151 protein-coding genes, 1 tRNA gene and 6 pseudogenes (1 of these 158 cut by a window edge) are annotated in these 230,686 nt (G+C 72.1%); 62 read left to right on the forward strand and 96 right to left on the reverse strand.

The annotated features are described in order from the left end of the window. From JQX11_RS11870 to JQX11_RS11885, 4 genes and pseudogenes are all read right to left on the reverse strand, one after another. The coding region (locus tag JQX11_RS11870) for a type I polyketide synthase (RefSeq protein ID WP_204925034.1) at window positions 1-3,870 on the reverse strand (3,870 nt) is incomplete at its 3' end. Beyond that, on the reverse strand, window positions 3,870-4,400 hold the full coding sequence (locus JQX11_RS11875) for a nuclear transport factor 2 family protein (protein ID WP_204925035.1): 531 nt from the start codon (window positions 4,398-4,400) through the stop codon (window positions 3,870-3,872). The genes JQX11_RS11875 and JQX11_RS11870, both read right to left, overlap by 1 nt. Further along, window positions 4,397-9,724 carry an SDR family NAD(P)-dependent oxidoreductase gene (locus JQX11_RS11880; RefSeq protein WP_443673940.1) on the reverse strand — a complete coding sequence of 1,776 codons (5,328 nt, stop codon included), beginning with the start codon at window positions 9,722-9,724 and terminating at the stop codon, window positions 4,397-4,399. The genes JQX11_RS11875 and JQX11_RS11880 overlap by 4 nt, the downstream gene beginning before the upstream one ends. Further along, window positions 9,721-14,604, reverse strand: a pseudogene (locus tag JQX11_RS11885) (type I polyketide synthase); the annotation flags it as partial. The gene JQX11_RS11880 and the pseudogene JQX11_RS11885, both read right to left, overlap by 4 nt. Before the next feature lie 431 nt (window positions 14,605-15,035). Here JQX11_RS11885 and JQX11_RS11890 point away from each other — a divergent pair. The 5 genes from JQX11_RS11890 to JQX11_RS11910 all read left to right on the forward strand — a co-directional run bounded on the left by JQX11_RS11890 (window position 15,036) and on the right by JQX11_RS11910 (window position 19,225). Continuing rightward, a complete protein-coding gene (locus JQX11_RS11890) occupies window positions 15,036-15,902 on the forward strand; it encodes a 3-hydroxyacyl-CoA dehydrogenase family protein (RefSeq protein ID WP_204925038.1) in 867 nt (288 codons plus the stop codon). Then, window positions 15,899-16,168 (forward strand): acyl carrier protein, encoded by a 270-nt coding sequence (locus JQX11_RS11895; protein ID WP_204925039.1) that lies wholly within the window; start codon window positions 15,899-15,901, stop codon window positions 16,166-16,168. Before JQX11_RS11890 ends, JQX11_RS11895 begins: the two co-directional genes overlap by 4 nt. Then, the gene (locus tag JQX11_RS11900; protein ID WP_204925292.1) at window positions 16,158-17,282 is read left to right on the forward strand and encodes an acyl-CoA dehydrogenase family protein; all 1,125 of its coding nucleotides are present in this window, start codon (window positions 16,158-16,160) and stop codon (window positions 17,280-17,282) included. The genes JQX11_RS11895 and JQX11_RS11900 overlap by 11 nt, the downstream gene beginning before the upstream one ends. Further along, a complete protein-coding gene (locus tag JQX11_RS11905) occupies window positions 17,275-18,348 on the forward strand; it encodes an HAD-IIIC family phosphatase (protein WP_204925040.1) in 1,074 nt (357 codons plus the stop codon). The genes JQX11_RS11900 and JQX11_RS11905 overlap by 8 nt, the downstream gene beginning before the upstream one ends. A 73-nt stretch (window positions 18,349-18,421) precedes the next feature. Continuing rightward, entirely contained in the window at window positions 18,422-19,225 is an 804-nt protein-coding gene (locus tag JQX11_RS11910; protein ID WP_204925041.1) for an SAM-dependent methyltransferase, read from the forward strand. Between the two features lie 1,029 nt (window positions 19,226-20,254). Here the strand turns inward: JQX11_RS11910 and JQX11_RS11915 are convergent. From JQX11_RS11915 to JQX11_RS33370, 3 genes are all read right to left on the reverse strand, one after another. After that, the gene (locus tag JQX11_RS11915; RefSeq protein ID WP_204925042.1) at window positions 20,255-21,592 is read right to left on the reverse strand and encodes a CE1 family esterase; all 1,338 of its coding nucleotides are present in this window, start codon (window positions 21,590-21,592) and stop codon (window positions 20,255-20,257) included. Between the two features lie 98 nt (window positions 21,593-21,690). Beyond that, entirely contained in the window at window positions 21,691-23,055 is a 1,365-nt protein-coding gene (locus JQX11_RS11920; protein WP_204925043.1) for a glycoside hydrolase family 43 protein, read from the reverse strand. A gap of 14 nt (window positions 23,056-23,069) precedes the next feature. Beyond that, window positions 23,070-24,458 carry a glycoside hydrolase family 43 protein gene (locus JQX11_RS33370; protein ID WP_204925044.1) on the reverse strand — a complete coding sequence of 463 codons (1,389 nt, stop codon included), beginning with the start codon at window positions 24,456-24,458 and terminating at the stop codon, window positions 23,070-23,072. A 1,356-nt stretch (window positions 24,459-25,814) separates the two neighbouring features. Here JQX11_RS33370 and JQX11_RS11930 point away from each other — a divergent pair. After that, the gene (locus JQX11_RS11930; RefSeq protein WP_204925045.1) at window positions 25,815-27,254 is read left to right on the forward strand and encodes an arabinofuranosidase catalytic domain-containing protein; all 1,440 of its coding nucleotides are present in this window, start codon (window positions 25,815-25,817) and stop codon (window positions 27,252-27,254) included. Between the two features lie 50 nt (window positions 27,255-27,304). Next, window positions 27,305-29,218 (forward strand): alpha-L-fucosidase, encoded by a 1,914-nt coding sequence (locus tag JQX11_RS11935; RefSeq protein ID WP_232377755.1) that lies wholly within the window; start codon window positions 27,305-27,307, stop codon window positions 29,216-29,218. Here JQX11_RS11935 and JQX11_RS11940 read toward each other — a convergent pair. Continuing rightward, window positions 29,215-30,273: a LacI family DNA-binding transcriptional regulator gene (locus tag JQX11_RS11940; RefSeq protein ID WP_204925046.1), complete on the reverse strand. Its 1,059-nt coding sequence runs from the start codon at window positions 30,271-30,273 to the stop codon at window positions 29,215-29,217. The two genes, JQX11_RS11935 and JQX11_RS11940, sit on opposite strands and share 4 nt — an antisense overlap. A 337-nt stretch (window positions 30,274-30,610) precedes the next feature. Between JQX11_RS11940 and JQX11_RS11945 the strand changes: the two genes are divergently transcribed. The 9 genes from JQX11_RS11945 to JQX11_RS11980 all read left to right on the forward strand — a co-directional run bounded on the left by JQX11_RS11945 (window position 30,611) and on the right by JQX11_RS11980 (window position 39,434). Next, window positions 30,611-31,807 carry an extracellular solute-binding protein gene (locus JQX11_RS11945; RefSeq protein ID WP_204925047.1) on the forward strand — a complete coding sequence of 399 codons (1,197 nt, stop codon included), beginning with the start codon at window positions 30,611-30,613 and terminating at the stop codon, window positions 31,805-31,807. Further along, the gene (locus JQX11_RS11950) at window positions 31,804-32,925 is read left to right on the forward strand and encodes an ABC transporter ATP-binding protein (RefSeq protein WP_307826152.1); all 1,122 of its coding nucleotides are present in this window, start codon (window positions 31,804-31,806) and stop codon (window positions 32,923-32,925) included. The genes JQX11_RS11945 and JQX11_RS11950 overlap by 4 nt, the downstream gene beginning before the upstream one ends. Before the next feature lie 74 nt (window positions 32,926-32,999). Continuing rightward, the gene (locus JQX11_RS32315; RefSeq protein WP_232377756.1) at window positions 33,000-33,293 is read left to right on the forward strand and encodes an ABC transporter permease family protein; all 294 of its coding nucleotides are present in this window, start codon (window positions 33,000-33,002) and stop codon (window positions 33,291-33,293) included. Continuing rightward, the gene (locus JQX11_RS11955) at window positions 33,290-33,835 is read left to right on the forward strand and encodes an ABC transporter permease (RefSeq protein ID WP_232377757.1); all 546 of its coding nucleotides are present in this window, start codon (window positions 33,290-33,292) and stop codon (window positions 33,833-33,835) included. The genes JQX11_RS32315 and JQX11_RS11955 overlap by 4 nt, the downstream gene beginning before the upstream one ends. Window positions 33,836-33,840: 5 nt before the next feature. After that, complete coding sequence (locus JQX11_RS11960) at window positions 33,841-34,722, forward strand: ABC transporter permease (protein WP_204925048.1); 882 nt, start codon at window positions 33,841-33,843, stop codon at window positions 34,720-34,722. 28 nt (window positions 34,723-34,750) lie between these two features. After that, window positions 34,751-35,866, forward strand: coding sequence for a Gfo/Idh/MocA family protein (locus JQX11_RS11965; RefSeq protein WP_204925049.1), 1,116 nt, complete (start codon window positions 34,751-34,753; stop codon window positions 35,864-35,866). Further along, a complete protein-coding gene (locus JQX11_RS11970) occupies window positions 35,863-36,789 on the forward strand; it encodes a DUF6807 domain-containing protein (RefSeq protein WP_204925050.1) in 927 nt (308 codons plus the stop codon). The genes JQX11_RS11965 and JQX11_RS11970 overlap by 4 nt, the downstream gene beginning before the upstream one ends. Further along, on the forward strand, window positions 36,783-37,496 hold the full coding sequence (locus JQX11_RS11975; RefSeq protein ID WP_204925051.1) for a cupin domain-containing protein: 714 nt from the start codon (window positions 36,783-36,785) through the stop codon (window positions 37,494-37,496). Before JQX11_RS11970 ends, JQX11_RS11975 begins: the two co-directional genes overlap by 7 nt. Before the next feature lie 192 nt (window positions 37,497-37,688). Then, window positions 37,689-39,434, forward strand: a complete 1,746-nt coding sequence (locus JQX11_RS11980) for a hypothetical protein (RefSeq protein WP_204925052.1) — start codon at window positions 37,689-37,691, stop codon at window positions 39,432-39,434. A gap of 399 nt (window positions 39,435-39,833) precedes the next feature. Here JQX11_RS11980 and JQX11_RS11985 read toward each other — a convergent pair whose 3' ends face one another. The 3 genes from JQX11_RS11985 to JQX11_RS11995 all read right to left on the reverse strand — a co-directional run bounded on the left by JQX11_RS11985 (window position 39,834) and on the right by JQX11_RS11995 (window position 42,584). Then, a complete protein-coding gene (locus tag JQX11_RS11985; protein ID WP_204925053.1) occupies window positions 39,834-41,993 on the reverse strand; it encodes a TerD family protein in 2,160 nt (719 codons plus the stop codon). A 52-nt stretch (window positions 41,994-42,045) separates the two neighbouring features. Continuing rightward, a tRNA-OTHER gene (locus JQX11_RS11990) sits at window positions 42,046-42,174 on the reverse strand. A 92-nt stretch (window positions 42,175-42,266) separates the two neighbouring features. Next, entirely contained in the window at window positions 42,267-42,584 is a 318-nt protein-coding gene (locus tag JQX11_RS11995) for a hypothetical protein (RefSeq protein ID WP_204925054.1), read from the reverse strand. Window positions 42,585-42,898: 314 nt separating this feature from the next. Here JQX11_RS11995 and JQX11_RS12000 point away from each other — a divergent pair, with 314 nt between their 5' ends. Genes JQX11_RS12000 through JQX11_RS12010 form a run of 3 tightly spaced genes read left to right on the forward strand, consistent with a single transcriptional unit; the run spans window position 42,899 to window position 45,192 of the window. Continuing rightward, window positions 42,899-44,122, forward strand: coding sequence for an extracellular solute-binding protein (locus JQX11_RS12000; RefSeq protein WP_204925055.1), 1,224 nt, complete (start codon window positions 42,899-42,901; stop codon window positions 44,120-44,122). Between the two features lie 19 nt (window positions 44,123-44,141). Beyond that, on the forward strand, window positions 44,142-44,510 hold the full coding sequence (locus tag JQX11_RS12005) for a hypothetical protein (RefSeq protein ID WP_204925056.1): 369 nt from the start codon (window positions 44,142-44,144) through the stop codon (window positions 44,508-44,510). A gap of 22 nt (window positions 44,511-44,532) precedes the next feature. Next, window positions 44,533-45,192 carry a Type 1 glutamine amidotransferase-like domain-containing protein gene (locus JQX11_RS12010; protein WP_204925057.1) on the forward strand — a complete coding sequence of 220 codons (660 nt, stop codon included), beginning with the start codon at window positions 44,533-44,535 and terminating at the stop codon, window positions 45,190-45,192. A gap of 24 nt (window positions 45,193-45,216) precedes the next feature. On the opposite strand, the gene JQX11_RS12015 is transcribed toward JQX11_RS12010, so the two are convergent. Next, entirely contained in the window at window positions 45,217-46,656 is a 1,440-nt protein-coding gene (locus tag JQX11_RS12015; protein WP_204925058.1) for an alpha/beta fold hydrolase, read from the reverse strand. A 185-nt stretch (window positions 46,657-46,841) separates the two neighbouring features. Further along, a complete protein-coding gene (locus JQX11_RS12020; protein ID WP_204925059.1) occupies window positions 46,842-47,519 on the reverse strand; it encodes an HNH endonuclease family protein in 678 nt (225 codons plus the stop codon). 273 nt (window positions 47,520-47,792) lie between these two features. On the opposite strand from JQX11_RS12020, the gene JQX11_RS12025 reads away from it, so the two are divergent. Further along, window positions 47,793-48,293 carry an RNA polymerase sigma factor gene (locus tag JQX11_RS12025; protein ID WP_307826153.1) on the forward strand — a complete coding sequence of 167 codons (501 nt, stop codon included), beginning with the start codon at window positions 47,793-47,795 and terminating at the stop codon, window positions 48,291-48,293. Beyond that, window positions 48,290-48,760: a hypothetical protein gene (locus JQX11_RS12030; RefSeq protein WP_204925060.1), complete on the forward strand. Its 471-nt coding sequence runs from the start codon at window positions 48,290-48,292 to the stop codon at window positions 48,758-48,760. Before JQX11_RS12025 ends, JQX11_RS12030 begins: the two co-directional genes overlap by 4 nt. A 64-nt stretch (window positions 48,761-48,824) precedes the next feature. Here JQX11_RS12030 and JQX11_RS12035 read toward each other — a convergent pair whose 3' ends face one another. The 13 genes and pseudogenes from JQX11_RS12035 to JQX11_RS12095 all read right to left on the reverse strand — a co-directional run bounded on the left by JQX11_RS12035 (window position 48,825) and on the right by JQX11_RS12095 (window position 67,096). Further along, window positions 48,825-49,934, reverse strand: coding sequence for an HAD-IIIC family phosphatase (locus JQX11_RS12035; RefSeq protein WP_204925061.1), 1,110 nt, complete (start codon window positions 49,932-49,934; stop codon window positions 48,825-48,827). A gap of 85 nt (window positions 49,935-50,019) precedes the next feature. Then, complete coding sequence (locus JQX11_RS12040) at window positions 50,020-50,322, reverse strand: acyl carrier protein (protein WP_204925062.1); 303 nt, start codon at window positions 50,320-50,322, stop codon at window positions 50,020-50,022. Next, window positions 50,322-50,414, reverse strand: a pseudogene (locus JQX11_RS12045) (3-hydroxyacyl-CoA dehydrogenase family protein); the annotation flags it as partial. The pseudogene JQX11_RS12045 and the gene JQX11_RS12040, both read right to left, overlap by 1 nt. A 39-nt stretch (window positions 50,415-50,453) precedes the next feature. Beyond that, window positions 50,454-51,617 carry a Rieske 2Fe-2S domain-containing protein gene (locus tag JQX11_RS12050; RefSeq protein ID WP_204925063.1) on the reverse strand — a complete coding sequence of 388 codons (1,164 nt, stop codon included), beginning with the start codon at window positions 51,615-51,617 and terminating at the stop codon, window positions 50,454-50,456. A 10-nt stretch (window positions 51,618-51,627) separates the two neighbouring features. Next, window positions 51,628-53,076, reverse strand: coding sequence for a cytochrome P450 (locus JQX11_RS12055; RefSeq protein WP_204925064.1), 1,449 nt, complete (start codon window positions 53,074-53,076; stop codon window positions 51,628-51,630). Between the two features lie 3 nt (window positions 53,077-53,079). Continuing rightward, window positions 53,080-54,099, reverse strand: a complete 1,020-nt coding sequence (locus tag JQX11_RS12060; protein WP_204925065.1) for a 3-oxoacyl-[acyl-carrier-protein] synthase III C-terminal domain-containing protein — start codon at window positions 54,097-54,099, stop codon at window positions 53,080-53,082. 17 nt (window positions 54,100-54,116) lie between these two features. Continuing rightward, window positions 54,117-60,047: an SDR family oxidoreductase gene (locus JQX11_RS12065; protein WP_204925066.1), complete on the reverse strand. Its 5,931-nt coding sequence runs from the start codon at window positions 60,045-60,047 to the stop codon at window positions 54,117-54,119. Further along, window positions 60,044-61,480 (reverse strand): acyltransferase domain-containing protein, encoded by a 1,437-nt coding sequence (locus tag JQX11_RS12070; protein ID WP_204925067.1) that lies wholly within the window; start codon window positions 61,478-61,480, stop codon window positions 60,044-60,046. The genes JQX11_RS12065 and JQX11_RS12070 overlap by 4 nt, the downstream gene beginning before the upstream one ends. 138 nt (window positions 61,481-61,618) lie before the next feature. Then, a complete protein-coding gene (locus JQX11_RS12075) occupies window positions 61,619-61,855 on the reverse strand; it encodes a DUF5988 family protein (RefSeq protein WP_204925068.1) in 237 nt (78 codons plus the stop codon). Between the two features lie 81 nt (window positions 61,856-61,936). Beyond that, complete coding sequence (locus JQX11_RS12080) at window positions 61,937-64,879, reverse strand: helix-turn-helix transcriptional regulator (RefSeq protein ID WP_307826172.1); 2,943 nt, start codon at window positions 64,877-64,879, stop codon at window positions 61,937-61,939. A 610-nt stretch (window positions 64,880-65,489) separates the two neighbouring features. Continuing rightward, complete coding sequence (locus JQX11_RS12085; RefSeq protein WP_204925070.1) at window positions 65,490-65,972, reverse strand: hypothetical protein; 483 nt, start codon at window positions 65,970-65,972, stop codon at window positions 65,490-65,492. After that, on the reverse strand, window positions 65,972-66,490 hold the full coding sequence (locus JQX11_RS12090; RefSeq protein WP_204925071.1) for a SigE family RNA polymerase sigma factor: 519 nt from the start codon (window positions 66,488-66,490) through the stop codon (window positions 65,972-65,974). Before JQX11_RS12090 ends, JQX11_RS12085 begins: the two co-directional genes overlap by 1 nt. Window positions 66,491-66,616: 126 nt before the next feature. Then, on the reverse strand, window positions 66,617-67,096 hold the full coding sequence (locus tag JQX11_RS12095) for a hypothetical protein (protein WP_204925072.1): 480 nt from the start codon (window positions 67,094-67,096) through the stop codon (window positions 66,617-66,619). Window positions 67,097-67,288: 192 nt separating this feature from the next. Here JQX11_RS12095 and JQX11_RS12100 point away from each other — a divergent pair, with 192 nt between their 5' ends. The 6 genes from JQX11_RS12100 (at window position 67,289) to JQX11_RS12120 (ending at window position 71,921) form a co-directional block, all read left to right on the forward strand. Continuing rightward, window positions 67,289-67,594, forward strand: coding sequence for a S1 domain-containing protein (locus JQX11_RS12100; RefSeq protein ID WP_204925073.1), 306 nt, complete (start codon window positions 67,289-67,291; stop codon window positions 67,592-67,594). Between the two features lie 466 nt (window positions 67,595-68,060). Continuing rightward, window positions 68,061-68,741 carry a hypothetical protein gene (locus JQX11_RS12105; protein ID WP_307826154.1) on the forward strand — a complete coding sequence of 227 codons (681 nt, stop codon included), beginning with the start codon at window positions 68,061-68,063 and terminating at the stop codon, window positions 68,739-68,741. Window positions 68,742-68,973: 232 nt separating this feature from the next. Further along, window positions 68,974-69,096: a hypothetical protein gene (locus JQX11_RS33025; protein ID WP_269756844.1), complete on the forward strand. Its 123-nt coding sequence runs from the start codon at window positions 68,974-68,976 to the stop codon at window positions 69,094-69,096. Window positions 69,097-69,174: 78 nt separating this feature from the next. Continuing rightward, window positions 69,175-69,405, forward strand: a complete 231-nt coding sequence (locus JQX11_RS12110) for a hypothetical protein (protein WP_204925075.1) — start codon at window positions 69,175-69,177, stop codon at window positions 69,403-69,405. A 168-nt stretch (window positions 69,406-69,573) separates the two neighbouring features. Beyond that, window positions 69,574-71,076: a hypothetical protein gene (locus tag JQX11_RS12115; protein ID WP_204925076.1), complete on the forward strand. Its 1,503-nt coding sequence runs from the start codon at window positions 69,574-69,576 to the stop codon at window positions 71,074-71,076. Window positions 71,077-71,159: 83 nt separating this feature from the next. Next, on the forward strand, window positions 71,160-71,921 hold the full coding sequence (locus JQX11_RS12120) for a DUF429 domain-containing protein (protein WP_204925077.1): 762 nt from the start codon (window positions 71,160-71,162) through the stop codon (window positions 71,919-71,921). A gap of 235 nt (window positions 71,922-72,156) precedes the next feature. Here JQX11_RS12120 and JQX11_RS12125 read toward each other — a convergent pair whose 3' ends face one another. Further along, entirely contained in the window at window positions 72,157-72,777 is a 621-nt protein-coding gene (locus tag JQX11_RS12125) for a TetR/AcrR family transcriptional regulator (protein WP_204925078.1), read from the reverse strand. A gap of 118 nt (window positions 72,778-72,895) precedes the next feature. Here JQX11_RS12125 and JQX11_RS12130 point away from each other — a divergent pair, with 118 nt between their 5' ends. Beyond that, window positions 72,896-73,681, forward strand: a complete 786-nt coding sequence (locus JQX11_RS12130; protein WP_204925079.1) for an SDR family NAD(P)-dependent oxidoreductase — start codon at window positions 72,896-72,898, stop codon at window positions 73,679-73,681. 196 nt (window positions 73,682-73,877) lie between these two features. Then, window positions 73,878-74,405, forward strand: coding sequence for a DUF6244 family protein (locus JQX11_RS12135; RefSeq protein ID WP_204925080.1), 528 nt, complete (start codon window positions 73,878-73,880; stop codon window positions 74,403-74,405). Window positions 74,406-74,437: 32 nt separating this feature from the next. On the opposite strand, the gene JQX11_RS12140 is transcribed toward JQX11_RS12135, so the two are convergent. Beyond that, the gene (locus JQX11_RS12140) at window positions 74,438-75,088 is read right to left on the reverse strand and encodes a TetR/AcrR family transcriptional regulator (RefSeq protein WP_204925081.1); all 651 of its coding nucleotides are present in this window, start codon (window positions 75,086-75,088) and stop codon (window positions 74,438-74,440) included. 48 nt (window positions 75,089-75,136) lie between these two features. On the opposite strand from JQX11_RS12140, the gene JQX11_RS12145 reads away from it, so the two are divergent. Beyond that, window positions 75,137-75,793 carry a CatB-related O-acetyltransferase gene (locus tag JQX11_RS12145; RefSeq protein WP_204925082.1) on the forward strand — a complete coding sequence of 219 codons (657 nt, stop codon included), beginning with the start codon at window positions 75,137-75,139 and terminating at the stop codon, window positions 75,791-75,793. Then, complete coding sequence (locus tag JQX11_RS12150; protein WP_204925083.1) at window positions 75,790-76,695, forward strand: Vgb family protein; 906 nt, start codon at window positions 75,790-75,792, stop codon at window positions 76,693-76,695. Before JQX11_RS12145 ends, JQX11_RS12150 begins: the two co-directional genes overlap by 4 nt. 19 nt (window positions 76,696-76,714) lie before the next feature. Here the strand turns inward: JQX11_RS12150 and JQX11_RS12155 are convergent, their stop codons facing one another. Then, window positions 76,715-77,509, reverse strand: coding sequence for an NAD(P)H-dependent oxidoreductase (locus JQX11_RS12155; RefSeq protein ID WP_204925084.1), 795 nt, complete (start codon window positions 77,507-77,509; stop codon window positions 76,715-76,717). Window positions 77,510-77,653: 144 nt separating this feature from the next. Between JQX11_RS12155 and JQX11_RS12160 the strand changes: the two genes are divergently transcribed. Both JQX11_RS12160 and JQX11_RS12165 read left to right on the forward strand, forming a co-directional pair. Further along, a complete protein-coding gene (locus tag JQX11_RS12160; RefSeq protein WP_204925085.1) occupies window positions 77,654-78,502 on the forward strand; it encodes a helix-turn-helix transcriptional regulator in 849 nt (282 codons plus the stop codon). Window positions 78,503-78,643: 141 nt separating this feature from the next. Then, entirely contained in the window at window positions 78,644-79,156 is a 513-nt protein-coding gene (locus tag JQX11_RS12165) for a macro domain-containing protein (protein ID WP_204925086.1), read from the forward strand. Window positions 79,157-79,265: 109 nt separating this feature from the next. Here JQX11_RS12165 and JQX11_RS12170 read toward each other — a convergent pair whose 3' ends face one another. Further along, the gene (locus JQX11_RS12170; protein WP_307826155.1) at window positions 79,266-79,520 is read right to left on the reverse strand and encodes a hypothetical protein; all 255 of its coding nucleotides are present in this window, start codon (window positions 79,518-79,520) and stop codon (window positions 79,266-79,268) included. A 218-nt stretch (window positions 79,521-79,738) separates the two neighbouring features. Next, on the reverse strand, window positions 79,739-80,680 hold the full coding sequence (locus JQX11_RS12175; RefSeq protein WP_204925088.1) for an AEC family transporter: 942 nt from the start codon (window positions 80,678-80,680) through the stop codon (window positions 79,739-79,741). Between the two features lie 162 nt (window positions 80,681-80,842). Between JQX11_RS12175 and JQX11_RS12180 the strand changes: the two genes are divergently transcribed. Together JQX11_RS12180 and JQX11_RS12185 are read left to right on the forward strand one after the other, a co-directional pair. Beyond that, window positions 80,843-81,289: an ATP-binding protein gene (locus JQX11_RS12180; RefSeq protein ID WP_307826156.1), complete on the forward strand. Its 447-nt coding sequence runs from the start codon at window positions 80,843-80,845 to the stop codon at window positions 81,287-81,289. 57 nt (window positions 81,290-81,346) lie between these two features. Continuing rightward, window positions 81,347-81,904, forward strand: coding sequence for a dihydrofolate reductase family protein (locus JQX11_RS12185; protein ID WP_204925089.1), 558 nt, complete (start codon window positions 81,347-81,349; stop codon window positions 81,902-81,904). A 49-nt stretch (window positions 81,905-81,953) separates the two neighbouring features. On the opposite strand, the gene JQX11_RS12190 is transcribed toward JQX11_RS12185, so the two are convergent. The 13 genes and pseudogenes from JQX11_RS12190 to JQX11_RS12250 all read right to left on the reverse strand — a co-directional run bounded on the left by JQX11_RS12190 (window position 81,954) and on the right by JQX11_RS12250 (window position 97,102). Next, on the reverse strand, window positions 81,954-82,652 hold the full coding sequence (locus JQX11_RS12190) for an alpha/beta fold hydrolase (RefSeq protein WP_232377759.1): 699 nt from the start codon (window positions 82,650-82,652) through the stop codon (window positions 81,954-81,956). A gap of 65 nt (window positions 82,653-82,717) precedes the next feature. Further along, window positions 82,718-83,155 (reverse strand): hypothetical protein, encoded by a 438-nt coding sequence (locus JQX11_RS12195; RefSeq protein ID WP_204925091.1) that lies wholly within the window; start codon window positions 83,153-83,155, stop codon window positions 82,718-82,720. Window positions 83,156-83,164: 9 nt separating this feature from the next. After that, window positions 83,165-84,359 (reverse strand): annotated as a pseudogene (locus JQX11_RS12200) (Cmx/CmrA family chloramphenicol efflux MFS transporter). A gap of 885 nt (window positions 84,360-85,244) precedes the next feature. After that, entirely contained in the window at window positions 85,245-86,129 is an 885-nt protein-coding gene (locus JQX11_RS12205) for a ribosome-inactivating family protein (protein ID WP_204925092.1), read from the reverse strand. A 237-nt stretch (window positions 86,130-86,366) separates the two neighbouring features. Next, window positions 86,367-87,116, reverse strand: coding sequence for an SDR family NAD(P)-dependent oxidoreductase (locus JQX11_RS12210; protein WP_204925093.1), 750 nt, complete (start codon window positions 87,114-87,116; stop codon window positions 86,367-86,369). Window positions 87,117-87,202: 86 nt separating this feature from the next. Next, a complete protein-coding gene (wrbA, locus tag JQX11_RS12215) occupies window positions 87,203-87,826 on the reverse strand; it encodes an NAD(P)H:quinone oxidoreductase (RefSeq protein WP_204925094.1) in 624 nt (207 codons plus the stop codon). A 250-nt stretch (window positions 87,827-88,076) separates the two neighbouring features. Then, on the reverse strand, window positions 88,077-88,547 hold the full coding sequence (locus JQX11_RS32325; protein ID WP_204925095.1) for a MarR family winged helix-turn-helix transcriptional regulator: 471 nt from the start codon (window positions 88,545-88,547) through the stop codon (window positions 88,077-88,079). Further along, window positions 88,544-89,296: a trimeric intracellular cation channel family protein gene (locus JQX11_RS12225; protein ID WP_204925096.1), complete on the reverse strand. Its 753-nt coding sequence runs from the start codon at window positions 89,294-89,296 to the stop codon at window positions 88,544-88,546. Before JQX11_RS12225 ends, JQX11_RS32325 begins: the two co-directional genes overlap by 4 nt. 71 nt (window positions 89,297-89,367) lie before the next feature. Continuing rightward, window positions 89,368-90,141, reverse strand: coding sequence for an alpha/beta fold hydrolase (locus JQX11_RS12230; RefSeq protein WP_307826157.1), 774 nt, complete (start codon window positions 90,139-90,141; stop codon window positions 89,368-89,370). Window positions 90,142-90,175: 34 nt separating this feature from the next. Next, complete coding sequence (locus tag JQX11_RS12235) at window positions 90,176-92,212, reverse strand: AfsR/SARP family transcriptional regulator (RefSeq protein WP_204925097.1); 2,037 nt, start codon at window positions 92,210-92,212, stop codon at window positions 90,176-90,178. A gap of 109 nt (window positions 92,213-92,321) precedes the next feature. Further along, a complete protein-coding gene (locus tag JQX11_RS12240; RefSeq protein ID WP_204925098.1) occupies window positions 92,322-93,158 on the reverse strand; it encodes an alpha/beta fold hydrolase in 837 nt (278 codons plus the stop codon). Window positions 93,159-93,254: 96 nt separating this feature from the next. Beyond that, window positions 93,255-93,956, reverse strand: a complete 702-nt coding sequence (locus JQX11_RS12245) for an alpha/beta fold hydrolase (RefSeq protein ID WP_204925099.1) — start codon at window positions 93,954-93,956, stop codon at window positions 93,255-93,257. A gap of 269 nt (window positions 93,957-94,225) precedes the next feature. After that, window positions 94,226-97,102, reverse strand: a complete 2,877-nt coding sequence (locus JQX11_RS12250; RefSeq protein WP_204925100.1) for an AfsR/SARP family transcriptional regulator — start codon at window positions 97,100-97,102, stop codon at window positions 94,226-94,228. Here JQX11_RS12250 and JQX11_RS12255 point away from each other — a divergent pair. Beyond that, window positions 97,081-99,942, forward strand: a complete 2,862-nt coding sequence (locus JQX11_RS12255) for an ATP-binding protein (RefSeq protein ID WP_204925101.1) — start codon at window positions 97,081-97,083, stop codon at window positions 99,940-99,942. The genes JQX11_RS12250 and JQX11_RS12255 overlap by 22 nt on opposite strands. 86 nt (window positions 99,943-100,028) lie before the next feature. After that, on the forward strand, window positions 100,029-100,544 hold the full coding sequence (locus JQX11_RS12260; protein WP_204925102.1) for a sigma-70 family RNA polymerase sigma factor: 516 nt from the start codon (window positions 100,029-100,031) through the stop codon (window positions 100,542-100,544). Between the two features lie 33 nt (window positions 100,545-100,577). Here JQX11_RS12260 and JQX11_RS12265 read toward each other — a convergent pair whose 3' ends face one another. Beyond that, complete coding sequence (locus tag JQX11_RS12265) at window positions 100,578-101,519, reverse strand: alpha/beta fold hydrolase (RefSeq protein ID WP_204925103.1); 942 nt, start codon at window positions 101,517-101,519, stop codon at window positions 100,578-100,580. A 63-nt stretch (window positions 101,520-101,582) separates the two neighbouring features. Here JQX11_RS12265 and JQX11_RS12270 point away from each other — a divergent pair, with 63 nt between their 5' ends. Beyond that, a complete protein-coding gene (locus tag JQX11_RS12270; protein ID WP_204925104.1) occupies window positions 101,583-102,563 on the forward strand; it encodes a helix-turn-helix transcriptional regulator in 981 nt (326 codons plus the stop codon). Window positions 102,564-102,686: 123 nt separating this feature from the next. After that, the gene (xylB, locus tag JQX11_RS12275) at window positions 102,687-104,084 is read left to right on the forward strand and encodes a xylulokinase (RefSeq protein ID WP_204925105.1); all 1,398 of its coding nucleotides are present in this window, start codon (window positions 102,687-102,689) and stop codon (window positions 104,082-104,084) included. A 141-nt stretch (window positions 104,085-104,225) separates the two neighbouring features. Here xylB and JQX11_RS12280 read toward each other — a convergent pair whose 3' ends face one another. Continuing rightward, window positions 104,226-105,437: a pectate lyase gene (locus JQX11_RS12280; protein ID WP_204925106.1), complete on the reverse strand. Its 1,212-nt coding sequence runs from the start codon at window positions 105,435-105,437 to the stop codon at window positions 104,226-104,228. Window positions 105,438-105,658: 221 nt separating this feature from the next. Further along, complete coding sequence (locus JQX11_RS12285; protein WP_204925107.1) at window positions 105,659-106,618, reverse strand: hypothetical protein; 960 nt, start codon at window positions 106,616-106,618, stop codon at window positions 105,659-105,661. A 142-nt stretch (window positions 106,619-106,760) separates the two neighbouring features. Here JQX11_RS12285 and JQX11_RS12290 point away from each other — a divergent pair, with 142 nt between their 5' ends. Continuing rightward, entirely contained in the window at window positions 106,761-109,904 is a 3,144-nt protein-coding gene (locus JQX11_RS12290; RefSeq protein ID WP_204925108.1) for an AfsR/SARP family transcriptional regulator, read from the forward strand. 276 nt (window positions 109,905-110,180) lie between these two features. On the opposite strand, the gene JQX11_RS12295 is transcribed toward JQX11_RS12290, so the two are convergent. Then, complete coding sequence (locus JQX11_RS12295; protein ID WP_204925109.1) at window positions 110,181-111,077, reverse strand: hypothetical protein; 897 nt, start codon at window positions 111,075-111,077, stop codon at window positions 110,181-110,183. A gap of 752 nt (window positions 111,078-111,829) precedes the next feature. Then, a complete protein-coding gene (locus JQX11_RS12300) occupies window positions 111,830-112,768 on the reverse strand; it encodes an NAD(P)H-binding protein (protein ID WP_204925110.1) in 939 nt (312 codons plus the stop codon). 62 nt (window positions 112,769-112,830) lie between these two features. Here JQX11_RS12300 and JQX11_RS12305 point away from each other — a divergent pair, with 62 nt between their 5' ends. Further along, the gene (locus JQX11_RS12305) at window positions 112,831-113,445 is read left to right on the forward strand and encodes a TetR/AcrR family transcriptional regulator (RefSeq protein ID WP_204925111.1); all 615 of its coding nucleotides are present in this window, start codon (window positions 112,831-112,833) and stop codon (window positions 113,443-113,445) included. A gap of 15 nt (window positions 113,446-113,460) precedes the next feature. Here JQX11_RS12305 and JQX11_RS12310 read toward each other — a convergent pair whose 3' ends face one another. From JQX11_RS12310 to JQX11_RS12345, 8 genes and pseudogenes are all read right to left on the reverse strand, one after another. Continuing rightward, window positions 113,461-114,948, reverse strand: a complete 1,488-nt coding sequence (locus JQX11_RS12310) for a serine hydrolase domain-containing protein (protein ID WP_204925112.1) — start codon at window positions 114,946-114,948, stop codon at window positions 113,461-113,463. Window positions 114,949-115,026: 78 nt separating this feature from the next. Then, window positions 115,027-115,689, reverse strand: a complete 663-nt coding sequence (locus tag JQX11_RS12315) for a response regulator (protein ID WP_204925113.1) — start codon at window positions 115,687-115,689, stop codon at window positions 115,027-115,029. After that, the gene (locus tag JQX11_RS33375) at window positions 115,686-116,882 is read right to left on the reverse strand and encodes a sensor histidine kinase (RefSeq protein ID WP_204925114.1); all 1,197 of its coding nucleotides are present in this window, start codon (window positions 116,880-116,882) and stop codon (window positions 115,686-115,688) included. The genes JQX11_RS12315 and JQX11_RS33375 overlap by 4 nt, the downstream gene beginning before the upstream one ends. A gap of 126 nt (window positions 116,883-117,008) precedes the next feature. Beyond that, complete coding sequence (locus tag JQX11_RS12325) at window positions 117,009-117,701, reverse strand: MerR family transcriptional regulator (protein WP_204925115.1); 693 nt, start codon at window positions 117,699-117,701, stop codon at window positions 117,009-117,011. Between the two features lie 12 nt (window positions 117,702-117,713). Further along, window positions 117,714-118,629 (reverse strand): annotated as a pseudogene (locus JQX11_RS12330) (IS5 family transposase). Between the two features lie 108 nt (window positions 118,630-118,737). Beyond that, window positions 118,738-118,866 carry a helix-turn-helix domain-containing protein gene (locus JQX11_RS12335; protein WP_372444580.1) on the reverse strand — a complete coding sequence of 43 codons (129 nt, stop codon included), beginning with the start codon at window positions 118,864-118,866 and terminating at the stop codon, window positions 118,738-118,740. Window positions 118,867-119,111: 245 nt separating this feature from the next. Next, window positions 119,112-120,899 carry an ABC transporter ATP-binding protein gene (locus tag JQX11_RS12340; RefSeq protein WP_204925116.1) on the reverse strand — a complete coding sequence of 596 codons (1,788 nt, stop codon included), beginning with the start codon at window positions 120,897-120,899 and terminating at the stop codon, window positions 119,112-119,114. After that, complete coding sequence (locus tag JQX11_RS12345) at window positions 120,896-123,022, reverse strand: ABC transporter ATP-binding protein (RefSeq protein WP_204925117.1); 2,127 nt, start codon at window positions 123,020-123,022, stop codon at window positions 120,896-120,898. The genes JQX11_RS12340 and JQX11_RS12345 overlap by 4 nt, the downstream gene beginning before the upstream one ends. Window positions 123,023-123,448: 426 nt before the next feature. On the opposite strand from JQX11_RS12345, the gene JQX11_RS12350 reads away from it, so the two are divergent. The 9 genes and pseudogenes from JQX11_RS12350 to JQX11_RS32335 all read left to right on the forward strand — a co-directional run. Then, window positions 123,449-124,858: a condensation domain-containing protein gene (locus JQX11_RS12350; protein ID WP_204925118.1), complete on the forward strand. Its 1,410-nt coding sequence runs from the start codon at window positions 123,449-123,451 to the stop codon at window positions 124,856-124,858. Further along, window positions 124,855-125,739, forward strand: a complete 885-nt coding sequence (locus tag JQX11_RS12355; protein ID WP_204925119.1) for a diiron oxygenase — start codon at window positions 124,855-124,857, stop codon at window positions 125,737-125,739. The genes JQX11_RS12350 and JQX11_RS12355 overlap by 4 nt, the downstream gene beginning before the upstream one ends. Window positions 125,740-125,789: 50 nt before the next feature. Next, a complete protein-coding gene (locus tag JQX11_RS12360) occupies window positions 125,790-126,647 on the forward strand; it encodes an aminoacyl--tRNA ligase-related protein (protein WP_204925120.1) in 858 nt (285 codons plus the stop codon). Between the two features lie 28 nt (window positions 126,648-126,675). Continuing rightward, a complete protein-coding gene (locus JQX11_RS12365) occupies window positions 126,676-127,698 on the forward strand; it encodes an NAD(P)H-dependent flavin oxidoreductase (RefSeq protein WP_269756845.1) in 1,023 nt (340 codons plus the stop codon). 366 nt (window positions 127,699-128,064) lie between these two features. After that, window positions 128,065-128,307, forward strand: a complete 243-nt coding sequence (locus JQX11_RS12370) for a hypothetical protein (RefSeq protein ID WP_204925121.1) — start codon at window positions 128,065-128,067, stop codon at window positions 128,305-128,307. A gap of 125 nt (window positions 128,308-128,432) precedes the next feature. After that, window positions 128,433-129,491 carry a hypothetical protein gene (locus JQX11_RS12375; RefSeq protein WP_204925122.1) on the forward strand — a complete coding sequence of 353 codons (1,059 nt, stop codon included), beginning with the start codon at window positions 128,433-128,435 and terminating at the stop codon, window positions 129,489-129,491. 51 nt (window positions 129,492-129,542) lie between these two features. Then, complete coding sequence (locus tag JQX11_RS12380) at window positions 129,543-130,283, forward strand: class I SAM-dependent methyltransferase (RefSeq protein ID WP_204925123.1); 741 nt, start codon at window positions 129,543-129,545, stop codon at window positions 130,281-130,283. Window positions 130,284-130,456: 173 nt separating this feature from the next. Beyond that, window positions 130,457-130,633 (forward strand): hypothetical protein, encoded by a 177-nt coding sequence (locus tag JQX11_RS12385; protein WP_204925124.1) that lies wholly within the window; start codon window positions 130,457-130,459, stop codon window positions 130,631-130,633. Continuing rightward, window positions 130,594-130,797, forward strand: a pseudogene (locus JQX11_RS32335) (aldehyde dehydrogenase family protein); the annotation flags it as partial. The gene JQX11_RS12385 and the pseudogene JQX11_RS32335, both read left to right, overlap by 40 nt. Window positions 130,798-130,970: 173 nt before the next feature. On the opposite strand, the gene JQX11_RS12390 reads toward JQX11_RS32335, so the two are convergent. Continuing rightward, entirely contained in the window at window positions 130,971-131,162 is a 192-nt protein-coding gene (locus JQX11_RS12390; protein WP_204925125.1) for a hypothetical protein, read from the reverse strand. Window positions 131,163-131,255: 93 nt separating this feature from the next. Next, window positions 131,256-132,104, reverse strand: coding sequence for a helix-turn-helix transcriptional regulator (locus JQX11_RS12395; protein ID WP_204925126.1), 849 nt, complete (start codon window positions 132,102-132,104; stop codon window positions 131,256-131,258). A gap of 128 nt (window positions 132,105-132,232) precedes the next feature. On the opposite strand from JQX11_RS12395, the gene JQX11_RS12400 reads away from it, so the two are divergent. From JQX11_RS12400 to JQX11_RS12410, 3 genes are all read left to right on the forward strand, one after another. Continuing rightward, entirely contained in the window at window positions 132,233-133,219 is a 987-nt protein-coding gene (locus JQX11_RS12400; protein ID WP_204925127.1) for an aldo/keto reductase, read from the forward strand. A 197-nt stretch (window positions 133,220-133,416) separates the two neighbouring features. Beyond that, complete coding sequence (locus JQX11_RS12405) at window positions 133,417-134,031, forward strand: TetR/AcrR family transcriptional regulator (RefSeq protein WP_204925128.1); 615 nt, start codon at window positions 133,417-133,419, stop codon at window positions 134,029-134,031. Next, window positions 134,028-134,942 (forward strand): alpha/beta fold hydrolase, encoded by a 915-nt coding sequence (locus JQX11_RS12410; RefSeq protein ID WP_307826158.1) that lies wholly within the window; start codon window positions 134,028-134,030, stop codon window positions 134,940-134,942. The genes JQX11_RS12405 and JQX11_RS12410 overlap by 4 nt, the downstream gene beginning before the upstream one ends. 160 nt (window positions 134,943-135,102) lie before the next feature. Here JQX11_RS12410 and JQX11_RS12415 read toward each other — a convergent pair whose 3' ends face one another. After that, window positions 135,103-135,537 (reverse strand): zinc-binding dehydrogenase, encoded by a 435-nt coding sequence (locus tag JQX11_RS12415; protein ID WP_204925129.1) that lies wholly within the window; start codon window positions 135,535-135,537, stop codon window positions 135,103-135,105. A gap of 1 nt (window position 135,538) precedes the next feature. Between JQX11_RS12415 and JQX11_RS12420 the strand changes: the two genes are divergently transcribed. Continuing rightward, window positions 135,539-135,802 (forward strand): TetR/AcrR family transcriptional regulator, encoded by a 264-nt coding sequence (locus tag JQX11_RS12420; protein ID WP_307826159.1) that lies wholly within the window; start codon window positions 135,539-135,541, stop codon window positions 135,800-135,802. A 23-nt stretch (window positions 135,803-135,825) separates the two neighbouring features. On the opposite strand, the gene JQX11_RS12425 is transcribed toward JQX11_RS12420, so the two are convergent. Next, window positions 135,826-136,470 carry an O-methyltransferase gene (locus JQX11_RS12425; RefSeq protein WP_204925130.1) on the reverse strand — a complete coding sequence of 215 codons (645 nt, stop codon included), beginning with the start codon at window positions 136,468-136,470 and terminating at the stop codon, window positions 135,826-135,828. Window positions 136,471-136,576: 106 nt separating this feature from the next. On the opposite strand from JQX11_RS12425, the gene JQX11_RS12430 reads away from it, so the two are divergent. From JQX11_RS12430 to JQX11_RS12440, 3 genes are all read left to right on the forward strand, one after another. Continuing rightward, window positions 136,577-137,194 (forward strand): TetR/AcrR family transcriptional regulator, encoded by a 618-nt coding sequence (locus JQX11_RS12430; RefSeq protein WP_204925131.1) that lies wholly within the window; start codon window positions 136,577-136,579, stop codon window positions 137,192-137,194. Between the two features lie 99 nt (window positions 137,195-137,293). Continuing rightward, a complete protein-coding gene (locus JQX11_RS33575; protein WP_372444583.1) occupies window positions 137,294-137,593 on the forward strand; it encodes a hypothetical protein in 300 nt (99 codons plus the stop codon). 45 nt (window positions 137,594-137,638) lie between these two features. Beyond that, window positions 137,639-138,907, forward strand: coding sequence for a prolyl oligopeptidase family serine peptidase (locus tag JQX11_RS12440; protein WP_204925133.1), 1,269 nt, complete (start codon window positions 137,639-137,641; stop codon window positions 138,905-138,907). 58 nt (window positions 138,908-138,965) lie between these two features. On the opposite strand, the gene JQX11_RS12445 is transcribed toward JQX11_RS12440, so the two are convergent. Continuing rightward, window positions 138,966-139,904, reverse strand: coding sequence for a LysR family transcriptional regulator (locus JQX11_RS12445; protein ID WP_204925134.1), 939 nt, complete (start codon window positions 139,902-139,904; stop codon window positions 138,966-138,968). 109 nt (window positions 139,905-140,013) lie between these two features. On the opposite strand from JQX11_RS12445, the gene JQX11_RS12450 reads away from it, so the two are divergent. Both JQX11_RS12450 and JQX11_RS12455 read left to right on the forward strand, forming a co-directional pair. After that, a complete protein-coding gene (locus JQX11_RS12450; RefSeq protein ID WP_204925135.1) occupies window positions 140,014-140,931 on the forward strand; it encodes an NAD(P)H-binding protein in 918 nt (305 codons plus the stop codon). Then, on the forward strand, window positions 140,921-141,286 hold the full coding sequence (locus JQX11_RS12455) for a darcynin family protein (protein WP_204925136.1): 366 nt from the start codon (window positions 140,921-140,923) through the stop codon (window positions 141,284-141,286). The genes JQX11_RS12450 and JQX11_RS12455 overlap by 11 nt, the downstream gene beginning before the upstream one ends. An 87-nt stretch (window positions 141,287-141,373) precedes the next feature. On the opposite strand, the gene JQX11_RS12460 is transcribed toward JQX11_RS12455, so the two are convergent. The 11 genes from JQX11_RS12460 to JQX11_RS12515 form a co-directional block, all read right to left on the reverse strand. Beyond that, complete coding sequence (locus JQX11_RS12460) at window positions 141,374-142,318, reverse strand: aldo/keto reductase (protein WP_204925137.1); 945 nt, start codon at window positions 142,316-142,318, stop codon at window positions 141,374-141,376. Between the two features lie 80 nt (window positions 142,319-142,398). Further along, a complete protein-coding gene (locus tag JQX11_RS12465) occupies window positions 142,399-142,959 on the reverse strand; it encodes a GNAT family N-acetyltransferase (protein WP_204925138.1) in 561 nt (186 codons plus the stop codon). An 11-nt stretch (window positions 142,960-142,970) separates the two neighbouring features. After that, entirely contained in the window at window positions 142,971-145,346 is a 2,376-nt protein-coding gene (locus tag JQX11_RS12470) for an ABC transporter ATP-binding protein/permease (RefSeq protein ID WP_232377763.1), read from the reverse strand. Beyond that, window positions 145,343-146,287: an ABC transporter permease gene (locus JQX11_RS12480; protein ID WP_204925139.1), complete on the reverse strand. Its 945-nt coding sequence runs from the start codon at window positions 146,285-146,287 to the stop codon at window positions 145,343-145,345. Before JQX11_RS12480 ends, JQX11_RS12470 begins: the two co-directional genes overlap by 4 nt. Continuing rightward, window positions 146,284-147,849: an ABC transporter substrate-binding protein gene (locus JQX11_RS12485; protein WP_204925140.1), complete on the reverse strand. Its 1,566-nt coding sequence runs from the start codon at window positions 147,847-147,849 to the stop codon at window positions 146,284-146,286. Before JQX11_RS12485 ends, JQX11_RS12480 begins: the two co-directional genes overlap by 4 nt. Window positions 147,850-147,907: 58 nt before the next feature. Next, the gene (locus JQX11_RS12490) at window positions 147,908-148,711 is read right to left on the reverse strand and encodes a class I SAM-dependent methyltransferase (RefSeq protein WP_204925141.1); all 804 of its coding nucleotides are present in this window, start codon (window positions 148,709-148,711) and stop codon (window positions 147,908-147,910) included. After that, on the reverse strand, window positions 148,708-149,949 hold the full coding sequence (locus tag JQX11_RS12495) for an MFS transporter (protein WP_204925142.1): 1,242 nt from the start codon (window positions 149,947-149,949) through the stop codon (window positions 148,708-148,710). The genes JQX11_RS12490 and JQX11_RS12495 overlap by 4 nt, the downstream gene beginning before the upstream one ends. Beyond that, complete coding sequence (locus JQX11_RS12500) at window positions 149,946-150,968, reverse strand: enolase C-terminal domain-like protein (protein ID WP_204925143.1); 1,023 nt, start codon at window positions 150,966-150,968, stop codon at window positions 149,946-149,948. The genes JQX11_RS12495 and JQX11_RS12500 overlap by 4 nt, the downstream gene beginning before the upstream one ends. Beyond that, entirely contained in the window at window positions 150,965-152,041 is a 1,077-nt protein-coding gene (locus tag JQX11_RS12505; RefSeq protein ID WP_204925144.1) for a PLP-dependent cysteine synthase family protein, read from the reverse strand. Before JQX11_RS12505 ends, JQX11_RS12500 begins: the two co-directional genes overlap by 4 nt. Beyond that, window positions 152,035-152,874: a Rossmann-like domain-containing protein gene (locus JQX11_RS33035; RefSeq protein ID WP_307826160.1), complete on the reverse strand. Its 840-nt coding sequence runs from the start codon at window positions 152,872-152,874 to the stop codon at window positions 152,035-152,037. The genes JQX11_RS12505 and JQX11_RS33035 overlap by 7 nt, the downstream gene beginning before the upstream one ends. Continuing rightward, complete coding sequence (locus JQX11_RS12515; RefSeq protein ID WP_204925145.1) at window positions 152,871-154,145, reverse strand: ATP-grasp domain-containing protein; 1,275 nt, start codon at window positions 154,143-154,145, stop codon at window positions 152,871-152,873. Before JQX11_RS12515 ends, JQX11_RS33035 begins: the two co-directional genes overlap by 4 nt. Window positions 154,146-154,417: 272 nt before the next feature. On the opposite strand from JQX11_RS12515, the gene JQX11_RS12520 reads away from it, so the two are divergent. Beyond that, on the forward strand, window positions 154,418-157,057 hold the full coding sequence (locus tag JQX11_RS12520) for an IPT/TIG domain-containing protein (protein WP_204925146.1): 2,640 nt from the start codon (window positions 154,418-154,420) through the stop codon (window positions 157,055-157,057). A 94-nt stretch (window positions 157,058-157,151) separates the two neighbouring features. Here the strand turns inward: JQX11_RS12520 and JQX11_RS12525 are convergent, their stop codons facing one another. From JQX11_RS12525 to JQX11_RS33380, 10 genes are all read right to left on the reverse strand, one after another. Continuing rightward, complete coding sequence (locus JQX11_RS12525) at window positions 157,152-157,877, reverse strand: glycosyltransferase family 2 protein (protein ID WP_204925147.1); 726 nt, start codon at window positions 157,875-157,877, stop codon at window positions 157,152-157,154. A gap of 5 nt (window positions 157,878-157,882) precedes the next feature. Beyond that, complete coding sequence (locus JQX11_RS12530; protein ID WP_204925148.1) at window positions 157,883-158,509, reverse strand: class I SAM-dependent DNA methyltransferase; 627 nt, start codon at window positions 158,507-158,509, stop codon at window positions 157,883-157,885. Further along, window positions 158,506-159,243: a PIG-L deacetylase family protein gene (locus tag JQX11_RS12535; RefSeq protein WP_204925149.1), complete on the reverse strand. Its 738-nt coding sequence runs from the start codon at window positions 159,241-159,243 to the stop codon at window positions 158,506-158,508. Before JQX11_RS12535 ends, JQX11_RS12530 begins: the two co-directional genes overlap by 4 nt. Beyond that, the gene (locus tag JQX11_RS12540) at window positions 159,237-160,199 is read right to left on the reverse strand and encodes an acyl-CoA dehydrogenase family protein (protein WP_204925150.1); all 963 of its coding nucleotides are present in this window, start codon (window positions 160,197-160,199) and stop codon (window positions 159,237-159,239) included. The genes JQX11_RS12535 and JQX11_RS12540 overlap by 7 nt, the downstream gene beginning before the upstream one ends. Window positions 160,200-160,462: 263 nt before the next feature. Continuing rightward, entirely contained in the window at window positions 160,463-161,326 is an 864-nt protein-coding gene (locus JQX11_RS12545) for a phytanoyl-CoA dioxygenase family protein (RefSeq protein WP_204925151.1), read from the reverse strand. A 161-nt stretch (window positions 161,327-161,487) separates the two neighbouring features. Beyond that, window positions 161,488-162,678, reverse strand: coding sequence for a methionine adenosyltransferase (gene metK, locus JQX11_RS12550; protein ID WP_204925152.1), 1,191 nt, complete (start codon window positions 162,676-162,678; stop codon window positions 161,488-161,490). 114 nt (window positions 162,679-162,792) lie between these two features. Continuing rightward, window positions 162,793-164,154, reverse strand: a complete 1,362-nt coding sequence (gene ccrA / locus JQX11_RS12555; RefSeq protein WP_204925153.1) for a crotonyl-CoA carboxylase/reductase — start codon at window positions 164,152-164,154, stop codon at window positions 162,793-162,795. A 61-nt stretch (window positions 164,155-164,215) separates the two neighbouring features. Beyond that, window positions 164,216-164,608: a DUF3037 domain-containing protein gene (locus JQX11_RS12560; RefSeq protein WP_204925154.1), complete on the reverse strand. Its 393-nt coding sequence runs from the start codon at window positions 164,606-164,608 to the stop codon at window positions 164,216-164,218. Then, window positions 164,605-165,387 carry a HipA family kinase gene (locus JQX11_RS12565; protein ID WP_204925155.1) on the reverse strand — a complete coding sequence of 261 codons (783 nt, stop codon included), beginning with the start codon at window positions 165,385-165,387 and terminating at the stop codon, window positions 164,605-164,607. The genes JQX11_RS12560 and JQX11_RS12565 overlap by 4 nt, the downstream gene beginning before the upstream one ends. A gap of 41 nt (window positions 165,388-165,428) precedes the next feature. After that, the gene (locus JQX11_RS33380) at window positions 165,429-166,670 is read right to left on the reverse strand and encodes a cytochrome P450 family protein (RefSeq protein ID WP_204925156.1); all 1,242 of its coding nucleotides are present in this window, start codon (window positions 166,668-166,670) and stop codon (window positions 165,429-165,431) included. A gap of 124 nt (window positions 166,671-166,794) precedes the next feature. Between JQX11_RS33380 and JQX11_RS12575 the strand changes: the two genes are divergently transcribed. Both JQX11_RS12575 and JQX11_RS12580 read left to right on the forward strand, forming a co-directional pair. Beyond that, the gene (locus JQX11_RS12575) at window positions 166,795-167,466 is read left to right on the forward strand and encodes a TetR/AcrR family transcriptional regulator (RefSeq protein WP_204925157.1); all 672 of its coding nucleotides are present in this window, start codon (window positions 166,795-166,797) and stop codon (window positions 167,464-167,466) included. 147 nt (window positions 167,467-167,613) lie between these two features. Then, on the forward strand, window positions 167,614-169,185 hold the full coding sequence (locus JQX11_RS12580; RefSeq protein ID WP_269756847.1) for an MFS transporter: 1,572 nt from the start codon (window positions 167,614-167,616) through the stop codon (window positions 169,183-169,185). A 101-nt stretch (window positions 169,186-169,286) separates the two neighbouring features. Here the strand turns inward: JQX11_RS12580 and JQX11_RS12585 are convergent, their stop codons facing one another. The 13 genes and pseudogenes from JQX11_RS12585 to JQX11_RS12675 form a co-directional block, all read right to left on the reverse strand. Then, a complete protein-coding gene (locus JQX11_RS12585) occupies window positions 169,287-170,624 on the reverse strand; it encodes an acyltransferase domain-containing protein (protein WP_204925159.1) in 1,338 nt (445 codons plus the stop codon). A 10-nt stretch (window positions 170,625-170,634) separates the two neighbouring features. Then, window positions 170,635-171,591, reverse strand: a complete 957-nt coding sequence (locus JQX11_RS12590; protein WP_204925160.1) for a class I SAM-dependent methyltransferase — start codon at window positions 171,589-171,591, stop codon at window positions 170,635-170,637. 31 nt (window positions 171,592-171,622) lie between these two features. Next, a complete protein-coding gene (panD, locus tag JQX11_RS12595) occupies window positions 171,623-172,042 on the reverse strand; it encodes an aspartate 1-decarboxylase (protein WP_204925161.1) in 420 nt (139 codons plus the stop codon). Between the two features lie 14 nt (window positions 172,043-172,056). Then, on the reverse strand, window positions 172,057-173,220 hold the full coding sequence (locus tag JQX11_RS12600; protein WP_204925162.1) for a cytochrome P450: 1,164 nt from the start codon (window positions 173,218-173,220) through the stop codon (window positions 172,057-172,059). A gap of 53 nt (window positions 173,221-173,273) precedes the next feature. Beyond that, window positions 173,274-176,510, reverse strand: coding sequence for an ACP S-malonyltransferase (gene fabD / locus JQX11_RS12605; protein WP_204925163.1), 3,237 nt, complete (start codon window positions 176,508-176,510; stop codon window positions 173,274-173,276). A 2-nt stretch (window positions 176,511-176,512) separates the two neighbouring features. Next, window positions 176,513-177,514, reverse strand: a complete 1,002-nt coding sequence (locus JQX11_RS12610) for a methyltransferase (RefSeq protein ID WP_204925164.1) — start codon at window positions 177,512-177,514, stop codon at window positions 176,513-176,515. A gap of 20 nt (window positions 177,515-177,534) precedes the next feature. Continuing rightward, on the reverse strand, window positions 177,535-180,618 hold the full coding sequence (locus JQX11_RS12615; protein WP_204925165.1) for a non-ribosomal peptide synthetase: 3,084 nt from the start codon (window positions 180,616-180,618) through the stop codon (window positions 177,535-177,537). Continuing rightward, window positions 180,615-181,463, reverse strand: coding sequence for a hypothetical protein (locus tag JQX11_RS12620; protein WP_204925166.1), 849 nt, complete (start codon window positions 181,461-181,463; stop codon window positions 180,615-180,617). Before JQX11_RS12620 ends, JQX11_RS12615 begins: the two co-directional genes overlap by 4 nt. Before the next feature lie 208 nt (window positions 181,464-181,671). Next, window positions 181,672-190,317 (reverse strand): annotated as a pseudogene (locus JQX11_RS32350) (SDR family NAD(P)-dependent oxidoreductase); the annotation flags it as partial. A gap of 8 nt (window positions 190,318-190,325) precedes the next feature. Further along, the gene (locus JQX11_RS12660; RefSeq protein WP_204925167.1) at window positions 190,326-197,195 is read right to left on the reverse strand and encodes an SDR family NAD(P)-dependent oxidoreductase; all 6,870 of its coding nucleotides are present in this window, start codon (window positions 197,193-197,195) and stop codon (window positions 190,326-190,328) included. 20 nt (window positions 197,196-197,215) lie between these two features. After that, window positions 197,216-216,217, reverse strand: a complete 19,002-nt coding sequence (locus JQX11_RS12665) for an L-histidine N(alpha)-methyltransferase (RefSeq protein ID WP_204925168.1) — start codon at window positions 216,215-216,217, stop codon at window positions 197,216-197,218. After that, window positions 216,217-220,800 (reverse strand): non-ribosomal peptide synthetase, encoded by a 4,584-nt coding sequence (locus tag JQX11_RS12670; RefSeq protein ID WP_204925169.1) that lies wholly within the window; start codon window positions 220,798-220,800, stop codon window positions 216,217-216,219. The genes JQX11_RS12665 and JQX11_RS12670 overlap by 1 nt, the downstream gene beginning before the upstream one ends. Beyond that, window positions 220,797-230,686, reverse strand: partial view of an SDR family NAD(P)-dependent oxidoreductase gene (locus JQX11_RS12675; protein ID WP_204925170.1) — the 3' portion only. It continues 9,007 nt past the right edge of the window; the window shows 9,890 of its 18,897 coding nt (coding positions 9,008-18,897); the start codon falls outside the window, past its right edge; it ends in the stop codon at window positions 220,797-220,799. The genes JQX11_RS12670 and JQX11_RS12675 overlap by 4 nt, the downstream gene beginning before the upstream one ends.

A 230,686-nucleotide genomic window follows, 5' to 3' on the forward strand; every position in this document is an offset into this window, starting at 1 on the left:
CCCCAAACTCAACACCCCCGCCACACACGCCGCCGCAATCTCACCCTGCGAATGCCCCACCACCACATCCGGCACCACCCCAAACACCCGCCACACCTCAGCCAACGACACCATCACCGCAAACAACACCGGCTGCACCACATCAACCCGATCCAAACCCACCCCACCCGACACCACCTCCAACAAATCCCACTCCACAAAAGGAGCCAACGCCACCGCACACTCACCCATACGCGCCGCAAAAACCGGCGACGACACCAACAACTCCGCCGCCATACCCACCCACTGCGAACCCTGACCCGGAAACACAAAAACCACACCCCGCCCACCACCACCCACAACACCAGACACCACATTGGCGCGGTTCACGTCCACCCCGTTGCCGGCCACCTCGACCAGACCCGAGCGCAGCTCGTCGCCCGTACCCACCACGACCGCCCGGACATCGAACACCGACCGCAACCCCAGCGAGAAGGCGACGTCCACGTCGGTCGAACCGCCGACCGAGTCCGCCAGCCCGCCCGCCACCGCGCGCAGCCCCGCCTCCGACCGGGCGGACAACACCCACGGAACCACCGCAGCGGTGGACACCACCGCGACGTCGGACGGCGTCGGCTCTGCCGGTTCCTCCGCCGGTGCCTCCAGGATCACGTGCGCGTTGGTCCCGCTGATCCCGAACGAGGAGACGGCGAACCGCCGTGGGCGGCCGGTGTCCGGCCAGGGGGTCGGTTCGCGCAGCAGCGCGACGCCGCCCGTCGTCCAGTCGATCCGGGGTGAGGGCACGTCGGCGTGCAGGGTCCGGGGCAGTGTGCCCCGGCCCATCGCGCCGATCATCTTGATGACGCCGCCGATGCCGGCGGCGGCCTGGGTGTGGCCGATGTTGGACTTCAGCGAGCCGAGCCACAGCGGCCGGTCGGGCGGCCGGTGCCGACCGTAGGTGGCCAGGAGGGCCTCGGCCTCGATCGGGTCGCCGAGCCGGGTGCCGGTGCCGTGGGCCTCCACGGCGTCGACGTCCTGCGCCGTGAGGCCGGCGACGTCGAGCGTCCGCCGGATGAGGGCTTCCTGGGCGGCACCGTTGGGGGCGGTCAACCCGTTGCTGGCCCCGTCGGAGTTGATCGCCGAACCGCGGAGCACGGCGAGCGGCCGGTGTCCGTTGCGACGGGCGTCGGAGAGTCGCTCCAGCACCAGCACGCCGGCCCCCTCGGCCCAGGCGGTGCCGTCGGCGTCGGCGCCGAACGCCTTGCACCGGCCGTCGGGGGCGAGGCCGCGCTGCCGGCTGAACTCGACGAACATGCCCGGGCCGGCCATCACGGTCACGCCGCCGGCCAGCGCGAGGGTGCATTCCCCCTGCCGCAGGGACTGGGCGGCGAGGTGCATGGCGACCAACGACGACGAGCAGGCCGTGTCGACGGTGACGGCGGGTCCGGCGAGACCCAGGGCGTAGGCGATCCGGCCGGAGACGACACTCACCGTGCCACCGGTCAGCCGGTAGCCGTCCGAGCCCTCGCCGGTGGCGTCGAGGCGGGGTCCGTACTCCTGGTCGGTGGCGCCGACGAAGACACCCACGCGGCTGTCGGTGAGGCTGAGGGGGTCGATGCCTGCGCGTTCGATGCCTTCCCAGGACACCTCCAGCAGGAGGCGCTGCTGGGGGTCCATCGCCGCGGCTTCGCGGGGGCTGATGCCGAAGAACTCGGCGTCGAAGGCCGCCGCGTCGTGCAGGAAGCCGCCGTGGCGGGCGTAGGAGGTGCCGGGCCGGTCCGGGTCGGGGTCGAAGAGGCGTTCCAGGTCCCATCCCCGGTCGGTCGGCAGCGGGGTGATGGCGTCGGTGCCCTCGTCGACCAGCCGCCACAGGTCCTCCGGGGACCGGACGCCGCCGGGGTAACGGCAGGCCATGCCGACCACCACGACCGGGTCGTCCGTGGTCGGTGCCGTGACCGGTGGCGGTGGTGGCGCAGCGGAATCGCCGGTGGGTTCCGCGCGCAGGAACTCCGCGAGGTCGGCGGGGGTGGGGTACCGGAACGTCAGGCCGGTGGCGAGTTGCCGGCCGGTGGCGGTGCTCAGCCGGGCGGTGAGGCTGGTGACGCCCATCGAGTCGAGCCCGAGATCCTCGAAGGTGCGGTGCGGGTCGACCGCGTCACCTGTCGCGTGTCCGAGTTCCGCCGCCACGGTGGCACGGACCAGGTCGAGGGTATCCGGGGCCGGGCCGCCCGGCGCGGTCGGCGCGGGGACCTCCCCCACCCAGTACCGCTCGCGGGTGAACGCGTAGGTGGGCAGGTCGACGTATCCGGCCGGGTCGGGTTGCAGGTCGGACAGCCAGGCGGTGCCGGTGTCGGTGTCGGCGCGACCGGCGGCGATCGCGGCCAGCGCGTCCCGGCGTCCGGCGGCCTCCGGTGCGTCGATGACGGCGTGGTGGGCGAACCGTGTCCTGGTCAGGGCAAGGGAGCGGCCGACCGCGTCGGGGTCCGCGTCGGGGTGTTCCTGGAGCCAGGTGATCAGGGCTGCGGCCTGGGCCCGCAGGGCCTGCGGCGTCGGGGCCGAGATCAGCCAGGGCACGGGCGGGCCGGGCCGCGCCGACGGCCGGCGGGAGGCCGACGGGGGCGGGTCGGTGAGGACGAGGTGGCAGTTCACCCCGCCCATGCCGAAGGAACTCACACCGCCGAGCAGCCGCCCGTCGGCCGGCCACGGTTGCAGGGTGGTCTGTACCCGCAGCCGCAGGTCGTCGAGCGGGATCTCAGGGTTCGGCCGGGTGAAGTTGAGGCTCGGCGGCAGTTGGCGGTGCCGCAGGCTCAGCACGAGCTTGAGCAGCCCGACCACGCCGGCCGCACCCTCGAGGTGTCCGACGTTGGTCTTGGCCGAACCCACCAGCAGCGGCCGGTCGGCCGGGTGGTGGCGGCCGACGGCCGCGCCGAGCGCCCGGGCCTCGACCGGGTCACCGACCCTGGTGCCGGTGCCGTGCAGTTCGACGTACTGCACGTCGGCGGGGTCGACGCCGGCCTGTCGGTGGGCCTGTTCGATGACCTCCCGTTGGGCGTCCGGGCTGGGCACGGTGAACTGGTGGTCGCCGCCGTCGTGGTTGACCGCGCCGCCGAGGATGACGGCGTGGATCCGGTCGCCGTCCGCGGCCGCCCGGGACAGCAGTTTGAGCACCACGACGACGCCGCCTTCGCCGCGGACGTAGCCGTTGGCCCGTTCGTCGAAGGTGTGGCAGCGCCCGTCGGGCGACAGGCCGCCGAAGCGGGCCGCGCCGAGGGTGGTCTCGGCTCGGATGGCGATGTTGACGCCGCCGGCGATGGCCGCAGTGGACTCACCCCGGCGCAGGCCCTCGCACGCCTGGTACACGGCGACGAGGGAGGACGACTGGGCGCTGTCGACCGTCGTGCTGGGTCCGCGCAGGCCGAGGAAGTGTGACACGCGGTTGGCGATGATGCCGCGGCCGGTGCCGGCGAGGGCGTGCTGGTCGACGGCCTCCGGGTCGGCCTGCAGCACCAGCGTCGCGTAGTCGTCCCACATCGCTCCGACGTGGACGCTGGTGGCGGTGTCGCGGAGCCGGGCGGGCGGGATCCTGGCGTCCTCCAGGGCCTCCCAGCTCAGTTCGAGCAGCAGCCGCTGCTGCGGGTCCATGGCCGCGGCGGCGCGGGGCGGGATGCCGAAGAAGTCGGCGTCGAAGGTGTCGATCGTGTCGAGGAACGCTCCGAAGCGGTGCGGCAGCGGGGGGCCGGGCCAGCGTCCGGGTGGTGCCTCGCCGACCGCGTCGAGCCCGTCGGTGAGCAGACGCCAGAAGTGGCGGGGGGTCGGGGCCTTCGGCAGGCGGCAGGCCACCCCGATGACGGCGACGGGTTCATCCGCCGTGCTGCCCGTACCGGCGGTCATCACGGTGCCTGTCGGGTCGGGTCGGCGGTCGCCGGTTGCGCCGGGCGCAGCGGTGGGGGCGCCGACATGTGCACCGTCCGGTGGGCGATGCGCCAGCGTGTCCCCTCGCGGCGGAGCCGGTCCACGTAGTTGCCCAGCCGGCGCAGTCCGAACTGCCCGTCGGTGTAGAGGCCGGTCACCGTGACGATCGAGTACACCTCGGCGGTGGTCGGTCCGAGTGCGGTGATCAGGAGGTTGGACGTCACGTGCCGGAACATCACGCCGACCTCGTCGCGGGCGTGGTTCCACTGGTAGCTGAAGCCCATCATGATCTGCTCCGGGGTGGTGAGCACGCTGGGGTAGCCCTCCGGGGGTGGGTCCATCTGGAAGATGGCGTCGGCGGTGTAGAGGGTCCGGAGCGTGTCGAAGTCGCCGGCGTCCAGCAGCAGTCCGGCGGCGACCACCACGTCCTGGATGGCGGCCCGGTCCCGCAGCGCCCGGGCGTCGAGGAGTTCGGTCTCGCCCGGGTCCAGCCAGTCTGATCTGCTCATGACGTCCCTCCCGTGGCGCTGACGCGCCGGATTCCGTCCAGCCATGTCCACATGGCGGCAGCGGTGCTGTCGGCGTACTCGCCGACCATCGTGCAGTGGTCTCCCGGCACCTCACCGGCCTCGTGGTCGCCCGGCCACCGGGAGCGCCAGTCGCCGGTGACGGGAGGCTCGTCCGGCGATCCGGGTACCGGCTGGAGGGGGCGCAGGAGCAGGGTGCGGGTCCGCACCGGTTCGGGTCGCCAGCCGCGGAACATGCGGCGGTAGCTGCCGAACGTGGTGAGGGACGTGAAGTCCGGGGTGGCGAAGGTCGCCCGGCGGACGACCAGTTCGTAGTTCATGGCGCGCCGCAGGGCCGGGGACATGCCGTCGGGCGGATAGGTGTCCAGCAGGACCAGGGCCAGCGGTGGTGTCCCCGCCTGCTCCAGGGCGTGCGTCACCGCGTGGGCGAGCCATCCTCCCGAGGAGTAGCCGAGCAGGACGGGCGCCTGGTCACCGGGACGTCCGAGGACGTAGCGGGTGAGCACTCCGACCAGTGCCTCGACGGTCGTGGCCAGGGGGTCGCCGGTGCGGAACCCGGGTACCGGCAGCACCGAGAGGTTCGTGCGGCCCTGGAGGTAGTCGGCCAGCCGGGCGAACTGGATGGCCGCTTCGACGGGCGCGAACGGCGGCACGGCGAACACCGTCGGTCCCTGCCCGCCACGGGCCAGGTCGACGAGGGCCGCGTCGGGGCCGAAGTCAGCGGCGGAGTCGAACGTCTCGCGCAGCGCGGCCGCGCCCACGCACAGCGATTCGATCGCGTTCATGTCGCCCCGCAGGGCGAGCCGCCGGTAGATGTCGTGCAGACCGCCGTCGGCGGGTGCGGTGGCGTTCGCGGCGTCACCGCGCAGCAGTGCCAGCAGGTGGTCGGCCAGGGCCAGCGGGGTTTCGTGGTCGTAGATCAGGCCGGCGGGCAGCGGCAGGTCGGTCACCTTGGTCAGTCGGTCGCGTAGCGCGACGGCGCGTAGCGAGTCGAAGCCGAGTTCCCGCAGCGGGCGGTGCGGTTCGACGGAGTCCGGTGAGGGGTGGCCCAGTTCGGTGGCGATCTCCGCGCGGACGGTCCGCAGCAGCAGGTCGGTCTGCTGCTGGCCGGACCGGGCGGCCAGGCGGGTGCGCAGATCCGTCCGAGCGGGCCGGTCGGTGGTTTCCGACGGTGGCGGTGCCAGTTCGGTGATCAGGGGGCGGGGGCGGGCGGCGGTGTAGGTGGCGGCGAAGCGGGGCCAGTCGATGTCGGCGATGACCGGGACCGGGTTCGTGGTCGCGACCGCGCGGGACATCGCGTGGAGGGCGGTGTCGGGCCGCATCGACCGTACGCCCCGCACGGCGTAGTGGTCGCCGGCCCGTTCGGCCATGCCCGGGCCGGCCCATGCTCCCCAGGCGATCGAGGTGGCGGCCTGCCCCCGTGCCCGTCGACGCTGGGCGATGGCGTCGAGGGCGGCGTTGGCGGCGCTGTACCCGGCCTGGGAGCCGCTGCCCCAGATCCCCGCCGCGGAGGAGAACAGCACGAACGCGTCGAGGTCGTCGTCGCCGGTCAGCGCGTCCAGTACGGCGGCGCCGGCCACTTTGGCGTCGAGTGCCCCGGCGAGGTCGGTCACTGCGGTCTCGGTGACCGTCGCGGGCGGCTGGGGGGTCGCGGCGGTGTGGATGACGGCCCGCAGCGGTCGTCCGGTGGCCCGTAGTCGCGCCAGCAGGGCGGCCATCGCGGCCCGGTCCCGCACGTCGGCCGCCACCACGGTGGTCTCGACGCCGGTCGCGGCGAGGTCGTCGAGCAGGGCCGCGACGCCGGGTGCCCGGGGTCCCCGCCGGGACAGGAGGACCAGGTGTTCGGCGCCGGCGGTGGCGAGCCAGCGGGCGACCTGGCCGCCGAGGCCGCCGGTGCCGCCGGTGACCAGCACGGTTCCGTTCGGCCGCCACGGTGTCGCGGCGGCCGGGGCACTCGCCCGGACGAGCCGGCGGACGTGGCGTCCGCCGGGGCGCAGGGCGATCTGGTCCTCACCCGGGTCGAGCGCCAGCAGGCCGGGCAGCGCGGCGAGGTCGGCGTCCGACGGTGCGGCGGGCAGGTCGATCAGGCCACCCCAGCGATCCGGCTGTTCGAGGCCGATCACCCGGCCCAGGGCGGCGACCGCCGCGCCGGCGACGGTGGTGACGGGTTCACCGGCGACGGACGTCGCACCTGCCGTCACGTACCACACGGGTGCGGGGATGCCGGCGTCGGTGAGGGCCTGGGCGAGGGTCACCGACCTGGTCAGTGCCGCCAGTTCGGTGTCCGCGCCGTCCGGGAGCCACAGGATGCCCGCCGGCTCGGTGGGCAGGGCTGAAAGCCGGGCCGCCAGGGCCTGTCGTGTCGCGCCGTCGTCGGTCAGCCAGGTGACGGTCATCCCGGCCGTGCCGCAGGCGGTCGACACTCGGTCGGCCAGTTCCGCGTCGGCGGCGACGAGCAGCCAGGTGCCGTCGGGGCCATGGGTCGGCTGCGGGGTGGTCAGGGGTTCCCAGCGGATCTCGTAGTGCCAGTCGTGCCCGGCGGCGGTGGGGCGCGGGGTGGACGCCGGCGTCGGTTCGGGCCAGTAGCGGCGTCGTTGGAAGGCGTAGGTGGGCAGTTCGGCCGGGGTGCCGGCCAGGTGCGGTGGGACGACGGCCACCACCGGCCCGCCGTGGACGAACAGGTCCGCCATGGCCTGGTCGACGGTGGCGGCCTGGTCGGTGTCGCGGCGTTGGAGGGGCACGACCGCGCGGCGCGGGGACGGCGGCAGGCACTCCCGGACCAGCGTGGACAGCACCGCGTCGGGGCCGGCCTCGACGTAGGTGGTGACGCCGGCGGCGTCCAGTGAGCGCAGGGCGTCGGCGAAGCGGACGGTGCGGCGTACGTTGTCCAGCCAGTACCGGGGGGTGGCGAGTTCCGTGCCGGAGGTGATCCGGCCGGTGGTGGCGGAGACGAAGGCGATGGCGGGCTGGCCGAACGTGACGCCGGACAGCACGTCGGCGTACCGGTCGAGCATGGGGTCGATCGCGGCCGAGTGGAACGCGTGGGTGACCGTCAGCCGGGTGGTCCGCCAGCCGCGGGCGGTGAACACCTGCTCGGCGGCGCTCACGTCGGCGTCGGTGCCGGACACCACCACCGACGACGGGGCGTTGACGGCGGCGACGTCGACGGGCCGGTCGAGGGTGCCCAGTGCGGTGAGCACGTCGACCTCCCCGGCGCGGACCGCGCTCATGACGCCGCCGGGTGGTAGTTGCTGCATGAGGGAGCCGCGGGCGGCCACCAGGGTGGCCGCGTCCGGGAGGGAGAGCACTCCGGCGACGTGGGCGGCGGTGATCTCGCCGAGGGAGTGGCCGAGCACGTAGTCGGCGGTGTGGCCGAACGACTCGTACAGCCGGAACAGCGCGACCTCGACGGCGAACAGCGCGGGCTGGGCGTAGCTGCTGGTGTCCAGCTCAGCGGCGTGGGGGGTGGCCGGGGCCGCGAACACGACGTCGCGCAGGGGGATCGCCAGCGTACTGTCGAAGTGCCGGCACACCGCGTCGAACGCCTGGGCGAAGGCGGGGAACCGCTCGTACAGGTCGCGGCCCATGCCGGGTCGTTGCGCGCCCTGCCCGGTGAACAGCACGGCGGCGCGGACGGTGCCGCGACGTCCGACGTGGACGGCGGGGGTGGGTTCCCCTGCGGCCAGGGACCGTAGCGCGGCGAGCCGGTGCTCGCGGTCCTGGCCGGTGACGACGGCCCGGTGGTCGAACAGTGTCCGGTGGGCCGCCAGCGTGTGGGCCACGGCGGGGTCTCTCAGGTGCGGGTGGGTGGTGAGGTGGGCGTGCAGCGTCGCGGCCTGGGCGCGCAGTGCGGCGGTGCCCTTGGCGGACAGGATCCACGGGTGGTGGCCTGCCGGTTCGTCGGTGTCGGCGGGCGGGTCGGTCGCCTGTTCGAGGACGACGTGGGCGTTGGTGCCGCCGATGCCGAAGGAGGACACGGCGGCGCGGCGGGGCCGGCCGGTGTCGGGCCAGTCCCGGTGGTCGTGCAGGAGTTCGACCGCGCCCTGCGTCCAGTCGACGTGTGACGACGGTGGTGTCGCGTGCAGGGTCGCCGGGAGCTGGCCGTACCGCATGGCCTGGACCATCTTGATGACGCCGGCCACACCGGCCGCGGCCTGGGTGTGGCCGATGTTCGACTTCACCGAGCCCAGGTAGAGCGGCCGGTCGGGGGGTCGGTGCCGGCCGTAGGTGGACAGCAGCGCCCGGGCCTCGATCGGGTCGCCGAGGCCGGTTCCGGTGCCGTGTGCCTCGACGACGTCCACGTCGGCCGGGGAGATTCCGGCGTTGGCCAGTGCCTGGACGATGACCGCCCGTTGGGCGGCGCCGTTGGGTGCGGTGATGCCGTTCGACGCGCCGTCCTGGTTGGTCGCGCTGCCGCGTACCAGGGCCAGCACCGGGTGACCGAGCCGGTGCGCGTCGGACAGGCGTTCCACCAGCAGCAGGCCGGCGCCTTCCCCCCAGCCGATGCCGTCGGCGTCGTCGGCGAACGCCTTGCAGCGTCCGTCGGCGGCGAGGCCGCCCTGGCGGGCGAACTCCCGCAGCGGGGCGGTGGTGCCCATCACGGTGACGCCGCCGACGAGGGCCAGGTCGCACTCGTGGGCGCGCAGCGCGCGGACGCCGAGGTGCAGTGCCACCAGGGAGGAGGAGCAGGCCGTGTCCACGGTGACCGCCGCTCCGGTCAGGCCGAGGGTGTAGGCGATCCGACCGGACAGCACGGACAACGAACTGCCGGTGACCGCGTCTCCTTCGCGGACGCCGTCGGCGCCGGTGGCGCTGGGGGCGTAGCCGGTGAACGCGGCTCCGACGATGACGTCGGTGCGGCTGCCGCGCAGCGTGGTCGGGTCGATGCCGGCCCGTTCGACGGCCTCCCACGCCGATTCGAGCAGCAGGCGCTGCTGCGGGTCCATGGCCAGCGCCTCGTTCGGTGAGATGCCGAAGAACTCGGCGTCGAATCCGCTCGCGTCGTGCAGGAATCCACCCAGGTTGGGTCCGACGTCCAGCGGGGCCCATCCCCGGTCGGTGGGCAGGGTGGTGACGGCGTCCGTGCCGGCGGCGACCAGGTTCCACAGCGCGTCCGGGGAGTCGACGCCGCCGGGGTAGCGGCAGGCCATGCCGACGATCGCCACCGGCTCCAGGGACCGGGCCTCGACCTCGGCGAGCCGCTGGCGGGTGTGCTGGAGCTGGGTGGCGGTCTCGCGGAGGAAGTGGCGGAGTCGCTCGGAGTTGGTCACGGACCCTCCTCGGCTGGTGACGGTCGGCCGGCTCACGAGATCCCGAAGTTCTCCTGGAGGTAGGAGAACATCTCGTCGTCGCTGGCGGTGTCGGACAGCGATCCGTTCGCCGCCGCGCCGGCCGTCCAGTTCGCTGTCAGTTCGGACAGCCGGGCGGTCACCCGGGCCCGGGCCTCGGCGGTGAAGGCGGTGGTGTGCAGGTTGGCCTCCAGCCGGTCGAGGTCGGCGAAGATCGCGTGCGACGGCGGGGGTTCGTTCTCGGGCAGCAGCGCGTGGCGTATCTGTCGTGCCAGCAGCTGCGGGGTCGGGTGGTCGAACACCACGGTGGTCGCCAGCCGCAGGCCGGTGGCGGCGTTGAGCCGGTTGCGCAGTTCGACGGCCAGCAGGGAGTCGAAGCCCAGTTCCCGGAACGGCCGGTCGATGTCGATCGCCTGCGGCTGGGCGTGGCGCAGCACCCCGGCGGCGCGTTCCCGCACCAGCTCGGCCAGGAGGTGTTCCTGGTGCGCCGGTTCGTGGGCCGCGAGCCGTTCCCGTAGTCGGGCCGCGCGGTCCGCGCCGTCGCGGTCGTCGTCGGCTTCGACGAAGTTCTCCACGAACGTGCTCGGGCGCAGTGAGGTGTAGGCGGAGATGAACAGCGACCAGTCCAGGTCGGCCACGACCACGGTGGTGTCGCCGCCGGCGACGGCCCGGCCCATCGCGGTGATCGCCGGCTGCGGGGCCATGGCGCGGACCCCGACGAGGTCGAACAGGTCGCGTAGTTCGTCGGGGGTCGCGGTCAGTCCGGTCTCGGTCCAGCCACCCCAGGCGATGGCCGTCGCGGTCCGGCCGCCGGCACGACGGCGGCAGGCCAGGGCGTCGAGGTGGGCGTTGGCGGCGCTGTAGGCGGCGTGTCCGGCGCCGCCGAGCACGCCGGACAGCGACGTCATCAGCACGAACGCGTCCAGGTCCGCGTCGGCGAGCAGGGAGTCGAGGTGTTCGGCGCCGCGTACCTTACCGGCGACCACCTCGGCGAACTGGGCGGTGGTGAGGTCGGTGGTGAGGGTGTGGCCGCCGCTGACGCCGGCCGCGTGGACGACGGCGCGCAGCGGGAGGTCGTCCGGGACGCGGCTGAGGGCAGCGGCGAGGGCCGTCCGGTCGGCGGTGTCGCACGCCTCGAAGGCCACGGTGACGCCGCAGGCGCGCAGCTCCTCGGCGAGGCTGTCGGCTCCCGGCGCGGTGGCACCCCGGCGGCTGAGCAGGACGAGGTGCCGGGCACCGTTGCGGGCGGCCCACCGGGCGATCCGGGAGCCCAGGGCGCCCGTGCCGCCGGTCACCACGACGGTGTCCCTCGGCTGCCACCGGAGACCGTCGGGGCCGGGTGCCGGTGCCCGTACCAGGCGGCGGGCCAGCACCCGGGAGTCGTCCACCGCGACCTGGTCCTCGCCGGTGCGACCGGACAGCACGGTGGGAAGGTGGGCCAGGGCGGCTGCCTGCGGCAGTGGGGGCAGGTCGGCCAGGCCGGCCAGCAGTCGCGGGTGTTCCTGGGCCACGGCGAGGCCGAGACCCCACAGTTGGGCCTGTGCGGGGTCCGGTGTGCCGGTGGTCGCCGTGGTCGCGCCCCAGGTGAGGCACCACAGTTTCGCCGCCAGCGTCACCTGGGTGAGCGCCTGGACCAGGGCCAGGGTCAGGGCGACGCCGCCGGGGACGTCGGGCTGGTCCGGGTCGGTGTGCCGGGTCAGGGCCAGCAGCGACACCACGCCGACCACGGCCGGGGCGTCACGCACCCCGTCGCGCAGCCGTTCGGCCACCCGCCCGCCGCTCGCGTCCTGTGGTGACAGGGTGACCGTGCGCAGGTACGCGCCGCTGTCCTGGAGCCGGGCGAGGACCCCCTGCAGGCGGTCGTCCCGGTCGTGGTCCGCCGGCTGGACCACCACCCAGGTCCCGAGCAGGCCGGCCGTCGGCTGTGGTGGCAGCGGTGTCCACGAGACGTGGTAGCGCCAGGAGTCGGCGAGCGTGGTCTCGGTCGACTGCTGACGCCAGCGGGCGATCGCCGGCAGCGCCGCCCGCAGGGTGGTGTCGTCCGGTATACCGATGAGGTGGGAGAGCCCGGCCGGGTCGGTGCGTTCCACGGCGTCCCAGAACCGTTGGTCCGCGACGCCGGTGCGGGTGGCCGGGGTGCCGGGTCGGCGGCCGTCTGCGCCGTCGGCCTCGGGGAGCCAGTAGCGGTCGCGTTGGAAGGCGTAGGTTGGCAGGTCGACGACGGTCGCGTCGGTGAACGCCGCCCGCCAGTCGACGTCGACGCCACGGGTGTACGCGTCGGCGACGGTGGCCAGGAACTGGCGTCGGTCGCCGCGGCCACGCCGCAGGGTGCCGATGATCGTGGCGTCGGTGCCGGACTCGTCGATCAGGTCCTGGACGCCCATGGTGAGCACGGGTTGGGGGCTGACCTCCACGAAGAGGCTGTGCCCGGCGTCGAGCAGGGCCCGTACCGTGGCGTCGAGGGCCACCGGCTCGCGCAGGTTGCGGTACCAGTAGGTGGCGTCGAGGCCGCGGGTGTCGAGGTGGGTGCCGGTGACGGTGGAGTAGAAGGGGACGTCCGACGGTCGCGGGGTGAGGCCCGTCAGTTCCGACTCGATCTCGTCGCGGATCTGCTCCACCTGGCCGGAGTGTGCCGCGAAGTCGACGCCTTCGATGCGCCAGCGCAGCATGCCACGGGCCGACAGTTCGCGTTCCAGGGCGGTGAGGGCGGCGTCGTCACCGGAGACGGTGACGGCGGCCGGTCCGTTGACGGCGGCGATCCACAGCCGGTCCTGCCAGGGTGCCAGGAGTTCCCGGACGTCGGCGACCGGGGCGAGGGTCGAGAGCATCGCGCCGGCGCCGCGTAACCGTCGCAGGGCCCTGCTGCGCAGGGCGACGACCTTCGCGGCATCGGGGAGGGAGAGGGCACCGGCGACGTACGCGGCGGCGATCTCGCCCTGGGAGTGTCCGGCCACCGCGGCGGGGCGGACGCCGTAGGACGCCCACAGTTCGGCCAGCGCCACCATCGTGGCGAACAGGACCGGCTGGACGACGTCGACCCGGTCCAGGGTCGGCGCGCCGGGTGTTCCCCGGACGACGTCGAGCACCGGCCAGTCGAGCCAGGTGGCGAGGGCCTGCGCGCACTCGGTCATGGTGCGGGCGAAGACGGGTTCGGTGTCCAGCAGGTCGCGTGCCATGCCGTCCCAGTGGGTGCCCTGGCCGGAGAAGAGCAGCACCGGTTGCCGGGCGGTGTCGGTGCGGCGTCCGGTGACGGTGGCCGGGTCGGGCCGGTCCGCGGCGAGTGCTTCGAGGCTGTCGAGGAGGGTGGAGCGGTCGGTTCCGGTCACGACGGCGGTGTGTTCCAGGGTGCTGCGGGTGGTGGCCAGCGAGTAGCCGACGTCGGCGGCGTCCAGGTCGTGTTCGTCGACATGGGCGCGCAGGCGTCGGGCCTGGGCGCGCAGCGCCTCGGGAGTGCGGGCGGACAGCACCCACGGCAGGAGCACGGCCGGTGCGGGCCGGGGGTCGGTGGTGGCGGCGGGTACCTGTTCGAGGACGACGTGGGCGTTGGTGCCGCTCATGCCGAAGGACGACACGGCGGCGCGGCGGGGGCGGTCGACGGTGGGCCAGGGCCGCTGTCGGGTGGTCAGGCGTACGGTGCCGGTGGACCAGTCGACCCGGGTGCTGGGCTGTTGGGCGTGCAGGGTGGCGGGGAGGACGCCGTGCCGCAGCGCCAGTACCATTTTGATCACTCCGGCGATGCCGGCTGCGGCCTGGGTGTGTCCCAGGTTGGACTTGACGGAGCCGAGCCACAGCGGTTGTCCGGCCGGTCGGTTCCGGCCGTAGGTGGCCAGCAGCGCCTGCGCCTCGATCGTGTCACCGAGCCGGGTGCCGGAGCCGTGTCCCTCGACCGCGTCCACGTCGCCGCCGGTCAGCCCGGCGGCGGTCAGCGCGGCCTCGATCACCTGCTGCTGTGCGGTGCCGTTGGGCGCGGTCAGGCCGTTGGAGGCACCGTCGGAGTTGACGGATGATCCGCGCAGCACGGCCAGGACGGGGTGGCCGTGTCGGTGCGCGTCGGACAGTCGTTCCACCAGCAGCACACCGATCCCCTCGCCCCAGCCGGTGCCGTCGGCGGCGTCGGCGTACGACTTGCACCGGCCGTCCGGGGCGAGGCCGCCGTGTTGGGCGAAGGCGACGAAGCTGGCCGGGGTGGCCATGACGGCCGCGCCCGCGACCAGGGCGAGGTCGCACTCGCCGCTACGCAGGCAGTGGGCGGCCAGGTGCAGGGCGACCAGTGAGGACGAGCAGGCGGTGTCGACCGTCAGGGAGGGCCCGCGCAGGCCGTAGGTGTAGGAGAGCCGGCCGGAGCCGACGCTGCCGGACACTCCGGTGAGCAGGTGCCCTTCGAGCCCGGCCGGGGGTGGGACGGCGGTGAAGGCGTAGTCGGTGTTGCCCATGCCGACGACGACGCCGGTGCGGCTGCCGCGCAGGGACCGGGGGTCGACGCCGGCCCGTTCGAAGGCTTCCCAACTGGTTTCCAGCAGCAGCCGGTGCTGCGGGTCCATCGCCAGGGCTTCGCGTGGGGCGATGCCGAAGAAGCCGGCGTCGAAGTCGGCGGCGTCGGTGAGGAAGCCGCCGTTGCGTACGGGCGGGGGGCCGGCGGCTTCGGTGCCGTCGTGGGCGACGGTGGACGGTGGTGGCCAGTCACGGTCGTCGGGGAAGCCGGTGATGGCGTCCGTGCCGGCGGTCAGCAGCGCCCAGAGGTCCTCGGGTGAGGTCACGCCTCCGGGGAAGCGGCAACTCATCCCGATGATGGCGATCGGCTCCCGCTGGCGTTCCTCCTCCACGCGGAGCCGATGGGTGGTTCTGTCCAGCTCAGCGGTGACTCGTTTGAGGTAATCCAGCAGTTCGTCGTCGCTCACCAAGATCGAGGCTCCTCAATTGTCAGAACACCTGATCTATGTACCCGAGTCGGACCACGTGAATCTTCCGTAATCTGACTCGCGTGACGCAGACCACAGGACACGACGCCGGCGCCTGTTCGAGCACGCCCTGCTCAACCGGCCTTCGCGTGGGGTGCGGGTCGCACCGGAGGTCGAACGGAATCCATTTCCGGGTTTTCCCGGCAATGGCGGGACACGCGATTTCGCGCACCCGCTAAATGGACGGAGGAGTCATCTGACCTATGTCCGGAAATTTGTCGGGTGCTAGCCTCGCTCGCGGTGGAGCCGGACGGCGGGAACCGGTCGGCCGGGTCCCGGAGTCCGCCATGTCAGCAGCGGACCCGCATCGGGGCTGCGCGCCGCCGGAAGTCCGCTCGGGGCGAGGATCGTCGAGGGTCGGGGGCACACGTATGGGAGTCGGGTCCGACAGCCGGCCGGTCGCCGTGGTGGGCGCCGGGGTGATGGGAACGGGCATCGCCACGACCGTGCTCGGCAGTGGACGCCCGGTGGTGCTGGTCGACAACGACCCGGCGGCGCTCGACCGGGCCACCCACACGATTCCCCTCCAACTGCGCCATGCCCGGCTGATGAACGCGGCACCGGCCGACGGGCAACCCGGCCGGCTGGTGACGGCCACCGCCGTACGGGAACTGGGTGGGGTCTCGGCCGTGATCGAGGCGGTCAGCGAACACCTCACCGTCAAGACCGCGATCCTCGTCGAGGTGGCCGGGGCCGTCGGCGCGGACGTCCCGCTCGTCACCAACACCTCGGGCATCCCGATCGACGAGTTGGCCGGGGCCCTGCCCCGACCGCACCAGCTGGTCGGCACGCACTTCATGAACCCCGCGTACCTGATCGACCTGGTCGAGGTGATCCGCGGGCCGCGTACCGGCGAGGCGACCGTGGCCGCGCTCATGGCCCTGCTGGCGGGCCTGCGCCGACGCGCCGTGCAGGTGCGTGACTCGCCGGGTTTCGTCACCAGCCGGCTGCTGCACCCGATGCTCAACGACGCGGCCCGCCTCGTGGGGGACGGCATCGCCACGGCCGACGAGGTCGACGCCCTCATGCAGGGCTGCCTCGGACACCGGACCGGCCCGCTGCGCACCGCCGACCTCATCGGTCTGGACAACCTGGTGGACTCGCTGGCGGCGCTGTACGAACGCACGGGCGAGCAGCGGTACCGGCCCTGCGAACAGTTGACGGCGAAGGTGCGCGACGGCCATCTCGGCCGCAAGTCGGGCCGCGGTTTCTACGACTACACGGAGGTACTGTCGTGACGGTGGAGCAGAGCGCGGAGATCCTCGACCCCGAGGAGACGTTGCGGTCGTACCTCGCCGACCGGCTCAGGACCACCGTCGAGGTCGGCCAGGACCTGTTCGACAGCGGGCTGGTCAACTCGCTGTTCGCGATGGAGCTGGTGGTCCACCTCGAACAGACCTTCCAGATCGCCGTGCTGGGTGCGGACCTGCGGTTGGACAACTTCCGCTCGGTGCGGTCGATGGCGGCCCTGGTGCGGCGGCTGCGTGACGACCATGGCCGGTGAACGCCGCACCACCGCCCGCGACCTGACCAGCACGCTCATCGGCGACCGGGCCGGCGGCTGGGACCTCGCCGGTGAACTGCCCGTCGCGGTGTTACGGGAGCTGGGCCGGCAGGGGGCGCTGTGCGCCCAGGTTCCGGTGGAGTTCGGCGGGCTCGGTCTGAGCAGCGCGGACAACGGTGAGCTGACCGCACACACCGGCGGCCTGTGCAGCTCGGTGCGTAGCGTGCAGACCTCCCAGGGCATGGCGGCCTGGAGCATCGGCCGGTTCGGCGACCCGGGCCAGCGGCGGCACTACCTGCCCCGGCTCACCGGCGGGCAACTCGCTGCGGTGGCGTTCAGCGAAGCCGACGCCGGCAGTGATCTGGGCGCGATGACCACCCGCATCGAGATCGTCGACGGCGAGGCCGTGGTCACCGGGGAGAAGGTGTGGACCACGGCGGCCACCTACGCCGACCTCATCCTCGTCGTCGGCCGGTTCGGGTCGGGGGCGGCCGTCGCGGTCGTCCCCCGCGACCGTCCGGGGGTCCGGCTGACGCGGGTCCCGCATCCGTCGGGGTGCCGCGCGGCGGGCCACGCCGACGTCCGTCTCGACGCCGTCCGCCTCCCCGCCTCCGCGATCCTCGGCGGCGGTGGGCACGACCTGTCGATGCTGGTGACCGCGATGCTGCTCTACGGGCGGATGTCCGTCGCCTGGGGGTGCGTGGGCATCCTGCGCGAGTGTCTGCGGGTGTCGGCCACCCACGTGCGTGCCCGCTCCCAGTTCGGCACCGAGCTGGCCCGCCACCAGCTCGTGTCCCGGCACCTCGCCGAACTCCTCGTCGCCGAGCAGGTGGCCAGCCGTGCCTGCGAGCACGCCAGCAGGTGCTGGGACGACGGTGATCCGGGGCTGGTCGCCGCCGTGGTGCTGGCCAAGCAGGTCAGTTCGCGCAACGCGGCGCGGGGCGCGGCGACGGCCGTGCAGTTGCTGGCCTCCCGGGCCGCCCACGACGGGAGCCCGGTGGCCCGGGCCTACCGGGACGCCAAGCTGATGGAGATCATCGAGGGCACCACCGAGATCTGTCAGCTCATCCTCGCCGACCACGCGCTGGCCACGGTGGGGAGGGCCGATGCCTGACCAGCCGGTGAAGTGTCTCGTCTGGGACCTGGACAACACGCTCTGGCGGGGCACCCTGCTGGAGGGCGACGACCTCCGGCTGCCCGACGAGGTACGTGAGGTGATCACCACCCTGGACGCGCGGGGCATCCTGCAGTCGGTCGCCAGCAAGAACGACCACGCCCTCGCGTGGCGGCAACTGGAACGGTGGGACGTCGCGGAGTACTTCCTCCTGCCGGAGATCGGGTGGGGCCCCAAGTCCGAGTCGGTGCGCCGGATCGCCGACGGTCTGCGGTTCGCGTACTCCGCTGTGGCCTTCGTCGACGACCAGCCCACCGAACGCGCCGAGGTCGCGTTCCACCTGCCCGACGTGCGCTGCTACAGCCACGAGGAGGTGCCCGGACTGCCGCGCCGGCCGGAGTTCACCCCGGCGGTGGTCACCGAGGACGCCCGGCAACGACGCCGCATGTACCAGGCGAACGTCCGACGTACCGCCGTGCAACGCGACTTCGCGGGGCCGGACCAGGAGTTCCTCCGCTCGCTGGACCTCCAGATGCGGATCGACCGGGCGACCGACCGGGACCTCGCCCGGGTCGAGGAGCTGACCCGGCGGACCAGCCAGATGAACGCGACGGGCGTGCACTACTCCGATGCGGCGCTGCGGCGGCTGCTCGACGATGCGGGCCACGAGGTCCTGGTGACCACCATGGCCGACCGGTTCGGTCCGCACGGGGCCGTGGGCGTCGTGCTGCTGGCGCGTCAGGAGGGTGTCTGGCAGGTGAAGCTCCTGGCCACGTCGTGCCGGGTGGTGCAGTTCGGGGCGGGGGCGGTGATCCTGAACTGGCTCGTGGACCGGGCCTTCGCGGCCGGCGTCCACCTGGTGGCCGACTTCCGCCCGACGGAGCGCAACCGGATGATGGAGATCGCCTACCGGTTCGCCGGTTTCACCACCGATCCCTGTGCCTGCACGACCGGGTGCGACCGCCCGGAGGAGCCGGACACCCAGCATCTGCATCTCGTGCCGACCCCCCGGGACGCGCCCGGCACGATCCGGGTCACCGCCACCGACCTGTTCCCAGCGCGCTGAACCCACCGGGATGTGGACCGCCCCCGGGGCCGGGCCGACAGATTCGATCGACAGTGACCACTGGAGGCCGTAGGTGACATCGACAGCAGACGACAACGCCACCCGGGTCGCGGAGATGTACGACGGTTTCGTCGGGGCGCAGATGCCGGCGAACCTGCACTTCGGCTACTGGTCGGACGACGGCGACCAGGTCGACCTGATCGCCGCGTCCGAACGGCTCACCGCCCGGCTGATCGAGCGGCTGACGCCCGCCTCGGGTCAGCGCATCCTCGATCTGGGGTGCGGGGTGGGTGGTCCGGCGCTCGAACTGGCCCGCTCGTACGACGTGGAGGTCGTCGGCATCACGGTCAGCGACGGTCAGGTGGCGGAGGCCACGGCACGGGCGCAGCGGGGCGGGTTGGCCGACCGGGTGCGTTTCGAGCTCGCCGATGCGATGGAGCTGCCCTTTGACGACGCGTCGTTCGACGGTGCGTGGTTCTTCGAGTCGCTGCTGCACATGCCGGACAAGCAGCGGGCGTTGTCCGAGGCGGCCCGGGTGCTCAGGCCGGGCTCGCGGCTGGCCCTGGCCGACTGCTTCCGCCGGCCCGGTTACGACGAGCCGACGGAGGTCGTCAACCTCATCGACATCGACGACTACGCACCGCTGCTGCGGGAGGCGGGGTTCACGGTGCTCGACATCCGGGACGTCACGGAGCACGCGGTCTTCCCTCCCCCGGCGCAGGAGCAGCTTCGGGAGTACATCCGGCTGCACCCTGACATCGCACGGCTGTACGGCACGAGCATCACCAACTGGCTGTTCCGGGACGAGGAGGGTGCGCACGAGCGTGGTCCGGGCGGTTTTCCGGGGTACGTCCTGATCACGGCACAGCGTCGTTGACGGCAGCGGGTCCTGGCGACCGCCGGCCGGGTCGGGCGGCGCGCGGCGTGGTGGCGACCACCGTCCGTTGAGCCACGCCGTCCGCGATCCGGGACCGCGGTCGCGGGTCCGGCTGCGGTTCCGCAGGTGGCGGTGACCGTAGATAGCGAAACGATGACCCTTCGTAACAGGAGGATCGCCGGGTGGACGGTCGGGGTGGTCTGCTCGCTAGGCCTGGTCGGCCTCGGCGCGGCGTTCGCCCGCGTGGGCGTGACGGAGGCCGACAAGTGGGCCAGCACGCTCGGGATCTTCGCCACCATGCCGGGGCTGGCGCTGACCGCCTACACCGCGGCAGCGCCCCGCAGGTCCGCGTCGCACGCCGGGCCGTTCGACCCCGATGCGCACCGGGCCGAAATGCTCCTGACGGACCTGGCCCGCGCCCACCTCGTCGAGGCCGGCCCCGGTTGGGAGCGATGGCGGATGCACGACCTGGTCCGGCTCTACGCGCAGGAGCAGGCGGCCGACGCCGATGCTCCGGACCCCGCCCGCGCCAGGCTGTTCACCTACTACGTCGGGGCCACCGCCGCCGCCAGTGCTCATCTGCAGCCTCCGCCGGTCGCCGCCGCGCTCACCGCCAACTCCGTCCCGCAGGAGGCGCTGGCCTGGCTGGAGACCGAACGGGCCAATCTGGTCGCCGTCTGTACGACCGCGGGCGTCCACGGGCACCGCACGGCCAGCATCGGGCTGGCTTCCCTTCTGCACATATTCCTGTCGTTCCGTCGGTACCTGTCCGAGCTGATCACGTCACCGACAGCTTCCGGGCCATGGTGTGGCGACACCTTGCGACTCGTCTGCACAGGATCGGCGTCGCCGGGTCGGTCCAGGCACGTCGGCGGCTGCCCCCACGCGGCGTGGGGGCAGCCGCCGACTCAGCGCCGGAGGGCCGCGTTACCGAGGTTGGCGGATTCGGTCTCACCACCGGCTGTGCTCGGGATGCCCGGGAGCGTCGCGGGCGGGCCACCCCGGGCCCGCCCGCGACCGGTACGGCGGCTACCTGGTGCAGGTGACGCCGTTGAGGGTGAATGCCGCCGGTGCGGCGGCGTCGCCGGTGTGGTTGGCCTGGAAGCCGATGCTGACCGAGGCGCCGGGGGCGATGGTGGGGTTGTAGCTGACGTTGCGGGCGGTGACCTGGCCGGAGGCGGGCGTGTAGGTGGCGTTCCATCCGGAGGTGATGCTCTGCCCGCCGGGCAGGGTGAAGGCGAGCGACCAGCCGTTGACCGGGGTGCTGCCGGTGTTGGTGACGGTGAGGTCCTCGGTCAGGCCGGTGCTCCACGCGTTGACCGTCGCGGTGACCGCGCAGCCCCCGCCGGCCGGCGGCGGGGTGGTCGGCGCGGGTGTGGTCGGGCCGGGCGTGGTCGGTGCGGGGGTCGTCGGACCGGGGGTGGTGGGCGCGGGCGTGGTCGACGCGAACTGGGTGAAGAACCGCCACGTCTCGGCCGGCAGCCAGGTGCGGGTGCCGCTGTCACCGGGTGCGCCGTCCTGCGGAGCGGCGATGTGCCCCTCGTCGAAGGCCGCCCACACCACCGGGTACCCGGCCCGGCAGCCCGAGTAGGTGGTGCTGCGGTGGGTCAGGCTGCCCTGGCTCGGCTCGGGTGGGTTCTGCGCGGTGCAGCCGTTGTTGCGGACGAACCGGTCGCGTAGCGTTCGTCCGCCGGCGATGTTCAGGACGCCGTCGCGGATGCCGTGCGCGCCGAAGTAGGCGATCGGTTGGGTGCCGCCGCTGCATCCGCTGAGCTGCCCGCCGGAGTAGACCGCCACGGCCCGGAAGACGGTGGGCCGTGCGCAGGCGACGGCGTAGCTCATCGCGCCGCCGTAGCTGAAGCCGAGGGCGAACCGCTGGGTGGTGTCCACGCACAGCCCGGCCTCGACCCGGCTGAGGATGTTGTCGACGAAGGTGATGTCCTCCCCGCCGGCGTTGCCCCAGCCGTTGTTCAGGCCCTGGGGCGCGATGAAGATGGTGCTGTTGTTCGCCAGTCGTTGCAGGCCGTAGTAGGACCACACGTCGCGCTGCACGGTCTGGCCGGTGGCGACGTCGGTGGCGGTGCCGCCGACCCAGTGGAAGCCGAGCACCAGCCGGTACTGCCGGTTGGCGTCGTAGCCGTCGGGCACCCGCAGGATGAAGCTGCGGTTCTTGCCGTTGCTGGTGATGGTGTGGGTGCCGCTGGCCAGCGTCGGGGCCTTCCCACAGCCGGCCGTCGCGGCCGTCGTCGCGACGTCCGCAGCGCGGGCGGAAGCGCCCAGTCCGCCGCTGACCATCGTGGTACCCAGGCCCAGGGCCAGCAGCATCGTCGCGGCTACCGACCCGAGTCTCGATCTGCGTCCTGTCATCAGGTGTCTCCTCGTGCGTGAGGGGTGGAGGTGGTCGACGCCAGCCACGGTGGGACGGGCGGCCGGGGTGGGACGGGCGGCCGGGGCGGCGCAGGGCGTCAGCGGAACTGCCACCAGTTGACGTTGAAGAGGTTGCCGCTGCCCCCGGCGAACCTGAGGTACACGTCCTGGGTGCCGGTGAGGCCGCTGACCGGGCAGGTGACGGTGGTCCAGGTCTGCCAGCCGCCGGTCACCGGGACGGTGCAGGTGCCCACGGTGGTGCCGGTGACGCCGCCGAGCCGTACCTCGATGCGGCCACCGGTGGTCGCCGACGCGACCCGGGCGGTGAACGAGGTGGCACCGGCCCCGAAGGCGGCCCCCTTGACCTTGATGTAGTCGCCGTTGTTGAGCCAGCCGACGTTCATCCCGCCCTCGCTGGACGGCTCGGTCTCCACCCCGACAGACCAGGCGATCGTCTCTGCCTCTTGGCGGACGTACGGGTTGAGCGTGCCGACCTGCGGTGCCCCGGAGGTGGTCATGGTGATCGTCGGGATGGTGCCGTCGGCGCGGTAGGCGAACCTCTCCACCGCGACCGAGCGGGTGAAACCACCGCCGCCGGGCAACGCGCCGTTGTGGTAGAAGAAGTACGAGCCGCCGTTGAAGTCGACGACGGCGGCGTGGTTGGTGAAGCTGGCCCCCTGCCGGGGCATGATCGTCCCCCGGTAGGTCCACGGCCCGGTCGGGCCGGGCGCGGTGGAGTACGCGATGAACTCCGAGCAGCACTCGGCCGCGAACACGTTGTAGTAGAGGCCGTTACGCTTGTAGACCCAGGGTGCCTCCTCGTACAGCGTGGGGCGGCTCGGGTTGCCGCTGCGGGCGCCGAAGCCGGCGGTGGTCAGCGGGATCTGGGTCGGGCCGCCGGAGAACGAGACCATGTCGGTGTTGAGCCGCACGTACCACAGGTTGGGGTTGCCCCAGTACAGGTACGCCTGTCCGGTGTCGTCGACGAAGGCGTGCGGGTCGATCTCACCGTTCTCCACCAGTGGCCGGCCGATGGCGTCGCGGAACGGGCCGGTGGGGCTGTCGGCGACCGCGACGCCGATCGCCATCCGTCCGGTCGCCCGGTTCTTGACCGGGACGTACCAGTAGAAGCGGCCGTTGCGGTAGACGGTCTGGCCGGCCCACGCGTCGGTGCTGGCCCAACTGAAGGTGGCCAGGCTCATCGGGGAGCCGTGGTCGGTCCAGTTGACCATGTCCGCCGACGAGTAGACGCGCCAGTCCTTCATCGTGAAGTACGTAGAGCCGTCCTCGTCGTGGCCGGTGTAGAGGTAGACCCGACCGTTGTGTACCAGCGCCGCCGGGTCGGCCGTGTAGATGGTCTGCACGACGGGGTTGTCCGCGTGGCCGGCGACCGGGCTCAGCACGACCACGCAGAGCAGACTCGCGAGCAGTGCCGCACCGCGGCGCAGCAGGGTCCTCGTCATGGTGTCCTCCTCGGTCAGGGCGTGATGCGGAAGGTGGCGTCCTGCCTGTCGTTCAGGGCCGAACCGGCGCTGAGCGGGTCGATCCGCAGCAGGTTCCCGGCGTGCCGCAGGTACCGGTCGGGGAAGTTGGCGGAGCGGAACGACGTCCACGCCGCGTCGGCCAGGCCGGTGGTGCGGTGGAAGGTGGCGTCGGCGCGGAACGTCGCCGACCCGTCGTTCGGGTCGAGCCGGATGGCGTAGTTGCTGTGCCGCAGGAAGTTGCCCGGCCGGTTCACCGACTCGAACGAGACACCCGCGGCGTCGGACAGTCCGGCCACCATCCGCCACAACTGGTCCTGGTACGGGTCGAACGGGAACGGGTCGATCCGGCCGACGCCGTTGCTGTGCCGTACGACGTAGTCCGGCAGGTTCGACGACTTGAGGCGGACCCAGTTCGGGGTGCCCCACCGGGACACCATCGCGTTGTACTCGGCGTCGCTGATCCCGACGACCGAGCCGTGCTTGGCGTTCAACGGCGGGGTGTAGTCCCGCTGGTTGAGTGCCGTCCACGAGTTGCCGGCGATGTTGGAGGTGGACCAGATGTAGTAGTCGGCGTTGACCGGGCTGAACGAGTCACCCCACAGCCGCCAGCCGCCGCCGTCGTTGTTCTTGACCAGCAGCGGAGCCTCGATGGCGTTGCCCATCCGTAGCCCGCTGGTGTAGGTGGTGAAGCTGTTCGGTGCCCCAGTCGAGGAGCGCGCGCCGTGCAGCAGGCCGGTCGAGAGGTTCTTGTAATACAGGTAGGTGGTGCCGCCGTCCACGACGACGTCGCCGTCGAGCACGCCGAACCCGGGGCTGAAGAACACCTGCTGGGGGCCGATGTTGACGAAGTCGCTGGTGTAGTTGACCATCAGCACGTCGCCGCCGCTGTTGCAGGAGTACACGATGGCGTACTGGCCGCGGGCGGCGTCCCAGAACGCGGTCGGCGCCCAGGTGTGCGAGTTGGGCAGGGTGTGCATCCTGATCCGGCGGTAGCCGGTGAAGTTCGTCAGGTTGGTCGAGTCCCACACGTGCAGGTACTGGCTGTTCAGGCCGAAGTTAGTGCCCTTGAGGTCAGTGGCCAGCACCACGAAGGTGCCGTCCTGCTTGCGGAACACGAACGGGTCCCGTAGGCCTAGTTGCCCCTGGGTGGGGGTGACGACAGGGTTGTTCTGGTTGAGCGGCATCCAGTTGAGACCGTCGCGGCTCACCGCCAGGTGCAGGCCGTAGTCCGCGCCCTGGAAGCTCGGCGTCTCGGTGAAGTAGGTCATGGCGTACGCGGTGTTCGCCGCCCACGCGACGCCGGGTAGCCCGGCCACCGATGCTGCGGTGAGCGCGCCGGATGCTGCCACGGCCTTGATGAGTGCTCGTCGGCTGATCGCCACGGTGCGAACCCCTTCTGTCGGCGTGCTTGTCGGTTGACTTGGTCGGGAAGTGCAGTAGGTCAGGGGCAGGCGTGCGTCGGCGAGTTGCCTGCGGTCTCTCAGGTCGCGGTGCAGGTGAGGGCGGGCGTCGTCACCGAGCCGTTGCCCAGGGTGGGGGCCTGCCGCATCCTGCAGTCGCGGCCGGCGGGCTGACCTCGGCGGCCGACGCGGTGCCGGGGCTACCGCTCAGTGCAGCGCCGGCCAGCGCGGCGACGGGCCCGGCCGCGGTGGCCAGCGCACCGGCGATGGACGAACGTCGGGTCATGAGGTGGCTCCTGTGTCGGTCTGCTCGGGCGTCGTCGTGCGGGAAACCGTGTGGTTGGGCAGGGCGGGTGACGCCGTCCGCGGCGTGGACGCGTCGCTTGCGGGGTGGGTGGAACGAAGCAGGACGAGGTCGACCGCGAGCCCGGCTCGGTCGGCGGGGGGAAGCTGGACGTGGGTCGACGTCGCCCATCGTCAGCAGCCCGGGTGGACATCGGCGTCGACCGTTCACCCTGAGAGCGTTAACAGGTGCTGCCCGAATATCTTCACCTGCATCTTTGCTGACTCGTCAGCCGCCGATCGCACGCGGCGCCGCCCACATGGACTCTCGTGGATGGAAGCGGTCCCCGTCAAGATGTGACAAGAAATTTCTCGAAACTTCTGAACCCTCGATTTTTGACCGGTTCCGGCGCACATCCCACCCCTTTAGAAGCGCTATAACACGGGTTCACCTGGCATTAAGCGGCCGAAGCCGCTCAGGCTTCGGCCGATGGGCTGACCTATGTTTGCGTTAACAGTTTCGGACAAAGACGGGGTACCAGCGCGTTCTGGAGCCGCCCGACGGCGGTAAACGGGCCAGCCGGGGGTGCTCCTGGCCCACCCGGAAGCACACCGGGCGCTCCGGCGGGGCTGGATCCGTCCGCCCGATCCGCCGCCGGAACCCCACGCCACCGCTCGCGCCTCCTGCCGATTTCGCCTGATCAACTCCCGGCAAGAATGCCACGGCCCTGCCATTTTACCTGGTGAGAGCGCTTTTGATGGCCACCCCGGTCGGCTCGGGCAGGGGTGCACCACAGTCGACACAACCATTGACACGCTCTTATGTGAACGTTAACTTGCTCCTCAGTGCAGTAGCTGGGTCACACCCTCTGCCGCCGACTCGGCTGGTTAGTGCCCCCGGCGTCCGGGGCCGCCAGCCCCGACGGGCACCGACCGGCGGACTCACCGGGCTGCACGGTCACCTCACGTCTGCCGGAGTTCGGGCCCGACAGGCGGCGAACCGGATGGACCCATCCCGGTGGGCCCGTGAACTCTCGTCCACATCTGGAGGATTCGATGAAACGTGGCACTGTCCGGCGTGGGGCGTCGGGGTCGGTCGCGGCCCTGGCCACGCTGGTGCTCATCGGCAGCGGCATAGTCGGTACGCCCCAGGCGTCCGCGGTGGCCGCCGGCTGCCAGGTCACCTACACGGTCAGTTCACAGTGGCCCGGCGGCTTCGGCGCGGGCGTCACCATCACCAACCTGGGCGACCCGGTCAGCAGTTGGCGGCTCACCTGGAGCTTCGACGCCGGCCAGACCGTCACCCAGCTCTGGAACGGCTCCTACACCCAGTCGGGTGCCCAGGTCACCGTCACCAACGTGTCCTACAACGGCAGCATCCCCACCGCAGGCAGCACCTCGTTCGGTTTCAACGGCGCGGCGACCGGCAGCAACCCGGCACCCACCACGTTCACGCTGAACGGCACGACCTGCACCGGCGGCGTCACCCCCACTACACCGCCGCCGACCACGCCACCGCCCACCACGCCACCGCCGGGCACCCGCCTGCCCTGCGACCTCTACGCCGCCGGCAACACCCCCTGCGTGGCGGCGCACAGCACCACCCGGGCCCTGTACGCCGCGTACACCGGCAACCTCTACCAGGTCCGTCGCGCCTCGGACAACACCACCCGTAACATCACCCCCCTGGCCGCCGGCGGAGTCGCCAACGCCGCCGCCCAGGACACCTTCTGCGCCAACACCACCTGCCTGATCACCGTCATCTACGACCAGAGCGGTCGCGGAAACCACCTCACCCAGGCGCCCCCAGGCGGCTTCCCCGGCCCTGCCCCCGGCGGATACGACAACCTCGCCAACGCCACCGCCGCCCCCACCACGCTCAACGGCCAGAAGGCGTACGGGGTGTTCGTCGCCCCCGGCACCGGCTACCGGAACAACACCACCAACGGCATCGCCGAGGGCGACCAACCCGAGGGGATGTACGCCATCCTCGACGGCACCCACTACAACGGCGGCTGCTGCTTCGACTACGGCAACGCCGAGACCAACAGCCGGGACAACGGCAACGGCACCATGGAGGCCATCTACTTCGGCAACAACAAGGTCTGGGGCTACGGCGCCGGCAACGGCCCGTGGATCATGGCCGACCTCGAGAACGGTCTGTTCTCCGGGGTCAACCAGAAATACAACGCCAACGACCCCAGCATCAGCCACCGCTACCTCACCGCCATCATCAAGGGCGAGCCCAACCACTGGGCCATCCGCGGCGGCAACGCCCAGTCCGGCAGTCTGTCGACCTTCTACAACGGCGTACGGCCCAACGTGCCTGGCTACAACCCGATGAAGAAGGAAGGCGCGATCATCCTCGGCATCGGCGGCGACAACAGCCACGGCGCGGCCGGCACCTTCTACGAGGGCGTGATGACCGCTGGCTACCCCACCGACGCCACCGAGAACGCCGTCCAGGCGAACATCGTCGCCGCCGGCTACCGGTGACACCTTCCGCGGCAGGTCATCCCACCACCGTTCGACCAGGAGAGCGTCCAATGTCCTCGTCCCCCCTCCGACTGACCCGCCGCGGACTGCTCGTCGCGGGCGGTGCCACCGGTATCGCCGCCGCCACCGGCCTGCTCGGCGTCCGCAACGCCCTGGCCACCGCGGGGCCGCAGAGCTACACGCCCACCTGGGCGTCGGTCGATCAGCACCCGCCGGCCGCCGAGTGGTTCCAGGACGGCAAGTTCGGCATCTACTACCACTGGGGTGCGTTCACCGTCCCCGCGTTCGGCAACGAGTGGTATCCGCGCAACATGTACAACAACGGCTCGTACGAGAACAACCATCACAAGAGCGTGTACGGCGATCCGGCGGCCTGGCCGTACCACAACTTCATCAACGGAGCCCGCGACAAGGCCGGCAACTGGGTGCAGTTCGCGCCGAAGCTCAGATCCGCCGGCGGCAACTGGGACCCCAACGAGTGGGCCCAATTGTTCGTCGACGCCGGGGCGAGGTTCGCCGGGCCGGTGGCCGAGCACCACGACGGCTACTCGATGTGGAACAGCAGGGTCAACGAGTGGAACTCCGTGGCGACCGGCCCGAAGCTGGACCTGCTGCGGCTGCACGCCGACGCCATCCGCGCCAAGGGTCTCAAGCTGTTCGTCTCGCTGCACCACCAGTGGAACTTCGGCGGCTACTACCAGTACGTGCCGCAGCAGTCCAGCACTACCCTGCGCAAGCTCTACGGTCAGCTCGACAACGCCACCGAGCAGCAGTTGTGGACCGACAAGCTGCGGGAGGTCATCGACGGCTACCAGCCCGACCTCATCTGGCAGGACCTCTACCTCGGCCGCATCGACGAGGCACGGCGGCTCGACTTCCTGGCGTACTACTACAACAAGGCCGTCGCGTGGAACCGGGACGTGGTGGCCACCTACAAGGACGGGTTCAACAACCGCGGTGAGGTCTACGACTACGAACGCGGCGGCCCGGCGGGCATCCAGACGCCGTACTGGCTCACCGACGACAGCGTCTCCAGCAGCAGCTGGTGCTACACCCAGGGCATCGGCTACTACTCGACCACCGCCCTGCTGCACGCATTGATCGATCGGGTCAGCAAGAACGGCACCATGGTCCTCAACGTCGCGCCGACGGCCGACGGTGTCATACCGTCCGGGCAGCAGACGATCCTGCGCGGTATCGGCGACCATCTCAAGCGGTTCGGCGAGTCGATCTACGGCACCCGGGCCTGGTCCGTCTACGGCGAAGGACCCACCCAGATGGGCGGCGGGTCCTTCGTCACCCCACGCGCGGGCACCAACCGGGACATCCGGTTCACCCGCAACAAGAACAACACCGTCCTGTACGCGACGGTGCTGGGCTGGCCGGGCAGCACCCTGACCATCTCGACGATGACGTCGAGCCGGGTGAACCTGGGCAACCTGACCGGCGTGCAGCTGCTCGGCTCCACCGCCGGCACGTACGTCAACCTGCCCCGGCCCACCCAGGACGGGTCCGGCCTGCACGTCACCATGCCCTCGGCGAGCGCTCCGTACAGCGCGCTCGCGTACGTGGTCAAGCTGACCTTTGTCGGCGCGACCCCCACCGCGACACCGTCCCCCACCCCCACCGCGACGCCGACCGGCACGACCGCGCCACCGGCCGGCCAGGCGACGGCGAGGTACACCATCACCAACTCCTGGGCCGGGGGCTTCCAGGCCGACGTCACGGTCACCGCCGGCGCGACGCCGATCAACGGGTGGAAGGTCTCCTGGAGTTTCCCCGACGGCCAGGTGATCACCCAGATCTGGAACGGCAGCCACACCCAGAGCGGGGCGAGCGTTACGGTCGCCAACGTCGCCTACAACGGTGCGCTCGCCGCAGGCGCCTCCACCACGTTCGGTTTCACCGCGACGTGGAACGGCACCAACAACCCGCCGGCCAGCATCACCTGCACCACCAGCTAGGCCTGACGGGCGGCGACCTCCGGCGCGGGGCCGGTGGATTGGCGGGGCAGGAGGCGGTGGAGGTCGGACGGGTTCGGCAGGCTCGGTGGCTCCTCGCCACGCAGGAGGGCGAGGAGCCGCCGCATCGCCTCCCGGCCCTGCCGTTCCCGGTCGACGCTGACTGTCGACAGGGTGGGACGTGTGTAGTGGCCGATCTCGTCGTCGTCCCAGCCGAAGACGCTGATCTGGCCGGGGACGTCGATGCCCAGGCTCTGGAGTCCCTGGAGGATCCCGAAGGCGACCCGATCGTTGGCGGCCAGCACGGCGGTGGCTCCGCAGCGGGGCAGCACCGTGGTGGCCGCCTCCCAGCCGGATCGCACGGTCCAGTCGCCGTCGACGACCGCGCAGGACGTGAGGCCGCGTTGCGCCACTGTCGTCTCGTAGACCCGGCGGCGGTTGCGCGCGGATGCCCACAGGTCGGAGCCGGCGACGTGGGCGAAGCGTCGGTGTCCGTCGGCGGCGAGCCGGCCGACGATCTCGACTACCGGCGAGGCGTCCGCGAGTACGCCCTGGGCCCGCATGTTGTCGTCGTACTCGCCGTCGACCAGGACAGGCACGGGGAAGGACGTCAGGTCGAGGTCTGCTGTCCGGGTGGCGAGCGGGGTGAAGGACAACACGGCGTCCACGTTCTCGGGGGACAGCAGGGTGCGCATCCGCTCGGCTCGGGCCGCGGCGTCGCCTTCGAGCCCTACGACGTCGAGTAGGTATCCGGCTTCGTGGGCTGCGTCGGTGGCACCGCTGAGCAGCCGGGTCGGCACGAAGTCGGTGGTCTCGGGCAGTACGACGGTGATCCGGCCTGATCGCCGGGTGCGCATCGATCTGGCGGCGAGGTTCGGCCGGTAGTTGAGCCGTTCGATGGCCTGGGTGACTTTCTCCAGGGTCTGGGGTTTGAGTCCGCCCTGGCCCCTGAGGTACCGGGAGACCGTCTGGTGGGAGACGCCGGCGGCGCGGGCGACCTCATGGATCGTGGCGGCCTTGCCGGCGCGGCCGGCTGGTTCTGGTTGCCCGGTTGCCATTTTTCTCATTCCCCCTGGTGGGCAGTGGTGGTCGAAGGGCGTTGACAGAAAAGTGATCGATCACTATCGTAACCGTGACGCATCGATGTCAATCTAATTAACTGCCAGTTTCCCGGGTACCCGCACCGGTCGGCCGGCGATGCCGTCCACCGGCAGACCACCCATGCGATGTCGAGGCGTACCCCCGGGTCCGCACAGTGCCCGTCGCCACCGATGACCACCGGAGCCGGCCCGAGTGGGATGCGGTGTCCCTCCACCGCTTCGTCGTGCCCGGCCGCGCAACAGGTGACCGCCGCCCGCGCCGGCCTCCGCAACGCTACGACCAGGAGAATCGTCGATGAGGAGATCCCGTCCCGCCGTTGTGGTGACAGTCGTCGCCCTCGCGGTCGCGATCACCGGCTGCGCCGCCCCGGGGCGCGCTCCGGTCGCGGCACCGCCGACCACCGTGCCGGACCTGCCGACCAGGCCGGTCGTGCTGCGCATCCTGGACGTCTCCGGCGTCCTCGCCCTGACCAAGCCGATCATCGAACGCTTCGCCCAGGAACATCCGCAGTTCGTGTCGTCAGTACGGTACGAGAGCGGCACACCCACCGATGTCGTCGGCAAACTCTACGCCCAGCAGCAGTCGGGCAATGTCACCGACGACCTGGTGCTCACCGGCACCGAAGGGCTCTCCTTACTGGCCAAGCAGCAGACCGTGGTGCCGCTGCTACCGGGCTACGCAGCCGCCCTGCCCGACCCGGCCGACGTGATGACTCCGGCGGCGCGGCAGTTGCAGGATGCCCTCGACGGCAACGGAATGATCATCTCGGGCCAGCCGGACGGCCCGGTTCTCGCGTACAACACGCGGACTGTCGCCCATCCACCGCGTACCCCACAAGAGCTGCTGGACTGGGCGAAGGAGCATCCGGGGCGGTTCGGGTTCGCGGCCGTGCCCACAGGTAGCGGGCCGGCCAACCAGTTCATCGACGCGCTGCCCCACATGCTTGGTGACCCGACTCCGGCCGACCCTGCCAGCTGGACGAAGACCTGGGCTTATCTGGCGGAGCTGAACAGATACACGGCGTCGTACGCCACCAAGACCGTCGACACCTTCGACGCGCTCGCCAAGGGGTCGCTCGACATCGTGCTGAGCGAGACCGGCTTCGACGTGCAGATGAAGGCCAAGGGCGTGCTCGGCGACCAGTTCGCGCTCCAGGCGTTCGATGACCCGGTCACCATCGAGGTCGCCCAGTGGGCCGCCGTGCCGAGGGGGGTGGCCCCGGACCGGCTCGCCGTCAACCTGGCCCTGGTCACGTACCTGCTGGAGCCCCGGCAACAGGCGATGACGATCCCGTTCCGCGCCGCCTTCCCCGTCCACGGTGTCGACCTGTCCATGGCCCCCGCCGACGCCCAGGCGCGCTACCAGCGGTACGGAAGCCCGGACTTCAACCGCCGACTGCTGGCAACCGCGCAGGTGAGGAACCCGGTGGTGGGCGATCACGTGCAGGTGAAGTACGACATCTGGAACAGGTCGATCGGATCGAAGAAGTGACCGGCCAGGGCTGCGGAGGCGCGCTGCGTATCGATGCCCTGCGTCGGCAGTTCGGCTCCTTCACCGCGCTGGAGGGCCTCGACCTCGACGTGCCCGCAGGTGATTTCGTGGCGTTGCTGGGTCCGTCCGGCTGCGGCAAGTCGACGGCGTTGAACCTGTTGGCCGGGCTGCTCGATCCGACGGCCGGCACGATCTGCCTGGATGGGCGGCGCATCGACCGGCTGCCGCCGGAGCAGCGTGGTATCGGGATGGTCTTCCAGAACTACGCGCTCTTCCCACACCTGACCGTCGCCGACAACATCGCCTTCGGCCTACGGATGCGGGGGTGCCCGAAGCCCGAGCGGGCCGAGCGGGTGCGGCGGGCCCTCGATCTCGTCCGGTTGCGGGCGCAGGCCGACCGGTATCCCCGCCAGCTCTCCGGTGGCCAGCAGCAACGGGTGGCGATCGCCCGCGCCGTCGTGGTCGAGCCCCGCCTGGTTCTGATGGACGAGCCCCTGTCCAACCTCGATGCGAGCCTACGGTTGGACCTGCGTACCGAGATCCGGGCGCTGCACCAGCAGCTCGGCCTTACCACCATCTATGTGACGCACGATCAGACCGAGGCGTTGTCCCTCGCCGACCGGATAATGGTGCTCCGCGACGGCGCGGTCCAGCAGGTCGGCACGCCCGCCGAGGTGTACGAGCGGCCCGCCAACGCGTTCGTGGCCGGGTTCGTCGGCTACCGCAACAGTCTGCCGGGGACGCTTGCAGGCGGGGTGTTCGACGCCGGCGCCCTGGTGCTGCGGGTCGGTGGGCACGGCGCCGACAGGCCCGCCCCGGGCCCAGCCGTCGCGATGATCAGGCCCGAGGATCTGCTGCTCGTCCGGCAACCGACCGCCAACTCCGGCAACGAGGTGCCGCTCGACGTACGGGTGTGCGAGTACCAGGGTCGGGGTTTCGCCATCGAGGGCAGCGGACCCGGTGGCCATCTCCTGCACTGCCGGTCGGAGCAGTCGTTCCGGCCCGGCGAACAGGCGGTCGCCGTCGTCGCGCCGAACCGGGTACGGCTGTTCGCTCGGCCACAGGCGGAGATGCCGACACCGGACCGTGCCCTGCTGGTTGGCGGGCAGTCGTCGTGAGCGCGGGCAGGACCGTCGGGGATCACCTACTGCGGTGGCGGGACCGGACCGGTCGGCGGGGCGTCCCGTCGACGGTGTGGCTGGTCGTGCCCGGTGTGCTGTTCATGGTCGTGTTCTTCGTCTATCCGGTGTGCTACGGCATCGGGCTGTCCTTCCAGGGCGCTCAGGGCTGGTCTTCGGCCTATCGTGACTTCTTCGCCGACCGGCTGGTCAACAACCATGGCAGCCGCAGGTCGATCCTGATCACGCTTGCGCTGGCGCTCACCGCCTCGGTGATCAACGTGGTGCTGGCGGTGCCGATCGCCTACGGATGCGGGGCCGGGTTCGGGCCAAACGCGCCCTCATCGCTGTCGTTCTGGTCCCCATGACCCTGGGCACCGTGTTCGTCGCCTCGGCGATGAAGGAGTTCCTCGGCCCGTCCGGCTGGCTCAACCGGGCGTTGCTCGGCGTCGGGGCCATCGACCGGCCGCTGCCCCTGGTCGGAAACGTCACCGGGGTGCTGCTGTCGCTGGTGTTCACCGGACTTCCCTTCGCATTCCTGCTGATGGTCGGCTACACCTCAGGCATCGACCCCGGCCTGGAGAAGGCCGCTGCGGTCTGCGGTGCGCGGCCCGCCCAGCGGTTCTGGCTGGTGATCTTCCCGCTGCTGCTGCCCGGGATGACGATCACGTTCTGTCTCTCCTTCGTGCTGGCGTTCGGGGTGTTCCCTTCCGCCACCCTGGTGGGCAACGACGCCGGTCCCACCCGTGTGTTGTCGAAGATCGCCTACACCGAGTACAGCTACGGGCACTACCCCACCGCGTCCGCGGCCGCCGTGGTGATGGCGGTCGTCCAGTTGGCGGTCCTCGGCCTCGTGCTGTGGGCACGCGGGTTGCTGCACCGCGGGCCCACCACCGGAGGCAAGGGATGACCGACATGGCCGCCACGTCCACCGGGGAGACCGCCCTGCCCCCCGCCGGGGCCGGACGCCGCCCGGTCGGGTACACCCTCACCGGCGCGGTCACCTGGGGCGGGCTGTGGGTATTCGTCGGGGGCCTGCTGCTGGCCGTGGCCAGCGTCCTGCTCGCCTCGCTCACCACGCAGCTTGCCGACGGCTGGTTACCGCGCGGCTACACCGGCCGCTGGTACGCGCAGTCGTGGACCACCTTCGGTCTCGGACGGCTGCTGGTGACCACCGTCGAGGTCGGGGTGACCGTCGTGGCGGTGACGCTGGCGATGGCGCTGCCGACCGCCTACGTGCTGGCCCGGTTGACCTTCCCGGGTCGCCGGTTGCTCCTGGTCCTGTTCCTCGTGCCGCAGGTGCTGCCCGTCATGACCTACGCCGTGCCGCTGGCGACCCTGGTCTACCGGCTGCGACTCAACGACACGCTGGCCGGGATCGTGCTGGTGAACCTCGTCCCGGCCATCCCCTTCGCGGTTCTGGTGCTCATCCCGTTCGTGGAGCAGATCGATCCCCGCGTCGAGCAGGCGGCCCGGGTCTGCGGCGCCACCAGTCGTCGGGTCTTCGTTCACATCCTCAGTCCGCTCCTGGTCCCCGGCCTGCTCGCAGCCGGTGTCCTGACCCTGGTACGGGTCGTCGGTCAGTTCGAACTGACCTTCCTCGTCTCGGGTCCGGACAGTCAGACCCTCGTCGTCGCGTTGTACGGCGCGGCGGTCCAGGCCGGGGAACTCGCCTCTCAAGAGATCAACGCCATGGCGACCGTCTACATGTCGACCACCCTCGCATTGCTGCTCGTCGCCCTGCGGCTGGTCGATCCGACAGCGGTGGCCGCGCGGGACGGACGGTCTGACCGATGAACCGCACCAGCGTGAAGGAGCGCACCGCATGACAGGTCGGGACGAGCGCATCCGGGTGGCCGTCGTAGGGACCGGCGGCATCGCCACCGGCAGTCACCTGCCCACGATCCAGGCTCACCGGGACCGGGTCGAACTGGTCGCCGCGGTTGACGTGGACCCCGGCCGGGTCGCGCAGTTCTGCGCCCGCGCCGACATCACGGCCGGGTACACCGACGTCGACGAGATGCTCGCCGCGCAACGACCGGACCTGGTGCACGTGTGCACACCGCCGGCCGAGCACATCGGGCAGCTCGAATCGGTCCTGGCGGCCGGCAGTTGGGCCTGGGTGGAGAAGCCGCCGTGTCGCACACTTGCCGAGTTCGACCGGATCACCGCCGCCGAGCAGGCCAGTGGGGCCTATGCCGCGGTGGTGTTCCAGCACCGGTTCGGCTCCGCCGGAATGCACGCCGCCGACCTGATAGCCGCCGGTGAGCTGGGCCGTCCACTGTTGGCACAGTGTACGACCACCTGGTACCGCCCGCCCGCCTACTTCACCGTCCCCTGGCGCGGTAGCTGGGCGTCCGAGGGCGGCGGCCCGACCATGGGACACGGCATCCACCAAATGGACCTGCTGTTGACCCTGCTCGGCCCCTGGGAGGAGGTGACCGCGCTGGCCGGGCGGCTGGACCGCGACGTCGAGACCGAGGACGTGTCGTTGGCACTCGTGCGGTTCACCAACGGCGCGCTGGCGAGCGTCACCAACAGCATCCTGTCGCCTCGTGAGGAGAGCTATCTACGGATCGACCTGTCCGACGCGACAGTCGAACTGACCCACCTGTACGGCTACCGCGACAGCGACTGGACGTACACCGCCGCCCCGCACGTGCCCGAACAGCGCCGCCAGCGGTGGCGCACGCCGACGCCCGACGTACCCAGCTCGCACGCCGCCCAGTTTCCGCTGCTGCTGGCGGCGTTGCGGGCGGGTACGCGTCCACCGGCCAGCGGAGCGGGTGTCCGGAGCACTCTCGAACTCGTCACCGCGCTATACCAGTCAGCCCTTACCGGTCGGTCGGTGCGGCGCACCGAACTCGTCCCACAGAACCCCTTCTACCACGCCCTGCATGGCGACACGGTCGGCTGGGCGCCGGCAAGGAGCAACGCATGAACCGCAGATTCCCGGCCGGTGAGGCCCTGCGCGTCCGGCACGACGTCGGCACGGCCGTCACCGTCAGCCTCCGCGACCAGGATCTGGTGTCCTACGTGTACGGTGCCGAGACCGACCCGTGGGAGTGCCCGGCGCCCTTCTTCCACCCGGTGCTCACCACCGCCGGCAATCTCGTCTCGGCGCACCGTCCCCACGACCACCGCTGGCACAAGGGTGTCGCGATGACGATCTCCCATCTGTCGGGGCAGAACTTCTGGGGCGGCTACAGCTACGTCCGAGATGAGAGCTACCAGCGGCTCGACAACGTCGGGTCACTGCGCCACCAGGCGTTCTCCCGGTTCGACGTCGGCGTCGACCGACTCGACCTCACCGAGCGGGTGCACTGGCACAGCGCCAGGGGCCGGCCCTGGATCGAGGAACACCGGGACATCTCCGTACACGACGTCGACGAGGTGGCCGGCACGTGGGAACTCACCATCGCCAGCGCGCTGACCAATGTGAGCGGGAAGGGGCTGGAAATTGGCAGTCCCACCGTCTTCGGCCGCGAGGCGGCCGGCTACAGCGGCCTGTTCTGGCGTGGGCCAAGGGATCTGACCGGCGGGACCATCCTCGCCGCCGGTGGCCTGGAGGGACCCGGTGTGATGGGGCAACGGGCGGCGTGGCTCGCGTACACCAGTCCGCACGATGTCGTGGACGCGGCCTCGACCCTGGTCGTTGTCCCCGACCCGTCCGCCGAGGACAGCCCGCCCGTCTGGTTCGTGCGCAACGAGCCCTTCGCGGCGGTCAATCCGTCGTTGGCGTTCGCGGAGGAGGTGGTCCTCCCGGCCGGGACGACCCTGCGGCGACGGTACCGCGTCGTCGTCGCCGACGGTGTCTGGAATGCCGGTCGCGTCGAGCGGTACCTGGAGGACAACCCGTGGTGAACCTCCCCAACGGCATCGGTGTCTCCGGGCTCGAGGTCTATCCCTGGGCGGCATCCGACGGCTGCCACGGCGGCTCACCGCACCTGCACACGGCGTGTACCGAGGCGTACGTGGTGGTCGGCGGCCGCGGCGAACTGCACACCCTGACCCTCGCCGGTCCCGCCACCACCCCGCTGCTGCCGGGCACCGTCGTCTGTTTCACCCCGGGCACCGTGCACCGGGCGGTCAATTTCGGCGACCTCAGGGTGGTGGTCATCATGGAGAACTGCGGGCTGCCGGAGGCAGGGGACGCCGTACTCACATTTCCGCCGGAGGTCCTCGCCGACCCGGCCGCCTACGCCGAGGCTGCCGATCTCGGACCGGAGCCGACCCACTCCCCCGCGGCGGGGCATCGCGCCCGCCGTCGCCGCGATCTCGCGGTGCAGGGCTACCTCGGGATCCAGCGAGACCTGGCTCGCGGTGACACCTCGTCGCTGCGGGCACTGTACGACGCCGCGGTGTCCCTGACCGGTGCCCGGACCGCCCAGTGGCATCGCATTCTCGACGCCGGCCCGGCCGCCTCCCTCGCGGAGGTACGGCGCCGCCTGCGCTCGCTGGCCGAGGGCTCGGGCTTCCATCTGGCCGAGGCCAGGGTCCATTCGCAGGCAGCGCCCGCGCCCGACCGGCGTCCGTTCGGCATGTGTGGCCGGCTCAGCCCCTACCGGTGACGTGAACGCCGGGGCCGGGCACCGGTCAGCCGCTCCACCACCGGTGCGGCTTTCCGGCCGAACCACACACCGCGCACCGCGCACCGCCGCACGGTGCGAGTTCCGACCGCCCGCCGGGCCTCCGGCGGGCACCTCCCGTCCCCGGATCTCGTCAGGAGAAGACCGATGATCTTTCCCCGTACAGGACGATCGGTGGCCGCTGTGGCCGTCGGTGTTCTGGTGGCCGCCGGCGTGGTAACGGCCACCACTGACGCCGTGTCGGCGGCGGCCACCACCACGATCACCGTCGACTACGGTTCCGACCGAGGAGCGGCCACCCAGATCGCCAGTGGCTTCCTGCACGGCATCTCGGCGTCCTCGCCCGCGCAGTATCTCGTCGACGGTGTCAAGGTCAGGTCGCAGCGCGGTGCCGACTACCACCCGAACCTGCCGAGCCTCTACGACCCCGCCACATACCGGCGGGTCTCGGCGACCGGCGCGAACCTGCGGGTCGGCCTCTACTACTACTCGGCGAACCCGAACAGCCCGTACCGCAACTACCGTCCGGGTGACAACGGCAACTTCAGCACGTGGACGACCATCGTCAACGGTGTCATGTCCGAGGCGGAGCAGAAGGGCTACCGGGTCAACGCCTGGATCCCCTGGAACGAGCCGGAAGCGCAGTGGGGAAACCTCTACACCACCACCTACTTCCAGGCACACAAGGTGGCCTACGACGCGGTGAAGGCCCGCAACTCGTCGTACCGGGTCGAGGCACCGGAGCTCAGCGCCTACAACTTCACCAAGCTCCAGCAGTTCCTCACCTACTGTCGCGACAACCGCTGCCTGCCCGACGTCCTGTCCTGGCACGAGCTGAACCCGACCCCGACGGATGTGCCCGGTCACACCGCACAGATCAGAAGCTGGATGCAGGCCAACGGCATCACCCCGATGCCGATCGCGATCACCGAGTACCAGGGCAGCAGCTACGGTAACGCGGATGCCTGGGCGGCGGGGCCGAACGTCCGGTGGCTGGCACAGTTCGAGCGCAGCGTCCCCAACGGTCTGGAAGACGCTTTGGCCTCGGACTGGGACTACATCGGCAGCGACGGCAACTTCATCGCGACCTTGGGCAACTCCGCCGACAAGGCGACCGGCACGCTACCCAAGGGTGTCTGGTGGAACTACAACACCTACAAGACGATGACCGGCCGGATGGTCGACGTCACCTCATCGTCTGCGACCACTGTCGACGCGCTGGGGTCGTTGGACACCGGCCAGCGTCGCGGTGTCCTGCTCATCGGCAATCAGACCAGCGGTGACCAGGGGGTCTCGCTACGGCTGAACAACGCGTCGGCGCTGGCGTCGTCCGACGTGGTGCACGTGCGGGCGGAGCGGGTGGCCAACACGCCGACGCTGTCCACGCCGACGGTTGTGCTCGACGCGGACGTGGCGCTGTCCTTGGGAGGCGTCACCCTCGCGCTCGGCACGCTGCCCGGCAGCGCCGTGTACAAGGTGCTCGTCACCCCGGCAACGGCGAGCGCGCCGGTCACCAGGTACGAGGCGGAGTCGCTGTCGACCGCCGCCTCTCCCGGCCAGACCGGCCGGGTCTTCACCGAGGCCGGCGCCAGCGGCGGCGCGGCCACCGCCTTGGACGGGACCGCGGCGGGTCAGTATCTCCAGTTCACGCTGCCGGTGAGTACATCCGGGGTGTACCACCTGCGTGCGCTCCTCAAGAGCAACATCAACCGGGCGTTCCAGGCCCTCTACGTCGACGGTGTCATGGTCGGTCCGCCGCAGGACGAGTACGGGAATGCCGCCTACTATGCGGCCGACTACGGCACCCTGTCGTTGTCCGCGGGCAACCACACTCTGCGGGCCGTGGCGGTGGGCAGGAACCCGGGTTCCAGCGGTTACAGCATGGTGTACGACCGGTTCGACCTGGTGCGGGTCGGCTGAGACCGCGACGGCCGGCGGGAGGCCACGCCGTCAGTCGTGGCAGGTCCGGGCCTGGTGCCGGCGGTTCCTGTGCCGTCGGGACCAGGCCCGTGCGTGGCGGCCGTGGTACATCGTGCCGTGGGGTGGTGGGGCGGACCGGGTCCAGGTGGAGACTGCGGGGTCGAGCTGGTGCCGGCCGGCGGGTAGGTCGTCCGGTTGGTCTCCAGCAGGCGGCGGCCCTCTGCCTGGCGGGTCACGTCACGCGGAGAGGGTTCGTACGGTTGGAGCTCTCCGGGTCTCCGCAGAGGGACCGGACATCGAGGAGAGCGCGGGGGCTGAATACCAGATCCTCCGCTTGCGCGGAGGTCCCGAATCGAACGGAACAGCAGGAAGCACCCGCATGGCCTCGACTGTCACAGCTTACCCGGGGATCAACTCGTTGAGTCGGCCCAGGGTGAACGCCTCCGATCCGTCCGGCAGGTTCTCCGGCGCCTCGATGCCGACGAAGGTGACCGGCTCGTCCGGCAGCCGGCCGTCCCACGTCGTCACCTCGGCCCGCGTGCGCCACCGGTCGACGAGGTAGGACACGGTGAGGTACCGCCGCTCCATCAGTGCCCGTACCCGGTCGGCCGTGGTGAAGGTGTTCTCCTCCACCCGGTTGAACGACGGCCGTCCCGGCAGGTACAGGTGCAGCCACACCGCCTGCCAGCCGCCCTCGTTCCTGGCGAACACCATCGGCAGCGCCACCCGACCCTGGCCGCGTAGCTGCGACCGCGCCCGCACCGTCCGGGCGTCGAACGGCGCACCGCGCTGGTCCCGCGCCCGGGTCTGGTACCCGAACATCGACTCGGCGACCTCGTCGAACGACTCGCCCGCATAGATGTTGACCTGCGGAACGACGTACCGTCCGCCGACGGTCAGCGGGACGTCGATGAACTCGGTCGCGCCGTCGCGCGCGTCGGTGACGTCGCCGGAGTGCACCACGCCGTCGTGCCGGTAGTTCGTCCAGGACACCTGACCGGCACCGTGGAAGTCGTCGTCGAGCAGCAGCAGCGACAGGTCGTAGTCGGTGCGGCGGCTGGTCTGCCGCCAGTAGGTGAAGAAGCGCAGCAGCTCACCGGAGACCGACGCCCGCGAGCCCCTGGGCATGACGGCGAAGCCCCCCTCGGCGGCCTTGCCGGACAGCGGCAGGGCGACGTCGAGCACCTGCGGATCCACCAGCAGCGGTCGGTGCCACTGCGGCAGTCGGGCGGTGATCTCGGCGTCGAGCAGCGACGACAGCTCGGCCACCAGCCCGGCCGGCAGCGGCGGCCGCTCGTCGGGGCCGACCCACGCGGTGCGGGAGCGGCTCGCATACATCCGGGCCGAGGCGGGGGTCAGTCGGTTGTCGACGTGCTCCCGCAGCGAGAGCAGCACCCGGCCCGATGCCGAGCCGAGCGCGCCGGTGACCGCGTCGACGACCGTGGTCCGCTCCGACGCCGACGCCAACCGCAGCAGCCGGTCGGCGGAGCGCAGGAGCAGGCCCGGCGCAGCCGACAGCACCGATGCGGCCGGACCGATGGCACCGGCGCGGATCGCCGTCTCGGCCCGGCCGGCGAGGTTGTGCACCCTCCGCTCGCCACGCGCGACCGTGAACACCGCCTGCGCGTGCGGCCACTGGTCGTACTCGTGCGGGTGCAGCCGCTCCCCGAGCCGCTTCCAGCGCTCCGCGTAGCGCGCGACGTCACCGAGCTTGTCCGGGTGCGCGGCGACGACCTCGTTCAGCGCGGCCAGCAGCATCCGCCGCTCCGGGCGGCGGAAGGCACGAAACCGGGTGGGTGCCGCCAGCGAGACGTCCCCGCCGGAGACCTGGCAGGCGAGGCGCAGCACGTCGGTCGTGGTGTCCACGCCGACCAGCGGCCGGCCGAGGACGAGGCGGATCCCGTTGAGGACGGCCCGGTTCTCCCGTACCGGGATCTCGGCGGGCTGCGCGCCGTCCGCGCAGGCCACCGCCAGCTCGCCGAGGATCGCGAGGTCGGCCTCGCCGTGCGGCGTCGGGCTGCCGGCCATGGCCAGGTAGAGCCGTTCCGCCTCCACCTCGACGGTGTCACCGAGATGCAGCAGGGTCACCCGGTCACCGGCCGCGGTGACCAGCGTGTCGTGTGCGGCCAGCAGCTCCGCGTAGGTGTGCTGGTAGGTGCCGTAGGCCGGCAGGTCGAGCAGGTTCACCCCGCCCGCGAGGGCGGCGTCGCGCAGCTGCGCGTCGGTCGCCGTGCCCCCACCGGCGAGCACGGCCGCCCGCAGCCGGTCGACCCAGAACTCGACGGTGTCCGGCACGTCGTGCGGGAAACCGATGAAGTATGCGTTGTGCTGGACGTGGTCGCCGACCAGCTCGCGTACCGCCGAGACGACCGTGGCGGCGAGATCCAGCGCCGGCCCGGGGGCCAGGCCGCCGACGTGCTCCAGCAGGGCCCGCGAGGCCGAGAACCCGACGCCGAGCAGCGCCGCGTCCAGCTGTCGGGCCACCGGCGTGCCGTCACCGGGCCCGGCCGTGCTCGCCGGCACGCGCAGGGTCTTCTGGATGATCAGCTTCTCGATCACGTGCTCCTCCGTTCCGGTCGGCTCTGGCGGGTGGTGGCGCCCGGTGGCGCAGTGGGTCGCCGGGGACTCGAACCCCGAACCTTCCGATCCAACAGGGAGAAGGAAGCGCACCCATCGCCGCACGAGCGGAGGGCGGACGCGCTACTCAGTCGGATGCTCTAGCCAGTTGAGCTAACGACCCAGATGTCGATCATCCATCAGCCGGGTCGACATGGCCACCGGGATTCGCGGTCGCCGCCCGGGGCCGGCCGGGGCGCGCCGCGTCCACCCCGGCTACAGACCGGCGCGACGCAGGGTGGGGCGGGACAGGAACGCGGCGGTGGCGGTGGTCGCGACCGCCGCGTGCACCAGCAGGGCCGTGGCGAGGCCGAGATGCGCGAACAGGACACCGATCAGCAGATTGCCCAGCGGAATCGCGGCGAACGCCACCAGTGCCAGCACCGCCAGCACCCTGCCCCGGTACTCCGGTTCACACCAGGTCTGCAGCAGCGACGTCCCCAGGCTCGCGGTCACGCCGAGCAGGGTGCCGAGCGCGACGAAGATGGTCACCACCAGGCCGAGGGAGGCCGCCGTCGCCAGTGCCGCGAGCACCAACTCCCCGTCGCCGTGCTGTGCGAGCCACCTCCGTGTGTCGTCCTCATCCCCTGGTTCCGGGACACCGAACCATGTTCTCGCCCGGCTTTGTCGGGTCCCCATGCGACAGCACCCGCCCAAGATTGCATATCCCACAGGAGACAATTGCGTCGGCGTAATGGCTTCCCGACAGGGCTGATGGAATCCGGTTTCCGACAGCACGGCCTCCACCGGGTGGACCGGCCAGGCTCGTCATTCATCAACGCCAAAGCGTAATGTGATGAATGACTCGTTGCGCGCATGTGACCGTCCTGGATCGAAGGAGTCCGCACATGTCCGAGCAGTACTCGCGGCGCTCCTTCCTCAGCGGGGTGCTGACCTGCGGTGCGCTGAGCGCCTCGGCGGTCTACCTGCTGCCCGGCGGGCACCGCCCGCCGCCGGTCGAGCTTCGGCTCGCCACCGGCGCCGACCCCACCGGTGCCCGCAAGCTCCTGCTGGCCATGTGGAACCAGGCCAACCCCGACACTCCGGCCCGGCTGACCGACGAGATCGAGGGCGGATCCGGTGACGAACGCACGAGGCTGTTGACCGCAGCCCGCAATGGCAGTGCCGACATCCTCAACCTGGACGTCGTCGACATTCCCGAGTTCGCCGCACAGAAGCTGATCACCCCGATCCGGCTGGCCGACCGGAACTTCCTGACCTCGGTGAAGGACCTGCACCAGGTCGCGGACGCCCCGGACAGCTACTGGGCCGCACCGCTGAACACCGACGTCGGCATGCTGTTCTGGCGCAACCCCGGGACCGCCCAGCCCGGCCCGGTGACGTTGTCGAGCGTGCTCGACAACGCCGACACAGCCTCGTTCGTCGGCCAACTGAGCCCCAACTCATCGAACTACAACGAGGGTTTCCTGGTCAACATCCTGGAACACGCCCTGTCCGTGGACCCTGACCTGCTCAGCCCGACCGGTGAGATCCTGTTCGAGCTGAAACCCTGGCAGAAAGCGCTGCAACCATTACAGGAGGCTATTGAGGCCGGAAAGATCACCCGCTCCAGCGACGAGAACGCCAGCCTGGACACGTTCGTGGAGAAGAAGCCGACGTTCATGCGCAACTGGCCGGTGAAGTACCGCGAACTCCAGCAGCGCAAGGACGCTGACCTGCTGGCCGGGAAGATCCAGGTGCGCCCGCTGGCCTACGGGGTGCTCGGCGGCCAGAGCCTCGCGCTGGTGCGCACCTGTCCCCACCCCGAGCAGGCCATCCGGTTCATCAACTTCATGACCGGCACGGCAGCCCAGAAGGTCCTCGCCGGGCACGGCTTCGCCCCGACCCTCGCCGAGGCGTACAACGACCCGAACCTCCGGGCGGTCATCCCGCATCTGGAAGCAGTACGGGGTGCGGTGGAGAATGCCCGACCCCGACCGATGCACCCGGGGTACCGCACGTTCGCCGAGGTTTTCGTCGACCACACCGCCCGCCTGGTGCGCAGTGATCCCGTATCCACCTCGGAACTGACCTCGGAGTTCATCGCCGCCATGAAGGCGGCGCTCGCATGACCGAAGTGGAGGAGGTTCCGTGAAGGTCGAGCCGTGGCAGGTGCCGATCCTGGTAATGGCCGGCATCATCCTGGCGGAGCTGGCGACCAGGGTGATCCCGCGCCGCTGGACGGCGCACCTGGCCCGACAACAGGTCCGTACCGTCGCGCTCGGCGGGCTGGCGGTCCTGGTCATCGTCGTCGGGGTGTTGGCGCTCGGACCGGACCTCGCCGACCAGATCGCCAGCGTGGCGGCGTCCATCGCCGGGCTGGTCGCACTCTGGCTTACCTACCGGTCGTACCAGTTGCAGACCACCGCGACCCCGGACGCCGCGACCCCGGTCGGGGCGGCGCGGGACGCCACCGAGCCGGAGGCCGCGGACAGCACCGGTCAGCCGCCCGGTCGCTGAGCGCCACGTACGGGAGGCAGGCGTGCGGCTTCTTCTCACCTCCGCGGGTGTCACGAACCCGAGCATCCACGGTGCGCTGGTCGACCTGCTGGGCAAGCCGGTCGCCGATTCCAACGCTCTGTGCGTCCCCACGGCGCTGTACGGCAATCCCATGTCCGGGCCCGCCTCGGCCTGGCGGTTCGTAACCGGTCAGACGCCACTGCCCATGTGCGGCCTGGGTTGGAAGTCGCTGGGTGTGCTCGAGCTGACGGCGCTGCCCAGCATCGGCGAGCAGCGTTGGATCCCCTGGGTCCGGGAGACCGACGTCATCCTCGTGGCCGGCGGCGATGCGGCGTACCTGTGCCACTGGATGCGGCAGTCCGGGCTGGCGGATCTCCTGCCGTCGCTGCGGGACACCGTGTGGGTGGGGCTGAGCGCGGGGAGTATGGTGCTGGCCCCCCGGATCGGTGCCACCTTCGTCGAGTGGCAGTCCGCACCCGACGATCACACGCTGGGGGTCGTCGACTTCTCGATCTTCCCGCACCTGGGTCTCGAACCGGACAACACCATGGCGGATGCCGAGAGTTGGGCGGCCGAGATCGCGGGTCCCGCGTACGCGATCGACGACCAGACGGCCATCACGGTGACCGACGGCACCGTCGAGGTCATCTCCGAAGGGCGGTGGAGGCACTTCCCCGCGTAGCCGCGGCCAGCGTGACGGGCACGTTCAGCAGGCCGTGTCGTGCTCCGGCAGGTGCCCGTGCACCAGGTACGCGGTGACCGCGCCCGTCAGGCAGGTGTCGGCCGGGCCGTTGAGGACCGGCGCATGGGTCCGCCTGTCCACGGTGACCAGCCGGGATCCGGTGATGGCCCGGGCGGTTGCGATCGAGTTGGCCGGTGGCACCGAGGCGTCGCGGAGTGCGGCGACGACGAGCGCCGCCGGTGCCCGGTTGCCGGCGAGCGGCGGCGTGTTGTCTCGGCTGACCGGCCAGAAGGCGCAGGGGTTGAGGTTGGCGATCGACGGGCCGAAGACGGGATAGCGGGTGCCGAGTCGGGCCAGGTCGCGGCGGTAGGTCGCCGGGTCGCGCGGCCACGCGTCGTCGCCGCAGCGGAATGCCGTGTTGACCGCGGTGTGGTTGTCCGCCGGCACACCCGGGGTGCCGGGCAGCGGGGCCGGTCGCGGGTCGAGCGGGATCGGTGGCGGGCGGTGGGCGAGGATGGCGGCGAGGTCGGTCGCGACCACCGGCCACAGATGCTCGAAGTACGTCGCGATGACCGTCAGGGAGCCCAGTTCGCCGGCGGTCCAGGCGTGGTCTCCGGCCACGATCGGCTCGGTCGCCGCCCCGGCGAAGGCCCGGCTGAGGGTTGCCGCGACCTCGGTCGGCGTCGCGCCGAGTCCGAACGTTGCGCTGTTGTCGGCGAGGTATCCGGTGAAGGCGGCGTAGTTCTCCTCGAAGGCCGGGATCCGGGCCAGCTCGTAGGGACGCCAGGCGAGGTCGTAGTTGACCGGGCTGTCCAGCACGAACCGGTCCGCCCGGTGCGGGAACAGGGTGCCGTACGCGACGCCGAGCATCGCCGCGTACGAACCTCCGAGGAAGGACAGTTTCCGCTCGCCGAGCGCTGTCCGGATGGTGTCCATGTCGCGGGCGGCCTGTGCGGTCGTGGCGAACGGCAGCGCCCAACCGGCGTGCCGGGCGCAGGCGCGGGCGTACGCGCGGGCCTGCGCGGCGGTGTCCGCCAGGGACTGGTACGTCGCGGTGCGGACCCAGTAGCCGCCCGGTTCCTCCTCCGGCTGGCCGCAGGTGATCGGGGTGCTGCGCTCGACGAAGCGCATGTCGAACCCGACGATGTCGTAGCGGGCGAGCACTGCGGGGTCGACGACGGCGGCGAGGTTCAGCGGCTCGGGGACGCCGGCGCCGCCCGGCCCGCCACCGGTGGTGACCAGTACGCCGCGGCGCAGCGCCGGGTCGGTCGCGGGGAGCCGGGAGATCGTGATGTCGATCGTCGGGCCGGCCGGCCGCGCGTGGTCGAGCGGCACCTGGACGGTGGCGCAGCGCAGGCGTCTGTCGTCGACACCGGGGCAGGAACGCCAGGCGAGGGTCGCCCCGCTGGCCGGCGCGGCCGGGGCGACGGCCACGGTGAGGCAGGCGACCACGACAGCGGCCATCGCACGCATACACGTCCCCCGACAGTCGATCCGCACAGGTCTATGTCGGACACGGTAGGGCGGATGGTCCCCGCGTCGCAACGTGGCTTTTCGGCACCGCTGCCTGTCCTGCGCCTTCACCGGAGTCCTCGGCGCGGCCGCCGCCCTCCCCCGCACCGTGTCGACCGGCCCTGCGGGAGCGGCGGTCAGGAGGAGCAGGTGTTGAGCATGCTCTGCAGGGCGGACTTCTCCGACGATTGCAGCCGTAGGCCCCAGGTGTACTTCACGGTGATCCACATCTTGCTGTAGGTGCACCGGTACGACGACAGCGGTGGCTGCCACGTCGACGGGTCCTGGTCGCTCTTGGCCTGGTTGACGTTGTCGGTCACCGCGATCAGTTGAGGGCCGGACAGGTCGTTGGCGAAGCTCTGCCGGCGGCTGGTCGTCCATGAACTCGCGCCCGAGCGCCATGCCTCGGCGAGGGGGACCATGTGGTCGATGTCGACGTCGGATGCGGCGGTCCAGGTGGCTCCGTCGTAGGGGCTGTACCAGCGCCCCGACGTGGCCTGGCAGGAGGAGTTCACCACCACCGAGGTGCCGTCACGCTTGAGGACCTGCTCACGGGTGTCGCAGCTGCCGCTGACGGTGATCCAGTGCGGGAACAGGTCCCGGGAGTAGCCGCTGGTGGAACCCTCGGCGGCGACGGTGAGGGCGTTGAGCTGCGACTGCGCGGTCGCCTTCGACGGGATCCCCGGCGGCGTCGCCGCCGCCGTCCCCGCGATGCCGGCCGAGAGGGCCGCGCCGACGAACGTGGCGAGCGCCAGCGTCACGGCGCGCACCCGGGGCCGCGCGAGTCCGGGCGTCTTCGTGGTCGGTCGTGCCATGCCGTGCCTCCTGGTCGCCATCGAGAGCAGATGCAGTCACCATCTTCGATGAAAGTGACGGCTGGATGGCATCATCGTGAAGAGCCGCAGAGATCGGGAGCAACGCCTACTCACCGCTGGGCCGATCCGACCACGGGGCCGGCCGCCCCAAGACCGGTACCGCCGACGGCGGACGCCGTGAACCTCGGCGGCCTGCCGGGCGACTGTAGGGGTGTGGCAGGCGATACGGGCGGAGACGATGTGGATCGGGTCAGACGCGACGCACTACTCGTCGTGCGGGCGCAGCTGGGAGACCGACGGTCGCTGGCCGAGCTGGTCGGGTACTGGCACGAGCCGGTGTGGCGCTATGTGCGGCGCATGCTCGACCGGGCCGGCCTGGCCGACGATGTGAGCCAGGAGGTGTGGGCTGGCGTGCTGAAGGCGCTGCCGGCGCTCAAGGAGCCGGACCGGTTCGCGCCCTGGCTTTTCACGATCGCCCGGCGTTCGGTGATGGATCACCTGCGGGACACGTACCGCCGGGCCGATCCGCCCGACAGTGAGCAGGCGGGGGACGACGACGTCGCCGCGGTGTTGGACCAGGCGCAGGTCATCGAAGGCCTGGCGGGGTTGCCCGTCTGCGAGCGCGAGGTGCTGATCTTGTTCTATCTGTACGACCTGGCACTGGAGGAGTGTGCGCAGGTGCTGGCAGTCCCGGTGGGGACGGTGAAGTCCCGGTTGTTCCGCGCGCGCCGGATGCTGCGTGACCACATGCTTGAGAAGGGGTATTCAGGATGACCGAGCGTCCCTCGTACGGCCCTGACGACGTCATGCGGGGGCTGTCGCTGCCGCGACGGGTCGGCCTCCTCGTGGTGGGGCTCGGCGGCCTGACGGCAGCCGTGACCATCGGCCTGCTGCTGGCCACCGAACCCGGCGCGCTGCCGCTACGAACCAGGATCGCGTTCGTCGCGATGATCGGTGTCGGGATGGCATGGGCCGGGTTCGCGGGCTGGGCGTTGGCCCGTCGCCCGCTGTTCGCTGTCGACCGGGTGATCGCCGCCCGGCTCGCGGTCACCTTCAGCGTCCTGATGACGGTCGGCATGGTGACGGTCGCCGTCATGCGTGCCGGGCCCGTGGGCGTCCTCACTGTCGGCGGTCTCGGCGTGGCCCTGACCGTCGTGGCGGGCGTACTGCTCGCCCGGGCCCGGGCCTACCGCAGGACACTGCTCGCCCGCTGGCACGAGCTCGAACGCCAGAACGGTTGAGCGGTCCGCCCGATCCATCGGCCGTGACGGCGCGTACGGGCCGGTGGAGGACGGGTCCGGGCGGTCAGCCCGCGCCGACGGACGCCGGGCCGGCCAGGTCGGGGGCGGTCAGGTGGAACGTCGAGGGAGCGGGTTGCCGGCGGGCCATCAGGTGTAGTCGCTGGACGGCGCGGTCGGCGTCGACGGCGATGCGGTCCCGGCAGGCGCAGCGCTCCTCGTCGAAGCCGGCGAACCGGTAGGCGACCTCCATCATCCGGTTGCGGTCGTTGGGCCGGAAGTCGGCGATCAGGTGTACCCCGGCGCGGGCGGCCTGGTCCACCAGCCAGGTCAGCAGGACCGTGCCGGTGCCGAAGGACACCACCCGGCATGAGGTGGCGAGCAGCCGCAGATGCCACACCTCGGGGTGCTTCTCCAGGACCAGCACGCCGACCGCGCCATGCGGCCCGAAGCGGTCGGTCAGCGTCGTGACCAGGACCTCGTAGCGGGGGTCGGCCATCAGGGTCCGCAGCGTCCGGTCCGGGTAGTGCACGCCTGTCGCGTTCATCTGGCTGGTTCGCAGGGTCAGCTCCTCGACCCGGGACAGGGTCGCGGCGTCGGCCCGCCGGATGTGCATCGCCAGGTCCAGTGAGCGGAGGAAGTCCTCTGCGGGGCCGGTGAACCGGGCCTGCTCGTCCGCCCGCCGCTGACCGGCCTGGTACATCTGCCGGCGACGGCGGGCGTCCACGGTCACCGACGTCGGGGTGAACTCGGGGCGGTCGAGCAGGGTGGTGGCCAGGCCGGCGTCGTAGCAGCGCACCTGCGGAAGGTGGTAGGCGACCTCGGCCCGTTCGGCGGGCTGGTCGTCGATGAAGGCGATGGTGCCGAGCGCGAAGCCGAGCTGGTCGGCGATGCGTCGGACGGCGTCGGACTTGCGCCCCCAGCCGATCTGCGGTGCCACGAAGTACTCGGCGACGCCCAGCGCGCGCAGCCGGTCCCAGGCCGGCTCGTGGTCGTTGCGGCTGCACACCGACTGGAGGATGCCCCGGGCGTCGAGGCCGGTGATCACCGCCCGGATCGGGTCGGGGAGCACGACCTGCTCGTCTTCGAGCAGGACGCCCTGCCAGAGGGTGTCGTCGAGGTCCCAGACCAGGCACTTCACGGTCACGGGTGGCGCGAGCCGGGCCTCACCGGTCACGGCGGCTCCTTCGCGGGTTGTCGCTCGCGGGCCGTCCGGGCGGGTGACGGGCGTGGCGGCCCGGGCGGGCGCGTCGGTGGTGGGGTCAGGCACCGTGGTCTCCGGATTCGCCGGTGCGGAGCCGGTCGACCAGGGCGACCATTCGGCGTACGGTCCGGAAGTTGTCCAGCCGCAGGTCGGTGCCGCGCACGGTGACCCCGTACGTCTGCTCCAGGTGCACCACCAGTTCCATCGCGAACAGGGACGACAGCCCGCCGGCGGCGAACAGGTCCGTGTCCGGTGGCCAGGACCGCCCGGTACGCGCCGTCAGGAAGCGCGCCAGCTCCGGTGCGAGGGTGTCGGCACGGTTGCCGGTGTGCGACACGTCCTGGTCGGATGGCACAGTCATCACAGGTCTCCCTCGTAGTGGTAGAACCCCTGCCCGCTCTTACGGCCGAGGTGTCCGGCCCGGACCTTGGTCAGCAACAGCTCGCAGGGGCGGCACTCCTCGTGTTGATCAGCGGGCCACGCCGGGCACGGTCACACCTCGGAGTGGTCCGCCTTCCGCCCCTCGACGGACGATCCGTTGACGGACCGGGATCCGTTGACGGCCGGTGAGCCGTTGGCGGTGGACGCGTCGGTGGCGGTGCCGTCGGTGGGGACGCCGGGGTCGGTGTAGAACTGCCGTGCCCACTGCCGGTACCGACCGATGGGGCCGTCTCCCCGGGCGAGCTTCGGCTGTTCGACGTGCTCCTGGTGGTGCCACATCAGCAGGTCCGCGCCGGTGTCGACCGAGGCCACCCGTTGGGCGATGACGCTGAGCAGCCGGGCGACGGGCATCGCCGTGGCCCGGGCGGCCCGCTCGGGCAGGAACGGCAGGCCGGCCAGTTCCAGTTTGGTGCCCATCCGCAGGTGGATCCGACCCGGGGTGGTGGGGGTGGCGTGCAGCATGACGTGCAGGTCGCCCGCGCCGTTGGGCAGCCGGGTGCGGGCCGCGATGGTGGCCAGTCCGATCACAGTGAGGGTGTAGGACTGGCGGATCCGGCGCATGACGGTGCCCCGGGCGGTCGCGGTGACGGTGCTGACCGGCTCCCCCATCACCGGTGTCCCCTCGATGACCAGGTCCCGCAGTCCGTGCAGCGCCGGGAGGTGACCCCAGTCGAAGGCGTTCTCGATGACGTCCTGCGGGTGCCCGGCGATGTCGAAGGTGTTGTGGCTGAACGGTTGCCGATCGTCCATGCCGAAGGTCGGCACCTGCCACTGCGGTGCGAGGCCGAGGGCGTGCCACCACACGTAGACCGATCCGTTGGCCTCGCAGACCGGGAACTGGCTCAGGGTCGCCTTGGGTGGCGGCAGGTCGTAGCCGGTGCGGACGCAGGCCCCGGCGGGGTCGAAGGCGAACCGGTGGAACGGGCAGACGATCTCCTCTCCGTCGAGGGTGCTGCCGACGCCCAGGTGTGCCCCGAGGTGGGGGCAGCGGGGGCGGACCGCACGCAGCAGTCCGCGGGGGGTCCGGTAGAGGACCACCTCGCCGCCCATGATCGGGCGGGTGGTGATGGTTCCGGGGCGGACCTCGTCGGAGAAGGCCACGCAGAACCACCCGTTCGGGTCGGGGCGGGTGGGCCGGTGGAGCCGGTCGGCTGGCGCGGCGGTGTGCCGGCGGATCTCGTGGTCGCGGAGCAGTTGTTTGACCAGTGGTTTCATGGTTGTTCTCCTAGTGGGCGACCGGGCAGGTGCCGGGGCCCGATCCGACGGTCGGCGGCACGGGCTGCGACGTGGTGACCGGTGGCGCGTGGGTTGCGGTGGTCTCCGTCCGGCGCTGCCGCAGCCGCAGGCGCAGCCCGCGCGAGCTGAGGCTGGTTTCCACCTTGGGCCGGAAGGGTTCGTCGCTGACCGGGGTCAGTTCCCAGCGGGCCGTCACGGCGGTGAGGGCGAGGATCGCCTCGGTGAGGGCGAACTGGTCTCCGATGCACTTGCGTGCGCCGGCGCCGAACGGGACGTAGCCGGCCCGGTCGGGTGAGGTGTCGAGCCAGCGGTCCGGGTCGAAGCGGGTCGGTTCGGCGTACAGGTCGGGTCGGCGGTGGATCAGGTAGGGGCTGAGCACGAGGGTGTCGCCGCGGCGTAGCCGTACCCCGTCGAGTTCGGCTTCACCGGTGACGGTCCGGGTCATCATCCAGGCGGGCGGGTAGAGCCGGAGGGTTTCGGTGACCACCCGGGCCGCCAGGTCGAGTCGGGGCAGATGCTCGGGGCCGGGGAGCGCGCCGTCCAGGACGGTGTCGGTCTCGGCGTGGAGTCGGCGTTGGATGTCCGGGTGGGTGGCTATCAGATACAGGGCCCAGGCCAGGGTGATGGCGGTGGTTTCCATGCCGCCGAGGAAGAAGGTGAGGGCCTGGTCGGCCAGTTCGGAGTCGCTGAGTTGCCGCTCGTGGTCGCGGCTTTCCACGTCGACCGCGGCGACGAGTGCGGAGAGCAGGTCGGCGTGGTCGGTGGGGTCGGCGCGGCGGGCGGCGACGATGTCGGTGATGGTGGCGAACAGCCGGGCGCGGGCCTGGTCGTAGCGTCGTTTGGCGGGGGTCGGTATCCGGCGGAGCAGGGCCGGGGTCATCATGCGGCGGAAGAACGCGCTCACCACGGTGTTGGTGTCGGCCAGGGCCCGGCGGAGGGTTTCTGCGGGGAGGGACCCGCTGAACATCGTCTCCATGGTGGCCTGGGTGGTGAGGGTCATCATTTCCCGGGTGACGTCGAGTACCTGGCCGTCGTGCCAGGAACCGGCGGTGGCGTCGGAGGCCCGGCCGAACACTGCCGCGTAGCCGTGCAGGCGTCGGGGGTGGAACGACGGTTGGCACAGCCGCCGTTGTCGCCGGTGCAGCGGGTACGGGCAGGTGGACAAGCCGTCGCCGATGACCTCCCGGATCCGGTCGTAGATCGGGCCGCCCTTGTCGAAGGTGCGGTCGTTGACGAAGACGTGCCGGGTCAGGGTCGGGTCGCAGATGAGCAGTGCGGTGGTCGGGCCCAACCGGACCCGCACCATCGTCGGATATCCGGCCAGGGAACGGATGAAGGCCAGCGGGTCCCGCAGCAGGGGCAACGCGTGCCCGAGCAGGGGTAGTGCGCCGGGTGCCAGGGGTACCGACACGGTGGTCGTCGTGTGCGTCGCGGTCATGGGTCACCTCGTTTTCCGATCCGCCGTCGTCGCGCCGGGCGGCGGGCGGGTGATCTCGAGCAGGGCGGTGGTCCAGCGGAAGCCGAGGCCGAAGCTGACGACGAGGATGCGTTCGCCGACCCGTAGTGCGCCGGTGCGGAACATCCGGTCGAGGGCGAGCAGGACGTCGCACGGGCCGGCGTGGCCCAGGTGGCGGCCGAAGGTCCAGTTGGTGTCGGTGGCGCGGCGGTGCAGCGGGGGGCCGGAGAGCACCAGGTCGAGCACGGCCGAGCCGATGGCGATGGCCACCACGTGGGAGATGTCGGCGGCGGTCAGGCCGGTCTCGTCGAGGACGGTGTCGACGCAGTGGCGGGTGCGGCGTTGCAGGGTGTCGATGTGGGGTAGGAGCCCGGTCTGTTCGGCGAGGAAGCGTCGTCCGGGGCCGGCGGCGTCGTCGGGTGCACCGGCGCGGGTCAGCACCTCCAGTTGCGGTTCGGTGGCCTGGGCGGTGGCCAGTAGTCGGGCGAAGCCGGTGCCGCGGGTGAGCACGGCGGCTGCTCCGGCGTCGCCGGCGACGTAGCCGATGTCGCGGACGTGGGCCCACCGCTGGTGGGGGAAGCGGGCGGCGGCGGTGACCAGGGCCGCCGGGGCGGTGGGTTGGGCGGTCAGGTGTTCGGCGGCGGTCACCAGGGCGGCCGCGCCGCCGTCGCTGGCCGCGCCGACCTCGATGCCGGTGCTGCAGGTGGCTCCGAGGACCCGCAGCAGGTAGGGCGCGGGTGTGTAGTGGTCCTCGTCCTGGAAGGTGGCGTGGGCCAGCAGGCTCACGTCGGTGCTGGGGACGTTCGCGTGGCGTAGCGCCAGCAGGGCGGCCCGGGCGGCCATCTGGGTCGCGGTCTGCGCGGTCGAGACCGCTGCGGAGGTGAATCCGTTGGCGGCGGCCATGGACGGCCGACCGGGCGGGGTGCCGTCCCACGGGTCGTGTTCGGGTCGGATCGGGGGTATCCAGGAGCCGGTTCCGGCGATCGTGATGTCGTGCCACAGCACCGTTGTCTCCTCGGCGGTCAGGGAAGGGCCGGTTGGGGGGTGTCGGCGTGCGGCCGGATCAGCCTTCCGCTGTGGTCGGTGGCGTGCGCGCTGACCCCGGTGACGCGGGCCAGGACGTGGCCGTCGGGGGTGGATGCGGTCAGCGTGCCGTCGGCGAAGCGGCAGTGCAGGCGGATCGTCGGGTGGGCGGCGCTGAGCTGGCAGTCGTTGCCGGGTCCGCCGAGGTCCACGGTTTCGATGCCGGCCATCGGGCCGACGAGGGGTGGCCGGTCGCCGTGGGGTGGCAGGAGCAGCAGGTGCACCATGGCGTCCAGCAGGATCGCCGGTACGGTCATCCCGGCCAGGGCCGGGCCCCATGCCTGGTGGTCGAGGCGGAAGGTGGCGCTCGTGCCGTGGGGGCCGCGGGCGTACTCGCCGGTTCCGGCGAACGGGCCGCTGAGGGTGATCGGCAGGTCGGCGGAGTAGACCGGCATCGTGAAGTCCGGTTCGGGGCGGTGTGCCTTCTGGTCGGTCGGCGCGGGCAGTGCGGAGTGCCGGTCGGCGAGCACGACGGTCGTCTCGCAGAGCAGGTCGTTGAAGCGCAGGACCTTGCCGTTGCGGCCGATCCGGTTGGTGGTGATCCGGACCGCCACCACGGCCCGGTCCGGGGACCGGTCGGTGAGCCGGGCCTCCACCGTGATGGTGCGGGGTGGGCCGGCGGACCTGACGGTCACCGACGTGTGGCAGGCCAGGTCACGGAATCCGGTGACGGTGAGGTCGGAGCAGAGGTGTGCGGCGGCGCCGGCGGCGGCTTCGAGGGCGAAGGTGCCGGGCAGGACGTACTCTCCGTTGACGCGGTGGTGGCGCATCCACCGGCCGTCCTGCTCGGCGAGGGTGTGTGGTTCCCAGGTCTTGGTGAACACCGCCCAGCGGTGGCCACGCAGCAGGACACCGTCGAGCAGCGGCGTGGCCAGGGTCGGGTCGGGTGGGGTGGGTGGCGGCGCGTCCGGTACGGGCAGCGGCAGCGGGCCGCCGGTGGTGTCGGTGTCGATCCCCCGCTGTCCCAGCAGGACGCGTTCCTCGTCGCGGATGAAGAAGACCGCCGCCCCGTTGCCGGGTCGGGTCACCGCGTCGAGGAACTGGGCGGCGCCCTGTCTGCTGCTGATGTAGGCGTCCATCCGGTTGCGGCGCAGGGTCTCCTGCATGGCGGTGCTGCTGGCGACGCCGACCTCCCGCCAGCCGCTCCAGAGGATGGCGAGTTCGCGGTGTCCGTCGGGTGCGGTGCGGTCGGCCCAGGCGCTCGCGTAGGCCAGGTACTCGTTGACGGCGCAGTAGTCGACGTCTCCGGGGGCGGGGGCGAGGGTGGCCAGGGTGCTGAAGTTGCACCAGATGCGGGGGGGCCGGCCGGTCAGGGCCCGTTTGAGGTTGCGGTAGCCGGTGGCCTTGGTGGCCCGTACCGCCCGGAAGTCGGTCAGGGTCTTCGCGTGCAGGGCCCGGGAGCGTAGGTCGAGGACGGTGTTGATGAGCAGGTCGATGCGTCCGTGCCGGTCCATGATCTCGTCGAGGACGGCGGTGGTCCGGTCCGCGTCGAGGACGTCGCCGACGCGGTGGTGGACCCGGTCGGGTCCGCACAGTTCGGTAAGCCGGTGCACGGTCCGGCGTACCTCCAGGCGGGCCTGGGCACGTTCGTAGGCGTTCCTGAGGTCCCGCAGCGACGCGTCGGGGTGTTCGCGGCGTCCGGCGGCGATGTACGCGGCCTGGGACGGCAGTTCGTCGTCGGTGTCCGGTAGCGGGGTGCGGCCGATGACGTACAGGTGGGGCCGGTCGGTGGTGCGGGCCACGGCGTCGAGGAGTTCGGGGGTGATGCCCCGGGCCCCGCCGAAGGCGACCACGACCGCGCCGGGGGGCAGGGCGGGTTGCGGTGTCCGGTGCGGGGGCTCGTCGTCGGCGACGGCGAGTTCGTACCAGGTCTGTCCGCGGCAGGCGAGGGTGTGCGTCGGTACGCGGGCGGTCGCGGCCCGGGCCAGTTGTGCCAGTGCGGTCGGGGCGTGTGACGTGTCGGTGATCAGGGAGTTTCCGCCGCACTGCGGGACTTCGGCCCGTACGGAGCGGACGAGTCCGGTGAACAGCCCGGCGAGGGGGTGGGTCGTTGCCTGCGGTAGTGCGGTGAGCAGCACGGCGGCGAGTGATCCACCGGCCCGCAGGGCGGGCAGCGCGGCCTGGATGGTGGTGAACGCCAGGTCCTGGAGGTCCTCCAGGCGGGCGGCTTCGGTGTCGTCGGTGTCGTCGGCGGGGGTTTCGAGTCGGGTGAGGATCCGGATGTGGCGTGGCACGAACGGTAGGCCGGCCAGGGCGTCGGCGGTAGCGTCGGGCGGTACGTGGGTGGCGGCGTCGACTCCCGGCCCCGGTGACCAGATGGCGATATCGGGGCCGGTGACGGCGGCGGCGAGGTCCGGGGCGTCGGTGACCACGATGCTTCCGGCCGGGATCGCGGGTCCGTCGGGGTCCGGTGGGGTCAGCCGCCGCAGGTGGAGGGTCTGCCGGCGGCCGATGGGCTGCTCGGCGGGTTCCGGGACGGCCCCCTCGGGGTCGGGGCCGGTCGGTCCGGTGAACCGGATCGTGGGTGATCCGGGGGCGGCCGGTGACACGACGGTGCCGGTGCCGGTGACGACGCCCCGCAGCACCGCCAGCAGGGCGTCGAGGGCCAGGTAGGTGCGGTCGGTGCCGGCGGCGGCGGGCAGGGCGTGGGGCGGGTCGTCGGCGGTGCGTTCGGGTGTCGTGGTGAGGGTGCCCAGGATGGGTAGGCCGTGGTCCCGGGCGGTGCGGCGGCGGGCGACGGCGACGACGGCGGCGCCTTCGGCGACGGTGCGGCCCGCCGGTACGAGGGTGTCCAGGTGCGCGTCCCATCCGCTGATCGGTCGCAGGCTCACCGCGCCGACGAGGGCCAGGTCGCAGGCGCGGTGGCGGAGCTGGCGCAGGGCCAGGTCGAGGGCGCAGTGGGTGGAGTCGCGGTGGGCGTAGACGCTGGTGCCGAAGCCCCGGAAGTCGTAGTAGTTGGCGGCCCGGCCGGACAGGATGCAGGAGACGGCGCCGGTGAAGTCGTCCTCGTTGAGTTCGTCGGGAACGACGTCGCCGGCGTCGGCGAGGGCCTTGGCGAGGTACTCCCGCAGTGTCTGGGCCTGCCCGGGGTCGGGGAGCAGGTCGAATGTGGCGGCGCACTCCTGCGCGTGGACCCGCAGCGCGGCGCGGGCGTTGTGCGTCGTCGGCAGGCTCGCCCCGACCAGGATCGCGGTGCTGGGCCGCAGCGTGGTTCCCGGTTCGCCGAGGTCGGTCAGGAGCGGTCCGAGGGCTTGGAGCATCATCAGGTGGGCGGGGTCCATGTGCCGCATCGTGCGGGGTGGGATCCGCACGTCGAGGGGGGACGGCAGCGGGTAGGGGCTGCCGAAGCCGGGCTGCGGGGTGGGGCCGTCGCCGACGAGCCAGGCGGGCACCCGGTCGCGGTCAAGGCCGGGCAGGTGGGTGTTCCAGCCGACGACGACGAGGTCATCGGCGTCGGCGGTGCGGTCGATCACCGGCGGTCGGTGGGCGGGTCGGGCCGTCGGTATCCGGTCGGCGAGCACCACATGGGCGTCGGCTCCGCCGAGACCGAACGAGGACACCCCGACCATCCGCGGGCGGGCCTCGTCGACCGGCCAGGGTGCGTCGGTGACCGGGACCGTGAGTCGGGTGCCGTCGCCCAGCAGCGGGTGGGGGTCGGTGACGACGGTGTGGCCGGGGATCGTGCGGTGGGCGAGGGCGACCAGCGCGTGCGCCACCGACACGAGTCCGGCCAGGACACCGGTGTGGCCGAAGACCTGCTTGTTCGACGTCAGCAGGCACGGCCGGTCCCGCTCGCCGAGTCGTGCCAGCAGGGAGCGCAGTTCGACCTCGTCGCCGACGGGGGTGCCGGTGCCGTGGGCCACCACCCAGTCGACGTCTGCGGCGTCGACGCCGGCGTCGGCCCAGGCCCGGCTGATCGCCAGTTCCTGTCCCCGGGTGGCGGGCGCGTGGATGCCCTTGCCCCGGCCGTCGGCGGCGAGTCCGGTGCCGAGGACGACGCCGTGGATGTGGTCTCCGTCGGCAACCGCGCGGGCGTACGGTTTCAGGGCGAGCATGACGGCGCCCTCACCGATCAGTGTCCCGTCGGCCGCCTGGTCGAAGGGGCGGATCCGGCCACTGGCGGTGATGCCCTGGGCCCGGCAGAAGAGGGTGAAGCCGATCGGTTCGATCACCGAGGTGCCGCCGACGAGCGCCACGTCGCAGCTTCCCTCCCGGAGGGCTTTGACGGCGGCGTCGAGGCAGAACAGTCCGGTGGCGCAGGCCGCGTCGAGGGTCAGGTGCTGGGCGTCGGGCGGGATCAGGCCGCGCAGCGCGTTACGGGACACCGAGGCGGGCAGGTAGGCCAGGGGGTTGCCGCCGTCGCCGCCGTAGTGGGCGCTGATGGCGTGGTCGGCGAGTTCGGCCAGCCAGTCGTCGTCGCCGCTGCGCTGGATGGCGTCACGGATGAGGCGTCGGTACTCGTCGCCGAGGACGATGCCCTGCGTGCCGAGTCCGGTCTGGTCGTGGATGCCGGTGGTCGCGGCGAGCCACCGGTCGCCGGGCCGGCGGTGTACTCCGGTCAGGGCCTGGACGGTGCAGTGGCGCAGCCACCGGGTGGTGCGTGGCCAGCCGGGGTGTCCCAGGAACCCGTCGGGTTCGGCGACGGAGGCGGGGTCGGGAACGAACCCCTGCACGTAGCCGGCTTCCCGGATGTAGAAGCTGTCGGTGTCCGTCGCGCTGGCCGACCAGAAGTGCCGCAGGTCGAAGGCGGACGGTTCGCTGGCCAGCAGGGCGCCTTCGCGGAGCCGGTCGTAGAGGTCGGCGGGGTTGTTGGTGCCGGGTAGGACCACCCCGAGGCCGACCACCGCGATGGCGTCCGGGTCGTGTTCGGGGCCGGCCTGTGGGCTGTGCGGCTGCGGGTGACGGACCGGGCGTGGGGTCGCGGGGGCCGGTTGCGGTTCGGCGACGGCTCCGGTGGTCGACGGGGGTGGTTCGGTGCTGTTCCCGGTGGTCGACGGGGGCGGTTCGGGTACGACGGCGGCTGCGGTGGGGGGAGGCGACGGGGTTCGGGTGGGTACGCCGACCTGCGCGGCGAGTTTGCTGTGCAGTCGTAGGCCCTGCATGCCGCCGATGCTGATGCCGCCGTCGGCCACGAGAGTCTGCCCGGTGATGAATCCGGTGTCCGGGTGCAGGAGGTGGACGAGCAGCCGGGCCGCTTCGGGGGTGGAGATGGTACGACGTGTCAGGTCGCTGGCGCGTGGCGAGTCTCCGAGCGCGGCGGCCGGGTCGTCGAGGTTGACGACGATCTCGCTGGCCACGGAGCCCAGCAGGACGGTGTTGACCCGGATGTCGTGGTCGGCCAGTTCCAGCGCCAGGTACCGGACGAGGGACTCCAGGGCGGCTTTGGTGACGCCGCCGGGACCGTAGCCGGGGACCGGCTGGTGGGCGCCGACGCTGGACAGGCAGAGAATGGCTGCTCCCGGGCGGCCGACCATCAGCTCGGCGGCCCGGCGGGAGCAGTGGTAGGCGCCCATGACGTTGGTGGACCAGGCCCGCTGCCAGTAGGTGTCGTCGACGTCGAACAGGGGCAGGAACGCGCCGCCGGCCGCGTTGTTGACGAGGAAGTCGAGGCCGCCGTGCCGCTGCCGGATCAGGTCGAACATCCGGTCGATCTCGCCGCGTTTGGCCACCGAGGCCCGGATGAACTCCGCGCTGAGGCCGGCCTCGGCCAGTTCTGTGCGCAGCAGCTCGGCCTGGTCGACGGAGTGGAAGTAGTTGACGACGACGTGTGCGCCGCAGGCGGCCAGCCGACGGACGATGTCCGCGCCGAGGCTCTTGGCCGCGCCGGTCACCAACGCGACCCGGCCGTGCAGGTCTGATGTGTCGGTCATCGGGCGGTCGCCTCCGCCTGCGCCTGGACGACGGCCTGCGCGATCCGCCGCAGGGTGCCGACGGTCAGCAGGGAGGTGTTGGCGCGCAGGTCCGGCAGGCCGTACCGGTCGGCGACCCGGCCGAGCAGGGCGACCTGCTTGAGCGACTCCACGCCCAGGTCGGATTCCAGGGCGTCGTCGTCGCCGAGCAGCTCCGGCGGGTAGCCCAGGTAGTCGCCGTACAGGGCGCGGATCTCGGCCAGGACCGTCGCGTACCGCCGGTCGGCGTCCGGCGCGGGCCGGGGTGGGTCGACCGTTACCGGGGAGGCCGGGGTCACCGGCGTCGGCGGCGTCAGGACGGACGGCGCAGCCGGGACGACCGGGGTGGTGGTCGCTACGGGTGGCGGTGCCACCACGGCGAGGGCCGGGACAGGTGACGCAGGCGCCACGGGTGGCGGGGACGCCGGGACACGCAGGGGTGCCGGCGTCCGCACCGGGGGTGGGGCGGTGTCGGTGCGGCTGGCGACCAGCGCCCGGACGGCCGCGACCGGGTCGTGTTCGCTCAGCGGTACGACCGCCTGGACGCCCGGGACCGACGCCTCGACGAACCGGGTGACGACCGGCCACTCCCCGCATTCGATGAACGTGTCCGCGCCGGCGGCGTGCAGGGCGCGGACCGTGTGCAGCATCCGGACCTGGGCGGTGAGTGCGCCGGCCACCAGCTCGACCGGGTCCTCGTCGCCGATGTCCCGGCCGAGCCATGGTGAGGACACCCGCCACCGTCCGCCGCCGTAGGAGACGCGGGGCGCGGAGGCCCGCAGGTCCCGGGCGGCCTGCGCGACCGCCGGGGTGTGGGTGGGGTGCGGGACGTCGAGGCGGACGCTGGGCCAGCCGAGCGCCTCGGCCACCCGTTCGGCCTCGTCGATCTGTTGTCTCGGTCCGCTGAGGACACTCTGTCGGGGGGTGTTTTCGCAGGCCAACACCAGGTGTGGGTGGCCGATCAGCCCGGCGAGTGACTCCGCCCGGCGGCCGTCGACCCCGACGGCGAGCATCGTGCCCGGCCATGCCTGCCGGGTCAGTGCCCGGGACCGGGCCACCGCCAGGCGTGCGGCGTCGCCCACCGAGACGTGTCCGGCGACGGCCAGGGCCCACAGTTCGCCGATGCTCTGTCCCACGATCGCCACCGGTTCGACGCCCTCGGCGACGAGCAGGTGGTACGTGGCGAGGCTGACCGCGAAGATCTCCAGGTAGTGCACCTCGGGGCTGTAGGGGCGTTCGCCGGCGGCGTCCTCGATCAGGCGGGTGCTGATGTCGGGCAGCCCCAACTCGCGGGCCGCCTTGTCGATCAGGGTCAGCGCCTCACGGACCGCTTCGTAGCGGTTGTGCAGGTCGCGCAGGGTGCCCGTACGGGGGGCAGCCACCGTGCCGGGCATGACGAAGACAGAATCCACCATGTGCGTCACCCTCGTTTCCATCCCGGTGGTCGGGCTGTGGTGCGCCGTGCCGGCGCAGGACAATCGACGACGTGCGAGGCGGTCCGGGTGCGGTCTCCCCCGGCCCGCGCCGCCCGGCCGGGGCAGGTTCCCCGCCGGTTACTCGGCGATGCGGGACCGGTACGCCCAGCGGAAGACGAGCGGCTCGGTGTCGCTGTCGTCGGGGCGTTCGAAGTGCTCGTAGCCACCGTTGTGCGGGATCTTCACCTTCGGCGCGTCCGGTGAGATCCACTGGCTGCGTAGCTCGGGTGGCAGGCTCGCCGGGCCGCCTTCGAGTGCGATCTGGATGGTGGCGTGGGGGGCTGTGGTGTCGTCCGGCTGGGCGGGGACGGTCATGCGGATAGCTTCCCCGGGCCGGACGAATGAGACATGCGTCAGCTGACGCAGAAAACCGCCTGAAGGTCGGCGAGTCATCCGTCATCGGGCGCCGGCGTTGCGCAGCACCTCCCGGGCGATCTGGTTGCGGCTTTGCAGCCCGAGCTTGTGCAGGGCGCGGGAGATGTGCGTCTGGACCGTGCGGCGGGTCAGGAGCATCGTGGCGGCGATCTCCGGCGTGGAGCGGCCCTCGGCGACGAGCACGGCGACGCGCCGTTCGGTGGCGGTGAGTGCCGCCCAGCCCGACACCGGCCGGGGCGCGCGGGGGCCGCTGACTCCCCGGCGTACTCCCCTGCCCCGTAGCCGCGCCTCGGTGCGACGGACGTCCCAGGTCGCGCCCATGCGGCTGTACAGGCCGATCGCCTCGGTGGCGGCCGCCCGGCACTCGTCGGTCGCGCCGTGGCCGGCCAGCACCACCGCGAGGTCTTCGAGGGTCGCCGCCAACTCGGTCCTGGGGCCGGCTGACCGGTAGTGCTGCACGGCTGTGCGCAGCGGCCCAGGGTCCTCGGTGGCCAGGCCCATGCAGCGTTGCCGCATGGTTGCGGCCCGCCCCGGTGTCTTCTCGGCCTCGGTCCACAGGCGCGTCAGGTCGAGGGTGGCCGTCACGGTCGAGGTGTCCGTGCAGGCCGACGCCATCCGGATGAGGTCCGCGAACCACGGGTGGTGGGGGCCTGTTCCGGTGTCGGGGCGGTGCTGCAGCATGGTGGCGAGCAGTGCGGCACCCCGTTCCGGTTCGCCCTGCTGTTCGGCGCGTACGGCCCGGGCCGCGAGGAGGAACCCCTCGCCGTCCTCGTCGGTGCTGCGGTCGGCCGGCACGTCCGGGTGGGAGTGCAGATGGGTTTCGGCGAGCGCGCGGTCGTCGCGCCGGACGGCGATCAACGCGGTGACGCCCCGTCGTAGCAGTGCGGGTCCCCCCCGGTGCAGGCCCGGATAGAACGGGCCGCAGGGGTCGTCCGCGACCGGGGTCAGCGCCGTCAGTGCCTCGTCCCAGCGGCCGACCCAGTAGTGCAGCATCGCCTGGGTGACGCCGATGGACCCGGCGGCGATGTCGTGGGCCCGGCGGCGGATTTCCCGGGACAGTCGCAGCACCCTTTCGGCTTCGCGCCACCGGGCCATGTTCTGCAGGCTCACGACGCGGCAGTGCAGGGCGAACATCTCCAGCTCCGGGTGGCCGGGGTGACCGACGAGGGCGGTGAGCGCCTGTTCGGCGTGCCGGAGTGCGGCCGGGTGGTCACGCCGGTCGGAGCGGGTGAGGGAGAGCACGACGCTGGCGCCGGCGATCGCGCAGTCGTCGCCGCAGCGGCGGCCGGCGTCGAGGGCCTCGCCGGCGAGGGTCTCGGCTTCGTCCGGCCCGCCGGTGCCGGCCCGGCTGATCAGGGCCAGGGTGCCCAGGAGGCGTCCGCGCCACGGTTCGGGTATCGCCGCCGGTCGGGTGAGCGCCTGTCGCAGGATCAGTTCGGCCTCGTCGGTCTTCCCGCTGTTGTTGAGCGCGCGGATCAGCAGCCAGTGCAGTTCGCCGTGCGCGTCCAGTCCGGTGGACGACGCGAGGGCCTCGCGGGCGCGGTCGGCGGCCTCCTCCCACCGGCCGAGCAGTTGCAGCGCGCGGGCCAGTGCGACGCTCAGCGCGGCCCGGTGCGGGTCGTCTGCGGGAAGCTGTCCGAGCTGGGTGCGCAGCAGCCGGACCGTGAGTGCCGGGTCGGCGTGCGTCAACGCGGGGGCGGATCTCTGGAGCCAGTCGGGCACCCACCGGTTCTCGACGCCGCCCGCCGCTTCCAGTTGGTGTGCCACGGTGAGCGGTTCGGCGGCTGCGGCGGCCAGCTCCCGGGCCAGGTCGAGGTGCAGCGCCCGGCGTAGCGGCAGCGCGACAGCGTCGTGCAGGGCTTGGCGGATCAACGGGTGGCAGAAGGTCATCCGCTGTCCGGAGCCGGCGAGGATGCGGGCTGCGACGGCTCTTTGCACCACGTCGGCGAGGGCCCGCACCGGGCGGCCCAGCACGACGCTGAGGTCGGTGACGGTGAACTCGGTGCCGAGCAGTGCGGCGGTCCGCAACACGTCCCCGGCGTCCGGTACCAGACCGAACCGGCTGGTCAACGCGGCGGTGAGGGCCGGGGGTATCCGCTCGTCGTCGTCACGCAGGTCCGCGTGTCCGGCCACGACCTGGACCAGGTCCTCCCGGGCCAGGACGGCGGCCAGCTCGTGCAGGTAGAGCGGGTTGCCGACCGCTGCGCCCGACCACCGGCTGAGGGTCGGGCCGGGTGGCGCTCCGAGTAGCCCGGTCAGCAGCTGCGCGACCTGCGTTTCGTCAAGCGGTGTGAGGCTCAGCAGGTGCTCGTGGCCCCGGCCGGCGCTGACCGGGGTGCGGGTGGGACGGGAGGGGTCCTGACGGTGTGCGGCGACCAGAAGCAGGGGCAGATGTTCGGCGCTGGCGGCCAGCCGCCGCCAGACCACGGTCGACGGCTCGTCCATCCAGTGTGCGTCGTCGACGATCAGGACGGTCGGGCCCGCCGCGCAGAGGTCGTCGACGAGGGAGACCAGCATGTCGGCCACGGCGGCCAGGGCCGATCCGGTGGCGGGGAAGACCGGCGGTCGGCCGAGCAGGGTCTGGGTGATGTCCGCCCGGGACGGATCGTCCGGCCGTTGGCGGACGCCGAGACAGGCGAGCAGGACGCTCAGTGGTGACTGATGGGAGAGTTGGTCGGCGACGGCGTGGAACACCTGGTGGCCGCGATCGGCCGCGGCTTGGGCGATGATGGTGAGCAGCGAGGTCTTGCCGATGCCCGGCTCACCGACCAGCCGGACCACCCCGCCGGTCCCCCGCGCCAGCCGGGTCAACGCTGTCTGCGTGAGGCTCAGCTCACGCTCTCGCCCGACCCATACCTCGGACCCGGATTCCGGGCCTATTCTCAGCATTCCCATCGGAGGTGAATTGCCGCCGAAGGTCTCTGCGGCGACGGACATCCTTTTTCCGGCCGAGCCGAAATCCATCACGTCGTATCGGCCGGCAATGCTCTATGGTGGCCGCTGGACCACGCCACAATGCACCGGCAGGCGAGCTGGACCGCCCTCCGCCAGATCAAATAAATGCCTGATATTGCGACTGAAAAACCGTATGATGAGCCATCCTCATGGGAAATGGTCGAAAAATCAAGGGAGGTTCGCCGGGTTCACCGCAGGCCACTGCACAGCGTCATCACCAGGGGGAGCACCGGATCGCACAATACGTTTCGGGCAGGTTAATTTATGTTGTTCGGTAGGCGCCTCGACGGCGGACAGACACAGCCACGCCACCGGGCAGGCCGTCATAGCGCCCGAAGGACGCGAGGTTCACGGGGTGAATTCACATCGTCATCGCCGAGGGGATTGCCGAATTCCTGCCCGCCTTCGCATCGAGTCCGGCGAGGTCGCCGAATCAGCACGCCGATCACCCTCGAAAGAGACTTGATCTCCCAAGGTCGAGTTCGATGCTACAGCGCCGCCCATCACATCCGATAGCCCTGAGTGAATCTTCACGCACCTTCGGTAACGAGTCCGGTGACGGCCCGGGTGCCGCACCGCCCGGGCGTCGAGGAACGCGGCCGGTGCGGACGGCAGGCGGTCAGGAGGTGCAGAACGGTGCCGGCCGGGTCAGGCCGAGTTCCCTACACTCCCATTCGGTGCCCTGTTCCTGGTACCGCCACCCCGCCTCGGCCGTGTAGTGGAACAGGTAACGGATGTCGCCGCCCGCCGGCCGCTTCACCTCGGCTGCCGCCCACGTCTGCACGCACTGCACACCGGTGGACGCGAAGGACCAGCCAGTCGGCAGTTCGACCAGGTCCCCGAGGGTGTCGATCGATGGACAGTCGGGTTGCCCGGGGTCGGCTACGGGAGGTGCCGACGGTCCGGGCCGGTGGTTGACGGCGAAGGCGACCGTACCGCCGACGGCGAACACCAACGCTGCGGCTGCGGCGCCGGTGGTGATGGTCGCCCGCCGTCGCAACTGCCGGGACCTGCGCAGGGTCCCCTCGTACAGGTCGGCGCTGCCGCCGTGCTCGCTCAGCTCGGACAGGGCCTGACGCAGCGGCCCGAGGTCGTCGGTCATCAGGCCTCCTCCATCACGGCCGAGAGCAGCTCGGGCGCGATCTCCCGCATCCGGGCCAACGCCTTGCTGGTCTGACTCTTGATCGTGCCGACCGAGCACTGCAACAGCTGCGCGGCCTCGGCCTCGCTGCGGTCCTCGAAGAAGCGGATCACCAGCACCGCCCGCTGGCGTGGGGTGAGCCGCGCGAGCGCCTGGTGCAGGGCGAGCTTGAGATCGGTACGGCCGGCGTGGTCACTGCCGGGCTGGGCCACGTCGGCCAGTTCCCCGGGAAGGGACTCGGCCACCCTGCGCCGCCGCCACCAGCTCACCTGCTGGTGGTACATCGCGGTACGGGTGTACGCCTCGAAGTGCCCCGGGTCGTGCAGCCGCCGCCGGCCCCGGTGGGTCCGGGCCAGTGCGTCCTGCACGAGATCCTCGGCGAGGTGCCGGTCGCCGGTCAGCAGGAACGCCGTCCGGAGCAGAGCCGGCGAGCGGGTCCGGACGAACTCCCGGAACTGGTCGTCGATCGAGTCCGCCATGCCCCGCTCGCATCCCCCGACGTGCCGGCACAGGTTGTCAGGGCACGACGGCGTCGGTGCGGCCGGCTGACTGTGGCGCACACCGTAGCCAGCGTGCGCCACAGCACGCAAACCCGGCCCCTGCGGTCAGCCGGAGATGCAGAACGGCGCCGGCTCGGTGAGGCCGAGGTCCCTGCAGTCGTATCCGCTGCCCTCGCCGTAGTACTTCCAGCCCGTACCGGCCGTGTGGTGGAACAGGTAGACGCCGTCACCGGTCTTCGGGCCCTGCGGGACGGCTCCCGCCCAGCCCTTCACACACTCGACGCGGCCGAAGGTCATCCCCTTCGGCAGCTCGATCAGCTTCTGCAGGTCGGTCCCTGAGGGACAGTCGGCGCTCGCGACACCCCCGGCCGCCTTGGCGGTGACGGTGGGCCTGGTGGCGGGGGCGCCGTCCGTCGGGGCAGCCGTGGCCGGCGCGGACACGGTCGAGCTGGCGCTGGGTGCCGCCGTGGCAGTCGCAGCGGGCGCGGATGCGGTCGCGTCGGCCCGGGGCGCCTCCGTGGCGGAACAGGCGGGTACGAACAGGACGGCGGCAGCGGGAAGCAGCAGGAAGCGACGTGCAGACATCTCCGGACCCCTATGGATCGTGGTGATCGTTGCGTACATCCGGGTACATGCGATCCACCGCCGGCAGGTTGCCGTCGATCGGAACTTTTTGTCGGGAGACGTCGGTGACGGTGCGTCGACCGTTGATCTTGCTCTCGCTGTCGTAGCCGCAGGAGCCACGGTGCAGGGTGTCCGTGTCCGCAGCCCCGCCGGGTGATGATCCGGCAGCGGCTCGCGCGGCAGTCACGCGCCCGGCCTCCGCCCAGCGATACGCTGGCGATCGTGTGCGATCAGGGTCTGCAGGACAGCGGCGTGGTGGAGACCTGGCACCCGGACGAAGGTTGGGGAACCATCGCCCTCGATCACACTGAGCTGATCGTCTGGGTGCACTTCAGCCACATCGTCGCGGGGCCCACGGAATACCGAAGCCTGACGCCGGGTCAGCGAGTGCGTTGCCGCTACGAAGTCCCAGGCCAGGACGGCTACCCCGCCCGGGCTGTCGACGTCGCCACCCGCTGAGCCGGCGCGACGTGCCAGCAGGGCTACCGGAACGACCTGTCGGTAACGCCGGCAGCCCCAGGATGGCGTCCACCGCCACTCGTCAGTCGGCCCAAGCCGGCCGGACGGCCGGTCACGGCAGCGGGTCCGACCTGATCCTGCGCGTCCACCGACGCGCCGCCGGTGCGCCACCCTGAGCACGGTCCGCGACAGATCCAGTTTTCGATGCGCGGTACCCCATTGTGCAAGGACGTTCGGGATGTCGCTGTCGGCCCGGCCCCTGCCGGTGGTCCGGCAACCCTCCGATGAATCCTGACAGCGACGGTCGAGCCGCCAGAACTTACACCGGTCGATAATCGATCTCAACTGATCCGGTCTTTGGACGGGATAAACTGTGTCGTCACAGGCGACCGTCAAAGCACCCGGTGCCGCGGAGGACACGATGACACCTCGACCGTGTACGGACGGCACGTTCCAACATCTGTCGGTGGATCTCGCTCTCGAACGCGCCGGGGAATACGGGTCTCGGGGGTTCACGCTTTGTTCGACTCCGGGGCGTCCGGTCTGGGGACATGACCAGTGCGCGATCGACCTCGCCTACGAGATGTACCGCAGCGACACGCACGTGAACATCACCGCGTTGCCGTCGTGTGTGGAGTGCCTGCGGGTGGCGGAGTTGTTGAAGGATCCCGATTCGGCACCGCCGCTGCATCGGAGGCCTCCCCCACCGGACTTTGCTTCGGGGTTCACCGGCGACGAGATCCGGATCGCCCTGCGCACCGACATCGCCACCGGTGCCTCGCCCGGCCAGGGGGCCGCCGTACATCTGCTGACCTTCACCGCGCTCCCCGACCAGCCGGGCTTCGGCGACCTCGTGCGGATCCTGGATCTGTTGTGGGACGACGAGGTCGTGCGGATGGGACGGGTCACCGATTGGGCGGCAGTGGTCGGATTCGCGGCGACCGCCGCCGTGCCGGACCGTGACCGGCAGATGGCCGCCGTTGCCGCGAGCCTCGCCGGCGGGCCACCGGCCGACCTCGGAGCCGCCACCAGCTCCGTCGACGACCCGACGGCGGCCCGTCGGATGGTCGAGGCGATCGCGATCGCCACGGGCCACGGCGACCGGTGGAGGCTCACAGAGGTACCCGCCCCGAGCGCCTACGCTTAACCACTGTCGGATGCCCTGCGGGCCGTCACGGAAGGCGTCGGGTGGCTGCCGCACAGGCAGGGTTCCCTCATCCGATCGCCCACCGCCAGGCGAAGGGGCCCCGTGGAGGCCTCCGCCGTGCTTCGACCCGGCCATGCACGCCGACCGCAACGTCGTCGGGCGCCACTTCAGTGAGCGCAGCTGAGTACGCCGACTCATGCCTGGTCGGGTCGGGCCGTCCACGCTGGACCGCATGACGTCTGACGGGGTCGGCTCGGGTCGGCGGGGTGGCCCGATCGTAGGCCTGGTGGTCCTGCTCTGGGTCGGCGGGCTGATCGCGGCAGTCGCCTGGTGGGTGAGCATCGGTCTGGAGTAGTGGAACGTCAGCAACGGCGACCAGCCCGGCACGCTCGCTGACCTCAGATACCGGGCGAGTCTGGCCCTGTTCGTCGCCATGGTGCTGGCGGTCGCCGGGCCGGCGGTCATCGCGCCCGTCGCGTACCGGCTACGGCTGGTCCGCACCGCTGTCGTCTTCCTGGTGCTGGCTGTCGTGATCGCCGTGCCCGTCCTGCCGTTCGCCGTGCGCGTCGGCCATGACCTCACTCCGGTGCCGAGAACGACGCCCGTCGCGCCGGAGCACTGTGTGGAATACAGCGGGGGCGACAACCGCTGTCCGGGCGGCTGACGGGAGCGGTTGCGTCGGACCGTCATGCCATGATGCCGTTCACCTCGACGGCATGGAACACGGCGGGATGGTCACGGTGACGGTTCGGGATGACACAACGATGGGCGGGGCTGCCGGTCGGTGGCCGTTGGCCTGCCCGCCCGGGCTCACCGTGCGGCGGTTCACCCCATGACCGGTTGGGCGCGACTGCACGTCAGCTACTGCCAGTACGAGGTGGTCACCCTGCCCGGCGGGGACGGCATGCCCATCTACACCGTCGGCGACGACCTCCTGCACGTGGGCGGGCCGCATCACGTCACCGGTTTCTGCGGTATCCACACGGGTGAGATCGAGGCACGCCTGCGGGTGCTGTCCGGCCCGCCGACGGAGGTCGACGCGGGTTGGGACGCGATCAGTGAGGCGACCCTCTGGAGTCCCAGCGGCCGGTTGTCGGTGGTCGGCCTGATGAGCGGCTCCGCGGAGAACCTCGACGACGTCGCCGTGCCGCGCGGGCTGATCCGCGTACGGGTGCACGCCCGCCGCCGCCTGCACGAGGGGGTACGCACCGACGACGATCTACCCGAGCAGCACGAGCTGCACGTGTGGGCGGTGGGCGAGCAGACGCCGTACCGCACGGTGCTGGCCGACCCGACGGCACGCCGTTGGGAGCAGAAGCCGGCGGAGGCGGCCGAGTGGGCGATGCTGTCCCTGGTGCCGCGTCCGTCCACCCGGCCGGCGGGGATGCCGCCACGTCCACCCGACCCGTACGAGGACGACACCGGACTCGCCCGGGTGACGGTGGTCCGCCACCGGCCCGCACCGGTGACCCTGCCGGTGGGCGTGCTGCCCGTCGGTGACCTGGAGGTGCGCCTGGACCGGGTCGACGCGGAAACCCTCAGGTGGTCGTGGGCGACCGCCGAGTCACCGATCTTCCCCGACCCGCTGACCACCGTGCCGGACAACGAGCCCAGCACGGTACGGCTGACCACCGGGCCCGACGGCGTCACGCTGCGGCATGAGGGGGTACGGGGCCGGCACGCCGTCGCCCTCGGCCTGATCTGGGACCACCTGCTCGACGGCACCGGGACACTCCCCTGGACGGAGACCCTGCGGGGACAGGCCGCCGAGGCGACCGCACAGGCCGAGAAGCTCCGCCGGCTCCGGGCCGAACGGGAGGCCGAACGTTGGGGAGGTGCTCCCCCGTCGGATCGTGTCCGCAGGCTCCTCGGACACGCGCAGTCACTGGCACGGATCGACCGCCGGTTGCTCGACCGCATCGAGGCGCTGCCCGCCGATCGCCAGCGGGAGATGGCCTGCTGGGCGGCCCGCCGCGCGATGCGGGTGGCCGGGCTGGAGCAGATCGGCTGGATCGCCGATGCTCTCGCCGCCGCCGAGGCCGGTCGTCCACTGCCCCGCGCCTTCACCGAGCAGCACGGTGCCGCCGCGTCCCGCCGTCTGTTGTCGGACCCTGAGGTGCCCCGTACCATCATTCCCTTCGCACCGAGCCCGGCGGCGTACGGCCGTCTCGGCATCACCGGGATGCTCAGACAGGCTGTCGCGTTCCCCGCCCTGGTCGCGTTGGCCCAGCACGACCCGCTGGCCGCCGCGATCGACGCCGTCCGCGACGCGGCGATCGCCCACGGCGAAGACCTCGACCGCTTCCTCACCGAGGCCCACGCCGCTCTACCCTGAAGCGACCCACAGACATGTGGTCGACCGGCGCGGAACGACGTGATGAGCGATCGGGAATCCACCGTACCCAGTAGGTTCGGCAGATGCTGACGGCGGGAATCGATCTTGCAGCGGAGGACACCAACACCGCCGTGGCCTGGATTCGCTGGACCGGGACCACAGCGGTGCTGGAGGAACTGGTTATCGGGGCCGACGATGACGAGCTTCTCCGGGCGGCGTCGACGGCCGACAAGGTGGGGATCGACTGTCCGTTGGGGTGGCCTGCGCCGTTCGTGGAGTTCATCGTCGCCCACCACCGTGGCGAGATGGTCACCCCCACCGATCTGATCGGGCGCGACTGGCGCCGCAGCCTGGCCTGGCGTCACACCGACCTGGTGACCCGGGAGGTGACGGGTCGCAACCCACTCAGCGTCGCAGCGGACCGGATCGCACACACGGCGATGCGATGTGCCGGTCTCCTGGCGCGGCTCGCCGCAGCTGGGCAACCCGTGGACCGCAGCGGCTGCGGAACGGTCATCGAGGTCTACCCGGCAGCGTCGCTGAGGCACTGGGAGCTGCCGAACCAGCGGTACAAGGGACGACGCAACAACGGTGCGCTGAACGATCTGATGGACCAACTGGTGGCCGCTACGCCGTGGCTGCAGCTCGGCGAGTTCGAATCGGCGTGCCGGCACAGCGACCACGCAGTGGACGCTGTCGTCGCTGCCCTCACCGCGCGTGCGGCTGCCATCGGGCACGCCACCCGCCCCGGTCCCGCCGAACTGGCGAGCGCCGTCACCGAGGGTTGGATCGCGCTACCGACCGCACCGCTGACCGACCTCGTCACCGCAAGCGCGACGGATTGACGGCAGCGCGGCCAAGGTCCAGTCCAGCCCCGGCCCTGTTCCGTCACTGGTGAGCGAGCACCTGCGGCGTTGGTACCACTACCCAGCACCCGGTGTTGGTGCACGTCGACGACGCCGCTGCGCCACTTCCTCTAAATCGTCCTAGGACATTGCTTTGCGGCGGGGTGTTCCCGTTGCGGCTGTCGAGGGTGAGGATCTGCGTCATCGGCGATCAGGTGGGTGAGGCCCGGCCCGGTCAGGTCTGGTAGCGGGCGCACATGGTGTTGACCGCTTCCCGCACAGCGTGTTCGATCGCGGTCCGCTGCGGTGCCCAGTCGGTGAGCAGGAGCGTGGGCCAGAAGACGAAATTGGAGATCATCCCGAGGAACTGGGTCGCGGCGAGATCAGGGTCGTCGACCTTTGCCGAGCCGGCCCTGTCGGCGGCGACGAGGTAGCGGCTGACCGACTCGAAGTAGGGCATCTTTCCTCGGCTGAACTGCGCCTCGCCGAGTTCGGGGAAACGCGGCAACTCTGCGATGACGATGCGGAACAGCGCGGTCATCCCCGGGCGGGTGAGCAGTTCGACGTACCGGTGACCGATCGTGGCCAGGCCGGCCTCCAGGTCCTCGGCCGACGGCTCCGGTGCGTCGGCGTCCTCGACCTGCCAGGACTCCGTCACGATCGCGTCGAAAAGCGCCGCTTTCGTCGGGAACTGCTTGAAGAGCGTGGCCTTGGAGACCCCGGCCGCCTCCGCGATTCTGGCGAGGGAGGTTCCGTCATAGCCGGAGGCCAGAAACAGGCCGGTGGCGGCCGTGAGGATGGCCGCGCGCTTCTCCTCGGCGACGCGCCTGTGGTACGCCGACGGCTCGGTGCTCATGGATCCCAGTATGCCCGAAGGCGAGGTGAGTCACTTGACTCATCTTACCGTCGGCCGTAGCGTCGGGTGGTGAGGTGAGCCGGTCAGCTCACCAAATTCACTCCTCGAAGGACATGCCATGTCACGGTTCACCAACCAGACCGCACTGATCACCGGCGGCACCGGAGGACTCGGCGAAAGCCACGTCCGGACCTACCACGCCGAGGGCGCGAACGTCGTCATCGGCAGTACGGCGGGAAGCCTGGGCAGGGCCACCGACCTCGCCGCGGAGCTGGGCGAACGGGCCGTCGCGGTCCGCCTGGACGTCGCCCGTGAAGACGACTGGACAACCGCCGTCGCCGCGGCCGAGCACACCTTCGGCACGCTGACGATCCTGGTGAACAACGCGGGTACCCAGAACCCCGCCACCACGATCGAGTCCACCGACCGCGCCCTCTGGGACCGCACCTTCGCGATCAACGTGACCGGGCAGTACCTCGGCATCAAAGCCGTCACCCCGGCGATGCGACGAGCCGGCGGCGGCGTGATCGTGAACATCGGTTCGACGATGGCGTACGGCGGCACCGCCCGCTACGCCTCCTACGTCGCGAGCAAATGGGCGATCCGGGGCCTGACCCTGAGCGCCGCACTCGAACTGGGTCGGGACAACATCCGGGTGAACGTCATCCACCCCGGAGTCGTCTCGACCAACCTCATCCACGAACCAGCCGCGCCCGGCGAACGGCCGATCTCCGACTTCTACGACCCGGGGCCCTACGCGATCCCCCGCCTCGGCGACCCCGCAGACGTCAGCGCGGCGCTGCTCTACCTCACCTCACCGGACGCGTCGTTCGCGACCGGAACCGAACTGGTACTCGACGGCGGCCTGCTGCTGGGTCCCGCCCTCCCGATCGGCGTGGCCTGACTGGAGCGCGCCCACGAACGTGGTGGGTTCCTGAGCCGCCGGTCGCGACGAACGTCCCGCGATCGCGCCCACGGTCTCGACGCTTCGGGCACGGCAGCATGTGTCGGACTCCTGCTGCTGTCTCTGGTGGCCGTGGAGTGCCTTCGGTAGCGTCGGGTGCACCCGTTCGCCGTTCTCGATTGGGGATGCCGCTTCGATGTCAGCCGTTGAGAGAATCACTGGTGAGCTGCGCGCCCTGATGGCCGGCGTCGAGCGGGCCCAGGGGTTGACCGCCGCCGCCGACCGGCAGGCGCAGGAGGTGGCGCTGCGTGCCGCGGGCGCCGGCTTCCTCGCCGTCGCCGCAGGGGTGGCCCGGGTGCGAAGCGCCCTCACCGATGCCCAGGGCGGTCTGGGGCGGCTCGAAGGTTCGATCGGTGAGGCGACGAAGGCCGTCGCCGCCGTACCCGAGCAGGCCACCCCGCAGGAGACGATCGCCGCGCTGACGCCCGTGCAGAGCGCCGTCGGCACCGCCCGCGACGCGGCCGGCGGTGCCATCACCCGGATCGGTGAGACGCAGCAGCTCGTCACCACGGTCCTGCAGGGTGGCCAACCCGGACCGCTGCTACAGGCCCTGGACGGCATCAAGCAGGTCCTGATGCAGGTCGTCGCCCGCACCAACGGCGCACGGCAGGCCGTCGAGGAGGCGATCGCCGAGGCGCAACGGGTGGGATCAGCGGGTAACTGATCACCCCGGCAAGGGCCGGCATGGTCGAACCACTACGGCGTGGTCGACCTCGCCGGGCTGCTGAAGGCGCCGGCTCGGGCGGCGGTGGCCGCGCCGCGGGCGACACGGTCGGGAAGGTCCGCCTCCGTCGTCGCCCGCAGAAGCAGGAGCTCGTGGTACAGCGGGGCGGTGGTGGCGATGAGCAGCTGGCGCGCATCGGTGTCCGGCGGAACCTCACCCCGTTCGACGGCGCGGCGGGTGATATCGGCGCAGCGGTCGTACCGGCCGGCCCAGAAGGCGCTCAGGGCCCGGGCGGCCCGCTCGGACCGGAACGACGCGGCGATCAGCGCGACGGTCACCGGGTCGGTGGTCAGTGCGGTGTAGACCTCGTGGTTGACCGCGACCAGGTCACCTTCGAGCGATCCCGTGTCGGGCGGACACCAGGCGTCGGCCCCCGCCTCGTCGAGGACGTCGGCCAGCAGGCCACCGACGTCCCGCCAGCGCCGGTAGACCGTCGTGCGGTGGACACCCGAGCGTTCGGCGACCACCTCGATGCTCAGGGAGTCGTAGCCGTGCTGCACCAACTGGGCGAGCGCGGCGTCGAGGACGCGGCGGCGGACCGCCGCGCTGCGCCCGCCGGGTCGACGCGTGGGGGCGGTCACCGTCTCGTCAGGATGATCGCTTGTCGGTGGGGGCGACGCCATGCCACGATGTTATCGCTACATCCGTAGTCTTAACGAGCGAGGTTCCCCATGACGCCCGACCCGACGGCCCTTCACCCCGTGGCGGCGCATCCCCGTGTGGTGTTCCTCAAGCCGCTGGTCACCTCCCCCAAAATCGTCGTCGGGGACTACACGTACTACGACGATCCCGACGATCCGACCGGCTTCGAGCAGCGCAACGTGCTCTACCACTACGGACCGGAACAGCTCATCATCGGCCGGTTCTGCGCGATAGCGGCAGGAACCCGGTTCCTGATGGCCGGCGGCGACCACCCGGTCGTCGGCCCGTCCACCTTCCCGTTCACCCTCTTCGGCGGCGAGTGGGCCGAGCGGACCCTCGACGTCGTGCTCACCCTGCCCAGCCGGGGCGACACCGTCGTCGGCAACGACGTGTGGTTCGGTCACCGCGCCACGGTCATGCCGGGCGTACACATCGGCGACGGGGCGATCATCGCGGCCGGCGCGGTGGTCACCACCGACGTCGCGCCCTACACGATCGTCGGCGGGAATCCGGCGCGACCGATCCGGCAACGCTTCAGCGACGACGACGTCCACCGGCTCCGACGGGCCGCGTGGTGGGGCTGGCCCGCCGACCTGATCACCCGGCACTCCCGCACCCTGATGACCGGCACGCCCGCCGAGATCGAACGCACCGCCATCGAGTACGGACTGGAGCGAACCCGGTGACCTCCGTCCTCATCGAGGAACACCCCGTGACCGACGCCGGCAGCGGCCTGTACGGCGTCACCACCGGACCCGACGACGCGCTGTGGTTCACCCTCGCCCACAACGGCCGGGTCGGACGGATGGTCCCGGGCGCGCCACCGACCACCTACCTCGTCGATCCCGCCGGGCAGCCCACGATCATCGTCGCCGGGCCCGACGGCGCGCTGTGGTTCACCGAGTCGCGGGCCCACCGGATCAGCCGGATCACCACCGACGGCGACACCACCAGGTTCCCCGTACCCAGCCGTGGCGGCGGCCCGTACGGGATCGCCCCCGGGCCCGACGGCGCCCTGTGGTTCACCGAGATGAACGCCGACCGCATCGGCCGGATCACCACCGACGGCGCGGCCAGCGAATTCCCGCTCCCGGTCACCGGCGCCTATCCGTCGGCCATCACGGCCGGCCCCGACGGCGCCATGTGGTTCACGATGAACCAGGCGAACGCGATCGGCCGGATCGACATGGCCGGCACCGTCACCGTGCATCCGCTGCCCACCGACGCCGCCGCCCCCGTGGGGATCACCGCCGGCCCGGACGGAGCCGTCTGGTTCGTCGAGATCGCTGCCGGCCAGATCGGCCGGATCACCCCCGACGGCACGATCGACGAGTTTGCGCTACCGGACCGCGCCGCCCGCCCCCACGCCGTCACCACCGGTGGCGGCGGCGACCTGTGGTTCACCGAGTGGGCGGGCAACCGGGTCGGCTCCATCACCACCGACGGGACGATCGAGGTCCATGACCTGCCCACCCCGCGCTCCGAGCCGCACGGCATCGCCCTCGGACCCGACGGCGCCCTGTGGACGGCCCTGGAGAACGGCACCCTGGCCCGGATCAGCCCCGCAGGTCGTTCCCGCGCGGTGTGAGGTCATCGACGGTGACTGTTCATCGCCCTGGCGGCTGGTCCCGCACATGCAGGCTGAAACCGCTGCGGCCGGCCGTCTCCAGGCCCTCCTTCAACCGCAGTGACGGCACCTCGTAGTCACCGAAGTTCTGCCGCCGGAACGCGATGGGCGCGGTGGTCTCCAGCGTCAACAGTCGTTGCTTCCACCTTGTCGCGGCGTCCGCGAACGTGTCTTCGGAGATCCTGTCGGCGCCGTACAGCACGAACGGCGGCAGCACCTCCAGGCCCGGGTAGAAGAGGATCCCGTGGTGGATCGGGAACAACAGGTCCTCGATCGGGCCGTTGATCCCGCGATCGGTGTAGTGCGACTGCGGGCCGCCAACGGTCACCGAGAGGATCGCCCGCCGGCCGAGCAGCGTCCCCTCACCGTAACGCTCGCCGTGGCGGGTCTCGTCGTGCACGCCCACTCCGTAGGCGAAGTGGAAGGAGAACACCCGGTCCACCCAGCCCTTGAGGATGGCCGGCATCGTGTACCACCACAGCGGGAACTGGAAGATCACCGTGTCGGCCCAGAGCAGTTTCTCCTGCTCTGCCGTCACGTCGGGGGTGAGCGCGCCGGCGTCGTACGCCCCACCCGAACTCCGTACCACCCGCAGCGGGCTGGTGGCGTACCCGCCGAAGTCGGCCGCGTCCACGGCGGCCTTCCAGTTCATCGCGTACAGGTCACGAACCTGTACCTCGTGACCGGCGGCCTCGAGGGTGGACACCGCGACATCCTTCAGCGAACCGTTCAGCGAACGCGGCTCCGGATGGGCGTACACGATGAGGGTATTCACGGCTGGTCCTTTCGACGGCGTGTGTCGCCACCCATGCTCGACGGCCGGGAGCGCGCCGTTCAGGGACGCGCGTTCCGTCGGACCGGACTTCCTGGTACTGGCAGGACCACCCGCCCGCCTGTCGTCGCAGCGATACTGGAGGTCATGGACGATCTCGCGGGCTTCCTGCGTAGCCGGCGCTCCCGGGTCGACCCGTCGGTCGCCGGCATCCCGACCGACGGCCGACGCCGCGTCGAGGGGTTGCGTCGCGAGGAGGTCGCCCACCTGTCCGGGGTGAGCGTCGACTACTACGTACGCCTGGAGCAGGGCCGCGCCACCCAACCGTCGGAACAGGTCCTCGACGCGCTCGCCCGGGTCCTCGGACTCGACGAGACCGAACGCGGCCACCTGCACCGGCTGGCCCGGCAGCGCCGCCGTCGCGACAGGTCACCCGGCGGTCGCCCCCGGGCGGAGCTGCTGCGCGTACTCGACCTGATCATCGACGCGCCGGCCCTGATCATGGACCACCGGATGGACGTGGTGGCCGGGAACCGCCTCGCCGGACTTCTCTACGGCCGCACCCCGACGGGCCTGAACACCGCCCGGCACATCTTCCTCGAGGAAGCCGAGCGTGGTCTCTACGCGGAATGGGAGAAGTGCACCCTCGACGTGGTCGGGCACCTTCGGCTGGCCGCCGGCAAGCACCCCGGCGATCCGCGCCTGGCCTCGCTCATCGGCGAACTGTCCATGGGCAGCGAACGCTTCCGCCGGCTCTGGGCCCGCGCGGACGTGCGCGCCCGCACCCATGGCCGCAAGGCCTTCCGGCACCCGCTGGTCGGACTGCTGGAACTGCACCAGGAGAACTTCGCCCTGCCCGACGGATCGGGCACGGAACTGATAGTCATGTCGGCGCCGCCGGAGAGCTCCGCCGAGGACGGGCTACGCCTGCTGGCAGCACTCGACGACGGCGGACACCCCCGGGGGAACGGACTGCGGGTCACCAGTTCGACATGAACCGCGCGCCCATCCCGTCCCACAACGCCCAGGTGGGTCGTACCGGCCCGAGCTGCCCTGTCGTCGGTGCGGTGGTCGGTGGTCGCCGTTACCGGAGCGGTCATGACGTCGCGGTCGCCTGAGGTGTGCCAGGATTCTGCTGTGGTGACGATCGAGGTGGTGCTGGGCGACATCACGCGGGAGAACGTGGACGTCATCGTCACGGCCGCGAACGAGTCGCTGCTGGGTGGCGGTGGTGTCGACGGGGTGATCCACCGCGCCGCCGGTCCTCGGCTGGCCCGGGCCGGGGGCGCGATCGGCCCCTGCGAGCCGGGTGATGCGATGCCGACGCCGGCGTTCGACCTCGACCCGCCGGTGCGGCACATCATCCACACGGTCGGACCGGTCTGGGAGGGCGGCGGCCACGGCGAGGACGAAGTCCTGGCCTCCTGCTACCGCAGGAGCCTGCAGGTCGCCGACGAGCTCAACGCCCGGACCGTGGCCTTCCCGGCGATCGCCACCGGAGTGTACGGCTTCCCTCCCGAACGGGCCGCGCAGATCGCCGTGGCGACGATCAGGTCAACACCCACGAACGTGCGACGGGTACGCCTCGTCGCCTTCGACGACGACACCAGTGACCACCTGCACGCGGCGATGGCTGGCACCGCCGGCTGACCCGTGGGGCAGGAAGCGTTCCGGCGGTCGCCGCCCTCTCCGCTGCGCTCGACGGCCGACGTCGTCTGCGCCTGAAGATCAGGACCACGGTGCATCCCCGACAGGGGCGTCAGTCGTCGGCGATGTGTCCGGTGCCGGGGTCGACCATGCCCAGGAAGCCACGGATGTTCCTGACGTGCTCGTCGGGCGACAGGTCAGCCGTCGGGCTCACACCGAAGCCGTAGCCGGGATCCGGCCCGCTGAGCCAGGTGTAGTCGGTGCCGCCGAACCCGTTGGCACGGAGGGCGAAGGTCTCCCCGTCGACCTCGACCGTGCGGGACGTGTCGCCGGCGGAGCCTTCGGTTCCGGGGTGCAGACCGGGCACGGCCGCAGGGTCCGCCGCTCGACCGCCGTCGCCGTCAGGGTAGATCGCCTTCACACCGTCATCATGGCGGGTCCGCTGCCGCGACGTACGCGTTCACGCCGCAGAACCGCGCCCCGACCGGCTGCGGGACCGCCCGCCCGGGGATGGTCGGCAGGTCCGGCCGCCGGCACCCGGTCGGGGTGACTCACCATGGTTTGCGGGTGTCTCCGCAGGTGGACCTATCCGAGCACGGCAGCCGCCGCTGCCAGGGTGACCAGCGACAGCGTCGTGGTCAGGACCACCGCCCGGCTGGTCACCGCCTCGCCGAGGCCGTACTCCTGGCCGAAGATGAACGTGTTCTGCGCTGTGGGCAGGCCCGCGCACACCACCACGGCGAGCAGCTGCGGCGCGGGCAGGTGCAGGGCCAGACCCGCGACGTACGCGACGACCGGCTGCCCGACGAGCTTCAGCGCCGTGACCACGGCCAGCTCGCCCCGTCCGGCCCATTGCGCCGGCACGGCCCGATGGTCCCGCGACGGCGTACCGCGGTGCAACGACGCGCCGAGCGCGACCAGAGCGGCCGGAGCCGCGGCGCCCGACAGCAGGGTGAGCGTCGCGTCGGCCGTCGCCGGCAGCCGCAGGCCGGCAGCCGAGCAGGCGACACCGAGCAGGGACGCCAGGATCACCGGGTTACGTACCGGCAGGGAGGCGATCCGGCGCATCCGTACCCGCCCGGCGGGGTCGCCGTGCCGGTCCAGGGCGACCAGGATCACGGGTGCCACCACGAGCACCTGCAGCAGCACCACCTGCGCCAGGAACGCCACGTCACCGAGGACCTGGGTAGCGATCGGGATGCCGAGGTTCGCCGAGTTGACGTACCCGGCGGCCATGCCCCAGAGGGGTCGTTCCCCAGGCTCGCGACCGAACAGCCGGCTCGCACCGAACCACCCGAACCCGACCACGGCAGCCGTGCTCATCGCGAAGGCGAGCAGCGGGCGGCTCGCGAACCCGGACAGCGGCATCCGGGACAGTGCCAGGAACAGGGCGGCCGGCATCGCCAGCTGGAACACGAACCGGCCGAGTACCGCCGCCCCGGCCTCGCCCAGCAGACCCCACCGAGATGCCGCGTAGCCGACCACGGTGAGAATCCAGATCGGTACGAACGCCGACACCAGGCTCATCCGGGGGTCACCGACGGCCGGACGAGGGATCGCTGCGCCCGAGGGCCGGTGTCCCCATGCGCCAGGTCATCAGTATCGCCTCGATCCGCGTCACCCCTGGACGACCGCCCGGAGACCCTGCCACCGGCCGGCCCGTGTCTCGTCTCCCGCTACCGTACGGACGTGGCGCGGGTACTGGTGACCGGCATGTCGGGCGCGGGAAAGACGACGGTCCTCGACGAGCTTCGCCGGCGGGGTTTCCGCACCGTCGATACGGACTACGGCGGCTGGGAACTGCCCGACGGGACCTGGGACGAGCCGGGGATGAACCGGTTGCTCGACCGGCACCGTGATCTGGTCGTGTCCGGGACGGTGGAGAACCAGGTCCGCTTCTACCACCGCTTTCACCACGTCGTTCTGCTCAGCGCACCGTTGGAGGTTCTTCTCCACCGGGTCACCCGCCGAACGAACCCCTACGGAAGGACTCCCGCACAACGGGCGGAGATCGCCCGTTACGTCCTGACCGTCGAACCACTGCTCAGGCGTGGAGCCACCGTCGAACTCGACGGACGTCGGGGGGTTTCCGAACTGGCGGACACCATCGAAGCGCTGGTCGGGAAGGAGCGCTGATCGTCAACTGCATGTCGCGCTCGGGCCGTGGCCGCCCCGGCACTAGACTCGCCGGCCATGGGCCTGCTCACCTTTAGCCTCAACATCACCCTGGACGGTTGCGTAGACCACCAGGAGGGGATCGTCGACGACGACACGCACGCCTTCTTCACCCGGCTCATGGACGAGAGCGGGGCGATGCTGTGGGGTCGTGTCACCTACGAGATGATGGAGAGCGCCTGGCCGGCCGTCGCCCGCGGCGACCAGGAGGCGTCGCCTGCCATGCAGAAGTGGGCGGCCACGCTGGAGACCAAACCCAAGTACGTGGTGTCGACGACGCGCACGGACTTCCCGTGGAGCAACAGCCACCACATCGCCGGTGACCTGCGTGAGGGCGTGCAGAAGCTCAAGGAGGCGACCCCGGCCGGGGTCCTGCTCGGCAGCGGCAACCTCGCGACCGAGCTGGACCGACTGGACCTGATCGACGAGTACCGGATGGTCGTCCATCCTCGGATCGCCGGTCACGGCCCGACCCTCTACCAGGGCGGGCTGCCCAGCACACGCCGACTTGAGCTGATCTCGGCGAAGCCGTTCCGCAACGGTGCGCTGGCGCTGCACTACCGCCGCGCCGACTGATCACCGGAGTCCGACGTGAAGATCCCGGAGTCCGGCCGCCTCGCGCGGATCACGGACCGGTGCAGGCGTCGGTGATGGTCGAGGTCCACACCTCGGGGTGGGTGAACCAGAAGTCGTGCGGTACATCCGCAACGGTGGCGAACCGTCCGTGTGGCACGAGTGCGGCGAGCTGCGCCAGGGGCCAGGAAGGACGGATGTCGTCGCCAGCGGCGATGAAGTACATCGGCACCCCGCAGGTGGCGAGCCCGCGCCACAGGTCGGCCCGGTGGGTCCATTCGGTGAACGAGTCGCCGAGTGCCGCGTGGACCTCGGGTACGTGGTCGATATCCACCACCGGCTGTGTCGCCCTGCCGGCCTTGTACGCCTCGGACCAGGTCTGGTCGCGTTGCGGTCCCCTACCGGCGATGCTGACCACCGCGGCCACCGCCTCCGGATGGTCGACGGCGTAGCGCACCGCGAGATCACCACCCCAGGAGTGACCGGCGACGATCCAGGTGACGACACCGACTGCGGCACGGATGGCTTCGAGGTCGGCGACGGCTTGTTCCATGGTGTGCGGGCCACCGGTCGAGCGGCCGACGCCGCGCGGCTCGGGGTACCAGGCACGGTGACCCCGTGGCGCAAGTTCATCGTGTTCCAGGTACTGCACGCATCCCGGGCCGCCGCTCAGGACGACGACGTCAGGCCCCTGCCCGGTGACGCCCACGTGCAGTGTGGCGGTTCCCACCTGAACCGTCCGGGATTCCATGTCCGGGGACGCTATCAGCCCTGTTCGTGGCGAGCAGAGGGGTGCCGCGGGCCGGGGTCGTCAGTTCACAGCTCGACCAGGGCCAGCGTCCACTGGCCGTGAGCGTCCTCCCAGAGGGTGACGATCTCGCCGACCGGGACCGAGTTGTACTCGTGCCGCTCGTCTTCCTCGTAGTAGTCGCCATCCTCCTCGGCCGCCGCGACGATGCGCAGGGCGTCCTCGCGGGTGCCGTCGGTGGCTGCGCGGATGCGGGAGACCCGCCACGGGACACCGCTGAGGTCGCGGCCGACGAGCGCACTGCCGGGCACGAGGTTCTTGTCGTCGTCATCGATCTCGAAGAGAGTGCCGGGACCGTCGACCAGCAGCGTGTCGGTGTCGCCGATCATCAGGCTGTCGTCGACGACCTGTCGTTCGCCGCGGAGCACCGCCGGGTCGAGCCAGGCCGGCCGCCGGTCGAGTCCGACCTCCCTGATGAAGTTTCCCCAGGCGTAGAGCGCATACATGCGCGCATGCTATCGAGCAGCAGGATCCTCGTTTGTTCGGGAGGAGCGGTCCTGCCGGCGCGTAGCACGACAGGTGAACCAGACGCCGACGGCGAGCATCACCAGCACGGCGCTGACGATGATCGGGCCTTGCACGCCGAGGGCCTCGATGGCGAGACCGCCGGCGACGGGTCCCGTGACGGCACCGATGTTCAACGCGACGGTCGCGAAGGAGCCACCCATCGTGGGTGCGTCGCGCACGGTGGCGATGATCCGGGCGATGAGCGTGCTGCCCAACGCGAAGGACAACGCGCCCTGGGTCAGGGCGAGGAACCACAGCGCCACAGGGCTGGCAACGGTGAACGCCAGCAGCACCCAGCCCGCCGTGAGCAGCGGCCCGGTGACGGTGATCAGCGGTCGCCAGTGCCGGTCACCGACCCGCCCGGCCATGGTGACACCGAGGAACGCGCCAATTCCGAAGACGGCGAGCAGCAACGGTACGGTGCGCTCGGTGAGCCCGGCCGATCCGGTGGCGATCGCCGCCAGGTAGGTGAAGGTGCCGAACGTCGCGGCGTTGACCAGCACGGCCAGCACGATGTTGCACTGTGCCGGACGTAGTCGCAGACTTGCCAACTCGCGGCCGATGCTGCTCGTGGCGCTCGTTTCCGCGGTCTCCCCCGGGTGGGTCGGCGTGGCCGCCAGAACCGCGGCCAGCGCAGGCAGGCACAGCAGCGCGATCGCCCACAGGGTGGCGCGCCAGCCCAGCACGTCGCCGACGAGGGCACCGGCGGGCACCCCGGCGATCAGCGCGAGGGTGGTGCCGCCGAGGATGACTGCCAGCGCGCGGGTGTGCCGCTCGGCCGGCACGATGCGCGTCACGGTCGAGAGTGCGACGGCGAGGAACCCGGCATTGGCCAACGCGGCCCCGATCCGTGAGGCCACCAGGATGGCGAAACCGTCGGTGACCGCGCCGATGACGTGCGCGGCGATGAACAGGGTCAGGAAGCCGGCCAGGGTCCAGCGGGGGTGGGAGCCGGCGGGCAGCGGCGGCCATCGTCGGCGCGCCGATGACCATTCCCAGGGCGAAACCGGCGGTGAGAAGCCCGGCCCGGCCGAGCGGAACCGCCAGGTCGGTGGCGATGCCGGGAAGGATGCCGGCGAGGACGAACTCCGAGGTTCCCTGGGCGAAGACCGCGACGGCGAGCAGATAGAGGAGGACGGGCATGAGCGGACCTTCCGAAGCAAGGACGTGATGGGTGGCAGGTGGGTGGCACTGCCGGTGCTTCGGATGCGCAGGAACTCGTGCGACGTCGCCGCCGACCGGGTCGGCGCGGCTCGTCAGCGCAGGGACTGGGGCATCTGGGGCTACCGGGAGGCCGGCAGCCCTGACCAGTCCGCTTGGGGAGAACTCACCTCGCGAGGCTACCAAACGGGCCCGTCGTCGCTGGTGAGCGCGCATCGACAACACGCGCAGGTCATCTGGGCCGTCCGTCCCGCCGTCCCGCCGGTCAGGGTGCCCCACCGATAGGCCTCCACCACCACCCGGCGGTCGCGCCGCCTGCCACCCGCACCGCGACGGGTTGATCGACAACCATCTCCGGCGACCCCTGGACACCCCTTCAACACGCAGTTCAACAGGCTCGTCACCGCATGCCACCCTTGGGAACAGCGTCGCAAAACGACCCTGTTCCGCTGCCAAACCTTGAACGTCGACCGTTGCGAGGTGCTCCTCGCCCGCCGTGCACCGTCCGGTCTGCGAGGATCATCCCTGAGCTTCAGCGCAGGACCACTCCGATCACTGTCGACCCGGCCAGGTCAGGGGCGGCCACGGCGGGTACCACCCGATCGGGTGCGCCGCTGCCAGGTGCCGACTTTCGAGGGGCGTGTGGTCGAGCGGCGAAGCCGGCACCCCGGATCGCTGATCTCCAAGGTGCCGGCTTCGCCGCCGACCGTCGGTCTCGCCGTAACCGCACCGGGCAGGCTCGGAGGTCCGCCGGGACAGACCGGACGCATCACCTCGAACGCGTCCCTGCTTCCTCAGCGAGGTCCGGGGCCGCCCGATGGATCCGGTTCTCCGCTCGCTGTTTGCCGGGTCGTGCGAGGCGGCAGGTCAGTACTGGGCCACCCGTACGTACTGCCGCGCCTGGGCGATCGTGGAGATGACGTGGGTGGAGTTGCCGCCGAGCCGCACGGTGTAGGTGTTGGTCGCGCCGTAACTCCATCCCAGAATGGCGCTGGAAATCGCACTCCACTGATTCTCCAGCTCAGCATGCCGAAGGGTGATGGGAGCATTGTTGTAGCTCCGCATCCCCTGCCGGAAGATGCCCTCGATGTCGTTGAAGCGGGCACCCTCCGAGACGAACCCGATCAGGGTTTGCAACGACCTGGCCGCCTCCTGCTGCCGGCCACCGGGGTTGGCGGTGGGGTTCTCCATGCGGGCCAGCGATCCGATCGAGCCGGCGACGTCCTGGAAATTGGCGAGCATCGCCGTCCGGCTGCGGTTGGCAGCTCCCTCGATGCTGCCGTAGTTGCTGGTGAAGTAGAGCGTCTGCACGTTGGTGTCGACTCCGTACCAGCTACTGTTGGTCGTCCGGCTGAACCTGTCCCGCAGGGTGCCCGCCTGATCGGAGAACGCGTAGGTGGTGCCCCGCTGGGTGGAGAAGCCCAGGACGTAGAGGTTCTGCGGGTCGATCCACAGATCGACGTCCTGCGCCGCGTACTCGAGCGTGACCCGCAGCAGGGCCCGGTTCGTCTGGGTCACCAGTCCGCCCCGACTGTCGGCCCAGTCCGACACGGCATTCCGTACCGCCGCGAGAAAACTGGAGTACCTGATCATCTGATTGTCGCCGGGGCCGTATTCCATGATGAAGTAGACCTGCCTCAGCTGGTCCGTCGGAATGCTGGCCGACGCCGGACCGCTGCTGACCGCGGCTCCGCCGGCGGCCATGACCAGCGCTACGGCAGAGCCGACGACCGCGCGCACGAGACGGTGCATTGTCCTCATTGTTTCGCTCTTTCCTCTTCGACGATTCGCCGCCCGGTGGTATTCCGGGCGTGGAATCCCGCCGGTCGTCGGCGGCTCCCCCGAAAAGCTACATAGGACGTGTTTATTCCTACTGATCTGCTTGTGGAACGGCATCGACGATGCTGGCCCGTTCCGCGCGGGTAGCACCTGTCGGTCCCCGTGCGCCCGGTGACTGTCCGATGGCCGCCGTCGTGGGTGGCGGGTCCGCTATCGCGGCAGACCCTGGTAGTCGGCCGGTCCGGCGATCTGCCCACCGTCGCCGGCCACTTCGCTGCCCGTGACGAACGTCGAGTCGTCGCTGGCGAAGAACAGGACGATTCGCGCGATGTCGTCCGGCTCACCGACCCGGCCGAGCGCGACGTTGGCCGTGTCGAAGACGACGCCGTCGGTCATCGGCGTCCGGATCTGGCCGGGGTGGACGGCGTTCACGCGGATCCCGTGGACGCCCAACTCCAGCGCGGCGGTCCGGGTCAGGCCGCGCACGCCCCACTTGGACACCACGTAACCGGACATTCTCGGCACACCCTGTAGGGCGCCGACGGAGCCGATGTTGACGATCGATCCGCCACCGGCGCGCTTCATCGCCGGGACCGCAGCCTGGATGCCGTTGAAGACGCCGATCAGGTTCACGTCCAGCGTGCGCTGCAACCGCGCGGCGTCCCACTGCTCCAGCGGAGCTGGATCGGCGATGCCCGCGTTGTTGACCAGGATGTCCAGTGAGCCGAAGCGCGCCTCCGTCCGTACGACCAGGGCGGCCCACTGGTCCGCCGACCGGACGTCGAGTTCCTCGGCGACGGCCCGCTGCCCGAGTTCGACGGCGAGAGCCTGCGCCGCCGCGAGGTTCACATCGGCGACGACCACGTTCGCGCCCTCGGTCACGAACCGCCGAACGGTGGCGGCACCCATGCCCATCGCGCCGCCCGTGACCACCGCCGTCTTTCCCGCCAACCGTGCCATGGTGGCTCCTCTCTGCCGTACCGTGACGGCCCTTTCTGTAGTTCCCGGCCGCTCGACGCGGTCGGGTGCCGGTGGCGGCCGAACGGTCAGGCGGCACGCCCGGACTTCAGGGCCCGCGCGATCCGGACGACCCGTTCGGCCTGGTGGCGGGCGGAGTTGCGGGTGGCGTCGTCGATCGAGCCGAGGTCGGGGCCGAACGCGGCGTGGTGCGACGTGCCGTAGGGGTTGCCGTCGACGAACTTGACCGCGTCGGTGTATCCGGGCGGCACGATGATCCCGCCGAAGTGGTGGATGCTGTTGTACATGGCGAGCAGGGTCGACTCGTGCCCGCCGTGCCGGGTGCCGGTCGAGGTGAAGCCGCTGTAGACCTTGTCGGCCAGCCCACCGGCCTGCCACACCGGCGACAGGGTGTCGAAGAACTGCTTCAACTGGGCCGCGATGTTGCCGAAGCGGGTGGGTGAGCCGAAGATGACCGCGTCGGCCCAGGTGAGGTCGTCGGGGGTCGGGGTGGGCACGTCGGCAGTGGCCGCGTGGTGGGCGGCCCAGACAGGATTCGCCTCGATCGCGGCCTGCGGCGCGAGCTCGGCGACCTTGCGGACCCGCACCTGCGCCCCGGCGGCCTGCGCCGCGTCCGCCATCGTGTTGGCGATCTCGGTGCCGGTGCCGGTCGACGAGTAGTAGATCAGGGCGAGTGTGACGACGTCGGACATGGCTGTGGTCTTCTCCTCGGTTGCGGGACCTTGGCGGCCCCGGCGGGATACGGGCGACTTGCCTCGACCGACCGTAGCCACTTTTAGATGACACGTCATCGCCTTGTGTCTGGTGACACATCACCTTTAAGGGCCCAGGAGCCGACCAATTATCGGATCAAAAGGGGCATAACACCACTATTACTGCAGCATTCCCGCCGGCGCCACCGCCAAGTCCGGGTGACTTATCACCTACCTGGCCTGCGGTTGATCAGTCCTCGAAGGCGTCGCTCTCGAGGTTGTCCAGCACGGTTTCGGAGACCACGGCGAGGGTGTCGAGCTGTCGAGGGCTGAGCAGGTCGAGAAATATCTGACGCACGTACCGCAGATGCAGGGGCGTCGCCTTGTCGATCACCGCACGCCCCTCATCGGTCAGGGCGATGCGTGTGCCACGTCGATCCTCGACGCAGGTCTGACGTTCCAGCAGCCCCCGTCGAATCATGCGCGACGTCTGGTGGATCACCCGGGTCTTCTCCCACCGGAGAGCCTCCCGCAGCTCGAAGACCCGCATCGGACCGTCCGGGGACATGCGCAGGACGCTCAGCACGGCGAAGTCCGCCACCGAGATATCCGCGTCCCGGAGCAACTGGCGATTCAGGTGACGCCGGACGTCCTCCTGCATCGTCAGGAACCCGAACCACGCACGGCGTTCACGGTCGCTCAACCGCCCAGACTCACTCACCCATCCACGCTACCGCCGAAGGACGCGCCCGACCGGTTGGCCGACCGTCGTGCGCGGTGACTGCGGTGCCGCTGTCTGCTGCGACCGACGCCGTCGGGACCGGTGTTCGGGCGTCGGTGGCCTACCGCACGCTGTTCGGGGAAGGTCCAGCCGAAGCGAACGGCGGACAGCCGCACGGACGTCGTCACGACGACGCAGGCGAGCCCCGCGATCAGGGTCGGCGTGCCGGATGCGGTCAGCAGGACGAGCGTCCCGGTGCCGGCCCCGGCGGCGACGGCGTAGAGGGTGCCGACCTGCAGAATGGAGATCGGCAGTCCCAGGATCACGTCGCGCAGGATGCCGCCGCCGATGGCTCCGATGACCCCCACGACCAGCGCCCCGGCTCCGCCGACGCCGACCGACAACGCCTTCGAGGCCGCGATCGCGCCGAACACTCCCATCACCACCGCGTCCAACCCGGTGATCAGCCAGGCCACCCGGACGATCACCGGTTGCAGCAGCATGCCCAGGACCGCCGAGGCGCCGGCCACCGGCAGGTACCAGTTCCGCCAGACCACGACGGGCGGTTGATTGAGCAGCATGTCGCGAAGCAGGCTCCCCCCGAGCGACACGGCGAGTCCGATGACGACGACGCCGAACACGTCGATGCGGCGCCGTCGCTCTCCCGCCGCGAACAGCGCGCCCTGAAGACCGCCCAGCCCTGCGGCGAGCAGTTCGATCCAGAGAGCCACCTGGAACAGGGTGGACATGTGGTCATCCTCCGCAGGGCTCGGGCCGGCCCACCGGGGTGAGCCGGCCCCGGATCAGTGGTGCTCGGGGGTCAGCGAACGCCGGTGGCGGCGCTGCGTGTGGCGGTGACGATCACGTCGGAGACGACACCGGGCTGGGTCGCGAACAGTGCGTGACTGGCCGACACGTTGGTGACCTCCGCGTTGATCCGCTTGGCCATGTGCTGCAGCATCGCCTGGTCGAACGCCTTGTCCTCGGTGGCGATGACGGCCCAGCTCGGCTTGTCACGCCAGGCGGCGTTGGTCACCACCGCCGAGAACACCGCCATGTTGACGGGCACCTGCGAGTCGCGCAGGAACGCGGCGTCGGCGTCGCTGGCATCTGCGGCGAACCCGGCCCTGAACGTGTCGGGGTTGAGGTAGCCGTATCCCTGCACGACGTCGATGACGAATTCCGGAGTCGGGGCGAAACCCTCGTACTGCTGGGCGGAGGTCTCGCCGGCGTCGGGCACCAGTGCCGACACGTAGACCAGCCCGGCGACGTTCGGGTGCACTCCCGCCTCGGTGATGACCGTGCCGCCCCAGGAGTGACCGACGAGAATCGTCGGACCGTCCTGTCGGTCGAGCACCCGCACGGTCGCCGCGACATCGTCCTCGAGCGAGGTGAGCGGGTTCTGGACGATGGTGACCCGGTATCCCCGGGATGTCAGGTTGTCGTACACGCCGCGCCAGCCCGAACCATCGGCGAACGCGCCGTGCACGAGTACGACGTTGCGGATCTCTCGATCGGTGGTGCTCATGGCATTCTTCCTTTCGTTGCCGCGCCGGTCGTTCCCGGGCGGAGTCCTCGGTACCCCGACGGCCACCGTCGGTGACGTGCAGCGCGTGCAGGCTCGGTGATCAGCTCTGTTCGGCCGGATACGGCCGCCCATGCCGGCGCGGACCCGGGGGTGCCGACCGCCCGCAGGCACGCCCGCGCCCCCGTCGCGCGGTCGAGCCGCCAGCCGTCGCGCTGACCCGGCGCAGCGCCGCTTTCCTGGCCTCGGCGTCCTCGTTGAGGTGGACCAACTCCCGGGCGTAGGCCCGCACCAGGGCGTGCATGGTGAAGCGGCCCGGCGCGTGTTCGGCGATCAGCCCGGTCCCGACCAGTTCGTCGCAGAGCAGCCGCGCCTCGGCCACGGCCACACCGGCGAGGCCGGCCATCGCGAGGACCGTGAGGTCCGACCCGGGATGACGTGACGCCAGCCGGAACAGGCGGGCCGCGCGATCACCGAGCATCCGGTACGACCACGCGAAGGTCGCCCGGAGGTCGCGGCCCGCATCGGCGAAGCCGTCCAGCGTGCCCCGGGCGTCGCGCAGTTCACCGGCGACAGCGGTCAGCGAGTGCCCCGCAGCGGACAGGGCCCGACCCGCGACCACGGCCAGTGCCAGGGGAAGCCCACCGCAACGCTCGGTGACCTCGTCGAGGGCCGCCGGATCCGCAGCGGTCCGCGCCGCGCCGATCCGGGCGGTCAGGAAGCGTCGCGCGTCCTGGTGCGGCAGCACGCCGAGCGTCATCAGGTGGGCGCCGTGTGCCGTCGCCAGCCCGGACAGACGCCGACGACTGGTGACCAGCACCAGGCAGCCGGGTGCACCCGGCAGCAGGTGCCGGACCTGCTCGACGCTGTGGGCGTTGTCCAGTACGACCAGGACGCGGCGACCGGCCAGCAGACTGCGGTACAGGCCGGACCGGGCATGCCCACCGGCCGGCAGCTCGGCGTCAGCGACGCCGAGGGCGTTGAGGAAGCCCTGTAGGACGTCGGTGGGGTGCAGCGGGGACTGGTCGGGGTCGAAGCCCTGGAGATCGACGTAGAGCTGCCCGTCGGGGTACGCGCCGGCCACCCGGTGGGCCAGCTGGATGACGAGGGACGTCTTGCCGATGCCAGGCATCCCGTCGATGGCGAGCACCGGCATCGACACCCGCGTCGTCAGGTGCTCGTCGACCAGGCGGCAGGCACGTCGCAGCGCCTCGTCCCGCCCGGTGAAGTACGCAGGGCTGGCCGGCAACTGGGCGGGCAGCACCTCGGTGCGGTACGGCAACCCGGCGAGGTGCAGCCGGCCCGGGTGCGGATCCGGCGACGGGGACTCGGCGCTTCCGGTCGCCACGGATCCTGCCGGGTCCCGCCGCAGCACCTGCTGGTAGGCCTCGCGGAGCTCCCTGCCCGGGTCCACCCCCAGTTCGTCGGCGAGCCGGTGACGGACGCTGTGGAACAACGCGATGGCCTCGGCCTGCTGGCCATCGGCGGACAACGCGAGCAGCAGCTGGGACTGTAGTGCCTCGTCCCACGGGCGGTGCTCCGCCACGCGCCGCAGCACGGGCAGGACGGATCGGGCCCGCTCCAGGCGCAACGCCAGTGCGGTGGCCTCGCGGGCCAGGTCGGCGCACTCGTGGTCCACGGCGCCGAACGCCAGGTGGTCGTTCGCGCCGAGCTGCGCGGCCCCGCCGCACGGGCCCCGCCACAGGCCGAGGGCGTCCTCGTAGGCCGACGCGGCCTCCGCGAACCGGCCGGCGCCCTCGGCCGACCGGGCCCGTGCGGCCAGCGCGCGTAGTCTCAACAGGTCCAGGTCGTCGGGGTGGACCTGCATCCGGTATCCGCCGGCGTCGCCCCGCAGCCACCGTCCGGCGGATCTCGCCGCAAGGCCGGGCTCGAACAGACGTCGTAGCGCACCCACGTACCGGTGCACGACGTTCACGGCGCTCTGCGGTGGCTGCCGGCCCCACACCACCTCGAGGATCTCGCCGACCCCGACGGGCTGTCCGGCGTTGACCAGCAGCAGACCGAGGATCAGCCGTTGCTGGCGGGGCCCGAGATCCACCGGTACGCCCCGACGCCAGATCCGTACGGGCCCGAGCACACCGAACCACAGCGGCGTCTCGTCGTCATGGTTGACGGACACGATCCCCACCCTCCTGCGTCCACCGGGAACTGTCGTGAGTCTGTTGATGCCGCCCCGGCCTGAACGGCGGCCGAGGAAGCCGGCATGCCGGGGCGGCTGACGGGGCCGGTCAACGGGTGGTGGCGCGGGCGGCCTCGTCGATGAGATCCGCCACCGCCTCCGGCTCGGAGACCGTCACGGCGTGCGAGGCGTCGATCTCGACGGTGCGGGACTTGGCCCGCCTGGCCATGAACCGCATCGACTCGGCCGGGATCGCCAGGTCCTGCCGGGTCACCAGGAACCACGAGCGGATCGACCTCCACGCGGTCCTCGTGGCCGGCTCGTCGAGCGCCGCGCTCGTGATCGGCCGCTGGGTGGCCGCCATCAGGTCGGTCACCTGCCGCGGCACGTCAGCGGCGAACACCCGGCGGAACTGGTCCTGCTCGATGTAGAGGTCCGTGCCCGCCCCGGCGCCCGCAATGGTCACCGGCACGCTCACCAACGCCGGACCCAGCTGCCCGCCCGGATACTTCGCGGCCAGCCCCGAGGTGCTCTCCCCCCGGTCCGGGGCGAAGCTGGCGATGTAGACGAGCGCCCTGACGTCCCGGTCCCCGTCGGCGGCCTCGCTGATCACCGAACCGCCGTAGGAGTGACCGGCCAGCACGACCGGCCCCTGGACGCTGTCCAGCACGCTGCGCACGTACTCGGCATCCGAGTGCAGCCCCCGCAACGGGTTCGCCGCGGCGACCACCGGATAGCCGTCCCGTTTGAGGTCCCTGACCACGGCGTTCCAGCTCGACGAGTCGGCGAACGCGCCGTGCACCAGCACCACCGTGGGCTTGGCCCACGGGCGTTGTCCCGGCACCGCGTGCGCGGATCCGGCGACGAGTGCGGCGGTCAGGACACCCGCGACGACGGCTGCCCCGCCGACCAGCGGCCTCGACATCCGGGGGAAGGGGAGGTTCATGGGATCGTCCTTTCGATTCCGGGACGGCCCGACCGACTCGGGTCATCCGTCAGGAGTTGGTGGAGGCCGGTCGACGACGGGCCTGCCGGCGCAGCGTCAGACCGCGGCCGCGGCGCGGAGGATGACGTCGGCAACCGCCTGCGGCTGCGACGCCGGCAGGGCGTGGGACGCGCCGGCCACCTCGACCGACTCGCGCGCGTTGGCACGCCCGGCCATGAAGCGGAACGTTCCCCGCGGGATGGTCAGGTCCTGCTCCGGAAAGACGAACCAGGACGGGACCGTCTTCCAGGCCGGCTCGCCGGACGCCTCGGCGAGGGCGTTGCTGTTCAACGGCCGCTGGGTCGCCACGGCAAGATCGGCCTGGTCGAAGGGCAGGTCGGCGGCGAAGAACTCGTGGTAGCAGTCCGGCCGGACGTAGAGGTCGGCGGTGCCGTCGGCCAGCGGCACCTCGTAGAGGTGGGGGCTGAGGGTGGCACCGGGGAACCCGCCGGTCAGGTCCGGCACGGTCTCACCCCGGTCCGGAGCCAGGGCGGCGACGTAGACGAGGGCCTTGACGTTGTCGTTGCCGACGGCGGCACCGGAGACGACGAAACCGCCGTACGAGTGACCGACCAGCACGATCGGACCCGCTGTCGTGCCGAGCAGGCTGGACACGGCGGCGGCGTCCGCGGTCGGACCGCGCAGCGGATTTCCGGCCGCGACGGTGCGGTGACCGGCGGCCTGAAGCCGGCGGATGACGCCGTTCCAGCTGGCGGACTCCGCGAAGGCCCCATGGACCAGGACAATTGTGGGTTTCATGTGAGCGCTGCTTTCCGATGTTCGGTGCGATCTGACGGCGGGCCGCCGGTGAACCCAGAGTCGCCTCCCGCACGGCGCACCGAATCAGTCATTCGCCTGCGGTCAGGCACGGTCGGCCACCCCGCTCGGGACAGAATTTTGCCCTAGATGTCCGGATCGCCCTGGTTGCCGGGGTCGGTACCGGCCACCGCCACGGAGCACGGACGATCGGTGCCGGCGGACGTCCCGGTTAGGTCATTCGACAGATGGGCCGGCAGCCGCCCGCCCTGCTACGCCCGTGCGTCGTCGGCGCGGTGGCCCAGCTTCGCCAGGCGACGCCGGATCCCCGCCTCCTGGTCCGGGTCCGCGTCGTTGCCCACGGCGAGAGCCGCCAGCCAGGCCGTCCGTGCGGCGGACCGGTCGCCCATCGCATAGGCGGTGTCCCCCAGGCCCAGCTTCGCCCGGACCATGCGCACGCGATGGTTGATGGCGGTGGCCAGCTCGTCGGCTGCGGTCCAGTCCGCCAGCGACTCGGCGTACCGTCGCTCGCGGAGATACAGGTTGGCCCGCCGGAGATGGCATTCGCTGCGCCGGCCATCGTGGTCGAGCTGCTCGCTCATGGCGAGAGCCCGCCCGATGGTCTCGAAACTCGACGTACGCTCGCCCAGTTCGTACTGGGTGTCGGCGAGTCGGCAGAGCACATCCAGTTGCGTCATCTGCTCCCCGAGCGACTCCGCGATGCGCAGCGCCCGGTGATGGCAGGCGACAGAGCGGTCGTAATCGCCGACCGCGAAGCTCACCTCGCCGATGTTGCGCAGCGTCAGCGCTTCCCGGGACGCGTTGCCCAGCTCGGTGAAGATCACGAGGGCACGTTCGAGCAGAGCCAGTGCGGACGTGCTGTCGCCGAGGTAGAAACGGGCACCGGCCAGACTGCGCAGCATCTCCGCCGCTCCGGCCGAGTCGCCGGCGTCGACGGCGGCGTCCAGGCACTCACCTACGACGGTCGCCCACTCCTGCCACCAGCCGGCCCGCTGGTAGTACCCCTGTACCGTGAGCTCCAGCTGCCAGGCGTCGTACACCCGGCCGCTGTCGTTCGCCTGACGCATGACGGCCTTGAGCACCTCGCGTTCGGCGGCGAACCAGTCGGCGGCCGCCCTGTCGGTGTCCGGGCTCTCGACGACGACCCCGTCGTGGATCGCGGGCGGATCCGCGTCGATCTCGGGGTTGATGTGACGATTGGCCGCGTAGGCGGCCTGCCGGTAGTACCCGAGCAACCGGTCCACGGCCGCGTCCCGCTCCGCGGCGGTGTCGGTGTCGAGCAACAGCTCCCGCGCGTACGCGGCGATCAGGTCGTGGGAACCGTAGCGACCGGGCTGGCGTTCCGTGACCAGTCTGCTGCGCACCAGCTCGCCGAACACGCTGCGGGCGGTGCGCGCGGGCAGGCCGCCCAGGCTCGCCGCGGCCGGGAGCGTGACGTCCGGTCCCGGATGCAGTGCCAGCAGCCGGAAGAGGCGGGCCGCCGAAGCAGTGAGCCCACGGTAGGACCAGGAGAAGATGGCGCGCAGGTCGGTGTCCGGATCGTCGACGCCGAACCCGTCGAGGCTGCCCCGGGTGTCGTGCAGCTCACGGGCCACGGCCGGCAGCCCACCGCCGGGGCGGGCCAGGGTCCGGGCCGCCACCACGGCGAGGGCCAGCGGAAGGCCTCCACACAGGCTGACGATGTCGTCCAACGCCTGCCGGTCCGCCGGGGCACGTACCGGCCCGAGGCGTGAGACCAGCAGGTCACGTGCCTCGTCGTTCGGCAGAACGTCGAGTGTGAACACGTCAGCCCCGTGCGTCGCGGCGAGACCGGCCAGGCGGTACCGGCTCGTGACCAGCACGAGGCTTCCCGGGGCACCTGGGAGCAGCGGCCGGACCTGTTCGGCGTCGCGGGCGTTGTCCAGAACGATGAGCACCCGGCGCTCCGCCAGGACACTGCGGTAGAGCCCGGACCGGGCCAGGTCGTTCACCGGGATGTCCGGGCCACGAACGCCCAGCGCGTGCAGAAACGCCTGCAGCACCTCTCCCGGCGCCAACGCGGCGTCCGGGTCCAGGCCCCTGAGGTCGGCATAGAGCTGGCCGTCGGGGAACTCGTCGGCCACCCGGTAGGCGAGGTGGGTCGCCAGGGTGGTCTTTCCGACACCGGGGATGCCCTCGATGACCACGATCCGCAGCGCGCCGGCCGTGGCGCGGCCGTGGATGAGCGCACCTGCCCGACGCAGGCTCTCCTCCCGGCCGGCGAAGTGCGGCAGGTCGGGCGGGAGCTGGGCCGCAACGACGAGGGGGCCGCCCGCCGTCGGGGCTTCGTCGCGTAGCGGATCCGCCGGCGGCCCGGCGCTGCCCGGAGCGCCGCGTCGCAGCACCTGCCCGTAGGCCTCCTGGAGCTCCCGGCCCGGATCGATCCCGAGGTCACCGGAGAGCCGGCCGCGGAGTTCCTGGTACCGGGCTACCGCCTCGGCCTGTTGCCCGGTCGCGGACAATGCCAGCAGCAGTCTCGCCTGCACGGCCTCGTCCAGCGGACGCTGCGTGGCGACGCGCCGCAGCATGGGCAGCACCACACGTGCCGCTGCGGCGCGCAGTGCCAGATCGGTGGCCTCGCCCACCAGGTCGGCGTACTCGTTGTCCACCGCCTCGAAATCGGGGACCGGACGGCTGATCAGATCCGGTGCGCCGGCGCACGGCCCGCGCGACAGTTCCAGCGCCCGGACGTAGACCCCCAACGCCTCGGCGGGGTCGTCGAGCGTACGCGCCCGTCGTACCAGGTCGCGGAACCGCAGCAGGTCCAGCCCGTCCGCGTCGACCATCATGCGGTATCCGGCCGGGTCGCCCACCAGCCACCGGCCGGACGCGCGGGGCCGCAGGCCGGGTTCGAACAGTCGCCGGAGGCTGCCCAGGTGCAGGTGCACGATGTTCACGGCGCTGCGGGGCGGCCGCTCGTCCCACAACAGCGTGACGAAATCCGCGATGCCGACCGGCCGGCCCGCCCGCGCCAGCAGCAGCGCCAGGATCAGCCGCTGCTGGCGCGGGCCCGGATCGAGTTCCTCGCCGTCACGCCACACCCGCACCGGGCCCAGCACGGCGAAGCGTACCGGCGGGCCCTCGCCCGGTGTGCCGGGCGCCGTCAGCATGGCGAGCGGTCGACGATCACGGCTCCCAGCTTAGAGTCCGTCCGGCGGGGGCCACTGAACCCACGCGGTCCGAACGCGTAGTGCCAGGTGTGACGGCATCCCGCGAACTGCTGGTCGGACGCGACGTGGAACTGGCGCGTATCGGTCGTTTCCTGGAGTCAGTGCGGCATGACGGGAACGTGCGGATGGTCCGTGGCGAACCCGGTGTCGGCAAGTCGGCGCTGCTCGCCGCCGCGGCGGACATGGCCGAGGCCGCCGATTTCCGGGTGTTGCGCGGGTCCGGTTCCGAGTTCGAGGCGGACGTCAGTTACTCGTTGCTCAACCAACTGTTACTGCCGCTGTACGGCGAGACACAGCGGCTGCCTCCGGCGCTGCGCGACGCGCTCACCGTGGCGCTCGGCTTCGGCCCCGGCCCGGCACCCGCGGCACTGCTGGTCTGCAACGCCGCCCTGTCCCTGCTCACCACCGTGGCCAGGAAGGCGCCCGTGCTGCTGATCGTGGATGACGTGCAGTGGGCCGACCGGGCCAGCGCGGTGGTGCTCGGCTTCATCGCCCGACGGGTTCCGAGATCACCCGTCGGGGTCATCGCCGCCCGGAGAACCGGCACCGAGAGCTTCCTCGACCATCGCGGCCTCACCGGGGTCACCGTCGAGCCCCTGAGCACCGAGGCGTCGGCCCGACTGGTCGATGTCCGCTTCCCCACCATGACTGCGCGCGCCCGGCAACGCCTGCTCGACCTCGCCCAGGGCAACCCCCTGGCCCTGGTCGAACTGCCGGCCACCCTGGCCGGTCCCCCGTGTCCCGCGAACGTCTCGGACGTGGTGCCCCTCAGCGACCGGTTGCAGGCCAGCTTCGCCCACCGCATCGCCGGCCTGCCCGACCCCACCCGCCTGCTGCTGCTGCTCGCCACGTTCGAAGGCAGCGGCGACGTGCGCACCCTGCGCGGCATGACCGACCTCACCGCGCTGGCACCGGCCGAACGAGCCCAACTGGTACGGGTCGACGACACGACCGGTCGCCTCACCTTCCGGCACCCCCTCATCCAGTCGACGATCGTCGCGATGTCCACGCACGAGGAGCGCCGCCGGGCGCACCTGGGCATCGCCGAGGCCCTGCCGGGCGATCTGGAACGTCGGAGCTGGCATCTCGCCGCGGCCACCGCCGGGCCGGACGAGGCGGTCGCGGCGGAACTTGAGCGTGCCTCCCACCGAGTCCTGCAACGGGGTGACGCCCTGGCCGCCATCGCTGCCCTGATGCGCGCGGCGAACCTCAGCGGCACCCGGGAGGATGCCGCACGACGGCTCGCGGAGGCGGCGTACATCGGCGCGGAGGCCGGCGGCTCGGGGGACGCCACCACCCTGCTCGCCCGGTCCCGGGAGATGAGCGTCGACGCGGCCGGCACCCTGCACGCGGCCGGCGCCGCGGCCCTCTTGATGATCAATGGTGACGGTGACGTGCACACCGCCCACCGCCTTCTCGCCGGTGCGATCGAGACGGGCGCGCACGGCTGGCGCGCGGACGACCCCGCACTCGACGAGGCCATGCACACGCTGCTGTTGCTGTCCTGGTACGCCGGCAGTCCCGGTCATTGGGTCACCTTCCACCGGCTCCTGGGCATGCTCCGGCCGGGCCCCGGCGACCTCCTGTCGGTGATGAGCAGGACCTTCCCCGATCCGGTACGCACCGGTGCCCCGGCGCTGCCCGACCTGAAGGCGCTGATCACCACGTTGCCCGAGGAGGCGGACCTGACCCGGGTCATGCGGATCGGCACCGCCTCGATCTATCTCGACCGGCTGGGCGAGAACCGCGAGTACTCGTGGCGACTCGTGCGGCAGGGGCGGGAGGGAGGGGCGCCGCGGCGGCAGTTGTCCGCGATGATGCATCTCTGCCTGGACGGCTTCCTCACCGGCCGGTGGGACGAGTCCGAAGCCCTGGCCGTCGAAGCGCAGCAGGTCTGCGGCGACAGCGGCCTCACCTTCCTGAGGTGGTACTTCCTCTACACCCGCGCGATCGTCGCGGCCGGCCGCGGCCGGTCCGATGAAGCGTACGAGCTGGCCGACGAGATCACCCACTGGGCGCTGCCGCGCGGAGTCGCCGGAGCGGCGGCCATCGCCCACCACCCGCGTGCGCTGGCCGCCGCCGCGACGGGCGATTTCGAGTCGGCCTTCCGGCACGCTGCCGCGTCCAGTCCCGCCGGCGTCCTCGCCGCGAACGTGCCGAACTGCACGTGGTTGATGTTCGACCTGGTCGAAGCCGCGTTGCGCACCGGACGTACGGCCGAGGCCCGGGCGCACGCCGACGCCATGCGGGAGGCGGACGTGGCCGCCCTGTCCTCCCGCATGAGACTGCTTCAGCACGGCGTCGACGCGCTCGTGCTCGACAGCGACGCCGCCGGCACACGGCTCGAACAGACCCTGGAGGACCCGGCCTCCGAGCGCTGGCTGTTCGAGGCGTCGCGGATCCGGCTCGCCTTCGCCGAGAAGCTGCGCCGCCGACGGAACCTCTCGGCCGCCCGCACCCACCTGCTCGCCGCACGCAGCGGCTTCGCCGCGATGGGCGCCGACCCGTGGCTGGTCCGCGCCACCGCGGAGCTGCGGGCCACCGGCTATCAGCCCGCCGTCGCCGAGCAACCGGCCGCGGGCCTCACCGGCCAGGAGCTCGAAATCGCCGGCCTGGCCGCCAGCGGCCTGACCAACAAACAGATCGCCGAGCGCCTCTACATTTCGCACCGCACGGTCGGCGCCCACCTTTACCGAATTTTCCCGAAGCTCGGCGTCTCGGCACGGGCTGGGCTACGTGACGCCCTTTCGGCCCATTCGGCAGAGCTTCCGAACGACTGAGTACGCGCTAATTAACTGGCAATAGAGTAGGAATTTACCGGCGGCCCCCTACGCTCTCGGCACCGCGCTGGACAACGAGGGGAAACATGATGCCGACAGCCACCGCCGTCGACGCCCGCATGCGGGAACTCCACCGCGACAACGGCGGCGCGCTGTTGCACTACCTCCGGCGGCTGACGCCACCGGCCTCCCCCTGCACCGCCGAGGATCTGCTACAGGAGACGATGCTGAGGGCCTGGCGCAGCCGGGATCGGCTCCCCGCAGGCGGGGAGCCGCAACGGCGCTGGCTGTTCACAGTCGCCCGACACCTCGCAGTCGACGCGTACCGCAAACGACAGCGGCGGCCTGTCGAGGTCGACCTCGCCGAGTCGGACCTGCCCCCGTCGGCCCACGCCACGGCAGATTCGGCGATCGCCGCGCTCACCCTGCGACGCGCCATCGGCGAACTCGGCGATGCACATCGGTCGGTCCTGCTGCAGCTGTACGTCAAAGGGCTCTCCGTCGACGAGGTGGCCACCCTGCTCGACATTCCTGCCGGCACCGTCAAATCGCGCGCCTACTACGCCGTACGACATCTACGCAACGCGCTGACGGGCAGCTGAACAACGCGAGGTGGCGCCCGGCAGCGGCACCGCCTAAGGCGTGCTGCTGCGCTGGTCCAGCCACCTCAGAATCACCTCGGTCGTTTCCTGCGGCTTCTCCTGCTGGATCCAGTGACCGCAGTCCAGACTGACCACCTCCACGTTCGGCACGAACTCCGTCAGCCTTTCCGCCTTCGCGACCGGGTCGCGGTCGCCGTAGATCATGAGGGCGGGCTGTCGGATGATCGGGTCCACGTCGGCCAGCAGACGCCAGTTGCGGTCCAGGTTCCGGTACCAGTTGATCCCGCCCGTGAACCCTGCCGACTCGAAGGCGGAGACGAATACGGCCAGGTCGCTGTCACTCATGACGGGCTCCCCTGGCGGGGTTTGCGCCCTGGCGAGGTTGATCAGCGCATTGCCCGGCTGAGGCGCTGCGAGGGGCACGTTCCTGCGGTACAGGTTCCGCAGAAACCGGAACGTGTCCTGCTCGAACACGGCGTCCGCGACGCCCGGCCGCCGGTTGAAGTGCACGAAGTAGAAGTCGTCGCCGAGCGCGGCCGCCATGGCCTCGATCCAGGGCGTTTCGCCGCGCTCCTGGTAGGGCACGCTCAGCGCCACCACGCCGTTGACCCGGTCCGGGTGCAGCAGGGTCAGGCCCCAGACGACGAATGCGCCCCAGTCGTGGCCGACGAAGGTGGCATCGGCGTAGCCGTAGTGGTCGAGGAGGGCGACGAGGTCGCCCGACAGGTGTGCGATGTCGTACTCCGTCACGTCGGTGGGCCGGGACGAGGTGCCGTAACCCCGCTGGTTCGGGACGATGACGTGGTAGCCCGCCGCAGCGAGCGCCGGCACCTGGTAGCGCCAGGAGTACGCGTGCTCCGGCCAGCCGTGGCAGAGCACGACGGGATTGCCCACGTTCTGCCGGCCGGCTTCGAAGACTTCGAGGTGCACGCCGTTGACCGGAATACGGGTGGGCTCGGGAAAGTCGATTGTCATGCGGACATCCTGCGGACCGATACCGGTCACCTCCTGACCGGTTTCCGTGGCAGTGTCGTCCGGGTGCGAGCCGACCGGTTGATGGCCCTGCTCCTGCTGCTGCAACAGCGCGGCCGGGTGACCGCGGCGGAGGTCGCCCGGGAGTTGGAGGTCTCCGAACGCACCGCCCGCCGCGACCTCGACGCCCTGGGCATGGCCGGCGTGCCGGTGTACTCCGTGCAGGGCCGGGGCGGCGGCTGGCGTCTCGTGGGCGGCGCCCGTACCGACCTGTCCGGGTTGACCGCGGGTGAGGCCCGCGCCCTGTTCCTGGTCGCCGGCCCGGCCTCGTCCGTCACGCCCGCCGCGAAAGCGGCGCTGCGCAAGCTCGTCCGTGCCCTGCCGGAGCCGTTCCGGGAGCAGGCCGAAGCGGCGGCGGCGGCGCTCGTCACGGACCCGCGAGGCTGGGGGGCGAGCCAGGTCGAGCCCCGACCGCCGCGGTTCCTCGACGAACTCCAGGACCCGGTGATCCGCGGCGTCCAGGTCCGGCTCGGCTACGTCGACCGTGACGGTGCCGCTACCGGGCGAACGGTCCACCCGCTGGGCATCGTCGCCAAGGGCCCGGCGTGGTATCTCGTCGCCGGCACCGAGGCCGGCCGGCGGACCTTCCGGATCGACCGGGTGTCGTCCGTCGACCCGACCGTCGATCCCGTGCACCGGCCGGAGGACTTCGACCTGGCCTGGAGCTGGCGCGAGATCGCCGACGAGGTCGAACGCAGGCGAATGCCCGTCGAGGCGCACGCGACGTGCGCGCCCCACGGGATAGGCGTGCTCCGGATGGGGTTCGGCACCCGCCTCGAGGTGGGAGGTGCCACGATCGACGGCCGCGTCGAGGTCGTGATCCGCGGTAACGACGAGCACAAACTTGCCGGTGAGCTTGCCGGATTGGTCGACTACCTGGAGGTGACCGGCCCTACGGGGGTGCTGGGCCACCTGGCCGCGATCGGCACCGTGCTCGTCGAACGATACGGCCCACAGCGGCAGGGAACCCGTACGGCAGAACGGTGATCGAGGTCGGCGCTGGCGCTGCACGGTCGGGGCCGCTACCGCGACGGCAATTCCGTCAATCCATTGAACTAATCCGGGTGCAGGACGTAGGGTCGGGTCCCGCCGAGCTACGGAGGCACCGCCATGGGTGGCGCGAGGACTCTCGTCGCCGGGGTCGACTCGTCGACCCAGTCGACCAAGGTCGTGGTCTGCGACGCCAAGACCGGCGAGGTGCTCCGCGCGGGCCGCGCCCCGCACCCCGACGGCACCGAGGTCGATCCGCGGGCGTGGTGGGCCGCGTACGAGCAGGCCAGCGCCGGTCTGCTGGACGGTGTGGCCGCGATCGGCGTCGCCGGACAGCAGCAGGGCATGATCTGCCTCGACGAGGCCGGCGAGGTGCTGCGGCCCGCCATCCTCTGGAACGACACCCGCTCGGCGCGCGCCGCCGCCGACCTGACCGCCGAGTTCGGCGGCCCGACGGCGTGGGCCGACGCCGTCGGGCTGGTGCCGGTGGCCAGCTTCACCGTCACCAAGCTGCGCTGGTTCTCCCGTGCCGAGCCCGAACTCGCGGACCGCACGAGCACGGTGCTGCTGCCGCACGACTGGCTCACCCACCGGCTGCGCGCGGACGGCGGTGAGCCGACGACCGACCGGGGCGAGGCGTCCGGCACCGGCTACTGGTCACCGGCCGCCGGCGTGTACCGGCAGGATCTGGTGCGGCTCGCCTTCGGTCGGGACGTGGCACTCCCCCGGGTCGCCGGGCCGGCCGAGGTGGTCGGGGAGACCGCCTCCGGCGCGCTGCTGTCGGCCGGCACCGGTGACACGATGGGCGGGGCGCTCGGCGTCGGCCTGCGACCGGGCGACGTGGTGGTCTCGCTGGGCACCTCGGGGTGCGTGTACGGCCTCAGTGACGTGCCGACCGCCGACGCGAGCGGCCTGGTGGCCGGGTACGCCGACGCGACCGGCCGGTTCCTGCCGCTGGTGTGCACGCTCAATGCGGCCCGGGTGCTCGTCGCGGTCGCCGACCTGCTCGGCCGGTCACTGGCCGAGCTGGACGAGCTGGCACTCTCGGCGCAGCCCGGCGCGGGCGGGTTGACGCTGCTGCCGTACCTGGACGGGGAACGCACCCCCGATCTGCCCGACGCACGCGGTCTGCTCGCCGGCCTGACCCGGGCGAACGCGTCGGCGGCGAACCTGGCGCGGGCCGCGGTGGAGGGCATGCTCGGCGGCATCGCCGACGCCCTGCACGCGCTGCGCGCCCAGGACGTCCCGGTCGACCGGGTGCTGCTGATCGGCGGCGCGGCCCGGTCGGGGGCGGTGCGGGCGGTCGCGCCGGCGTTGTTCGGCGCGCCGGTGAGCGTGCCGCGCCCCGCCGAGTACGTGGCGCTCGGCGCGGCGCGGCAGGCGGCCTGGGCGCTGTCCGGAGACCCCGAACCGCCGCCGTGGCCGGTGGAGGTCGAGGAGGTCACCGCCGCCGACACCCCCGAGGTGTACGAGCGCTACGTCGACGTCCGCCAGCGGGCGCTACCGCTGCTGACGTGACACCGGCGGCGTCCGGGTCCCCTCGTGCGTTCCTGCCGGGTGGTCGCGGACGCCGCAGGGGTCGCATCCCGCCCGGTGCGGCGCAGCGGGGCACCCGCCCGATGGCGGGTGCCCCGCTGGGACGCGACGCGTCCGGAGTGACTACCGGAAGATGACGTCACTCCTGTTGACCTTGCAGTTGGCGTCGTTCCAGCCCTCACCGAGGTAGCTGGGTTCGCTGCCCTTGGGCACACCCTTGTACTTGCCGCAGATGGTGGCCGAGCCGATCACGACCACGCGGGTGATCGTCGCGGTGTCGTTCCAGTTGCTGTTGATGCCGGCGAGCATGTCGATGTCGTCGACCAGGACGTTGTCGATACGCACGTGCCGGGTGTACGAGGTGGTGCAGTTGCCGCAGCCGCGGTACAGCTTGCCGGACCCCCGCAGGTAGAAGCCGGAGATGTTGACCGTGCCGTTGCCGTTGTGCTGGAAGGTCTTGTCGCTGCCGCTGCGCGCGCCGCCACCGATGACGTACGAGGTGCCGCCGTTGGTCTGCTTGAAGGTGGCGGCGTCCTCACCGATGTCGTTCCACCACACGTTGCGCAGGGTGCAGGTGCCTTCGCAGTGCACGCCGTCACCGGCGGGCGAACCGAGGATGACGTTCTGCAGCGTGCCCCCGTTGGCGATCTTGAACATCGGGTCCTGCGACTCGCTCTGCCCGCCGTCGCCGATGCAGCAGTAGGTCTTCATGCCGCCGTCGAAGGTGCCGGAGACGTTGACCGTGCCGGAGATGCTGACCGAGCCGGCCGACGACGGCCACGCGCCGGTCGGCGTGCCCGGGTTGCTGGTCGGGCCGGACGTCGGACCGCTGGTGGGGCCGGAGGTCGGACCGGTGGTCGGGTTCGACCCGCCACTGGAGTACGTCTCGAACTCGGCGATCCGCGGGGTGCCGGACGCGCTGGTGATGACGAAGGAGATCTTCTTCAGCGACGTCGAGGAGAAGGTGATGGTGCTCGGGGCGCTGCTGCCGCTGGCCAGGACCGCGCTCGTGTCGTTGTTCCTGAGCTGCCAGCCGCTGATCGACCCGCCACCGGAGGCCTGCACGATGACGGCCGAGGACACCGTGGTGGTGCTGCCCCACTTGACGGAGATCGTGCCGGTCGAGCCGCTCGGCGACCAGTAGGTGCCGGTGTTGCCGTCGACGACGTTGCCGTAGCTGGTGCCGCTGGCCTTGCTGGAGCCGTCGGCACCGGCGCCGAGACTCAGGTTGGTGGCGGCCGAGGCGCTGGGGATCTGTAGTGCCAGTGCGACGACGGCACCTGCGACCACGGTGACACCGCCGGCCAGCCACCGCGAGGCGACTTTGCGTCTCATCTGATTTCACCCTTCGAGCATGAGCACTGGGGACGGGAAAGCGCTTTCCATCCAACGATAGGGATCGATTGATAATGAGGCAAGGGTCACACCACCTTCGTCTGCATTGTCCGTCAATGACGGGTAGGTCCTACCGGCGGAAGGAAAGGTGGCGAAAAGGGGGCGCGGCCACCGCGCGACGACGGTGGTCGTCGCGCGATGACCGCGGGGCGGGTGCGGGATCAGGCCGCGATGGTTTGCAGGTAGGCGAGCCCTCCACACGAAACCGTGCTGAGGTTCTTGAACCACATCGCGATCTGGCGCTGGGAGGAGCCGTCACTGTTGATGCGCTGGACGTAGACCACGCGCGTGACCTCGAACTGGCAGTAGGTGGGGGCGCTGCCCTGGGGCGACGGGCCGATCACGTAGGCCGAGGTGACAGGATTCGCGTTGTTCCAGGTCGTGGACCAGGTGCCGCCGCCGCCCACGGTTCCGATGGTGAACTGCGACCCGATGGTGGTGGAGCCGAGCCGGATGTCGGTCTGACAGGTGACGGTCCCCACGTTCTTGACCTCCACCCAGATCTGCCGGAGCGAACTGCCCGGCTGCACGGTCCAGATGCGCGTCACCTGGAACTGGCAGGCCGCTGAGCTCGTGGCGCCGCTCGGGTTGAGACCGGCCACCCAGATGGTGTTCCAGGGGACGTTCCACAGGTGCGTCTGGGTGCCACCGGGGTTGACGCCGCCGGTCGACACCAGGGACGTGCTGGTCACCGCCGCGAGTTGCACCGTCGCACCACAGGCGATCGAGCCGACGTTCTTGAGGGTGAACTGGAACTGCCGCTCCCCACTGAACAGTTGGACGTACCGGCTGCCGATCGTCTCGAACTGGCAGGTGGCCGAGGTGGTGGCACCGGCCGGGTTGTAGCCGACCACGTAGGCGGCGTCGGCCGGGGCGTTGGTCCAGGTCCAGCCCTGGGTGCCGCCGGCCGCGACGGTGCCGGTGAACCACGCTGCGGCGGTGCCGATCCCGCCCTTAGCGGCGGGGCCCAGTCCGTTCGACGCCGCTGCGGCGGCCCGTGCGTCGCGCAGTGACGGCTGCGACGGTTGCGGCGACGCGCCGGCCTGCGCGACCCCGGACGATGCGACGACCATGCTGAGCGCCGTCACCGCGAGGAGAACCGCGCGGATTCTTCGTCCCATTGAAGCTCCTTTATCTCGGAATCCGGGCCGTCCGCCCGGCTCCATCAGGCTGTGCGGCCCCGCTTGCCATCGGCTAGCCGTCCGATAGCCGACCTGGTGGCAACGCCTAGAATCACGATCGATACATCGATGTGGGGGCTGGATGACGTGGCGCTTGCTCGGCCCGGTCGAGGCCGTGGTGCGGGGCGAGCGAGTGCCGCTGGGGCGACCCCAACAACGCGCTGTGCTGGCGTATCTGTTGCTCAATCCCAACGTGGTGGTGTCGGCGGAACAGTTGGCCGAGGCGCTGTGGGGCGGAGCTCTCCCCACCCGCGCACGGGCGCAGGTCCAGGTCTGCGTCTCCCGCTTGCGACAACTGACCCGGGCGGCCGGTATACCCGAGACGATCCATTCGGATTCCGGCGGGTACCGCCTTGAGTTGGCTGGCGACGACCTGGATGTGGTGGTCTTCTCCGGGCTGACGGAAACCGCACGCCGGTACGCCGACTCCGGCCGACACGAGCGGGCCGCGACCCTGTTGCGACAGGCGCTGGCGTTATGGCGGGGGCCGGCACTCGCCGGCGCGTCCGCCGCGTTCGTACCGGCGGCCGCCGCCGGCCTGCACGACAAGCGGCTCGCCGCGTCCGAGGACCTGTCCGACGCCGAGTTCGCGCTCGGCAGGCACGCCGCCGCGGTGGCGCCGTTACGCGAGCTGGTCACCGCGAACCCGTGGCACGAGGGACTCGCCGCGCGGCTGATGACGGCGCTGGCCGCTTCGGGTCACCAGGCCGAGGCGCTGCGGGTGTTCGAGCGGGTCCGTCGCCTCCTCGCCGACGAGCTGGGCATCGAGCCGGGCCCGCGGCTCGCGGAGGCCCACGTGCGGGTGCTGCGGCAACAGTTCCCGCCGGGCAGGCCCGCGCCGCCGGTCCCACAGACCGGATCCGGTCCGCGTCCCGCACAGCTGCCCCCCGGGCTGACCACCTTCACCGGGCGTGGAAACGCACTCACCGCCATGGACACGATGCTGAGCCGGGCGCGGGAGAACGGCGCCCTGGCGGTCGTCGCGATCGTCGGGACGGCCGGGGTGGGCAAGACGGCGCTGGCGATCCGCTGGGCCCACCGGGTACGGCCACTCTTCGACGACGGGCAGCTGTTCCTGGACCTGCGCGGTTACTCCCCCGGAACGGCGACAGCGCCACTGGACGCGTTGTCGCGCTGCCTTCGCGCGCTCGGTGTGCCGCCCACCCGGGTGCCGGACGACGTCGACGAGGCGACGGATCTCTACCGCAGCGTGCTCGCCGACCGGCGGGTGCTGATCCTGCTCGACAACGCCCGCGACACCGCGCACGTACGGCCCCTGTTGCCCGGCGGCGCCGGCTGCCTGGTGATCGTGACCAGCCGGAACGGCCTCGGTGGGCTGGCCGCCCGGCACGACGCGCAGCGACTGTCGTTGGACGTGCTCGCGTCACAGGAGGCCACCGAGCTGTTGACCCGCGTCATCGGCGCGGAACGGGTCGCCGGGCAGCGGGAGGTTCTCGCGGATCTGGCCCGTGACTGCGCGCACCTGCCGCTGGCCCTGCGGATCGCCGCGGCGGACCTGCACGGCCGGCCACGCGAGACGATCAGTGGGTATCTGGCGCGACTTCGGGCGGGCGACCCGCTGACCATGCTGACCGTCCGTGACGATGAACAGGTCGCGGTGCGTTCGGCGTTCGCCGCTTCGTACCAGACTCTGCCACCGCGACTCCAGCGGCTCTTCCGGCTGTTCGGCCTGGTGCCCGGCTGCGACGTGACGGCGGAGTCGGCCGCCGCGATGCTCCGCTGCACAGCCGGCGAGGCGGCGGACATGCTCTCCCGGATCGCCGACGCGCACCTGGCACAGGAGCGGACGCCTGGTCACTTCGGCACGCACGACCTGCTCGGCCGGTACGTCACCGAGCTGGCGGCGGTGGAGGACAACCGGGAGACACTCGTCGACCTGCTGTCGTGGTACCTGTTCAGCGTGTACGCCGCAGCCGACCGGCTGTATCCACAGGTGCTACGCGTGCCCACGCAGCCACCCGCGCCCGCTGGGCCACCGATGCGGTTCGCCGCCCACGTCGACGCCCTCGCCTGGCTCGACGCGCACCGGCACAACCTCGTCGCCGTGACCCGCCACGCGGCACACCAGGGGCTGCACGCCTTCGCCTGGTCGCTGGCGGACGCGTTGCGCGGATACCTGTGGCTGGGAATGCACACCACGCAATGGTCCGAGGTGGCAGGGATCGGTCTTGCCGCGGCCCGGGCCGACCGGCACGAGCAGGCCGAGGCGGCGGCCCGGCTGAGTCTCGCCGCCCTGCACTGGCGGCTGGAACGCTTCCCCGAGGCGATCGACGACTATCAGCTGGCGCTACGCTGCGCGAGCCGCTCGGCATGGCACGACGGCGAGGCCGCCGCGCTGGGCAACCTGGGTCCGGTGTTCCGGATGACCGGTCAGCCGGGTGAGGCCCTGCGGGTCATGGAGCAGGCGCTGGAGTTCAACAGGCGCAACGGCCGGACCGCAGGCGTCGCCGTCAACCACAACAATCTCGGACTGGTCTGCGCCGACCTCGGGCGGCTCCGTGACGCCGCGGACCATCACCACGCGGCGCTCACCCTGGCGCACCAGGGCGGGGCGACCTCCAGCCGGGCGCTCATCCTGAGCAACCTGGGCGTCGTCCACCACCTTCTCGGCCGGTCCGACGATGCGCTACGGACGCTGACCGAGGCTCTGGAACTCCATGAGCAGACGGGCAGCCGGGGCCGTGCCACGACCCTGTGTGCGCTGGCTCGGGTCCACTGCGACCGTGGTGACCATGAGCAGGCGGCCCGCCTCGCCCGGCAGGCGCTCGACATGGCGCGCGCGCCGGTCGAGCCCCGGGTCGAAGCACTCGCTCTCCACGTCATGGGTATCGTCGAGGGCGGAACAGGCACCCTGTTGGATGCCCTGCGGACCGCGCGCTCGACCGCGGACCGCTACATCGAGGCCGATGTCACCGTCAGCCTCGCCGAGATCGACGAGCCCGCGGCACCGTCCTGGTGTCATGCGGCGCTGTCCATCACCCGGCAGTGCGGCTACCTGCTGCTTGAAGGCCGGGCGCTCGCCGCCCGTGCCGCGGCCGAGTACCGCTCTGGTGACGTGGCCGCCGCCCGGCGCAGCGCTCGACTGGCGGCCCGGTCGCACGCCCTGACCGGCCACCAGCCGGGCACGGAACGCATCGAGAAGCTGCTCGCCCTCCTCGCGGCGGAGTCCTCACCGGACACCGCATGCGGGCTCGGTCAGCCGTGAGATGTGGGCGAACGTCCGCCAGAATTCCATCAGGACCTGGTCGCCGGTGGCGGCGTTGATGCGCGAGATGCCGTTCATGAACAGCAGGCCGGGCCGGTCACGCGGCGTCGGAGTCAGATTCGCGTGACGTGCCGGGTGGTCACCGGGGAAGTTCGAAGCCGGTCGTACTGGATCAGCTCCAGCAGCCGGTGGTGGTCCGACGCGTCGCGTCGGACCACCACCATGCGGGCGGCTGTGGTGGCGCGGCGGTCGAGAGTCCGCCCGGCGGGTGCGCGGCTATGCGGTGGGGATGTCCGGTGCCTGCCCGTGCCGGTATGGTTCGGCGGCGTTCCAGACGGTGGTGAACTGCTCGTAGAAGTAGTCGAACCATTCGCCGTCTCGTTGGCGGATCAGCCGGAAGGTGGGTCGTAGTTCGTGCCGGCCGCCGACGGAGCCGAGGCGAAGCTCCATCGATCCGTCGTCCAGGCCGGGGTCGTAGGCGTAGAGCGTGTACGGGGGCAGGTAGTCGACCAGGCGTACCTCCAGGCCGTCGCCTTGAGTGAGTCGCCGGTCGAGCAGCCCGAGGTTGATGGCCAGTCGTTCCTCCAGGGTCTGCCGGCCCCATGCGGGCCCGGCCCGGAAGGCGAGCATGGACATCGCCGCGCCGCCGGGGTTGATCAGCAGGACCTTGACCCGGACGTCGCGGGCCAGTGCCTGACCGAGGTAGATGTCGAGGTAGGGGATGTGCATCGACAGGGTCGTCCCCCACAGCCACACCTCGTCCTGGGCCTGCTGGATGAGGTGGGAGATCTCGATCAGGTCGTCCTGCTCGGCGAAGAACCGGTTGGCGGACACGGGTTGGGTCAGGTCACCGAGGCGTCGCTGGCGGGTCTGGATCGACTTCGACTTGTGGATCCGGTCGAGGGCGTCGAGCCAGGCGGAGACCTCCCGGTCGTCGTGCACCTCGCAGGCGGCGAGGAGGTTGAGCAGGAGTTGGCGGCTGGGTGGCCGAGCTCCGGAGCGTGCCTCACCGAGCGACGTGCGCGGCATCGGCCGGTTGTAGGCGATCCCCCACGACTCCAGCTCTCGCAGGGACAGGTTCCCGTGGCGGGACAACAGGCTCCGGATGCACCCCGCCAGCCCTTCCGCCGTCTGCACCGACGACAGATCAGATGCCAAGCTGTGGTCAGACATTGTTCCTCCCCGGCAGTCTTCGATGCGGCGAGTATTGATGACCGCTGGTGCGTCCGGCACCGGACGGCGCGTCCGACCGGACACTCTCGACGGTCTGATGTCCGACCGGGCCCAGGCGGATCATCGGACAGCACCGGCGTCCCAGAACGATGGTTGATCTTGCTGGACGGGTGGCTGTGAGCGCCTGCTGGTGACATGCCCTCCGACATGCCTCCCCCGCCGAGCACCTGCCGACACGACGCACACCCCGAGACCGACAGCGACCACACCCGTAGCCTGCGGGCCAGGATCATCCCGATGGTGACCGCCGGTATCGCCTCCGGCATCGCCCGAGCAGTCACCGCATGGTTCCTCGACCACCTCGGCCTCTAGCCGGCCGCTGGTGAGCGTGTGTGGGCGGCAGGTGTTCGCCACGGCCCACACGACCCGGTTCGGGGGTGCGTGCGGGACCCCTCCGAGCGGCACCGCTGCTGGATGGTTCCACTCGACGTCGCTCGTCTGCTGCCGAATTCGTAGCGGGCGGATCTGAGACGACCGTTAATGCGCCGCTCAGGTCGGGTGGCCGAACCGGATACCGGACGCACGCACCGGCGCGGTGGTGTCCAGGTCCCCTCAGGTGGGCAGGACCCGCTCGACGCAGTCGTCGGACCGGGTCAGCAACGTGTCGACGTCGACGAGATCCCGCGGGCCGGGGTGTGCACCCTGAGCCGCTCCGGGGCGGCACCTCGGTTGCTACGACCCGGCGGGAGGGATCAGTTCGTCGGGTGGGGGTCGGCGGTGAACGCTGCGGCGTGGTCGGCAACCCACTGTCGGAACGTTCGTGGTGGCGTTCCGAGGATGTCGGCCACACTGGGGGTGAGGTACGCCGGCTGTCCCAGCGCGGCGTTCCATGCGTTCAGGAGCATGTCCACCGCCGGGCGCACGGCTTCCGGGGTCCCCCGCCGGAACTCGTCGGGTGACAGTTCCTCGAACGCGATCGGGCGGCCCAGGACGTCACCGATGATGCCCACCTGCTCGGCCTGGCTGAGGGACTCGGGGCCGGTCAGCACGTGGTCGCCACCGACGTGTCCCTCCTCGGTCAGCGTCCGCGCGACGACCGCCGCCACGTCGCGGTCGTCGACGGGTGCCGTCTCGGCCGCCCCGTACGGCCACCGGACCGGGCTGTCGGCACGGATCGCGGCGGCCCACCAGAGCAGGGCGTTCGACGCGAACATTCCCGGCCGGACGACCGTCAGGCCGAGTCCGGTGCCGGTGATGAGCCGCTCGACCTCGGCGTGCAGCGCCGCCATCGGGTTCGGTTGCTGGAAGAACGGGTGCGGGGTCCGGTGCGGCGCGGACAGGTAGACGACGCGCTGTGCGCGGGCGGCCAGCCGGTCGACGACGGCCGCCGCGGTCTGCGGTGGGGCGGTCCAGACCAGGAAGACCGTGCTGACGGCGTGCAGCGCGGCGTCGAGGGATGCGGGCACGGTGAGGTCGCCGGTGACGACCTCGACGGTGGCGGGCAGCGTCGCCGCCGACTCGGAGCGGCGCACGAGGGCACGGACCGGCACGCCCGCGTCGGTCAGCAGGTCGATCACGCATCGTCCGACCCGGCCGGTCGCCCCGGTGACGAGCACGGGCGGCCGGTCGACCGGTGCCGTGGCAACCGGGCCGTCGGCGGCGGGGGTGCGGGGGGTGTCTACCTGCCTCATGACCCCATGAAAGCGTTACCGGGTTAAAAATGCAACCCGGTAACGAATGTTACCCTGACAGAATGATCGAACGGGTCGGGCTGCGGGCGCGCAAGAAGGCGCGGACCCGGGACGCGATCGCCGACGTGGCGATCTCGCTGTTCCTGACGCACGGCTTCGACCGGGTGTCGGTGTCCGACGTCGCCGCGACGGCCGAGGTGTCGAAGCCGACCCTGTTCCGCTACTTCGCGACGAAGGAAGACCTGATCCTGCACCGGTTCGCCGACCACCAGGGCGAGGCCGCACGGGTGGTACGCGACCGTCGGCCCGACGTGACGCCGATGGCGGCGTTGCACCGGCACTTCCGGGCCGGCCTCGACCGCTTCGAGCCGGTCACCGGCCTCAACGATCAACCCGAGGTGGTGACGTTCCACCGGCTGGTGTTCACCACACCGAGCCTGGCGGGACGACTCGTGCAGTACACGCTCGACGACGAGGACGCGCTGGCCGACGCCCTCGACCGGGGCATCGAGGGCCGACTCCAGGCCGCCCAGGTGATCGCGGTCCACCGCGTACTGGCCCGGACCAACTGGCGCAAGATCGCCGACGGGCGGACCGCACGCGACGTCCAACCCGAGGCGGTGGCCGACGCCGACCGGGCCTTCAGCCAACTGCGCCACGGAACGGACGACTCCTAGCCCCGCTCGCGGTCGTCACGCCGTCGTCGGCCCGACCGCCGCAGGACTGGCGGGGACCACCTGACCGGCATGGCGCAGGCACCAGAGGCGACGGGCGAGCGCGACCGCCCCCAGCACACAGCTGACGAGGGACAGCAGCGGCAGCAGTGGCAGCAGCCAGGCGAAGACGATCCAGTACCCGACGTCGAAGGTCGCGCCGAAGAGCAGGATCGGCAGCACCGCGGGCAGTGTCGCGCCCAGCACCGTCGCCAGGGTCAGGGGCACGAGCCGCAGGATCAGCAGCGGTCGTCGCGTCGTACGGCGTCGGACGGCCCAGCGGCGCGCCCGGACGGCCGCGGTGACCAGCAGCGCCGCCAGCACCACCGTGAGCCCGAGCAGGACCGCGTTCACGGTGTCGAGCGGATTGCTCATCGGCCGTGTCGGCGTCCCGATCCGTTCGGCGAGAAGGTTGGCCGACAGCTCGCCGGGCGCACCGACACTGTTGGTCAGGACGACGGCGGCCCTGCCCGTGGTGGGCGAGAAGACCATGTCCCCGGTCCACGTCGCCAGGGTCCCGCCGTGGCCGATCATCGGCGGGGTGCCGGCGGCGGCCGGACGGGCCTGCCAACCCAGGGCGTAGTCGCCGGCCCCGGGCTGGACGGTGTGCAGCTCGGTCAGGGCGGCGGTGCTGAGCAGGCCGGCGCCGGGGCCGCCCTGGTTGAACCGCAGCCACCGCACCATGTCGTCCAGGGTCGAGATCACCCCGCCGTTGCCGGCGCACGTCCCCGGCATCTCCGGCACCGCGACGGCGAACCCGAGCACGACCTCGTACCCGGACGGCAGCACCTCGGCGCGATCGGAACACCCCGGCGTCGAGCGGGTGTGGGTCATCCCCAGCGGGGTGAACGGCTCGGCACGCAGGAACTCGTCGAAGGGCTCACCCGACACCACCTCGACGATCCTCGCCGCGATCGTGAAGTTGGTGTTGTGGTAGACCGACTTGCTGCCCGGACCGGCGGCCAGGGTCTCGTCGGCCAGCCGGGCCACGGCCTGCCGCGCGTCGTGCGGAGGCGGAAACACGTACTCGTTGTTCGTGCTGGCCGACAGGCCCGAGGTGTGGCTGAGGAGGTGCCGCACGGTGATCGCGGTGAAGCGCGGATCGGCCATCCGGAAGTCGGGAAGGACCGTGACGACCGGGTCGTCCAGCACGACGCGGCCCCGGTCGACCAGCAGCATGACCGCTGTCGCCGTCATCGACTTGCTCATCGACGCGATCCGGAACGGCGTCCCCGTCGTCACCGCGTTGCCGTCCCCGTCCCGGCCGCGGACGGTCGTCTCGACCGACGAGCCGTCGATCACGGCCGCCGCGACCCCCGGCGTCGCGTAGGCGGAACGGTAGTCGTCGACCAGCCCCCTGCCGGTGGCGTGGGCCGGCGTCGCCGAGGCGAGCAGTACGGCGACGAGCACAGCGGCGACGGCGGACAGGCAGGTCACCCGGGGAGAACACAGACGGTGGAGAGGCACGACGTCGAACCTAGGCAGACCGTCACCGACGGTCATCACACCACGGGGTGAGCCGGCACCCCCCGGCAGAGTGAAATGTCAGTCGGGCAGGTCGTGCCGACCGACCAGCCCGTTCTCGTACGCGTGGATCACCACGTGCACGCGGTCGCGCAGGTCCAGCTTCTGCAGCACGGCCCGGACGTGCGACTTCACCGTGTTCTCGCTCAGCACCAGTTCCGCGCAGATCTCGCCGTTGGACCTGCCCCGGGCGAGCAGGCCGAAGATCTCGACCTCGCGCGGGGTGAGGCCGTCCAGCGCCCCCGTCCGGCGCGTCGGCACCTGCCGGACGAGATCGAGCACCGTCGCCGCCACCCCCGGGGCCAGCGCCGACGTCCCGGCAGCCACGTCACACACGGCCTGCGCCAGGACCGCGGGCCGGACATCCTTGGTCAGGTAGCCGCTCGCGCCGGCCCGGATGGCGGCCACGACCAGGTCGTCGTCATCGAACGTCGTCAGCATGAGCACCCGGGTCGCCGGTGCGATCCGGACGATCTCCGCCGTGGCGGCCACCCCGTCCATGCGCGGCATGCGGATGTCCATCAGCACCACGTCAAGACGGTGCCGCCGGACGACCTCGACCGCGTCCCCGCCGTTGGGGACGTCGTGGGTGACCTCGATGCGTTCGTCGGCCGACAGGACCGTACGCAACGAGGTCCGCAACAGTTCCTGATCGTCCACCAGCATCACCCGGATCCTGGTCATGCCCCCTCCTTCGTGGGCAGCAGCGCTCGCAGCACCCATCCGTCGTCCCCCTGCGTCACCGACAGGGTGCCCCCGGCGGCGCGCACGCGTTCCCCGACACCCAGCAGGCCGGTGCCGCGGCTTCCGGGGGCGCGGAGCGTCGAGCCGCCGGGGACGCGGAGCGCCGAGCCGCCGTCGTCGCGTACCTCCACCTCCAGCCCGGCCGGACCCCACCGGAGCTGAACGGTCACCTCGACCGGCGGTTCGAGGTGCCGCAGCGCGTTGGTGACGCCCTCCTGCACGGTACGGAACGCCGCCACCTCGGCGCTCAGGCTCAACGGCCGCCGCGGGCCCACCTCCGCGAACGTCACCGCGTGCAGCGGGCTGGCCGCCGAGGCCACCAGGTCGGCGATGGCGTCCAGCGAGATCGGCACCCGGTCGCGCCCGGCACCGGCGCGCGGTGCCGTGGTGGGCGGCCCCAGGGTGGCCAGCATCGCCCGCAGACCCTGGTGGGCGTCCCGGCCCGCCTCGGCGATGTCGCCGAGTTCACGGCGGGTCGCCGGATCCGTCGTCGTCACCGCCGCGGCCTCGATCCGCGCGACCATCACGGTGACCGTGTGGGCGATCACGTCGTGCAGGTCACGGCGGATGCTGGCCCGCTCGTCCGCGACGGCCGCGGCCAGCCGTCCGCTCTCGGCCCGCCGGTCCGCCTCGCGCCGCCGACGCAGCAGCAGGGCCGCACTCCACACCCCACCGACCACGAGCATCAGCAGCCCGCCCTCGACAACGAGGGTCCATCCGGGGATCTCGGTGGGCAGCCGGTCCCAGGCCACCAGCTCGGTGAGGACGATCCCGAGCACGGCAACCGCCAGCGCGGCCACCGAGAACCTGACCGGGACGAGGCCGGTCAGCCGCCACAACGTGACGGGGAACCACAGGGCCGACGGCAGCAGGATCGCCGACCAGCTCGGAAAGGAGATCGTCGCCAGGACGAGCATGCCCAGCGCGGCGGTCGCGTACCCCGGCCACGGCCGGCGGCGGGACACCACGGCCGCCCCGTGGAGCAGGACGGCGGCACCCGCCGCGGCGAGGACCTGCCACCCGGCCGCGCCGTGGTACCGGTTGCCCGCGAGCGCGAGCACCGTCAGCACAGCCAGGACCCCGTGCGCGGTCACCGTCACCGGCCGGGCGTCCTGGCGTGGGGTGGCTGTCACGGTGGTCGCCTTCTGGTGGGTTCCTGGTGCGAGCCGCGCAGGTCACGACGTGCCACAGAATAGCCAGGCAGGTGGCACCCCGCGTCGGTTCCCACGCACCCGTGGCACCCGTACGTCCCCACCTGGTCAGGGCAGCGCGGCGACGGCCGCGTACAGCCAGGTGGACGCCGGGGCGTGCACGACGGGCTGCGGTGTGCCGTTGATGGTGGCGGTCAGCGCGTGGTACCTGCCGAGCAGCGCGACGTGCCGGGCCACCTGCGGCCCGGGGTCGGCGGCGACGATCTGCCGGCGTACCTCGGTCAGATCCCGCTCACCGCAGCGGCTGGCGGTCAGCGCCACCCACCGCGTCGCCACCTGCCGGGCCTCGCGGGAGTCGACAGGTACGCCGGCCTCGGCCGCGGCCCTGGCCCGCGCGAGGAGCTCGACCTGTTCCGCGATCTGCGCCTGCGTCGACGGGTCGTCCCGCCCGTGGTCCGCCGCGTCGGCGAAGGTCTCACCGAAGTAGTCGCGGACCGCCCGCCGGAACCCGGCGTCACGCACCATGTCGGCCAGCTCGATCCACGCGTCGAGCTGCTCGCCGGTGGGGTCCTCCGGCAGCAGGGGCCGCCACGGGCGCAGGTGGTCGACGAACTCCTCCTGCCGCACCACCGCCCGCAACCCGGCACGCCGGGTACGCAACCGCCCCAGCTGCCGCTCGACGAGCGCCAGATGGGCGGCCGCGAGATCCCGCACCGTGATCTCCTCGGCCAGCAACCGACGGATCTCGTCCAGCCCCGCGCCCAGGTCCCGCAGCGTACGCACCAGTTCGAGAGCAGCCACGCCCCGCGCGTCCTAGGCCGTGTTTCGTAGGGCGCGGAGCCATTTGGTTGATGGCGGCGATGGTGAGGGCGGCTTCGTAGCGCACGGCGAGTTTGTCGTAGCGGGTGGCCATGGCGCGGTGTTGTTTGAGCTGGTTGATGCCGCACTCCACGGCGTTACGCAGGCGGTAGGCCTCGGGGTCGAAGGCGGGCGGGCGTCCGCCTTTGGACCCCTTGGCCTTGCGGTGTGCGTCCTGGTCGGTCTTGCTCGGGATGCATGCTCGGATGCCGCGGGATCGGAGGTGGGAGCGGTTGGCTTTGGACGTGTACGCCTTGTCGGCCAGCACCATGTCGGGGCGGGTCCGGGGCCGGCCGCCACTGGCACGCATGACGCGGATCTTGGCCAGCACGGGGATGAACTGTGGGCTGTCACCGCGTTGTCCGGCGGTCACCACCATGGCCATCAGTTTGCGGCCTTGCTCGCAGGCCAGATGGGTCTTCGTGGTCCAGCCGCCCCGCGATCGGCCGAGCCCATGATCGGCCGGTTCGGCCTGCACACCACCGGGCGGCTCCTTCTGCGCCTGCCCATCCCGGCGGGCCCCAGCGGCGTGCTGGTGGGCGCGGCTGATGGTCGAGTCCACGCTCACCGTCCAGCCGATCAACCCCGCCGCGTCCGCCAGGGCCTGCAACGAAGTGAGAATCTGAGACCAGACGCCGTCACGCTGCCAGCGCCGAAACCACCGGTACAAGGTCTGCCACGGCGGGTAGTACGCGGGGACGTCCCGCCATGGTGATCCGGTCCGGACCCGCCACCGGATCCCGTCGATGATCACTCTCATGGTCCATCTGCGCGGCCGAGCATGACCCGTTCCCGCAGGCAGCAACGGCTCGAGTACCGCCCACTGCACGTCGGTCAGATCATGTCGCCTCGCTGCCGCTACGCTCGGCACGAGGTCTCCGGTGTGAAGTTCTAGCTTGGTCGCTGAACCAACTACCGGAGACCTCTCCCATTAGCGACCACCGCCACGCCCCAACAAAGCCGCCCTACGAAACACGGCCTAGCACCGGTACCCGGCCCCGGTGTACCCGGCCGGCGCGACGATGCCCTCGTCGACGTAGAACCGGATGGCGCTGACACTCAGGCCCGTACGCCGGGCCACCTCACCGATCGACAACCACTCGTCCATGGCCACCACCCTGACGTCTCAAGCCGCTGGAGAGTCAACAGCGGATCCAACCAACCAGCGGCCCCGACGACGCCTGCCGCGTCGGCCATGGCGTCTCACGGCCCCTGTCGGCCAGCCGCCGCAGGTCGTCGACGTTCTCGCGGTCCCATGATCGCTCGTACGTCGGCGTGCATTGTGCCGGACCGACCGCGATAAGGACCGTCACCTCCGGTCCCCGCGCGATCGACCACCCGGAAGGACCGAGGTCACGCGTAGGCACGAGCCTGAAGGTGGTACAGCTCCGCGTAGAGGCCACCACTCGTGATGAGGTCCGCATGGGTGCCGACCTCTGAAACGCTGCCCTGTTCCAGGACCACGATCAGGTCGGCCATCCGCACGGTGGAGAAGCGGTGCGAAACCAGTACGGTGATCGCGCCGGTGTCCGCGCGGGTTTCCGTGACGAGGTCGGCGAAGCGCTCGAAGAGCGCTTGCTCGGCGGTCGCGTCCAGGGCGGAGGCGGGTTCGTCCAGGGCGACGAGAAGCGGGCCTCGGCGCAGCAGCGTGCGGGCCAGCCCGAGCTTCTGCCACTGGCCGCCTGAGAGTTCGGTGCCGTCGCCGTACCCCCGGCCGAGCAGACCGTCCAGACCATCGGGGACCAGCGCCCGGACGGGGCCCGCCTCGGCCCTGTCGATCGCCTGCTGCAGGGCCTGGTCGTCGTCGATCCGGTCGAGGTCGCCGATGCCGGTGTTGTCCCGCAGCCGCAGCTCCAGCCGGGCGAAGTCCTGGAAGAGGGTCGACACCCGGCGCTGCCACCCGGTGGGGGCGGTGGACGCGAGGTCGACGTCATCCACCAGAATTCTTCCCGAGGTCGGCCGGTACAGCCCGCACAGCAGTTTGACCAGGGTGCTCTTACCCGCCCCGTTCTCGCCCACCACGGCAAGCGCCGTGCCTGCCGGGATGTGGAGGGTGACGTCGTCGAGGACCTTCCGGTCGCTGTTCGGGTAGTGGAAGCTGACGTGGTCGAGACGGATGCCGCGGGTGAGGACTGCGGGCAGTTTCCCCGATCCGGGTACGGCAGATTCGGGCGACGCGGCGGCGACAGTGCGTAGTGTCCGGATCCGCTCCATCGTGCAACCCGCCGCCTGGACAGTCGTCAGCAGGCCGAGTCCATTGGACACCTGGAAGGAAATCTGGGCGGCCAGAGCGATCACCAGAATCACGTCGCCCAGCCCCGAGCCGCCCTGCAACGCCTGCCGAACCACCAGATAGATCGCACCGCCGTAGGCGGCGGCGAAGGTGAGCTGCCCCGCTGCACGCAGCAGGGCAGCTCGAGTCTGGGCCCTGCGTAGCGCGGTAGAGGTGGTAGCCCAGTCGCGCTGGTGGCGTTCGATCAGCATGGCCTCGGCACCCGACAGGCGGATCTCCTTGACCGACGCGAGCATGGTGGTGGTCTCCAGCAGGTGCCGGCCGAGACGCGTCAGCGCAGCGGTGTCCTCCTTCGCACGATCCACCAGACGCTGAGCCCGATTGCCTGCCAGGACGGGGATTGCTCCGGCGACGGGAAGAAGAAGCAGCCACGCGTTGAGTGAGCCGAGCAGGACCGCCGTCAGGCCCATCTGCAGGACCAAGCCCCCGAGCTGTAGAACGGCCTCCAGGGAGGCGCGGGTGCGTGGAAGTTCCTCACGGACCAACGCCAGGGTGTCGGCGTAGGCCGGAGTGTCCAGTTGTTCGAGATTGCCGACGCCGTGGGCGAGCGTGATTAGCTCGTTCTGGAATTCTACCTCGCTGAGGTCGCCCAGTTCGAAGTAGGAAAGGTGGGCAAAGTGGTTCATCATGAGCTCGAAGACCAGCAGTGCTGCCGTTATCAGCGCCAGCCGAGCGGCGGTGCCCGAGTCATGGTTGACCGCCGCGGTGGTGAGCGACTTGAGGCATAGCGCGATCAATGGGGTGGACAGGAATCCGGCGGCCAGCATCGCTGAGGCACGCGCGAGACGTCCTGGATCAGAGCGGAAGGCGAGCCACAGCAGGTGTCGGACCGCAAGGATCGTGGTCATCGGGCCGCTCCGTCGATCCTCGGCAGGAAGCGTTCAGTCGTCGACGGGTCGGCGGCTTCGTCCGCGGTGAAGCGTTCCGCCTGAATCCTGAAGAGCTCGGCATAACTTCCGTTGAGCTCCATCAACTGGTCGTGCGTGCCGGATTCGGCCACCCTGCCGTCGGCGAGCACGACGATGCGGTCGGCTTGGCGCACGCTGGAGAAGCGATGCGAGACGATAACACTGGTCACGCCCTTGGTCATGTCCAGAAAGCGCTCGAAGAACGCGGCTTCCGCACGGACGTCGAGTTGGGCGGTGGGCTCATCGAGCACCAGGAGGGACGCCCCGCACTCCAGTGCCAGCAGGGCTCTGGCCAGAGCGATCCGCTGCCACTGGCCGCCTGAAAGGTCGGTGCCACCTTCGTACTCGGCGCTGAGGACCGTGTCCACGCCGTGCGGGAGGCCGTCGATGATCTCCTGTGCGCCCGCGCGCCGGGCCGCAGTGAGGAGCGCGTTGCGGTCACCGAGGAGGTCCGGTCGGCCTAGCCAGATGTTCTCGGCCGCGGTGAGGTGTAAGCGGGTGAAGTCCTGGAAGATCACGGCGATGCGCCGGTGCCAGGCCGACGGCAAGATACCGGCGATGTCGGTCCCGCCAGCGGTGATCCGGCCACTGGTGGGTTCGTGCAATTTGGTCAGGAGCTTCACCAGCGTCGTCTTCCCTGCGCCGTTGAGGCCGACGATCGCCGTTGACGTCCCCGGTGCGAGTTCGAGGTCGAGCCGGTCGAGCACGGCGGGAGCACCGTCGTGGTAGCGGAAACCGACGCCCTCGAAGCGAACGGCCCCGGCCAGATCGAGGACGTGACCGGGGTCGTACTGCCGATCGTGGCCGCCCCCGTCCGCCGCGACCTGCTCCAGGCGGGTCAGTGCGTCGTGTGCGGCTAACCCGTAGAGCGTCTGCATGTCACTCTCGGGGAAGAAGACGCCGAAGCGCATGGGAATCAGCACGGCCTGAAGGGCAACAGACAGTTGGAGCAGCGTCAGCGAACCGTTCGTGCCGTCCTCGGCCAGGGCCGACAGCGCCGCGCCGCCACCGAGCAGGCCGAGCCCTGCCAGCGCGACGAAAGGCCAGAACAGCAGCCTGCGGCGGGTCGCCCACAGCGGCTCCAGGTAGCCGCGTGCCTCTGTGCCATGGCGTTGCCGGAGCCAGGGGACCAGGCCGAGCACCCGTGCCTCCTTGGCCAGCCCGGTTCCGGTCGCCGTGCGCCGCAGGTAGGACAGTCTCCGCCGCGGACCAGCCAGGGTCGCCCGTACCGCGCCGAAGCGGCTCAGCGAGCCGCGTTGGCCGAACCTGATCACGATCGCCGTTGCGGCCACAAGCACACCGGTGCCAGGTCCCAGTACCACGGACACCATCACCGCAGCCCCGACAAGTTGGGTGTAGCGGGCGATCAGAGCCAGGGTTCCGGCAGCGGCATCGCCCGGGGTGGGGACCACCCGCTCGAAGCCGTTACGGGCGTCCGAGAGCACATCGAGCACCTCCTGCCGTTCCAGGTCCGCGACCGGGAGATCATGTAACGCACACGCCATCAGTCGGGCGATGCACGCGCCGTCGACCTGACGGATCACCAGTTCAGCCAGCACCGACTGGAACGGGACAAGAATCTGTTGCAGCACGAAAGCGGCGACGGCCAGTATCAGCGCGAGACCGATCCGACCTATGCCACCATGGCCACCAAAACCTGACATGACATCAGGGATTCTCGATATAAGGGCACTCGTCGCGAGGATGAAGGCGATCGGGAGCAGGCCGACCGCAAGGTGGAGCGCACCCGCGCCGGCGATCAGTCCCGGGTGTGCGTAGCGCAGCAGCCGCACAGTGGCGAGCCATCGAACGGCGCGTCGTCGAAGCGGTCCGGCGCCCGGGTCGGGCGTCGTGGAAGGCATCAGGAACTCCCCCGCGTACGTCAGGGCATGCAGGACGAGCAAACGGCACAGGTGAAGGGCATCTAGCCGGGATCCGATTGCGATCGGAGAAGGAAACAGCGGACTCCCGAGAGCCCGGGAACGCCACTGTCGCCGGGGAAGCTCGCGGTCCAGAGTCTGGCTCAGACCTCGTGTGACGTCAAGAATTTCATTGATGGTCATCTAGTGTTTCTGTACAAGGGATCGGATCTCTGATCCGTCACACGGATCGGTCTAGACAGACCTGCGTCGATGTGGTTACCGTTGCACTCCGTGTTCGTCCGGCTCCGTATGTCCAGTCCGGGCCGCTTCGCACCCTTCGCGTTATCGGAGGTGATGCGCCGCGATACCGGGCTTGTTCGCTGACGTTTCTGCCCTACCCGGAGACAGTTCGTGCGCGAGCCCAGGGCCGCTCCGAGCCGGGCCTCAGTGTCGAGGCACCCCTCCCCCTTACCAACGCTTTTCTCGTCAGCGCCTGACCGGTATGCCAGATTCTCCGCGTTCCATGCGGCGCCGACCACTCGGCCGTCGTCGCGGCATCGCTCTTCCATCGTCTCGGCACCTCCACCCGCGTCGCCCTGGGCGATGCTTGACCTGAGGAATCTGACAATGCAGGACCCCGGCGCCCATTCGTTGACGTTCCAAGGAAAACGATCCGAAACCGCTCCTATGACGTGGGGTCAACGCGCCATCTGGAAGGCCATTCGCTGGCTCGGTGACGATGCTCACTACTTCAACATCCGCCGTGTCGCGAAGATCCCGGCCGGTATCTCCACCGAACAGGTCGAGACTGTGCTCAGCGCATTCGTCTCACGCCACGAAGTGCTGCGTACCCGCTTCCACGAAGAGGGCGACGGGCCCGTCCAGGAGGTCTGGGCGGAGGGCGCGCTGTCCCTGAAGGTGACGGACGCAGCATCCGCCTCGGCCGATGACGTTGCGGTCGAGCTGGCACGGGAGTTGGTGGGCCTGACCTTCCGCCACGCCGAGGAGTGGCCCTTCCGATGCGCGCTCGTCCTACAGGACGGACGTCCAGCCGTCGCCGTCTTGGTGTTCTCGCACCTGGCTGTCGATTTCTGGGGCGTACGCGAACTGGAGCGCGATCTGCAGCAGCTGCTCGACGGCAGCGGGCCGCCGGAACCGCAGTGGCAGCCGCTCGACCAGGCACGCTTTGAGGCGAAGGGTCCTGGCGCCGCCCGCGGTGCGGCCGCAGCGGAGTACTGGCGTCGAACGCTGCACACCGTGCCGCCGACGCTGTTTCGTACGGTCACCGGCGAGAGTAGACCCGAGCGCTTCGTCCGGCTGGCGATGGACTCCCCCGCCGTCGCGGTCGCCACGACCGTGCTTGCCGAACGATGCCAGGTCAGCACCGGCACCGTGCTGCTGGCCGCCACGGCGGCCGTACTCGGTGCCTACACCGGGCACGACACCGTGGCGCTGCAGCTCATCGCGGTCAACCGGCATGACGAGCGCAGCCGTCGGCTCGTGGCACCCATGGTGGAGAACGCGCTGTTCGCATTGAACGTCGACGACGACACCTTTGAACAGACGGTGCGCCGGACCTTCCTGACCGGAATGAACGCCTACCGTCATGCCCAGTACGACCCGTCGGTCGTCGACGAGATTCTCGACGAGGCGCGCGAACGCAGCCACGGCGCACTCAACCTTGGCTGCTTTTTCAACGACAAACGTATGCACGACCGTTGGGAAAACCTACCGCACACCGACGAGGGCCCGGACGGACTGCGTGCGCTCCTCTGCCGCACCACGGTCACCTTCGTGGGTTCGTGGGAGCGCCAGGACGCCACCTTCTTCCTGCACACCGGATACGCGCCCGACACCTGCCTGCTCTACCTGATGGCCGACACCGAACTGATCCCGCGCCACGACATCGACCTCCTGCTGCGCGCCTTCGAGATTCTCCTGGTCGACAGCGCCACAGGCACTCTCGAACTGGCGGGCTTCCGCTCGACGCGTGCGACGACCAGTACCGAGAAGAAGCTTGGAGAGATCGCCCGATGACCACGAACGCCACCATCTGGGACGACGAGGTAGCCCTCGCCGTCACTCGGCTCACCGCAGCGGCCGAGGACGAGTACTACAACCCCTACCAGACGTTCGAATGGCCCGAGAGCATCCCTGAGAGCGCGCTGTGGATGAGCGAGGATCTGGTGACGGTGTACGGCACCGCAGCCGCCGCAGAGTTGGACCGCGAGCAGTATCTCGCCCTGTCGAAGTGGGAGAGCATCAACTTCTACAGCCTCAACGTGCATGGGATCCGCGAGCTGATGCAAGAGGTGGTACAGCGGATCCACACCCCCGGTTTCGAGATTCCCACCCCGTTCTTCCATCACTTCCTTGGCGAAGAAAACGAGCACATGTGGTTCTTCGCCGAGTTCTGCCTACGCTACGGCGGAAAGCTGTTCACCAACCGGTCCATGGCTTTCCCCCAGGAGCAGCACTCCGCTCTGCTGGACAACTTCATCGTGTTCAGCCGGATCCTGATCTTCGAACAGATCGTCGATCACTTCAACAGCAGGATGGCTGCCGACACCGCCCTCCCGGAGACCATTCGCGCCATCAACCGGGTGCACCACCAGGACGAGTCCCGGCACATCGCCTTCGGTGCTCAACTGGTACGTGCCCTGTGGGTGCGACTGCGTGCGGACGGCGACAGCAAGGAGATCGCCGTGGCCCGTCAGTACGTGGAGAAGTACATCGCGAGTTCGTTACAACAGCTCTACAGCGTGGACGCCTACCGCAACGCGGGAATCCCCGATCCGTTCGCCTTCCGCAGCCGTGTCCTCGCCGACCCTTCCCGCAGCGCCGCCCACGACGCAGTCACGGCCCGCACCGACGCGTTCTACCGTCGGATCGGCCTGTTCAACCAGGCCGCAGCCTGAGCGACTCCGCCGCTCCCTGTCCCGCCCACCTCAACAGGAGCAGGTCACCCATGGCACTGCGCACACCACCCGCCGCCCCGGCCGGGAAACTCACCCTACTGAACCCCGGCCCCGGCCTGGTCGTCCTCGAACCACAGCGAGCCGCACTCCTGCTCGAACTCGACGCCCTGTTCACCGACATGGCCGACGAACTCGGCGCGTCCCCAGTGGTCGGGCCGCCACTTCTGCCCGCGGAGGGCCTGGCCCGGCTCGACTACTTCCGCAACTTCCCGCACCTCGGCGTGACCGCCGCCCGCTTTCCGGACGGTGCGGTCGAGGCCCTGGCGTCCGGGGGTCCGGTGGCGGAGCAGCCGGTTCGACCCACCGGCTACCTGCTGCCGTCGGCCACCTGCTACGGCCTGCTGCTCTCGTTGCAAAGCCAGGACGTCGGCCCAGGACTGAGGCTGACCTCGATCGGCCGCTGCTTCCGCAACGAGGACCACTACGACGGTCTGCGCCGCCTCTGGGGCTTCCATATGCGCGAGATCGTCTACTTCGGCACCGCCGAGGGAGCCCGCGAACACCTGGCCCGCTCGAAGGAGCTGCTGGAGACTCTGGCCGGCCGACTCGGCATCGAACTGTCGTACCAGCCCGCGAGCGACCCGTTCTACGACAAGAGCGGCTCGCGGGCCAAACTGATGGCCCTCGACCCCGTCAAGTATGAGTTCGTCGCCTCCGACGGCACCGCCATCGCGTCGGTGAACAGGCACCGCAACTTCTTCGGCGAACGGCTCGGTATCACCAGCGCCGGCGCTGTCGCACACAGCAGCTGCACTGCTTTCGGTGTCGAACGCTGGATACACGCGATGTTGCAGGCGCACGGCACGCCACAGAAGGCGCTACGGCAGGTCCATGATGTTCGTAGCTGACCTTCCCGATGTTCCGGCTGCGAGGGTGATGGCGGCGGCGGAGCGGGGGGCGCGAGCCCTCGGAGTCGAGTTTCCACTCATTCAGGCAGGCATGGGCGGCATCGCCGGACCGGCGCTTGCGGCAGCGGTCAGCGACAGCGGCGCGCTCGGCACCGTCGCCCTCTACAAGAGCAACCCGGAGCAGAGCGCCGCACTCGTGGTCGACACTGCCGCGCGCACGAGACACACCTTCGCGGTTAACGTGATCCCCGAGGTCGCCGGACGGCTGCTCACCGATCAGGTGGGCGCGCTGCTCGCCAATGCAGACCGGCCACTTCTTCTGAACAGCTACGGCCTGCTCCCCGAGCCGGAGGCGGCACGAGTGCTGGCCGCCGGACACCGCCTGCTGATCCAGGTGGGCACCGCCGCCGACGCCTCGGTCGCGGCCGGACTGGGCGCACACGGCGTGGTGCTCCAGGGCGTCGAGGCCGGCGGCCACCACCTCGGGACGCTGGGCATACGCGAACTGCTCGCCCAGTACGGCCAGGAGCCCGCGGCGTTCGTCGCCGGCGCGATAACCACCGGCACCGACCTGCTCGGTGCCCTGCGGGCCGGTGCGTCCGGCGCGCTGTGCGGCACCGCGTTCGTGGTCACTGCCGAGTCGGCCGCGCACCCCTCCTACAAGGCGGCGCTCCTGCAGGCCGGCCCCGAGGACACCGTCGTTACCGACCGCTTCTCGATCGGCTGGCCGGGACGTGCGCACCGGGTGCTGCGCAGCCCCGTCACCGACGCGCCGCAGCCGCTGCCCGCGACGCTGATCGCCTGGACCAGCGTGATGGGTGAACGCCGACCAGTCCCACGAGGTTCCGCCGCCGCACCCACAGAGGAGGCCGAGGGTCACGTCGAGCAGATGGCCCGGTACGCGGGCCTCGGGTGCGCCGCGCTCCGGACGGTACAGCCGGCCGCAGCCTACGTCGCCGGTTTCCGCGCGGAGTTCACCGCGGCCCTCGCCGCCCTACGCGGAGACGGGACGGCCGCGGCTGTCTTGGTCCCGACCGGGAGGTCGCGATGACCGGATCGCCGCTGCACGCGGCGCTGGAGCAGCCCGCCGGCGCACGCCGCGAATCCTTTCCCGGCCGCGCCGGGACGTCGACCGGGTCCCCGTCCCGTACGTGCGACGACTCGCCGCACCGCACGGCCCACGCGGGCTGGCCAACCATCGCAGCGAACCGGAACAGAGCGCACTGACCCCGTCCGCGGCGGTGCTGCGCCCCGAAGCGGCGTGCCGACGGCCAGCCCTGCGGAGAAGGTCCAGCGGCGTCGACAAGTGGCCACTGACCATCACCCCGGCCGGGGAAGTGAGCCGCCGCCGCTGGTGACCGAACTCCGACTCCTCAGATCCGTCATCCCACCGTTCGACAAACAACATGGAGCAGTCGTGAAGCGGATCGCCGAATGGATCCAGACCAAGAACCCCGAACTCGACCGCGAGCCCAGCCGGACGGAGGACCTGATCGAGGCGCGGCTCATCGACTCCCTGGACTTCCTGGAGTTCATCTACCTGCTCGAAGACCTCTCCGGAAGGCCCATCGACCTGCAAGAGGTGAGCGTCGACGATTTCCGCACCCTGGAACGTATCGAGCACCGCTTCCTGCGTCCCGACGCCGGACCCACGTCGTGACTGTCGCCCCGACGGACCCGGTCGTCAGGTTCGGCAGTTGCGACGCGGAGCACCGGTGGCGGCCCACCGGGTTGGCGCGGCTGCCAGCCCTCCGCGATCCACACGCCGAGCGATTGCTGCGGGGCATGGATGAGCTACAGGCCGTCCTCTGCCGACCCGATGACGTACTACTGACTCACTACCAGCCGCCCGCGGCCTTTGGCGAGGTGATGCGTGCCGCAGGTTTCGGTGCACGGCACCTGCCGGTTCCCGGCGATCTGGCGCTCCCCGTCGAGGAGCGCCTGGCTGTCGTCGGCCTGCCGGCATTCACCGGCGCGAGACCCGAACCGTATGCGGTGCTGCCGGGGACGACCGCTGCGGTCAGAAGCCTCGGACTGGACGCGGCGGTGCCCGACCTGAACGCTGTCCGGCGGGTCAACTCCAAGACCTGGTCGACGCGGCTGGGGCTACCAGGCTCCGGACGGGTCGTCACCTCGCTACAGGAACTGCGCGAGGCGGCGGTCTTGCCGTGCGTGGTCAAAGACCCCTACGGAGTGTCCGGGCAGGGCAATGTCATCCTCGACTCACCCGCGAGACTCGCGTTGGTCGAACGCAGCCTGCGTCGGCGACCTGCGGACAAGATCGAGTTGGTGGTCCAGCCGCTGTACGAACGGTCCGACGACTTCGCCGCGCATCTGACGATCGACCCGGAAGGGGAACTGGTGTGGCACGGCGTCCGCCAGATCCTCAACGTCGGTCACTCCTACCGGGGTTCGTCGTCTCCGACGCCGCACTTGATGCAGCGGCTCGACCGTGCGGAATACCGCGCATGCGTGGAGGCGGTGGCCCGGGCCGCAGCAGCGGAGGGCTACTACGGGCCATTGTCCGTCGACTCGATGACCACCGCGTCGGGGGAGCTGATCCCGGTGCTGGAGGTCAACGCCCGTCTCTCGCCCGGGATGATCGCCCAGCAGTTGGGCGTGCGGTTGCGTCTGGCGTTCGTCCGGGTCGGCGACGACGACTACTTCGAGCGACTGGTCCACCTGCTGGACGATGCGGGACGGCTCGCGACCAGTGGCCGTGACGGCATCCTTCCGCTGGCAGCCAGCACACTGGTTCCTCCTCGCGGTTGGCTCTTCTACGCTGTCTTCGGCGAGGCAGACGCGGAACTCGGGGAGATCACCGAGAGACTGTCCGGGCATTGAACGACACCTGTAGGCAGCACGTCGGATGTGGAGCACAGAGGGCAGACGGGCATGGCTGAGACACGCTACGACAGCGAGGCAGCCGCCGACTATCAGGCGGCTCGGGAGGTCCCACGGGAGGGTCTGGAGGCATGGCGTACCGCGGTGTCCGCAGCGGCCGGTCTCGCACCTGGCATGACGGTGCTCGACGTGGGTGCGGGGACCGGAGCGTTCGCGAGCGCATTCCACGCCTGGTTCGGAGTCCGGGTGCTGGCCGTCGAGCCGGCCGCAGCGATGCGGGCGCTGATTCCTGCGTCTGAGGAGATCCGGGCGCTCGACGGGAAGGCGGAGTCGCTGCCGGTCCCGGACGGCTGCGCGGACGCGGCATGGCTCGGCTCCGTGATCCACCATCTGGACGATCTGGAGGCATCGGCCCGCGAGCTACGCCGGGCACTCAAACCAGGCGCTCCGGTACTCATTCGCAACTCCTTCCCCGGCCGCTGCGACCGGGACCTGCGGGTGCGGTTCTTCCCCGAGACAGCGGAGCTGGTCGACAACTACCCCACCGTCGACCGGGTCTGCGCGGCCTTCGCCACGGCAGGCTTCGCCCAGGTCTCGCTCCGCCCGCTGCCGCAACGCAGCGCACCCACCCTGACTGCCTACGCCGACGGGCTCCGCCGCGCTGCGGACTCCAAGCTCCGCGCCCTCCCCGACGACGTCTACGCCCGCGGCCTCGTCCGACTCCGTGCCGCCGCCGAGGCTGACCCCGCCGAACCTGCCACCAGTTGGATGGACCTCCTCGTCCTGATCTGACCTCGTCGCCGGCCAGGAGAGCCGCGCCGCGGGCTTGGTACTGCTGGAGGATGCGGCGACCCACGACTGTGACGGGGCGCCTCCAGCGCCGAACCGGTCGTGGCCCCCCCAACCGGCGACATCGGGCGGTTGGCGATGGCCCGACCGACACCATGGACGGTCACCGACTCGCCGTGTCCCGGCTGCTGCCGCCAACCGGGCTGCCCCACGCGATTGTGTACCAGACCGCCATGGTGGCCGTCGGCAGTGGCACGTTCCTCAGCGGCAGCATTGTGTTCTTCACCGAGGTGTCCCGGCCCCACCCGGTGAAGAGCACGGTAAGACGGTTGAGGACGCGCGCGGCGAAGTGATCCGAGGCCGCGAGGTGATCGAGTACGCCTGTGGCATCCCGGAACTGCTCAGGGACACCTAGTCCGACCAGGTCTCCACCGGCGTGGACTCGTACTCCCTGCGGGCGCCACTCGGGGTGTGCGCGGGGGTCACACCGTTCAACTTCCCCGCCATGGTGCTACTTACCACTTTCAGCGTATGGAAGGCGTCATTCTTCGACGACACCCACATCCACGGTCCGGAGGGGTGCCATTCAACGCCCGGGGCACGGTCGTCACCAGTCGGTGGCCGGCCCAGGCCGAGACGTCTCCCTCGGACCTCCGCTTTCCTACCGCGACATGACGACGGCGCAGTGAGTCAATCGCTCGCACCGCGCTGTGGCCGGGTACAGCGATACGGCTTCACCGTCGTGTCCGGTGACCAGGAAAACCAGTTGGGCCCCGGCGAAGCCGCGAAGTTCGACACCGCGTCCCGCACCAGATCGGCTACGCCGGCCCTCAGGCCGCGGAACTGCTCACGCTCCTCAGCGCCCAGGGCGAACGCGCCCACCTTTCTCCTCCCCGACCTCGCCCGGGTGAACGACCTAGCTCGGGAGCAGACGCTTCACCCGAGCCGGGTCGAGGGTGGAAGCGTTCATCGCCGTCAGTGGGGCACGCCGGTCGGGAACTCCTCGACTCCCAGCACGCGCAGCAGCTCAAGCCGCTCCCGGGCTTCGGCGTCGGCCGGGGTCAGCACCAGCAGTTGCTGGCCGAGGTCGGGGGTGACCAGGGTTTCGCAGTCCATCGTGATGCGGCCCACGCGCGGGTGGATGAACGTCTTGCGGTCGGCCCGGCGTACCGCCACCTCGTGCTCGGCCCACAGCCGCCGGAAGTCCTCGCTGGCCGCCCGTAACCGGGAGATCAGGCCGGTCACGGTCGGGTCGCCGGCCCGCCGGCCGGCCACCGCGCGCAGGTCGGCGACCTGCTGGCGGGCGTGCCGCTGCCACTCCCCCGGGTCGTGCAGGTCGCGGACGGTCGGGTCGGTGAAGTAGCGGTAGGCGACGTAGCGGCGGTCGCCGGTCAGCCCGGTGTGGTCTCCGCTGAGCAGGACCGACATGCGGTTCTGCGCCAGGACCTCGCCGAGGTCGGACAGGACCATGGCGGGGGTGTCGCCCACCAGGTCGAGCAGCCGGACCAGGCCGGCCCGGGCCAGGCGGGCGGTGCCCTCGGCGGGCGGCGGCTGGTGGCCGGCCAGGTGGAACAGGTGGTTGCGCTCGTCGTCGGTCAGGCGCAGGGCGCGGGCCAGGGCACCGAGCAGCTGGGTGGACGGCTGGCTGCTGCGGCCCTGTTCGAGGCGGACGACGTAGTCGACGGACATGCCGGCGAGCATGGCGACCTCCTCGCGACGCAGGCCGGCGGTGCGGCGGCGGGGGCCGTCGGGGATGCCGACCTCTGCGGGGCGGATGGCCTCGCGCCGACGCCGCAGGAAGTCGGCGAGCTGCTCACGCTGCATGCCTCCATGCTGCCGCGGGGCCGGGCACCGAGCCAGGGATTGGCGCTCCCACGACAAGCGCTCCGCTGCCGGCGGGCCGGGAAGCGGAGCAGGGTGGGAGCCGGATCGACCGACGAGGGAGAGTTGCGATGCAGACACGCAGGTTGGGTGACACGGGTCCCACGGTTTCCGCGGTGGGGCTGGGGGCGATGAGCATGTCGGGCACGTACGGCCCGGCCGATCGTGGGGAGAGCATCGCCACCGTACGGGCCGCGCTGGACGCGGGGGTCACGCTGGTGGACACGGGCGACTTCTACGGCATGGGGCACAACGAGCTACTGTTGTCGGAGGCGTTGCGGGGACGCGACCGGGACAGCTACCTGCTGAGTGTGAAGTTCGGGCAGCAGGTGGGGCCGGGCATGCGGTTCGCCGGTCAGGACTCCCGCCCGGATTCGGTGCGCAACTTCCTGAACTACTCGCTGACCCGGCTCGGCGTCGACCACGTGGACATCTACCGCCCGGCCCGGCTCGACCGGTCGGTGCCGATCGAGGACACGGTCGGCGCGATCAAGGACATGATCGACGCCGGTTACGTGCGGTACGTGGGGCTGTCCGAGGTCGACGCGCAGACCGTCAGGCGGGCGCACGCCGTACACCCGGTTGCCGACCTCCAGATCGAGTACTCGCTGCTGTCGCGGGCGGTCGAGGCCGACGTGCTGCCCACGCTGCGGGAGCTGGGCATCGGGCTGACCGCGTACGGGGTGCTGGGACGTGGTCTGCTGTCGGGGAACTGGGTGCCGGGGCGGGCGGAAGATCCGCGTAACCATGCTCCCCGCTTCTCCGCTGAGAACGCGTCGCACAACCTCGCTCTGGTGGAGGCGTTGCGGCGGGTCGCCGACGCGAAGGGGTGCACGGTGGCCCAGTCGGCGATCGCGTGGGTGGCGGCGCAGGACCCGTCCATCGTCGCGCTGGTCGGTGCGCGTACCCGGCAGCGGCTGGCCGAGGCGTTGCCGGCGCTGGACGTGGAGCTGTCGGCCGGTGATCTCGAAGAGATCGAGAGGGCCGTGCCGAAGGGCGCGGCGCGCGGTGACCGCTACCCGGCGGGCTTCATGGCGAGCCTCGGCGTCGGCAACTGACGCCCCGACGTGCGGCCGTGACCGGGTAGGCCGGGGGTCCCGGGCGCTGGCGACGACCGGGGGCACGAGGCGGGCGGGGGCACCCGTCGACGGTCCCGACATTCTGAGATACGATACGACACGTGGCGTATCGAAATAATGAGTCGTCAGCGACCCGGGGCCGACCGCGCGACGCTGAGCTGGAGCGGCGGATCACCATGGCCGTTCTCGGGATCCTCGCCGAGGACGGGTACGAGGACGTGACCTTCGAGGCGGTGGCCCGCCGCTGCCAGACGTCGAAGGCCAGCCTGTACCGGCGATGGGGATCCAAGCGGGACATGGTGATCGCCGCGGTGAAGGCGGGACCCGCCCGGCACGCGACGTCCCCGCTGCCGCAGGGAGCCACCCTGCGCGAGGACCTGCTGACCCTGGCCCGGCGGCTGGATCGCACGATGGCCGCCGGCGACACCGGCACCGCGTTGATGCTGCTGCAGGCCGGGCTGAAGGACCCCGAACTGTGCGACGCCATCGAGAACTCCACGGGCCCCACGGGGGCCAGGCTGCCGCAGGCGGTCATCGACGCCGCCGTCGCCCGCGGCGAACTGCCCGCCGGCGCGAGCCCGTTCGCCTTCGAGGAGGTCGTCGGATCGGTGCTGCTGCTCCGGCACGCGAACGGGCTCGCGGTCGACGACGCCTACCTGTCCGCACTCGTGGACACCGTGATCATCCCGGCGCTCGTCGCCTCCGCTGACAGCGTCACCACGTTGCCCGCCGGCCTCTTCTCCGGCCATCCCGAAACCCGCACCACCGACCCGATCCAGGAGGAATCGTGACCACAGCATTCGTGATCGACAACGTCACCTACCGCACGCTCGCCGGCGCCGGCGGCGTGGAACTCAACGTCGCCGTCGGCGGCCGGGGGCCGGCCGTCGTGCTGCTCCACGGCTTCCCGCAGACCCACTACATGTGGCGTCACGTCGCCGGGAAGCTCGCGACCGACCACACCGTCATCGTTCCCGACCTGCGCGGTTACGGAGCCAGCGGCAAGCCCGTCGCCGACGACCCGGACACCTACTCCAAGCGCACGATGGGCAACGACGTGATCGCCATCACCCGTCAGCTCGGCTTCGACCACTTCGGGCTCATCGGCCACGACCGCGGTGCTCTCGTCGCCGTCCGCGCCGGCCTCGACCACCCCGAGGCGGTGCGCTACCTCGGCATCCTCGACGTCCTGCCGACCCTGGACACGTGGGCTGTCCTGCGCGGCGTCGACGCCAAGGTCGCCTGGCACCTCTACCTCATGGCCCAGCCGGCCGGCCTCCCCGAGAAGATGATCGCCGCCGTCGGTCCCGAGTTCTTCGGCTCCTTCCTCGACGCCTGGGACCCCACCGGCACCACCTTCACCCGCGACGAGCGCGACCACTACGTCGACAGCTCCGTCGCCGCCATCGACTCGATCGTGGCCGACTACCGCGCGACGGCCGGCATCGACCTCGACATGGACATCGCCGACCGGGAACGCGGCGCACACCTCACGATGCCCGTCGGTGTCATCTCCCAGGACTGGGGCGCCCAGCTCGGCTTCGACGCCTCCGCGCTCTGGCGCGCCTGGGCGCCGGACCTCACCTACCAGGCCACCACCAGCGGCCACTTCATGGCCGAGGAGAACCCTGACGAGATCGTCACGTTCATCACCGCGCTGGCCGGGCGCGCTCCTGCCACCGGGCACCGGACCGTGGGATGAGATTGGCGAGCCGCACGTCTGGCCGCGCGAGGAACGGCGCCTGCGCCCGCACCACTGCCACGGTCAGGCGTGCCGCGGTGTCCCGCCCCCGGGCGGCGGCCGACGGGTGGAACCCCTCGGCGGCCGGCGCGGGCGCGGCTCCGCCGGCGTCGGTGGTGTCTCAGTCGAGGTCGGCGAGGTCCAGCACGAAGCGGTAGCGGACGTCGCCGCGTTCGAGCCGGTCGAAGGCCTGCCGGATCTGGGCGGAGGGCAGCAGTTCGATGTCGGCGGTGATGCCGTGCTCGGCGGCGAAGGACAGCAGTTCGGTCGTGTGCCTGGTGCCGCCGGTGCCCGAGGAGCTGAGTTTCTTGCGACCGAAGCTCAGCTCCATGAGGTTCACCGGCGTCTGCATGGGGAAGCCCAGCACGCTGAGGGTGCCCTCCAGGGTCAGCAACCGCAGCAACGGCGACAGGTCGTGCGGGCCGCAGATGGTGTCCAGGATGAGGTCGAAGCGGCTGGCGGCCCGCGCGAGCTGGGCGTCGTCGGTGGTGACGAGCAGATCGACAGCGCCGAGCTCACGGGCGTCGTCGGCCTTGCCGGGGGTACGACTGAGCACCGTGACCGCCAAAGGCGCAGCCGCCGGCCGCCGCATCCTGGACGCCGCCGCCGAGTTCGCCGAACGAGGCATCGCCGGAGCCCGCATCGACCGCAACACGGCCACGGCCCGCACGAACAAGGCCCAGGTGTACGGCTACTTCGGCAACAAGGACGGCCTGTTCGACGCCGTCATCGCCGACCAGCTCATGAGTGCGGTCGCGTTCGATCTCCTGGCCGCGTGCGTCCGGGACGCGATCTCACCGGGCACCGCGCCGCCGGACTGACCCCGGCCACCCCGGTTCCCTGGTCAGCGGCCCGTCCAGCAGCTGAGTTCCATGCCGTCCTCGACCGGGAAGTCGACGCTGACGTAGCCGTTGTCCGGGTCGCGGACGTAGGCGACGTAGTCGCTCATCGATTCGAACGTGGAGTCGTCGCCGACAACCAGGGCACCCGGGGCGAGCCGCGCCTCGAGCAGACGCAGGACGGGCAGGCACATCTCCTTCCAGCCGTCGAGCAGCGCCAGGCCGATCGGACCGCCGACCGTGCCGAGGGTGGTCAGCGCGTCGCCCTCGAGCACGGTCACGACGTCGCTCAATCCGGCCTCCTCCAGGTTGGCGCGGGCCGCCTTCACCTTGGTCGCGCTGAGCTCGGTCGTCGTGACGTGCCCGACCCCGTTGTCGCGCACGGCTGCGGCGAGGTGGAGCGTCGAGATCCCGTACGAGGTGCCGAACTCGACCACCGTCTGCGGTCGGACCGCGCGGACCAGGGCGTAGAGCAGGTCACCGCCCCGGGCCGAGATCGGCATGTAGACGTCTTCGAGCAGATCGGCACGTTCCCGGGCGGTGGCCGTGGGTGCGGGCCGACCCGGCGAGCGCTCGTCGTCGCGCTCGGCCTCGGTGAACAGCCGGTCGATCAGGTCGCGGACCGCCGGGTCGTGCAGTGTCGTCGTCATGGAAGGTAGGTTAGACGCAACGTTGCGTCTAGGGAAGACGTGGGTCTTGTAGCGTCTCGGAAGACGTGGATCACCCGGGAGACACCTCACGGGAAAGGAGCGCTCGATGCATCGCGGCAACCGGCACGGCCGCAGCGAGGCGGCCCGCGAGGCCGTGCTCCAGGCGGCGGACGACCTCGTCGCCGAGATCGGCTACGCCAGGGTCACCATCGAGGGCATCGCCGCCCGGGCCGGCGTCGCCAAGCAGACGATCTACCGGTGGTGGCGCTCCAAGACCGACATCCTGGTCGACGCGTTCACCGCCGACAGCGCCCAGGAACTCACCCTGCCCGACACCGGCGCCTTCCGCACCGACCTGCGCGCCCACCTCGATGAGCTGGTCCGCTTCCTGGAGGTGTCCGACTCGGGCGCGGTGTTCCGGGCCCTGGCCGGTCAGGCCCAGCACGACCCCGAACTGGCCACCCGGCTACGTGCGGAGGTTCTGCCACGGCTGCGCGCCCGCGACCGCGTGCCGTTCGACCGGGCGGCCAGCCGGGGCGAACTGCCCGCCGACGCGGACGTCGACCTGCTCGTCGACCAGGTGGTCGGGCCGATCCACTTCCGGGTGCTCGTGACGGGCGAACCCGTGACACCCGCGCTGCTGGACGCGCTGGTCACCCTGGCGGCCCGGCAGCAGCCCGAGGCGTCAGCCCGCCCGGAGCAGCCGGGCGGGGCAGCCACCTAAGTCCGGGTCGGGGCCGGTCGTCCCCTGACCCACCGTCGGGTGTCCCGGCCTGTTCCCTGCGCCAGGTACCGCTAGGCCACGACGACGACCTCGCGGGAGCTGCACGACGTGGTGGCGCACCACATCGGCGGCATGGTGGTGCAGGCCCTGGCGACGCAGGCCGTGGCCGTACCCGATCCCGACGCGGGTGCTGCCGGTGGTCGAACGTGCCGGCGCGGACGCCCTGTCGCCGATGCGAGGGATGGTCGCCATGCTGGAGGAGGCCGACGGGGAACCGGCGACGCCGAGCGGGCCGGGTGCCCGGTGCGGGCTGGCAGGTGCTCGCGGACGCGCCGCTGCGGACGGAGCGAGTGGTGGAGGCGCCGCACACCGGTTGCCAGCGGATCTCCCCGACGCTAGGTTGACCCTCTATCGACAGATGTCTACGTAGTTGTCGGGGGTCGCATGTCCGCGTCGGTCACTCGCCGCACCGTCCTGGCCGGTGGCGCCGGCGCCGCCATCGGCCTCGCGCTGCCCGGCCCCGCCGCCCACGCCGCCAAGGGCCACCACCTGACCAGTGTCAGCTTCACCCTCGACGCGACGACGCTGGACGGCGGCGAACAGGTCACCTCGGTCACTCTCGACACCCGCCGGCTCGGGCCGATCGACCCCGCCGGGCTGCACCCCGACACGTTCACCGTGCATGCCCGGGCCACCAGCCCGATCCCCATCGCTCCGGGCGACCTGATCTTCAGCGAGTACGACCTGGACCGTACGGTGACCGCAGCCCGGCTCGACCGGCACGGGAACATCGTGCTCGACCTGAGCCACGGCGAGGGTCAACTCGGCGGTGGCACCCTCGGTTACATCCTGAGCAAGGGGCGCAACGTCCGGCTGGACCTCGTCTACACCATCACGCAGAACACCCCGCTCCTGCGGCGTCACGGCCCACCCGTCACCATCACCGGCTTCGTGCAGGGGCGGCTGTCGAACCCCGAGGTGGACGCCTTCAGCCACCACGTCTCGGGGTCGGGCATGAAGTACCGGTTGTACTCCCCGAAGCGTTCACCGGGTCGGGGCCGGCGACCGCTGATCCTCTGGCTGCACGGCGCCGGCGAGGGCGCCTCCCTGCCCGACGGCTACTACGACAACGAGACCACGCTGCGCGCCAACCGGGGCGCGTTGGGTTTCGCCACCCCGCAGGCCCAACGGATCTTCGCCGGCGCGTACGTCGTGGCCCCGCAGAGCACCTCCTACTGGATGGAGGACGGTCCCCGGTTCGCCCCGCTGATCCGCGACATCGTCGACGACCTCGTCCGTCGTGAGCACGTCGACCCCGACCGGATCCACGTGGTCGGCTGCAGCAACGGCGGCTACATGTCCCTGAAGATGACAGTCGCCTACCCCGACCTGTTCGCCGCGTCGGTGCCGATCTGCGGCGTCGTCGAGCCGCTCGGTGGCGAGGGTCCGCCGCTGGTCACCGACGCGGAGCTGGCGGCGATCGACACCCCGACCTGGCTGGTCACCTCGCGCGACGACGACACCGTGCCACCGGAGACCAACACGGTCCACGCCCACGACCTCATCCCGGGCTCACTGATCACCCTGTACGACCACGTCGTCTGGAACGGCTACCAGTTCCCCGGCCACTTCTCCTGGATCTACGTGGCCCGCAACGACCCGAGCGTCGACGGCACCCACCTCTGGCAGTGGATGTCCCGCCGCCACCGGTGATCGGCCACGTCCGCACCCGCCGACAGCGCGGGCACGTACGCGGCCTGATACCCAGGTCCTATTCCTCTCGGTCGGGGCGGAACACGTGACGCACGGCGGCACGCAGCCACTGGTGGGCACCGTCGACGCTGTGCCGCGGGTGCCAGGCCATGCCGATCGTCAGCGGTGGCAGCGGCAACGGAATGTCCAACAGGCGCAGCCCCAGCGTGTGCGCCGCGTCGCTGAGCCGTGACGAAGGTTCACCCGGCAGTGCGGTCGGCACCAGGCAGACCACGTCCTCGGCTGCGGCCAGCATCATCGCGGCCAGGTGTCCGGGCAGGACGGCGCCGACCCGCCGGCTGAGCCCCTGCGCGGCCAGGGCCGTGTCCAGCGGTCCGCTGAAGCGTCCGCGACGGCTGACCGCCACGTGCTCGGCCGCCGCGAGCCGGGCGGCCGTCAGGGTTCCCTCGGTGAGTGGGTGCCCGGCCCTGACACCGGCCGCCATCCGCAGGGTGACGAGTTCTTCGACGTGGGTCTCCGGGTCGACGTGGTCGATGGCCCCGACTTCCAGGTCGATCCGTCCGTCACGCAGCGCGGGGCCCGCCTCCCACTCCTCGGCCAGCACCCGCAGCGAAACGCCCGGCGCCCGCTGTCGGGCGAACCGGAGCAGCCCGGGCGCGACTGCGGCACCGACCAGGTCCGCGGCCTGGACGGTGAAGGTGCGCCGCAGTGCCGCGGGATCGATTCCGCCGCTCGGGGCGAGCAACGCCTCCAGCCGGCGTACCACCGCGGCGGCCTCGTCGCGCAGCGCCTCGGCGCGCGGCGTGGGCACCATCCGCTGTCCGGCCCGGACCAGGAGTGGATCCCGGAGTACCCGGCGCAACCGGGCCAGGGTACGGCTCATCGCCGCGGGGGAGGTCTGTAGCCGCGCGGCGGCGCGGGTGACGCTCTGCTCGGTCAGTAGGGCGTCGAGAGCGATGGCGAGGTTGGCATCGAGGCTCGGGGGTGGGCTGCTCACCGTAGTTATTCCACCTCAGGCAATGATTGGATGCTGAAGTTCCCATTGTGGCAATGCGGTGCCCGTCCGCACGATGAGTGGGTCCTGCCGATCCGACAATCGAGGTTTCATGATCGTGATTACCGGCCCCACCGGGAACATCGGGCGGCACCTGCTGTCGCTGCTGATCGAGGCCGCTCCCACAGGCCGCGAGGAGTTGCGTGTCGTCGTCCGGGATCCGGCCCGGCTACCCGAAGACGTCCGTGAACGGGTCGAGGTGGTCGTCGGCTCGCACGGCGACGCCGCGACCGTCGAACGTGCCTTCGCCGGTGCGGACGCCGTGTTCTGGCTGGTGCCCCCGGACGCCTCCGTCCCGCCCGACGAGGCCTACAGCGGCTTCACCCGCCCGGCCGCGCGTGCTTTCGCCGCCCACGGCGTCGGCCACGTTGTCGGCGTCTCGGCGCTCGGCCGTGGCACCCCGCAGGCCGCCCGGGCCGGGCTGGTCACCGCCTCCCTGGCCATGGACGACCTGATCGCCGGCTCCGGCGTCGCCTACCGTGCCCTGGCCTGCCCGTCCTTCTACGAGAACCTGCTGGAGGAGGTCGACGCGATCCGCGCCGACGGCGTCTTCACCGACACCGTCGCCCCGGACCGTCGCGCCCCCATGGTCGCCGTCGCCGACATCGCCGCCGCCGCGGCCACGCTGCTGCTGGAGCGCTCCTGGACCGGTGTGGGCGACGTCCCGGTGCTCGGCCCGCAGGACCTCTCGCCCGACGACCTGGCCCGCATCATGACCGAGGAACTGGGTCGTCCGGTCCGCTACCGGCGTCAGTCGCTCGACGACCTGCGCTCCACCATGCTCGGCTACGGCCTCAACGAGGCGTTCGTCGAGGCCATGGTCGACATGAAACGCGCCAAGGACGAGGGCCTGGACGCGGGCGTCGACCGCTCACCGCAGGCGGGGCCGGCCACCGCGTTCGCGCAGTGGTGCGCCCGGACGCTCCGGCCCGCCGTCCGCACCACGCCGGGGGCCGTCAATGTCCGCTGACCGAACCGGGCCGCCGGTCACCGCTTTCATGCTGGTCAAAACCACCCCCGAGTGGCTGGCGATGACCGTGGACGAACGCGTCCGGGCCTTCACCACCCACGTTCTGCCCGTCATCGAGGCCCGCACCCGCGGTGTCCGCTCGCGCTTCTACGACACGGAGTTCTACTCGGCGCGGGTCACCGACATCTGGGTCTGGGAGGCGGACGACCACGACGCCTACCGGCTGCTGATCGACGCCTTGCGCGAGACCCCCTTCTGGGACCGCTACTTCGAGGTCGTCGACCTGCTCGTGGGCACCGAGAACGGCTACGCCCGCACCTACGGCCTGAAGCCGCTGGCCACCGTCACCACCTGAGGGCCGCCGGAACGGCCGGTGCCGCCGTCGCCCGACGGCGGCACCGGCTCGGCGGACGACGATCCACCCGATACCTCCCGTTGCTGTTCAGCGGGCGGCCGCCAGCCGGGCCAGTTGGCCGTCGTCCAGCGGCACGTCCACCGCGTCGACGGCCTCGTCGAGCTGCGCGAGGCTGCTGACGCCGACGATGGGCCGGATGCCCTGCCGCAGCAGCCAGGCGAGCACCACCTGGTTGCGCGTCGCTCCCGTCTCGACGGTGATCTCGTCGAGCACACCGAGGACCCGGCTCGTCCCCGGGTGGTCGTACGCCTCGGGGAGGGGCTTGTCGGGGCGCACGTAACCACCGTTGATCAACGGGGTGTAGGCCCACACGTCCAGACCCTCGGTGTGCGCGTAGTCGAGGTCGTCGGCGGCGAGAAGTTTGTGACCCTGGTCGGGCAACGCGGCACCGGGTCGGGGTTGCGCCAGCGAGTGCCGCAGTTGCAGCGCCGACCACTGGGCCACCCCCTGGTTGCGGGCCAGGGCGCGGGCCTGCTCGATGCGCCACGAGGCGTGGTTGGCCGCCCCCACCCGGCGCACGGTCCCCCTGCTGACGAGCGCGCCGAAGGCGGTCACGGTCTCGGCGAGCGGCACGTTGCGGTCCTCGCCGTGTGCCCACAGCAGGTCGACCGTGTCGACGCCCAGCCGGGACAGGCTGCCGGCGACGCCCGCCTCGACCGCCCCGGCCGACAGTCCCTCGGCGGACTCGGGCCAGCGGTGCGCCACCAGTGGGTCGTACCGGACCTTCGTCGCGATCCGCACCCGGGCCCGCCCGTCCGGCCGGGCCCTCAGCCACGCCCCGATCACCCGCTCGCTCGCCCCGCCGAGACCGGTCGGGTCGGACCAGAACGCGTAACAGTTGGCCGTGTCGAGCCACTCCCCGCCCAGCTCCACGAACCTGTCCAGCAGCGCGAACGCGCGGTCCCGGTCCACGGTCGTGCCGTAGTTCATCGTCCCCAGCACCAGCCGGGCCGCTCCCCTGTCGCCTGCCATGGCGTCGACCCTGCCACCTGGAGCGCGCTCCAGGTCAAGCCGTCCGCGACGGATGCGGTACGCCCGGGTACGACGGGCGGCTACCGGTGGCGGCCGGGCAGCGGAATCTCGAAGTGGACGGTCTGGCAGGTGGCGTCGTGGCCGTCACGCGCGTCGTGGACCGGCGTCGCCAGGCTCCGCCAGAACGGTTCGGCACCGGCGACGCGGGTGTCGGTGTGTAGGTAGAGCGCACGGTAGCGGGGTTGCCGGGTGACGAAGTCGACGGCGAGGCCGACCAGTGCCCGGGCGAGACCGCACCGTCGGTGTCCGGGCCGCACGTAGACCCGGAACAGCTGCGCGGTGGTGTCGTCGGGGTAGCGCTCGGCGAGGAAACGTGGGTGGGGTGGGCTCTTGGGCGCGGCGGCGCGTACCGCGGTGGTGCCCACGACCTCGTCACCCTTGGTCGCGACGAACAGGGCGTGCCGGTCGGGGGTGAGGTAGGTGCCGTCGAGGTCGATGACGTCGGCGTGCCATTCGGGCCGGTAGCCGAAGCCGAAGTCGCGGTAGAAGGTGTCCAGCATGACGCTGCGCGCCCCGTCGACGTGCCGGGCGCCGGCGATCTGGACCTCGTACGGGCCGACGCGCTGTCGGTGGTGCGGCATGGTTCCTCCGGTCACGGATGGGTGGGTGCGGTGTCGTCCGCCGGGTGGGGGTGCAGCAGGGCGCGGGTCAGCGGGTGCTGCGCGTGGTGGAGCAGATCCTCGGCAAGGCCGTGGTCGACGACGGTTCCGTTGTCGAGAACGACGATGTGATCGGCGAGGTGCGCGACCACGTCCCGGTCGTGGCTGATCACCACGACGGTCAGCCGGAGGCTGTGCCGCAGTTCGTCGAGGAGGGTGAGGATGCCGTGCTGGGTGAGCCGGTCGAGCCCGGCGGTCGTCTCGTCGCAGATGAGCACCCGGGGCCGGCTGGCCAGGGCCCGGGCGAGTGCGGCGCGGTGCAGCTCGCCGCCGGAGAGCCGGTCGGGGCGTCGGGTGACCGTGGGTTCGGTGAGGCCCACCCGGGCGAGCAGGTCCAGGGCGGTGCGGCGGGCCTGCGCCGGTGGGGCGTCGTGGAGGCGTCGCGCGGGGGCGGCCGTCTGGTCGAGGACGGTCCGGTGGGGGTCGAAGCTGGCGCGGGCGTCCTGGAACACGTACTGGATGGCGGCGAGTTCGTCGGGGCGGCGGCGGTCAAGGTGCCCGGCGAGGGGTTGCCCGTCGAGGGTCACCAGGCCGGTGCGGGTGGGGTGCAGGCCGGCGAGGCAGCGGGCGAGGGTGGTCTTGCCGCTGCCGGAGCGGCCGACCACGGCCAGGCACCGCCCGGCGGGGACGGTCAGGGTGACGTCGTGGAGCACGTCACGTCGTCGGCCGCCGTCGCGGTGGGCGGCGATCAGACCGGCGACGTGCAGCAGCGGCCGGTCCTGCCGGGTCGCCGTCGACGGCGGGTGCGGTGGCGCGGCGAGCAGGTCCCGGGCGTGCCGGTGTCGGGGGGTGGCGAGGACGTCGGCGGCGGTGCCGTACTCGACGGCGGCTCCCCGGTGCAGCACGAGAATCTGGTCGGCGACGGCGCGCACGAGGTGCAGGTCGTGGCTGAGCAGGAGCACGGCGATGCCGTCGCGGGCGAGGGTGGTGAGTTCCCGGGCGACGTCGGTGCGGGTGAGGGCGTCCTGCCCGGTGGTGGGTTCGTCGGCGATGAGCAGGACGGCGTGGGCGAGCAGGGCGTGGGCGATGACGAGGCGTTGCTGCTGACCGCCGGAGAGCTGGTGCGGGAAACGGCGTAGGAACCGGCGGTCGGTGGGCAGGCTGACCCGGTCGAGGACGGCGGTCACGGCGCGTCGGCGGGCGCTGCGGCCGGTGCCGGGCGTGTGGTGCCGGGCGATCTCGTCGAGCACGGCACCGATGCGGCGTACCGGGTGCAGTGCGGCACCGGGTTGCTGGGGGACGTAGCCGACGCTGCCGGGCGGTGGCGGGGTGCGGGTGGTGACGGGCGCGCCGGCCAGGGTGACGGTGCCGGTGTGGACGACGTCGCCGAGCAGGGCCCGGCCGGTGGTGGTCTTGCCGCTGCCGGAGGCGCCGACGACGGCGAGGATCTTCCCGGCGGGCAGAGCGAAGGAGACGCCGTCGACCAGGCGGGTGTCGCCGCTGGTGACGGTCAGGTCCCGTACCTCAAGGAGGGTGCCGGGTGTCGGCGGGCGGGGGGCAGTCGTTCGGGGCGCGGGCCGGGGCGGGGGGTCGGTGCGGCGGCTGACCAGCATCTGATCAGTGGCCAGGTTGAGGCCGACGGCCAGGCAGATGAGCAGGGCGGCGGGGACGGCGACGGCCCAGGGTTGCAGGAACAGTCCGGCGCGGTTGCGGTCCACCATGACCGCCCAGTCGGCGGCGTCGGGTGCCACGCCGATGCCCAGGAAGCTGGCGGTGGCCACCAGGTACGTCGCGCCGACGAACCGGACGCCGACGTCGGCGAGCAGGACCCGGCGGATGCCGGTGGCGACATAGCCGGGGCCACGTCGCCACCAGGTCTCGCGGTACAGGCGCATCGCCTCCATGGCCGGCCCGTGGGCCAGCGGCAGCGCGGTTGCCCGGGTGATCCGGGTGATCTCCGGCAGCCCGATCAGCGCGACGATCCCGACCAGGGTGAGCGGTCCGGGCGGTGCGGTGGCGGCCAGCAGGATCAGCAGCAGCAGTGACGGCACGGCCAGCGCCAGGTCCAGTGGGCGCATGAGCAGTTCGTCGACCCACCGGCGGCGGGTCGACGCGGCCAGCAACCCGAGCGGCACCCCGACGAGGTACGCCAGCAGCGTCGCGGCGACGGCGACGGCGACCACGGACCGGCCGCCGAGCAGGACCTGCTGGCCGACGTCGCGGCCGACGAAGTCGGTGCCCAGCGGCCCGTCGTCGGTGAACGGAAACGTGCGGCCGGCCGGCTCCCCGGCCAGCAGCGGCCCGCCCACGGCCAGGCCGAGCGGCACGCTGAGCAGCGCCGCCACGGTCAGGGTGCGCAGCCGCCTCATCGGCCCACCGGGGTACGCGGGGCGAGGCGGAACGCCACCAGGTCGGCGGCCAGGTTCACCAGCACCGTGGTGACGGCGACGAGGACGCACAGTGCCTGCACGGTGGGCACGTCGCGGGTGGACACGGCGTCGACCAGGGCGGTGCCGAGTCCGGGGATGACGAACACCGCCTCGACGACGATGACCCCGCCGAGTAGCCAGTCGGTGGTGCGGGCGAGTTGCTGCACGACCGGTGCCAGGGCGTCGGGCAGGGCGTGGCGCAGCCAGAGCCGGCCGCCGGTGATGCCGAGGCGGCGGGCGTGGCGGAGGTGCTCGGCGCGTAGCGCGTCGAGCAGGCCGGCGCGGGTGAGTCGGCTGATGGTGCAGACCGGTCGGGCGAGCAGCACGAGCAGGGGCAGTACGAGCACCGACGGCTGGGCGAGCAGGTCGGCGCCGAACGCGGTGGGTGGCAGCCAGCCGAGGCGGACGCCGAACACGGCGACGAGCAGGATCGCCAGGGCGAACTCCGGCACCGCGTACAGGGCGACCGACACCGCGGACACCGTCCGGTCCAGTGGTCCCCCCTCCCGGCGGGCCGCCAGCATGCCCAGGGCGACGGCGAGCGGTACGAGCACGAGCAGGGTCACCGCCGCCAGCAGCAGGGTGACGCCTGCGCTGTCGGCGAGCCGGTCGACGATCGGTCGTCCCGAGATCAGTGACACGCCGAGGTCGCCGTGGAGCAGGTCGGTCAGCCAGTCGAGGTAGCGCTGCCAGGCCGGCCGGTCGAGGTCCAGCTGTTGCCGGACGGCCGCGATCCGGGCCGGGTCGGGCTGGTCGCCGGCGATCACCACGGCGGCGTCACCGGGCAGCGCCTCGGTGAGCACGAACACGATGGTGGTGATCCCGGCGACCTGCCCGAGGCCGAGCAGCAGCCGCCCGGCGGCGTAGCGGGGCAGGCTCACCCCAGCCAGACCTTGTCGAAGCGGGCCCAGTCGAGGGTGTTGGCCGGTGCCTGGGCGGACACGCCACCGACGCGGGGTGCGGTGGCGACGAGGAAGTCGGCGAAACCCCAGATCAGGAAGCCGCCCTCGGCGTGCAGGACGCGTTGCATGTCGCCGTACGCCTGCCGGCGGGTGGCCTCGTCGGTGCTGGAGACGGCCCGGGTGTAGAGGGTGTCGAAGTCGGGGCGGGTCCACCGGGTCGCGTTGGTGGTGGAGCTGGTCAGCAGCCGCTGGGAGATGTGCGTCTCGATGGGCATGGCGCCGGAGCGGTACGAGGCCAGCACTCCGGTGTCGAGGATGTCCTTCCAGTAGGTGTCCTTGTTGCCCAGCGCGGTGTCGATGACCAGGCCGGCCTGTCTGGCCTGGTCGGTGAGGATGCTGGCGGCCTCGACGAAGCCGCTGGCCACCGAGGCGGTGTCGAGGCGTATCCGCAGGCCCCGGGCGTCGGCCTTGTCGATCAGGAAGCGGGCCCGGTCGAGGTCGTGGGTGCGTTGGGGGATGTCGTCGGCGTAGTGCTGGTAGCCCTTGCCGAACAGGTCGTTGCCGATCTGCCCGGACCCGGCGAGGACGGTGTCGACGAGCTGTCGGCGGTCGGTGAGCAGGAACATGGCCTCGCGGAGGTCCCGGTTGTCGAACGGCGGCCGGTCGACCTTCATGGCGAAGGACTGCATGGTGCTGTTCGGCATCCGGGTGACGGTCAGCCGGGTGCTGCCGGCGTGGGTGCGGGCGGTGGTGGGGGTGATGTCGTGGGCGTACTCCACCTGCCCGGCGAGCAGGGCGTTGACCCGGGCCGACTCCTCATTGCTGATCAGGTATTCCAGCTCGTCGAGGTGGGCTGCGCCCTCCCAGTAACCGTCGTAGCGTTTGAGCAGCAGTGACCGGCCGGGCTGCCAGGAGTCGAAGGTGAACGGCCCGGATCCGACGGGCCGGGTGAAGCTGTCGGTGCCCTCGGGGACGATGTACGCGCCGAACGCGGCCAGGGCGTTGGGGAACTCGGCGAAGGGGCGGGTGAGGGCCAGTTCCACGGTCCGGTCGTCGATGGCGCGGCTGCGGCGCAGGTCGAGCAGGCCGAGGCTGGCCCTGGCCCGGTACGCCTTCTTCGGGTCGGTGATCCTGGCGTAGCTGTACAGCACGTCGGCGGCGCGGACCGGCCGCCCGTCGTGGAACGTCGCCTCCCGCAGGCTGATCCGCCAGCGGGTGAGGTCGCTGTCGGGTTCCCAGCGTTCGGCGAGGCGCGGCCGGATGGAGACGTCGGGGCCGTAGTCGGCGAGCTTGTCGAACATCGCCTTGGCCCGGGACGCCTCGTTGAACAGGTTGGCCAGGTGCGGGTCCAACGTCTCGTTGACGCCGCCGCCGGCGAACGCCGCCCGCAGCCGGCCGCCACGCCGGGGTCGCCCGACGGCGGGGGTGCTCGGGTCGTCGCCCCCACCGCAGCCGGCCAGCAGGGCGGCGGAGACGGCGGCGGCACCGCCGAGCAGGCCGCGACGGGTCACCCTCGACGCGTCCGCAGACGAACTATCCATCATGAATGTCCTTTCCGATAAGGCGGTGGGTCACGCCGCGGCGCTGCGGCGAGCGGAGTCAGACCGCGTCGGCGCGTCGACGCGCGACCAGGTGCAGGCGGTCACCGGACAGCGCGGTCGACAACGCGGCGCTCGGATGCCAGGGCGGGTCGGTGCGGGGACCGGGGGCGTCGAACAGGGCCACCACGTCGAACCCGGTGGTGTCGAGCAGGTACCGCAGCTCGGCGGGGAACAGCAGCCGCCAGGCCGAGGTCTGCACCAGCGGTTGCGGGCACGCCGGCCAGGTCCAGACCCGTTCGCGACGCAGCAGCTGCCCACCGTGGTCGATCCACAGCCGCGTGCCGGACGTGTACGGGACGCCGCGCCAGGTCACGGTGCGGGTACGGGTGCCGTCGAGGAGTTCGGTGTTGCCGAGGAAGAACGCCCCGTTGCGCATCTCGGCCAGCAGCAGCCCACCGGGGCGCAGGTGCCGGTGGCAGCAGCGCAGGAACGCGGTCAGGTCGGCGTTGGTGTGGCAGTACAGCAGCGCGCTGTCCAGGCAGGTGACCACGTCGACGGGGCCGGCCAGGTCGAAGTCCCGCAGGTCGGCGTGGACGAACCGGACACCGGGGTGGCGACGCCGCGCGTACGTCAGCATCGGCACCGACGTGTCCAACCCGACGGCGGCGTAGCCGAGGGTGGCGAGGTGCCCGACGTCGCGGCCGGTGCCGCAGCCGACGTCGAGCAGCCGGGGCGCGGCGTCGGTGCGGTCGGCGAACCGGCGTACGACGTCGTCGACGAACCGGGCGGCACGGTGACCCGGGTCGGGGAACTGCTGTTCGTACAGTTCCGGGTTGTCGGTGAGGAGGTTCCCGTCGCTCATGACACCCCCACCGGGGCCCGCGGGGGCACGGGCGTGCGGGGGCCGTCGAGGCGCAGCAGGCTCACCGCCACCGCCGAGGCCACCCCGACGGCGGCGGTGAGCAGCCACGCCGCCGGCGGCACCCCGGTTGCCGTGGCGGTGCCCACCGCCGCGCCCACGGCGGCGGTGCAGCCGGCGGCGAGGACCCCGGACACCAGGTAGAACAGGCCGAAGTACGTACCGGTCAGCCGGGGGCCGGCGAAGGCGGGGATCAACTCCAGCACGAACGGCTGGGCGATCATCACCCCCAGGGTGAGCAGCACCGCCGCGGCCAGCACCGGCACCAGCCGCAGCACCGGCGACGACGACCCCACACGCAGCAGCGGCAGCAGGAACCCGGCCCCCATGACCGCCATCCCGACGGTGATGCTCGCCCCACGGCGCCAGTGGCCCTGCAGCCAGCCGGTCAGCGGCAGTTGCAGGGTGAGCGTCACGACGGTGGAGACGACGAACAGCACGGCGACCGCCACCGGCTGGCCGGTGACGTGCTCCGCCTGCACCGGCAGGATCAGGTACAGCTGGGTCTGCAACGCGAACATGCCGGCCAGCGCGACGCTGAAGGCCAGGAACCGGCGGTCGGCGAGGCCGGTACGCCAGTCCTGCCAGAGCGTCGCCCCGGCGGAGGTGGCCGGGGTGGCGGGCAGCCAGACCGCCTGCGCCACGGTGAGTACGGCGAACAGCCCGGCGGCGGTCAGCGCGGCGGCCCGGAAGTCGACCAGGAGCAGCGCCGAGCCGAGCAGCGGCCCGAGCAGAGCGCCGGCACTGGCGAAGACGGTGAACAGGGCGAACGCGTCGGCCCGCCGGTCGGCGGCGGCCTGCGCCACGTAGCTGCGTACGGCCGGGTTGAACAGTGCCCCGGCCAGTCCGGACAGGATCGACGCGGCCAACAGCACCGGCAGTGCCGTGCCGAGGGCGAACAACCCGAAGCCGACGGCGCGCAGGGCACAGCCGGCGATGATGACACCTCGGGCGCCCAGCCGGTCGGCGGCGGAGCCACCCAGCAGGAACAGGCCCTGCTGGCTGAGGTTGCGCACGCCGAGCACGATGCCGATGACGGCGGCGGAGAGGCCGACGTCGTCGGCCAGGTAGCCGGCGAGGTAGGGCAGCAGCAGGTAGAAGCCGACGTTGACCCCGAACTGGTTGACCACCAGCAGCCGGATCGGCAGCGGGAAACTGCGCAGGGTGGACCACGTGTTCATCGGGCCGCCCGCACGCCGAGACCGGGTGCCCCGCTCACCCGCAGGACGCCGTCGTGGCCGCCGATGCCGGTCCATGGATCGTCGGCGAGCAGCAGGTGCCCGTCCAGGTCGATCCAGCGGGCGTCGCCGGTGAGGTGCACCGCCGGTGCGATGCCCAGCGAGCTGGCCACCAGGCAGCCCAGCATGAGGTCCATGCCGTGGGCCCGGGCCGTGGCGGCGATCTGCCGGGCGGCGTGGATGCCGCCGCACTTGGCCAGCTTGACGTTGATGCCGGCCACCGTGCCGACGAGGGCGTCGACGTGCGCCGCCGTGGCCGCGTCCTCGTCGGCGATGACCGGCACGTCGGTGCGCGCGCTGATCCAGCCGAGTAGCTGCGGGGTGCCGGGCGCGATGGGCTGCTCTACGGCGTCGATGTCGTACGGGCGTAGCGTGTCGAGCAACCGCACGGTCTGCTCGGGGGTCCACGCGCCGTTGGGGTCGAGCAGGAGCCGTGCCTGCGGCAGTGCGGCGCGGACGGCGGCGACCCGGGCCACGTCGGCGGGGTCTCCGCACTTGACCTTGACCAGTCGGAAGCCGCGTCGAGCCAGGTCCCGCGCGGTGGCCCCGGCGTGGTCGGGCGCCACGAGACCGATGGTGTGGGCCGTGGCCGCCGGGGTCGGGGCGGGACGGCCGAGCCACCGGTGCACCGGCTGTGCGGCCCTGCGGCCCAGCAGGTCGTGGACGGCGGCGTCCAGGGCCGCCAGCACACCGGTGGGCAGCTGCGTGGCGAGTGCCGGTAACTCCGCGAGCAGCGCCTCGGGTTCGCCGCAGTCGCGCACCCGGTGCCGCAGCCCGGGCAGCAGCGCGAGGATGGCGGCCAGGTCCAGTCCGTAGTAGACGCTGGTCACCACCTCGCCGTGGCCGGTGACGCCGTCGTGGGACAGGTCGAGTTGGACGGCGTCACGGCCCGCCATCGTCGCCCGGGAGATCCGCAGCGGTTCCCGCAGCCGCAGCGGGTAGCTGCGCCAGTCGAGCCTCATGCCGGCACCGCCAGGCGGCGCAGCGGGTCGAGGACGGTCCGGCAGCGACTCCACCGGGTCACCTCGACGACATCCGGGTACGGGATCTCGATCGGATGGTCCGGAGCCGGGGCGAACAGCCCGTGGCGGGCGCAGTAGGCGTCGTCGAAGATCGAGTCGAGGTAGCGGTGCGGGCCGTCCGGGAAGATCGTCACCACCCGGGCACCGGGCTGCATCCGGCAGATCCACGCGGCGACCCGGGCGACGGCCCCGGTGCTCCAGCCGCCGGTGACGAACGCCGCCCGGGCCAACCGGCGGCAGGTGTCCACCGCCTCCACCGGGCCGACCCAGTGCACCTCGTCGAAGGCCGCGTAGTCGACGTTGCGGGGGAAGATGCTGCTGCCCAACCCGCGCATCAGCCGGGGCCGCGCGGGCTGTCCGAAGATCGTCGAGCCGACGGTGTCGACCCCGACCAGCCGCATCCCCGGCCAGTACCGGCGCAACGCCCGGCCCAGACCGGCACTGTGCCCACCGGTGCCGACGCTGCACACCAGCACGTCCACGGCCTCGACCTGGCCTGTCAACTCCTCGGCGAGGCTGCGGTAACCGGCGGCGTTGTCCGGGTTGTGGTACTGGTCGGGCCAGTAGGCGCCGGGGATACGGGCCAGCACCTCGCGCAACCGGTCCAGGCGGGCCTGCTGCCAACCACCGACCGGGTGCGGCTGCGCCACCACCTCCACCGTCGCCCCGTGGGCCGCCAGCAGCGCGCGCATCGGCCGTTCGATCTCCCGGTCCACCACGAGGACGACCGGGTGGCCCAGGGCCTGCCCGGCGAACGCGAGACCGAGCCCCAGCGTGCCGCTGGTCGACTCCACCACGGTGCCGCCCGGCCGCAGGTCACCGCGCCGCCGGGCGGCCCGCAACATCGCCACCGCGGCCCGCGCCTTCATGCCCCCCGGGCTCAGGTATTCCACCTTGGCGTGGAACCCGCCGTGCGGGTGCGGCAGCGGGGTGTCGACGAACGCCACCGGGGAGCGTCCCAGCAGGCCCAGCAGGTGCGGCGCGCGGGCGGCGGGCACGGAGGCGGTCAGCACGGCGACCCGGCCCCGGCACGGTAGCGGTAGACCGTCGACGCTGCGCCGTCGAGCCAGAAGAACGGGTACGGCTCGGCGGACACGCCACTCAACCCCGCGCCGAGGAAACACGGCAGGACGGCGCTGCCGGTCTGGGCGAAGGCCACCATCGGCTTGCCGGTGGTACGGGCGTGCCGCAGCAGCGGCGCGAACGTGTCGTTGCCCAGGGTCATCCCGGACACCAGCAGCGCGTCGCAGCGTTCCAGCAGCACGGCGGCGTCCGGCAGGCACGGCTCCCCCCACTCCGTGCTCCCGCCGGCCCGGTCGCACGGCAGGTAGCCGACGCCCCGGTCCCGCAACTGCGCCAGCAGGGAGTTCACCACCCCGACGACCAGGACCCGCTGACCCGGCACCACCGGCAGCAGGTCCACCACGGCGGCGGCCCGGGCGGTCGACTTGGCAAGCGACGTCCCGGCCGGGATGGTCACCCTGTCGCAGGCGGCCTGCGGGTGCGGTCGGACCGTGGCGAGGTAGGCATCCAGGGCCGCGACGCGCACCGCCGACGCCGGGTGGGTGAGCAGTTCGGCGACGCTGCGACCGACGCAGTCGTGGGCGACCTCGTCGGTCAGCTCGTCGGGTTCCGTCGCGCACGAACCGACGGCGGCGTCCACCCGCAGGCTCAGCACCTGGTTGCGGTAGCCACGGGCCCGCCCGGCATGCCGGGAACCCTGTCGGGTGGTGAACGCGACGGTGACCTGCGCGGTGGCCGGGTCGGGGCCGAAGCGGCCCGCTCGGACCGCGTCGATCAGGTCCGGCACCGACGTGACCGGCCCACCGGCGTCCACCGGGGTCACGCGTGGGCTCCGGCCAGCTCGTCGACGTACCGGACGCCGAGCCCGGCGACCAGTGCGTCGGCCCGGGCCCGGGCGCCGGGGCCCGTGGTGTCCACCGTCATGACGTGACCGAGGTAGTTGTTGTTGCTCACCGCGTCGCCGGTGCGGTGTCCGGCGGGCTTCACCGCCCAGTCGACCACGTCGGGAGCGGCAGCCAGCGCGGTCACCCCGTCGATCCCGGCGACGGTGCCGGCGCGGGGCGGGAGCAGGAACGCGATGGCGGCGCTACGGACACCGGTGTCGGCCACCGTGACCCCCGGCTGCTCACCCACGGCCAGCCGGGCGTACACCATGGGCAGGTCCACCCCGGTCGCCCGTCGCACCAGTTCGGTGATCTGGTTGCCCGCCGGGCGGGGGTTGATCTCCACCACCCGTGGCCCGGCGGCCGTCAGTCGCAGCTCGGTATGCGCCACCCCCCGGTCGAACCCGACCGCGGCGAGGGCGGCGACGGCCATGTCGCCGACCGCGCCGGCCGTCGCGGCGTCGAGCGCGGCGGGGAACATGTGCCCCGTCTCCACGAACCACGGCGCACCGGCGAGGCTCTTGTCCGTCACACCGAGCACCGTCGTCTCCCCGTCGACGGTGACGGTCTCGACGCTGACCTCCGGCCCGGCCAACACCTCCTCCAGCAGCACCAGCGGTGAACGCTGCTGCCCCCGGGCGTTGACCGGGAACTCGCCGAGGGCGTCGAACGCCTCGCGTAGCTGGTCCCGGTCGGCCACCAGCCGGACGAACATCCCGGCGCACAGGTCGACCGGCTTGACGACCAGCGGGAAACCCAGCGCGCGGGCGGCGGCCTCGGTGCCCGCCCAGTCCCCGGTGACGGCGAACGCCGGGCCGGGCAGGCCGGCCGCCTGCATCCGCTGCCGCGCCAGGTCCTTGCGGTAGGCGCACTCGACGGCTTCCGGCCGGGCGCCCGGCAGGCCCAGGTCCGCGGCGAGCCGGGCCACGGTGGCGAGGTAGTAGTCGCAGGACGTGACGACGCCGTCGAACCGCAGCACCTCGTGCAGCTTCCGTACGTGCGGCAGCAGCCGTTCCGGATCGTTGGTCTCGGCGGTGATCACGTGGTCGGCGTCGAGCAGCGGATGCGTCCCGGTGCCGCCGCCCTGGCGCAGGTAGTGGTGCAGGTTCCTGGTCAGGAACGTGAACCGATGTCCTGCCTCCCGGATCGCCCGGGGCAGCAGGCTGCTCATCGCACCGACCCAGCTCTCGACCAGCAACACATGACCCACCGCGCACTCCCGACGCTCGACGACTCCGGACCAGCAGACGATAATGGTTTCCATTAGCAATAGCCAGCGACACGCCCGGGGACGTTCACCTGTGGAGTCGATCAACCCTGGAGCGCCGGGAACGGCGGGCGGACGCCATCGCGCGAACGCCGGCCGCCACCCACAGCCATCCAAGGTCCGAAATGCGTAACTTGCCCTATTTGTTCTCGTTCACTCGTTGACGGCTGCCGCCACATCACGCAGGCCGTCATCCATCTGAACGGGGGAAATTGGTGAGGACCGTCCTGCGAAGAACCACGAGCGCCGCCACGGCGCTACTGGTCACCAGCCTGGCAACCCTGACCCTGGGTACGCCGGCACTGGCGGCACCGGGCGACGCGAGCGCCCGCGGCGTCGTCGTCGACCTCTCGGCCGAGGTAGCCGGGATAGCCGTGATCAGTGCCGACGCGACCGTCGGCACCGCCACCGCGCCCGCCGGCGGGGGCACCGACACCGAGACGCTGCTGGCGATCTCGGTACCGGGGGCGGTCGGTGTGACCGCCAGCGGCACCGTCGAGGAGGTCACCGCCACCCGGGCGGCCGACGGATCGTCGGCGTCCTCCAGCGTCAACGGCCTCAACCTGACCGTGCTCGGCATCGACGTGCTGGACGCCGCCCAGGTCACCGCCACCGCGGTCTGTCCCCAGGTCGGCGCAACCAGCGCGGACACCACGCTCGTCGGGCTGGAACTGTTCGGCTCGGCGGTGACGCTGACGGCGAACACCCCCGCCGTCGTGGGCAGCGCGGCGGTGGTGGTGCCGGGGCTGCTGGACGCGAGCCTGAACGCCTCGTTGACCCGGGTCGAGACGACCACCGCCACCGGCGCCACCGCGATCACGGTGCGGGCCGTGCTGACCCTGTCGGGCAGCATCCTCGGCGTCCCGACCACCATTCCCGTCGGTACCGTCATCGTGGCCGAGGCGCTCTGCGAGCGTCCGCCGGCGGCACCGACCACCGCGACGATCAGCCCCGACGAGGGCCCGCAGTCAGGCGGCCAGACCGTGACGATCACCGGCACGGGCTTCATCCCGGGTGGCACCACGGTCACCTTCGACGGGGTGCCCGCGACCGACGTCACGGTCGCGCCAGGCGGCACCTCCCTGACGGCGGTCACCCCGCCCGGCGCGGTCGGACCCGCCGAGGTCGTGGTCGGCACGGTGAACGGCACCGCCGCACCGCTGGGCTACACGTACCTCGCCGACGGCAGCGCGGCCACGATCACCGGCCTCACGCCGACCTCCGGGCCGACCGTCGGCGGCACCACGGTGACGATCACCGGCACCGGCTTCACCGGGGCGGCCGGCGTGGACTTCGACGGCCTGCCCGGCACCGGGTTCACCGTCAACCCCGCCGGCACCACGATCACCGTGGTGACGCCGCCGAACCCGGCGGGCCCGGCCCTGGTCGAGCTGGTCTTCCCGGCCGGTCGGGTGACCGCGCCGACGTTCACCTACCTCGGCCCGACGATCACCTCGATCGTCCCGGACACCGGGCCGACCGCCGGCGGCACCACGGTGACCATCACCGGCACCGGCTTCACCGGAGCGACCGGAGTGACCTTCGGCGACACCCCGGGCACCAACGTCACGGTCAACCCGGGCGGCACCTCGCTGACCGTGGTCACCCCGCCCGGCCAGGTCGGACCGGTGGACGTCACCGTGCTCCTGCCGGGCGCGGACGCGACCGCACCGGACGGATTCACCTACGTGGCCGCACCGCCGACCGTCGCGTCGATCACGCCGAACACCGGTCCCCAGTCGGGCGGACAGACGGTGACGATCACCGGCACCGGCTTCGTGCCCGGTGACACGACCGTCACCTTCGACGGGGTGCCGGCCGCCGACGTCACGGTCGCCCCGGGCGGCACCTCCCTGACGGCGGTCACCCCGCCCGGCGCGGTCGGACCGGCCGTCGTGCTGGTCACCACCGGCGGCGGTACGGCGGCACCGCTGGGCTACACCTACCTCGCCGACGGCAGCGCCGCGACCGTGACCGGGCTGACCCCGACGAGCGGACCGACCTCGGGTGGCACCACGGTCACCATCACCGGGACCGGGTTCACCGCAGCGACCGGGGTGACCTTCGACGGGGTGCCCGGCACCGGGTTCACCGTCAACCCGGCAGGCACCACGATCACCGTGGTGACCCCGCCGAACACGGCCGGGCCGGCGGACGTCCGACTGGTGTTCCCCGCGGGCACCGCCACCGCGCCGGTCTTCACGTACGTCGCACCGACGATCACCTCCATCGTGCCCGGCGCCGGACCGACCACCGGCGGCACCACGGTGACCATCACCGGCACCGGTCTCACCGGCGCCACCGGCGTGAACTTCGGCAACACACCCGGCACCAACCTGGTCGTGAACCCGGGCGGCACCTCGCTGACCGTGGTCACCCCGCCCGGCCAGGTCGGACCGGTGGACGTCACCGTCCTGCTGCCCGGTGACGATGTCACCGCACCGGACGGGTTCACCTACGAACCCGTCCCGCCGCGCATCGACACCGTCACCCCCGGACAGGGGCCGACAGGTGGCGGCACGACCGTGACGGTCGGTGGCTCCGGGTTCGTACCCGGCGGCACCACGGTCACCATCTGCGGCACCACCATCCCGGCCGACCAGGTCACCGTGTCGCCGGACGGTCGCTCGCTGACCTTCCGCACACCGCCCTGCGCGGCCGGGGACACCACGGTCGTGGTGAGCACCGCAGGCGGCACCTCCAACGGATCCACCTTCCGCTACGTCGGTGGGATCCTGCCGGTGACCGGTGACACCGTCGCCGCGCCACTGACCGTCGGGGTGCTGCTCGCACTGCTCGGCGTCGCCCTCGTCGTGCTGACCCGCCGCCGGCACCGCGCCGGCCGCACCGGCTGACCGGACGCTCCCGGCCAGGGTCCGACCGGACCCTGGCCGGGAGTCGCCCTTTCCGGTACGCGCGCTTCGCACGCCGCCGGGGCAGGGCGGTTCGTCACGCCACGGTGCACCCACCGCACGGCATCCGTTCGGGCTGCACCGTCGAGGGGGCCGTAGGCCGGTCTTCGAGGGCGTCGAGGTAACCGGCGAAGCCGTGCGGAGCCCGACCCTGGCGGCGGGCACTGGTGCGTACCGCACAGCCGGCGTCGGTGACGACCCGCATGGCCTGCCGCCGACCGCGTTGGACGAGGTCGTGGTCCTCACCGTGGCGCAGGTCGGCGAAGCCGCCCAGCCGCTCGTACGCGGTGGCGGCGCAGCCCAGGTTCGCACCGTGGACGTGCCGGTGGCCGGTGCCGGTCAGGCCCTGCCGGTACCGGGCCTCGTACCGGTCGCGGACCTGGATGGCGCGGGGTGCCCAGTCGGTGACCCGTACCGTCCCGACCAGCAGGTCGGTGCCGGCGCGGGCGTGACGCAGCTGCCAGCCGCCCCACCGCCGGGGCACCCGGCTGTCCGCGTCGGTGGTGGCGAGCCACAACCCCTGTGGGCCGTGGCGCAGCGCGTACGCCATGCCGGCGGCCCGGGCCCGGCCGACGTTGCGGGCCCGCACCGTCAGCACGACGACGCCGGGGCGTTCGGCGACGGCGGCCGTGGCGTCGCGGCAGTCGTCGGCCACCACGATCACCTCCGAGCGCACCGGCAGGTGCCGCAGCGCGTCGAGGACGGAGGTCAGACAGCCGGGCAGCGACGCCTGCTCGTCGTGGGCGGGCACCACGACCGCCATCCGGTTCACCACAGGCCGTCGGCCTGGGCGACGGACCTGGCCGGCGGCGGCACCCGCAGGAACACGTCGAGCAGGAAGTCGGCCTCCTCGTGCCGTGCCGTCCGCGCCAGGGCGTCCACACCGGCGAGCAGCCGGTGCACGTCGTCACCGCTGCGGGCGTGCTCGGCCACCGGCGGCCGCCAGTGCACGGCTACCAGCGTGCCGCCAGGTTCGAGCGAGTCGACCGTACGGGCCACCAGCAGATCCCACCCGGCATCGTCGAAGTAGTAGCCCAGCTCGGAGAGCACGATCAGGTCGAACCGGTCGTCCGCCACGGCCGGCCACTCGTCGGGGACCCGCATCCGTTGCACCCGGACATGTGGCTGCTCCGCCAGCCGCCGTCGGGCACTCGCCACCGGCGCGGCGGCGATGTCGACCGCCAGCAGCCGGTCGCACCGCGGGGCGAGACGGCGGGTGAGCATCCCGGTCGAGCACCCCGGCTCGAATGCCGACCGGTACCGCCGGCGCGGCAGGCAGGCCACCGTCACCTCGTGCTTACGCTGGTCGTACCAGCGGGTTTCGAAACTCCACGGGTCCTCCGCGCCGGCGTACATGTCGTCGAAGTACCCGGCCGGGGTACCGCCTGGGGTCATGGCAGGAACACCGTTTCGTAGGGACGTGCGAAGCGGGCGAGGACGTTCGGGGGAAGGATCGCGGCGTCGGCGGGTGCCGGCCCCAGCGGCAGCACCTGGCTACGGAAGGCGTCGATCGCGGTCAGCTTGGCCGATCTGGCCGCCCCGGTCAGGTCGACCCGGCGCGCGCGGTGCCACGGCACGTCGGGATGGTCGGGTCGGGCCCAGTGCCACGTCCACACCGGGAACTCCACCAGCGTCGCGCCCGTACGCCGGCAGGCGGTCGCCGCCGCCCGCCCCACCGCCTCGTGGTCCGGGTGTCCGTCGCCGCGCCACGTCGTGACGCACCACCGCCCCGGCGCCAGCCGGCCGGTCAACGCCTCGGCGAGCGCCGGCTCGTCGACACCGCCGTCGGGATGCCCGAGATGGTCGATGGCGGTGGGGGCGACCCCGAGCAGTCCGCAGGCCGTGACCGTCTCGGCGCGCCGGATCGCGGCCAGCGCCGCCCGCGAGTGGACAGTGGATTCCGGATGCGACGCTTCGCCGTCGGTGACGACCGCGATCTCGACGCCGCCGGCGAGCATCGCGACCAGGCCACCCACCCCGAGCACCTCGTCATCGGGGTGCGGGGCGAGCACCAGCGGCGGCGCCGCCCGCACCCGGTCGTCCAGCGCCAGTACGGGCCAGTCGGCCGGTGCCGGCCACGCACGCCAGCTGCTCTCGTCGGTGCCCGCGTCGACGATCGGCCTCACCATCCGGGGTCCCCGACCGCCGCCACCAGCTCACCGAGGTGGGCCAGGTCCGCCTCCGCGTGGCTCTGCCGCAGGTACACCGTCAGGTCGGCGACCCGGCGGGCATGGTGGGCGTCCTGGCACAGCGGGCCCGCCCCCAGCGCCCGACCGACCCGGTCGACGACCGTGGTGGCGGCTGCCTCGACGGTGGCGCGAACCTGGTGGGCCAACCGGTCCGCGTCCCCGGTGGGGTTCGCGTCGATCTCGTCGGCGGCGGCGAACAGGACACTGCGGGCGGCGGTCAGGGCCGCGTCGACCGCGCCGAGGTGCGCCAGGGCGTGCGGGCCGAGACGGCGGTGCCGCGCCGCGCTGTACAGGGTGTCGGCGACCCCGACCGCCCCGCCGTACCAACACGCCGCCACCCCCAGCCCGCCGTGCCAGAAACCCGGCCGCGCGGTATAGCTGCCCGGCCCGCCCACCGCGACGGCGGTCACGCCGTCGAAGCTGACGGTACGGCTGTCGCTGGCGGCCATGCCGACGGCCGGCCAGGTGTCGGGCAACGCGGTGACCCCGGCGGCGTCGACCTCGACGGCGAACAGCCGGATGCCGTCGTCGGTGGTCGCGGTGACCAGGGCGCGGGCGAGCAGACCCGCCCCGGAGCACCAGGGCCGGTCACCGGTCAGCCGCCACCGGTCGCCGTCCCGGGTCGCCGTGACCGACGCCGGCACGGCCGCCCAGACACCCCACGGCTCACGACGCCGATCGGGGTCGATCGTCATGCCGAGTTCGGCGAGGATCGCCAGGGCGTCGGCGTGCCCCTCGCCCAGCCGGGCCAGGGGCAGGTCGGCGCGGCCGAGTTCGACGAACCGCAGGAAGCGGTCACGGGTGCGGCCGCCGCCGGGCAGCGGCAGGTCGAGCAGTCCGGCGAGCACGGCCGACCGGAACGCCGTACCGGGGTCGTCGCCGCCGGGGGTCACCATGGGATGCCCCACGCCCGGGGCGGTCTCCCGGACCGCACGGGGTGCCGCCCGGCCCGGCTCGACCCGCCGTCGACCATGGGCACCGTCTCCGGACGGTCGAGCGTCATCGGGGCACCTCCGTACGGGCGATGTGCGGCCCGTACGGGTCGCCGCCGGAAAGTGCCCCTCTCCCCCGAGGTGAAACATGGTGCGGCCGACGGGCCCGACCCGTCACGATGCTCGCGGCTGTCCGGAGCGGCGGCCATGGTCAGTGCTGTGGTGGATCAGGCCCGGGAAGCACCTCCACCAGCGCGCTCGGCGAGCAGGGTGTGCGGGTCGCGGGATTCGTACCAGCCGAGGAACGGGGGACACACGTCGTAGCCGAGCAGGCGTTGCAACTCTTCGGGGTACTCGCGGACCACCTCCATCGGCACCGCGAGGTACTGGTTCTCCTCCTGGCGCATGTTGCCGGCGATGTAGGACAGCGTCAGCCCGGTGCGCGGCTGCGTGGCGGTGTTCTGCCCACCGCCGTGGTAGAGACCGCCGAGCCAGATCAGCGCCGACCCGGCCGGCATCTCGGCCGGCACCGCCTCGTCGCGGCGCGGCGCCCGCTCGTCGTCCCAGCGGTGACTGCCCGGGATCGCCATCGTCGCGCCGTTCTCCGCGGTGAAGTCACTCATCGCGACCATCACCTGGGCCCGGGTCGTCGGTGCAGGGTAGGGCCGCAGGTGTGAGGTGTCGTCGCGGTGCAGGCACTGCACCCCCTCGTCCGGCCAGATCTGGATCACCTGGGTAGCGCTGACCTGGATGTTGGGGCTGATGCTCACCTGCTCGCCGCCGAACCACACCGGCACCGGCCGCTGGATGAGGCGGCGCGCGGCACCCAGGAACAACGGGTGCAGCGCGACGGCGGCCATGTGCCGGCTGCGGGCGAACAACGACGACATCCGCTTGGTCTTGTGGCCTGAGAAGTCGTTGTCGCCGTAGCCGGACTCCTCCAGCGCGGGCCCGAGATCGTCCCAGAGCGCCTGCCGGGTCCCGGCGTCCAGGAACCCCTCGACGATGACGGCGCCGTCGTGGTCGAGCAGGGCACAGACCCGGTCGATGTCGGCGTCGGGATGGACCGTGACGATGGCGTTGTCAGTCATTTCTCTTCCTCTCGGTGCGGGAACGGCTCGACGGTCCCTGAACCCGACGGGTGGTGTGCCGGGGCCGTGTCGGCCCGCGCCGAAGGTCGTCCCAGGGCCATCCGAGCCGGGTCGTCTCGGCGGACCAGCCCGGCGCGGAGCGCGGCGGCGGGGTCGGCACCTCAGGCCGCGATGGCCTTGAGGCTCTGGGCCCGGTCGGTGTTCTCCCAGGTCAGCTCCGGCAACTCCCGGCCGAAGTGGCCGTAGGCCGCCGTCTGCCGGTAGATCGGACGCAACAGGTCCAGATCCCGGATGATCGCAGCCGGACGCAGGTCGAACACCTCACCCACAGCACGCTCGATCCGCTCCACCGGCACGTTCTCCGTCCCGAAGGTCTCGATGAACAAACTCACCGGGTGGGCCTTGCCGATCGCGTACGCCACCTGCGCCTCACACCGCTCCGCGAGACCGGCGGCGACCACGTTCTTCGCCACCCACCGCATCGCATACGCCGCCGACCGGTCAACCTTCGACGGATCCTTACCCGAGAACGCACCACCACCGTGCCGGGCATACCCACCGTAGGTGTCCACGATGATCTTCCGACCGGTCAGACCGGCGTCACCCATCGGACCACCGATCTCGAACCGGCCGGTCGGGTTGACCAACAGCCGGTAATCCTCGGTGTCCAGACCCAGGCTCTCCAACTCCGGGGCGATGACATGATCCCGCACGTCCGGGGTCAGCAGCGAGTCCAGCGAGATGTCGGCGGCGTGCTGGCTGGACACCACGACGGTGTTCAGCCGTACCGGACGCAGCCCCTCGTACTCGATGGTCACCTGCGTCTTACCGTCGGGCCGCAGGTACGGGATCGTGCCGTCCTTCCGCACCGCCGACAACCGCTGAGCCAGCCGGTGGGCGAGCGCGATCGGCAGCGGCATCAGCTCAGGCGTCTCGGAGCAGGCGAAGCCGAACATCATGCCCTGGTCGCCGGCACCCTGCGCGTCCAACGCGCTCTCCGACGCACCCGTCCGCAACTCGAACGCGTTGTCGACACCCTGCGCGATGTCCGGCGACTGCGCGCCGATGGAGACACTGACGCCGCAGGAGGCGCCGTCGAAGCCCTTCTTCGACGAGTCGTAACCGATACCCAGGATCGTCTCCCGCACGATCGTCGGGATGTCAGCGTACGCCTTGGTCGACACTTCGCCGGCGACGTGGACCTGACCCGTGGTGATCAGGGTCTCGACCGCCACCCGACTGTGCGGATCCTGCCTCAGCAGGGCATCGAGGATCCCGTCACTGATCTGATCAGCGATCTTGTCCGGGTGGCCTTCCGTGACCGACTCGGAGGTGAACAGGCGGCGTGCCATGGGTAGTCCTTCCGTCGATGAGGGCATGACGTCGCTGTCGCACCCGCAGGTCGGCGCGGCACGCGGGTGCCTGTGGGCGGTCGGCTGACCGGCGTCGCCTCGCTGACGGCCGGGTCAGCGGGGGCTGGTGGTCGGTCGGTCAGCCCGCCGGAACCGGTTGATCGCGTCGAGATGCTGCTCGCGCATCGCCGTGTCGCGGACGCCGAGACCCTCGTGCGGTGCCAGCGCCAGCACGCCGACCTTGCCGAGGTGCCGGTTGCGGTACACGTCGTCGACCGCCTGTCCGGCGTCTGCCAGGGCGTACGTCTTGGACAGCGTGGGGTGGATCCGACCCTTGGCGATGAGACGGTTGACCTCCCACGCCTCGCGGTAGTTGGCGAAGTGCGATCCGACGATCCGCTTGAGCGACATCCACAGGTAACGGTTGTCGTACTCGTGGCGGTAGCCGGAGGTGGAAGCGCAGGTCACGATGGTGCCTCCCTTGCGGGTCACGTACACCGAGGCACCGAAGGTGTCCCGCCCGGGATGCTCGAACACGATGTCGGGATCCTCCCCGCCGGTCAGTTCCCGGATCCGCCGTCCGAACCGTTTCCACTCCCCGGGGTCCTGGGTGTACTCGTCCTTCCAGAACGTGAAGGCCTCGTCGGTGCGGTCGATCACCGCGTCGGCACCCATCGCCCGGCAGATGGCGGCCTTGGTCGGGCTGGACACCACACAGATCGGCTTCGCCCCTCCGGCCAACGCGAGCTGGGTGGCGAACGCGCCCACCCCGCCGGAGGCACCCCAGATGAGCACATTGTCACCCTGCTTCATCTGGGCGCCGTTGCGGGAGACCAACTGCCGGTACGCCGTCGAGGCGACCAGACCGGGAGTCCCCGCCTCCTCCCATGTCAGGTGCGCCGGCTTGGGCATCAACTGGTTCGCCTTGACCAGTGCCAACTGGGCGAGACCCCCGAAGTTGGTCTCGTAGCCCCAGATCCGCTGATCCGGGTCGAGCATGGTGTCGTTGTGTCCCTCGGGTGCCTCCAGCTCGGCCGACAGACAGTGCGCCACGACCTCGTCGCCGGGCTTCCAGGCGTAGACCCCTGGCCCGGTACGCAGCACCACTCCGGACAGGTCGGAACCGATCACGTGGTAGGGCAGGTCATGGCGGCGGGCCAGCGGTGAGCGTCGGCCGTACCGGGCCAGGAAGGTGAAACTGGGCATCGGATCGAACAACGACGACCACACGGTGTTGTAGTTGATCGAGCTGGCCATGACCGCCACCAACGCCTCGCCGGGCCCGACCTCGGGGACCGCCACGTCGTCGAGGTGCACGGCCCGGCGCGGCTCCCGGGCCTCGGCGGCGACCCCTGCGAACATCTCGACCTCGTCGGCGTGCAGGGTGACCGCACGGTAGTGCTCCGGCACGGGCAGGGCCGCGAAGTCCTCCGGTCGGGTGTCCGGGTCGAGAACGGCGCTGATGATGTCTTCCATCGGTGCTCCTCGGGTAACGCGACTGAGGAAAGGAGGTGGCTGCGGCCCGCTGCCTCGCCGTTCAGTGCACGAGCCGTCCCATCAGGCGCTTGAGTTCGGCCGCCGGGTCGGTGGTGAGCCCGCCGTGGACGGCACTGGTCTGGATCACCGTGCTGCGCGGCGCGGTCAGCCAGCCGAACCGCGCCCCCCGGGTGCCGGCTCCCGCCCGACCGGCGGCGGGATCACCGGCGCAGATCGCACGGATGGCGTCGAGGGCCGCAGCGACCATGTCGACGTCGATGTCCGGATCCAGCATCCGTAGCCGGTCGGCGTCGACATGAATGGCGGCACCGAGGAAGTCCGCGCCGGGACAGTAGAGCAACGCTCCGACGTTGACCTGCTCACCGCGGTCGACACGGGGCACGGCGCGCAACAGCGCGTAGTCGAAGCTGAGGATGGACGCCTTGGCGGTCATGCATCGACCCCCGGCCACCAGGCACCCACGCGGGTACGCCGGGCGAGGAGGTAGTCGACGTAGCGCTGTCGCAGCTCGGGCGGGTCCGCGTCCTCGGGAACGGAGTTCATGCCCAACAGGAAGCTGTCCGGGACCATCGCGACGACCTCGGTCAGCAGGTCCTCGGTCACCGCCTCGGCCAGCTCGGCGTCCAGCTTGGCCAGCGTCGCGGGACCCAACGAGGCGACCAGGTCGGCCAGCACGTGCTGGGACAGGTCGTAGCGGCGCTCGGCCCAGGTGGCGACGGTCGGCCAGGAGTGGTGGAACAGCAGCGCGGCTCCGTGGTCGATGGCCCAGAGCTGGCGGTGCCAGATGATCAGGTTGGGGTTGGACCAGGTGCGGTCCACGTTGGCGGTGAGTGCGTCCAGCCAGTAGATCCTGGCCGCCTCCTCGGCCGGGGGCTGCCAGCCGACACCGTCGAAACCGACCGAGCCGGGTAGGAAGTCCATGCCCAGGTTCACCCCGGCGCTGGCCCGCAGAAGTTCCTGGATCTCCTGATCGGGATCGCGGCGCGCCATCTCCGGGTCGATGTCGATGGTGACGAGCTCGGGGACGCGGATGCCGAGCCGGCGGCCGAGTTCACCGACGACGATCTCGGCGACCAGGGCGGCGCTGCCCTGGCCCGCGCCACGGAACTTGACGACGTACACGCCGTCGTTGTCCGCCTCCACCACCCCGGGCAGGGATCCACCCTCACGCAGGGCGGTCAGATACTGCGTTGCTACTACTGTGGGTAACACTTTTCATCCTACTGATCGTTGTCGGTCTTGGAGAACGGTGATCACACGAGCCGTACGGGCAGGTGTGCCACGGCCTTGAGGAATCGCGGTCCCACCTCGTCGGGGTCGCCGGTCAGGCGGACACCGGGAAAGCGCGCGAACAGCTTGTTGAGCGCGATCTCGGTCTCCGCGGTGGCCAACGACGCCCCCGGGCAGAAGTGGTCGCCGGCAGCGAAGCTGAGCTGCGGATTGTCGACCCGGGTGACGTCCAGGGTGCGTGGATCGGTGAACCGCTGCGGGTCGTTGTTGGCGGCGCCCACCACGAGCTGGATCTGGCCGCCCTCGGGGATGGTCACCCCGTCGACCTCGATCGGCTCCACGGCGAAGCGTGGCAGGGCCATCTTGATCGGGCCGGCGTAGCGCATCAACTCCCGCACCGCCTGGACGGTGTTCTCCGGCTGCGACCTGACCAGTTCGAGCTGATCGGGATGGACCAGCAGGTGGAACAGGCTCAGCGAGATCGAGTGCCGGACGGTGTCGAGGCCGGCCTGCACCAGCACCAGCACCAGAGCGACCAGTTCGACCTCGTCGAGCTTCTCGGTCTCGTCGCTCGCCTTGACCAGATCGGAGATCAGGTCGTCGCCGGGTTGGGCCCGCCGCGCGCCGATCAACCTGATGACCGTGTCGACCATGCCGCGCAGCGCGGGCGGCAGCATCACCGGGTCGGGCCGGACGAAGGTGGTGAACGCCTCGGTCCACCGCAGCCACCTGTCGCGGTATTCGTCGTCGACACCGAGCAGCTCACAGATGATCGTCGTGGAGATCGGATGGGCGTACTCGGCGACGAGGTCGACCTCCCCGGTGGCATCCATCTGGTCGAGCAGGTCGTCGACCAGCCGCTCGATCCGGGGGCGCAGGGTCCTGACCCGCCGCGCCGAGAAGGCCCGGTCGATCAGCGACCGCACCCGCCGGTGGTCCTCCGGCACCATCGTCATGATCGTGGAATCGAAGTACTTGAGTAGCTCCTCGGGCACCCCCCGGCGGCGCATGCTGTCGAGGTGGACGCCCTCCGGGGGATGGTTGCTGACCCGACGATCGGTGAAGAGGCTACGGACCGCGTCGTAGCGGGTGACGACGTAGACCTCGTTACCGTCGGAGAACCGGCCCGGACACACCGGCCGGGGCGCGCTCAGCCAGCGCTCCCCGGCGTCCCGGTCGGTTACGAAGTTCACGTTGGACAGGTCGAACTCGACGTCCGTCCAGTCGAATGCTCCGGTCACCAGCATCCCCATTCGATTGCTCACGACGTTGACCCGAGTGTCGGTGCGCCGCCGACGTTCGCTGCGACACGCCCCGGGGTGGGTTATGCGGCATTCGGATACAACACTGTATCAGAATACGATACCGTATCTGAGTCTCACGAGGAGGTTGATCATCAGCAAGCGACTCACCCGCCAGCAGAGCCGGGAAATCACCCGCCAGGAGCTGCTGCAGGCGGCAGCCGAGCTGTTCGCCGAGTTCGGTGTCAACGGCACCTCGGTCGAGCAGATCGTCGAACGCGCCGGGTACACCCGGGGTGCCTTCTACGGCAACTTCGACGGCAAGCAACAGTTGGTCCTGGCCCTGTTGGAACAGCGCACCGAACGCGAACTGCAGGAGGTGCAGGCGCTGAGCAGCAAGGCCGGGTCGTTCGAGGAGACGATCGAGCACCTGCGTGGCTGGCACCGGGAACGGGACAAGAACTTCGCGAGCTGGCTGGCGCTGCGCACCGAACTGTGGCTCTACGCGAGGCGCGATCCGCAGGTGATGTCCCTGATGGCCGACCGCGAACGACGGTCCCACGAAGCCATGGCCCAGGCGCTCGCGCGGGGCTTCGCCGCCCGGTCGGTCACGCCACCCGCGCCGGTGGAGCTGTTGGCGCTGATCGTGCACGCGTTGGACGACGGGCTGTCCATCCAGCGCGTACTGCTGGCCGGCGACAGCCCGGCCGGAGACGTCATGGACGTCGTGGAGCTGCTGATGCGGTCGTGGACCGCGCTCGCCCGTACCGGCACGTCCGAGGCGGACGGCACGTCCGAGGCGAACCCGACCGCCCCCTAAACCATCGCCGGTGTCCGCTACCGGCGACGAACCGCAAGAACTGGAGCACATCTCATGAGTCAGGAAGTGGAGCCGGCGCCCGCAGGGGCCATCGGATCTCCCGTCGCAGCCGCCGACGGCCCACATCCCCACCGTTGGCTGGCGCTGATGGTCCTGCTCGTCGCGACCTTCATGGACCTGCTCGACGTCAACATCGTCACCGTGGCGATCCCGAGCATCCAGGAGGATCTCGGCGCTTCGGCGGCCGCCGTACAGGCCCTGACAGTCGGCTACACGCTGTGCTTCGCCGTCGTCCTGATCACCGGAGGGCGGCTCGGCGACATCTTCGGCCGCAAGCGGATGTTCCTGACCGGGGTCGCCGGCTTCGTCCTGGCCTCCGCCCTGTGCGCCTTCGCCCCCACCTCCGAGGTCCTGGTCGGTGCCCGGGTGCTGCAGGGCATCGCCGCCGCGGTCATGGTCCCCCAGGTCCTGGCGATCATCCACGTCACCTTCCCACCGCAGGAGATCGGCCGGGTCGTCAGCCTGTACGCCAGCATGATCGGCCTGGCCATCGTCGCCGGGCCGCTGCTGGGTGGGCTGCTCATCTCGTGGAACCCGGCCGACCTGGGCTGGCGCACCATCTTCGTGGTCAACCTTCCGATCGGCGCGGCCGCCCTGGTCGCCGGCTGGATGTGGATGCGTGAGTCGCGGTCGCCGCGCGCCAACCGGCTGGACCTCGTCGGCATGGTGCTGGTGACCGCCGGCCTGCTGCTGTTGCTGCTGCCGCTGCTGCGCGGTCGTGAGCTCGGCTGGCCCGTCTGGAGCATCGTCTCGCTGGTCGCCTCCGCGCCCGTCCTCGCGGTGTTCGTGCTCTACGAGCGCTACAAGACCGCCAAGGACGGATCGCCGCTGGTGGCCCTCTCGCTGTTCAAGATCCGGACCTTCGGTGCCGGCGTCGGCACCCAACTGCTGTTCAGCTGCATCCCGGCCGGGTTCTTCCTCAGCTGGACGCTCTACCTTCAGGGTGGCCTCGGCTGGTCGGCGCTGCACACCGGCCTCACGGCCATTCCGTTCTCGCTGGGCGTCCCGATCGCCGGCAACCTCGCCGTCCGCAAGCTGTTCCCCCGCTACGGCCGCAACTGCCTGTTCGCCGGGGCGCTGCTGATGCTGGTCGGGCTCCTGCTGTACGCGCGGATCGCCCAACTGGCCGGCGAGACGATCACCTCGTGGCACGCCGTCGTTCCCATGCTGCTGCTCGGTTCCGGAATGGGCATGTTGCTCGCCCCGCTGACCGGCATGATCCTGACCGAGGTCGAGCCACGGGAGGCCGGGTCGGCGTCCGGTCTGATCAACGCTGCCGGTCAGCTCGGTGCCGCCCTCGGTGTGGCGATCATCGGCGGCATCTTCTTCTCGGCTCTCGCCACCAACGCGGGGACGCAGGCGGACCGGGTGCTTCCGGACGTCCCGGCCGTCGCCTCGCAGCAGACGGCCATCCGCACCTGCGCCACCGAGGCGCTCGGTCAGGCCGACATCACCGCCGTACCGCAGAGCTGCCGCACGCTGGCCGGGGGCGATCCCGGTCAGCAGGCCGCGATCGGGAGCACCCTGGCCGACATCAAGACCCGGACGTTCATCGCGACGTTCAGCGAAGCCCTCTACTGGGCGTCCGCCGGACTGGCTGCGGTGATCTGTCTGCTCTTCCTGCTGCCCCGGCGACCGCGGCGGCTGGGGATGTCCTGAGGGCCCCCGCGCCTGCGACATCCGGGCCTCTGGTCGTCGGGTTCTGTCCCGTACCACGGCTCGGGCACCCACCGGCTGGTGTCCCCCGTCGGGTCCGGCCGTCATCGTGAACCTGCCCGCGCCGGCGCGGGCCGGGGAAGCCGGACCGCGTCCAGGACCGCGTCCTGGTAGGCGGTGAGTCCCGGTGCCGGCGGGGCGAGTGCCGGCCAGTGCACGTCGTGGCCGCACGCGTAGAGCGTGCCGAGCGACGACAGCACGGCCCTGCGCTCGGCCCGCCGGCGGCCGGAGGGCAGCAGTTCGGCCGTCCGCCCCGCGCTCTCCAGCGTCTGCCTCAGGCTGCTGATCAGCACCGGGTGGGTGCTGATCTCGACGAAGACGTCGTGACCGTCCTCGGCCAGCCGGGTGACGGTCGCAGCGAACCGGACCGGCTCCCGCAGGTTCCGCATCCAGTACGCCGGTCCGAGCGCGGTGCCGGGCACGGGTGCGCCCGTCACCGTCGAGTACACCGGCACCCGTGACGCCACCGGACGCAGCGGGCGCAGCGCGGCGGCCAGGTCGTCGCGGAGTTCGTCGACGTAGTGGCTGTGCGAGGCGACCGTGCCCCGCACCATCCGGCAGTAGACGTCACGCCGGTCGAGGTCCTCGATCAGCGCGGTCAGGGACCCGGTGTCCCCGGCCAGCACCGTCGAGCGGGGGCTGTTCTCCCCGGCGACGCAGATGCGCCCCCCGCTGGCGTCGGCCAGCGCGTGCGCGGCCTCCGGCGACAGTTCCGTGGTGGCCAGGGCACCCCGACCGGTGATCCGGCGCAGCAGGGAGCTGCGGCGGCAGGCGATCAGCAGGGCGTCGTCGAGGGTGAGCGCGCCGGCTGCGTACCCTGCGGAGATCTCGCCCATGCTGTGGCCGACCACCGCGGCCGGTTCCACGTGCCAGCTGCGCCACAGGGCGACGAGGGCGACCTGCAACGACACCATCGTCGGTTGCAGCACGTCGATCTCGCCGAGCCGGGACGTCGCCGGGTCGGCCCGCAACTGCTCGGTCACCGAGAAGCCGGCCAGCGTACGCACCCGCTCCTCGCAGCGCATTAGCGCCGCGCGGAAGACCGGCTCGGTGGCCAGCAACTCCAGGCCCATCCCGTCCCACTGCGCGCCCTGTCCGGCGAAGACGAACACCGGGCCCGACCCTCGCCGCAGCGGCTGCGCCGCCGGGCGGTCCGCCCCTGCGGCCGTCAGCTCGGCCAGGCCGGCCGCGAGGCTGTCGTACGAGTCGGCGACGAGCGTGGCCCGGTGCGGCAGGCCGGCTGTCCCGGTCGCCGCGTCGTGGCAGTACCGGTCCAGCGGGGGCAGGTTCCGGCCGCCGCGGATCCGGTCGGCATGTCCGCGGATCGCGGCGAGCAGGTCGTCCTCGGTCGCTGCGGCGACGGCGAACAGGTGGCTGGTCACGTCTTCCCCCTCACACCCGCACGGCGACCTGGTGCCGGTAGCTCTCCATGGGCAGGCCGCTCATCCACGGCACGACGCCCAACCGGCTGAGCGCCCTGATCGACGCGGGTGGCCGGTAGCCTGCGAACATGCCGCCGAACATCAGGATCTGGCTGTGCGTGGCGATCGTCCGCACCAACGGGTTCATCCGCTGGCGGTCCAGCGTCCGGCGGAAGCGGCTGCCCGGGGTCATCCGTCGGCGGACCGCGGCCCGGACCGCAGCGGAGACGTCGTGATCGGTGGCCCACGTCAGCTGGGGAAGTTCCGCGGTGATACGCCGCATCGTCTGCAGCCGCTGGCGGGTGAACACGTCGATGTGCGACAGGGCCCCGCCCGGACGCAGCACCCGCGCGACCTCGCGCAGGAACCGATCGAGGTCGGGGTACGTGTGGGAGCTCTCGATGTTGATCAGGAGGTCCACCGAGGAGTCCTCGAACGGCAGATCCTCGGCGTCACCCTGGACGAAGCGCAGGCTGTCGCCGCGCGCCAGGGTCGCGTTGGCCCGGGCGACCGCCCTCGGTGACAGGTCCAGGCCGGTCATCCGGGTGTCGGGAACGAGCCGGGACAGGAAGTTGAGCCCCTCCCCCGCCCCGCAGCCGACCTCCAGGAGCGTCTGCCCGGCGCACCCGTCCAGGCCGCCCGGGAGGTCACGCAGGGCCAGGTAGTAGAGCTGTTCGCTGAAGCCGTCCGTGCCGAACTCGGCGAACCCGGGCAGCCGGGCCTCGATCTCGGCGGCCAGGTCGGGATCGCACATGCCCCAGTTCCACAGCTCGCCCCGACCCGAGAGGGTGGCCGCCATGTCGTAGATCGAGGAGCTGGCCGACTTCATGGCGGCGGCCTGGGCCCCCGCCCGCCGGCCGTCGGTCTCGTCGAGGTTGATGTCGGCGAGACCGGTGGTGAACGAGGTCATCACGTCGGGTCGGTTCATCGCGGTCTCCGAGTTCGCCGGATCGGTGCGCTCACGCATTGACGGTGTCGCCACGCATCAGGTCGTCGACGCCGGCAGGCACCTCGGCCGGATCGGACCCGATGTTCCGGGGGCGGTTGGCACCGTCGACGAAGACCACCGTCGGCCGGTACGAGCGGGCCTGCTCGTCGGCCATCGCCGCGTACGAGATGATGATGACCAGGTCACCGGGGCTGATCAGCCGGGCGGCGGCGCCGTTGATGCCGACCACGCCGCTGTCGGTGGGCCCTTCGATGACGTAGGTGCTGAGCCGGGCGCCGTTGTCGACGTCCACGACGTCGACCTTCTCGCCGGGCAGCAGGTTCGCGGCAGCCATCAGGGTGGAGTCGAGCGTGAGCGAGCCGACGTAGTGCAGGTCCGACTGCGTCACCGTGGCGCGGTGGATCTTTGACTTGAGCATCTCTCGGTACATCGGGTGGTCTCCGTTCACCATGTCACCGGCAGCTCGTGCACGCCGTAGATGATCATCTCCGGACTGGTGCGGACCTGGTCCGCAGGTACCGCCAGGCGCAGCCCCGGCAACCGCCGGGCCAGCGACTCGAATGCGACGCGCAGTTCGAGCCGCGCCAGTTGCTGCCCGACGCACTGGTGGATGCCGTGGCCGAACGCGAGGTGCGGCACCGGCGTCCGGGTGATGTCGAGGCGGTCCGGGTCGTCGCAGAGCGCCGGATCCCGGTTCGCCGCGGCCAGCGACAGCGACACCGCGTCGCCGGCGGTCAGCCGGTGCCCGTCGAACTCCAGGTCGGTGCCGGCCGCCCGGATCGACCCGGCGTGCACGATCGTCAGATAGCGCAACAGCTCCTCGACCGCGTTGGCAGCCAGGCCCGGGTCGGCAGCCAGAGCCGCGTACTGGCCGGGGTGCTCCAGCAGGGCGAACGTGCCCAGCCCGAGCATGTTCCTGCTGGTGTCGTAGCCGGCGACGAGAAGCACACTGCCGACGGTCGCCAGTTCCTCGTCGGTGAACTCGCCGTCGGTGACGAGCGTGCCGAGCAGATCGTCGGCGGGCTCGACCCGCTTGGCACGGACCAGGCCCGCCAACAGCCCACCGATCTCCTGCCAGCCGGCGATGGCCTCCGCCGCGCTGGAGTGGACGGTGAACAGCGCCTTGATCCCCCGCACGAACACCTCACGCTGGTCGACCGGGACGCCGAGCAGCTCGCAGATCGCCAGCGCGGCCACCGGCTCGGCGAACGCGCCGACCAGATCGGCCGGACCGCCCGACCCGATCATGTCGTCGAGGTACCGCTCGACGTGTTCGACCAGCCGCGGTTCCAGGGTGCGGGTGCGTCGGGCCGAGAACCAGGCGGTCAACCGACGCCGGAAGCGGGTGTGGTCCGGCGGGTCCATCGCCGTGAACATCCCCGGCGCCACCTCGGTCCGGTCCCCGGCCATGGGCAGCGGGATGGGCGAGCGCAGCAGGTCACCGCGCGAGCTCATGCCCTTGTCGGCCAGGAGCCGGCGGACCTGGTCGTAGCCGGTGACCAGCCAGCCGAGATGGCCGTCCGGGAACTCCATCCGGGCCACCGGTTGCTCCCGGCGCAGCTCGGCGAGTTCGGGCGCGGGGTCGAAGGGGCATGTGCCACGTGCCATGGGCAGACCCTCGACGACACGAACGGTCTCGGACACGACGTTCTCCTTACTCTCTAGATGCCGGCCGACCCGACGATCTCGGCGGCTTCGGTCATGAGCCGGTCGGCCAACTCGTCGACGTGCCGGTCGCGCCAGTCGGCGTGCGGGGTGCCGCGCAGCCAGTGGTTGCATGCGCCCAGCGCGGGCCCGCAGGCCACCTGGTAGTCCGCGGTCCGGGCGGGGGTGCCCTCGATCGCCCAGCGCTGTGCCTGGGCGCAGTACCAGCGGAAGACCAGGGCCATCCGGCGCTTGGGGTCGGTGGCCGGACCGCCGGAGGCGGCGAGGCGCGACGCCAGTTCCTCGAAGCCGGCACCGAAGTAGTCCCGCTCCACCCGGGACCGGACCGGTGCGGGCACCGCGTCCCAGGAGTCGTAGGTGCGCCAGAGGTCGTACAGCTTGCCGGCACGCACGTGGAAGAGCACGCCCTTGCGCATCACCCGGGCCCGGCCGCCGAGTTCGAACAGCCCGCCGTAGGGAGCGTATGCGGTGTCGTGCACGTCCAGCTCCGGCAGCAGATCCTTGGTGGACGCGGCGAGCCCGCTCTCGGCGGTACACAGGTTGATCGAGCCGGTGAGGACGAACTCGGCACCGAGCACGAACGCCGCCGCGGCCGACTCCGGGGAGCCGATGCCACCGCCACCCCCGACCCGTACGGCGGACGCGACCCCGCCGAGCTGGGTGCGCAGGCGGCGCACCGAGGGCAGCAGTGCGGTCAGTGCGCCCTGGTCGGTGTAGTCGGCCCCGTCGCCGACCGCGCAGATGTCGTCGGCCAGGGCGATCCGTTCGCCGGCCGCGGCCTCCTCGGCAGTGAGCAGGCCCTCGTCCAGCAGCCGTCGCACCAGGGACGGCGGCGGCGGCGCGAAGAACAGGCGGGCGGTGTCCAGACGGGTCACCTTGGCCAGCAGCCTGCGCGGGGCGTGCACGCCGCCGTCCGGCAGGATCCTGGCGCCGGTCAGACGATGGCGCACCAGCGGGGCGGTCACCTCGACGTACGTGGCCGCCTCGACGAAGCGGACGTCCTCGCGCACCAGCAGGCCGACCAGATCCACCTCGGCGCCCGGGTCGAACGGATCGTAGGTGAGGTTGACCCCGAACGGCGCACCGCGCCCGGCGGCGGCCCGGATGCCGTCGATCGCGGCCGCGACATCCGGGACCGGCAGTCCGGCCGCCCCGAAGTAGCCCAGCAGGCCGGATCGGGCCAGCCGGGAGACCAGCTCGACGGAGCTGACGCCGTGGTACATGCCGCCGGCGGCGTAGGCGTGCCGGACGCCGTACGCCTGCCGGAACGCCGCCGAGCCCAGCTCCGCGCGCCGCAGCGCGGTCGGGGCCGGCGCGGTGACCGCGACGGTCCGCGCCGGCTCGGGTAGCAGCGGGTCGGCCTCCTCGCGGATCCGGGCGATGAGCTTGGTCAGCACCTGCCCCGGGCCGAGTTCGCGGACGCGGAACTCACCCCGGCCCATGAGCAGCCGGATGCTGTCGGTCCAGCGCACCGGCGACACGATCTGGCGACGCAGCGTGTCGGCCACCGCGCCGGTCCCGTACGGCCGGGCGTCGACGTTGCTGATCACCGGGATCTTCGGGGCGGCGAAGGTCGTCGCGTCCAGCAGGCGTCCGAACTCCTGCGCCGCGGGCGTCATGTAGCGGCTGTGGAACGGGGCGCTGACGTTGAGCGGGGCACAGCGGGCGCCCTTCTCCTTGAACAGCGCCACCGCACGGGCGACCGCGTCGGCCGGACCCGCGACGACCGTCTGGGTCGGCGCGTTGTAGTTGGCGATGTCGACGTCGGACAGTTCGTGAGCGCGGAGCACCTCCAGGACCAGGTCGGCGTCGACGGCCGAGACCGCCGCCATCGTGCCGCCCGTGACCTGCCCCATCAGCCGGCCACGTTCGGCGACCAGGCGCAGCCCGGTCTCGAAGTCGTAGACGCCCGCGGCGAACAGGGCGGCGAACTCGCCGAGGCTGTGGCCGAGCAGGTAGTCGGGCAGGCGACCGCCCTCCTGCAGGACGGCCAGCCAGGTGAGGGCTTCGACCACGTACAGCGCGGGCTGGGTGTACCGGGTGTCGCGCAGGTTGCGGTCCGGGTCCTTGAGGCACAACTCCCGCAGCGAGTACCCCAGGACGGCGTCGGCCCGGTCGACCAGGTCCGGAAACCGGTCGAACACGTCGCGGCCCATCCCCCGGGCCTGGGCGCCCTGGCCGGGAAAGACGTAGACGTCGAAGCCGTCGCCGGGGTCGGCGGGGCCGGCGACGGGGGTCGCGTCGGTCACGGTGGTCACCTCGCTTCGTCGGGCCGGTGCGGCGACCAGGGGACGGGTGTCGAGCACCGCCCGGTACAGCACCTCGTCGCGGGCGTACGGGGAGAGCAGGGGCAGCACCCGGGACCGGCTGCCCACCGGCAGTCGTGCCCGCACCAGGTTGGCCATCGACCCGGACGGACCCAGATCCAGGAAGAGCAGGTCATCGCGCGCCAGCAGCGGTTCGAGGGCCCGCGACAGGTTGAACGGCTCGCGCAGCACCTGCCAGAAGTGCTCCGGGTCGGGGCGGCGTACCTCGGTGCCGGTCGTCCCGGAGATCAGCGGAATCGTGGCGGGCCGCAGGGTGAGCCCGCCCACCAGTTTCGTGAACGTGTCGCGCACCCCGTCGATCAGCGGTGAGTGGAACGGGAACAGCACCGGCAGCCGCTGGCAGAGCACCCCGGAGGCGTTCAGGTGGCGTTCGATGCCGTCGAGCCGGTCGGCGGTGCCGGCCAGGACGAAGTTGTCCGGCGCGTTGATCGCGGCCAGGTAGGCACCGGCCAGCGCCGGATCGCGCGCCACGAGCCCGGCGTCGGCGAGGACCGCCAGCATGCCACCGCGCGGGCACTCCGCCTCGAACAGCTCCACCTGGTCGAGCAGCGAGCGCAGGCAGTCCGCGGGGTCCACCATGCCGGCGACGGCGGCGGCGACCACCTCACCCAGGCTGGCGCCGAGGACCGCCGCCGGCTCGAACCCGTGGGCACGCAGCATGCTGGCCAGCGCGTACTCCACCATGAAGATGGCCGGTTGGGTGAGGGCGAACCGGGTCATCGGCCGCTCCGCGCCCTGTCCGTCGCTGTGGATGCCCGCGACGACGGAGTCGCCACGGACGTCACGCACGACCGCGTCCAGGGAGTCCAGCGCGTCCCGGAAGATCGGATCGGCGCCGTAGAGCCACCGGCCCATCCCGTGGTACTGGGAGCCCTGGCCCGCGAAGAGGAAGACCGGTGTGAGCATGGTCAGGCGGGCCGCAGCGAGGTCTCGAGCAACTTGTGGCCGGTGGGCAGCGGGGTGACCGACTCGACGGTCAGACCCGCCTCGGTCAGCGCCCGACGCAGTTCCTCCTCGTCCAACCCGAGGGTGCCCTCGTCGCAGGCGACCGCCTGGAACACCGCACGCCAGCCGTCCAGGTCGGTCTCCACCAGCGGCTCCACGACCAGTAGCCGGGCACCGGGTGGGCTGCCGGCCAGGGCGGTCGCCACGGTGCGCAGGATCCGGACGCAGTTGTCGTACGTCCAGTCGTGCAGCACGTTCTTGAGCACGTACCTGTCGGCACCGGCGGGGACCTCGGTGAAGAAGTCGCTGGGGGCGAAGGTGATCCGGTCGATGACCGTCTTGTCGGTCACCCGGGCGAGGGTCGCCGGGCCGCGTGCGCAGACGCTCGGCCGGTCGACGACGGTGCCCTGCATGACGGGGTTGGCGGTGAGCAGCCCGGGCAGCAGGCCGCCGCTGCCGCCACCGACGTCGACGATCGAGGTGACCCCGCTGAAGTCGTGTACGGCGACCAGGCACGCCGCGATCGGTCCGGCCAGGTCGACCATGCCCCTGTCGAACAGGTCGGCGTCGTCCGGGTGGGTCTCCAGGTACTCGTACAGGGACTCCCCGAAGACCTCCTTGAAGCCGGAGCGGCCGGTCTTCACCGTGTGCATCAGGCCCGCGAACGCGTCGTCGTACAGCTCGGCGGAGAGGATGACGAAGTGCCTCAGGGTGTACGGGTGGTCGGCGCGCAGCATCTCGTGCCCCTCAGCGAGCCGGAACTCGTCCCCGGTGTGCACGACCACGCCCGGCACCGTGAGCATCTGCAGGAGCCGGTAGAGCACCTGCGGATCGGTGTCGGTACGTCGCGCCAGCTCGGCCGCGGTCATCGCGCCGTCGCCCAGGATGTCCGGGATCTCCAGGCGGATGAAGACCGCCAGCGCGCGGGCGAACCAGCCGCTGATCGCCAGTTTCAGGATCTCCATGGATGTCCCCTTCCGGTCGCTCAGGTGAGTCCGCGCAGCCGGTCGGCCAGCACGGCGGGGGTCGGGTTCTCGAACACGTCGGTCAGGGCGAGCCGGACACCGGTCTCGTCCCTGATCCGCTGCGCCAGCGCGGCGGCGAGCAGCGAGTGACCGCCGTTGGTGAAGAAGTGCGCATCGGCGTCCAGGTCCGACCGGCCGAGCAGCTCGGCGAAGAGCGCGACCAGGGTCGTGGTGAGCCGGTCAGCGGTGGCGGGGCTCCCGGCCGGTGCGGCACCGCCCGGCCCCGCCGGGTCCCGGACGGCGAGGTCCGCCAACGCCAGGTAGTCGACCTTGTCGCTGCCGGTCCGCGGGAACGCCTCCACCGCGAGGAACCGGTGCGGCACCACCGACCGCGGCAACCGCCCACGGGCGTACTCCCAGAGCTCGTCGACGGCCTCCGGCCGACCGGGGACCCGGACGAACGCGGCCAGGCTGCCGTCGGCGCCGGGATCCCCGACGACGACCACGGCGGCCGCCTCGACGTCCGGATGATCGGTGAGGACGCCCTCGATCTCGCCCAACTCGATCCGGTTGCCACGCAGCTTCACCTGCCGGTCCATCCGGCCGAACAGGTCGATCCGGCCGTCGGGCCGCCAGCGCGCCACGTCGCCGGAGCGGTAGAAGCGGCCGTACCCGGGATGCACGCCGAAACGCTCGGCGGTCAGATCGGGGCGTCCGTGGTAGCCGGCGGCGACGCCGACCCCGGCGACGCACAGCTCGCCGCGCAGACCGACCGGCAGCGGCTCCCCGTCCGGGCCCGCGATGAAGATGCGGGTGTTGGCGACCGGTGCCCCGACGTCCACCCGGGGCCCCGGGTCCGCCGGTACCCGGCCGGCGGTCGCCCAGATCGTGCTCTCGGTCGGGCCGTAGACGTTCCACAGCCGGGCACCTGCCGTGGTCAGGGTGGCTGCCAGCCCTGGCAGCAGCGGCTCGCCCCCACTGAGCAGCGTCCGTCCGGAAACGAGGTCGGTGATCTGGTCGACGACCAGTCGCCAGGTGGTCGGGGTCGCCTGGAGGAAGCCGATGTCGTGCGTCCGCACCGCCGCCGCCAGCAGGCTGCCGTCGGTGCGGGCCTCGTCGGGCAGCACGACCGTGTGCCCGCCGTGCAGCAGCGGCATCATCAACTCCAGCGACGAGGTGTCGAAGCTGTACGTGCTGAGCCAGCCGGTCGGCCGTTGCGATCCGGCGACGCCGAAGCGCACCGCGTAGTCGGTGATGTGGTTGACCAGGCTCCGATGGGTGATCGGGATGCCCTTCGGCCGGCCCGTGGAACCGGACGTGTAGATCACGTAGGCCAGGGCGGCCGGTCGCGCCACGGCGGCGGCGTCGGTGTCGACCCGGACCGTCGGGGCGGCGCCGACGTCGGGCACCGCAACCGTCCGCCGCTCGCCGGGCGGGGCGAGCCCCGCTCCGGTCACCACCACCCGCGCTCCGGCGTCGTCGAGCTGGTAGGCGATCCGTTCCGCCGGGTGGTGCGGGTCCAGGGGGAGGTACGCCGCGCCGGCGAGCCAGGTGCCGAACACTGCGGCGGCCAGCGTCGCGCCCCGGGGCACGAGCAACGCGACGATGTCGCCGGGGCGGACGCCGGCCGCTGTCAGCCGCTCGGCGGTGTGCACGGCGGCGGACCACAGGTGTCCGTAGCTGACCAGCCGGTCGCCGTCGCGGACCGCCGGGGCGGCCGGGTCGGCGGCGGCGCGCCCGGCGAATCCGGCGAGCACCGACGTCAACTCGACCGGGTGGTCGGTCGCGTTGGCTGCTCCGATGATCGCGTGGTCCTGCGGCGACCAGATCGACAGCGAGCCGATCGGCGCGTCGAGGTCGTCGCCGACGGCGACCAGCAGCGCGTCGTAACGGCGGACGATCAGCTCGACGTCCGCACGGTCGAGGACTCCGGTGTAGAACGCCGCGCGCACGGTCGCGCTGTCCCGGTCGGAGGTCACGAAGAACTCCAGGTCGAACTGGCTGAACCCGTTCTCGACCACGACCAGTTCGGCGGCGGCGCCGGCCACGGTGAAGCGGCGCTGCCCGGCGGCGAACGGCACGTAGTTGAACACGTGCCGGAACAGCACGTTGCGCCAGCCGGAACCGTCGCGGTCGACCACGTCGAGCAGTTCGTCCGCGGGCATGTCCAGGTGGGCCATCGCCTCCAGGAAGACCCGGCGGGCACGACCGGCGAGTTCCCGGAAACCGACGGTGCGTTCGGTCAGCAGGCGCAGGGTGAGCAGGTTGCTGTGGTAGCCGACCGCACCGGCCGCCTCCCGGCTGCGGGCGTTGACCGGTGATCCGATGGTCAGGTCGGGGCCGGCGCCGTGCCCGGCCAGCAGCACCGCGTACGCGGTGAGCAGGACGACCGACTCGGGGGCGCGCAGCTCGCGTTGCAACCGGCGGACGACCGCGTGCGCCTCGGGCGACAGGGTGTGGGTGACCTCGTCACCCTGGAGCGTGGTGGTCGACGGTGCCGGCTTCTCGCACCCCAGTTCCAGACCGGCGGAGCGGAAACCGCTCATGGTGTCGCGCCAGAACTTCTCGCTCTGCTCGGACGGCGCGGGCTCGTGCCAGACGGGCACCTCGCCGGGGTCGGGGTTCCGGCCGGCCAGCACCGCCTCGTAGAACTCGACGAGCTGTGCCCGCAGGATGGCGGTGGACGTCACGTCGGCGACGGCGTGGTGCAGGGCAAGGCACAGGACGTCGTCCTCGGGGCCGTGCAGCAGCAGGGCGCGCAGGAGCGGGCTGCCGTCGGCGTGGAACGGGCGGGCCACGAAGGCGGTCAGTGTGCCGCGCTCGTCGGCGGGCCGGCTGACCCGCTCCGGTGTGATCCTGAGGCTGGGCAGGACCGTCCTGGTCAGGGCGGCGTCGGTGCGGTGGAAGACCGTGCGCAGCGCCTCGTACCGGCGGGGTAGGAGGTCCAGCGCGGCCGTCAGGGCAGCCGGGTCGAGACGGCCGACGACGCGGAAGGCCAACGACAGGTTGTTCGCGCCGCTGCCGGGCACGAGATCGTCGAGCAGCCAGAGGGCGGTCTCCTTGCGGGAGGCGCCGACGGGTGGGTCCGGGGCTACGGCCCTCACCGGCCGGCCCGCGATCCGGCGGCCAGGAGGCCGGCCACGGTCGCGGCGACCTCCGGGGTGCGCAGCAGGTCGCGGTGTTCCACCGCGAACCGGACCTCGTCGGCGATCCCGATGGGGGCCGCCCCGGCGGTGGCGCGCATCCGGTTGAGCCCGCTGGTCGGGGTCGCCGAGGTGATGACGGTGGCACGGGACCAGCCGGGACGGGGATCCAGCCCCGCGGCGACGCCGAGATAGGTCATGAACGATCCGACCAGTGCCACCAGCTCGGCGGCGTAGTCCTCGTCGAGGCCGGCGCGGCGTAGCGCCGTGGAGCCGACCGGCTCGAAGACCGCGTACAGTTCGGCGGCGAATGCGGCAGGTGTGCTCCCGGGGCGTGCCGCCAGCCGCTGCGCCGCGTCGGCCAGTTCGCTGACCTCCGCCGGGGTCAGCACGGCCGTCATGTTGCCGACGACCCGGCCGAACTGCAGGTGGACGGTGGGCACGTCGACCAGCTCGGGATCGAAGACCACCACCTGCGGCGCGGTGGGTTGCCGGGCAGCGATCCGCTCGGCCAGGACGCCGGCGAAGACCGATCCGGCGCAGTAGCCCAGGATTGCCCGGACGGTGCGCCCACTGCGGGTGACCTCGGTCAGCCAGGGGGCGAGGTACTCGTCCTGGTCGACACCGGAGGTGGGGACGCGGACGGGGGCGACGGTCTGCCACAGGGCGCAGTCCAGGCCCAGGTGCGGCGTCAGGTCGGCGAACCCGCCTTCGTTGCGGCCCGTCACCGGGAAGTCGGTGGCCAGCACGACGTCGGCGTCCGGTGCTGCGTCGAGCACCACGTTCCACACGGCAGGGCTTGGCATCTGACAGTTCTCCTGATCAACTAAAGTCAATACTTAATTATTTTTTGACGCATCGACGGAGGCTGCTTTCCGGCGAGACTATTCCACTTTCCCTCACGCTGTCTACCCGAATTCAGAAGTCATTGGACAAGCGATATTTGGGCGCGTTTAAGCAGGCGAGGATCCCTTGGACCACGCTGGAAAAGTTGATTTTGGTATCAACCAGCGGCTATTTGTCCTCACTCAGTCGAGCGACCACCACATCGGCGAGCACCTGCGGGGTGTGGCATTCGTAGAGCACGTCCGCCGCCCATTCCAGACCGGTCAACGCGGCCAGGTGGTCGCGCAGTTCCAGTGCGGTGACCGACGACAGCCCCAGGTCGAAGAACTCGTCACCGGCGTCGATCTCGGAGGCGGAGTCGTGCCCGAGTACGGCCGCCGTCAGTTTCCGCACCCCCGCCAGGACCTCGGCGTTCCACCGGTCACGGGGCAACCGCGTCAGCGCCGCCCGCAGCTCGCCGGACGGAGCGGGGTCCTCCGGTGTGACGGCGGCCGGTGCGGAGCCGGACGGCACGCAGGCGACGGACGGCTCCACCGCGACCGCCGGCCCGGTCGGTTCGTCGTCGGCGTACTCGCCGACGAACACCCCCTCAGGCCGGATCCGGGCCACGGGGTACCGCTGCGCGATGACCGCGCACAGCCGGCCCCGGGCCAGGGCGTCCACCTCCGGTGGAAGGTCGACGACATGGTCGGCGACCGGGAGCGAGGCGTCCCGGGTGAGCGCCCACGACGGCACCCCGGGCACCACGACCGGCTCGGCGCCGGGCAGGGCGATCACCAGATCCGGCCGCCCGGTGAGGTCGACCGTCACCCGGGCGCCGTGTCGGGCCAGCGCGCCGGCGAGGGCATCGGTCAGGTCCGGGTCACCGCCGGGCGGTGGCACCAGTGCGACGGTCCCGTCCAGCACCGGTGGTGCGACGTCCGGCACCAGCCGCCACCGCAGCGGCCGCCGGACCGCAGCGGGCCGCAACCGGGCCACGGCCGCGAGAACCTGCTGCGGTGTCTCGTCGCCACGCAGGCCCAGCATGCCGAGGGCGGCCTGCGGATCCCCGGACCCGAGCGCAGCCCAGAGGGCATCCGCGCCGGGTCGGCGCACGGTGACCGGGACGGACGTCGGCATCGGCTCGGGCCAGAACCGGCGCGCCTGGAACGGGTACCGCGGCAGCGGGCAGCGCCGGGGCTCACGGCCCGCGTACACGGCCGGCCAGTCGACGTGGAGGCCCTGCGTGTGGAGGGTGCCGACGGCCGCGAGGGCGGCGTGGACCGCTGTCCGGTCCCGTCGGGCCAGCGCGACCGAGGACACCGTCGCCTCCGGCAGACAGGCGTGGACGGCCGGAGCCAGGACCGTGTCCGGTCCCAGTTCCAGAAACGCGGTGCCACCCGCCCGCTGCGCCTCGTGCACCGCGTCGACGAAGCGCACGGCGCCGCGAAGCTGGTCCACCCAGTAGGCCGGCGAGATCAGCTTCTCCTCGGTCCGTACCGTGGAGACGATCGGAATCCGGGGCTGCTGGAATCCGAGTGTCTCGGCGACCGCCCGGAACCCGGCGAGCGCCGGTTCCACCCGGGCCGAGTGGAACGCGACCGCGACCCGGAGACGCCGGTGGCGGTGTCCACGGTCGGACAGCGTCCCGGCGACCTCCAGCACCGCGTCCTCGTCCCCGGAGAGCACGACCGCGTCCGGGCCGTTGACCGCGGCGATCGACACCCGGTCCCCGTAGCCGGCCAGCAGCGGCAGGACCTGCGCCTCGGCGGCGCGGACGGACACCATCGCGCCGCCGGCCGGCAGGCCGGCCAGGACCCGCCCCCGGGCCGTGACCAGCGTGGCGGCGTCACCGAGCGCGAGCATGCCCGCCACGTACGCCGCGGACAGTTCACCGATCGAGTGGCCGATCAGCAGGTCGGGTCGCAGCCCCCACGAGGTGACGAGGCGGAACTGGGCCACCTGGAGGGCGAACAGGGCGGGCTGCGTGTACTCCGTGCGGTCGATCAGGTCACCGTCGCCGAACACCACCTCGGGCAGCGGTGTGTCCAGCGTGAAGTGTGCGCTCACCTCGTCGAAGGCGCGGGCGTACTCGGGGAACGTCTCGTACAGCCCGCGGCCCATCCCCCGCAGTTGGCTGCCCTGGCCGGTGAACACCAGGACCAGCCGCTGCCGCGTGGCGGTGGCCCGCAGCACGCCCCGGCCGGTCCGCCCCGAGGCGAGCACGGCCAGCCCGGCCCGCAGCTGCGTCTCGTCCCCGCCGGTGACCATCGCCCGGTGCCGGTGGGTGGCACGGGTGGTGGCCAGTGAGTACGCCACCGACGCCGGATCCGTGGCGGTGGCAGCCGCCAGCCGGGCCGCCTGTTCCCGCAGCGCACCCTCGGACCGCGCCGACAGCAGCCACGGTACCCCGTCGAGGACCGGCCGTTCCCGGTCCGGTTCCGGCTCCGGCGGTGCCTCCTCGATCACCACGTGAGTGTTGGTGCCGCTGATGCCGAACGACGACACGCCCATGCGTCGCGGCACCTCGTGACGCGGCCAGGGCTGCGCCGCCGTCAGCAGCGCCACGTTCCCGGCGGACCAGTCCACGTGCCGGGACGGCTCGTCGACGTGCAGGCTGCGCGGCAGCAGGCCGTGCCGCAGCGCCAACACCGCCTTGATCACCCCGGCCACGCCGGCTGCCGCCTGGGTGTGTCCGAGGTTGGACTTGATCGAGCCGAGCCACAGCGGCCGGGGGCGCTCGGCGCCGTACACCGCGAGCACCGCCTGCGCCTCGATCGGATCGCCGAGTGCCGTGCCCGTGCCGTGCGCCTCCACCGCGCCGACGTCGCACGGGCGCAGCCCGGCGGCGTTCAGCGCCGCCCGGATCACCCGCTCCTGGGCCGGCCCGTTCGGCGCGGTGAGCCCGTTGCTCGCCCCGTCGGAGTTGACCGCGCTGCCGCGCAGCACCGCCAGCACCCGGTGGCCCTGCTCGCGGGCCCGCGACAGCCGCTCGACCAGGACCACACCGACGCCCTCGCCCAGGCCGGTCCCGTCGGCGGCCGCGGCGAACGGCTTGCACCGGCCGTCCGCGGCGAGTCCGCGCTGGCGGCTGAACTCCACGAACACCGCGGGCGTGGCCAGCACGGTCACCCCGCCGGCGAACGCGAGGTCGCACTCCCCCGCCCGGATCGCCTGCGCGGCCAGGTGCAACGCCACCAGCGACGACGAGCAGGCGGTGTCCACGGTGACCGCCGGGCCCTCCAACCCGAAGGTGTACGCGATCCGTCCGGACAGCACGCCCCCACCGACGCCCGGGGCGAGGAACCCCTCAGCGGAGCCGCCCTCCAGCAACCGTCCGTAGTCCTGGTACATGGCGCCCATGAACACACCGGTCCGGCTGCCGCGCAGGACGCCCGGGTCGATGCCGGCGTCCTCGCAGGTCTCCCAGACGGTCTCCAACAGCAGCCGCTGCTGGGGATCCATCGCCACGGCCTCCCGTGGCGACACCCCGAAGAAGGCGGCGTCGAACTCGCCGACACCCGGCAGGAAACCACCCGACCGGGCGTACGAGGTGCCTGGCGCGTCCGGGTCCGGGTCGTGCAGGTCGGTGAGCGGCCAGCCGCGATCGTCGGGGAACGGCACGATCGCATCCCGTCCGGTGACCAGCAGGTCCCACAGGTCCTCCGGGCCACGGACGCCGCCGGGCAGCCGGCAGCCGACGCCGACCAGCACCACCGGATCGTCCCCGGTCCCGGTCCCGGTAGCGGCGACGGTCCCGACGGTGGCCGGTTGATCCGCGCCGGCCAGGCGTTCGTCGAGGTGCCGGGCCAGCGCGGCCGGGTTGGGATGGTCGAACGCGAGCGTGGCGGGCAGCCGCAGCCCGGTCGCGCCGGCGAGCCGGTTGCGCAGTTGGACCGCGCTGAGCGAGCCCAATCCCACCGCCTTGAACGCCCCGTCCGGGTCGATCGCGTCGGGGGAGGCGTGCCCCAGCACGGCAGCGGCGTGCGCGAGCACGAGGTCGAGCAGCATCCGGTGCCGGTCGGCCGGGGGCCTGCCGGCGAGTCGGCCCACCAGCTCGGAGGCGACGGCACCGCCACGTGCGGCCAGCCGCCGCACCGGCACCCCGGCGAGGTCCCGCAGCACCGGCGGTACGGCGTCGCCGGTGGCCCGCAGTGCGGGCAGGTCGAGTCGGACCGCAACGAGCACCGGCACGGCGGCGGTGAGGGCGGCGTCCAACGCCGCCAGCGCGGCTTCGCGGGGCAGCGGCAGGAACCCCGAGCGACGGAACCGCGACATGTCGGCCTGGCCGGTCATCGCACTCTCGTCGGCCCACATGCCCCAGGCCACCGAGACGCCGGGAAGCCCGGCGGCCCGGCGGACCCGGGCCAGCGCGTCCAGGGCGGCGTTGGCCGCACCGTAGTTGGCCTGGCCGAGCCCGCCGAACACGCCCACCGCGGAGGAGAACAGGATCAGCCGGGCCTGCGGAAGCAGTTCGTGCAGGAGCCAGGCCGCGTCGACCTTCGGACGTAGCACCCGGGCGAGCCGTTCCGGCGTCAGGTCCGTCACCAGGCCGTCGTCAAGCAGACCGGCGGCATGCACCACCGTGGTGACGGCGGTCGTGCCGAGCAGTGCTGTCAGCTCCGCCCGGTCCGCGACGTCGCAGGCGACCACCGCGACCCGGGCACCGCCCGCGCTCAGCTCCGCGGCGAGAGCGGCCGCCTGCGGCGCCTGGGGGCCGCGTCGGCTCGCCAGCACCAGGTCGCGGACGCCGCGCTCGTGCACCAGGTGCCGGGCGACGATGCCGCCGAGCGTGCCCGAGGCACCGGTCACCAGGACGGTGCCGAGGTCACCTGGGGGTTCACCCGTCGGTGACACCCGGACCAGTCGTAACTCCCGCGCGGCGCCGGCGGCGAGGCCCAGGTGCGGCTCGTCCGCAGCCAGCGCGGCCGGCACCGCCGCGATGGTGGCGTCGTCGCCGTCGGCGAGATCGAGCACCGCCAGGCGGTCCGGATGCTCCAGCTGCGCGCAGCGCACCAGCGCCGCCGCCGCGGCCTCGCCGGGATCGTCGAGCACCCGCCGGGTGACCATGACGAGGGTGGAGGTGGCCCCGCGCTCGTCGGCGAGCCACTCCTGCACCACGGCGAGAGCCCGCTCGGCGGCTGCGGCGGGTGGGCCGGTCGGGGCAGGCACGAGCACGAACCGGGCAGCCTCGTCACTCGGCGTCACGCGCAGCAGCCGCGCCAGGGCGGGATCACGGACCGTGTACCCGACGGCGGATCCGTCCGGCAGCGGGCGGGGTGTCCACTGCGGAAGCAACAGGTCGCCGTGATCGGGCCGGCCGAGCGCGCCGTCCGGGAGCGGGCTGAGCAGCAGGGACCGTACCGACGCGACGGGTGTCCCCGACGGGTCGGTCAGCTCGATACGCACGGCACCGTCCCCGGTGCCCGTGAGGGTGGCCCGGACGGTGTCGGCACCTGTCGCGTGCACCCGGATCCCGGTCCACTCGAACGGCAGCGCGGGCCCATCCTGCGTCCCGGTCCCGAAGTCCCCGAGCGCCACCGGGTGCAGGCAGGCGTCCAGCAGGGCGGGATGGATGCCGAATCCACCCGGCTCGACGCCGGGCAGGGCGACCTCGGCGTACAGGTGCGCGTGGTCGCGCCACAGCGCCCGGACGCCCCGGAACAGCGGCCCGTACCGGAGCCCGGCACTGGCCAACCGGTCGTAGAGGTGCTCCACGTCGAGCTGCTCGGCGTCCGCCGGGGGCCAGGCCGTCGCCGTCGGCGGCGGCAGGTCACCGCCCGCGGTGAGCACGGCGGTGGCGTGCAGCGTCCAGCCGCCGGTGCCGACCCGACCGTGCACGGTCAGCTCCCGTGCGCCGTCCGCACCGGGTTCGCCGGTCTCGATCCGTAGCCGGACCTCGGCGTCCTCGGGCACCACGACGGGAACGAGCAGGGTCAGTTGCGCGATCACCGGGCAACCGGCCTCGTCGCCGGCCCGGGACACCATGTCCACCACGGCCGCGCCGGGGAGCACGACACGGCCCTGGACGGTGTGGTCGGCCAGCCACGGATGGGTGGCAACCGACAGCCGGCCGGTGAGCACGATCCGGTCGGCACCGGACACGGCGGCCCGCAGGACGGGATGCTCGACGGCGTCCAGGCCGAGCGCGCCCGGGTCTGCGCCGCCGGCCGGCAGCCAGTACCGCTCGGTCACGAACGCGGTGGTGGGCAGCTCGACCGTCCGGGTGCCGGGCCACACCACCGACCAGTCCGGCCGGACGCCCTGCACGTGCAGCTGGGCCAACGCCCGGACCATCTGCTCCGGTCCGCCCTCGTCACGCCGCAACGTGTGCAGGACGGCGACGTCGGCGTCGAGCGCGTCCACCGTCTCCTGGGCACCGGTCGACACCACCGGGTGCGGGCTGACCTCCAGCAGGGTGGTGCAGCCGTGGCGGGCGAGGGCGGTGACCGCCTCGTCGAAACGGACCGGCTCGCGCAGGTTGCGGTACCAGTAGTCGGCGTCGAGCAGGTCGTCGCCGTCGATCCACCGGCCCTCGACGCTGGAGAAGAAGGGCACGACGGGTCGGGTCGGGGTCACCGGGGCCAGGGCGTCGCGGACCTTGTCCCTCACCCGTTCCACGTGCGCGCTGTGGGAGGCGTAGTCCACATCCACCAGGCGGGCCCGTACGTCCTCGGCCTCCAGCTCGGCGAGCATCTCGTCGAGCGCGTCACCGTCACCGGAGACCACGACCGAGGAAGTGCCGTTGACCGCGGCCAGCGACAGCCTCCCGGTCCAGGCGCGCAGGCGCTCGCGCATCTGCCCGGCGGACAACGCCACCGACATCATGCCGCCGAGACCGGACAGCTCCGTCAGTGCCCGGCTGCGCAGTGCCACCACCCGGGCGGCGTCCGGCAGGGTCAGTGCCCCGGCGACGTATGCGGCGGCGATCTCACCCTGGCTGTGGCCGGCGACCGCGGCCGGTGTCACGCCCACCGAACGCCACACCTCGGCCAGCGCCACCATCATCGCGAACAGCACCGGCTGCACGATGTCGACCCGGTCGTAGTCCTGCTCGCCGCGCAGCACGGCGGTCAGGTCGAAGTCGACGTACGGCGCGAGAGCGGCCTCGCACTCGGCGATCTGCCTGCGGAAGACCGGGTTGCCCGCCAACAGTCGCACCGCCATGTGCCGCCACTGCGATCCCTGACCGGGGAAGAGGAACGCCACCGGACCGGGTGCCCCGGTGACGCCCTCCACCACGTCCGGCGACGGCCGTCCTGCGGCGACGGCGGCGAGACCGGCGAGCAGTTCGTCGCGGTCGGCACCGCACACCACGGCCCGGTGTTCTCGCCCCGCCCGCGTGGTGGCCAGCGACGACGCGACGTCCCACGGGTCCAGGTCGGGTCGGGTACCCAGATGAGCGGCCAGTCCCGCGGCCTGGGCGCGCAGACCCGCCGGGGTGCAGCCGGACACGGCCCAGGCGTAGGGCCATCGCGCACCGGGATCGGCCACCGGTGCCGGGGCGGCAGCCGGGGGCTCCTCGAGGATGACGTGCGCGTTGGTGCCGCTGACACCGAAGGACGAGACGGCCGCGCGGCGCGGTTCGTCGCCGGCCGGCCAACCGACCGGCTCGGTCAGCAGCTCGACGGCACCGGCCGACCAGTCCACGTACGGCGTGGGCCGGTCCAGGTGCAGCGTGCGCGGCAGCACCCCGTGCCGCATGGCCATGACCATCTTGATGATCCCGGCGACGCCGGCCGCAGCCTGGGTGTGCCCGAGGTTGGACTTGATCGAGCCCAGCCGCAGGGGGACGGGACGTTCCCGGCCGTAGACGGCGAGCACCGCCTGCGCCTCGACCGGGTCGCCCAGCGGGGTGCCGGTGCCGTGCGCCTCGACCACCGCCACCTGGGCCGGGGTGAGACCGGCGTCGACCAGGGCTTCCTGGATCACGCGGCGCTGGGCGGGGCCGTTCGGGGCGGTCAGTCCGTTGCTGGCCCCGTCCGAGTTGACGGCGAGGCCACGGATCGTCGCGTGGATCCACCGGCGGGCCGCCCTCGCAGCGGAGTGCCGTTCCAGCACCAGCACGCCCACGCCCTCGGACCAGGCGGTGCCGTCGGCCGCCGCCGCGAACGGCTTGCACCGCCCGTCCGGGGCGAGCCCGCGCTGCCGGCTGAACTCGACGAACGCGTCAGGCGTGGCCATCACGGTCACGCCGCCGACCAGCGCCATGTCGCACTCGCCGCGTTGCAGGGCCCGGACCGCCTGGTGCAGTGCGACAAGCGACGACGAGCATGCGGTGTCCACGGTGACGGCCGGCCCGCGCAGGCCGAGCTGGTAGGCGACCCGCCCCGACACGACGCTGCCGCCGCCCTGGGCGCCGTGGTAGTCGTGGTGCATGGCCCCGACGTACACCCCGGTACGGGTGTCGCGCAGCGTCACCGGGTCGATGCCGGCCCGTTCCACCGCCTCCCACGAGGTCTGCAGGATCAGCCGTTGCTGGGGATCGGTGTAGGCCGCCTCCTTCGGGGAGATCCCGAAGTACGCGGCGTCGAAGGCCGCGGCGTCGTGCAGAAACCCGCCGTCGCGGACCGTGGAGGTGCCCGGGTGGTCGGGGTCGGGGTGGTAGAGGGCGTCCACGTCCCAGCCACGGTCGCGGGGGAACCCGGTGATGCCGTCGCGGCCCTCGGCGACCATGGACCACAGGTCCTCCGGTGAGTCGACACCGCCGGGATAGTGGCAGGCCATGCCGACGATGGCGACCGGCTCGGCGGACCTGTTCTCCGCCGCGCGCAGCCGCTGGCGGGTGACCTGCAGTTCCGCGGTGACGCGGCGCAGGTAGTCCCGGAGCTTGTCCTCGCTGGTCATCGGTCCTCCTGACCCGCAACGGGGCTGCCGAGCTCGGCGTCGATCATGGCGAATACCTCGTCGTCCGTCGCGGCGGCGAACACGTCCAGCGGGGCGGCGCCGGGGGCAGGGGTGAGGGCGGTGAGCAGGTCCCGTACCCGCTGCACCACCCGGGTGCGGGACACGTCGTCGGTGGCCGCCGCCCCGGTCAGGCCGACGGCGACGCGGTCGAAGTCGGCGAAGAGGGTCGGCAGTTCATCGGCCCCGGTGGCGTCGCCGAAGCGGCCGGCGAGGTGCTCCACCAGGTCACCGGGGGTGGGGTGGTCGAAGACGAGGGTGGCCTCCAGGGCCAGTCCGAGCGCCGCGCCGAGGCGGTTGCGGAACTCCACCGAGCTCAACGAGTCGAATCCGAGTTCCTGGAAGGAGCGTTCCGGATCGACCGCGCCGGCTCCGGCGTACCCGAGCACGGCGGCGGCCTCACCGCGGACCAGGCCGGCGAGGCGGGCCCGTCGCACGGCCGGGCTCAGTTCGGCCAGGCCCGGCCCGCGCAGACCGGGATCGACCGTACCTGCCGGCGCGTCGGTCAGCAGGCCACGCAACATCGGGGGTACGACCGCTGACGCCCGGGTGTGCAGCCGCAGCGCGACCACGTCCGGTTCCGTGCCGGCCAGGGCGGTGTCCAGCAGGTGCAGTCCGGCGTCGACCGTCAGCCGGTCGAGGCCCGCGCGGGCGAGGCGGTCCCGGTCGGCGGTCATGCCGTCGTCGAGGTCCCAGGGGCCCCAGGCGACCGAGACCACCCGTCCGCCCTCAGCGACCCGGTGCCGGGCCAGCGCGTCGAGGTACGCGTTGGCTGCCGCGTAGTTGCCCTGGCCAGGTCCGCCGAGCACACCTGCCACCGACGAGAAGAACACCGTCTCGGCGTCCGGCAGCAGCTCGGTCAGCCGGTCGGCGCCGGTGGCCTTGGCCCGCCACACGTTCTCCAGTCGGGTGGCGTCCAGCGCGGTCACCACGCCGTCGTCGAGCACCCCGGCGGCGTGCACCACCGTGCTGACCGTGCGGCCGGCCAGCAGCGCGGTCAGCGCCGCGCGGTCGCCGACGTCGCAGGCGGCGGCCTCGACGCGGGCGTCCAGGCCGGAGAGTCCGGCGGGGACCAGGCCGCCGCGGCTGACCAGCAGCACGTCGGTGAACCCGTGCCGGGCGACCAGGTGACGTACCACGGGGACGGCCAGGCCACCGCTGCCGCCGGTGACGAGCAGCGTGCCCCGCTCACGCGGTGGCACCGGCCCGGTCACGGGGACGCGGACCAGCCGGGGCGTCAGTACCCGACCGTCCCTGACCGCGAGTTGCGGCTCGTCCGTGGCCAGCGCCCGCAGCAGGGCGTCCGGGGTACCCGCCCCGTCGAGCTCGACGAGGGTGAACCGGCCCGGATGCTCCGACTGCGCCGAACGCAGCAGTCCCCACGCGGCGGCCGTCGTCGGGTCCGGGTCGGTGGCGACGAAGACCAGCCGCGCGGCACCGAACCGGTCGTGTTCGAGCCAGTGCCGTGCCTGGGCGAGCACCTCCCGGGTCACCACGAGCGCGGCGTCCGCCGACGATCCGGCCCCGGCGACGGGCGCGATCACCACCTCGGGGACCTCGGACAGTTGCGCCAGGGTGTCGGCGCGGGTCACTGTCACACCGGCCGCGGTGAGCGACGCGCCGACGCCGGGGCGGTCGGGGCCCACGACGGCACACCGGCCGGGCGGGCCGGCGGGCGGGAGGTCGTCGAGGGGCACCCAGTCGACGCGGTACAGCGGGCTGTCCGGGGCCCCGGACGGCCGCAGGGTCACCGCGTCCACCGAGGCGAGGAGCCCGCCGGTGGCGTCGGTGAGCCGCACCGCGACGGTGCCCGCCCGGACCGGGGTGACGCAGGCGCGCGCGGTGACCGCCCCGGTCGTCGCGACCCGGACCGAGGACCAGGCGAACGGCAGGTACGCCCGCTCGTCGGGGACGAATCCGCCCAGGGCCACCGCGTGCAGCGCGGCGTCGAGCAGGACCGGGTGCAGGGCGTACGGGCCGGCGTCGCCGCCGGGCACGCAGACGTCCGCGTACACCGCGTCGCCGGCCCGCCAGGCGCGCAGCAGGCCCCGGAAGGCGGGACCGTAGCCGGGCAGCCGGTCGTAGAAGCCGCCGAGGTCGACCTCCTCGGCGTCGCCGGGCAGCGGTGGCGGCTCGGTCGCGCCGGTGTCGACGGGGGCGAGCACGCCTGTCGCATGCCGGATCCAGGTCGGCTCCCCGACGGCACGGGCGTGTACCTCGAAGGCGCGCCGCCCGTCGTCGCCGGGCAGGGCCGCGGTGAGCCGCACGTCGGTGTCGCCGAACGGGAGTGGCGTCTCGAGCACCAACTCGGCGACCACCGGCCGGCCGAGCCGGTCGCCGGCCCGCAGGGCCAGGTCGACGAAGAACGTGCCGGGGACCAGCGTGGTCCCGTCGACGGTGTGGTCGACCAGCCAGGCGTGATCGTCCTGGGAGACCCTGGCCAGCAGGACGTGGCCGTCGGGCAGTTCCACCAGGTCGGGCAGCTCCAGCAGGGCGGGCCGGGACCGGCCCGGACCGCCGCCGGTGGCGACCCAGTGCCGGTCCCGGGCGAACGGGTATCCGGGCAGGGAGAGCCGGCGTGGGCGGGCGGGCAGCGGCGGGGTGATCTCGGCCCCGGTGACCCATGCGGCGGCGAGTGCCGCCAGGTCGTCCCCCGCCGCCGTACCGGCCGCCCCCCGCCGGCGACCCCGATGACAGCCGTCACCGGTACGCAGCGCCGCCACGAGTTCGGCGGTGGTCGTGGCCACGACGGCGAGCCGCTCGTCGAAGTGCTCGCGCCCGGCCCACAACGTGTACGCCAGCGCACCCGGATCCACCGCGACGGTCGCCGTGGCCAGGGCGGCCGTGAGGCCGGCGGCGGTGGTCTCCCCGTCGATCGGCGGGCAGGTCCCGAACACCTGCTCGACACGGTGGGCGAGATCGGTCAGGCGCGGAAAGTCCAGTCCCAACTCGACGAACGGCTCGTCCGGTAGCGCCGTCGGCGCACCGGCCCGGGCCAGCAACGCGCCCACCGTCGCGGCCACGTCCCCACCGGTGTTCTCCAGGTGGGCCACGAGCCGGTCGACGGTCTCGTCGAGGCGGACGGTGTCCCGGGCGGACACCACGAACAGGTGCGGCGCCGCCGGTTCCGGTACGGCCGGCGGTGCGGGCCACTCGGCGAGGACGACGTGCGCGTTGGCCCCGCCCGCACCGAACGAACTGATCGCTGCGGCCCGGTGGCCGTGCGCACGGTCCGGCCAGGGGGCCCGCTCGCGCTGCACCCGGAACCGGGAGGTCTCCCACCGCACCGCGCTGGTCGGCGGGTCGGCGTGCAGCGAGGGCACCAGTTCCCGGTGGCGCAACTGGAGCACGACCTTGGTGAGCGCCGCGATGCCGGCGGCCGACTCCAGATGCCCGATGTTCGACTTGACCGATCCGAGCGGCCATGGTCCGCGGCCGGCCCCGATCCGGTCGAACGCCTGCTCCAGCGCGGCCACCTCGATCGGGTCGCCGAGGCTGGTGCCGGTGCCGTGCGCCTCCAGGTAGCCCAGGTCGTCGGGGTCCACCCCGGCGTGTCGGATCGAGGCGGCGATCAGGGCCGCCTGGGACGCCGGGTTCGGCACGGAGAAGCCGGCGGTACGGCCGCCGTGGTTCACCGCGGTCCCCCGGATGACCGCGTGCACGTGGTCACCGTCGCGCACCGCGTCCCGCAGCGGGCGCAGCAGCACCACGCCCACCCCTTCGCCGGGCACGTAGCCGTCCCCGTCCTCGCCGAAGGCGCGGCAACGCCCGTCGCTGGACAGGAAGGAGGACTGGCTCAGCAACAGGTACTTGTTCGGGTGCACGGCCAGGTTGACGCCACCGGCCAGGGCCGCCTCGCACTCCCCCCGGCGGATGGCTTCGACGGCCAGGTGCAACGTGGTGAGCGAGGACGAGCACATGCTGTCCAGGGCGATGCTGGGGCCGCGCAGGTCCAGGAAGTACGACACCCGGTTGGCGATCGACGCGCTGAACGACGAGGGCACCGGTTCGGGCGCCGTGTCGACGCCGTACAGCTGGTACTGGTTGTACATCACACCGGCGAACACGCCCACGGACCGGCCGCGCCAGGCCGACGGCGCATGACCGGCCTCCTCGAACGCGTGCCACGACTCCTGCAGGAACAGCCGCTCCTGCGGGTCGAGCACGGCCGCCTCCTTCGGCGAGACGTGGAAGAACCCGGCGTCGAACTCGTCGACGCCATCGAGGAATCCGCCCCACTTGCCATACGACCTGCCGGGTGTCCGCCGGTCCTCGGAGTAGATCGCCGAGTGGTCCCACCGGTCCGCGGGCACCGTCGTGACGCAGTCGCGGCCGTCGCGCAGGTTCACCCAGAACTCGTCCAGGTCGCGGGCCATCGGGTAGCGGCCGCTGATCCCCACGACGGCCACCGCGTCGTCGCCGTCGGGGGTCGCGTCGTCGCCGTCGGGGGCCGCGTCATCGCCGTCGGGGGCCGGCCCGGCCGTCACCGCTGCCGGGGTGTCGGCCGTGGCATCGTCCGGCGCGACCGCGGCGGCTATCCGGGCCGCGTCCCCGGTCAGGACCACGACGTGGGAGCGGCCGCTGCCCACCGCCCGTAGCAGCACGTCGACCGCGAGCGGGGTGTCCATCGCCCGCAGCCCCATCCGGCGCAGCCCGGCGGCGTCGACCGGCATGCCGCCCTCCGCCCAGGCCGGCCACCCCACCGACACGATGTCGCGGCGGCTGCCGGCGAACAGGTCCAGGAAGGCGTTCGCGCACGCGTAGTCGGCCTGACCGGGGTTGCCCCAGGTGCCGGCGGTGGAGGAACACAGCACCAGGAAGTCCAGGGTGAGGTGCCGGGTGGCCGCCTCGACGTGACGCGCGCCGTCGACCTTCGGGGCGAGCACCGCACGGACGTCCTCGGCCCGTTTGCCCGCCAGGAGCCCGTCGCGCAGCACCCCGGCGGCGTGCACGACCCCGTGCAGGGCACCGAAGCGGTCGACGGCGGCGCGCACCGCCCGGTGCACATCATCCGCCCTGGTCACATCCATCACCACGGTGAGCACCTCGGCGCCGAGAGCGGTCAGCTCGCCGACCACGGACGGGTCCGCGCCCGTGCGTCCGCCGAGCACGAGCCGTGCCCGGACCGACCGGGCCAGGTGCCGGGCCAGGGCGAGGCCCACCCCGCCGAGACCTCCGGTGATCAGGTAGACGCCGTGCTGGCGCAGCGGGCCGCCGCCCTGCGGCACCGGCATCGTGCGGACGACGCGGACCTGCCGCGTGGCGTCGACGTACCGCACCTCCACGTCGGGCAGTCCGGCCGCGAGTTCGGCCAGCGCGTCGGACCGGTGCGGCGAACGGACCACCGCGGCCCGGGTGCCCGGCCTCTCCCGCAGCAGGGTCCGGAACAGGCCGGTGACCGCCGCCACGGGCGCGGCGTCGTCCTCGACGTGGCAGACCAGCCGCAGGGCGTCCCGTCCGGCGTCGGACGCGGCCCTGAGGAACTCGGTCAGGGCGACCGCCTCACCGGTGAGGTCCGACGGGTCGACGGGCTGCCACACCACCCCGGTGGCGGAGGTGGGTCCGATCGCGTCCGGCCACCGGGCCCGGGTGTGCGCCCCGATGGTGACCACCCGGGCCGGAGGCGGTCCGGGCGGCACCGGAGCCGGACGCCAGACCGACTCGAACCACACCGTCTCGGCCGGGACCGGGATCTCGGCGGCCGGTGCCGTGGGCGGCGCGGACACCGCCGCGAACCCCCGCAGATGGTCGGCCAGCAGAGCGAACGTGTTGTGTTCGAACAGCAGGGTCGGGGAGAAGTCGACACCGAACGTCTGCTCCAGGTCGGCCGCGATGCCCAGCAACGCCGAGGAGTCCATGCCGAGCTCGTAGAATCCGGCCGTCTCGTCGAAGTCCGGGCGACCGAGCCTCGCCTCGATCAGCTCCCGGACGATCCGCCCGGTGTCCGGTACGGCCGGAGGGCGCGCGTCGAGACGGGTGATGGCCGCCGTGTCGCGGATCCGCTTGGACGTCAGCCCGTGCAACCATGCCACAACGGTCCCGTCCTCGGCATGGAACTCCAGGTCACAGGTGGTGAGGTCCCCATCCGGGCCGGCCGGACGCGGCGGGGTGGCGTGCACCAGGGTCCGGGCGCCCAGCGGGCCCCGGGCCCGGACCGATTCGATCAGCATCGGCACGTACGGGCGCGCCTCGGCACCCGGCGGGGCGGTGGCGAACCGGGTGGGCAGCAGTGTCGAGGAGTCGAGCGCGGCGGGGTGCAGGTGGAAGTACCCGGCGTAGCCGGCGGCCGGTGGGCTCAGCGACAGTTCGGCGAGCAGTTCGTCCGGTCCGACGTACAGGGTGCCGAGGGCGCGCATGAACTCGCCGTGTTCGATGCCGGTGGCGCGGGCCGTGGCGTACAGCTCGGTCATGTCGACGGTCTGCCGCGCCGTGGCCCGCAGTGCGGGCAGGTCCCGCCGCCGTCGCGGGAACGGCATGCCCAGGTGCAGCTGACAGTCCAGCACCGGTTCGCTGTCCCCACCGGGGCGACGCGTCCCGGTGACCGACACCCGGAAGTGACCGTCGCCGCGGGCGAAAAGCACCGTCAGTTCCGTGTCGAAGTCCGGGCCGGCGGCGACCGGGTTACGGAACAACACCCGGCGTAGCTCGACGCCGTCCGGGTCGACGCCGCGCGCCCGCACCACCCGGAAGATGATGTCGAGGAAGGACACTCCGGGCAGGATCCGGGTGCCGTGGATGCGGTGGTCGCGCACCACGGGATCGCTGCTGCGGATGACGACGGTGCAGGCCAGACCATCCAAGGAGTCCACCGGACCTTCTCCCCCGCGCACTAGAACTGGATCTCGAAGAACGGCGCGAGCGACTCCGGGCCGTGGTCGTTCCCGTGGCCGTTGGCCGACGTCGGCACCGGTCCGTCGAACCAGAACCGGCGTCGCCGGTACCGCGGTGGCTCCAGCGGTTCACGCACCCGGGCCTGGCTGTGCGGCGCCTGGCGCACCACCACGTGGGCGTTGGTGCCGCCGAAGCCGAACGAGCTGACCCCGGCCCGGCGTACGCCGTCGCGTCCGGTCCAGTCGCGCAGCTCGCGGACCGGGAACAGTGGTGACCTGTCGAACTCGAAGCGCCGGTTGAGCGTCGCGCAGTGCAGGGTGGGCGGCAGCTGCCCGTGGTGCACGGACAGGACCGTCTTGATCAGGCCGGCGATCCCGGCGGCGCTGAGCGTGTGCCCGATGTTGGTCTTCACGCTCCCCACGCCGCAGAACCCGACCTCGTCCGTGGCACCGCGCAACACCTCGGTCAACGCCTTCAACTCCATCGGATCGCCGATCATGGTGCCGGTGCCGTGCGCCTCGACGTAGCCGAGCAGCGCCGGGGACACGCCGGCGACGGCGAGCGCGGACTCGATGACCTCGCGCTGCGCCCGGGGGTTCGGTGTGGTGATGCCCATGGTGCGGCCGTCGTTGTTGACGGCGCTGCCCTCGATGACCGCGTACACCCGGTCGCCGTCGCGGATCGCGTCCTCGACCCGCTTGAGCAGCAGGACGCCCACGCCCTCACCGAGGACGATGCCGTCGGCCCGCTCGTCGAAGGTGTGGCACCGGCCGGTGGGTGACAGCGCCCCGGCACCACTCATACCGACGAACGGCACCTCGTCGAGCAGGATCTCGACGCCGCCGGCGAGTGCCGTGTCGGTTTCGCCGGCCCGCAGGCTCTGCACGGCGAGGTGCACCGCGACCAGCCCGGAGGAGCAGGCGCTGTCGACGACCATGGCCGGACCGTGCACGTCCAGGTAGTGCGAGAGCTGCGCGGCGATGAAGTTCTGCGCCATGCCGCTGATCGAATGGGTGGTCGCGGCCGTGTGGTGGGCGCCGAAGTTCGCCACCCGGGCACCGGCGAAGACCCCCACCCGGCGGCCGGCCACGTCGGCGGGTGTCAGGCCCGCGTCGGCCAGGCACTCGGCTCCGGCCTCCAGGAACTGGCGCACCAGCGGGTCGACGTGGGCGGCGCCGGCCGGGTCGAGGCGGAAGAACTCCGGGTCGAAGTCCTCGATGGCGTCCAGGAACCCGCCCCACTTGCTGACGGTTCTGCCGGGCTGCTGGACCGGGTGCCAGAAGCGGTCGACGGCCCAGCGGGACGGCGGCACCTCGGTCACCGAGTCCACCCCGCCGACCAGGTTGCGCCAGAAGGTGGCGTGGTCGGGGGCGCCGGGGAAGTGTGCGGCGATGCCCACCACGGCGATCCCCCGCACCTGCGGCGTCCTCGGGGCCGGTTGCGTTCCGCGCCCCGGTTGCGTTCCGCGCCCCGGTTGCGGCCCGTGCCCCGGTTGCGTCCCGCGCTCCGGTTGCGGCTCCGTGGGCACCGGCTCCTGCGGCAGTACGCCGTTCAGGGCGGTGCTCAGCTGGGCGATGGTGGGGTTCTCCAGCAGTACCGACGGCTCGGCGACCACCTGGAGGTCGCGCTCCAGGGCGGCGAGCAGTTGGGCGATCATGATGGAGTCCACGCCGAGGTCGGCGAAATCGGCGTCGGGCGGGATCTGCGCGGCGTCCAGGCGCAACGTCGCCGCGAAGACCTCGGTGAGCCGTCGTACCCCGTGGTCGCCGGAGCGGATCCCGTGCCCCGCCGGCAGCGCCTGGACGGCAGCGGCGGCCGGCGCGGACGGGGTCGCGGCCGCAGACGGGGTGACCTCCAGGAGGGAACGCGCGGCGAACCGGGAGGCGTCCACGACGCACGGCAGCACGACCGGGTCGGGTCCGGCCAGCGCCGCGTCCAGCAGCGCCAGGCCGTCCCGCGGGGCCAGCGCCAGCAGCCCTCGGGCGCGGTAGGTCGGGGTGTCCACCTCCGGCATGCCGGCCGCCTGCCAGCTCGGCCACTGCACCGACCGGAAGACCGGAACCCCCGTGCCGGTGGCGGTCCGATACTCGGCCACCCGGTCCAGCACCGAGTTGGCCAGCGCGTAGTCGCTCATCCCGACGGCCAGGGTGGGCACCTGGCCGGCGACCGACGAGTACAGCACCACGAAGCGCAGCGGGTCGTCCGCGCACGCGTCGAGCACCGCCTGCAGGCCCGTCGTCTTCGGTTCCAGCACCGCGCGCATGTCGGCGGTGCGCTTGCCGATGAACGCGGGGTCGGTCATCACCCCCAGCCCGGCACAGTGCACGAGGCCGGCGATCGGACCCCACTGCCGCCGCACCCGGTCGAGCACCTGCCCGACGCGCTCCAGCGGGGTGCTCTCGATCATCAGGTGCACCCCGGGGCGCTCCAGCGCGGTGAGGTCGCGGAGCCGGGCGGCCAGGTCCGGATCGGTGTCCGCGGCGGCGATCAGGGCCGCCCAGGTCTCCCGGGCGGGCAGTGGCGACTGCCCGAGCAGCACCAGCCGGTCCGCGCCCCGCGCGAGGAGTTCCGCAGCCAGCAGCCGGCCGAGCGCACCGGTTCCGCCAGTGATCACCACCGGTTGACCGGCCAGCGTGGCCGACCATCGGGCCGGTGCCGGAGAGGCGTCCACGGGCCGCAGCACCGGTGTGTACCGGAGGCCGTCGCGCACGCACGCCTCGGTGACCCGATCGGCCGCCGCCAGCTCCGCGGCGACCACGTCGCGCACCACCTCCGGGTCCGTGACATCGACGTCGACGGTACGGGCGGACACGGCGGGGTACTCGGCGGTGAGCATCCGGACCAGACCGGCGAACGCTGCTCCCCGCAGCGTCGGGTTCTCGACGCCGAAGGTCACCAACCCCTGCGTCAGGTGCAGGTAGGCCAGTCCGGTGGTCCGGTTCGCCGCGACCAGCTCCCGGGCCAGCACGATGCGTGCCCAGTCGACGTGCACCTCGGCCACCGCGACCGCGGACAGGTCGACGAGGTCCACCACGACCGTTGCCCGGCCGATCGCGGTGGCGGCCCGTAGGCCGGTCTCCTCCGTGGTGTCGTCCAGCCGGACCACCCGCGCGGTCCCCCCGAACGCCGCCAGCGCGAGCGCCTCGGTCTCGGCACCGACCAGGACCACCGGTGCGTCCGGTGCCGACGCGGACGGCAGCGACGCCGGCTCCCACGCCTTGACCAGCAGCCGCCGGGAATCCTCCGACGCCGGGTCGGACCCGGTGGGAAGCCAGTGTCGTTCCCGCGCGAACGGGTACGTCGGCATCGAGGTGAGGGCAGGTCGATCGGTGCGCAGCGCGACCCAGTCGATGGCCGCGCCGTCCTGCCATAGCCGCGCGATCCGGTCGAGCCGCCCCTCGCGGGCCAGCCGCCGCAGATAGCTGACGCCCTCCGGCTCGGTGAGCCAGTCGTGGTCGCCCGCCACGGTGCCCGCCGCGAGGTCGCCGGCCAGGAACGCGGCGAGCTGGTCCCGCAACTGCGCCACGGACGTGCAGACCAAGGCCAGACGCACCGCCATCGGGACCCGGCCCACCTGCGAGGTGTGGGCCAGCGACGACAGGGCGGGCTGCTGGTCCCCCAGGAACGTCCAGGTCGCTCTGGCGTACCGGTGCAGGGCGGCCTCGTCGCGTGCCGACAGCAGGAACACCTCCGGTCCGGTGTCCGTCGGTGCCGGCGCGGGCGCGGGTGGCTCCTCCAGCACGACGTGGGCATTGACCCCGCCGAAGCCGAACGAGCTGACTCCGGCGCGCAGCGGCACGGGAGTGCCGTCGGTGTCGCGCGGCTCCCACCGGCGGGTCTGCCGGACCGGCTCGAACGGCGTGCCGGTCAGCTCGATCAGCGGGTTGAGCCGGGAGAGGTGCAGCGTCGGCGGAAGCTGTCGGTGCCGCATCGCCAGCACCACCTTGATCACGCCCGCGATGCCCGCGGCGGGTTCCAGGTGCCCGATGTTGCTCTTGACCGTGCCGATGCCGCAGGTGACCGGGGGTCCGACGGCCAGCGTCCGGTGGGCCCGGACCAGGCCGTCGATCTCGACGGGGTCACCGAGTGCGGTGCCGGTGCCGTGCAGCTCGACGTAGGACACCGTCTCGATCGGCACGTCCGCGTCCCGGTACGCCTCGACCAGCAGATCCGCCTGTGCGAGGGGGTTCGGTGAGGTGAGTGACGAGGCGCGGCCACCGTGGTTGACCGCGCTGCCGCGGATGACCGCGTGCACCCGGTCGCCGTCGGCGAGGGCCCGGGACAGCGTCTTGAGGACGACGACGCCGACGCCCTCCCCCTTGACGTACCCGTCGGCCCGCTCGTCGAGCGTCTTGCACCGGCCGTCGGGCGCGAGCACACCGAGCTGGTTGCCGGCGACGACGGTCTGCGGGGACAGCACGAGGCTCACCCCACCGGCGATGGCCAGGTCGCTCTCCCCCGCACGCAACGACCGGACGGCGCGGTGCAGGGCGACCAGCGAGCTGGAGCAGGCGGTGTCGATGCTCTCGCTCGGGCCCCGCAGGTCGAGCAGGTACGAGATGCGGTTGGCCAGCATGGTGCGGGCCAGTCCGGTGCCGGCGTGCGCGTTGACGTGCTCGCCGTTGAGCACCATCGACTCGTAGTCGGTGAACTGCACCCCGGCGAAGACGCACACCCGGCCACCCGCGAGCCGGTCCGGGCGACATCCCGCGTCCTCCAGCGCAGCCCACGTCTGCTCCAGGAACAGGCGGTGCTGCGGGTCGATGACCTGTGCCTCGGCCGGTGAGATGCGGAAGAACAGCGGGTCGAACAGGTCCACGTCGGTCAGGAAGCCACCCCAGCGGGCGGTGCCGCCGAAGCGACGGGCGACCTCCCGCCAGTCCCACCGGTCGGCGGGCGTCTCGGTGATCAGGTCCCGGCCGGCCGCGAGGTGCTGCCAGAAGGATTCCAGGTCGTCGGCGCCGGGCAGCCGCCCGGCGAGGCCGATGATCGCGACCGGCTCGTGGTCGGCCGGTGCCGAGGGGGCGGTCCCGGATACGGGTACGGGTGCGACGACCGGCTCGGGTGCGACCGGGTCGGGTACGGCCGGCGCGCCGGCCGGGGTCGCGGGTAGCTCGGCCGCGAGGTGCGCGGCGAGTTTCGTGATGGTGTTGGCGGCGAACAGCGTCGTGGTCGGCACGGCCACGTCGTAGCGGACGGCCAGCGCCGCGGCCAGGTTCTGCAGGCCGAAGGAGTCCAGGCCGTACTCGCCGAAGCCGGCCTCCGGGTCGAGTGTGGACGGGGCGATCCCGAGGATCCCGCCGACCAACCCGCGGACCTGCCCGACCAGCTCCGGGCCGGGAGCGACATAGGGCCCGGGAGCGACGTCCGGCCCGGGAGCAGCGGGAGCGGCATGCGGTCCTGGAGCAGCGGGAGCGGCATGCGGGTCGGACGACGGCACCGGGTGGCCGTCCTCACGCAGGCGCATCCCGGCCACCAGTTCCCGCATCGCGGCCGGCTCACCGGGCAGGACGGCCACCTGGTCACGGTCGAGGCGCAGCACCAGGTCGAGCACCTGCCCGCCCTCTGCCGCCTCCAGGTAGCGGAAGCCGGTGGCGGCCAGGTAGCGGCGCTCGTCCCCGGCGTCCACGTGCATGCCGCCGGCACGCCACATCGGCCAGTCCACCGACACGGTACGACCACGTCGGCGTCCGGCGCGGCGCTCCCGTTCCCGCGCAGTGGCGAACCCGTCGAGGTACCGGGCACCGACCGCGTAGTCCAGGAGACCGTAGTCACCGAGCTGCCCGGCCAGCGACGAGTAGAGCACGAACACGTCCAGCGGTTGGTCGCGGGTGACCTCGTCGAGAACCACGGTCCCGGTGAGCCGGGCCCGCAGGTGCGCACGGAGCTCGTCGAGGCCCTTGCCGGGCAGCGGGGTGCGCGACACGGTGCCGGCCAGGTGGAAGACCCCGTCGAGGGGGCCCCAGGTGGCGGTCACCTCCGCCACGACACGGGCCATGGCGGCGCGGTCGTCGACGGCCGCCTGGTGGTACGCGACGTCGCCGTGGGCACGCAGCTCCGCCAGTGCTCCGTTCCGCTCGGCGGCCGGCGCGCGGCCGGTCAGCGCGACCCGGGCGCCGCGCGACAGCAGCGTCCGGGTCAGCAGCACGCCGAGGCCGCCCAGACCGCCGGTGATCAGGTAGACGCCACCGTCGCGCAGCGGCGGGGGCAGGACCGGCTCAGCGGGGATCTCGCTGAGCACCCGGACCGTGCGGCCGGTCGCCGACACCCGTACGGCCGGACCCGACAGCCGGTACGCGGCGATCTCGGCGAGCAGTTCGTCGGTACCGGTGGGGCCCTCGACCCGTACGACGCTGACGTTCGTTCCCGGCAGCGCGGCCCGCAACGACACGTCGAACCCGCCCCACGCCTCGGCGTGGGGGCCCTCCGGCACCAGCACCTGGATCCGGGCCGGGGCACGGGTGCCGTGGGCCGTCAGCTCCTTGACGATCCGGAACATCGCCTCGATCCCCAGGTCGTCGCGGCCGGGTGTGAGCAGCGGCCACTGGTGCACGATCCGGGTCGGCGGGTCGGCGAGCAGCCGGGCGTAGTCGTCCTGCTCGCCGGGCCGGATGGTGACCACCGTGCCCTCGTCGCGGTACTCGGCGCCCGCCACGACGTGCACCGCGCCCGGCACCGGCAGGTCACCCAGGACCAGCACCCGGCCCGGGTGCTCCCCGGGCGCCGGGACCGGCTCGTCCCGCCAGGTCGCCGTGAAGTAGCTGATCGGCGGGGCCGTCGTGCCGTCGGTGAACCAGTGCCGTTCCCGCGCGAACGGGTACGTCGGCAGGGACCGCCGACGGGGTCGGTCCACCCACCGGCGACGCCAGTCCACCCGCGCGCCCCGTACCCAGGCGGCAGCCGTCTCGTCGTCGCCGTGGCCGTCGTACGGGTCACCGCCTGCGCCCCGCTCGACCCGCCCGGTGTGCAGACCGGTGGTGTCACCGGCGAGGAACCGACGCAGCGTGGTGACGGCGTGCTCGGCGGAGTCCGTGACGAACGCCAGCCGCTGGGCGTACGCCCCACGCCCCACCTGCAGGGTGTACGCGGTACCCGCCAGGTCGTGCGCCCACCGGTCCGGCCGGTCGGCGAAGGCACGCGCGTACGCCCGCAGCCGGTCGCCGTCCCTGGCGGACAGGACGAACACCACCGGTCCCGCCGGCGGGTGCGGCTGCGCGCCCGGGTACTCCTCGAGCACGACGTGGGCGTTGGCTCCGCCGTACCCGAAGGCGCTCACCCCGGCGCGGCGTGGCACTGCCGGCGCGGGCGGCGGCCACTCCCGCAGCCCCGTCGCCAACTCGAACGGGGTGCCCTCCAGACCCAGGTGCGGGTTCTGCCGCGGCCCGTGCGGGTCGCCGGTGATCCGGCCGTGCCGCAGCGACAGCAGGACCCGCAGCACGGCGGCGATCCCCGCCGCCGGTTCGAGATGGCCGATGGTGTTCTTCAGCGCCCCGAGGGCGCAGTGCGGCCGGGCCGGTGCCTCGTGGCCCCAGTCGCGGTAGAGGTCGGCGAACGCCTCGCGCAACCCGTTGGTCTCGGCGGGGTCACCGATGACGGTGCCGGTGCCGTGCGTCTCCAGGTATCCGATCGTCCGCGGGTCGACCGCCGCCTCCCGGTGCGCCTGTCGGATCACCTCGGCCTGGGCGCGCGGGTTGGGTGCGGTCAACGAGTTGGCCCGGCCGCCGTGGTTCACCGCGCTGCCCCGTAGCACCGCCAGGATCGGGTTGCCGTCGGCCCGGGCCCGGCTGAACCGGGTGAGTACCACGACGCCGACCCCCTCGCCGCGTACGTAGCCGGCCGCGTCGGCGTCGAACGCCCGACCGACACCGTCCGGGCTGAGCATCCCGGCGCGTTCCAGTGAGGCGAAGGTGACCGGGGACAGCATCAGGCTGACACCGGCGACGATGACGGTGCCGCACCGTCCCAGGCGCAGCGCCTCCGCCGCCCGGTGCAGCGCGACGAGCGAACTGGAACAGGCGGTGTCCACCGGTTCGCTGGGACCGTGCAGGTCGAGCTGGTAGGAGATGCGGTTGGCCAGCATCGACGGGGCGAGACCGGTCGACGAGTAGGCGTCGGTGGCGGTACCGGAACGCTGGATCAGCTCGGCGTATTCGGAGGAACCGACGCCCACGAAGAGCCCGGTGTCGGTGCCGGCCAGGTCGCCGGGGTCGATGCCGGCGTCCTCCAGCGCGGCCCACACCGTACGCATCAGCAGCCGCTGCCGCGGGTCCATCCAGCGGGCCTCCCGGGGGGAGATGCCGAAGAACAGCGGGTCGAACCGGTCGACGTCGGCGATGAAACCGGCCCGGGTCACCCGGGTGTGTTCCGGGTGGCCGGCGGGATCGCCGTGGTGCTCCCGCACGTCCCACCGGTCGGCCGGCACGTCGGAGAAGAGGTCCCCGCCACGTTCCAGGTTGGCCCAGAACTCGTCCAGATCGGCGGAGCCCGGCAGCACCCCTGCCATGCCGACGATCACCACCGGATCGTCCGTCCCGGGCGGACCGGACGGATCCGGTGCCGCACTCGGGTCGTCACGGGTGAGCCACTCGGCCAGGGCCGTGGCGGTCGGGGTGGCCAGCAACTGGTCCGGGCCGACCGGCACCCCGAACGCGGCGGCGACGTCACCGGCCAGCCTCAGCAGCGCCAGCGAGTCGAGTCCGTGATCGTGGAACGACGCATCCGGGTCGAGGTCGGTCACCGGATAGCCGCTGATTCCGCTGACCAGTCGCAGCACGGTGTCCAGCGCGGGGCGGCGCGGGCCGGTCGGCCGGCCCGGCACCGGCGTGGCGACCGTCGGCGCGGCGGACCGGATCCAGCAGCGGACCCGCTCGAACGGGTACCCGGGCAGCGACAGCGGCTCCGGTCCGCGGCCGGGCGTCCCCCGCCAGTCGATCACCTCGCCGGCCACCCAGCGGCGTGCGACGTCGCGCGGGTCCGGGCCCGGCGCGACCGGGGGGCCGGGCTCCGCGGTGACCACCCCGGTCCAGCCCGACGACCGCCCGGCGAGGAAGGAGTCGAGCTGGTCGATCAGCTCGTCGGGCCGATGGGCGACCACGGCGAGCCGGTGTGCCATCGCCTCGCGCCCGGTCTGGAGCGTGTAGGCCAGCCGGTCGAGGTCGAGGTCGAGGTCCCCGGCGGCCGGCAGGGCCGCGGCAAGCTGACGCAGGGTCGATCCGCTGTGCACGGCCCCGACGTTCAGGGTGCTGTCCCGCCCGGCCAGCCGCATGATCACGGCGGGGTCCAGGCCGAGTTCGTCGAGCGGCTCGTCGACGGCGGTGACCGGCACCCCGGCGGCCGAGGCGATCTCGGACAGGCCGGGTCCGGCCGCCCCGCCGCGCAACCGGCCCAGCATCCGCTCGACGACGCGGCGCAGCGCCTGCGCGTCGCGCGCCGAAAACGGGAAGACGGCCGGCACCGGTACGACGCCGGAGGGTGATCCGGCCCGGTACTGCTCGACCAGGACGTGCGCGTTGGAGCCGCCGGCGCCGAAGGCGCTGACCCCGGCACGCAGTGGCTGCGGGCCGGTCCACGGTGCCACCTCGCGCTGCACGCGGAACGGGACGCCCGCCCAGTCGACGGCCGGGTTGAGCTCCTCGGCGTGCAGTGACGGCGCGAGTTCCCCCGCCCGCATCTGCAGCAGCACCTTCGTCAGGCCCGCGATGCCCGCCGCGGACTCCAGGTGACCGACGGACGACTTCACCGAGCCGATGGCGATCGATGCGGCGGGGGCGTCGCCGAACACCCGGGTCAGGCCGGCGATCTCGGCGGGATCGCCCAGCGCCGTGCCGGTGCCGTGCGCCTCCACGTACGACACGGTGGCCGGGTCGACACCGGCGGCCCGCAGGGCGCTCGTGACGACCTCGCTCTGGGCGCCCGGGCTGGGTACGGCGTACCCGCCGGTCTTGCCGCCGTGGTTGACGGCGCTGCCGAGGATGACCCCGAGAATGCGGTCACCGTCGCGTTCGGCGGCGGCCAGCGGCTTGAGCAGGACCGCGCCGACGCCCTCGCCGGGGACCATGCCGTCGCCGCCGGCCGCGAAGCTGCGGCACCGCCCGGTGTCGCCGGTGAACCCGCCGGCCGCGAGTTGCCGGTACTTGCGCGGATGCGGGGTGAGGTTCACGCCGCCCACCAGCGCGTAGTCCGCGTTCCCGGCGGCCAGTGCCGTACAGGCGAGATGGATGGCGGTCAGGGACGACGAGCACATGGTGTCGACGGCCAGGCTCGGGCCGTGCAGGTCGAGGACGTACGACACCCGGTTGGCGATCGACGCGTAGCCCATTCCCCCGGCCAGCCCGCGCTCGTCCTCCAGGAGCTGGTAGTGGCCGTACATGACGCCGACGTAGACGCCCACCCGGCTGCCCCGGAGCCGGCCGTGCGGATATCCGGCGTCCTCCAGGGTGTGCCAGGCGGTCTGCAGGAACAGTCTCTCCTGCGGGTCGGTCAGTTCCGCCTCACGCATCGACATCTGGAAGAACCGCGGGTCGAACTCGTCGATGTGGTCGAGGAAGCCACCCCACCGGCTGACCGGTCTGCCGTCCACCTCGGAGACCGCCGACGGATCCCAGCGGTCGGCCGGTACCTCGCGGACGCAGTCCCGGCCGGCCCGCAGGTTGGCCCAGAACGTGTCGACGTCGTCGGCGAGCGGGTACCGGCCGGCCATGCCGATCACGGCGATCCGGGTGTCCGGCGTCGGCGTCGGCCGCTCGGCGGGCTCGACCGTCGCCGCCGGCATGGACGGTGCCGACGGACCGACCACCGGCACGGGCGGGGGTTCGGCGGGCAGCAGGCCCCTGACGCTCTGCGGGTACCGCTCGACCAGGTGGTCGGCGACCTCGCGGATGGTCGGACGCTCGAACAGCAGGGTGGCCGGCAGGTCCCCCATCCGCTCGGCGAGCAGGTCGGCGATGCGGGGCACGGTCAACGAGTCGACCCCGAAGTTCTCGTACGTCTCGTCCAGCCACAGCCGGTCGCGGGGCACCTGGAGGACCTGGACGAACGCGTCCTTGACGTACTCGCGGGCGGCCTCGACGAGCCGCTGCGCGTCGCCGGGGCGCGGCGGCGACCCGGCTGTCGCCTCGCGGTCGGGCTCGGCCAGCGGCTGCGCGGCGGCGGGGCTCGGCTGCGACACCGCCGGCACGGGCGTCGCCGCAGCCGGGCCGGTGGCCGCGACGACGACGTGCTGGGTGAGCGCCCGGTCGGCGGGGAGGGCCCGGCTGCGGGCGAACCCGGCCAGCTCGAGCGCGGTGCGCCAGCCGGCCCCGGACAGCAGGGGGGATCCGGGCAGGCGCAGGCCGGTGTCGCGGTGCAGCCACCAGCCGTCGAGCAGGCCGAAGGTGAGCGTCGTGGTGACGGCGTTGCTGCTGGCCTCGTTGAGCACCAGGTGTCCGCCCGGTTTGAGTAGCGCCGCGACCGCGCGCAGGGTGTGCAGCAGGTCCGGGGTGGCGTGCAGGACGTTGGCGGCCACCACGAGATCCGCCTCGCCGGGCGGGAATCCCTGCGCGGCCGGGTCGCCGGAGATGTCGAGTCGTTGGAAGCGCACCGTCGGGTAGCGCTCGGCGAACCGCTGCCGGCCGTGTTGCAGGAACGCGGGCGAGATGTCGGTGTACACGTAGGTCAGATCCCTGCCGCTGGCGGTCAGGGCGGGCAGCAGGCTCGCGGTGGTGCCACCGGTCCCGGCCCCGATCTCGACGACCGTGACCGGTCCGCCCAGCCGGCCGATCCGGTCCAGCGCCGCGGCCACCACGAGTTCGTTGGCACGGTCGACGACGGGGCTGCCCCGGTAGGCGTCCTCCACCAACGCCGTGGACCCGCCGGGGAACATCACCTCGGTGGCGCGCACGCTGCCCCTCAGCACCCCGAACAGGTCGCGCATGCAGGGCCTCAGCAGGCGGTCGATGCGGTTCAGTGCCGGCTGGCGCGCGCAGAGTGCGATCAGCTCGTTCTCCGGGTCCACCGGGGCCGGCCGGTTCGTGGGCACCAGCGCGGTGCCGTCGTCGTGCAGGAAGCCGGCCGCGGTGAGCACCCGCAGCAGTTCGGCGAAGAGCCGGGACTGCCCGTCGGCGATCCGCAGCCGTCGCTGGACGTCGACGGCGGTCCACCGCTCGTTGTCGCTGCGGAACACGCCCTCGTCGCGGAACAGCTCCCACAGCCAGCCGGTCACGATTGCGTCCAGCGACGCCTGGTCGGCGTCGGTCAACAGCGGCGCGACCGGTGCCAGGGCAGCCGCCGACGGTGCCAGTTCGTCGTCGCCGGCCGGGTCCCCGGGCCGCTCGACCCCGGCGGCGGCCAGCACACCGGCGTCCGCCTTGATCACCACGACCTGCCGGTCGGTACGACCCAGCACGTCGTGCACCGCCGCCATGCCCTCCGCCGGGGTGATCGACCGGATTCCGGTCCGGGCCAGCTGCTCCCGGTACCGTTCGTCCGCGACGATGCCCACGGTGCCCCAGTAACCCCAGTTGATGACGGCCGAACGGGCGGGCAGGACGCCGTCGAGGTGCTGGGCGAACGCGTCCTCGAACGTCGATCCGGCGGCGTAGTTGGCCTGCCCGGCGCTGCCCGACAGCGCCACCGCGGAGGAGAAGAACAGCACGAAGTCGAGCCCGGCGGCGGTTCCGATGGCGTGGTGCAGGGCCACCGAGGTCCGCGTCTTGGCGTCGAGAACGGTCCGGAAGGTCTCCTCGGTCATCGTGGCGACGATCTGGTCACGCAGCACGATGGTGGCGTGCACGACCCCGTGCAACGCGCCGTGCCGGGTCCGGACAGCCGTGACCACGTCGGCGAGTGCCGCCGGGTCGGTGGCGTCGGCCCTGCGGTACGACACCAGCTCGCCGGCCGGGTCCAGGCGGCGCAGTCGTTCCCGGCGTCCGTCGTCCAGCTCGCTGCGGCCGACCAGCACCACCCTCGCCCGGTAGCCGCGTACCAGCCATTCGGTGAGCTCCAGGCCGATACCTCCGGCACCGCCGAGGATCAGGTAGACGCCCCCGTGGCGGATCGCCTCGCGGGGGGCAGCGGCGGTGACGGGGACCAGGCTCCGCCGGTGCAGGACACCGGCGCGCAGGGCGTACGGGCCGCCGGCGGGCACGTCGAGGACGTCGGCGGACAGGGGATCGGTCGACGAGCGGTCGACCACCGCCACCCGCCAGCGCGGGTGTTCCCGGGCCAGGGAGAGGGCCAGTCCGTGCAGGCTCGCCGCGTAGGGGTTGCCGACCGGTTCCGGGCCGGTGCTCAGGGCGTCCTCGGTGACCACGGTGAGCCGTACCGGTGCGCCCGACCGCTGTAACGCCTTGGCGACGCGGAACAGGGCCAGGACGCCGTGCTCCTGGGCGCGGTCGAGGGCGGCGAGGTCGTCGGTGCGGCCGGCGGCCGGGCCGGAGAGCACGACCACGTGGCCCGGCCGTCCGGCCGGCACGACGGAACCGTCGGCGCCGATGTCGGTGACCGCACCGCCGAGCCGGGCGGCGAGGACGGCGGCGAGCGGCGCGGCGGCGGGAGGACCGATCAGCCAGGTGTCCGCGTCGTCCACGGTCAGGGGCTCGGCCGGAGTCGGGGACCAGCGGGGTACGTACATCAGGTCGTCCACCGCCGGCCCGGCCACGGCGGACCCGGCACGGGACGCCCGCGCCCCGGGAGCCGGGCGCAGGGCCAGGTCACGCAGGCGAACGCAGACGCCGCCGGCCCGGTCGGTCAGGGTCAGGTCGTACCGGTCCGGGCCGACGGCCCGGACGTGGGCGTACACCTGGTCCGGTAGGGGCGCGAAGACCTCGGCGGCGGCGAGCGCGAACGGCACCATCGCCGGTCCGTCGGTGGGGTCGCGCAGCACCGCGAACGTGTGCAGTGCACCGTCGAGCAGGGCGGGCGGCAGCGCGCAGCCGGCGAGCGGGGCGGCCTCGGTGGGCAGGCGCAGGCTGGCCAGCGCCTCCCCGGTGCCCGAGACGATCCATTCGACGGCTCGTAGGGCGGGGCCGTAGACCAGGCCGGCGGCGGCGAGGTCGGCGTAGACGGCCGCCCCGTCGTGCCGGTGCGGCAGGGCCGTCCGGATCCGCTCGACCGCGACGGGCTCCGGCACGACGCCGGTCAGTGTCTCGACGCCCCCCTCGGCCACCAGGTCACCGGCGTCGTCGAGCAGGGAGAAGACCAGGCCGGTGCCGTCGCTGCGCAGCCGGGTCGCGAGGCGGCGGGTGGCATCGGCGACCACGAAGGGGCGCAGCCAGCGGACATCGCGCAGGCGGACCGGCACCGGGTGGCCGACGGTCGCGGCGGCCGCCCGGGCCATCTCCAGGACCGCCGCGGCGGGAAGCAGGCGCATGTCGCCGACGCGGTGTCCGTCGATCAGCGGATGCCCGGGTGGGAACGTGGTTCGGTAGGTCAGCCCGGTCATGCTGCCGGCCGGATCGATCGCGCCCAGCAGCGGGTGCGTGGGCGGGCCGGCCGTCGGCGGCGCCCAGGTCTGCTCGGTGATCCAGCAGCGCAGTTCCTCGAACGGGTATCCGGGCAGCGGCAGCCGCCGACCGGTGCCGCCCCAGTCGACTGTCGCGCCGGCGGTCCAGGCCGCCGCCAGGTCCGGAAGGTCCGTGGCGGCCGGAACGACGGCGCGGGCGGCGTTGCGGCCACGGACGCTACCCGTCCACACGCCGTCTCCGGTGCCCGCGCGCAGCCGGTCGACCAGCTCGTCCGCCGTCGAGGCGAGCACCACCATGCGGTCGGCCCATGCCTCGCGTCCCTGTTGCAGGGTGTACGCCACGTCGGCGAGCCGGTCGGCGGGACCGTCGGCCACGGCGTCGGCGAGCCGCCCGGCCAGCAGCCGCAGGCTTTCCGGCGTACGGGCCGACAGCGGGAAGAGCCGGGGGCGCGGCGCGACGGCCGCAGAGGGCTCGGGGAGGTGTTCCTCGACCACCAGGTGGGCGTTGGCTCCGCCCGCGCCGAACGAGCTGATGCCGGCGCGGCGCGGCCGCCCATCCGGGCGGGGCCAGGGGGCCACCTCGGTCTGCACCCGCAGCGGCGTGGAGGCAAAGTCGATGTTCGGGTTCACCGGGTCCGCGTGCAACGACGGTACGAGTTCCCCGTGCCGGATCTGCAGGAGCACCTTGCAGAGTCCGGCCATCCCGGAGGCCGACTCGAGGTGGCCGATGTTGGATTTCACCGAGCCGATCGGCAGGCTGTCCCGGGGCAGGCCGGAGGCGTCCAGAGCGCGGGCCAGCGCCCGGATCTCCACCGGGTCGCCGAGGGCGGTACCGGTGCCGTGCGCCTCCAGGTAACCGAGCGAGGCGGCCGTGACCCCGGCCTCGGTCAGCGCCCGCTCCACGAGGTCGCTCTGGGCGACCGGGTTGGGCACGGTGAAACCGTTGGTCCTGCCGCCGTGGTTGACGGAGGTACCGAGGATGACGCCGTGGATGTGGTCGCCGTCCCGGATGGCGGCCGACAGCGGTCTGAGCAGCACCACGCCCACGCCCTCGCCGGGCACGTAGCCGTCACCGTCCGCACCGAAGCTGCGGCACCGGCCGTCGCTGGAGGTGAAGCCGCCCTGGCCGAGGAACCGGTACTTGTAGGGGTGGACGTGCAGGTTGACACCCCCGGCGAAGGCCATCTCGGTCTCACCGGAGCGCAGGTCGCGGACGGCGAGGTGGATGGCGGTCAGCGAGGAGGAGCACATGGTGTCCACCCCGAGGCTGGGACCGGTCAGGCCCAGGGTGTACGAGACGCGGTTGGCGATGGACGCGTGCGACGACGCGCCGATCCGGCCGTCGGCGGCCTCGTGGAGCTGGTAGAGGCCGTACATGGCGCCGGCGTAGACCCCGACGCGGCGGCCCCGCAGGCCGGCCCGGGTGTGTCCGGCGTTTTCCATGGCGTGCCAGGCGGTCTGGAGGAACAGCCGCTCCTGTGGGTCGATAATCTCCGCCTCTCGCGGGGAGATGCCGAAGAAGAGCGGGTCGAAGCGGTCGATGCCCCGCAGGAAGCTGCCCCACCGGCTGTACCGGGCCGCCCGGTCGGCCGGGGTGGCCTGGTCGTAGTCACGCCAGTCCCAGCGGTCCGCCGGGATCTCGGTGATCAGGTCGCGGCCGGCCCGCAGGTTCGCCCAGAACTCGTCGAGGGTGTCGGATTCGGCGAACCTGGCCGCGACGCCGACGATCGCGATGGGCTCCGGCTGCGGGGATCCGGGTGCGGCGGGGTCGGGTTGCGGGGCTGTCACCGCGGCCGGGACCGCCGGCGGCTCCGGTGCCGGGGGTGTCGTCGGGGCGAGTTCGGTCAGGCGGGTGCCGTGCTGCTCGGCGAACCAGCCGGCGAGGCCGCGCAGGTCCTGGTACTCGAAGAAGAGGGTCTTCGGCAGCGATCCGAAGTGGTCCTCGAGCCGCCGGGTCAGGTCCATGATCAGCAGCGAGTCGATGCCGTACTGCTCGAACGCGGTGTCCGCGTCGATGTCCTCCGGCGGATAGTCGAAGACCTCGGCCAGCACGCCCCGCAGGAACTCCTCGGCGACCGCGGTGACCGCAGCGGTGGCGTCGGCCGGCGTCGCCGCCGGGACCGGTGCCGCTGCCGGGACCGGTGCCGCTGCCGGGACCGGTGCCGGCGCGTCGAGCAGCTGCCGGATGCGGTCCAGCTCCCCGTGCGCGACCAGGACGTGATCACCGTCGTGGCCCAACGCCCTGTCCCAGGCGGCCAGGGCGGCCACGGTCGGCAGTGGACGCAACCCGGAGCGGCGGACGATACGGTCCTGCGTGGCGTCGTCGGCGTCCATCCGGATCCCGCCGTCGGCCCACAGCGACCACAGCACGCTGAGACTGCGGCCGGGCCGGTCGCTGTCGCGTCGCCAGGCGGTGAACGCGTCGAGGAAGCGGTTGGCGTAGGCGTAGTCGGCCTGTCCCGGGCTGCCCGCCCCGGACATCGAGGAGAAGCAGACGAAGAAGTCGAGCGGGTCCGTGGCCGTCGCCCGGTCCAGGGCGAGCGTGCCGTGGACCTTGGGCCCCAGCACCGCGGCGATCTCCTCGTCGGTCTTGCGCAGGAGGAACGAGTCACGGGTGACGCCGGCCAGGTGCAGCACCCCCCGCAACGGCCCGAACGTCTCACGGACCCGCTCGACCAACCGCTCGGCCGCGCCCGGCGCGCCCAGGTCGCAGGACAGGTAGTGCACGTCGATCCCGGCGGCACGCAGGACGCTCAGGTCGGCGTCGGCGGACCGCCCGGTCAGCACGTACCGCGCCGATGGCCCCAGGTGGGTGACCATGTGTCGGCCGATCACACCGGCGCCGCCGGTGACCAGCACCGTCCCGTGCGGCGTCAGCGGCGTCGGGGCGGGTGCCGGGACGATCGGCTCCCACCGGGCCACCTGCCGGCCGCCGGCGGCGTACCGGACCCGGAACTCGTGTTCGGCGGCGGCCTCCCCGGCGGCGACCGCCCGCAGGTCGGCGTCGTCGGTGTTGATCACCGCGACCCGGAAGTCCGGATGCTCGTTGGCGATGCTGCGCGCCATGCCGTCCAGGGCCAGCAGGCGGGCGTCGGTGGCCGCACCGGACGGTCGGAACACGTGCAGCACCCGGACCGGCCGTCGGCTCGGCTGCGCGGCCCAGGCCCGGAAGAGCCGGATCAGGCCGGGTAGCGGGTCGTCGTCGCCGAGGCGGACCACCACCAGCGGATCGAGGCTCGGGAAGGGGCTGTCCGAGCCGGGGTCCAGCACCACGGTGCGCCCCGCCGGGACAGCGGGGCGCAGCGGGGCGTCCCGCCACCGTTGGGCCAGCAGGTGGGTGGCCACCGCGTCGGCCTGGTCCCTGACCGCGCGGGTGACGACACCGTGCAGCCGGACGGCGACGCGGCCGTCGGCGGCGGCGAGGGCGATGTCGTGTCCCGTACCGGTGGCGACGGCGTGGACGTACCCGTGCTCCGGCAGCGGCCCGAGGATCTCCACCCGGTCGATGGAGAAGGGCAGCTCGCGCGGGCGCGGGGCGGACGGGTCGGCGGCGGTCCAGAGCGCCGCCTGCAGCATCGCGTCCAGCAGGGAGGGGTGCAGGGTGAAGTCCTCGAACGGCAGGTCGGCGGCGTCCGGCACGCCGACCTCGGCCAGCGCCTCGCCGGGGGTGAAACGGATCCCGCGTAACCCGCGCAGGCTCGGTCCGTACCCGCCGCCGAGCGCGGTGAAGACCGCGTAGCAGTCGTCCGCCGAGGCGGTGCGGGGCAGGCGGGCACGCACCGCGGTCAGGTCGAGGCGGGCCGCCGTCGCGACGTCGTCGAAGCGCAGGGTCCCGGTCGAGCACAGCTCCCCGTCCCGGGTGCCGTCGACGCGGCGCAGCTCGTAGGCGACGCCGTCGGGGGCGGGCACCAGTCGCACCCGTATCCGGACCGGCTCGCCGGTGAGCACCACCGGTCGGGCCCAGATGACGTTCTCGACGCCCGTCGCGGTGCCGTGCCCGGCCCGGGCGGCGGCGTCGACGGCGAATTCGAGGGCGACGACGGCGGGCAGGATGCGCACCTGGCCCAGGGCGTGGTCGCGCAGGTAGAACTCGTCGCCGGTGAGGGTCCGCTCGGCCGGGTCGGCGGCGAGGGTGGCCGGCGGGTCGATCCAGTACCGGTGGGTGACCGGCGGCGGCTGCGGTAGTGACAGCCGGACCGGTCGCCGGCCCGTGGGGTGTGGCCGGGCGATCGCGGCACCCGCGACCCACAGCCTGGCAGCCTCGTGCAGGTCGCCGGTCACGACCGGCTCACCGGTGGTGCGCGTGGCCGTGCCGGTGACGGTCCCCGTGCCGTCACGGAGCCGTTCGGTCAGCTCCGCGACGCTGGTCACCACCACGGCGAGCCGTTCCGTCAGCTCCTCCCGGCCCGTCCACAGGGTGTTCTCGATCCGGTCGAGCGTCGTCTGCGGGTGCGCCTGCAACCATGCCACCAGCTCGGTCCGGTACCGGTCGAGCTGTTCGCGGCCGGCGGCCGACAGGACGATCAGCCGGGCGGCGCGGTCCTCGGTGCTGTTGCCCATCACTGCCTCTCCGCTTCCGCCACCACGACGTGTACGTTGCTGCCGCCCATGCCGAAGGAGCTGACGCCGGCGCGTGCCGGTACGCCCTCCGCCGGTTCCCAGGGCTGTGTCTCGGCCTGGAGCCGGAACGGGCTGCCGGTCAGATCGATCATCGGATTGGGGGTGCGCAGGCCGACCAGGCCGGGCATCAGCCGGTGTCGCATGCTCAGCAGCACCTTCACCACTCCGGCGACACCCGCGGCGGCCTCGAGGTGGCCGATGTTGGCCTTCACCGAGCCGAGTCCGGTGCGCCCCGGCACGACCGGCAGTCCCCAGTCGCGGTACAGCTGCGCGAACGCCTCCCGCAGCGCGTCGACCTCGATCGGATCGCCGAGCGGTGTCCCGGTGCCGTGCGCCTCGACGTAGCCGATCGTGTCGGGTGGCACCGCCGCCGCCCGGTGCGCCGCGATCAGGACGTCGCGCTGAGCCTGCGGGTTGGGCACGGTCAGGGAGTGGGTGTGGCCGCCGTGGTTCTCGGCCGAGCCGATCAGCACGGCGTGCACCGGATCACCGTCGGCCACCGCCCGGTCCAGCAGTTTGAGCGCCAGCAGCACCACGCCCTCGCCCCGGCCGTAGCCGTCCGCGCGCTCGTCGAAGGTCTTGCACCGGCCGTCGGGGCTGAGCATGCCGGCCCGGCGCAGGCCGGTGAACCCGTGGGGGGACAGCAGCAGGTTCGCGCCGCCGGCCAGGGCCAGCTCGCAGTCGCCGAGGTGCAGGGCACGGGCCGCGCGGTGGATCGCCACCAGGGAGCTGGAGCAGGCGGTGTCGTAGACCGCGCTGGGGCCGCGCAGGTCGTACACGTACGAGATGCGGTTGGCGGCGATCGAGGCGACGTTGCCGATCAGGAAGTGGTCACCCATGTCCGGCGATCCGGGGGGCAGCAGGCTCAGGTAGTCGGCGCCGCTGAGACCGACGAAGACCCCGGTGCGGCTCCCGGCCAGCGCCGCGGGCCGAAGCCCGGCGTCGAGCAGCGCCTCGTCGGCGGCGTGCAGCAGGAGCCGGTGCTGCGGATCCATCTGACCCGCCTCGCGCGGCGAGATCCGGAACCGCGCCGCGTCGAAGGCGTCGACGTCCCGGACGAACGATCCGCGGAACCGTTCCGGGAACAGCCGCGCCGAGAAGCCGCGCCCCACCGGGTAGGGCTCGGTGAGGTCCCGGCCCTCGGCGAGGTGCGTCCAGAACTCGCGCAGCGACCCGGAGGCCGGCAACCGGCCGCCGACGCCGACGATCGCCACCGGCGGATAGCCGGTGCGCGGCGGCGGTGCGTCGGATCCGACGACCCGGACCGGCGTCGCCGCCGCCGGCCCAGTGCCGGGTCCGCTGTCCGTGACCGCTGCCGGGTGGGTGGCGCCCAGGTGCGCCGCGAGGGAGGTGAGGACGGGGTGGGCGTAGAAGAGCGTGGGGCTGACCGGGACGCCGAAGCGGACGCGGACCGCCATCGCCAGGCGGGTGAAGCCGACCGAGTCGAAGCCGGCCTCGCCGAGCGGCCTGTCCACCGGGATCTCGTCCGGGTCGACGGCGGCCACCCCCGCGGCCAACTCCCGCAGGGTGGCCAGCAGCCGGCCGCTGTCGTCCGGCCGGGGCGTCCGTGGCGTCTGCGGGTGGCCGAGGTCACGGATCAGCTCGTCGAGCGGGGCGGTGGCGAGCCGGACGGTGTCGACCTTGGCGTTCGGGGTCATCGGCAGCCGGAGCAACGGCACGGTCCGGGACGGGATCATGTACGCCGGCAGCCACTCCCCGATCCGTGCGACGACCGTCGCGGCAGCCTCGGGTTCGGCGACGACGAAGGCGACCAGGCGCGGCTGTTCGTCGCGCAGGACCACGCCCGCCTCGGCGGTCACGCCGGTACGACGGATCGCCGCCTCGATCTCGCCGAGCTCGATGCGGTGGCCACGTAGCTTGATCTGCCGGTCGGCCCGGCCCAACAGCAGCAGCTCGCCGTCGTCGGTCCACCGGCCCAGGTCCCCGGTGCGGTAGCGTCGCTGCCCGTCCCGCACGACGAAACGCTCGGCGGTCAGCTCGGGACGACCCCGGTAGCCCCGGGCGACGCCGTCCCCGCCGATCAGCAGTTCCCCGGTGGCCCCGAACGGGACCGGGTCACCGTCCGGGCCGGCGAGGTGGAACGTCGTGTTCGCGATCGGGGTGCCGACCGTGATCGGCCGGTCGCGGCGTACCCGCAGCGCCGAGGACCAGATCGTGGTCTCGGTCGGGCCGTACATGTTCCACAGCTCGCCGGCCCGGTCCAGCAGCTCCGCCGCCAGTTCGGCGTTCAGCGCCTCCCCGCCGCACAGCAGCCGGGGCACCCGGCCGCGCCAGCCGGCGGCCAGCAGCATCTGCCAGGTGGCCGGGGTCGCCTGGACGATCGTCGCGCCACTGTCGTCGAGCAGACGGGCGAGCGCGAAGCCGTCGCGGGTGACCTCCGCCGGTGCGAGGTGGACGGTGGCGCCCCGGGTGAGCGGCAGCAGCAGTTCCAGGCCGGCGATGTCGAACCCGGCCGTGGTGACGGCCAGCAGCACGTCGTCGTCGGCGCAGCCGGGCTGCTCGGCCATCGCGGTGAGGAAGTTGACCAGGTTGCCGTGGGTGACCTCGACGCCCTTGGGCTGCCCGGTGGAGCCGGAGGTGTACAGCACGTACGCGAGGTCGTCGTCGCGGCAGGCGACCACCGGGCCGGGGGCCGCGGTGGCGGTGCCGTCGAGCGGAATCCGGGTGCCCGGTGCCGTGGCGGGCAGGCGGTCGGCGTACGCGGGGTCGACCAGGACCGCGGCGAGGCCGGCGTCGGTGCAGATGTGGGCGAGGCGGGCGGGTGGGAAGTCCGGGTCGAGCGGCACGTACGCGGCACCGACGGTGTGCGCCGCCAGCATCGCCGCGATCATCGCGGCCCGCCGGCCGGACAGCACGCCGACCAGGTCGCCACGGGTCACCCCGGCGGCACCGAGGGTTCGCGCCAGGGCGTGCACCCGCCCGGCCAGCTCGCCGAAGCCGGTCGTGCCGTCGGCGTCGATCACCACGACCCGCTCCGGGGCCGACGCCGCGCGGGCCAGCACGAGATCGGCCACGCTCACGTCGTGGGGCCGCCCGACCCGGGTGGCGTTGGCCCGCTCGACGAGGGCGTGCTCCTGCGCGGTGGTGAGGGCGAGGTCACCGATCCGCTGCCCCGGGTCGGCGGTGACGGCCTCAAGCAGCAGCCGGAAGTGCTCGGCCAGCCGCTCGGCCGTGGTGCGGTCGAACAGGTCACGGTCGTACTTGACGTACACCAGCGCCGCCGGTCCGCGCACCACGACCTCGACGACCAGCGGGTTCTCGCCCTCCTGGGTCAGTTCGAGGGCGTCGCGGAAGACGGTCTGCCCGGCGGCCATGTCCTGGTCGCCGCCGACACCCTGCTGGAGGTAGAAGCCGATGTCGAAGGAGACCGCGGTGCCGGATTCGCGGCGCAGGTCGCCGACCACGGCGGCGAACGGGTAGTCGCTGTGCTCCTCGGCCTGCGCCATGTGGTCGTGCACGGCGGTCATCAGCTCGGCGAAGCTGCGCCGTGGGTCGCAGTCCACCCGCACCACCACCGGGTTGATCAGGTAGCCCACGGTGCGGTCGAACCGCTCGGAGATCCGGCCGTCGGTCGGCACCATGACGCTGACGTCACGGTGGCCGGAGTGCCGGTGCAGCAGCACGCTGAAGGCGCCCAGCAGCACGCTGAACGGGGTGAGCCCGGCCGCGCCGGCGGTGCGGCGAACGGCCGCCCAGCTGGCCTGCGGCAGGCGGAACTGCACCATCGCGCCGGTGTCCCCGGTGGCCGGCCCGGTCCGCCGCCGGTCGGTGATCGCGTCGAGGACGGGACCGCTGGACGCGCCGGCCAGCCGGTCGAGCCACCAGCGGCGGTGTGTCGCGGCGGCCGGCCCGTCGAGCAGTTCCTGCTGCCGGCGGACGAACTCGCGGTAGGTGGCGGCCGGTTCGACAGGTGGCAGGACGCCGGGGCCGGCCAGCGCGTCGTGGCAGGCCACGATGTCGCGCAGCACCAGGTGGCTGGAGATCCCGTCGGTGATCAGGTGGTGGAACACCAGGAGCAGCAGGGTCCGGTCCCCGGGCGCCGCGATCAACCACATCCGGTGCAGTGGGTCGTGTTCCAGGTCGAACGGGGTGTGCACCAGACGTCGGACCCGGGCGGCGAACTCCCCGTCGGTGACGTGCCCCAGGTCGAGCCGCACCACCTCGACCGGCCGCTCGACGATCTCCTGCACCGGTGTGCCCCCGTCCAGGCGGACGGCGATCCGCAGCCCCGGCTGCCGCTGCACCGCGGCGACCAGGGCCCGGGTGAGCACCCCGGGGTCGACCCCGTCACCCAGCCACAGCCCCAGCGGGAGGTTGTACGAGGTGGTGCCGGGCCGGCTGGCGTGGATCGCCCAGAGTGCCGCCTGACCGCGGCTCAACGGGTATGGCCCGGCCGTCTCCGGTCCCGGACCGGTCAGGCCGCGCAACAGCGACTCGGCGACGTCGTCGGGCAGCTCACCGGCGGCGACGGCGGCGAGGATGTCCCGCAGTGCCGGGCTCATCGGCCGTTTCCCCACCGCAGGTCGGCCAGCGCGTCGTCGACCTTGACCGATCCGTCGCGCAGCCCGGCCAGCAGGGCGCCGATCCCGTTGCCCGGGGCGGGTGCCGGCGCGACGGCCGCGGGCAACGGCCCGTACGTCTCGTGCATCGTCCTGGCCAGGGCGCGGACGGTCTGCCCGACGTTGAACAGACGGGTCGGTACGTCGACACCGTAGGTGGCCCCGAGGCGGCGGCTGAGGCGACGCAGGCCCAGCGAGTCCACGCCGACGTCGGAGAGCACCCGGTCGGGCGACAGTCGGTCCGGGTCCATGCCCAGGTGCGCGGCGAGCAGGTCGCGGACGTGGTCGCGCACCGCCGCCTCCGGGTCGCCGCCGGTGCCGGTCGCCGCCGGTACGGGGGCCACGGCGGTCACCGGTGCCGGGTCCGGCGGCACCGCCTCCGGCACCGCGTCGGTGACCTGGGCCGGGTCGGCTGCGACAAGTCCGGTCGCCGCGGCCTGCACCCGGTCGAACCGTGGTCCGGGCGTGATCCAGTAGCTCTGCCGGGCGAAGGCGGAGGTCGGTGCGGTGATCCGCCGGACGGGCTCCCCCGGCCACAGGTCGGTCCAGTCGATCGCGACGCCGTCCACCCACAGCCGGGCGATCTTGTCGAGCTTCCCGGCCGTCATCACGGCGCGCAGGTACTGCCGTCCCTCGGGACCGTCCAGCAGCAACGCGGTGCCGGTCCCCCGGCCGTCGCCCACGCTGACGCCGTCGTCGCTCGTCCCGGCCAGCCACCCGGTCAGGCGTCGCACCAGGGCGGCGGTGTCGTCCGCGACCACGGCGAGCCGTTCGGCGAAGACCTCCCGGCCGGTCTGCAAGGTGTAGGCCAGGGCTGCCGGGTCCACGTCGGTGGCGTCCCGCACCCAGCGGACCAGGTGTTCGGCGTACCCGCGCAGCCGCTCGGCGTCCCGGGCCGACAGCACGAACAGGTACGGTCCGGGCCGACCGGCACCGGGGTGGACACGGAACTCCTCCAGGACCAGGTGCGTGTTGACGCCGCCGAGACCGAACGAGCTCAGTCCGGCGCGCAGTGGAACCTCCGCGCCGTCCGGGTCGACGGCCGGCCGCCACGGCTCGTTGCCGCGCAGCACGTGCAGTGGACTGCCGTCGAGCCGCAGGTGCGGGTTGAGCGTCTCCAGGTGTGGATTGCCGGGTAGTTCCCGGTGCCGCATGGCGAGCAGCACCTTGATGAGACCGGTCACCCCGGCGGCCGCCTCCAGGTGACCGGTGTTGCTCTTCACCGCGCCCAGCGCGACCCGATGTCCCCCGCCGTCGATCCCACGATCGGCGTAGAGCTGGCGGAAGGCGGTCTTGAGCCCCTCGATCTCGACCGGATCACCCAGCTCGGTGCCGGTCCCGTGGGTCTCGACGTAGGTCACCGTGCGCGGGTCGGTCCCGGCCCGACGGTGCGCGGCGACGATGCAGGCGGCCTGGGCCGCCGGGTTCGGCGCGGTGAGCGAGTTGCTGCGCCCGCCGTGGTTGATCGCGCTACCGAGCAGCACACCGTGGATGACGTTGCCGTCGGCGAGGGCATCGCTGAGTCGTTTGAGCACCACGATGCCGGCGCCCTCGGCGCGGGCGATGCCGTTGGCGCGGGCGTCGAAGGCCCGGCAGCGGCCGTCGGGGCTGAGCATGTCGGCCTGGCTCATGTCCACGAACAGCGTCGGTGACGCGATCACGTTGACGCCGCCGGCCAGCGCCACCGTGCACTCCCCGCTGCGGATCGCCTCCGCCGCGTGGTGCACGGCGACCAGCGACGACGAGCAGGCGGTGTCGATCGTCTCGGACGGGCCGTGCAGGTCCAGCAGGTACGACACCCGGTTGGACAGGATCGCGTGCGCCCGGCCGACGGTCTGGTACCCGTCGAGCGGCACCGCCAGGGCGTGCTGGAGCTCGAAGTAGTCGTAGGTGCTGCTGCCGACGAACACGCCGGTGTCGGTGCCGGCGAGGTCGCTGGGGCGGATGCCGGCGTCCTCGATCGCCGTCCAGGCCGCCTCGAGGACGAGACGATGCTGTGGGTCCATCGCGGTCGCCTCGGTGGGTGAGACACCGAAGAACTCGGCGTCGAACAGGTCCACCCGGCGCAGGAAGCCGCCCCAACGGGCGGTGGTGCGGAACTCGCCCGGTTCGGGGGTGCCGTGGATGCGCCGCCAGTCCCAGCGGTCCGGCGGAATCTCGGTGACCAGGTCGTCGCCGGCGACGAGGTGGGCCCAGAACTCGTCCAGGTCGTCGGAGCCGGGCAGCATGCCGGCCATTCCGACGATCGCCACCCCGTCCGCTGCGGTCGGCTGCGGGTCCGGGGCGGGCCCGGTCAGCACGGCCGGACCGGCGATCCGGGGGGCCACGCTGACCGCAGCGGCCGGGGTCGGCGCGGCCGGGGTCGGGGGACGGTGGTGGCGGGCCAGCTCCGCCCCGTACTCGTCGAGGATCTTCGCCACCAGCTCCCTGGCGGTGGACACCCCGAAGAACGCCGCGGGGGTCGCGTCCAGGCCCCATCGCACGTTCACCTGGTGACTGAGCCTGGTGTACATGATGGAGTCGAAGCCGAACCGGTTGAGCTGGTCGTCCTCGCCCAGTTCGGCCACGCTGAGCCCGGCCACCGCACGCACCATGGCCAGCAGCTCGGTGGCCACCGTCTCCCGCCAGGGCTCCGGGGCCCAGACGACGGGTGCCTGGCCCGTCGTCTCCACGCCGATCCCGTTCAGGGCGCTCTCGGTGCCCGACATGACCACCACCTGAATCTCCGGCCGGTCGAGCACGCCGGCCAGCACCTCGATGCCCGTACCGGGCGGGAGCGGATGGAAACCTGCCGCGGCCAACCGGCCCCGGTGCCGCTCGGTGAGCGTCGAGCCCGACCACGGTCCCCAGTTCAGGACCCGGACGGGGTACGGCAGCCGGGCGGCGAGCGCGTGGCCGATGGCGTCCTGGGCGGTGCAGGCGGCGGCGTAGGTGGCCTGGCCCGGATTGCCGAGGAACGACTGGAGCGAGGAGAAGATCGCGAAGAAGTCCAACCGGCGGTCACCGATCGCCTCGGCCACGGCCAGCGTGGTCCGGGTCTTCGCGATGAGCCCTTCGACGAACCAGTCCTCGTCCAGCGCGGCGAGCGACCGGTCACGCGCCACCGTGGTCGCGTGCACGACCCCGTGGACCACGCCGAGCCGGTCGAACACCGCCCGCATCCGGTCGGCGTCGCGGGCGTCCGCCTGCTGGAACTCCACCAGGGTCCCGGTCGGGTCGAGGGCGCTGATCCGGGCTGCCCGCTCGCCCGCAGGGCGGGTCCGCCCGACCAGCACCACCCGGGCGCGGTGGCTGCGGACCAGGTGTTCGGCCACGTCCAGGCCGACATCCCCGGCCCCGCCGACCAGCACGTACGTCCCGCCGTCGCGGAACACGGGACGGGTACCGGCGTCGTGCAGCGGTTGGAGCACCCGCCGGTACCAGCGGCCCGAACGCAGCGCGTAGTCGCCGGGCGTGGCGGCCGCGACCAGCGTCGCGTCGCCGGGGCCGACGTCGATCGCGCTGACCCGCCACCGCTCGCACTCGCGGCGGGTCGATTTCACCAGCCCGTGCGCGGCCGCCGCGACCGGGTCGACGACCGGTCCGTCCACCGCGGCAGCGGCCCGGGTGACCACGGTCAGCGTGAGGTCGCCCGCGCCACCGGGCCGGGTCTGTAGATGCCGGATCACCCGGAACAGGTGCAGGACGGCCGGCTCGCCGCCGGTGACGACCGCGTGCACCACGGCGGGTGTGGGCAGCGAGTCCAGCGACGCGGAGGTGACCCGGTGCACGTCGGCGGCCGGGTAGTCGCCGTCGCCGAGCAACCAGACGGTCCCGGTCGCCGGCAGGTGGGTTCCCATGTCCGCGATCTGCCGCCAGCGCGGTGCGTAGCTGACCGCCGGTTCACCGGGCCCGGCAACCGCCTCCGGCCGGGGGTCGGTCCAACACCGACGCCGTTCGAACGGGTAGGTGGGTAGCGGGATCAGGGTGCCGCCGGTGTCCGGCCAGTCGATGTCGGCGCCGGCCGTCCACCGGTCGGCCGCCGTGACGCCGTCGGGGTGGGCCAGCGCGGCGTGGGCGGTGCCGTCGATCGCCGCGGTCAGGGCCGCGACGAGCGTCGTCCGGTCCGCGGCGGTCACCGCCAGCCGCACGGTCATGGCGTCCCGGCCGTGCTGCAGCGTGTACGCCACGTCCGCCAGGTCGACGTCGGTGTCCACGGCGGCACGCAGCGCCAGCGCGTAGCGGTGCAGCGCCTGCGCGGTGCGGGCCGACAGTGGGAACACCCACGGGCCGGTCGACGCCGCCGGGACGCCCGGGGCGGCCGGCTCCTCCACCACGACGTGGGCGTTGACCCCGCCGTACCCGAAGGAGCTGACCCCGGCGCGGCGGCGGCCGCCCGGCGGCCGGTGCCACGGCGTCGCCTCGCGGATCAGCTGGAACGGGCCGCCGTCCAGCCGCAGGTGCGGGTTCGGTTCGGCGAGCCCGGCCACCGGCGGCAGGACGCCGTGCCGCATCGCCAGCAGGACCTTGACCAGTCCGGCCACGCCCGCGGCGGACTCCAGATGGCCGATGTTCGCCTTGACCGCGCCGAGTGCGCAGAACGGGTCGTCGGGCAGCGGCCGGCCGTGGCGGCGTGCCAGCTCGTCGAAGGCCATCCGCAGCCCGTTGACCTCGACCGGGTCGCCCAGCTCGGTGCCGGTGCCGTGGGTCTCCAGATATCCCACGGTGGCCGGATCGACGTCCGCCTCCGTGTAGGCGCGCACGATCATCGCGGCCTGTCCGGCCGGGTTGGGCGCGGTCAGCGACCGGGCCCGACCGCCGTGGTTGACCGCCGAGCCCAGCAGCAGCCCGCGGATCAGGTGCCGACCCGCCGCGCCGGCCCGGGTGAGCACGACCAGGCCCAGCCCCTCACCCCGGACGAAACCGTCGGCCCGCGCGTCGAACGCCTGGCAGCGCCCGGACGGGCTGAGCATGCCGGTGCGGCTGAGCAGCACATGGTTGTGCGGCGACAGGATCAGGTTGACGCCTCCGGCCACCGCGACGTCACACTCCCCGGCACGCAGCGCCGCGGCGGCACGGTGGATCGCCACCAGGGAACTCGAACAGCCGGTGTTGACGGGCTCGCTCGGGCCGCGCAGATCCAGCAGGTAGGACACCCGGTTGACCAGGATGGAGTGCGCGGTCGCGGTGGCGGCGTACGCGTCGACGGGTCGGCCCGAGCGGCGGCGGATCTCGTCGTAGTCGCTGGATCCGACGCCGACGAACAGCCCGACCGGTCGACCGGCGAGGGTGCCCGGCGGCAACCCGGCGTCCTCCAGCGCACTCCACACCCCCTCCAGCAGCAGGCGCTGCTGGGGGTCCATGCCGTCGGCCTCCTCCGGCGATATGCCGAAGAACAGCGGGTCGAACCGGTCGACGTCGCCGATGAAGCCGCCGCGCCGGGCGTGCACGCCGTCGGGCAGGGACCGCCAGTCCCACCGGTCGGCGGGTACGTCGCCGACCAGGTCGGCACCGGCCACGATGTTGTTCCAGAAGGCGTCCAGGTCGGGGCTGCCGGGCAGTCGCGCGGCCAGGCCGATCACCGCGATGTGGTCGTCGGCCCCGGTCCGCAGTGCGGGCTCCGGCCGCCTGTCGGGCTGCGCCGTCTCCGGTACGGCCTGCGGGTACCGGTCGCGCAGCAGTGCGGCGTGGTCCCGCCCCAGCCGGGTGACCAGTGCGCGCAGGGTGGCGGTCTCGTAGAACAGGGCGGGCGTGACGTCGAAGCCGAAGGTGTCGTTGAGCCGCCCGGCGAGCAGGCTGTAGCTGACCGAGTCGAACCCGTAGTCCCCGATCTCGGTGTCCAGGTCGAGATCCTCGACGGGGATTCCGGAGGCCGCCGCGGTGAGCGCCAGCAGTTCGGCGGTGAACGGGGCGTCGTCGGGTGCCGGGGCCTGTGCCGCGACCTGCCCGGGTGCCGGTGCCGGTTCGTCGACGGGTGCCGCGGCGGCGGCCACGATGACGTGCTGGAAGTTCCGGGAGGTCGTTGCCTCCCCGGGCACCGCCCGGACCCGGGCGTAGCCGGCTGCGCTGAGCACCGCGTCCCAGCCCGATACGCTCAGCAGCGGTGACCCGGGCAGTCGCAGCCGGGTGTCGGTGTGTGCCCACCAGCCGTCGAACAGTCCGTACGTGACGGTGGCGGCCAGGGTGACCGTGGTCAGCTCGTTGAGCAGCAGTTGCCCGTCGGGGCGCAGCACGGCGCGCAGGTGCCGGGCCGCGCGGCTCACGTCCGAGGTGGCGTGCAGGACGTTCGCCCCGACCACGAGATCGAATCCGGCTGCGGGGAACCCCTGGGCGACCAGGTCGGTGTCGAGATCCAGCCGCTTGAACCGCACGAACGGGTACCGCCCGCCGAACTCGCGGCGACCGTGCGCCAGGAAGGCCACCGACAGGTCGGTGTACCAGTACTCCAGGTGCTCGCCGTGGGCGGCCAGGGCATGCAGCAGACCGGCGGTGGTGCCACCGGTGCCCGAGCCGACCTCCAGGATCCGGATCCGGTCGTCGGGGCGCAGCCGTCCCCGGCGGTGGTCGACGTGTTCCAGCAGCCGTGCGGTGAGCAGGTCGTTGTACAGGTCGCTGATCGGGTTGCCCCGGTAGATCTGTTCCATGGCGGTGGTGCCCGAGGCGGGGAACAGCAGGTCCGTGGCGAGCAGCTCGCCGCGGAGCAGCTCCGGGTAGTGGTCGAGACAGCGACGCAGCAACTCGACGAAGACCGCGGAGTCGGGGTTCGCGGCGGCCAGCGCGTCGAGGCGTGCGCCGTGACCGCCGGCCAGAGCGTCGGTGAGCGCGGCCGGGTCGGGCCGGAACCTACCCTCGTGGACGGTGAGCACACCGCCGTCGGCGAGCATGGTCAGCAGGGTGTGCAGCAGACGCTCGTAGCGGGCGGTGACACCCACCCGGCGGGCGACCTCGGTCGCGTCCGGGTCGGGTCCGCGCCAGGCGTGCATCTCGTGCAGCAGGGCCAGCAGCGCGCTGCGGGCGATGGCGGTCAGCTGCCCGTCGACGGCGTGGAAGTCGTCGACGACCATCCGTTCGGCGGCGGTCAATCCGTCGGTGGCGGCCACGACCGTTGTCGTCCCTTCGCTGGCGGTCATCCGCTCCCGTAACGCGGCGGTGCCGGGCACCACCACGAGTTGGGGAGCCGGTCGGCGCAACGCCTCGGTCAGCGTGCCGAAACCGGTTTCGGCGGTGATGGAGTGGAAACCGGCGGCGGTCAACTCGGCGCGGTGCCGGTCGGTGGCGACCGAACCGACCGTCCCCCAGAAGCCCCAGTTGATGGCCCGGACCGGGTACGGCAGACGCCCGTCGAGGGCGTGCGCGTAGGCGTCCAGGAAGGTGGAGCCGGCAGCGTAGTTGCCCAGGCCGGGCTCGCCGAGGAAGGACTGGGCGGAGGAGAAGAAGAGCAGGAAGTCGAGTTCCCGCGCGCCGATGGCGTCGATCAGGGCGGCGGCGACGCCGGACTTGGCGCCCAGGCTCTCGACGAGATCGTCGTCGGTGAGGTCGCGGACCAGCCGGGAGCGTTGGACCATCGCGGCGTGCATGATCCCGTGCACCGTGCCCGCCCGCTCCAGCACCGTGGCGAGCTGCCCGACGTCACGGGCGTCGGCGCGCAGGTAGCGGATCCCGTGCTCGGCCGCGAGGTCGGGTCGCTCCCGGCGGCCGACCAGCACCACCTCCGCGCCCCGGTCCGTCACGAGTTTCCGGGCGAGGGCCAGGCCGATCCCGCCGCCACCACCGACGATCAGGTAGCGGCCGCCGCGGCGCAGCAGATCGGGACCGCGCGGGGTGGGGGCCGGACGCAGTGTCAGCCGGTGCGGGGTCGCCCCGGTGTAGGCGACCCGGGTGCCGCGCCGGGCCGGGGTGAGCAGGCCGGCGGACACGTGGGCCGGGTCGACGTCGACAGCCGCGACCGACCAGCCCGGGTGTTCGTTCTCCAGCACCCTGGTGAAACCGAGGACCCCGGCCACGTAGGGGTCCGTGACCTGCCGTCCGGGCGGGGCGGCCGCGCCGACGGTGACCACGATCCAGTGCAGCTCGGGCAGGTGCGCCCAGCGACGGGCGTAGGCGGCCAGCGCGTGTACCCCGGCCGCCTCGCCGTCGGCGACCCGCGCGGTCTCGGTGCCGACGGCGGGCGCCGACCCGGTGAGCAGGTAGATCACTCCCGGGTCGCCGGTGACGCTGCCGCCGAGTTCGACGAGCTGCGCGCCGGGGTGTCTGGCGGCCAGGCCGGTCGCCAGCCTCTCGCGTCCGGGCGCGTAGAGCACCAGAACGGGCCCGTGCGTGGGCACCGGCTCGGGGTTGGCGCACACCTCCCACGACGGAACGTCGGCGTCGCACGGCACCGGCTCCCGGTGTCGTGCCGCCCCGTCGGCCCCGGCCTCACCGCCCGTGCCGGCGGCACCGGTCGCGTCGACGGCACGGATGGCGTCGGCGGCACCGGTCGCGTCGACGGCACCGGTCGCGTCCGTGTCCGTTCCGACCCAGCACCGCACCCGGGCGAACGGGTAGCCGGGCAGGGCGACCTTGCGTGCCCGCCGTTCGCGGTGCAGCGCCCGCCAGTCCGGGGCGGCACCGGTCACCCAGGCCGCGGCCAGGGCGTCCGGGTCGGTCGACACGGGCGCGGTGGCCGGCGTCGTGGCGCGGCCCCGGTGGACCCGCGACTCGTCACCGGTCAGGAAGGCCCGCAGCGCCGCCCGCAGTTCCTCGACGTCGGTGGCCACCACGGCCAGCCGCTCGACCATCGCGTCGCGCCCCACCTGGGTGGTGTAGGCGACGTCCGCGAGCGGGATGCCACCGCCCAGCGCCCGGGCCACCGCGGCCAGGCTGGACTGGGCGTCTATCCGGGGCACCCGCCCGTCGCTGCGGGCGGCCACCGCCTGCATGAGCCGGCGCAGATCGTCCGCGTCCATACCCAGGTCCTCGAAGGAGGCGTCCGGGTCGGCGTCGCTGAGCCCGGCCGCGTCGGCCAGCTCCGTCAGCCGGTCCCCGGCGGGCAGTTCGGTGTACCGCTCGGCGAGCAGGCGCAGGGCCTGCGGGGTACGTGCGGACAGCAGCACCACCTGCGGCCCGGTGCCTGTTTCCGGGGTGGGTTGCGGGTACTCCTCGACGATGACGTGGGCGTTGCTGCCCCCGGCGCCGAACGCGCTGATCCCGGCCCGGCGGGGCAGACCACCCGGGCTGTGCCACGGTTCGGTCTGCTGTTGGACGCTGAGCGGTGAGTGCTCCCAGTCGATCGCCTCGTTCGCCGGGCGCGCGTGCAGCGAGGGCACCAGCGTGCGGTGCCGCAGTTGCAGCAGCACCTTGGTGAACGCGGCGATCCCGGCGGCGGATTCCAGGTGGCCGATGCCCGACTTCACCGAGCCGAGCCGGGTGGTCCCGGCACCGAAGACCTGGCTGAGGGCGGAGATCTCCACGGGATCGCCGAGGGCGGTGCCGGTGCCGTGCGCCTCGAGGTAGCTCACCGTGGCCGGGTCGACCCCGGCGCGGCGTAGCGCCCGCCTGAGCACGTCGGCCTGTGCCGACGGGTTCGGGACGAAGAATCCGCTGGCGCGTCCGCCGTGGTTGACCGCGCTGCCCTTGATCACCGCGAGCACCCGGTCCCCGTCCGCCACGGCGTCCGCGAGGGGTTTCAGGACGACGACACCGACACCCTCACCCGGGACGTACCCGTCGCCGCCGGCGCCGAAGGCCCGGCACCGCCCGTCCGACGAGACGAACCCGACCTGACTCAGGTGCAGGTACTTGTACGGATGGACGATCAGGTTCACCCCGCCGGCCAGCGCCAGCCCGCTCTCCCCGCAGCGGAGGCTCTCGC

The organism is Micromonospora humida, from assembly GCF_016901255.1.
GTDB classification, from domain to species: Bacteria; Actinomycetota; Actinomycetes; order Mycobacteriales; family Micromonosporaceae; genus Micromonospora; species Micromonospora wenchangensis.

What these genes read in the sequence shown, in the direction of transcription:
- JQX11_RS12500 (WP_204925143.1), bottom strand. Translation starts at nt 150,968, where the DNA reads ATGAGGCTCGACTGGCGCAGCTACCCGCTGCGGCTGCGGGAACCGCTG.
- JQX11_RS12140 (WP_204925081.1), bottom strand. Translation starts at nt 75,088, where the DNA reads ATGGCGTCGCCCCCACCGACAAGCGATCATCCTGACGAGACGGTGACC.
- JQX11_RS12455 (WP_204925136.1), top strand. Translation starts at nt 140,921, where the DNA reads ATGTCCGCTGACCGAACCGGGCCGCCGGTCACCGCTTTCATGCTGGTC.
- JQX11_RS12560 (WP_204925154.1), bottom strand. Translation starts at nt 164,608, where the DNA reads ATGACCGCCAAGGCGTCCATCCTCAGCTTCGACTACGCGCTGTTGCGC.
- JQX11_RS12135 (WP_204925080.1), top strand. Translation starts at nt 73,878, where the DNA reads ATGTCAGCCGTTGAGAGAATCACTGGTGAGCTGCGCGCCCTGATGGCC.
- JQX11_RS12090 (WP_204925071.1), bottom strand. Translation starts at nt 66,490, where the DNA reads ATGGCGGACTCGATCGACGACCAGTTCCGGGAGTTCGTCCGGACCCGC.
- fabD (WP_204925163.1), bottom strand. Translation starts at nt 176,510, where the DNA reads ATGCTCACACCGGTCTTCCTCTTCGCGGGCCAGGGCTCCCAGTACCAC.
- JQX11_RS12590 (WP_204925160.1), bottom strand. Translation starts at nt 171,591, where the DNA reads ATGAACCGACCCGACGTGATGACCTCGTTCACCACCGGTCTCGCCGAC.
- JQX11_RS11890 (WP_204925038.1), top strand. Translation starts at nt 15,036, where the DNA reads ATGGGAGTCGGGTCCGACAGCCGGCCGGTCGCCGTGGTGGGCGCCGGG.
- JQX11_RS12580 (WP_269756847.1), top strand. Translation starts at nt 167,614, where the DNA reads ATGGTCCTGCTCGTCGCGACCTTCATGGACCTGCTCGACGTCAACATC.
- JQX11_RS12040 (WP_204925062.1), bottom strand. Translation starts at nt 50,322, where the DNA reads ATGACTGTGCCATCCGACCAGGACGTGTCGCACACCGGCAACCGTGCC.
- panD (WP_204925161.1), bottom strand. Translation starts at nt 172,042, where the DNA reads ATGTACCGAGAGATGCTCAAGTCAAAGATCCACCGCGCCACGGTGACG.
- JQX11_RS12075 (WP_204925068.1), bottom strand. Translation starts at nt 61,855, where the DNA reads ATGACCGTCCCCGCCCAGCCGGACGACACCACAGCCCCCCACGCCACC.
- JQX11_RS12070 (WP_204925067.1), bottom strand. Translation starts at nt 61,480, where the DNA reads ATGGTGGATTCTGTCTTCGTCATGCCCGGCACGGTGGCTGCCCCCCGT.
- JQX11_RS12545 (WP_204925151.1), bottom strand. Translation starts at nt 161,326, where the DNA reads ATGACTGACAACGCCATCGTCACGGTCCATCCCGACGCCGACATCGAC.
- JQX11_RS12175 (WP_204925088.1), bottom strand. Translation starts at nt 80,680, where the DNA reads ATGAGCCTGGTGTCGGCGTTCGTACCGATCTGGATTCTCACCGTGGTC.
- JQX11_RS11965 (WP_204925049.1), top strand. Translation starts at nt 34,751, where the DNA reads ATGACAGGTCGGGACGAGCGCATCCGGGTGGCCGTCGTAGGGACCGGC.
- JQX11_RS12260 (WP_204925102.1), top strand. Translation starts at nt 100,029, where the DNA reads ATGATGCCGACAGCCACCGCCGTCGACGCCCGCATGCGGGAACTCCAC.
- JQX11_RS12185 (WP_204925089.1), top strand. Translation starts at nt 81,347, where the DNA reads ATGGGCCTGCTCACCTTTAGCCTCAACATCACCCTGGACGGTTGCGTA.
- JQX11_RS12600 (WP_204925162.1), bottom strand. Translation starts at nt 173,220, where the DNA reads ATGGCACGTGGCACATGCCCCTTCGACCCCGCGCCCGAACTCGCCGAG.
- JQX11_RS12050 (WP_204925063.1), bottom strand. Translation starts at nt 51,617, where the DNA reads ATGAAACCACTGGTCAAACAACTGCTCCGCGACCACGAGATCCGCCGG.
- JQX11_RS12120 (WP_204925077.1), top strand. Translation starts at nt 71,160, where the DNA reads ATGCTGACGGCGGGAATCGATCTTGCAGCGGAGGACACCAACACCGCC.
- ccrA (WP_204925153.1), bottom strand. Translation starts at nt 164,154, where the DNA reads ATGGAAGACATCATCAGCGCCGTTCTCGACCCGGACACCCGACCGGAG.
- JQX11_RS12335 (WP_372444580.1), bottom strand. Translation starts at nt 118,866, where the DNA reads ATGGACGAGTGGTTGTCGATCGGTGAGGTGGCCCGGCGTACGGGCCTG.
- JQX11_RS12285 (WP_204925107.1), bottom strand. Translation starts at nt 106,618, where the DNA reads ATGGGACGAAGAATCCGCGCGGTTCTCCTCGCGGTGACGGCGCTCAGC.
- JQX11_RS12160 (WP_204925085.1), top strand. Translation starts at nt 77,654, where the DNA reads ATGGACGATCTCGCGGGCTTCCTGCGTAGCCGGCGCTCCCGGGTCGAC.
- JQX11_RS12425 (WP_204925130.1), bottom strand. Translation starts at nt 136,470, where the DNA reads ATGACGACGACACTGCACGACCCGGCGGTCCGCGACCTGATCGACCGG.
- JQX11_RS12295 (WP_204925109.1), bottom strand. Translation starts at nt 111,077, where the DNA reads ATGTCTGACCACAGCTTGGCATCTGATCTGTCGTCGGTGCAGACGGCG.
- JQX11_RS11915 (WP_204925042.1), bottom strand. Translation starts at nt 21,592, where the DNA reads ATGACAGGACGCAGATCGAGACTCGGGTCGGTAGCCGCGACGATGCTG.
- JQX11_RS12085 (WP_204925070.1), bottom strand. Translation starts at nt 65,972, where the DNA reads ATGACCGACGACCTCGGGCCGCTGCGTCAGGCCCTGTCCGAGCTGAGC.
- JQX11_RS11875 (WP_204925035.1), bottom strand. Translation starts at nt 4,400, where the DNA reads ATGAGCAGATCAGACTGGCTGGACCCGGGCGAGACCGAACTCCTCGAC.
- JQX11_RS12015 (WP_204925058.1), bottom strand. Translation starts at nt 46,656, where the DNA reads ATGGCCGCTGTCGTGGTCGCCTGCCTCACCGTGGCCGTCGCCCCGGCC.
- JQX11_RS11940 (WP_204925046.1), bottom strand. Translation starts at nt 30,273, where the DNA reads ATGGCAACCGGGCAACCAGAACCAGCCGGCCGCGCCGGCAAGGCCGCC.
- JQX11_RS12210 (WP_204925093.1), bottom strand. Translation starts at nt 87,116, where the DNA reads ATGGCACGGTTGGCGGGAAAGACGGCGGTGGTCACGGGCGGCGCGATG.
- JQX11_RS12495 (WP_204925142.1), bottom strand. Translation starts at nt 149,949, where the DNA reads ATGAACACGTGGTCCACCCTGCGCAGTTTCCCGCTGCCGATCCGGCTG.
- JQX11_RS12460 (WP_204925137.1), bottom strand. Translation starts at nt 142,318, where the DNA reads ATGGCAGGCGACAGGGGAGCGGCCCGGCTGGTGCTGGGGACGATGAAC.
- JQX11_RS12095 (WP_204925072.1), bottom strand. Translation starts at nt 67,096, where the DNA reads ATGTCTGCACGTCGCTTCCTGCTGCTTCCCGCTGCCGCCGTCCTGTTC.
- JQX11_RS11900 (WP_204925292.1), top strand. Translation starts at nt 16,158, where the DNA reads ATGGCCGGTGAACGCCGCACCACCGCCCGCGACCTGACCAGCACGCTC.
- JQX11_RS12485 (WP_204925140.1), bottom strand. Translation starts at nt 147,849, where the DNA reads ATGGATAGTTCGTCTGCGGACGCGTCGAGGGTGACCCGTCGCGGCCTG.
- JQX11_RS12080 (WP_307826172.1), bottom strand. Translation starts at nt 64,879, where the DNA reads ATGGATTTCGGCTCGGCCGGAAAAAGGATGTCCGTCGCCGCAGAGACC.
- JQX11_RS11920 (WP_204925043.1), bottom strand. Translation starts at nt 23,055, where the DNA reads ATGACGAGGACCCTGCTGCGCCGCGGTGCGGCACTGCTCGCGAGTCTG.
- JQX11_RS12020 (WP_204925059.1), bottom strand. Translation starts at nt 47,519, where the DNA reads ATGGCACGACCGACCACGAAGACGCCCGGACTCGCGCGGCCCCGGGTG.
- JQX11_RS12670 (WP_204925169.1), bottom strand. Translation starts at nt 220,800, where the DNA reads ATGAGCCCGGCACTGCGGGACATCCTCGCCGCCGTCGCCGCCGGTGAG.
- JQX11_RS12245 (WP_204925099.1), bottom strand. Translation starts at nt 93,956, where the DNA reads ATGAAACCCACAATTGTCCTGGTCCATGGGGCCTTCGCGGAGTCCGCC.
- JQX11_RS11945 (WP_204925047.1), top strand. Translation starts at nt 30,611, where the DNA reads ATGAGGAGATCCCGTCCCGCCGTTGTGGTGACAGTCGTCGCCCTCGCG.
- JQX11_RS12055 (WP_204925064.1), bottom strand. Translation starts at nt 53,076, where the DNA reads ATGACCGCGACGCACACGACGACCACCGTGTCGGTACCCCTGGCACCC.
- JQX11_RS12405 (WP_204925128.1), top strand. Translation starts at nt 133,417, where the DNA reads ATGGCCGTTCTCGGGATCCTCGCCGAGGACGGGTACGAGGACGTGACC.
- JQX11_RS12315 (WP_204925113.1), bottom strand. Translation starts at nt 115,689, where the DNA reads ATGACCAGGATCCGGGTGATGCTGGTGGACGATCAGGAACTGTTGCGG.
- JQX11_RS11905 (WP_204925040.1), top strand. Translation starts at nt 17,275, where the DNA reads ATGCCTGACCAGCCGGTGAAGTGTCTCGTCTGGGACCTGGACAACACG.
- JQX11_RS12225 (WP_204925096.1), bottom strand. Translation starts at nt 89,296, where the DNA reads ATGTCCACCCTGTTCCAGGTGGCTCTCTGGATCGAACTGCTCGCCGCA.
- JQX11_RS12465 (WP_204925138.1), bottom strand. Translation starts at nt 142,959, where the DNA reads ATGCCGCACCACCGACAGCGCGTCGGCCCGTACGAGGTCCAGATCGCC.
- metK (WP_204925152.1), bottom strand. Translation starts at nt 162,678, where the DNA reads ATGGCACGCCGCCTGTTCACCTCCGAGTCGGTCACGGAAGGCCACCCG.
- JQX11_RS12525 (WP_204925147.1), bottom strand. Translation starts at nt 157,877, where the DNA reads ATGGCGGTCGTGGTGCCCGCCCACGACGAGCAGGCGTCGCTGCCCGGC.
- JQX11_RS12345 (WP_204925117.1), bottom strand. Translation starts at nt 123,022, where the DNA reads ATGACCATCAATGAAATTCTTGACGTCACACGAGGTCTGAGCCAGACT.
- JQX11_RS12240 (WP_204925098.1), bottom strand. Translation starts at nt 93,158, where the DNA reads ATGAACCTCCCCTTCCCCCGGATGTCGAGGCCGCTGGTCGGCGGGGCA.
- JQX11_RS12430 (WP_204925131.1), top strand. Translation starts at nt 136,577, where the DNA reads ATGCATCGCGGCAACCGGCACGGCCGCAGCGAGGCGGCCCGCGAGGCC.
- JQX11_RS12355 (WP_204925119.1), top strand. Translation starts at nt 124,855, where the DNA reads ATGACCACGAACGCCACCATCTGGGACGACGAGGTAGCCCTCGCCGTC.
- JQX11_RS12400 (WP_204925127.1), top strand. Translation starts at nt 132,233, where the DNA reads ATGCAGACACGCAGGTTGGGTGACACGGGTCCCACGGTTTCCGCGGTG.
- JQX11_RS12375 (WP_204925122.1), top strand. Translation starts at nt 128,433, where the DNA reads ATGGATGAGCTACAGGCCGTCCTCTGCCGACCCGATGACGTACTACTG.
- JQX11_RS11930 (WP_204925045.1), top strand. Translation starts at nt 25,815, where the DNA reads ATGAAACGTGGCACTGTCCGGCGTGGGGCGTCGGGGTCGGTCGCGGCC.
- JQX11_RS33025 (WP_269756844.1), top strand. Translation starts at nt 68,974, where the DNA reads ATGACGTCTGACGGGGTCGGCTCGGGTCGGCGGGGTGGCCCGATCGTA.
- JQX11_RS12450 (WP_204925135.1), top strand. Translation starts at nt 140,014, where the DNA reads ATGATCGTGATTACCGGCCCCACCGGGAACATCGGGCGGCACCTGCTG.
- JQX11_RS12440 (WP_204925133.1), top strand. Translation starts at nt 137,639, where the DNA reads ATGTCCGCGTCGGTCACTCGCCGCACCGTCCTGGCCGGTGGCGCCGGC.
- JQX11_RS12110 (WP_204925075.1), top strand. Translation starts at nt 69,175, where the DNA reads ATGGTGCTGGCGGTCGCCGGGCCGGCGGTCATCGCGCCCGTCGCGTAC.
- JQX11_RS12205 (WP_204925092.1), bottom strand. Translation starts at nt 86,129, where the DNA reads ATGCACCGTCTCGTGCGCGCGGTCGTCGGCTCTGCCGTAGCGCTGGTC.
- JQX11_RS12280 (WP_204925106.1), bottom strand. Translation starts at nt 105,437, where the DNA reads ATGAGACGCAAAGTCGCCTCGCGGTGGCTGGCCGGCGGTGTCACCGTG.
- JQX11_RS12470 (WP_232377763.1), bottom strand. Translation starts at nt 145,346, where the DNA reads ATGAGGCGGCTGCGCACCCTGACCGTGGCGGCGCTGCTCAGCGTGCCG.
- JQX11_RS12115 (WP_204925076.1), top strand. Translation starts at nt 69,574, where the DNA reads ATGACCGGTTGGGCGCGACTGCACGTCAGCTACTGCCAGTACGAGGTG.
- JQX11_RS12540 (WP_204925150.1), bottom strand. Translation starts at nt 160,199, where the DNA reads ATGGTGACCCCCGGCGGCGACGACCCCGGTACGGCGTTCCGGTCGGCC.
- JQX11_RS11970 (WP_204925050.1), top strand. Translation starts at nt 35,863, where the DNA reads ATGAACCGCAGATTCCCGGCCGGTGAGGCCCTGCGCGTCCGGCACGAC.
- JQX11_RS12250 (WP_204925100.1), bottom strand. Translation starts at nt 97,102, where the DNA reads ATGCTGACGGCGCCCGGCACACCGGGCGAGGGCCCGCCGGTACGCTTC.
- JQX11_RS12000 (WP_204925055.1), top strand. Translation starts at nt 42,899, where the DNA reads ATGTCCGAGCAGTACTCGCGGCGCTCCTTCCTCAGCGGGGTGCTGACC.
- JQX11_RS12665 (WP_204925168.1), bottom strand. Translation starts at nt 216,217, where the DNA reads ATGGGCAACAGCACCGAGGACCGCGCCGCCCGGCTGATCGTCCTGTCG.
- JQX11_RS11935 (WP_232377755.1), top strand. Translation starts at nt 27,305, where the DNA reads ATGTCCTCGTCCCCCCTCCGACTGACCCGCCGCGGACTGCTCGTCGCG.
- JQX11_RS12610 (WP_204925164.1), bottom strand. Translation starts at nt 177,514, where the DNA reads ATGGAGATCCTGAAACTGGCGATCAGCGGCTGGTTCGCCCGCGCGCTG.
- JQX11_RS12125 (WP_204925078.1), bottom strand. Translation starts at nt 72,777, where the DNA reads ATGAGCACCGAGCCGTCGGCGTACCACAGGCGCGTCGCCGAGGAGAAG.
- JQX11_RS12535 (WP_204925149.1), bottom strand. Translation starts at nt 159,243, where the DNA reads ATGGTGAGGCCGATCGTCGACGCGGGCACCGACGAGAGCAGCTGGCGT.
- JQX11_RS12290 (WP_204925108.1), top strand. Translation starts at nt 106,761, where the DNA reads ATGACGTGGCGCTTGCTCGGCCCGGTCGAGGCCGTGGTGCGGGGCGAG.
- JQX11_RS12300 (WP_204925110.1), bottom strand. Translation starts at nt 112,768, where the DNA reads ATGAGGCAGGTAGACACCCCCCGCACCCCCGCCGCCGACGGCCCGGTT.
- JQX11_RS12490 (WP_204925141.1), bottom strand. Translation starts at nt 148,711, where the DNA reads ATGAGCGACGGGAACCTCCTCACCGACAACCCGGAACTGTACGAACAG.
- JQX11_RS12030 (WP_204925060.1), top strand. Translation starts at nt 48,290, where the DNA reads ATGACCGAGCGTCCCTCGTACGGCCCTGACGACGTCATGCGGGGGCTG.
- xylB (WP_204925105.1), top strand. Translation starts at nt 102,687, where the DNA reads ATGGGTGGCGCGAGGACTCTCGTCGCCGGGGTCGACTCGTCGACCCAG.
- JQX11_RS12145 (WP_204925082.1), top strand. Translation starts at nt 75,137, where the DNA reads ATGACGCCCGACCCGACGGCCCTTCACCCCGTGGCGGCGCATCCCCGT.
- JQX11_RS12350 (WP_204925118.1), top strand. Translation starts at nt 123,449, where the DNA reads ATGCAGGACCCCGGCGCCCATTCGTTGACGTTCCAAGGAAAACGATCC.
- JQX11_RS11960 (WP_204925048.1), top strand. Translation starts at nt 33,841, where the DNA reads ATGGCCGCCACGTCCACCGGGGAGACCGCCCTGCCCCCCGCCGGGGCC.
- JQX11_RS12190 (WP_232377759.1), bottom strand. Translation starts at nt 82,652, where the DNA reads ATGGAATCCCGGACGGTTCAGGTGGGAACCGCCACACTGCACGTGGGC.
- JQX11_RS12265 (WP_204925103.1), bottom strand. Translation starts at nt 101,519, where the DNA reads ATGACAATCGACTTTCCCGAGCCCACCCGTATTCCGGTCAACGGCGTG.
- JQX11_RS12620 (WP_204925166.1), bottom strand. Translation starts at nt 181,463, where the DNA reads ATGCCAAGCCCTGCCGTGTGGAACGTGGTGCTCGACGCAGCACCGGAC.
- JQX11_RS12130 (WP_204925079.1), top strand. Translation starts at nt 72,896, where the DNA reads ATGTCACGGTTCACCAACCAGACCGCACTGATCACCGGCGGCACCGGA.
- wrbA (WP_204925094.1), bottom strand. Translation starts at nt 87,826, where the DNA reads ATGTCCGACGTCGTCACACTCGCCCTGATCTACTACTCGTCGACCGGC.
- JQX11_RS12065 (WP_204925066.1), bottom strand. Translation starts at nt 60,047, where the DNA reads ATGACCGACACATCAGACCTGCACGGCCGGGTCGCGTTGGTGACCGGC.
- JQX11_RS12340 (WP_204925116.1), bottom strand. Translation starts at nt 120,899, where the DNA reads ATGACCACGATCCTTGCGGTCCGACACCTGCTGTGGCTCGCCTTCCGC.
- JQX11_RS12360 (WP_204925120.1), top strand. Translation starts at nt 125,790, where the DNA reads ATGGCACTGCGCACACCACCCGCCGCCCCGGCCGGGAAACTCACCCTA.
- JQX11_RS11955 (WP_232377757.1), top strand. Translation starts at nt 33,290, where the DNA reads ATGACCCTGGGCACCGTGTTCGTCGCCTCGGCGATGAAGGAGTTCCTC.
- JQX11_RS12530 (WP_204925148.1), bottom strand. Translation starts at nt 158,509, where the DNA reads ATGACCCCAGGCGGTACCCCGGCCGGGTACTTCGACGACATGTACGCC.
- JQX11_RS12380 (WP_204925123.1), top strand. Translation starts at nt 129,543, where the DNA reads ATGGCTGAGACACGCTACGACAGCGAGGCAGCCGCCGACTATCAGGCG.
- JQX11_RS12195 (WP_204925091.1), bottom strand. Translation starts at nt 83,155, where the DNA reads ATGTATGCGCTCTACGCCTGGGGAAACTTCATCAGGGAGGTCGGACTC.
- JQX11_RS12305 (WP_204925111.1), top strand. Translation starts at nt 112,831, where the DNA reads ATGATCGAACGGGTCGGGCTGCGGGCGCGCAAGAAGGCGCGGACCCGG.
- JQX11_RS12395 (WP_204925126.1), bottom strand. Translation starts at nt 132,104, where the DNA reads ATGCAGCGTGAGCAGCTCGCCGACTTCCTGCGGCGTCGGCGCGAGGCC.
- JQX11_RS12365 (WP_269756845.1), top strand. Translation starts at nt 126,676, where the DNA reads ATGGCGGCGGCGGAGCGGGGGGCGCGAGCCCTCGGAGTCGAGTTTCCA.